Origin of the sequence: Flexivirga endophytica (assembly GCF_014640635.1) — a bacterium.
In the GTDB taxonomy this organism is placed as follows: domain Bacteria; phylum Actinomycetota; class Actinomycetes; order Actinomycetales; family Dermatophilaceae; genus Flexivirga; species Flexivirga endophytica.
The window spans coordinates 454,082-684,767 of record NZ_BMHI01000001.1 but is presented as its reverse complement, the minus strand read 5'-3'; the positions used below and the strand labels follow the sequence as shown (position 1 = coordinate 684,767).

The window sequence follows — 230,686 nt, the reverse complement described above, 5'->3', positions numbered from 1 at the left end:
CGCGCGTCCGCTATGACGACCTGCGAGCGCCCGATGTTGAAGTGCCAGTCGAGGTCCTGCTGACCGGTGATGCCGCCACCCCAGTCCAGGTGCGCCAGCGGCAGGATGACATGCACCTCGGTGTGCGCGGGCCAGTAGTTCTTGGTGCGGAAGTGCACGGTGGAGTTCGGTGCGTTGTCCGGCAGCCAGGCCCAGGACCCGGTGGCTTCCTTCCACCCGCCCCGGGATCCTGCCGGCCGGATCAGGACGCGCAGGTGCTTCTCGACCATGGCCTTGTCGGTGACCAGCGCCTCGAAGTTGACCACGATGGGGGCCGCGACACCGACCGTCTTGTCGACGCCGATGTTCGCGGTCGCGCGAACGGTGCGTATGGCGGCAGTCGACGTGACCTTCCCGTCGCTGACGGCGCCGGCCGGGGTGACCGCCTTCCACGACCACGACGCATCCGCGGCGATCGGCCCGTAGCTGACCCACGAGACACCATCCTTCGAGAGCGTCCCGCTGACGTCCGCGCCGTCGCCGTCCTGCACCAACAACGACTTCAGCTGCGCGGACGAGGTCAGCCGCACCGGGGCTCCGAACGGCACGGAACCCTTGTCCAGGCCCGCCACCGTGATGGTCGCCGGTTTCGCGGGCGGCGTGGATTTCGCCGACTTCGTCTCGGACGGTGCAGCGGCGCGGGACCTCCCGGGGCTCTTCTTGTCCTGGCCGTCGCCGCAGGCCGCGACGCCTGTCGTCAGCGCCGTCGCCAGCGCGCCACCCATCACGACACGTCGAGTCAGCTCTCCGGACACGTCATACCCCTCCCGAGGCCCCCCTCATGAGCAATTTACGTCCGCCAGGGTACGTACTCCAGGTCCCGGATCAGCGACCCGGGCACGCGGCACACAGGGAATCGAAACCGAATCGTCACTCGGCGCGCGCGCCGAACTTCCACCACAGCAGCGCCGCGATGCCCCCGCCGATCGCGGTGACGGCCAGCGGCACGACATGCCCACCCTCGTGGTCGCTGTATGCCGCGCGCACCGATCCGCCCGAGCGCCAGGACAGGATCGACCGGTCCGACTGCGCCGACAGCAGCGCCGTGTTGCTCTGGTAGGAGCCGGTCGACAGCATCGCCATCGCCGAACCGAGGGACCCCAGCGACGCGAAGGAGCCGACCGACCCCACCGAGAATGCCGACCCGACCGACCCGATCGAGCAGAACGACTCGGCAGAGCCGATGCAGAGCACCGAGTTGCGGGACGCGATGGACCATCGTGACGTCATACCGCGATCGTCGCACGCAACACTCGCCGACGCGCGAACTTTTCTCAGCTGTCGCCCGATGCTTTTCCGGCTCCCACGCGATGCATGTGCTTGAGCGCGGCGGTGTATGACGCGACGGCCGAGCACTCGAGGTAGGGGATCTCTCGCTCTGCGCAGAACTCGCGAACCAGCGGCTGCGCGTGGCGCAGATTGGCGCGGGGCATGCTCGGGAAGAGGTGATGCTCGATCTGGTAGTTGAGCCCGCCGAGGGCCGCGTCGGTGACGGGACCGCCGCGCACATTGCGCGAGGTGAGCACCTGCCGCAGCAGCGGGTCGTCGGCCTCCGCGCCCTGCAGGATCGGCATGCCCTTGTGGTTCGGCGCGAACGAGCAACCAAGGTAGATACCTTGAAGTCCCTTGTGGATCATGACGAACAGGACCGCCTGCGGCCAGGTCATCGTGAGGGCGAGCAGCAGGATGTAAGCGGCGAAGTGCGTCACGAGCAGGGTTGCCTCCACCGCCCTCAGCCGTAGTCCCGGCGCGAACAGCGCACGGACGCTGGCGAGGTGCAGGTTCATGGCTTCGAACACCAGCAACGGGAAGAAGAGCAGTGCTTGCTGGCGCGTCCACCAGGCGGCCACACCACGGCGCGACGTGCCCTGACTCGTGTCCCAGATCAGGACACCGCCGCGGACGTCCGGGTCGGTCTCCAGATCGTTGGGGTGTGCGTGATGTGCGTTGTGCTTTCGCACCCACCAGCCGTAGCTCAGGCCACTGAAGAGATTGGCGATCACCAGGCCGAGGAGTCTGCTGCGGCCGGCATTCCGGGTGACCTGCAGGTGGCCGACATCGTGTCCGAGGAAGCCGGTCTGGGTGGCGATCACGGCCATGGCCGGCGTCAGCGCGAGGAGCCACCACGAGTCCCGGTGGGTCGCCATCACTGCGACGGTCGCTCCCAGCGCCACCAGGATGATCGCGGCGTAGCCGGCGTAGCTCCACGGTCGTGGACGTAACAGGTCGTGGGCGCGGATCTGCCGCGCCAGGTCGCCGTAGCCGCCGGTCCGGACGACCGTCGGCGGCGGTCGCACGGGTAGTTGTGTCGGTCTCAGGTCAGTCATTTCGTTGCCCTCCAGGCCTATTCGAAGAGGTGCCCGTAGTGGGCGGTCGTGTGCGCGGCCGGTTGGCCGCCCTCGTTGTCCCACCGGTCGAGCCCGTTCCGAACGCTCCGATCGCGTCCGACAGGGGCGGCGCCGTAGTCACCGAGAACGATCTCGGCGAACTCGGCGTCGGTGCTCGAGGGGATGACCGTGAGCACCAAGTGGGTGAATCCGGTGAGTGACAGGTCGATGTTCTCCGGGTAACGGGCCCGGGAGAACCACCCCACCTTGGTCGTGCCCAGCGGTGTGTGGATTCGGCGTGGCCCGGTCGGCCACATGCCTTCGGTGTATGTCGCGCGGGCGATCCGCTGGTGCAGGGCTGCGTGCACGGCCACGTCGAGATCGGCCAGCTCCGTTGCCAGATTGGTGCTCTGCGGCCACCACGCACCGTCGGACGGGCCGATCGCCCGAGTGCCGGACAGGCTCCACCGCGTCGGGACCCGACCTACAGGAATGGTTGCGGCATCGGCGGTTTCAGTCGTCGTGATGGGTGAGTCGAGCATGACTGCCCCCTTCGGGAGCGAGAACAACTCCGAAATCGAGTTGCGGTGATCGGACGGTCAGGAGGTCCCTGATCGCCATTGCTTCGGGTACGAGCCCGTTCGGCGGCGGCAGGCGCCGGCTGCGAAAGGTGTCGGGCTACGGAGATCCGCGCGAAGCGCAGCTACGGGTAGATCGTGCGGGGCTGGCGCATCTCGGCCACATCCCATCTGGGCTCGAACCTGCGAGCCTCGTCTACAACGCAGGGAAGGCGGAACACCGTAAATCGGATCCGCGAAACGCTCCCTACTCCTTCAACAGTCCGCGAGTAACCCATCGCGGGCCAGACCGTCCACGAACACGACGGCCCTAGTGGTCGACCGGGAACTCCGCGGCAAGGAAGTCCACCGTATGACGCCACGCGGCGGCCGACGCCTCCTCGTGGTGGAACATCGGGTGCGGGTTGTCGAAGGCATGCCCGGCTTCGTCATACGTCTCGAACCGCACACCGTCACGGGTGACCGCGGCACGGATCCGCTCCACGACGTCGGCGGGGATGAAGTCGTCGGCCAGCCCGAAGTGGTGCAGGCTCGGCGCCGTGACGTCATCAGCGAGATCGAGCAGGCCGGGCAGCGCCGAACCGTAGTAGCTGACCAGCACACCCACGTCGGACGAGGCCGCGACGTTGAACGCCAGGCCGCCACCGAAGCAGAAGCCGACGACGCCAACACCGCCATCGATGTGCTCATCGTCGCGGGCAGCGACGACCGCGGCCACCCCGTCACCCACGGTGGTCGGCCAGTCGAGTTGGCTCATCAGCCCCATCGCCTGCTCCAGCGCGTCCTCGCGGCTGTAGTCGATCTCGGAATCCTCGAGACGCCAATAGATCTCGGGCACGAGAACGACATACCCGAGCGCGGCGAGGTCAGCGGCTCGCGCCTGGATGTAGTCGGTGACGCCGAAGATCTCCTGGAAGAGCACGATGCCCGGTCCGGACCCGGGCTCGGGAAGGAAACGCAGCGCAGGCATCGCGCCATCAGCGGTGGGTATGTCGATCCGTTCACTCATCACCGCAGTGTTCCACCACAGCGGCGTACGCTGCGGGAAATGAAGCAGGAGCCGGTCCAGCTCGCGGAGATCCTGGCGTCCTTGTCGCTGGCGACCGACCTCGGCCTCGGCCTGCCGGCGGAGCACGTCCTGCGGCAGACGGTGATCGCGGCACGACTGGCCGAATTGGCCGGTCTCGACGACGAAGTCCGTGCCGACACCTTCTACGTCTCACTGCTCGCCTGGGTGGGATGCGTCGCCGACTCCCACGAATTGGCAACGTGGTTCGGCGACGACCGGCAGATGCGTGCCGACAGCTACGGGGTGGATCGACGGCCGCTGAAGATGATGCCGTTCATGCTCTCGCACGTGGGTGCGGGTCGTCCGCCGGGACAGCGTATGGCGGTTGCCGCCCGCTTCGTCGGCGGCGGTTTCCGGGACGCGCTCGGCACCTTCGTCACCCACTGTCAGACGACAGGTGACATTGCCGACTGCCTCGGCATGCGCGAGTCGGTGCGCAGGTCGTTGTCCCAGGCATTCGAACGCTGGGACGGCAAAGGGGTCCCCGGCGAGGTCGGTGGCGAGGGACTGGAGCAAGCCATCCGGATCGTCCAGATCGCCGACGACACAGAAGTTTTCGCGCACTCCGGAGATGTGGACGCTGCGGTGGAGATGCTGGGGACCGGCCGCGGGCGCGAGTTCGACCCGGCTCTGGTCGACCTTTGCGTGGAGCACGCGGCCGCAATACTGCACGGGCTGGACGATCTCGATGCGTGGCCCGTCGTCATCTCCGGATGCGCAGCCCTGGATCGGACCCTTGGCGATGAGGAGCTCACACCGGCGTTGGAGGCGTTCGCGGACTATGCCGACCTGAAATCGCCCTGGTACCTGGGTCATTCGCGCGCCGTCGGAGCGCTGGCCCAACGCGCAGCGACGATCAGCGGCGCCGTCGATCCCGACTTGGCGCTTCGTGCCGGCCTGGTGCACCGGCTCGGTGCGATCGGAGTGTCGTCGTCCGTGTGGAACAAGGCCGAGCCGTGGTCCGCGGTCGAACGTGAGCGGGTCCGCACAGTCCCGTACCTGACCGAGCGGGTGCTGTCGCGCCAGCCGACACTCGCCCGGATCGGGCGGCTCGCTGCGATGACCCACGAGCGGTTGGACGGCAGCGGTTATCCGCGCGGGCTCACCGCGACGTCGCTCGATGGTCCGGCGCGGCTGCTCGCCGCCTCCGACTTCTACCAGGACCTGGTCGAGGCGCGACCTGGCCGGCCGGCGGTGGGCGAAGCGGAACGCGCGGAGGCGATGCACACCGAGGTCCGCGCCGGCCGACTCGATGCCGCGAGTGTCGAGGCCGTTCTGCACGCCGCCGGACACCGGGTGTCGCGACGGGTGCCGCAGGTGGCATCGCTCACCGCGCGCGAAGTCGAGGTGCTCGTCCTGCTCGTCCGCGGCATGAGCACGAAGGACATCGCCCGGCGCCTGACGGTCAGCCCGCGAACCGTCACCGCGCATCTGGAGCACATCTACGCCAAGACCGGTACGTCCTCGCGTGGCGCAGCGTCGATGTTCGCGCTGCGCCACGGTCTGGTCAGCGCCGAACAGCACTGGCAGCGCACGCCGTCGGAAGATCGGTAGTTCTTCCGATGTGGCGAGTTCCGGCTGCGCCATACAACTGAAGGCATGAACACGAACACGATCCCAAAGACCACATCCACCACCCGACCGCCGGTCAACGGCGAGCTGGTCCACGCTCTCAGTTGCCGCGACTTCCGGGCGTTCGAGCGCTGTCTGGCCGACGACGCCCACCTGCGCGCACTCGTGCCCTCCGGGCCTTTCGAACTCGACGGAGGAGCAGATATCGCCGCGCGGTTCGAGACGTGGTTCGGCGGGGCTGACGACTTCGTCCTGCTCGAAGCATCCGCCGGAAGCGTCGGCGCCAAGCGCTACCTGCGGTGGCGGATCCGGCTCAGCCCTCCCGGTCATCGCGGGGACGGCCGGGTCACCGAGCAACACCTGTTCACCACCGGACACGACAAGATCGAGACGATCGACCTGCTCTGCAGCGGCTTCCAGCACGAGCAGGTCGAGTAGGGCGAGGAACGAGCCCGTATCGAGACCCCGAGACCTCTCCCCCGCCCCGGTCCCTCCGCGTCCTCGGCCACCGAACTCGCTCAGATGCCCGCGGAGTTGTCGACGCCACCACGCACCGGTAGGTCGTCGAACACGGCCGGCGGATCTCGCCACAGCTCGGGCAGGGTGCCGGCCAGTGCGTCCTGCACCGCCCGCCATACGCGCTGTGGGGTGCACGGCAGATCGATGTGCCGCACGCCCAGATGACTGACCGCGTCGACGACGGCGTTCTGCACGGCAGGGGTCGAACCGATAGTGGCCGACTCACCGATCCCCTTGGCGCCCAGCGCATTCAGCGGCGTCGGCGTCATCGTCGACGCGGTCTCGAAGTCGACCAGGTCCATCGCACTCGGCATCGCGTAGTCAGCCAGTGTCCCGGTCATCGGCTGCCCGTCTGCGTCGAAGACGACCTCCTCGTAGAGGGCCTGGGCGATGCCCTGCGCGAGACCGCCGTGCTGTTGTCCCTCGACCAGCAACGGGTTGAGCACCCGCCCGCAGTCGTCGACCGCGATGTGTCGCAGCGGCCGAACGTGCCCGGTCTCGGTGTCGACCTCGACCACGGACACGTGCGCACCGAAGGGAAATGTCGAACCCTCCTGCTCGACGTCCAGACCGGCGGCGAGGGTCTCCCCCGCGTCGCGCGCTGCGCCCGCCACGTCGATCCAGGTGACCGATGCGCCGTTCGGGACCCCAGCCACGCCGAACGTTCCTTCTTCGGTGAGCACGATGTCGTCGACCGCCGCCTCCAGCAATGTGGCCGCGTGCCGCCGTGCCCGGTCGCGGACGTCGGCGGCGGCGGAAGCCACTGCGCTGCCGCCCAATTGGAGCGACCGGGACCCTCCGGTGCCGCCGCCACGAGGCACGACGGCCGTGTCGGACTGCACATAGGTGATCTTCTCCATCGGTATGCCGAGGGCGTCGGACACCAGCATCGAGAACGCCGTCGCGTGCCCCTGCCCGTGCGCGGAGGTGCCGGACGACACGGTTGCCGTCCCGTCGTCGTGGACGGTGACCGAGCCGTACTCGGAACCGCCGCCCGGAGCGGTGACTTCGACGTAGACGCTGACCCCGATGCCGAGTTGCACAGGGTCGCCGGATTCACGACGGATCGCTTGCTCTTCGCGCAGCTTGTCGCAGTCGGCGAGCCGTAGCACCTCGCGCAGCGGCAGGTCGTAGTCGCCCGAGTCGTATGTCGCCCCCATCGGGGTCGTGACGGGAAAGGCATTGGGGTCGATGAAGTTTCGCCTACGCAGCTCGACCGGGTCGATGTGCAGCTCATCTGCAGCGATGTCCATCATCCGCTCCAGGTGCGCCGCTGCCTCCGGCCGTCCGGCACCACGGAAGGCGCCCATCGGGGCGGTGTTGGTGACCGCGGACGCGGCGCCGTACGAGACGACGGGGACGTCATACACACCGGGCACCATGAGGGCGGTCATGTGGATCGGCAGGGCACCGCCGAAGCCGGCCCACGCGCCGGCGTCGCCGACCACCCGGGCGCGCAGTCCGATGATCCTCCCCGCGTCGGTGAGGCCGAGCTCGTAGTAGCCGACCTGTCCGCGGCCGTGCATGCCCTGCAGGTTCTCCGAGCGGGTCTCGACCCAGGCGACCGGCCGACCGAGTGCGCGGGCGGCGCCGATGACTGCGGTGTGCTCGGCGATCAGCCCCGCCTTGCCGCCGAAGCCGCCGCCGACGTGCGGAGAGATGACCCGGACGCGCTCCTGCGGCAGCTCGAACTCCTTCGCCACCATCTCCTGGAACCCGTGCGGCATCTGTGTCGAGACGTGTATGACGAGATCGTGCTCATCGTGCTCGTTATGGCCGGCCGGTTCGACCGCGATCGCGTTGCCCTCCATCGGCACGACCGCGACGCGCTGGTTGACCATTCGGGCACGTACGACGACGTCAGCGCCGGCCAATGGATCCTGTGCAGTGGCAGTGCGATTACCGATCACGAGGTTCGTGCCCAGCTCCGGGAACTGCAGCTCCGCATCCGGTGCAAGCGCTTCCTCTGCGTCCACGACCGCCGTGATGGGTTCGTAGTCGACGTCGACCAGCTCAACCGCGTCGACTGCAGCGGCCGGCGATTCGGCCACGACGACGGCGACCAACTCACCGACGAACCGCACCCGGTCGACGGCCAACGGCGGCCGGGGTACCTTCGGGTGGACCACCATCAGTCCGTGGTGCGGCGGCAGCGACAGGTCCGCGGCCGTGTAGACCGCGACGACACCGGGCGAGGCTGCCGCCTCGGAGGTGTCGATGCTGCGAATGTGTCCGTGTGCCAGCGGTGATCGCACGAACGCCGCATGCAGCAGACCGTTCAGTTGAAGATTGCCCACGAAGGTCGATGCGCCGGTCACCAGATCAGCGTCTTCGACCCGTCGGACCCTGGTCCCGAGGATTGAACCTGCCATGGAACGACACTACGTCCGCCGGCGACCACCGAGGGTGGATCGTGGGATCCGCGCTCACCGCAGATTCGGTCGGAGCCTGACGATCTCGAGGGCAGCCGTGACGTTCGTGACGTTGTCCACGAGTGGGCGCGGCATCAACCGATCGGCGCGCTCGAGTCGCCGCAACACGGTGTTGCGGTGGGTGTAGAGCCGCTGCGCGGTGCGGGAGGCGTTGAACTGCTCACGGACGTACGCCGAAACCGCGTCACGCAACTCCGGGTCCGCCGTGGCCAGGGCTCCGAGATTGTCCGCGACGAACTCGTCCGCCTTGGTGAGGTCCCCGGTCAGCAGTGCCACCAGTTGCACCTCGGCGTACCGGGTGATCCGCTGGTCGGAGTCGATGCGTGCGACGAGCCGCTGTGTTTCCGTGGCATCCAGGTGGCTGCGCCGGAATCCCTCCAGCCCCAGACCTTTCCGGCCGATCGCCACCTGCACCGTCGGTGCTGCAGCGAGCGCCGCGGTGACGGCCTCGCCGGTGTGGACGTCGGTCACTGGTAGCCACACCCACAGGGATTGCGCTCCCGCCACCAGCGTCAGTCGCCGGGTCGCGCCGCTGGCCTGCCTGAACGCGTCGGCCACCGCCTCAAGACTTCCGGCAACGTCCTCGGGTGCGCCATCAGCGGTCGCGGTGTCGGCAGTCGAGTCCGTCCAGACCACGAGTGCGATGTGCTCGCCGGTCAGCTGGTAGCGCAACCGCAACTCGGCCTGCGCCCGGGTGATCGGCGCACCTTCGAGGATGAGGGTCAGGGTCGCCATACGTTCGGCGTTGGTGCCTCGGGTGAGTTCCTCGATGTCGGCCTGCATGACTTCGGTCAGTGCCTCGACGGTGTCGTCCAGGAAGGTCGATATCGACAGGGCGGAGACATCGAGCAGTTCCTGCAGTTGCGCGGCATCGGTGGTGAGCGCGAAGCAGATGCGCATCCACAGGCGCCAGGCCGCGCTCTGCGCCGTGCGGTAGGAGTCGAGCGCGCGGCTGTCCAGACCCCGCCGAACCAGGTCGCGGGACAACCTGATCGCCTCGGTGCTCAACTGCGGGGTGACCCGTTCTCCCGGGTCGCTGATGTTCGATGCCGCCCACCGTCGCAGGTTCTGCACGTTGACGACCCGGGCCGCCTCGGTGAGCGTCGGATCGATCGCCAACCGGTCGGAGTGGTAGCCGGCCAGTGTCGCCTCGTGGAGCAGCGCGAGCTCGTCCTCCGACGGGTTCAGTGCCTCACGTGCGCCCTTGCGGAAGAGCTCCCGGACAGCCGGGCTGAGGGTCGGCAGTGGCGCGGATGTGGTGTGCACAGTGCCCCACCGTACGCCAGATGTGCAGCACTCTGTCCCTGTCTTCGAGTGCGTGCGCGGGCCAAGCTGGGCGTCACGTTCACCGTCCGTCCGTCAGGAGTTCCTGCATGCCCAGCGCCACCACGGTCGATCCGCTCGACGTCCTCATCATCGGAGCCGGCATCTCTGGCATCGGTGCCGGGCACTACCTGCGGGCCAACTGTCCGGGCAAGTCGTTCGCGATCCTGGAAGGCCGGGCCGCCTCCGGCGGCACCTGGGACCTGTTCCGCTACCCCGGCATACGTTCCGATTCCGACCTGCACACCTTCGGTTACGACTTCAAGCCGTGGCGTGACAAGGACGCGATCGCGGACGGCGCCAAGATCCTGGACTACCTGCGCGAGGCGGCCACCGCGGACGGCCTCGATGAGCTGATCCACTTCAACCACAACGTGATCGGCGCGTCCTGGGACTCCGCCGAAGCGCTGTGGACGGTTGACGCGGAGACACCGGACGGTCCCCGCACGTTCCGAGCCCGTTGGATCTTCGCCGGCACCGGCTACTACAACTACGACGAGGGATACACCCCGGACTTCCCGGGCCGCGAGGACTTCACCGGCACGATCGTGCACCCGCAGCACTGGCCCGAAGACCTGGACCATGCCGGCAAGAAGGTGGTCGTCGTCGGCAGCGGCGCGACCGCGGTGACGCTCGTCCCGGCGATGACCACCGGCCCGCAGGCAGCCGCGCACGTGACGATGCTGCAGCGCACGCCGACCTTCGTCACCGCGCTCCCCCGCGAGGACAAGATCGCGCAGGCGCTACGCCGGACGTTCGGCGAGGAGCGCGGCTACCAGCTCACTCGGCGCAAGAACATCGCCGTGCAGCACTGGACCTGGCGTCTGGCCCGGCGCTTCCCGGGCCAGACCCGAGCGCTGCTGCGCAAGGCACAGGTGAGGGCCCTGCCGGAGGGGTATGACGTCGACAAGCACTTCAACCCGCCGTACGACCCGTGGGACCAGCGCCTGTGCGTCGTCCCGGACGGAGACCTCTTCAGGGCGATCCGGTCCGGCCGGGCGGACGTGGTGACCGACCACATCGAGACGTTCACCCCGCGCGGCATCCGGCTCACCTCCGGCGAGGAGCTGGAAGCCGACATCATCATCACCGCGACCGGGCTGAACCTCCGCCTGATCGGCGGCATCCCACTGACGGTCGACGGCGCCGCGGTGCACTTCCCGGAGACCGTCGCCTATCGCGGGCTGATGCTCAGTGGTGTGCCCAATCTTGCTCTGTCCGTTGGCTATACGAACGCGTCGTGGACCCTCAAGGTCGGGCTCCTGTGCGAATATTTCACCCGGCTGCTGCGCCACATGGACACCTACGGGTATGACGCCGTCACCCCGGAGGCTGATCCGACCATGCCGACCCGCCCGCTGCTCGACTTCGCTGCCGGTTACATCCAGCGATCGATCGACGACCTGCCGCGACAGGGCGACCACGACCCGTGGGCGACCACGACCGGCTTCCCGGACGACGTCCGGTTGCTGCGCAACGGACCCGTGAATGACGCCTGCCTGCGCTTCAGCTCCGTCCACGACACTGCGCCGGCAACGATCACCGAGCCCGCAACGCTCACCGAGCCTGTCGAGGTGGCGTCATGACCGCGCCGGACCAGTTCGCGCAGCTGCCGCACGGGATCCGGTTGTGCTACCGGGTCACCGGAGAGGCCGACGCCATACCGGTGCTGCTCGTCTCGGGTATGTCGCAGGATCTGACGACGTGGCCGCAGGACTTCGTCGATGGCCTTGCCGCACAAGGGTTTCGGGTGATCCAGCACGACAACCGTGACATCGGCCGGTCCACTCCGATGACGACACGGCCACCGACGTTGCTGCACCAGCTCACCGGCCGCGCCCGGCCGGACGCCTACACCCTGGAGGACATGGCGCAGGACAGCGTCGCGCTGCTGGACCATCTCGGCGTGCGCCGCGCGCACCTCATCGGGCAGTCGATGGGCGGGATGATCGCGCAGACGGTCGCAGCGCATCACGCGGACCGCGTGCTCACCCTGACGTCGATGTATTCCACCACCGGGGCACCCGGCGTCGGCGGCGTCGCGTGGTCGACGAAGGCGAAGATCGCCAAGCGGCCACCACACGGCCGCGCCGAGTACATCGCGCGCCACTTGGAGATCACCGCGCATCTCGCCGGCCGCCGGTATCTGATCGACCCGGTGGTGGAGACGGCCAACGCTTCGGCGGCCTGGGAACGACGTGGAGCTGCCGGTGCAGCGGGAATCTCTCGACAGATACAGGCGATTCAGGCGTCCGGAGATCGCACGAAGGCGGTCTCGACCATCACTGCACCGACGCTGGTGATCCACGGTGACCGCGACCTGATCGTTCATCCGAGCGGCGGGCAGGCGACGGCGGACGCGATCGCCGGGGCACAGTTGGTCAGCGTTCCGGGGATGGGCCATCACTTCGCTCCAGCGCTCGTCGAGCCATTACTGGCGAGGATCACCGATCACCTCAACGGCTCGCTCGGCCCGGCGGGTCGAGTGCCGGAGGAGCGAATACTGGAGAGGATCACCGATCACCTCAACGGCTCGCCCGGCCCGGCGGGTCGAGTGCCGGAGGAGCGAAGCGGTGGAGGTGTATCGAGACCGGCCGCACACCGCCTTCGCCGGAACGCCCGCCGTACCGACAACACTCGTGCCGTGGTGACGGGCGCCGGCAGCGGCATCGGTCGCGCATTCGCGCAGGAGCTCGCGCGGCGTGGCGGTCAAGTCGTCTGTGCCGACATCAACCCGGAGACGGCGCAGGAGACGGTCTCCTTGATCGAAGCTGCGGGCGGGTCTGCCATCGCCGTGAAAACCGATGTCACTCAGGAGCATTCGGTCACCGCACTGGCAGACGCGGCACAGGAGTGGTTCGGGCTGCCGACGCTGGTGGTCAACAACGCCGGCATCGGCGGCGGCACGCCGGTCGGTGAAGGCGACCTGGAGGCGTGGTCGAAGCTGCTGCGGGTGAACCTGTGGGGCGCGATCGTCGGCTGCCACGTCTTCCTGCCGCTGCTGCGCCGGTCCGGGCACGGAGGTCTGATCAATGTGGCGTCCGCGGCCGGCTACGCGGCGGCTCCGGGCATGGGTTCCTACAACGTCAGCAAGTCCGGCGTCCTGACACTGACCGAGACGATCGCCGCCGAGATCGCCGACACCGACCTGACGGTGACCGCGTTGTGCCCGACGTTCGTGCCGACCAACATCTTCGCCGGTGAGCTGATGACACCCGAGGGTGCCGTCGCCGCGCGTCGATTGGCCGACCGCAGCGGTTCCACTCCGGAATCCGTAGCGCTCGCCGCGCTGGACGGTTTCGATCGCGGCAAGCTCTACGTGATGCCACAGCTGGATGCCAAGCTCGTATGGCGCCTCAAGCGCTTCGCACCGGCCATCTATCCGACTCTCGCGCACAAGGCTGTCGCGCGGACGATGCCTCCGGCCGGGTGAGACGCCCGCCCTCAGCTCACGAACAATTGCTCAAAACCCTTGCCATTGCTTCTTTTTCAGCCTTGGTCACCCAGAGGTGGTAGTCGGCCTTGACCGCGACCTGCTTGGCGACATACGTGCACCGATAGCTCTTGTTCTTCGGCAACCAGGTCGCGGCGTCGCCGTCGCGCTTCTGGGCGTTCGCGCTGCCACTGACCGCGAGCAGGTTGCGCGGGTCGTTCGCGAGGTCCTGCCGCCGCTCGGGCGTGAGTTGCTGCGCGCCCTTCTGCCACGCATCGGACAACGCGACCACGTGGTCGATCTGGATGGCGTTGCTCGTCCCGACACCACGCTGGAAGGTGATCCGGGTGCGGGTGTAGGGGTCGACGAGCACGCCGGTCAGCACGACGCACCCGTGGGTGTTCGGCTTCAGAGTGCGGTCGGTGAGGTCGCGCCGCAGGATGTCGTTGCGGGTGTCGCAACCGTTGTGGCCGAGCTGGACCGTGACGTCGTCGCTCCAGCGCACACCGAACTCCTTGCGGTCGTAGCCGGTCTTCGGCGCGCGGCCCTTCACCGGGAGCTTCGCCAGCAGTTCCTGCGCGTGTGCGACCGTCGCCTTGGGCAGGGTCGACACGCTCGCCGGCGCGCTGGTCCGGGCTGTCGGTGCCGGTGCCGTCGAGGTGACAACTTTGGTGACTGTCACTGTCCGGGTCACTGTCGGTGCCGACGCTCCGGAGTCACCGCCGGACATCGACGTACATCCGGTCACGCCGATGGCGATGACTGCGGCCACAGCCGCCGGCCTGGCCGCACCACGAACGAGCCCACGCTTGCCACTCACCGCCGCTGCGCACCCACCTCTCAACTCCGTTGTCATGCAATCAGGGAACGCGGCAGCGCCATCAGTTGTCCCGTGTCGACCCCCGCCGTGACGAGGATAGGTGGGCTCTCAGCCGCCGGCACCCCGAAGCGCCGTCAGCAGCGCGGGGCGCATCAGTGGGTGGCCGGGTGACGGCAAGGAGTCGAGTCCGAACCAGCCGATGTCCACGTGCTCCTCCGGGGCGTTGTTCAGCGGAGTGCCCTGCCAATCGCTGACCAGCCAGGCGCTCACCAGCGCGGGCTCCTCAGCCGGCCCTGCAGTCAGCTGATAGAGCTGAGAAACCGTATCCGTGGTGATGTCCACGCCCAACTCTTCGCGCAGCTCCCGCCACAGCGCGCCGAGCTCGGACTCGCCCTCCTCGACGCAGCCGCCGGGCAGATCCCACACGTCCGGATGGGCTCGTTTGTCGGGACTCCGGTGCACGAGGAGAACCCGACCCTCGTCGACCAACGCGCCCAACACGACATCGGCGACAGACTCATCCATGGGTGTATTGCAGCAGCACACACCGACAGACCATCCAGCGTCACCAACGAGCAATCAGCTGGAGGGGGGTGGACAACTGTCACCACCTGTCGAGGATCAACTTCGCCAACTCGTCGGGGTGGGTGAGCATCGCATCGTGCCCGCTCGTCATCCAGGTGATGGGAAGTCCGTGCCCGGTCGCGAAGTCGGCGAACGGGACGCCATTGCCGGGCGCCATGACGATCGCCGACGCGGACGGCCCGTCTGTATGGCGATCAGGCACGCCCTTCAACGGGTCAGTGAACGTGGCCCACGGTTGCGGGACGAGGCGCGGCGTCAGCCACGCGGACTGCTCCGGATCGGTGACGCCGAGTTGCTCCGGCGTCGGCGCCGGGAGCCAGCCATCAGCGTGCTGGTCCCGCCAAAAACTCGCCAGCGCGGGCGGTGCCAGACCGAGGATGCTGTCGCCATCCCAGCCGAGCCAGGCGTCGACATACACGATGTGCTCGAGCTCCGCCTCGACACCGAGTGCCAGCGCCTGCTGCACCACGAGCCCGGCATAGCTGTGTGCCACGACCACCGCGCCGGCACGCGCGTCCGCCAGCGCCGCGCCGACAACACGCGCATGCTCGTCGAGAGTCGCCGGCGCACCACCAGGCCCGCGCAACGGCAATTCCGTTGCTATCGGTTGGTGTCCGGCGGATTCCAACAGCGGCACAACGGCATCCCACGCCCAACCGCCGTGCCACGCTCCGTGGACCAGGATGAGGTCACGTCCTTCAGGCATTCGCGCACTCCAATCTAACCAAACGATCGTTCGCCAATTTAGCAAACGGTCGCAAGCTAAAGTGGCAGCATGCGAAAGTCGGCCGAAGAAGCGCAGCGCACCCGGGAGCGGATCGTCGACGCGGGGGTCCACCGCACCTCCATCAACGGCATCTCCGGCGTGAGCATCGGCGATCTGGCATCTGTGCTCGGCATGAGCAAGGCGGGTGTGGTCGGCCCGTTCGGCTCCCAGGAGCAGCTGCAGCTCGCGGTGATCCAGCGTGCGCGGGAGACGTTCGTCGACGCGGTCGTGCGACCCGGGATGCGGCAGGAGGGCGGGCTCCCCCGGCTGCGAGCCACCGTGCGGGCATGGTGCCGCTATCTCGGCGACGGGACCTTCCCCGGAGGCTGCTTCGTCACCGCCGCGTCGACGGAACTCGACGGTCGTCCGGGAGTGCTGCGGGACGCCGTCCGCGACGTCGTCGTGCAGTGGCGGGGGTTCTTGCGCGAGCAGATCAGCACCGCTCAGACCAACGGTCAACTGGTCCGCCGACGCAACCCCGACGACCTGGTCTCAACGCTGAATGGCATTGCGATGGCGGCCAACCAGGAGATCCAGCTGCTGCGGGACACCACGGCTGCACGGCGCGCAGCACGTCTGATGCTCGCGCAGATCGACGCCTGGACGCGGGAGGGCCGATAGACGTTACGGTGACGCATGGACACCGTGGACCGAGACGAGACGCCGGCCGAACGCGCCGATCGCAACTGGGTGGAGTTGCTACAGGAGCTGCGCGTGACCCAGACCGGCATACAGGTGCTGGCCGGCTTCCTGCTGACACTGCCCTTCCAGCAGCGCTTCACGAACCTCAGTGACTGGCAGACCGGGCAATACCTCGCCGCGGTGTCGTGTGCGGTGTTGGCGGTCATCCTGCTGGTCGCTCCGGTGAGCGCGCACCGTTGGCTCTTCGGCCGGCACCAGAAGGAGGTCGTGGTCACGTTCGGCGACCGGCTCGCCAAGGCAGGTCTGGCGATGCTCGCAATCACCATCGTGCTGACCGTGATGTTCGTCTTCGGTGTCGTCGCCGGGCAGGCGGCCGGCTACACCGTTGCCGTCGTCACCGCCGTGGCGTTCATCGCGCTGTGGGCGATCCTGCCGTGGCGGAAGCTCAATTAGAGCGGTCCGAACACATCGGCGACGTCGGCCTGCAGCTCGAGCGTGGTCAGTATGTCGAGCAGCTGCCGCTCCTCATAGCGGAAGTGACTCTCCATGATCGCGCCGATGCCGTCGAGATGACTTCCCAGCTCGTCTCCGGTCGCCGCATCGTCGAGTGCAATCTCCAATGATTCCAACAACTTCGCGATCAGCGCGTGGTCCTCGACCAGCCTGCGGAGCACCGGAGCGAGCTCGGGGTGCGCTGCCTCGAGCGCCGGAAAGAGTGTCACCTCCTCACCGCGGTGGTGCCGGTCCAGCGCGGTGCAGAAACCACGGCAGTGGAGCAGCAGATCCCGGTGCTGGTCACCGGTCTCCCGAGCGACCTGCAGTGCCTTGCGCAACGCCGCGTGCGTGCGGCGCATCTCGTGTGCCCAGGCGATCAGCCTGGTCGTCTCGCGGTCAGTCACGCGAGGACGAAGGGTGTGACGTCATACGACGTGCTCCTTCGGTTCGGCGCCTCCATGCCTGACACGGTCTGCCACCGACACGCGACGCTGGGTCGACTGTAGCGTGGAGAAGATGGAATGCCGGATCGACGATGTCGTGATCCATTACGTGGAGCACGGCGAGGGGCCGCCGTTGGTCGCGCTGCACGGCGTCGGGGTGGATCACCGCGAGCTCGAAGCCGCCCTCGAGCCGATCCTGCCGGAGGACGGCTGCCGCCGCATCTACCCGGACCTGCCGGCGATGGGCGCGTCCACGGCCACCGGACTGACGAGCAACAACGATGTGGTCGCCGTGCTCGCGAAATTCCTTGAGCGCACCGTGTCCGGTCCCGCGCTCGTGCTGGGTCATTCGTATGGCGCCTACCTCGCGCGCGGGCTGGCCGCGCAGCACCCGCGGCTGGTCGCCGGGCTGGCGCTGATCTGCCCGCTGCCCGAGAGCGTCGGGCAGGTGCCGGCTCCCGAAGTGGTGATCCAGGAGGACGCGGCATACGACGAACTCGACGCCGAGCTGCAGGCGACATACGACGAGTATTTCGTCGTACGCACGCCGGCGACGGCGCGCGTGTTCCGCGACTACGCGGCACCCGGAATGTCCCTGGTCGACTACACCGCGCTCACCGAGATCTTCACCGGGTGGACGATCGACATGGGGCACGCGACGTTCTCCCGGCCTACCCTGGTTGCGGCTGGATTGCACGACACCACAGTCGGATTCGATGACGCCATGCGATTGCTCGACGTCTACCCGCGCGCCACCATGACCGTCATCGACGGGGCCGGGCATGCTCTGCTGCACGAGCGCCCGAGGGCGCTCGTCGGTCTCCTCGACGACTGGATCGAGCGGGCCCGAGCAGCAGCGGAATGACCCAGACCCGTCAGTGCGCTCCCCAACCCTGCAGGATCGTCACGACGTCCTGGGTGGTGCGGTAGTTCGACCCCGCCCACGACCCGGCGGACCGCCAACGGGCCATCTTGTTCGTGCTCGGCTCGATGGTGACCTCGCCCAGCTGCGGCAGCTCGGCACGGAAGGACGTCGCCATACCCGAGGGACGTTGCACCCGCATCTGGTTCGCGGGGATCGTCCACGCCGGCGCCTGGCTGCCGTCCGGGACGAAGGAGACCTGTCCGCCATACACGCGCAGTTGGCCCCAGTTGCTGGCCATGCTGTGCAATGTGGTGATGCGCGAACCGGGTGCCCGCACCTGCGCGAACCAAACTCCTGTCCCGGTGGCGACGTCGTATCCGGCACTGCCCGTCGCGGGAGCGTTGCGGTTGCTGCGCAGCACCAACCGGACGAACCCGAGGGCCAGGATCACCGGGGCGATCATCAGGATCCACGAGACGACGCGCATGCGCCCAGGGTCGCACAGCCGTGCCGTGGCATGCCGGGAGCGGACGGCTCACTCGGCAGCCGACACCATTTCCCGCTGCTTCTCGGCCACCCGCATCCGCTGCAGCTTGCGCCGCACCAACGGCCAGAAGAGCACCAGCACCCCGGTCGCGACCAGGCTCGTCCAGACCTGCGTCCGGCCGGTGTCGGTGGTCAACATGATCACCACGACGACCAGCACGCCCGCGATCAGGAAGATGTTGAGCCACGGGGAGAAGCGGACCTTGACGCCCAGGCCGGCGACCTCGTCCGGGGTCATCTTCTGCCGCAACCGCATCTGGGTGAGGGCGATGAAGACATAGACGAAGAGCGCGACCAGTCCGGCGGAGTTCATGATGAAGTCGAAGATGCCGGAGTCGGGTGCGACGAAGTTGGCGATTGCGGCGATGACACCGCCGATAGTGGACGCGAAGACCGCCACGACCGGCACGCCGTTGCGCGCCCGGTGGCTGACCGCCCTCGGCGCGAGACCCTTGTCCGCGAGCGCGGCGAACATGCGCGAGGCGGAGTAGAGGCCGGAGTTGAGCACCGACAGCACCGCCGAGAAGATGACCAGCTCCATGATGTTCGAGGCGGCCGGGATGTTGAACTTCTCGAACAGCACGGTGAACGGCGCGTTCGCGACGCCGGTTGCTTCCGGCAGCTGGTCCCACGGGATCGCCATGGTGATGATCAGGATCGACCCGACGAAGAAGAGCAGCACCCGCCAGATGACCGTGACGGTGGCGAGTTTGACGCCCTTGGCCGGGTCCTCGGACTCGGCCGACGCCATGACTGCGATCTCGGTGCCGAAGTAGGAGAAGATCACCAGCGCAACACCGGTGAGTATGGCGCCGATCCCCTTCGGCGCGAATCCGCCCTGTTGCCAGAGGTTTTGCACGACGAAGTCGCCGTCCGGCCACAGCCCGAGCACGAAGAGCGTGCCGACGACGAGGAACACCACGATCGCGATGACCTTGATGCTGGCCAGCCAGAACTCCGCCTCGCCGAACGACCGCACCGAGATCAGGTTGCTCACCACGAAGACCGCGAGCAGCAGCAACGACCACAGCCAGGACGGCAGCCAGTCGAGCCAGCCGTTGAGCGTGTGGCCGCCGATGACCGCCTCGTAGGCGAGCACGCCGACCCAGAAGTACCAGTAGAGCCAGCCGACGAGGTATGCCGCCCAGTCCCCCATACCCACGCGGGCGTACTCCATGAACGACCCGATCTCGGGCCTGGCCGCAGCCATCTCACCGAGCATCAGCATCGCGAGGTAGACCAGCAGCCCGCCGGCCAGGTAGGACAGCACCGCCGCCGGACCGACCGAGTGGACGATGCTGGACGAGCCGACGAACAGGCTCGAGCCGATGATCCCGCCCAGCGTGATCATCGTGATGTGCCGTGGCCGCAACTTCTTCGGGCTGTGTACTGCTCGTTCTTCCATCAATCGGCTCCTCGGTGCTCTGGCTCCTGCGCCGGCAGCCCGGAGGGTTGTCGACAGCCGAATTTCGCACAAAACGCGGCCCGCCGGTGGCGAATGAGACCTTCGACTTCGAAATTGGTCACCTCGCGAGACGGCCGGACCACTCACCGCGCACACCGACCGTTCACCGTGGAGCCACCCATGCGGATCGAGTAGCGACCGAGGAACGAGGGAGCATATCGAGATCCGAGCCGTCTCGAGGTCCCGCAGCGCAGCCTCGCTGGTCGGGTAGCGCTGGAGGAGCGAAGCCGGGGGAAGCGCGTATCGAGACCCGAGGCCCCAACAGCGGTGGCCGAGGAGGCGAGCCCCCTAGGGCGAGTCGTCTCGAGGTCCCGCCCCGTCATACCCACGCGCAATTATCCGCTGCATCTCACCAGTGCAGGTGTATACCGAGTCGTCGATCGGAAACCCCGGTTGCGTCGAGGAAGGAATCCATCATGAAGAGAAACGCGCGGTTCGGGGCAGCGATGTCTCTGGCCGCAGCGGGGGCACTGATGCTCCCCGCGGGCACGGCCGCGGCAGCTCCCTCCGGGGCTGCGGCACTGACCTGCACCGGAGGCGAGATCGCTTCCGGTACGTACTCCTCGGTCACCATCGCCGGCGATTGCTCCGTGCCGGCAAACGCAACAGTCACGATCACCGGCAACCTCAACGTGCTCAGCGGTGCACGACTCGATGCGGACAGTGCACCGTCCACCATCACGGTCGGCCGCAACGTGGTCGGCTATCCCGGCTCGACGACCGGTCTCGGTTGCACCGCAGCGCACGGCGGCTGCACGACCGGCGGACCGGACGGCAACGGCCCGTATGCCGGCCAGCAGTCCAGCATCACCATCATGGGCAACGCCTCCTTCGATCACGTCTTCAACGCGGCACTCGACGGACTCACCGTCAACGGAAACGTCACTTCCGTCGGCGGCGGCGCGGGCTTCGATTTCCCTGGCTTCATTCCGTTTTCAGTCAAGGACGACACCATCCACGGCAACCTCACCGTGAGTGGGTTGTCCACGACGTGGTTCGGAGTCATCCGCAGCACGATCGACGGCAATGTCTCGTTGTCCGACATCATGCTCGGCGATCCGGATGGCAACGAGATCGTCCACGACACGATCGGGAAGAACCTGATCTGCACCAACATGGTCCCGGCGCCGCAGATCGGCGACGCGGATGACGGCATACCCGACCCGAGCTATCCCTTCAGCACCGTCGGTCGCAACGTCATCGGCCAGTGCGGCTTCGTCCTCGCGCCCTGACCGATCTCACGACACCCCCCTCCCACGGCCCTGGTCGCGCACAGCCACGACCAGGGCCGACGCACGCGAGGTGGCGGAGGAGCGAGCGCCTCGAGGTCCCGCGCCACATGCGATTGCGCGGTCTCACGTGCCGGAAACCGTCGCCTGCCAGGCCCCCGGACGCATCCCAGTCGCCTGCTTGAAGAACACCGAGAAGTTGGAGGCATCAGGGAACCCGAGCCGGGCGGCGCAGCTGGCGGCGGTGAGCCGGTCGTGCGCGAGGAGCCGTTTGGCTTCCAGGACGATCCGCTCGACGATGAACGCCTTCGCGGTCCGGCCAGTGGCGTGCTTCACCGCCCTGGAGAGGGTGCGCGGCGCGTAACCGAGAGTCCTTGCGTAGTAGCCGGCGTCGTGGTGCTCGCGAAAGTTTGTTTCGACACTCGATCGGAAGCGACGGAACGTCGGATTGACCGCCACCTCTTGGCCCTGCGGTGGGCGCAGTCGGGCGATGAGCGCGGAGAGCAGGATCTCGCGTAGCTCGAGCGATGGGTCCCCCGGAGCAGCGGAGACCTCGAGTAGTAGATGGTTACGCGCGGCGTCGACGAACGGCCAGTCGGCGTCGGGAATGCTCCACCGCGCGGCCCGGTCCGGTGACGCCACGAACTCCCGGGTGGCCCGGGTGACTGGCGCGGTCGCAACGAACAGCACGACGTGCCCTGCGACGCCGGCGAGGTCATCCCACCGGTGCACCGCGCCAGGGGGAACCCACACCACAGTCCGCTTCCGAAGCGGGTGCTCGGCGAAGTCCACCGTGACCGACCCCTGCCCAGAGTCGACCATCGCGAGGACGTGGAAGTCGGCGCGCTGCGTGCCGCCGTCGTTCAGCTCCCGCAGGTGGCCGAAGGTGAGCGTCTCGACGGTGCCGGCACCGCGCCCGACGGGTTGGTAGGTCATCTGCCGGACCGCTGTCATGTGTCCAGTTTCCACCATCGCGTGCCCAGTTGTGCTGATGCGCCATAGACATCGCGCAAGTTCAATGGGTGGGTCAGATTCACCTCAGATCCGCTTGATCCAGGAGTTCCCATGCGCACGACACAACAGCAGCTGTTGCCCGTTTACGACTACCGTCCGGGAGACGGACCAACCCTGGTGTTCCTGCACTACTGGGGCGGCTCGGCTCGCACCTGGGATCTCGTGGTCGGCCGCTTTGAGGATCGCGCCGTCCTGACTCTCGATCTTCGCGGATGGAGTCGTTCAAGGACGCTGCCCGGCCCCTACACGCTGCACCAGCTCGCAGCCGACACGTTTGCCGCGATTGCCGACGCGGGCATCGCCGACTACGTCCTGATCGGACACTCCATGGGCGGCAAGGTCGCGCAACTGGTCGCGTCGATCCGGCCCACAGGTTTGCGGGGCCTGATCCTGGTCGCGCCCGGGCCGGCGAAGCCTGCCGCAGAGGTCACTGCCGAGTACCGAGAAGCGCTCTCTCATGCCTACGACTCCGACGCGTCCGTCGCGAGCGCACGCGACAACGTCCTCACCGCGATCGGGTTGCCCGAGTCCGCCAGCGCCCAGGTCGTTGCCGACTCGCGCGCCAGCGCCGACGCCGCCCGGACCGAGTGGCCACTACACGGCATCGCCGAAGACATCACCGAGCACACGCGCCTGATCGATGTCCCAGCACTCGTCGTTGCCGGGGAGAACGATCAGGTCGAGCCGGCCCATGTGCTCCGCGACAACCTGGTGCCCTACCTGTCCGACGTCGACTTCCTGGTGGTCCCGAGGAGTGGTCACCTGATCCCCCTCGAAGCGCCGGCCGACCTCGCCGATGCGATCACCGGCTTCTCGACAGGACTCTCTGGCGGGTGCCGGAGCGAAGCGAGGTGACCTGCGTATCGAGATCCGAGACCCGCGAAAGTCACACATTCAGTTTCCTCACAGATCACCTACGGCCACATACGGTCAATCGATGGGAATGCTGCGAACGCTCGTCCGCACCAAAGACGTCGACACCGTCATACATCAGAATGACGAGGCCGAGAGCTCCGGCGAAGGACTCGCCAAGAGTCTGTCGTCCAGGGACCTGATGGGTTTCGGCATCGGGATCGTGATCGGCACCGGCATCTTCACGCTCACCGGTGTCGAGGCCAAGAACCAAGCAGGGCCGGCGATCGTGGTGTCGTTCGCGATCGCCGGGATCATCGCCATGATGGCGGCGCTGTGTTACGCCGAGGTGGCGGCGGCTGTGCCGACCGCGGGCAGTTCCTACACCTACGCCTACACGACGATCGGTGAGATCTTCGCCTGGATCATCGCGTGGGACCTGGTGCTCGAGTTCAGCCTCGGCGCGGCGGTGGTCGCGCGTGGTTGGTCGGGCTATCTGCAGAGTTCGCTCGGCCTGCATGGAGGCATCTGGGATCACATCCTCGGCGAAGGCTCGACGGTCAATCTCGGCGCCGTCTTCATCGTGCTGGTGCTGGGCATCGTCGCGGCCGTCGGCATCAAGGAGGCCAAGTGGGTCACCAACGCCCTGGTCGTCATCAAGGTCTCCGTGTGTCTCTTCGTGATCGTTGCCGGGCTGTTCTTCCTCAAGGCGTCGAACCTGACGCCGTTCTTCCCGAAGGCAGTCCCGACGCACGGCAGCGGCGATGAGTTGAAACAGCCGCTGTGGCAGTGGGCCTCCGGCATCGAGCCTTCGTCGTTCGGCATCGCCGGCGTCCTGGTTGCCGCGGCCGTGGTGTTCTTCGCCTACAGCGGTTTCGAGGCGGTGGCGAACCTGGGTGAGGAGACCAAGAACCCGGGCAAGGACATGCCGCGCGGCCTGATCGGAACGCTGGTCATCTGCACGTTCCTCTATCTCGCAGTGTGTTTCGTGATCACCGGGATGGTGAAATACACCAACCTGGACGAGGGCGCGCCGATCTCCGAGGCGTTCAAACCACACATCGGCATCGCCGGCTTCCTCATCGGACTAGCCGCGGTCTGTGGCCTGAGCTCCGTGATCCTGGTCGACATCGTCGCGATGGGCCGGATCGGTTTCGCGCTGTCGCGTGACGGACTGCTGCCCGAGGGCGTCGGCAAGGCGCACCCCAAGTTCAAGACGCCGTTCTACCTGACGCTTGGTGTGACCGTGGTCGTGGCGGTGATCGCGGCCACGGTCAAGCTGGCGACGTTGGCCGAGATGGTCAGCATCGGAACGCTTTTCGCGTTCGTCGTCGTGGCGATAGCGGTGGCCGTGCTGCGCCGGACGAAGCCCAAGATGGAGCGCCCGTTCCGCACCCCGCAGGTGCCGCTGCTGCCGATCATCACCGCACTCTGCTGCTTCGCACTGATGGCCAGCCTGGCCGTCGAGACCTGGGCTCGTTTCCTGGTGTGGCTGGTGATCGGCCTGGTCGTCTACTTCGCGTACGGCCGCAAGCACTCCACGCTGGCGCGCGGTAGTCGTGGCCGGAAGCCGGGTCTGGAGCTGAGCGCGTCAGCGGCCGGCGATGACCGCTGATCTACCGGGCGCCCCCCGCAGGCGAGTACCTCACCCAAGTGCTCGGCGCCCAGCATCGCGGCTCGAACACGGTCCAGCACGTCGACAGCTATGATCTGGACGCCAACCCAGACGGTGCTGCAGAAGCGACTCCTGCTGTTCACCCACCTGCAGCCCGGTCGCTTCGCACAACCCGCATGGCAGCGCTACAGCGCACGCCAGCGCTCAGTGATGTTCGTACAGCCCGGTTGCACCAGCGGGACGTCACCGACCACTCTCGTTGCATCGCAACACAACTGCACATTCTGGGACACGGTCACGAAGTCCGACCTACGGGCAACAGCGGCGATCGGATCGGGAATTCAGCGCAGATTCGGGAACGCTGATTTCAAGATCTGCACCAGTTCCTCCGCCATTACCTCATCGATTTGTATCGACTGGCTGCTCTTCGGAGCTGCCAGTCGAGTATCGGAGCCAAAAGTGCTCAGGTGAACGAACCTTCCGCGATCCGACTCCACGACTTGGTGGTAACAGTCCACCTCCGACGGATGAACCCGAACCTCCTGCGTACCCTTTTGAAAGGATCTCACTCTCGCCACGGGCATAGCCTCCTGAATCGTCTGAACACGAACCACACCCGACTATGCATCGGGCGGCGACAAGCTCACCTCCAAACAATACTCTCATCCTCATACATCAATGCGCACTTGATTCGGACGAAGCCCTGACAGCTTCGACTATCTCCTGTGCCGCGACGATCGGATCATCGTGCTCCCAGTATCGGAGCACCACCCACCCCCTGCTCTCCAAGTGAGCGGTGGTCGACTTGACGCGGGTTCGATTTCCGGCCAACTTGTCAGCCCACCAGTCGGCGTTCTTCCGAGGAGCAACGGCATGCTTCGGGCAACCGTGCCAAAAACAGCCATCGACGAATACTGCAACTCGCTGCGCAACATACGCGACGTCGATCGTGCGCCTCGGCATCCCAGGGACCTTGTAGTGGATGCGATAACCGCGACGGATTCCGAACAGCACTCGCCGTAGGCCCAATTCGGCGGCCGTATCAGCACGTCGCTGCCGAGCCATACGCGCCGACACCGCCGGCTCAGGTTCCTCAGGATCTGTGTTGCGGCGCATTTGTGAAAGTGGGACAGAACTTACTCAGCGGGCACTCACCGCACAGAGGGTCCTTCAGACAAATGGTCGATCCGATCAGACGAACAGCAGTCATCCTCCGCATCGCTCCTTCGCCGGCTCCGACCAACCGCGCGAGACGAGCCTTGCCATCGGTGTGCGTGTTTGCAGCCGTCGACGGATCCATACCGTGGAGGCGTGTCGCCACACGGAGTGCGGCCGCTCCCGCCAACAAGCCGTCCTCCCCCCGCAGCACCCCGTACAACTTTGCCTGAGAACTCGTTAGATTCGCACCATCAGACACAGCCTGGATGTCATTCAGGTTGCCCCGGTCAACGAGTTGCTCGAGCTGACTCTGCAGGCGGTCCCTTGCGCGGCCCTTCGCGGCGCCGACTAGGGCCGCGTACCGCTTTTTGTCCAAAGGCCCGTCTGCCAACTGGTAAAGGTTGGTCGCCGCGCGTCCGTGGCCCTGCGCTCCGAGTAGTACGACGACGAGGTGCCGCAACGGCCGCACGCCCACGCCTGCCAGATGCGACCGCCGACCATCTGATCTCGGTATTGCCGTCGCCCACCCGTCGATTGCCTCACGGATGTCTGCCCAACGACGCGATTCGAGGCTACTCGCTTCAGAATCCTCGACCGGGCGAACGGTGATTGCTGCGGCCTGGGCAAGTCGAGGCGGAACCGCGTTTCCAATTTGACGAAACGCATCACTTCGAGTGCCGGCGAACCGGAAGGAATCTGGGAAGGTCTGCACCCTAGCGGCTTCGCGAACCGTCAGCGTGCGGGGTTGAGTCGGATGGATGTACCAATATCCATCTTTCGCAATGTGGGCGGTTATTGTGCGGCTCAGACCCTCCGGATCCAAGCGCTTGTACTTGTCGGTGAAGGTGTCCGCTGTATAGCGGCGTTGGTCGGCCGGAATATCGCTGTATAAGGTCTCCGGCGTCATCGACAGAAAAACCTGGTAATCGTCGAGCCGGACGCGTCGAGTCCAGTGATCATGCAGCTCGCTGCCGACCGACGTTCGCATAATTTTCTGGAATTTGCCGACGGGCCTCTTGTCGTATGACATAACCCGGGCACCTATCGCCTCGCGCGGCTCAACGACCAGTTCGGGCAAGTCGCCGATCGCTTCCATGAGGCTCACTCGGCCTGTCTGCTTGGGCCACGCGAAACCACCGCCGTCACGCCGAGCCAAGAGGATGAGGCGTCGGCGATGCTGCGGGACGCCGTAGCGCCATGCCTCGACGATCTGATACTCGACGGCGTAGCCGAGGCCTTCCAGCTTCGCCTCTATGGTGCGTAATACCCGAAAATCGTCCGAGAGACCCATGTCAGGGACATTCTCCATGATGACGGCTCGCGGATGCAGCGCCTCGACAACGTCCATGTACCCCATCCAGAGTTCCTTTCGTCGGTCCTCTGGATCCCTCCCTGAGTGCTCGACCAGCGACCTGATCTTGCTACGGCCAGCACGACTAAACGGTTGGCAGGGCGGCCCTCCAGCAACGACATCGATTGAGGCACCTTCTAACGCGGAGACCAGCTCATCGCGGGCAACGGCATCGCCCAAGTCGAGTTTGATGGAAGCGCCGGGGAAATTAGCACGATGCGTATACAGGGCTCGATCGTCCGTGTCCACAGCGACGGCGTTCGTCCAGCCGGCAGCAGCAAGCCCGTGGCTGAGGCCACCGGCGCCCGAGAACAGATCGACTGCGAGACGATCGTCGCGATGCTGAACCAGCCAGCTTTTGAGGTCCGTAAACTCACAGCTATCCTGATGCGCCTTCAGCTTGGTCGGCGCCGTCCGCTCCAACGGCACGCCATACTGACCCACGCTCACCCCTTCTGCTCAATCACTACCGACACGCTCTACCAACAGGTCGACGCGAGCTAACCATGCTCTGCACTGGAGACTCACCCGGACCCTCAGAATAGGGGCAAGCTCGGACAAGGTGTGGGAGTCATGGCCGCGACACGCGAAGGGTCAAGTTCCAGCGACCGTCTGCTCCCGTGGTGGGCCGCCAGCTCGACACGACACACTCACACTCGGCCCCTGCCGACCTGACCTGAACCTCTCCGGCTGCCGGTTACCGGGATGACCGATCGGTGGTCGACCATCCCTCCGGCTCCTCCCCTTGGGATGCAATCGTCGCAGGTCGGCAGCAGAGCGACGGAGTAGCCTGCGCATCACCGAGCTCCCTGTTCGTCTCCCGTCTGACGCACAGTAATCGCCGCCGACTCTAAGATCCGATCACCGTCAGACCGCCGCAGCATCGCGCGTGCGAGCCGCTAGTCCGGATCGTAGCCGTGATCAATGCACTTCTGGAGCAGCCCGAGCAACACCCTGCACTGGGCATCCGTCGGGAAGCCGGACTTACGTCCAGTGACATACGCCAACAGGTCCATGTCCTTCGGTGACACCAGGCGATGAGTTGTGCCGAACTCTTGGACGGCGACCCACTCAGAAGGTTGCATGGTCACGACCTTTGTCTGAGCAGCAATGCCGTCGTCGATTTTCTGCACTTTCTCGGCGGCCCGCCGTCGGTCGCTGACGACCTCTCTGCTGCCGACCTGCCCGAGGAATTCACCCGACAGTGCATGCTTCATCTCTCGGACGAGTTCCCAACACGCCTCCCGTTTGGCCCACTCAGTAACGTTCTGGACCGGGCGACGCTCGGACGTGAGGATGGCCTGTACCTTGTGGCCGATGGCCAAGCACTCTCGAAGAACGATCTCGTTCACCGACTGGGAGTTCCAGATGGTGTCGAGGTCGAACGCCCCCGACTTCGTCTGACGGCCGACCTCATAGGCGAGCTTGGCGATCGTGTAGGTCACGTAGTTGGCCAAGTAGCCCTTCTCGTACCAATCCGCCTTGGCAATGGCGAGGCGGACCTGTTCAAAGAGAATGCCTTTGGCCACCAGATGCTTCCAGTACAGCTCGTTGAACGCTGCGGGCGCCGCTTCCCACTTCCGAGCGACCAAATCCGCGAAGGCCATGAAGTTCTTCTGCGCCCCCGCACTCACCTTATGCGGCTGCATGCCCCAAGTGACTTCGTACTTGGCTGCTGAGGTCTTATCGATGACTTGTTTACGCGGGTACTCGGCCTCGAACTTTCTCTGTTCCGCGATCGAGCGCTTGCTCTTCTCGTTTTGATAGGAACCCCGGGTCCGCTCGTAGAACCACTTCGTCTGGTAGTTGACACCCGACTGCGCCGGAACAAGTACGCGGTGGGACAGCTCAGCGAGACGCACGTGGAACGGCGAGTTCGAGAAGAAGTCCGCTTCGCTAACTCTGTTCTGGCTGTTCGCGTAACGCGAGATCTTCGGAATCATCTCCTCCGCTGTGTCTGGCTCAACGACAACCAACTTCATCTGGACGAATACGTCGGGCATCGGAGCGGTCTTGTTCTCCCGTTTGACGTAGAAAAGTGATGCCGTCGTTTGGCCGCCGTTCACGATCTGCAGGTCTGTGATCGAGATCAGTCTTCCCTCCACGGCCTCCACATCGACCGCGGTCGCGGTAACGCCGTTGTTGTAAGCGAGGAAGCTTGCCGGGTCGGAGAGAACCGTGGTGCGGATCCCCTTGTTCACGCCACCCCGGTTGCTGAGGTAGGAGCGGACGTTGCCCTCGAGAAGACGGGAGCCGTGGCGGCCGTAAAGGTCAGCAAGCATGTCCGCGGGCACGGCAGCGAGGTAGGAACGAATCTCGCTTGATCGGTCGGCGACTTCCAACGCGGGAAGGCCACTCGGGAGCCACTCCCGTATGTCGATGACAAGCTCATCCCGCCCACTGAGAGACTCGGCAACTTGATGGAATCGGCGCAGATCCCAGATGTGGTAGTCGACAGGGACACCGTTGAGCTCGGTCGACTCCATGGCCTTCGCCGAACTGCTGAGGAGCGCGTCGCTCACCAAGTACAGCCGGTAGCGACTGACGTTCCGGCCGCGCTTCCGCAGATCCTCAGCGAGTTGGTACTCCTGGTAACTCGGCTCACGTCCGACTCGGAAATCGCCTGAGAGCGCCTCTTCGAGAAAGCCCTGCAACGCTCGCAGACGCTTGGAGGCCTCAGTCCCGGTGAAGGTCGGCAGACCTGGCCCGCCGTCGAAGTGGAGCACAACAAGGGCGATGGAGTTGTCGCTGTCGTCCAAGTCGTACCCGTGAACTGCGAGTTTGCGGCCGCTCTTACCTTCTCCTTCGAAGTTCAACGTTGACGCATCCTCGATCTCCTCCGCTTCGGCGAGCCGCACCTTCAACTCTTCGAGGAACGCGTTCGCGGTCCAGATCTGATCAATCTCCGACCGAGTAACGACAGCGTTGAGAAGGTCTGCGCGGAAGGCTTCGCGGTCCATTCAGTTCAGTCCTATCCGAGAGTCTCTGAGGAAGTGAGGTGGGGGGTGAGCGCGGTACGTTCGATCGCATACGTCACGCCACCTACCCCTGGTGGAAGCGAGCTTGCCCTGATTGCGGGAAACGCGGCGTTGACTGCATAGGTCTCGATCGAGGCCACGCGGAAGTTCATGTCGCGGTAGTAGTCCTCGGAGATGTCAACCCCCAAGCGATTCAGCCTGACGTCAACCTCGTCGTGCGGGCACGAAATGGCGCCCAATGCGTCCACCAGCGAGCCGACCAGTCCGCGAAGATTGACGGCTCCCGTCTCGCTCGGTGCAGCTTGCGGAACCTGGAGCACAATGAGCGCCATCGCTTCGAGATCCAATTGTTCGGCAGAACTTACGCGGACGGCTCGAGCCGACGGCCCGATCGCCTTCGCCTCAAGTGCTCCGAGACCGGAGTACCAGAAGTCTTGAGGTGCTCCCATCGGCCCCAGCCACCCGAGCAGGGCGGTGTCGGCTGGCATCTTCGTCATAAGGCGATGCCGCAGGAACCATGTCTCGCCAATCAATCCTCGAAGCGCCTCGAGCGAGAGCAGACCGGTCGGTCGGGGCTTCAGGAGTCGCCGCCACTCGTCGAATACTGCATCCACGGCCGCCCAGGCCCGAGCCTCGTCCCCCCCTGACCGACTTCGACTCACCATGTGAGCCGACAGCCGTAGGAAGACCTCAGAGAAATGCGCGTCGACGAGCGTCAATGTGAGGATCCACCGGTCGTTCTTGTGAACCCGATCCACGACCACGATGTCGCTGAGCTCGGGCACATGAGGCCTGAGCCGAGACCGCACTTGTATTCGCGGCGCGCCTAGGTCACTGGCTCCAACGTAGATTTCCAACGGGTGGTCGACGTCGACGAGCTGGACACCGAGCAGGCCGGTTGAAAGGTCAGCTCGCCACCGGGCGAGAAGCTCCGACTCACTCATCCTCTACTCCGTCTACGTCAGCGAGGTCGTCCTCATGCGTCTCCTCCACGGCAACACCCTGCCAGCCCTTGAGAGCAACCGAGTTGAGCATGAACTTCACATCAGCGCCCTTCTCGCCTTGCTTTCCGGGAATCGCGAGCTTCACGCCGACGAGATGCTCCACGCCGTCGGTCTGCAGTGCGCGCCATGCCGCCCCCGCCTTCTCGTCGTCCTCCGCAGGCTTGGGGTTCACCAAGTACAGGAGCAAGACCGGGTAGGTCATCTCGTCGTAGACCCCGGGCTCAGTCAGTTTGTTGCCGCCCGGCAATCCGCTGGCACGGCCGACGTCGGTCGAACCCGCGAGGCGCGAACTGGCCCCCGAGACCCGGAACGGGATCGAGGGGATGGAGGTCCCTGCGAGCGTTACTTCGGCGCCTGACCGCACCGCCCGGTTGGGCGTGCCCGGCAACCGGAGGCCTTTACCGAGGGAGACGGCGCCCCCCTCGCCGGTTACGAATGCCACGACCCACTTCTGCAACCGAGGGTTCTTGGTCTTGCGGATGAAGTCCGAGACCGCCGCCTCTGAGAACAGCGCATCCGTTACCCAGCCGACATATTGCCCCAAGAACTCGGCCACGACCGTCTTGTCGACGTCCGCGGTGGCGGGGAAGGGGATTCCATCGACCTTCCACTCTGTGGCCGGCTGGCCCTCCTCGACCGCAGCCACCAAGGAATCGACAGCTGCCTCGTTGGCCTTACCCTTGCTTGCGCTGCTGTCGACGCGCGCTGTCTCGACGTTCTTCTTGCCCGCAATATCGATGGTGTAGGACTTGGCTTCGGCCGACTTCATCTTGTTTCGAGCCGTGATCAGGAGCGCTTCAGGATGCATCCGAACGGCGAGACCGAAGTCTTTCGGCGTCAGACCCTGCTTCTTCATAGTCTTGAGCTGGGACCTGAGCTCATCGACGATTCCAGCCACGTAGCGGAACTGATCTGCGACCTCGTCGGGGATCCACACTCGACAGATATCACCGTAGCCTGGCCGATAACCGAACCACCTGGCCATCTGGAGCAGTGTGTCCGACGCGCCGACGGTTCGGTGGAAGTAGCTCACGGTGAGACCCTCGAGAGTCAAACCGCGACTAAGGACATCCCCGCCCACAGCAATCATGCGATCCGATTCGACCTCAGCAAGGTCCCTCGCGGCCTTCACCCGATCCGAGTTGATTAGCTTGACGGCGGTATTGTGGACCGCCTTCCGCAGATAAGGGCGCAGATCGCTCCATGCGAACTCGACGTCCGGGAAGTATTTGCCGTAGCAGCGCTCCAGCTCCTCGAGCTCAGCGTGGGTCGCGGTCGTCAGCATTGAAGAGCCGTGAACCTCGACAGAGTTCTTGATCCGTTCGAACTCAGCCTGAACCAATTCGTGGACTTGCGCTTGCACCTTTTTGAACCGAGAAACGTTCACCAACATCGAACGAGGCCCGCTATCATCTCTCGCCTCGCGGATCGCACTGGCGACCACGAAGACGCGAATCGCATCGATAAGACTGTCTGGCAGTGCGTTGACAACGTGATGAGACTTGTGTTTGAACGGAAAATGGTACTCGGCATCCTCAAGCATCTGAAGCTTGCTGTCATCGGACTTGTCTTCGGTACCGAAATAGGCGACGCTGCCGACGTAATTTGTTGGGGCGTCCAAGGTGCGAATGTAGTCCGAAGGAAAGAGATCGTCGCCCAGCACTTGTCCGTCGGTCTCGTGGTCGATGAAGACGTTGGCGAACGGCGTCGCGGTGAAGGCAAGATAGGACGACTTCGCCGCAGTCGCCAGTATCTCGCGGATCAACTGGTTGATGACCGTCGGCGAGTTCTCGTCCTTGGTGTTCACGGAAGCATAATCGGACTCGTCGTCGACAACGAGCATTGGGATGTCGATCGCAGCCCCGTCGACCTGCTGCTTCCTCAACCAATCCCGCAGGTTCTCCAACGCAGTCTTGTTCTTCTTGAGCACGAAAACATAAGGAGTTGGTGAGTCTGGGTCAAGGACGATGCTCACGGCGTCCTTCGATGTCTTCCGGAAGTCGGAGGCCTGCGTAGTGAGAGCTTGGGCGCTGACGAAATCCTTGTGATACTTCCCGACCCCGAGAAGCGGATTCAGGACGGCTCCGACCTTGGGTTGCCCCTGCGCCGTGTCTCGCCCGATGAATCCCTCGTCGACTCGGAATTGGGTCTGCTTTCGCAACGCTTCGGTGCCTCCGGCAAGCAAGATGATGACTCGAAACCCTGCGTCGGCCGCCTTGTTCACGGCACCGAGATAGGTCGCCGTCTTGCCTGACTGCACGTCACCGATGACGAGGCCGCGCCTCGTCCACTGCCCAGAGACCGCTGGGTCGCCGAGGCAATTGAGTATCTCATTGGTCGACGTGTCGAGGGCCGCCATCACTGCTGGCGTGTAGCCTTTTGCGCTGAGCATAGCCTTGTACGCCAGCCAACGGCGCCAGTCGATCTGGTCATGTTTCTCGGCGAGCCAGTCGCGGAATGAGGCCCCGGGAAGTGTGACACCAAGGCCGAGTGAAACCTTTATTCGTGACTTCACCTCCTTGGCAATAAGATCCCAGTCTGAATCGCTAAGATTGGGAAACACCGGTTTGAAATTCTCGACCTCCGAATCGATCGCTTCAACGGGAGCAGGCGCAGACGGGAAGTCGTGATCGAGTTTCATCAACAACATGCCGACGGCGTGATGATCCTTGAACTTACTCATATCAATGCACCCTCACGTTGATGGAGATCCTGATCATTACTTCATTGCCTTTCGGAGAGCCACTTCAAAGCCGTCTGCGCTGCCGTACGGGTCAATACCCAGCACCATGGAGACGAATTCATCGTCAGCGGGATGGGACTCTGCAAATATCGGCCTCAGCCGCAGTGCCTCCTCAACCAGAACATCGAGCCCGCCATGGTCCGTACCGAAGTTGGCATCTTGGCTGAGTCGGTTGTGGGCATCGAGTAGGGGAAGCGTGCGCTCAATGATTCCGAAGAGGTCAGCGAGCCGTTCCAGCTGATCCGGCGTGAGATCTGACTCGAATTGACTGACCACCGGATGATCCCGGTTGATCTCGTAATAGAACTGCTCACGCCCCTCGACGATCTGCCAAGCACGCACCAAGCTGTCTTGACTCTTTGGTCTCAGACCGCGGAAGAGATTCGTCGACCGGCTTGGCCTGATGAATTCGTTTGCCAACGTCCGCAGCTTGTCGCGTAACTCTCGAGGCGGAGTCGCTGCAGACTTCTTGATATCTAGAGCCCAGAGGTGATCGAGAGAGGTCGGGACGTCTACTTGAACTCGCGCAAGCTTTCCGAGTTCGGTCTTAGGATTGAGCCGGAACCAGGTTCCCCAGATGACCAAGCGTCCGCCACGGTAGATGTAGAAACCCTGGCTATCGCGAAAGGCCCCCGGTGCAAGGGCCCGAGCTCTGTCAGTCGGCGACAACTTCGAAGCGAACGGCATGGTGTACGACGTCACGTCAAGCTTCACTCCGGCCACGGAGACCGCTTGGGACTGGCGCCGTGTCGCGCGATTGGTTCGTAGGAACGGGTCCAAAGCCGTCAAGTGGTTGCCGTTCACTGTGATCTCGACCCGCGGCATATCGCTACCGCTGATAAACCGGTGAAAGACGAGTTCGCAGTGCGCCTGAACGCGCCGCACTGCCGAGTCGAAGTCGGACTGCAGTTGTCCCTCCGCCAACACCAGCAGGTCCAGCTCGTCCCAACAGACGAGCGTGCCGTGTTCGAGCGTGTCGAGAAGGTCCCAGCCGAAGAGGTTGCTGCACATGTCGGCGTCCAACTCTTGGAGGAGCCACCGCTTGCTGCCGAGGACGTGATCCAAGTCCCACCGGAAAGCACTCGTCACCCCATCACGCTTCGTAACGACTGAGAGGCGCCGACATTGCGCTAGCGAGGCGGTCTTCAAACCTAGCCCGAAGCGACCCAAGTCTGATTGGGAACGCTCTTCCGATGGGCTGCGAGCAGCCAGAGTCATCGCCTCTATAGCGCCATTCCGGCTCATGCCGGCGCCGTCGTCCAACACCGCGAAACGGAACGGACCGTCAGGCGATGCCAAGAGATGGATGCAGCTCGCGTTGGCCGCGATCGAATTGTCGATAATATCTGCCACCGACGTCTCGAACGAGTAGCCGACCGCCCTCATCGACTCCAGCAAGTGTGGGTCTGGCGCGAGCTCGATATCACTCATCGAGCCGGTCGATTCGCAGATGCAGCACCTGCCGCTGTGCTGTCATCCAACAGCAGTCCGTGGTCGGTCGCCATGATCAAATCGCTTCCGTCTCCGAGGTTCTAGAACGCTGGGGGTGCCGGCGACCACTCTCGATCACTTTGTCGCTGTCCCACGTTCGTGGTCTCACAAGCCAGCAGCCCCACAAATAGCACAACGACCATCTCAGGTCGCCGCCGATAGCTTTGGTAAGAGTCGCTATCGTCAACGAGTCCCCCTGCCGCCCTGAACCTACCCGCGGACTCTACCGGCTGTTGGCATATGCCGCAGCCGCGGCCATTGGGTTGGGTACGTCCGCCTCCAATCGGCAGCTTGCCTCCTTTGAACGCGACGACAACGTTGGCTACTTCACGCCAACATCTGAGGATCAAGATCTGGTACACCAACCCGACCAGAATATTGGCCGTAGCGCACCTGCAACGCATCAGCGTACGGTGCATCCAAAGTGGCGACCACTCGGAACGTGCCTACATTATTAGCGACACGCTCGTACTGCTCTGATCGCACATGTTGAAAGTCAACAACAAGCTCGGGGATTTCGCGATATGGAGCCAAATAGAAGAATCGTGCCTGACTGCCATTAACAACCTCCTTCCGATTCTTCTTTATCTTGTCCAGTGGTTTGGCACGCAAGAGACGAACAAACTCTGCCTTCGGCTTTCCACCGTTGCGCCTCACCAAATCACACGCTGGAGTCGCGACGACCCACCATGCATCTCCTTCAAGCAAGACTGCGCCGCATTCAAGCTCATTGGACATTGCTGGCATCAAGTACATTCGCGACGGCGCCACGCCCGTCGAATCGGCCGGGGCGGCGCGGTCCAAACGCGCCGATACCCTCCGAAACAATTGAGAGCGGAGCTCGTAGGATCCAGTACTTACTGGTTCTTTTGGCTGCTGCCACATAAAGTCTCGTAGCTCCACACGGACGGAGTCACGGATTTCTCTCGCAACGGTCACCGCCCCGGATTTCACTAGGTCAGCGATTGCCGCGTCCAATTCCATCGGTTGCTCCTTGCCAACCACGCGGACAAATCGAAGATCACGAATCTCATTTCCGAGGTCACCAGCGTATGCCGTATGGAATACAGTCGGCATAAATTCCAGCTCCTTGAGCGTTTCAAAGAGAGAGATACCTCTCTGATTATCCGGAGAACCCCCATCATCGCTACGAACATCGATAATCGCCAATTCGGCCGGGTTGGTAGATAGCGATGATGCTGCGTCCGTGAAGCTTTCATAGCAATTATCTTCGAATTCTACGCGTAACTCTGTTGACAGTATTCCCAGGCGATCTCGGACGGTTGCTAGGGCGTCCCTATTGTCATCCACGATCAATACATGAATCGTTATCTTACCAGTCATACGTGCCTCCCCAATATCAAGTCGAAAGTTGCACCGCCGAGTTCCGAATCAGGTGATAGCGTTAGACTGCCGCCATACGCCTCCGCAATACTTCCCACAATAGCCAAACCCAGTCCGACTCCATTAGGTTTCCGACTAAAGTAGGGGTCAAATATATGCGACTCATACCCGGGGCCAACGCCTGGGCCATTATCCGACACGCGAATCCGGACTTGACGATCACTCAGTCTGTTAAACGAAACTCGTACAATTTTGTCCGCAGGGCCATCGCGATTCAACCAATACAGCGAGTTATTGATGAGGTTTACGACCGCCAACATGGCATCCGATTCCGCCCACCGCACTAGGCTATCATCACCGACTATGACAATGTTGGCAGACGGGCAAAGTTGAATATCACTTGCGCGGGCCGCCTCTGTCAGCGCATGCATCGCATTGACGTTCGCGGGCCGGCCGCGCCTCCGACCGCTCAGCGGGTCCAAACCATCGAATAATGCTGCGAGGAGACTTGTTTGTCTCTCCACCGTGTCGGACAGCTGATCGCGCCGTTTCGTCATCAGTTCGACGTCATCAGCAGAAATAGCGCGTTTCAACATGTCCAACTTATTTCGTAGTGGACCGATCGCATTGCGTCCCTCGTGAACCACACGATCGACCAGCTGCCCGAGCGTCGCATGCAACTGAAACTGCGATAAGGTCGACTTGACTACCTCAACAGCATTGCTGACGCGCTCGGCCTTCTCTTCCACGGCTTCGAGGACTTGTGGACCTGCCCCACTGGATCGCAGGTCATCTGCAAGGTCTTTTAGGTCCAGCTCCGAAAACAGCCCTCCCGTTGGCTTCGCGGTCGGTTCGTGTCTTCGTATTGATCTGCGTGCAGCTTCTAGCTCGGACAGGATTGTCACTACCATCGTGCGCAGGTCTAAAAACGCGTCATTCTCAATCAACCCTTCCCGATTGGACTGGTCGTGCAACTTTGGATTCTTCTCATCGGAGAGATACACAAAGCCAACCAGCTGATTATTGGACAGGCGCAGAGAAGGCTGATTGACTCGCCGCGAATCTAACCCAAGCCAGTCATCGCCGCGCTCACCATACGGAAAAACACGGAAACCGTCGCGATAAACACTCACGCCGGCCATCACATCAAGTTGCCGCCGGAAGTCGCGAACCCCAAGTGTCGGAGCCGCGAGAGTTACGCCTTCCTTGTCGCGGTCCCACACCCGAACCTCGAGAGCGAAGGGCCCGCATGCTGGTGCCCTATCCTGTCGTTCCCAGATTTTTTCACGCAGGATCCTTCGCTTCATCCGTGGATGATCACCATCGAGGGTTACCGTCGCCAACCCATCCTTGTCAATCTCCGCGCTCGCACGGTACAATGGATCATTTGAAAACTCAGGTGGGCCAACTTCCCCAGAAAGATCTTCGAATTCTGTTGGCATAGATAGATATATCTTAAATTCCCCTCGGGTGCCGTCGGCGACCGGCGCAATCAGGCGCTGCAACGCTCGGCGAATCTCTGCGACGTCCTCTCGAGCCCAAAGAGACGTGCCCCCGATATCTAGCAAGGTCCCGTGCTCGAGCACGGCCGTAACATCAGCCAAGCGCAGCACTTGCGAAGCCGCCCCAGTCGATGAGATATCGCTCGACTCCCCCACCGTAACTGCGACATCGATCTCATCGAGGAACTTGTCAGGGTCGTTGAATTGTTCCCAGTCGATGAGAAGCTGGCATTCTGGTGACTCCACCCGTTTGCTGGTCACAAGAAGGTCGGGCCCCAGTCGCGAAGCCGCCAATCGACCCACGCCCTTCTCTCCGAGCAGTCGTCGCTGCTTGGATTCACTGACTCTGTTGCGCACCTTCTTTGTCCCCGCGAGTTCTAACCACCCGTTGGTCAACTCCTCGCCGGTCATCCCATGACCATCGTCTAACACCAGGAGTCGGCCACGACCGTCGACCGTTCTGTCGTAGGCGATGACGCAGATCGTGGCGTCCGCGTCGTACGCGTTCTTCACCAGCTCCACCAGCGCAACCCGGTCGCTACTAATCAGCTCAGCCCCGAGCGTGTTCACGATCCTTGCACGCGGTCTGAATGGTGAAACGGTCGTCATCGGACTCCCAATCGGTCTCTAATGGAACAGTTCGACCCTAGACCGTGCCACATGCTTGGCGGCTGATGATGAGCTTCGACATGCCTAGGCTTCGAATCAGTGATGTTGCTCCGTGACCCCTATCGCGCTGGGTCAGTGCCCGAGGCAGCCCGGCTCGGCCAGGCCACAGCCACTAGGGTCAGCTAGGTAATCGCGGCCCGACGGGCTTCCGCCGCAGGACATGCCCCCAGACCGCACGAGTACTTCGTGCTGCCTGGGGACACCTGCCTTGACGCTCTACCGAACCTCTGTCGATGGATTCTCCGCAATCGAGAACCGCTTCGTACAACTGCTCGCGGACAATATGAGGTTTTCGACCGGTCGCCGGCCGAGCCCATCGGAGTCGAACTCGTGGGCTCGGAGCATCCCGGCGCTGCGTGCAGACCTCCTGTCGGCCGGTCTCGGCAGTGTCGAGATGCTGATCGAGCACCAACTGCCCCTCACCAGCAAGCGCGCGGATGTCGTTCTCGTTGGTGAAGATCCGCGGACCGGCGGACCGTCATACGTCGTTGTTGAACTCAAGCAGTGGAGCGAGGCACGACCTACGAGGGCGACCAGCACCTCGTGACCGTGCCGGCTTATGGGCGACCAGTGACGCATCCAGTGCTCCAGGTCCGTGACTACTGCGACTACCTCGTCGACTTCACTGTGGTGCTCGAATATCGCAGCCATGCAGTCGCTGGTGCGGCATACCTACACAACGCGACGACCACCGGCGTCAGTGATCTGCAACGCCTCCCCGGAGATCAACGCGGTCGGATGTTCACCGGCGACCGGCGAGGTGAATTCGTCGACTATCTGAAGAGTAGGCTCGCCCAAGGTCGAGCCGGCGCGGCACACGCCGATGAATTGCTGCACAGCCGCATCGCGCCTTCTCGGCAACTGCTCACGGTGGCTGCCGAGGAAGTGCAGAAGCGCGAGATGTTCGTCCTGCTCGATGAGCAGCGCGATGCCTACAACTTCGTCCTGCACTCAGTCGAACGAGCCCGTCGTGCAGACAGCAAGTCGGCGGTCGTGATCACCGGCGGACCTGGCAGCGGCAAGAGCGTGATCGCGCTGTCGTTGATGGGTGAGCTGATGCGGCAGGGGCGGGCTGCGATGCACGCGACTGGTTCCCGCTCGTTCACTCAAACGCTGCGAAAGGTTGCGGGCAAGCGATCGCCCCGAGTGCAGAAGATGTTCAAGTACTTCAACTCATTCATGGATGCCGAGCCGAACGATCTCGACGTGCTCATCCTCGACGAAGCGCACCGAGTGCGGGAGACGTCCGTGAACCGCTGGACGAAGTCCACACTGCGCACCAGTCGGCCTCAGTTGGACGAACTCTTCGCTGCCGCAAGGGTTCCCGTCTTCCTGCTCGACGAGAACCAGGTTGTGCGACCCGGTGAGCAAGGCACCGTCGAGGACATCGAGAAGTACGCCGCCGAACACGGCATCGAGGTACAGCGGATCAATCTGGATGACCAGTTCCGATGCGGCGGCTCGGAAGCCTATGTCGAGTGGGTGCAGCGGCTGCTCGGGCTGCACCGAGGCGGGCCAATTTCCTGGGCGGGCGACCCACGCTTCGATGTGCAGGTGGTCGACTCACCGTTCCAGCTCGAGGACATCATGGAGCAGCAGCGGGCCGAGGGACTCGGCGCACGCATCACCGCCGGCTATTGCTGGAAGTGGAGCGATCCGAACAAGGACGGCACACTGGTCAACGACGTCGAGCTCGGTGACTGGTCGAAGCCGTGGAATCTGAAGGGCGAGAGGACTATTGGCGGCGCACCAGCCGCCGCGTTCTGGGCCAGCGACCCGGCCGGCTTCGGACAGGTGGGTTGTGTCTGCACGGCGCAGGGCTTCGAACACGACTACGCCGGCGTGATCATCGGCCGCGATCTGGTTTGGCGAAGCGACCGCTGGGTCGCCGACCGCACCGAGAACAAGGATCCCGACTTCCGCAACACCAAGGCCGTCGGCAATGAGCGCTTCGACGAGTTGGTTCGCAACGTCTACAAGGTTCTCCTCACCCGTGGCATGCAGGGCGTTGTCATCTACTCCCCCGACCGAGAGACGCGGCAGTTCCTCAAGACATTGATTACGGAGGCCGATCCGCGAGCATGAATAGCGCGCGAGGCGTAGTTCAGATGTTCGCTGAGACGTCTGAGTCACGATTCACGCGGACTGCGTTCGAAGATCACGAGTCGTAGTTGGTTTGGCCTTCCCATCGGGTACTTTCGGTCCATGGCGAAGTACCCAAGAGTCCGCGAACAACACGTTGCAGTCTTCGGCGAGGCCGGGTCGGGCAAGACCGTGTTGCTCTCCTCCTTCTTCGGGCCGACCCAATCGGGTACTTACCAGAACGATCTTTGGGACCTCGTCGCGGACGACGCGGGTCAAGGCACGCGCCTCTACAAGAACTATCTCGGCATGAGGGACCGTGCGCTGACCCCGATGACGACTCGCTTCAACAACACGACGTTCTACTTCTCAGTCAAACTGAAGAGTGGCGATGCCGGCGCCGCCAAGAAGCGGCCGTTCGACGCGCTCCGTCTCGCGTGGCACGACTACCCAGGGGAATGGTTCGAGAACGAGCCGAGCAGTGCCGCAGAGCGCGATCGACGAACTGACACCTTCCGCTCGCTCCTGCGCTCCGACGTTGCGGTCCTCCTGGTTGACGGCCAGAAACTGCTCGATAACAGCGGTGAGGAAGAGCGATACCTCAAGTCTTTGATCGGCAACTTCCGCCAAAGTTTGCTGCGGCTCAAGGACGATCTGCTCGCCGAAGAAGGACGGATCGTGGAGTTCCCACGCATCTGGGTCCTGGCCCTCTCGAAGGCAGATCTCCTTCCTGACTGGGACATCAACACGTTCCGCGACCTCGTGATCCTGAACGCAGCCGATGACATCGACCGCCTGCGGTCGACCATCGGCGACCTCATCGAGACTCCTGACGCGCTCTCGATCGGCGAAGACTTCATGTTGCTCTCGTCCGCGAAATTCGAGCTGAAGTCTGATGGCCTGGAACCGGTCACGATCGACCTCAGTCGACGGGTCGGCGTCGATCTTGTCCTTCCACTCGCGTCGCTACTGCCCTTAGAGCGGCGCGTCCAGTGGCACGACAAGATGGCGATCCCCACGAGAGTCCTCGACTCTCTGGCAGATGGCGCCGAACTCCTCGCCGCAGGTTTGGCCGGCGGAAAGTTCGCACCGATAGAGAAGTTGCTGGGCAGAATGGCAAAAGGCAATGTGGGTGCGGCAATTGCAGGAAAGGGCCTGCCGATCCTTGTTGAGGCTGTCAAGCTGGCGGGGCCGAAGCTCAAAGAGTTGAACGAGCAAGCCCGGGCTCAACACGACTACCTGCGAGCGACGCTGACGCAGTTCAAGCTAGACCTTGAGCAAGCCGAAGCAGACAAGGTGCTCAGGACATCGAAGTGAGCGTTACCCTGCTCCCTGCGAACCTGATCTGGGCAACCCGGGGACGATCTTGGGGCTTCCGGTTCCTACTTGACGGCGGGTTCAGCGATCCTCTGCCGCCCTATGAGGCTGCCTTCCAGGGTCTGGCGGATGAGCCCACCGCCTGCCACCGCGAAGGCGAGCGCGTCGCAGTTCGCATCATGGATCCCCTCGGCCGACGGGACAGTGCCGGCCGTGTCATACCGCACGAGTTCTTGGTCCTTGGGGAGCTAGGCGACGCGATCGACTCGGCCGAAGACGGTGAGCGCGAGTTGTGGCCGTTGGTCGCTGATGTCTACGCGCGGGTCTGGGATGCATCCTCGCCACCTACCGCGGGAGATCTCGGACTGACGTCTCGTTAAGAGTTCGGCACCGACCAGAGCGCGACCGTGTCAAGGAAAATTTCGAGTTCTCTTACTTGCCAACCCATTTTCCACCGCGCGTCAGCATCGGCGATGTCTTCGTCGTCCTTCGCCCAGTCGACCGGCCGGTCCGGGCATTGCGATGGTCCCTCGATCTCGACCCAGTTGAGGATGCCGTTCCACAGCACCTTTCTGACGGCGCTCTTCCCCAAGCTGAGTGTCGTGCCGAGAACCGTGTCGCCTTCTACCGGCGCAGACGTCACCTCATGTGTCAATCGGAGCACGTTGTCGTCGGTGAACGACAAGCCGACGAACAGAACGTGGCTCGTCATCAGCATTGCCTGGAAGACAGCACCCGTGGCTGAGCGGCTGCCGTCATACTCCACGAAAGAGCTCCGGCTCAAGACCAGGTCATTGTGTTTGACGTCGCCGTGCAGTTTCAGGATCCACGGGTTGCCAGGATCAGGCCGCTCGTACGGCAACGAGTGGATCCGCTGCGCATCACCTTGCGAGGTCACAGCCGCCTCGTAGAGCAAGTCGTAGTTCGTGGTTGCGACCTGGCGACATCGGAGTCCGGCAAGTAGGAAGTGACCGAGAGCGGGCCGGATCAGCTTGCCACCTGCTTTGCGCGTCACGGCGGCGATGACGCCGTCTGCGATCCCCCGCTCACGGATGCGCTGCAGTAGTTCGGCTTGGTCAAGCGGCGGGAGCCCGCTGAATTCCTTGGACGCGACAATCTCCGCGTCCGATACCAGCGAATCCTTCAGTTGGTCGAGCAACTCCGTCCAACCCGGCAAACCAGCGCCCATGCTCACCCCCGCGCCGATCATGAGCGAGAGCGCTCCTTGCCGAACGAGTTGTCCCAGACGCTCCGCCTCGGCGTTGATTGACCTCGGCGTAACGCTGTTGGCCCGCTGCCGTTGCAGCGCTTCGAACACGGCACGGTTGGGCACGACGATCGCCAGGTCCACCTCGAAGCGTTCGGCCAACTCGGTTAACGCACGGATCTGTTGGACAGCCTCGTCGTGTCCGAGCCCGCCACCACCGGAACCGAGCAACGGCATCGTGACGAGGTGCCTAACTCGCCCACGCACCGGCACCTTGGGCAACTTGTCGACGACGCTGCCTATGACATCTCCCAGACGCGGCAACAAGGCGGCGACACCTAAGGTTTCACCGTCATTGGTCACGTCGACGTACCAGAAGCGTCCATTCGTCCCGTCCTGTGCACACCCCGAATCTTTCCAATTTGCAGGACGTCTCGGAGCTGCGTCGAGTCCGATCACGCCCTGCCACCACTGAGCCCGCACGCTGAAACGTGTATCAGTGGGAATCAGCGCGGCGTCGCAAGTGACGTCTTGAACCTTGCCGTGTATGACGAAGACGTGGCCCGGAACTTTGCTGGCGGTGGACACGAGATGCTCCTCCTGGATAGACCTCGACTTGAGGATCGCCTGAGTAGCTCCGGGAGGCAAGGGCCTACGCTCATTTGCACGCTAAGCGCCCACGCCAGCTTCGGCACCGAACGGCGTTCCGCCAGATTGGCATGAACCTCCCGCTTGGTCGGGCCAGACGCAGTAGCTTCTGCCCATGCAGCATCGCGAACCACGCGACGACAGTGAGGCGGATGTTGCCGGGCAGTCCGCGCGACGAGAGTTCGAGCGACGACGGCAGATGCGCCGCGAGCGTGTTGCGGCCCGTGGCCGGATCGCCCGGGTTGCGGCTGCGCTTACTGCTGAGCCGCAGAGCACGATGGCGTGGGATCAGGGCGCAAAGGGGGAAGAGCGGGTCGGCGCCCGACTGGATCGGCTTCGCGAGCACGGGGTCGGCATCCTGCACGATCGCAAGATCCCCGGGCGCGGCAACATCGACCATCTGGCAGTGACCACCGGCGGGGTGTGGGTCATCGACACGAAGCGCTACAAGGGACGCCCGGCATTGAAGGTCGAGGGTGGCTTGCTTCGACCGCGGACCGAACACCTCACAGTCGGCGGGCGAGACCGGGACAAGCTCGTCGCCGGTGTCCAGTCCCAGGTGGATCACGTGCGGCGGGCGCTCGGCGATGTTCCGGTGACCGGCGCGTTGTGCTTCGTCACTGCCGAGTGGCCCCTCATCGGTGGGGCATTCGTCGCTCGCGGCATACAGGTGCTCCCTCCTCGACAGCTGGTCAAGACGATCACGCGGTCCCCAGCTGGACCCGTGGATGTGGCGGCGACCATGCATCTGCTCGACCGCCACTTCAGGCCTGCCTAGCGTGTGATCGGCGGGTTCAGCGACGTGGCTGAACCGGCCCGAAAGAGTTTGGCCGGGCGGCCACGGCCGCGCCGCTCCTCACCGGTCGCCTCGACGAATCCGTCCGTGCTCGTCACCTTGCGATGGAAGTTCGCGGCATCGAGTCTCACGCCCCAGACCGCTTCGTATACCGAGCGCAGCTCGCTTATCGTGAATGTTTCGTCGAGGAAGCTCGTTGCCAGCGTTGAGTATTCGAGCTTGGAGCGGGCACGTTCGATGCCGTCCTCGAGGATCCGCGTGTGGTCGAAGGCAAGAGCCTTGCCGACCGCCTGGTCCACCGGCACCCAGGACGCATCCGCGGCGTCAGTCCCGGCGACTGGCTCCGGGAGGTTGGCGGCCAGCGCGAGATACGCGATGGAGATGACCCGCTTCTCGTGCTCGACGTCCCGGCGCGGATCGCTGTAGGTGCCGAGCTGCTCGAGACGCACATCGCGCTCCCCCAGGCCGCCTTCCTCCGCGAGCTCCCGGTATGCTGCCTGCTCCGCCGACTCCCCCGGCAGCAGAAAACCACCCGGCAACGCCCACCGACCGCGGGCCGCCCTCGGCTTCCGCTTGACCAGCGCCACGCTCAGCACGCCGTCGCGAAGGGTCAGCGCGACGATGTCCGCAGCCACCCAGGCCACCAAACGGTCTGCTCTCGACATGCCCCGACTTTAAGTCGAATTGACAATAATTACAATATCTGATGTATTGGTCATATCGACAATATCTCAGGAGGTCACCGATGAACCTTCCCCCGCACAGAAGGACCGCGCCGCCGGCGTGCTGCTCGGTCAGGCAATCGGAGACGCCCTCGGCGTCCCCTACGAGTTCAAGTCGCCAATCACCGCGGGTGAGGCTCGGATGATCGGGGGCGGCCTTGGCCCCTACTCCCCCGGCGAGTGGTCGGACGACACCCAGATGGCGATCTGCATCGCCCAGGTTGCGGCGACCGGAGCCGACCTCAGCGCATACGACGGCCTGAACGAAATCGCGAAACGCTTCTGTGAGTGGCGCTTTCGCGGTGCGTCGGACATCGGCCATCAGACTGCCGCCGTGATCAGCAGGGCTGACCTGATGATCGGTGGCGCCGCCATGGATGCGTCCATGAGCAGGTACGACCTGGACAACTGGGCACCCGCTTTCCAACAGGCGGCCACCGAGTATGCCGAGCAGCACCCGAGGTCCGCCGGCAACGAGGCGCTGATGCGCAACGGCATCGTCGGACTCACGCGCCTCGAGGATCGCCAGGCAACAGCCGCTTCGGCCCGCGCGGTCGCCGCCCTGACCCACGCCGACCCGCTGGTCGCGGCGTCGTGCGTGCTGCACGCCGAGGCCGTGCGCATTGCCGTGACAAAGGCGCGGCTCGACATACGGGCGGGAATTGATCTGCTGGCCGATGACGAACGCGAGCAGTGGTCGGCGTGGATCGACGAGGCAGAACGCAACGACCCGAAGTCGTTCAAGGACAACGGCTTCACCGTCACAGCCCTCCAGGCCGCATGGTCGGCGATCTTCCACACGATGCCCGAGGACCCGAGACCTGACCTCGTGAACGACGCACTGCAACTCGCCATCTCGATCGGACACGACACCGACACTGTCGCCGCGATCGCCGGCGCCCTGCTCGGTGCGCGGTACGGCGTCAGCGGTCTCCGGCACGACTGGCGGCGGCAGGTGCACGGTTGGCCGCACATGCGCGGACGTGACCTGATCGAACTCGCTCTACGGACCGTCGGCGCGTCGGGTGACGATGAATGGCCCGCGCGTGACTACGAGGACCGATCAGGCACTGCCGTCGAGGTGCGCGTGCCGTGGGCGCCCGAGCTCACGATCGGGACGCAGGCGGCGCTCGCCACGACGCCAGCCACGGCGGTGGTGTCGCTGTCGCGGGTAGGCCGCGCGGAGGTGCGTGACCCGGAGCGTCACGTGCAGGCATGGCTGGTCGACAGCGACGAGCCGGCGACGCACAACAACCTGGCGTTCGCGCTGCACGACGCCGTCGACGCCGTCCAGGATCTGCTCGACGCCGGGGAGTCGGTGTTCCTGCACTGCGTCCATGCGCACCACCGGACGCCGTCCGTGGCACTGCTGCACGCGGTGAAGTACGGCGGGCTGTCTGCCCAGGATGCGGCGGCCGCCATACGAATGGCATTGGGAGACAACAAAATCAGCGGCCTACTGTGGGCGACCGCGCTGGAGGAGGCGGACATACATGCACGGTGACCTGACGGAGTCTGCGCGGCGGCAGGAACGCTTCCGCGGGTTGATGATCAGACTGGCGCTGGGAGATGCGTGTGCCGACGTGGTCAGCGGCAGTGAGGTGCTGCGCGCCGGTGCTACGACCGACCTGGCGATGCGGCAATTGCACGCGTTTATCCGGTCATGGCGTTCGCCCGACGAACGCGCGGAGTCGACGCTGATCGCTGCGACGATGCGTGGGCTGGAGTCGTACGTCCACAACACCGCGAACTCGCCGCAGCGCTCTATCTGGCCAGTTGCGACGTAGATCTGGACGACGCCCTCGAGCTTGCCGCCCAGGCGAAGGATCCGGATCGGATTTGCGCGCTCAACGGCGCGCTGATCGGTGCCTCGACCGGGGTGACGCCGTGGATGGAAGAACAGTTCGCACAGCACGAATTCGCCTGGCAGATAGAGGTGCTGGTGCGGGATCTCTTCGTGGTCGGGTTGACCTCCGACGAGCCGGTGGAAGAAATCCGGGCCTGGTACCCGAAGTGGTGAAAGGCGACCGTCTGTCGGTGGTCGCTGCAAGACTGAGGACACAAGGAAGGGGTGGTCAGGATGAGGAAACAGGTGAAGGAGACTGCGGCACCGGGGTCGTCAATGGGTCCCTGGGAGTTGTTCGAGCGTCGGCTGGCGGCATTCGTGTCCACCATGCTCGACCCGTGGGACAAGCTGCAGATCTACGTGCCCATGTCAGGCGACGCGGAGCCGTGGGTGATCGACATCGCGCCGGTCCGTGACGTGATCCAGATCGACTACCGGTGGGACGAGGTCTACACCACCGCGGACGACCCGGCCGACGCTGTGCACCAGCTGCGGACCGTCCTGGAAGGTGGACGCTTCCGGACTCCCCACCCCCAATTGCTGACGGTCGCTGCCAAGGGCACCGCGGCAGCCGGCGTCGGCATCCTCGGTCTCGGTGTCCGCGACAGCGTGCCTGCGGTCGACGGTGACGACGCCTCAGCCCTCTTCACCCGCACCCGTGAGCAGGTCCTCGGCGCGCTGGTCGCCCACGTCCGCAGCGCGTATGACGAGGAGGTCGAGCTCGACGAGGATGACGACCTTCCGTTGATGGTCAACGGGGTTCGGCTGTGGGCGGGCGTCTCCCACGGCAAGCCGGCGATCATGCTCTTCACCCGTGTAGTCGACAACGTGCACTCGCGACGACAGGCCAGCGTCGACGTCAACGTGCTCAACCGCAAGGAACTCTGGTCGCGCTGGGTCGTCCGGGACCACTCGGTGTGGCAGCACCTGACGATCCCGTCGCAGATCTTCCAGCCGGAGCTGTTCGACGAGATGCTCGCGCTCTTCGTGGCCGACTACCGGTCCACGCAGCTCGACCTGGCCGATCGGCTCGGCGGTCAGCCGGCGTCCGGGTGAGGTCGAACGACTTACTCAGAAGCCGGCTAATCATCGGATGTATCGCGTCCGCCAGACTTTGAAACGCGTACATACGCGTCCCCTCGCAAGGATCCGAACGACGCGACTCCGGCGGATCCGAGTGATTGATATTGACGTTAACTGGCGATAATTGATCAGTCTCAATCGCCCACGGACGAGTTCTACTGTGTGAAGGTGCTTGCATCATGACCGAGCCGCCTGCACCAGGAGCACCGATGTCTGAGCCTTCCGAGACCACCCGTCCACGAGCGTCGCAGCTGCCGCGGCGACAGGCACTTCAGCTGGGCGGCGCACTCGCCACCTCGATGGCGCTGGTGTCGCTCCCGGTGTTTCGGCCGGAGTCGGCAGACGCCGCCGAGCCGGCCACCGCCGACCTCGTCCCGACAACGGACACCACATGTCTGCGCTACACCTCCCCCGGAGACCCGGCACAGATCCTCGAGGAAGGGCTGCCGGTCGGGAACGGGCGACTCGGGGCGCTCACCACGGGTGACCCGGCTGCCGACTCGTTCATCGTCACCGACGCCACCCTCTGGACCGGCGGCGCCAATGCGTCCCTGGGCTCGGACGGGCAATTCCCTTATGGCACAGATGACTTCGGAACGCTGTCGATGCTCGCGAAGTGCTCGATCAGCATCCCCGCACACACTCCGTCCGTGGTCACCGACTACGAGCGCCGCCTGGACATGAGCAATGGCTTGGCCACCACCACATACAAGATCGACGGCGTCACCCATCGGCGCACCGTCTACGCCAGTCACCCCGACGACGTCCTGATCGTTGCCCTCTCGCAGGACGGTGGCGGGGGCTTGACCGGGTCGCTGCACTTGGACGGCACCCACGACGAAACCGTCAGCACGACCGGCGCTGCCGCGCACTTGGCCGGCACCCTCGCCAACGGACTGCGCTACGGCTGCGTGCTCACCGCCGCATCGCCCGGCGGCTCGGTCACCGGCGGCCTGGACTTCGAAGACTGCCGAGAGCTCCTCGTCGTCATCTCCGGCGGCACCAACTACGCGCCCGACCCGTCGATCTCCTACCAGGACAAGACGATTGACCCCCTGCAGGTAGCCCTCGACCGCGCGCAGCGCGCGATCAAGCGCGGTGCGCGCCGGCTACTCGGCGCACACGTCGCCGACTACCGCGCGCTCTTCGACACCCTGGACGTCGACCTCGGCAAGTCCACACGCGCCCAACGTGCCATGCCGATCCCCGAGCGTCTCGCGGAACGTGCGTCGTCCGCCACTCCCGACCCCGAGCTGGAGGCGAGCTACCTGCAGTTCGGCCGCTACCTGACGATCACCGCGTCACGCTCGATGCTGCCGATCAACCTGCAGGGCCTGTGGATCGACCGCAACAACCCTGACTGGATGGCGGACTACCACACCGACATCAACCTGCAGATGAACTACTGGCTGGCCGACCGCGCCGGCCTCGGCGACTGCTTCACCGCACTCGCCGACTACGCCGTGGCGCAACTGCCCGGCTGGACGTCTGCCACCCACAAGCTCTTCAACGATCCGCGCAACGGCTTCCGCAACACCAGCGGAAAGATCGCCGGCTGGACGCTCGGCATCTCCACGAACCCCTACGGCGGCAGCGGCTGGTGGTGGCACCCGGCCGGCAACGCCTGGCTGTGCAACTCCCTCTTCGAGCACTACGAATTCACCCAGGACGCGGCATACCTCGCCAAAATCTACCCCTTACTCAAGGGAGCGTGCGACTTCTGGCAGGCGCGGCTGGTGACGACCACCGTCACCGACCCGGCCACCGGCAAGGAGACGAAAGTGCTTGTGGACGACCACGATTGGTCACCCGAGCAGGGGCCCGAGGACGCACGCGGCATCACCTACGCCCAGGAGCTGGTCTGGCAGCTCTTCGGCAACCTGGGCACCGCCACCAAGGTGCTGCACCGCGACCGCTCGTATGCCGCGGAGATCGACCGCCTGCGCCGGCAGCTCTACCTGCCGCAGGTCAGCCCCACCAGCGGCAAGCTCGAAGAATGGATGAGCCCCGACGAGCTCGGCGACCCCGCACACCGGCACCTGTCCCCGCTGGTCGGCCTCTTCCCCGGCGACCGACTGGCACCCGACACCGCACCGTCATACCTCGTCGACGGCGCGACCAAGCTGCTCACCGCACGCGGCATGTCCAGCTACGGCTGGGGCATGGCCTGGCGCGGGCTCTGCTGGGCACGGCTGAAGAACGCGGCCATGGCCTACCAAGCCGTCACCACGGTGCTCAAACCGAGCGTCGACAACAGGAACGGCACGGCGGTCAACTTCTTCGACATGTACGACCTGGGCAGCCGCTCCACCTTCCAGATCGACGCCAACCTCGGCACCCCGTCGGCGATGCTGGAGATGCTCGTCTACTCGCGTCCCGGACTCATCGAGCTGCTCCCGGCCACACCGACCGCCTGGTCCGACGGCGCCGTCCGCGGCATCGGAGCACGGGGCGGCTTCACCGTCGACGTCACGTGGACCGGCCGGCAGGTCCGCTCCGCGACCATCCGGAGCGTCGGTGGTCGCCATACGACCATCGCATATGGAGAGTGGACACAGCTCATCTCACTCAAACCAGGCCGGTCGGTCACCGTGCGGCCACCTGCGAAGGCATGGCCCACCGACGCCGAAACCCGATGAATGCCAAGGTGAGTAGCACCTGAGGTCACAATAGGTCGATGCGCACCCTTCTCAACATCATCTGGCTGATCCTCTGCGGGTTCTGGATGGCGGTCGGATACGTCATCGCGGGCGTGATCTGCTGCATCCTGATCATCACGATCCCGTTCGGGATCGCGTCGTTCCGGATCGCGAACTATGCACTGTGGCCCTTCGGACGGACTGTGGTGAAGGATCCGCGCGCAGGTGCGGCGTCGGCGATCGGCAACGTCATCTGGTTCATCTTCGCCGGGATCTGGCTCGCCATCGGGCACATCGTGACCGGCGTCGCGCTCTGCGTGACGATCATCGGCATACCGCTCGGCATTGCGAGCTTCAAGATGGTGCCGATCTCGTTGCTGCCGTTGGGCGCTCAGATCGTGCCGTCCGATGGTGTTGTGCTTGTGGGTGGGGCGCCGCGCCGATAGCTCTCCACGCTCCAACGTCGCCTGCTAGCGGAGCCTGTGCAGGACCGTCAGCAGACCGAACCGTTCCGAGCCAACGCTCGATAGAGCTACGCCCTCGCCGCGAATCCGGTCGGGGCCACGGACCGGATGGCCAACTCGGCGACGCCCAACAAAACCGCATCGGCGCCGAGTTGCGAAGGGATGAGTTGCGGCACCCGAATCACCCGACCTACCAGTCGATTTCGTATCCGCGCCATGATTTCCTCGTCCGGTGTGCTGAGGTCACTCCCCACGATGATCGCCTCGGGATCGATCACGACCGTGATAGCGGCAACCGCCATCGCCACCAGGTCCAAGATCTCCTCGAGCAGCTCTTCCGCGCGGGCGTCACCCGTCGCCGCGAGCGAGATGATGTCTCGCGCAGTCAACACACGGCCCCCGCTCACCTTGATGCCCCGGCGACGCGCTTCGCGGGTGATCGCCACGGATCCGACCCGGTCCTCCAGGTCTCCCAGATCCTCGTACGACCGGGCAAGCGCCGCGCGATCCATCAGCAGGTAGCCGATCTCACCGGCCTCGCCGTGCTGGCCTCGGTGGATGGCGCCGTTGCTGATGATGCCCGCACCCATGCCGTTGTCGAGCAGCACTGCGACCAGACTTGTCATACCTACTCCGGCACCGGAGAGGTATTCCGCGAAAGCCAGTGCATTTGCATCGTTCTCGACGACGATCGGCAGATCAGAGCGGTCGCGCAACAACTCAGCGATGGGCGCTCGAGGCCAGCCCAACTCCGGGATGACACCCACCTTGTTCGTGCTCTTCTCGATCACGCCGGGCACCGAGATGCCCACGGCCTGACAGGGGGTGGACGCACGCTGCGCGACGTCCATCAGGTCGTCGAGAAGGTCACCCACCGCCTCGACACGCTTCTCGCTGTCCGCCTTCGCACCGCGAGCGTGGGACGGCACGGAGACCGACCGATGCTCGATGATGTTGCCGTCGAAGTCGACCAGCGCGGCCCGCATCTCGTCACGTCGTAGCTGCAGCGCGGCAACGACTCGAGACCCGCCGGTATATCGCAGGATCAGGGAGGGGCGGCCTCCTGTCGACGCCTCGTGTCCGTCCACGACCAAGAGCTTCTCGGCGAGCATGCTCTTGGTGAGCCTGTTCACGGTCGCCGGGCTGAGGCCGGTGATCTCACCGATCTGCTGGCGCGACAACGGGCCGTGGTCCCGCAGCACCGCCACTATCGCGCTCTGATTGATGGACGAGACAGTCCGGGTCGTGGCTACTTGGTTCGATGGTGAGCTACGTTGCGCTGCTGCTCGCTGCGACCGGCTCACGGCACCTCGGATTTCGCCACTTTCGTGTCGGGCTGGTTGTAGAGGAATTCGTCAATGTCGAGGCCAAGATTAGCAGTGAGCTCACCGACCAATTGCTGCAGCAACACGGTTTCCGCCACTGTCCGATTGAGCCCTCGTGCGTTCTCGGGCAAGGAGAGGACGACTCCCCTACTGTCCGCTTCGCGCGGGAGGCCCGCCGGGTCCGCGCAGGTGAGCAGCACAGTCGGCACCTCGCGCTCGAGCGTCATGTCCACCACACCCAACTCGCGGCCATCGCCGAGTATGACGAGACCCGACTGCCGGTTGAGTGACTCCATCGGTCCGTGAATGTATTGGTACGTGTCATACGCCGTGGCATGCAACCGGGCGCCCTCGCGCACCATCAACGCGCCCTCGGCGGCCGCTGACAGAGAAAGTCCCGACCCCACGACATCCAGGGCGCCAGCCGATCCCAGGATCGCCGCCGCGCGTTTCACCTCGGGCACGCGGCGCTCGGTCAGCTCACGCACCAGTTGCACTCCAGTGGCTGGGTCCGGAGCCACGTCCGACCCGAACTGATGGCGGAGCAGAAGCGCGAATGTGAGCAGTGTGGCCGTGAATCCCGTTGTGTAGACACGCGAATCGTCCCATCCGCCCAACGGCAGGACCGCGTCGACGGCACCTGCCAGCGGCGCGCCCGGATCGTTCGTGATCGCAATCCGCCGACCGCTCGGTAGCCGCTCGGCGGCCGCCAGCGGCTCCGGGCTTCGTCCCGACTCGGACACGAGCACGAACTGAGCGCCCGACAGATAGCCCGCGGGAGCATGCGCGATGTCCGCCGCGTTCGCGTTGACCGCAGTGATGCCTCGGGCCCGCAGCGCGGCGACGAGTGCATCACCGGCGTTCGTCGAAGCGCCCATGGCGACCACCACGATGCGGTCGCTCTCCTCCCATTGCGGCAGTTCGGGTTGAGCGAGTGCGGCCCGCACGGATGCAAGCGTGAGTTCGAGATTGTCCGCCTGATTGGCGAGAGACTTGTGAAAACCAATGTGCTGCATAAAGATCTGTCACTCCTTCACGGCGCCGGCGACCATGCCGCTGACGACGTAGCGTTGAAAAACGATGGCAATGATGACCGGCGGCAACGCCGCCAGAACGCCGCCTGCGGCAACTAGACCGAAGTCCGTGGTATAGCGACCGGCGAATTCCGAGATGGCGACGGGAACCGTCTTTGAGTTCGTCGAGGAGGTGAAGACCAAGGCGTACATGAATTCGTCCCACGCGAGCAGGAACGAGAACATGATTGCGGCGAAGATCCCTGGCTTCGCGGTCGGCAGAATCACCCGGAACAGTGCACCGACCCGCGTGCATCCGTCGACCCGAGCTGCGTCCTCCAAGTCGCGCGGCACCGTCAGGAAATAGTTGCTCAGGATCCACAGCGTGAAGGGGATGACGAGCGAACAGTCGACCAGGATCAGGCCGATCTTGCTGTCCAACAACCCAAAGCCGCTCAGGATGATGTACATCGGCACGAGCAGCGCCACCTGCGGCAGCATGTATGTCGCCAGGAACATCATCAGCGTCATACGCCGGCCACGAAACTCCAGCCGTGCGAAGGCATACGCGCCGAAGATCGAGATCACCATCGAGATCGCGACGGTGCAGCAGGCAACGATCACAGAGTTGGCCATCGCGGACTTGAATGTCGACCCGGCGGCGCTCGAACCCGAGAACATGTCCGAATACCGGTGCCAGTCGAGGTGGTCGGGGATCCACTTCGGCGGCTTGCTGATGAGGTTCGACTGCGGGGAGATGCTGGCAACAACCATGTAGAGGAACGGGACCAGGATGACCACTGCGGTGAACACAGCGGCGAGGTGAAGTAGCACGGAATCGCGCTTACGAAGCGTCATAGCAGACTCATCTCCGACCTGCGCAGGGCGCGTAGATACACCGCGGACAGCAGCAGGATCACGATGACGATGAGGTACGAAATGGCCGAACCCATCCCGTAGCTCTGGTCCGAGAAGGCCGACGTGTACGCGTAGTACGCAATCGTCTGCGTCCCGTTCGCCGGACCACCCCGGGTCATCCCGTAAATGATGTCGAACACCTTGAACGCCTCCACAGTGCGCAGCACGAGCACGATCGACACCGACGGCACCAACAGCGGCAGGGTCACCGAGAAGAAGGTCCGCACTCTCGAGGCTCGGTCCAGCTTCGCCGCTTCGTAGATGTCGTTCGGAATGCTCGCCAAACCGGCCAGGAGGAAGAATGCGACCAACGGGGTTGTCTTCCACACATCGGCGACGATCACGGCATTCATGGCAGCGGTCGGTGATCCGAGCCAGGCGCGGTAGTCGCTCTGAAATCCCAGCTGGGAGAGGATCCCGTTCAACGCCCCGTACTGCGCGTTGAAGATTCCCTTCCACAATGCGGCGTTGACGATCGTAGGGACCGCCCACGGAATCACGACGATGGTCCGCAGGACCCATCGTCCACGAATACGTGCATTGAGAAGTCCTGCAAGAGCAAGTCCGAGTACAAGCTCGAGCACCGTCGAAGTCACGGTGAAGTAGAACGTGCGGCCGATCGCGGCCCAGAAACCCGCGTCAGACAGGACCTTCTCGTAGTTTCCCAACCCGACGAAGGGCGTGTCCGTGGCCATCACCGAGTTCACTTCGAACAGTGAGATGACCAGCGTCCGCACAACCGGGTAGATCACGATGCCGAAGACCGCGACGAGCGCCGGGAGCAACAGCCAGAACGCCATCTTTCCCTGGCCGTTCGACTTCTTCGGTCGGACCGCCAACCCCTGCGGGAACTCCTGTGTGCGACCGGGGCGCATCATGTATTGCTCGCCGCCTGCGCGTCGCGCAGTGCCTTCGACGGCGTCTTCTTGCCGAGCAGCGCCTTCTGGATCTCGACCTGCAGACCTTGGGAGATCTTGTTGTAGCCCGGCACCGCCGGCCGAAGAATGGTCTCCCTCAACGCAACCTTGTAGGCGTCGAAAACCGGCTTGTTCGTGGCAATCACCTTCGGCTTGTCGTAGCTGGCCTTCCAGTTGGACGCACTGCTCTTGATGTACCGCTCCTGGATGGCCTCACCGGTGACGTACTCGATGAACTTCCACGCCGCGTCCTGGTTCTTCGAGGACTTCGCGATCGACAGCGCCATAGCACCGTTGACGCCGGGCTGCTTGCCCGACGGCCCTTTCGGCGTCGCCATGACGCCGTTCTTGCCGACGACCTTTGAGATCGACCGATCATTCAGATCGCGGTAGGTGCTGTCCCAGTTGAGCGAGAAGGCGGTCTGGCCCTGGGCCATGGACTTCGAGACATCATCCTCGAGGAAGGTCGTTGAACCAGGGTTGGTGAGGCCGTCCTTCAAGGTCTGGCACATCCACGTGAGCGTCTTGACTCCGGCATCACTGTCCAAGTGCAGCTTGCCGGCGGAGTCGAGGAATGAACCCCCGAACGCACCGAGCAGCTGCGCGTAGTCGCAGATCAGTGCTTCGGCCTGAGCCCAACTCCACGCGATCGGATACTTGCAGACGCCGTGTGACTTGAGTTTTCGAGATACCGCCAACACGTGGTCCCAGGTGTCGAGGTCCGCTTTGCTAGCGCCGATCTTCTGCAGCATCGCGGTGTTGTAGTAGAAGAGCTTTGTCGACGGCCCCCACGGGACGCCGTAGTACTTGTCCTGGTATTCGGCGGTGTTCAGCGCTCCGCCCAGCATTCTGGTGTGCCAGTCCTCCGGCATCTTGCTCGTGATGTCAGTGACGAGTCCGCCTGATGCGAACTCGGCCGGCCAGATGACATCGATCAGTTCTACGTCGTAGGTTCCGGCCGGCGCCGCGGTCACGACCTTGTCGTGCAATGCCTCATACGCGACGAACGTCGGCTTGACCTTGATGTCGGGGTGCTTGGACTCGAAGGACGCGATCATGCCGTGGATGTCGGCCTCGGAGTAGCCCGCTTGCTTCATGAACAAGGCACTGATCGTGCCTTTGCCAGACCCGGAACCACCCTTGCTCTTACCGCCGCCGGTGACACTGCACGCGGAAGCGGTCAGCGACAGTCCGGCAATACCGCCGAGAAGGACTGTTCTCCGTGCGAGTTCGTTCGTCATGATTGCTCCTTTTGCTGTGCTGGCTCATGCCCGCCGACCGAGATTCGCCGGGCAAGTTCGAGTGCGCCCGTCACGGGAGGGACGCGCAAAATATGGGAATCGATGTGCAGACCGGCCTGGTGAAGCTCCCGCTCGATCACCGCGACAAGCCCTTTCCGGTTGACGAGCACTCCCCCTGCGAAGATGACCACGTCGCCGACAGCGCCTCGCGTCCGCGCGAGTTCGATCTGCCAGGCAAGTTGCGCGCCCGCTCGAGCAATGACGTCCTTTGCACGCTGCGATCCGGCGTCTGCGGCTTCGAATACGAGCGGGCCTGCCTGGGCCCATCGTCGGATCGATGCCTGAGCAGTGAATTCGCCGACGAGATCGGTCTCGTTCGAGACGTCGAACTCCGTGAAGAAACGCTCGGCAAGGCCGTCGCGCTCCAGTCCGCGGTCCGTTGCGCGGACGAGCTCCACGACGGCCTCACGTGCCAGTCCCGGGCTGCTGCCGAAGTCGTCGAGCAACCACCCGTGACCACCCACGCGGATGATCTCGCCGTCGCCGGTACGCCCAACCACGATCGATCCAGTCCCACCGACCACACAGATCGCGTGCTCGAATCCGGCTGCAGGAGCGAGCAACTCGGCGTCGTTTACCACGTCAAGCCGGCCCGGCCACTCGCGCTTCAGCCGTGACCGGACGCGCTCGACCTGCTCGGTTGAATCGCAACCGTGAGCACCGAGCACCAGCACGGCCTGGCGGCGATCCTCGCCCGTCAAGGGCACCAAGGAGACCAGGCGCTTGAGGTCCTCGCCGTGGTCCAGAGCAGTGCGCTGCCAGTCAGGTGTCGGAAGAACCTGGTGTCGCGTCTCGCCCGCACTCTGCACCGCGATGTGAGTCTTGGTGCCGCCGACGTCAATTCCAACCAGCATGGCTTCTTTCTGATCAGACTAATAATTACTCTGATCTTTGCCTGCTCGTGCGCGGTCGTCAAGGGATTCGGTCAGATCCGCCGAGCGCTGTCGCTGTCGCCTTCGACTACCGCTCGACCGGGTCTCGACGCGCACTATCTGCATTGCGCTCCCCCGGCGTACTCGACCGACGTGCGTACTCGACCAGCGACCGCGCGCGGTTTACGCGATTCACGGTTACGTAAAGATCGGGCAAGGCAATCGCCAAGTTGGACGACCTCTCCGCTTGCCCCGGGCTACGTTCGAAAGGTCGTCAGTCGCATCCCGTGAATGTCACGGCGACGCCCTGTGCCAGAAACGAGAGCCAGTTGCTGCCAGCGAACGCCATCAATGACCCGTTCTCCAGGTTCACCGCGCAGCTCGAGGTGCTGCACGAACTCGCCGAGGAGATCCAGCAGGGTCAACGCGCGCCGGCTTCGCAGAGTGGCGTGCACATCCTGGATGCCACCGAGGGTCCACGCGCGCATCAGACACTGATTCGCACTGCTACCAAAGGCATTCGCGGCACGACACGTCTGCCGATCGTCGGTGGACCGTTGTGGCGACAGACGTCGAACGTCATCGAAGTGCTCAAATCCGGCCGCACCTGGCGTGGCATTTACGACAACGCCGCCATACAGCGCGAGGAGATCCTGGTACACCTGCGCGACGCGGGCGCGGCCGGCGAGCAGTCACGCACGGTCCCCCGGGTGCCGATGAAGATGGTCATCGCCGACGAGTCGCGTGCTTTGGTCGCGGTCGAGAACGACGGGGCGACCTTCCACCTGTTAGTCGGCCGATGTGGACTGCTCGACGACCTCGTCGGGCTCTTCGAGGGCTTGTGGTCGTTCGGCACCCCGGTGCCCGGGCGCGCGGGCGTCGGAGGTGAGCAGCACACGCCGTTCAGCGACGATCGGGACCTCTTGAGCCTGCTCGCCGCCGGCGCCACCGACGAGTCGATCGCTCGGCAGCTGGGCCTCAGCCTGCGCACCGTGCAACGTCGGGTCCGCAAACTCGAGGACCTGCTCGGCGCGCACACCCGCTTCCAGGCCGGCATCCAGGCGGCTCGGCGCAACCTCATCTGACGCAAACATGCCGTATGGCGGATACCTGACGTGGCCATTGCCGTGGCGACCGGGCTGCTGACAACGTTCAGGCATCCACCACCCCGAAACCCCTTCAGGGAGCGTCATACTCATGACATCTCGTCCGTCGCGCCGCATGTCACGCGGACTGCTCGCCACCGCAGGATTGACGGTATCCGCCGCAACCGCACTGGCACTCGTCAACTCCTCGGCATCCGCGAGTCCACTGCCAACGCTCGACTCCGGATCACACCTGTCCGCCGGGCCCGCAACCACCCACGGGCGCAAGGTCGTCGCGACCAAGCCCGCCTGGACCACCAATGCCAAGCGAGTCGGCACCCCGGCCTCCTCGACCCGTCACCAACTCGTCGTCACCCTCAAGACCGACCAGGCCGCGGCCACGGCATACGCGAAGTCGGTGAGCGACCCGACGAGCCCCAACTATCGCAAGTTCCTCACACCGGCACAGTTCGCCGAGCGCTTCGGAGCATCGAAAGCCACTGTCTCGGCCGCTGAGAAATGGCTCACGACACAGGGATTCACAGTCCGCTCAGTCGATGCCAGCCACACCTCACTGACCGTCACCGGGCCGACCACGGCGGTCAACAAAGCGTTCGGAGCCAAACTCGGCACCTTCAAGCACGACGGCTCGACCGTCACCGCGCCCACCGCAGCCGCGTCCGTGCCGGCATCAACACCGATCGCGTATGTCGTCGGCATGGACACCACTCCGCGCAACCACACCAACCACATCTCGCGCAGTCAGCTGAGCGCCAAGATGATGCAGCGGATCGCCAAGAAGCACGGCGTCACCCTGCCGAACGACGTGACACCCGCGGCAGACACTGTCAGCGGGACCGGCTGTTCGCACTACTGGGGAGAGCAGATCCGGCCCTACCAGACCGCGAACCCCGCCCCGTTCACCAATCCCCTGCCATCGGCAACCTGCGGATTCACACCGAAGGCACTCAACAAGGTGCAGAAGGTCGACAAGGTCAAGCAGACCGGCAAGGGCGTCACGGTGGGCATCACGATGTGGTGCGGAGCCTCGACGCTCGTGTCGGACACCAACCACTGGTCCAAGGACATGGGCCTGCCGACCCTGAAGTCCGGCCAGGTCAAGATCGTCGAACCGACGGCGCCATACAACGAGTACTGCGAATACAACGGCGCGTCCGACTACACCGAGGTCGCCCTCGACGTGCAAGCCATCCACAGTGCCGCACCGGCCGCCAAGATCGTCTACTCCGCAGCCACCGACCCCAACGACGCTCCGCTCCTCGACGCACTGCACCGGCTCATCGACGACAACGGCGTCGACATCGTCAGCGACTCCTGGGGTGGCCAGGAGAGCCTGCTGGACGACACCACCAAGGCCGCCTACGACCAGGTCTTCACCCAGGCGGCGGCACAGGGCATCACGGTCCTGTTCTCCTCCGGAGACAGTGGAGACGGTGGCGCCGGTGACGGCTCCTTCCCGCCGGCGCCGAACTTCCCCGCGTCCGATCCCTGGATCACCTCGGTCGGCGGCACCAACATCGGCACCACCAAGAACGGCTCGATGGCGTTCGAGTCCGGCTGGATGACGTCCGAAGCCAGCGAGGGTGACAACGTCTGGGGCGGCTGGTACTACAGCTACGGCGCAGGCGGCGGCATCAGCAAGCTCTTCGCGCAGCCGTACTACCAGAAAGGCGTTGTGCCCGTGAAGTTCTCGGGGTCGACACCGATGCGGTCCTACCCGGACCTGTCCAATCTTGCCGATCCTGCGACCGGCTTCCTGATCGGTTACACCGACACCAACGGCAACTACATGACCGGCAGCATCGGTGGCACCAGCCTCGCGGCGCCGCGGACAGCCGGGCAGCTGGCACTCGCCATACAGCAGGCCGGCGGACGGCGGCTCGGCTTCATCAACCCGGTGATCTACTCGCAGGGCGCCAAGCACCTCACCGACCTGCAGTCGAACAAGGCCAGCAACGCGTACCTGACGTTCGCTGACTTCGGCTCCATCTTCGGCTTCCCGCCGATCCCCGAGGTCGTCGTCCTCAACAGCCAGTCGCTGATCAATCAGACGCTGACGTTGCAGAAGGGCTACGACAGCCTGTCGGGCGTCGGTGCGATCGACAACCAGTCCCAGCTGATGAAGCTGGTCAACGGCAAGTAGCACCTGGTCGTATGGCGAAGCCCGTCGCAACATTCCGTTGCGACGGGTTTCGTTGTCGGTGAAGGTGTTTCGCGGGGCCTCGGGTCTCGATACACCTCCCCCCGCTTCGCTCCTCCGGCACCCTTCGATACGCCCGCTCGTACCTCACGGGCTACTCAGGGCAACGCTCGACCAGCTAGGGCGGGGAGGGCTACTTGACGAAGCCTTCCTTCTTCAGCCAGTCGTAGGCGACATCAGCCGGCTCCTCGCCGTCGACGTCCACCTTGGCGTTGAGCTTCTGCAGCGTGTCGTTGGTGAGCTTCTTGCTCACCGGCGCAAAGAGTTTCGCGAGTTGCGGATATTTCTTCAGGGTTTTGTCCTGCAAAACCATGGAGACGTTGTACTTCGGGAAGAACGAGCGGTCGTCCTCAAGCACCTTCAGGTGCAGCGCGATGATGCGGCCGTCGGTGGTGAAGACCTCACCGAAGTTGCACTTGCCGTGCGCAGTCGCGTCGTAGATCGCTCCGGTCTGATAGGTCCGCAGGTTCTTGCGCGGGACGCCACTGCCGAGGGGCACGTCATACTTCTTGAGCATGCCCTTCAGACCGTCCGGGCGGTTGATCAACTCGGACTCGACGCAGAAGGTGCGCTCCGCCTTCGGTACCTTCGACAGTTGCGACAGCTTGGTGATGTGGAACTTCTGCTGCACCTTCTTGGTGACCGCGAAGCTGTACGTGTTGTTCATCGGCGCGGGCGGCAACCAGGCGAGGTGGTTCTTCTTCAGGTCCTCGTCGCGGACCGCGACATACTGCCTGTGCTCGTTGGGGATCGGCTTCTCGTGGCCGAGGTAGGTGATCCACCCGGTGCCGGTGTATTCCCACATGCCGTCGATCTGCCCGTCGAGCATCGCCTGCCGCGCGGACGCCGATCCGGGGATGTTGGTCAGGTCGGTGACCTTCGCGCCGGCCGACTTCAGCAGGATGATCGCCATCTTGCCCAGCAGGATGTTCTCGGTGAAGTTCTTGGAGCCGATCGAGATCGCGGCGCCATCCATCGACTTAGTCTTGGCCAGCTGGCCGGCCAGTTGGGCGGACGGCACATAACCGCCAGCGGTGCCGAGACCGAGACAACCCGTTGTCGTCATCGCGACGGCAGCCGCACCGGCGATGGTGCCCAGCACACGCCGCCGAGATGTTGTATGGCGCAAGGTGTTTCGCATCAGATCCCCTTCGGACGGACCAGCAACTCCAGCACCCGGCCGAACCACTCCACGAGCAACGCGAGCAGCGCGATCAGGACGGCGCCCGCGACCATCACCGGGTAGCGGTAGAGCGTGATACCGGCGGTGATGACGCCACCGAGGCCACCGGCGTTGACGAACGTCGCGAGCGCCGCGGTGCCGACCACCAGCACCAGCGCGGTGCGGATGCCGGCCATGATCACCGGCAGCGCCAGCGGCAGCTCGACGCGGAAAAGCACTGCGGTGTTTGACATTCCGACACCACGGCCGGCTTCCATCAGGGTCGGGTCGACGCCCTGCAGTCCGGTGATGGTGTTACGCAGCACCGGCAGCACGCCATACAGAGTGAGCGCAGCGATCGCGACCCAGAAGCCCGACCAGCTGGACAACCACATGAACAGCAGCACGATCAGGCCGATCGACGGTGCCGCCTGGCCGGCGTTCGCGACACCGACCACCACCGGCGCCAGCACCTTCACACCTGGGCGGGTCAGCAGGATGCCCAACGGCACCGCGATCGCCACCACGATGAGCGAGGCGACGATGGTGAGTTTCACGTGCTGCCACAGCTGCAGTCGCACGTCTGCCCAGGCGAGCGAACTGGACTCGATGGAGTCCAGTGTCGCGGTCTGTCGCCACCACACATAGAGCAGGAAGCCGACGACCACCAGGATCGGGATCGCAAAGAGCTCGATCGCCATACCGCGGCTCATCCGGCCGCGCTTGCTGCGGCCGTCCGCCGCCTCGACCTCGCGCGTCTCGATGTCCGGCGTCCCGGTGTCGATGGTCACTGCGCGCTCCCGCTCTGCAGCTCCTCGTCGGTCGGCGCGATCGAAATGCGTTCGGACGGATGCTCATCGGCGCCGTTCGACGCAGCGGCGCCGGTTTCGGCCTCGGCCTCGCGCTGCATCGCCTCGATGAAGTCGGTCACGGTCTTGAAGTTGACCACGCCGAGGTAGGTGTCCCGGTCGCCGGTCACGACCGCACCACCGTGACCGCTGACCAGCATCGTGTCGAGCGCGTCGTTGAGCGTCGCGCGCGAGTCGAGGTTGACCAGGTCCTGGCCCGGATCCACGATCGTGGAGCCTTTGAGCTGCCGCACCCACGGCCAGCCCAACGGTCGGTTGCGGCTGTCGAGCACGATGACCGAGCGGTCGCCGTTCGCTTGCGCCCGCTGCTTGACGTCCTCGGCGTTCTCCCCCACCGTCGCCGTTGTCGGCTGCCGCAGGTCCAACTCCGAAACCCGCGCCAGGCTAAGGCGTTTCAGCGACGAGCCGGCACCGACGAAGTCCTGGGCGAACTCGTTGGCCGGGCTGCTCAGCACCACCTCGGGGGTGTCGTACTGCGCGATGTGCGCACCCTCCTGCAGGATCAGCACGCGATCGCCCATCTTGATCGCCTCGTCGATGTCGTGAGTGACACAGACGATCGTCTTGCGCAACTCCCGCTGGATCGACAGCATCTCGTCCTGCAGGCGCTGCCGGGTGATCGGGTCGACCGCACCGAACGGCTCGTCCATCAGGATCACCGGCGGGTCGGCTGCCAGACCACGCGCGACACCGATGCGCTGTTGCTGACCACCGGACAACTCACGCGGATAGCGGCTGCGGTATTTCGACGGGTCCAGCCCCACCAGGTCGAGCAACTCGTCGACGCGCGCGCTGATCCGCGAGGAGTCCCAGCCGAGCAGCTTGGGCACGATCGAGATGTTCTTGGCGACCGACATGTGCGGGAAGAGGCTGCCGCCCTGTATGACGTAGCCGATCGTCCGCCGCAGCTCGTCGACCTTCTTGGAGCGGATGTCCTCCCCGCCGATGCTGATCGTCCCCGATGAGGGCTCGATCAGCCGGTTGATCATCTTCAGCGTGGTCGTCTTGCCGCAACCGGACGGCCCGACGAACATGGCGATCTCGCCGGCAGGGATGGTCAGGCTGATGTTGTCGACCGCCGGTGCCTTCTGCCCGCGGTAGATCTTGGTGACTCCGTCGAGGCGGATCTCGGCACCACTGACTCCGGTCTTGCCTTCGGTGGTGGACTCCAGAGCTGTCATCAGACACGCACTCCCTTTGAGGTGGTGAGCCGCCCGAGCAGGAGCAGCAGGACATCGAGGATGAGCGCCAGCACGACGATGCCGATCGTCGCGCTGAGCGCGAGGTTCAGAGCGTTCTTGCCACCGACCTGCGCCAGACCCTGGAAGATCCAGGCGCCCAGGCCCGGACCCAGCACGTATGCCGCGATGGCGGCGATACCCATGCACATCTGCAGCGAGACCCGGATACCGCTGAGGATCACCGGCCAAGCGAGCGGTAGTCGGATCCGCAACAACGTCATCGGCTCGCTCATGCCCATGCCGCGGGCCGACTCCACCAGCGTGGGGTCAACGCCCTGCAGGCCCACCACGGCGTTGCGCAGGATCGGCAGCGTGGCGTAGAAGGTCACCGCGACCAGTGCCGTGGTGGCGCCGAGCCCGGTCAGCGGCAGCAGCAGCCCGATGAGTGCGAGCGATGGGATGGTCAGTCCGATGGCGCTGACCGCGTTGGCCACCGGCTCGAGCGCCGGGAGCCGCGTCACCACCACGGCGAGTGCGACGGCGATGATGGTCCCGAAGAAGACGGCGAGGATCACCAGGTAGGCGTGATTCCAGCCATTGATCAGGAATTGCGCCTGACGATTGACGAGGAAGTCCCACACGTGCTGCCTCCCGAAAGGCGTCGACGGCTGCGCTGCAGTGTGCAGCAACGAGCACTTCCGAAGGCTCACAAACTCCTCGGTGTGCTCAGGTCGCTTCTACTCAAGCACAGTGACGCACCAGCGCCAAGAACCAAAGTCGTTCCATGGGAAGTCTTTTCGGCTTCGCTACTTTTGTGGAGCCGTCCTTACCACACTTGTAGACTCGGAAAAGCACTGTCCATCAATGAGTTCCGATAGTTGCATTTCGAAATCTCCTGAAACAGAACGATGTCCGTTGCGCCCCGTCAGCAATGTCACCGTTGCGGGAGGTGGTGTCAATGGCCGATATCCTGATCCGCAACGTCGATGACAATGACTTGAACCTGGTCGGTGCGATGGCCTTAGGGGATGTCGGGGCCGCTCACAGGTCAGCGGTCAGAATCCGCAGCGCGGCGTCGGCCAAGCGGCGCCTCTTATCGCGTCTCATCAGACCACCAACGAGCGTCCACTTCTGGTGCGACAGAACGCTCTCGATCTCGGCGACATTCGGCCAGGGTGCGTGCATCCGCCCGGAGGCGTCGGCACCTGGATCCTCAGTTGCTCAGCAATGGAAGTCTCGCAGCGCGCGGGTGAGCATGTTCAGTCCCGCCCCCTGCTCCCGCGTATCCAGCGAGGACGCGAGGTCGAGCGCCGTCAAGACAGCGCTGTGTTCGAACAGATCCCGGACCACCTCGAGGTCCGTGGCCGTGGCTCGAAGGGTCACCGCGCCGCTGTCGTCGCGGATCAGCCCGTGCCGACGCACGAGTCGCTGGAGCTCGGACGCTGCGACATACCCATCGACGCGGGTCATCGCCGACAGTCCGAGCAGGGCCGAGTGATCGCCCGACACCACCTCTTGGGACAACCGACCGGCCGTGCTCGGGTGCGCCACGTAGTGAGCGACCAGAGCACGACCCCGGGTCCGCTCAATGGTGCGCGTCAATGTGCCGCAGGCGGCCACCCAGTGCGAGAGCTGCGTGCCGCCGAGCCCCCGCACGGGCGCTTGCAGCTCGCGACATGCGATCAACTGCTGCACGCGCCGGGACGACACGCCCAGACGCTCTGCCGCTTCGCTGACACCAACCATGGCCATGACAGTTAGCTTCGCTTGGCGAAGCTGACTGTCAACGCGCCCGACCCGGTCAGGCACGTCGTTCGTCGTTACTCGATCAGTGCGAGGGCGGGCTGATACGCTAGGTAGTTGCGCTGGACAGCGATGTGCTCGGCGAGATATCTGGCATCCCCGGACACTCCGCACAGGAAACTCGACGAGCGACGGGTGAGCCACGGCAGGCCGACGAAGTAGATGCCGGGCTCGGGCGAGATGCCGCGTTGGTGCACGGGTTTGCCGGCGTCGTCAACGGCGGCTACCTTCAGCCAGCTGTAGTCGACCGAGAAGCCGGTCGCCCAGATGACCGACGTGATGCCGCTATCGGCGAGGTCGACCTCACGGATCGGGTCGGTCACGCAGTCCGGGAGCGGACCCAACTCACGTGCTTGCGGCTCCTCGGGCAGGTCCAGGCCGTTGCGGGCGACATAAGCGTCGGCGGTGTCCAGCACCCCCAGGTAGTTGTCGTCACCAGCCGCGATCGTCTCGGCCAGCCCCGGCGCGAACCGCAACATGCCCTCGTCGAACGACTCGGTGCGTCCGACGAGCTTGATCCCCGACGCCGCCAGCCGGCGGAAGTCGATCGTCGATCCGCCGTTGGCGCCACTGATCGCGAGCGTCACGTGCTCGGCACCGGCCCGTGGCACCTGTTGGTCCCACAGGCCGAGAACGCCCAGCCACCAGACGATGTCACGCCCTCGGTAGGTCCGCGGCGGCCGCGTGTGCGCGCTCACCGACAGGTGCACCTGCCGCCCGGCGCGTTGCAACTCGTCGGCGATCTGTGCTCCGGACGACCCTGAGCCGACCACCAGCACATTGCCGTCCGGCAACTGGCCAGGATTCTTGTAGTCGCGCGAATGCAGCTGCAACAGACCGGAATCCGCGGGCACGATGTCCGGGCACGTCGGCGTCTGGAACGGCCCGGTCGCCGCGATGACGAACCGCGCATCGAAGTCTCCGTCGGTGGTCTCGACGCGGAACCCCGGACTGTCCGGTCTGCGACGCACCTCGGTGACCTCGACGCCGCACCGGACGGGTGCCGCGACCTGCTCGGCATACTCCTCGAGATAGTCGGCGATCTGGTCCTTGGACGCGAAGGTCTCACCGGGCACACCGGAGAACCGCCGGCCGGGCAGGCGGTCGTGCCAGGCCGGGCCGTTGGAGACCAGCGAGTCCCACCGCTCCGAACGCCACCGCTCCGCGATCCGGTTGCGCTCCAAGACCACGTGCGGCACGCCGAGCGCGGTCAAGCTCTCACTCATGGCGATCCCGGCCTGGCCGGCGCCGACGACAACTGCCTCAATCTGTCGGATTGGCAATGCGATCCTCTGCTCTCTCACTCGAGGCGGCGCAGCGGGTGCGGCGACGTCTGCCGGGTTCATGAACGATTTCGAACAACGTTATGAAGAACTCGGCGATGTGACCTCCCTCTCGTTCTGCTGAGCGAACCGGACGGCCGGACACCTCCTCCGCGGACTGCGAGGGTGAGCCGTATGCCGTTGACGCTCACGTATGCCCAGGCGCTCTGGCGCCGAGCCGAGCGCGCACCACGGTCCGAGCTGCTCCGGATCGTCGGCGGCGACCCCTGGACCGCGGATGACGTGCGCACCCGCGCCGCTTCGTGGGCGATCTGCCTGGCGCCGGTCGGACCCGACGACGTCGTGGTGACCTGTGTCGACAGCGGACCGAACGCGGTCGCCCTGACCGCCGCGATCTCTGCCCTCGGGGCGGTCGAGCTGCCGCTCGGCGCGGACACGCCGGTCGAATGGGCTTGCGAATTGGTCGAATTGACCCGAGCGCGCCTCGTCGTCAGTTCGGCGTCCCGCACGGAGCCACCGTTGGTGCGACGACTGGTGCACGCCACCACCGATCGGCGGCTCGAGTTGATCGAGGATCCCGGCACATTCGAACCGCACCTTCCAGGAGCCGACCACGTCGTGCCGATCGCCCGCTCGACCACCGATCCCGCGACGGTGGTCGTGACCTCCGGCACCACCGGTCGCCAGAAGGCTGCTTTGCTCCCGGTCGGAGCGCCGATCCGCCAGGCGCGACAGGTGGCCGCTGCGATGCAATACGGCAGCGACGACGTGCTGTTGAGCCTCTTCCCCTGGCACCACATCAACGCGCGCAACGCCGTCGTCCTGCCGGCGATCCTCAGCGGCGCCCGCGTCGTCTTCACGCCGCACTTCTCGGCCTCGCGCTTCTGGGAGCTGGTCCGCCGCGAGCACGTCACCGCCTTCACCTTCATGGGCGCGGTCTGCATGATGCTGTTGCGGCAACCGCCGTCCGGAGATGATCGCCGGCACCCACTCACCAAGGCGTATGGCGGGCCCGCGCCCGCCGACCTCGTGGCCGACTTCGCCGATCGATTCGGCGTGACCCTCCGACAGGCCTATGCCTGCACCGAACTCGGCGACATCTCGACCACGGCGTTGGACGAGCTGTGTCCCGGCGCGGCCGGTCGCCCGGTGGACGACCGCGAGATCCGCATCGTCGACGAGCAGCTGCGTCCCGTCCCTGACGGCGCCACCGGCGAGATCCTGGTCCGCCCGCGGGATCCCGGGACGACGCTCCTGGAGTATGTCGGCGACCCACAGGCAACAGCTGCTGCCTGGGAGTCCGGCTGGTTCCGCACCCGAGACCGTGGCCGGCTCGACGCCGGCTGGCTGCACATCACCGGTCGCGCTTCCGACGTCATCCGCCGACGCGGCACGAACATCGACCCCGCACAGATCGAGGAAGCGCTACTCGCCCATCCGGAGGTGGCCGAGGCAGCCGCGATCGCGGTGCCGTCCGAACTTACCGAGGACGAGGTTCTCGCCATCGTCGTGCCGACCGCCACGAAGTCACCCTCACCCGAAACCCTTTGGAAACACTGCGAGCAGCTACTCCCGCGCTTCGCGGTCCCACGCTATCTCACGGTGCGGCAGAGCGTCCCGCACACCATGACCCACAAACTCGACCGCGCGCTCTTGCGGCGGCGCGGCCTACCGGCCGACGCCTGGGACGCCGAGACCCGGTCGCTGACCCCGGAGCCTCGATGACAGTCACCTCTCCCCTCCTTCGTGTTCTCGATCTGACCGATGCGCTCGGCGCGAACGCCGTCCGGCTCTTCGTCGGCATGGGCGCTGACGTGATCCGGCTGCGCCCCGCCACCCAACCGAGGCCGGACGAGGCCGCAGCGCTGCACTGGTATGCCGGCACGCGTACGCGCACCGTTCCCGATGCGGACGTCGACCTGACCATCACCGAACTCGTGGGTGATGCCGACATCGTGCTCGAATCCGGACCGCGCCCGACACTGCGGACGCTGCGCCTCCGTGAGGAATGCCCGGATCTCTGGACCGGCGTCGCACATGTCGTGCTCACCCCGTTCGGGCTGACCGGCCCTCGGGCCGACTGGCTGGCCGACGACCACGTCATCGCAGCCGCCGGAGGTATGGCGTGGCTGGGCGGCGACCCCGGCCGGCCGCCGGTCACCCCACCGCACGAGCAGGCATCCCAGCTCGCGGGAACGCACCTCGCGGTGGCAGCACTGCTCGCAGCACTCGCTCGCAAGCGCACCGGCCAGGGTCAGCTCGGCGAGGTGTCCGCGCAGGAGGCCGTCGCGGCAACCCTCGAGACCGGTGCCATCTCCTGGATCCACGCCGGCTCCGTGCCTGGTCGCACGAGCGGTGTCTACGGACACGTCGCGCACCGGATCTTCCCCACCGCCGACGGGTATGTCGCCGGCGGCTACTCCGGCCCGGACCGGATGTGGACCGACCTGCTCGCCTGGATGGACGAAACCGGCGAAGCCGAGGATCTCACCGACCCGATCTGGGCCGACCCGGTCCACCGGTGGAAACATCGCGCCCACGTCGACGACGTCGTCACCGAATGGACACGCCGCCGCCGCACCGCCGTGATCGCTCCGGAAGCACGCCGCCGCGCCTTGCCGTGGGCGGAGGTCGCCGCGCCAGGGGACCTCCCGGGTAACCCGCAGCTGCAGTCCCGTGACTTCTTCGTCCAGCTGCACACACCGACCGGTGCAGTGCTGGACGCCGGCTTCCCCTACGAGTCGCCAGGTCGCCCGCGACCGGTGACTCTGTCGGTCAGCGAACCCGTGACCGGCGAACTCCCCTGGCACACAGAGCGATCCGGGGCCTATGCGGCCGCGTGGCAGCAACGCACACACGGATCCGGCGCACTGTCCGGACTGCGCGTGCTGGACCTCACCTGGGTGCTCGCCGGCCCCTACGTCACCAAGACGCTCGCTGAGCACGGCGCCGACATCATCAAGATCGAGTCCGCACACCGACAGGACCCGACCCGGTTCGCGCCGTCCATGCGGCTGCGGCCGGACGCCGGGCCGGACGACAGCGGCTACTTCCTCAACTTCAACCGCAACAAGCGCAGCCTCGCCCTCAATCTGCGCAGCTCCGAAGGACCGGACCTGCTGCGCCGACTCGCCGCCGAGGTCGACTTGGTGATCGAGAACTTCTCGCCCGGCACCCTGGCGAAGTGGGGGCTGGACCCCGCGAGCCTGCAGCGACTGAATCCGGACTGCCTGCTGGTCTCGATGTCGGGAGTCGGTGCCACCGGTCCCTGGCGCTCATCGGTGACCTTCGCCGACACGCTCGCCGCCTGGTCCGGTCTGACCGCCGCGACCGCCGGATCCGACGGCATCCCACAGGGATTCACCTTCGGGTTGGGTGACATGGTCGCGGCCAACGCCGCAGTCGTCGCGATCCTGGAACACCTGCTGCGCGGTGGAGGCGGGTATGTCGACCTCTCCCAGCTCGAAGCGTTGACGGCACATCTCGGCACGGCGGCCCTCGGCGCACCCCCGACATACGACAGCGAGCACGTCGGGCCGCGCACCCTGCGCGCACCCGGTGACGACCGCTGGCTCGCCGTCGGCGCCACCGACCGCGACAGGCTGAGGGCACTCGCCGGGCACCGCGACCCGCAGGAGTGGCTGGCCGAGCATGCCGCCACCACCGACGCGGACCAGGCCGCGATCACCCTGCAACTGCACGGAATTGCGGCGTACCCCGTGCGCGACGGGCGCGATCTCGTCGATCACGACGAGCAACTGGAGTCGCGCGACTTCTACCCGACCCAGCTTCACCCGATCGCCGGGGACATCCGCGTGGAAGGCCCGGTGCACCACCTGAGCACCACTCCGCCGGTGCTTGACCGGCCCGCGCCGTTGCTCGGTGAACACACCGACGAGTTGCTCACCGAGCTGCTCGCCCTCGACCCGGTGGAGCTCCGCCGGCTGCGTGACCAAGGAGTCCTGCAATGACCGAACCCGGCTTCCGGATCGATTATGACGGCCCCGTCGCCACCGTGGTGCTGGACCACGGGCCGGTGAACACCGTCGACCCACCGCTTATCGAGGCACTCATCGAGGTGCTGCCGACGGTCACCGAGGACCCGGCGGTGCGGGCGGTGGTGATACGCGGCAAGGGAAAGGTCTTCGTCGGCGGTGCGGACATCCGCGTGATGCGCCGCCTCGACCCGGACACCTACACCGCGATGCGGCGCTGGACCGTCGTGCAGCAACTGCTCGTGCGCGCACCCAAACCGGTCATTGCCGCCCTCAACGGTCACACGCTCGGCGGCGGGGCCGAGCTCGCCCTCGCGTGTGACCTGCGCATCCTGCACGAACGCGCGACCTTCGGCTTCCCCGAGTCAAACCTGGGGATCTTTCCGGGTGCCGGTGGGAGTCAACGACTCCCACGCCTGATCGGACCACATCGCGCCAAGCGGCTGATGATCGACGGCACGCGACTGTCCGCCGCCGAAGCACTCGACCAGGGGCTGGTCGACATCGTGGCCGGTGCCGACTTCGACGAGGTCGTGCGTTGCGAGGCAATCCGGCTCGCGACGCGACCAACCGCCACCGTCGGGCTGATCAAGCGCGTCGTCGACGACAACCTCGAGCTGCCGCTCGATGCGGCGATAGACCGCGAGGCGACATACGTCCGGGCCAACCTCGACCTCGCGGATCCTGCCGAGGGCCTGCAGGCGTTCCTCGACAAGCGCGAGCCACGCTTCGAAGGCCGCTGAACGGTCTCGATCAGTTGACGAGGTTGGAGGTGGACAACCGGTGGCTTGCCTCCAGCAGCGCAGCCGAGAAGCGGTGCACGTCCGCCCGGTAGGTGGGCGCGGTGATCGAGAGGGCACCGAGCAGCAGCCGGCTGCCGCTGAAGATCGGGACGGCGACCGAGCAGTAGCCGAGCGTCACCTCATCCTCCTCCAGGGCGAAGCCCACCTCGCGCACCCGCTGGATCTGCTTGAGCAGCAGGCCCGGCGCCACGGTCGTGTGCGGTGTAAAGCGGACCAGCTCACGGCTGACGACCTCCGACAGCACCGCCGGTGGTGAGAAGGCGACCAGTGCCTTGCCGGTTGCCGTGGCGTGCAAAGGCATCCGGCCGGCGATCCGGGACGGCTTGGCCGACTTCTCACCGGCGGCGACCTTCTCGAGGTAGATCGCCTCGAGACCGTCCTTGACGGCCAGGTGCACCGCTTCGTTCGTCGTGAAGTGCAGCCGCTCCATCGTCGGCCGGGCAGCGTCCCGCAGCACCCGGAACCGCGGCACGCGCGAGCCAAGCTCGAAAGCCCGCATACCCAAACGGTATTCGAAACCGGACCGCTCGAGCATGCCCCACTCGACCAGCTCCTGGGCAAGTCGGTGGACCGACGCCTTCGAGACCCCGGTCCTGCGGGACAACTCCGAGAGGGACAGCTCGACGTCGTCGTGCTGGAAGGCCTCCAAGATCAGTCGTGCCTTCCCCAGCACGCTGTTGGCACCGTGTCCTTGGCCGTCGCCGTAGGGCAACTCATGAGAGCCGGTTGTCATCACTACTCCTGACGTGATTCCCAAACGCCCCTTACCGCACGCACGAGCACCTCGACGAGGCGCCGCATCTCCCCTACGTCAACGGCATTCATCCCCAGCGTGAAATCGACGGGCCGTCCGCCGGGTCCCTGCTGGATCTTCGGCATCCCGACACGCGCCGTCGGCACACCGCGCATCCGCAGGATGTTCGCGTCGGTCGCACCGCTGTTGGCGAGCACCGGCTCGTGTCGCTCGCCGGCCACGGCCTCCCAGGCCGCGATCGTCGCGCGCACGATCGGCGCGTCCGGGTCCGTGCGACTCGCGGGCACGGAGGCGACCTGCCGGACGTGAAACCGCGTCCCCAGCTCGGTCTCCAACGGTGCCAGCGCATTTCGCACTTCACGGACCACCGACTGCGCGGTCTGCTCCGGTGTCGTCCGGATGTCCATGCGCACCCTGACGGATGCCGAGGTCGATGCGGCCAGTCGCTCGAAGCCGCCGTGCACCGACGACACCACGCCCTGCGGTCGCATGGTGCCCGTCTCGTGCCGCTCGGCATACGCCTCGCACCAGGTCTCCAACACCTCGATGACGCGCGCCGCGTCCCTCGGTGCGTTGCGGTAGGGCATCCGGTGGCGACTGCCGACATAGCTGTGCTGCCCCGAGATCTCGATGTCGACCCAGGTCAGCCCCACCTCCTCGTGGGACACCGTCCAGCCGGGCTTGGCGATGATTGCGTGGTCCGTGGTGAATCCACGCTCGAGCAGGAAGTTCGCTCCGACCCCGTGCCCCGTGTTCGTGCGACCCCGGACCCCGACCCCGTCGACGGCGAAGCTGGGCATGCCGCCCGCGCCGAAAGCGGCGACGACGTCACCGGGCATCTCGATGCCGGAGCGCTTCATCGCCTCGATCGCGACCAGGATGCTGGCCGCGTGTCCCTTGGGGTTACCCGCCGCGAGGCCCACGACCACGTCGTCATACACCGTTGCGTGCGGGAGCATGTCCTCACGCATCCGCGGGCCGGCGTCCGGGATGTCGAGCGCCTCGATGCCGGTCGTGTACGTGTCCAGCGGCGCATAGAGCAGCACCGTCTCGCCGTCCGGGGCGCCGGGCAGGACGCCGACCGCGTTGGCCTGCTCGTCGTCGATGACCTGCAGGGTGGAGTCCACCCCGGCGGCGGCCAGGTGATCGACCAGCCAGGACGCGGCCGGCCGCTCCGCGCCGGTCGGGCTCGGTATGTCGACCAGCCCGCACACGGCGTCCACCAGTAGGTCGCGATCCACGTGTGCCATGACCGCGTCGACCTGCTGCTCGCAGACCGTCACGAGAGCACTCCGGCTTCCCGCGCCGCGACGCTGGAGCGGAAGTGGACCGACACCGGCGGCAGGTCGCCGATCACGGCGTCGAAGGAGTCGTCCTCGTGCACCTCGACCATCGGTCCGAGCGCTCCGGCGAGCACGATCTGGCCCGCGCGCAGCGGCGTTCCGCGGCGATGCGCCTCGCCCGCCAGCCAGGCCAGCCCGCGCAGGGGGTCGCCGTGGAAGTTGTCGGCACCGGAGCCGCGGGACGCCACCTTGCCGTTGCAGCGCAACTTCATCGCGAACTCTCCGAGATCCAGTTTCCCGATCGGACGACCCTCCGGAGCGAGTACGAAAAGTCCCGCGGAGGCATTGTCAGCAATGGTATCGACTCGGGTGATGTCCCACTTGTCGATCCGGCTGTCGACCACCTCGATGCCGGCGAGCACCTCCGAGACCGCAGACCGCGCGCGCTGCGGATCGACCTCCGCCTCATCGAGATCCTCGCCCAGCCGGAAGACGACCTCGGCCTCGACGAGCGGCTGCAACAGTCGGCGCACCGGCACGACGGCACCGTCATGGACCTGCATGCTCTCCATGAGCGTCCCGATCGTCGGCTCGTGCACGCCGAGTTGATCCTGCACCGCGCGGGCAGTCAGGCCGACCTTCCGGCCGACGACGTGGTCGCCGCTGATCTCGCGCAGGGCCACCACGTGCTGCTGGACGGCGTATGCCGCCTCGACGTTGTCGCGGCCGATCAGTTCGCGCACCGGAGCGCAGGTGCGACGCATCGTGTCGGCATATCGCAGCCGCTCCGCCGCCTGCGCGACCGGCGGGGTGACGTCCTGGGTCATGACTCCGACTCTTGTCGACCGGAACGCGGCTGCAGGACTGCTCGACCGTTGATGCCACCTGCCGCCATACGCTCGAAAACTGTTGCTGCCTGGTCGAACCCGAACTCTTCGACCGCGAGCTGCAGGTCACCGGAGACGAGCAGCGGCGCGAGCTCCTCGGCATACTTGCGAGCCTCACGGTTGCGGCGGATCATGTTGGTCGGCAGCAGCGCGACGTCCTGGAGCAGCCAGTTGGGCAGGTCCAGCGTGGCCTCCTCGCCGGTGACGTAGCCGATGAGCACGGCCCGGCCGCCGGGGCGCACCCAGTGCATCCGGTCACCGAGTTCCCGCCCGCCGAGCGTGTCGACGAGGAGTGTCCCGGGACGTTCCTCGTGCAACGTGTGCGCATGCTTCGCGTCACCGGCGAGCACTGGCTCGACACCGTCCGGCAAGCGGTCCGCCTGGCCCTGGTCGAGCACCAGGCCGAGCACCTTGGCGCCGTCCCGCAACGCCAGCTGCGCCACCATCGACCCGACCGCACCGGCGGCGCCTGCAACGAGCACCACCTCGTCCGCCGCCGACTCGACGTCCGGCACACCCCACGTGCCGAGGCGCCCTATCGACCGCAGCGCGCATGCCGCGGTGGTCACAGGAACGAAGTAGGTCGCACCCAGCGCCGGCCCCATGCCGTCCGGGAGCACCACGAGGTTCTTCTCCGGCACCCGGACGAACTCGGCCCACGTGCCGTCGCGGGTCAGGCCCAGGCCCCCGCCGCGGAGCATCACTCTCGTGCCCGCGGCGTGCAGCGCCGAGGACACGACGGTGCCGCAGCCCTCGACCCCGCCGATGTAGGGCAGCCGAGGCTTCACCCCGAAGTCGCCACCCGCGACGGTGCGATCGAGGTGCCCGACGGCAGCGGCCTCGATCCGCACCAGCGCCTCGTCCGCGACTACTTCGGGGGTCGAAACCTCTTCTGCGACAGGTGGTTCGCCCCACCCGTGGACGCGGACCGCAGCCATTGTGGTCATGAGTGGGCCCGGTTCCGGCCGATGAAGTCGAGGCTGATCGGGTTGTACTTCGCAGCCTGCTCGTGCTGCGGCCAGTGGCCGCAGTCCTCGAAGAGGACCAGTTCGGAACCCTTGATGTGCTGATGCATCGCGTCAGCCTCCGGCGTCTCACCGAACGGGTTGTTGCGTCCCCAGACGATCAGGGTGGGGACGTCGATCTTGGCCAGGTCCTCCGGCCGGAGGATGTTGCGCTGGCGGGTCTCCATGTCCTGCAGGCTCAGGAGGTTCTCGACATTGGTGACGAAGTCCGGCTGGTGGTAGATCGCGTACCGCGTCGCGACGAGCTCCTCGGTCGCGTCGGCAGCGTCGGCCATCAGCAACTGCAGACGCTTCCGGGTGAACTCGACGTCTTCCGTCGACACCGCCTTGCGGGTGCTGGTGCGGATCCGATCCATCACCGCGGGGTTGGCCACGGTGCCTCCCGCGCACAACAGCTGCAGGCTCGCGATGCGGTCGGGGTCGTCGATGGCGGCGCGGGCGCCGACCCAGCCGCCGAGTGACTCGCCACCGATGTGCGCCTTGTCGATACCGACGGCGTCGAGGTAGGCCAGCAGGTGGTCGCGGTACTTCGGGATCTCGTAGGGATAGTCGGGCTTGCCGGTGTAGCCGTGGCCGAGCATGTCGATCGCGTGCACGGTGTATTTCTCCGCGTGCGACCGGATGTTGCGGATGAACGCCTCGAGGTGGCCGCTGGTGCCGTGCAGGAAAACCACTGCCTCCTCACCGTTTCCGGCCTGTAGTGAGCGCGTCGGCACTCCCCCGGCATCGACGGTGGTGACCTTGAAGTCGAGCCCGGCCAGCTCGGTCCAGATGGTGTCGGTCAGGTCGTTGGTCATGTCAGATCCCTTACTGGTCGACGGAGATGATGTGTTCATGGCTGGTTGATGCGATGAACCTGCGTATTGATCCGCGAGGTCAGGCGCGGGATCAGTCGCCGGTGCAGCGCGAGTCGCTGGCTCAGACCCAGCAGGCCGGCGGCGCCGGCGACAGAGCCGGCCACGAGATAGCGAGACTTCATTGCGAGAACTTCCTTCGGATGAGGGGCTCGTACGGAGAGCCTGGTGCCGCGATCAGGCCAGGCGCCTATGGGTGATCGACCGAGCGGAGGAATCCGTCGACGATCGCGTGGTACGCACCGGGGCGCTCCTCTTGCAGGTGGTGGGAGACGTGGTCCATGACGTGCAGATTTCCGCGCGGCAGCATCCTGGAGAGCATCAGCGGGTAGTCCGGGGTAAGGAACGCGTCCTCCCGACCCCAGATGAACAATGTCGGTGCGAGCACCTTGCCGAGCTGCTCGGTGAGGTCCTGCCAGTCGCCGCGCGGCGAGTCCGACATCGCGGCGAGCGCGCGCTCCTCCGGGTCCAGGCTCTGCCGGTAACGCAGATCGAGCGTCTCCTCGGGGAGGCGTTGTGCGGCATACCACTCGAGGCGGGTGATCAACTCGCGCATCTTGTCCCGCGTCGGTCCCTCTCCGCCGTAGTAGACGTCGCGAGCCGAGCGCCCGCGGTGCCCTTGCTCGGGCAGCGGTGCCAAAGGTCCGTAGAACACCGGCATGGAGCCGGTGATGACCAGTGAGCGAACACGGTCCGGGTAGTAAGCGGCTGTCGCGAGCGCGATCGTGCCGCCCCACGAGTTGCAGATCAGGTCGGCACGCTCGATGCCGAGTGCGTCCATGAAGGCGACGGTCTTGGCAGCGTGGAAGTCCCACATCGGGCCGGTGATGCGGCACTTGTCCGACTTGCCGTACTGCAGCAGGTCCTGCAGGACGCAACGCCGGTCCGCCGCGAAAAGCGGTGTGACAGCACCGAAGTCGCTCCATGCGGTGCAGCCTGGTCCGCCACCGTGCAGGAAGATCGTGTCCTGCCCCTGCCCGACGTCGTGGTAGTGGACGGTGACGCCGTCGGCATCGACGAAATGGCTTTCCGGGGCCGGCCCCGGCGCCGGCGAGGTGCTTGGGTCGCGATAGGGGCTCGTCCCTCGCCCTACTCGATCCATCGGCTCGGTGGTCATGCGTCGCCTCCTGCGGGTTCGATGAGTGCGGCGCCCATCCCGGTGAGCCACTCGGGCATCGGCGAGTAGCAGAGAGAAGAGCCGGGTGCGAAGCCGAGTGCGGCTGCCATCACCAGCCAGGTGCGCAGCTCCTGCCCGCCGTTGCCGGCGATCTTCTCCAGCTCGGGGGTGGACAGCTCGGTGTACTTCTCGAGGTCACCGGCCTCCAGGTCGGCGAGGAACTGCGCGTCGAAGTCCTCGAAGATGCATGGCTGCGCGGCGACGATGATCTCCCGCCGACGCTTGTCGTAGCGTTCCCACTCGCCGCGCCCGTTCAGCCAGGCGTCGACCATGAACTCCTCGTCGTCGTCCTGCGGATTTGACCAGTCGCTCGGCCAAGGCAACTGGTGTGACAGGCCGCCGGAGGCAATGACGACGACCTTGCGTCCTTCAGCATTCGCCTCGATCGCGTCGGCGAGCCGCCGCCCGAGGGTGGCGCACCGCTCGATGGTTGGCAGCGGCTGCGCGAAGACGTTGACGACCAGCGGGACCACCGGGATGTCGATGCCGTCCAGCAGGTACTGGATGGCGTGCGATTGTCCGTGGTCGATCTGCAGTCGCGCCGAGATCGCGACCTCCGACCCGGCTTCCACCAGGTGCGTGGCCAACTGATTCGCGAAGACGGGGTCGGTCTTCTGGGGCCCCTTCGGCGTGCCGGACTCACCCGAGGCGATGACGTCACCGACACCCATCGTGAAGGACGGGATCAGGTCGAGCCAGAAGCCCCGGAAATGGTTCGACCCGATGATGACCGCGACGTCCGGGTTGAGCTCCCGCAGTCGCCGGTTGACGTGCTGGAGCGAGTCGCGGAAGGCCGCGGCGCGCTCGGTGTGCACCACCTTGTCCCAGTGGGTATTCATCAGGGTGGAGTGAGAAGCGCCCACTCCCAACGTGATTGCGGACATGTGTGTCGCTCCTCAGCTCTCGTCGGCCGGCGCGAGGCCGAGTTCGGTCAGGCGCTCGATGCGCGCCTCGGTGACGTCCTCCGCCAGCGCACGCCACTGCAGTAGGGACGCGTCAGGGCGGTAGAGCTTCTCCGGGGGTGCGTCGGTCATCTCGACCATCCACTTGTCCTGGCTGGAGAACTGTCCGTGGAAGAGCCAGCGCACGGCGCCGAGGTATTTCACGTAGAAGGGGAGGGTGTGAACTCCCTTGCTGAAGTTGGCCATCACGCCGACATACAGGTGATTGTCCTCGTCGACCGGCGTGTAGAACTCGTAGTGGATGAAGGTGGGGTAGACCACCCGGAGGATGCCGGGCATGGCCACCGACACGAACCCGGGGAAACCCTGCTCCGCGATCACCGGGTTCGGCTCACGCTGCGAGCCCACGTTGCCGATGTTGGAGACCTTCCCGGACGGCTTCTTCTTGTACCAAGCCAGGCTGGTCCATTTGCCCACACCTGGGAAGTCGGCCGACCAGTGCTGCTCCTCCTGCACCCGGAAGATCCAACGACCGCGGCGTTCGATGCGGGTGATGTTCCAGACGGGCATGGCCTTGAACATCCGCCACAGTGCGGTGCGGTGCAGGAACTTGGCGTGGCCCTCGTCATACCCGTTCTCGCAGGCGAAGCGCCAATTGCCCTCGCGTGGTTGGATTCTCGAGCCGACGACCGCGGCGTTCTCGACGAGCTCTTCGGGCAGTTGCTCGTCGATCGGGTGCGGCTGCTCACCGTCACCGACGTAGATCCACACCATGCCCAGTCGTTCTTCGACGTCATACGTCGGTTGGGTGACCTTGCCGCACAGGCGCGAGTCGGGGCCGTCCGTGATGACCGCACACAGGTCGCCGGACTTCAGGTCGAAGGTCCAACCGTGGTAGACGCACGACAAGGTGCCGGGGAACTGCTTGTTGCCGTAGGTCAGAGGCACCCCGCGGTGGGGACACCGATTGGCCAATGCGTAGACCGTGCCCTTGTCGCGCACGATCGCGATGTCCTCGCCCAGCAAGCGGATGCGGACCGGCCGCTCACCCACGTGCGAGGAGTACGTGACCGGATACCAGTAACCACGGAAGCCGGCCTTCGCCGCGTTGTAGTGCGGCCAGGTCGACCAGTCCTGACGACCCGGAAGCTTTCCGGCTCGATGCCGACGCGCCGGCTTGCGCGGCGTGGCAGGTGCTTCGGCAGAGTTTGCTGCCTCCGGGTTAGCGGTCTGCGTCATGGGTTCACTCCAGTGGTCGGTGGGTCTGGACCGAGAACATCACCGCTGTGCACCACGTCACAACCGCATCGGTTCGGCCACCGGAACACGCCCCGAACAATGCCGTCACAGGGAGGCGATCCACCGCCCCGACCAGCCAGATTCGCCCGTCTCAGAGCGCCATTCCGGTGAGCGGTCCAGACCACGAGACGGCAGCGCGGATACCTCCATACATTCCTGGTCTCCGTAAGCAGACCAGGAGGTCAGCGTGAGCAAGGCGCAGAAACTGGCGACAGACGTCCTCATCCTCGGGGCCGGCCCGACCGGGCTGTATGGCGCCTACTACGCGGGATTCCGTGGACTGTCGACGATCGTCGTCGACGTCCTTCCCCAGGTTGGCGGCCAGGTGATGGCGCTCTATCCCGAGAAGCAGATCCGCGATGTCGCCGGGCTGCCCAGCATCCGCGGCCGGGATTTCATCGCCGCGCTGAAAGAGCAGGCCGACGCGTTCTCGCCGACCTATCTGCTCGGCCGCCAGGCCGTCACCGTCGAGCACTCATCGGACGCAGCTGTGGTGACCCTGGACGACGGCACCCGGATCGAGGCGGGAGCAGTGGTCATCACTGCGGGCATCGGCACCCCGAAACCCCGTCCCCTGCAGGCGGGTTCGCAATGGCTGGACCGTGGTCTGTCGTACTTCGTGGTCGACCCCGAAGTGCACCGCGACCAGGACGTGGTGATCGTCGGCGGAGGCGACTCCGCCCTCGACTGGGCCGATGCATTGTCGACGCTCGCCACGTCGGTGACACTGGTGCACCGGCGCTCCGGCTTCCGGGGCCACGCCGCCACACTCGCTCGGGTCGAGTCGTCCCCGAACACGACGGTCCTCACCGAGTGCGAGGTCACCGCGTTCGACGGCGACCTGGCGAACGGGCAGTTGCAGAAGGTGACGGTGACTCACACCTCGGGAGAGGAGCGGCTCGTCGCTGCGGATCACGTGATCGCCGCTCTCGGCTTCATCTCCGACATCGGGCCGCTTCGCACCTGGGGGCTGCAGCTGGCAGGTCGGTCGATCCAGGTGGACCGGTCGATGCGCACCAATGTCCCGCGCGTCTACGCCGCCGGCGACGTCGCCGACTTCGACGGCAAGGTCAGGTTGATGTCGGTGGGCTTCGGAGAGGTCGCCACCGCGGTCAACCACGTCGCCGTCGAACTCGACCCGGACCTCAACCTCTTTCCCGGTCACTCGACCGACGAGTCCTGAATTTCTCGCGAATCCCCGTGCCCTGAAAGGAACATGACATGGCCTACGTGATCGGACCCGACTGCACCGACATTCTCGACCGCTCGTGCATCGACGTGTGCCCGGTCGACTGCATCTACGTCGGTGAGCGCAAGAGCTACATCAACGGCAACGAGTGCATCGACTGCGGCGCCTGCGAGGTCGAGTGCCCGGTAGAGGCGATCGTCGTGGACCGGGTCGCGAAGAAGAACCCGAAGTTCAGCCCCTACCTCACCGATCAGGAGTCGTTCTTCCACGACATCCTGCCCGGTCGCGACGCACCGCTCGGCGACCCCAACGGCGCCACCGCGCTCGGTCCGGTCGGCGTGGACACGCCACTCGTCGCAGCGTTGCCCTCGAACCAGTGACAGCTGGAAACGGCCCGGTCCTCGTCACGGGCGGCACCAGTGGCATCGGGCTAGGCGTCGCCTCGGCGATCGTGCGAGCGGGTCGGCCCGTCGCCATACTCGGCCGGGATGCGGAGCGAGCCGACGAAGCGGCGAACCAGCTTCGCAGCGAGGGTGATCCGGAGCTCGTGCTCGCGCGCCGTGGCGACACCACGAACCCGGAAGATCTCACCGCGGTTGTCCGAGCCGTCATCGACCGGTGGGGCCGTTTGGACGGCCTGGTGACCACCGCCGGACGGCTGGCGCGCGGCTCCTTGCTGACGCTGACGCCGGAGGACTTCGAGGCCGCCTGGCAGATCAATGTGCACGGCACATGGCTCGCCATGCGCGCTTGTGTCCCGGCGATGCAGCAGCATGGACACGGTCGGATCGTCACCATCGGGTCGGTGCTCGGCAGCACCGGGACGCCGGAGCGCGGGGGTTACGCGGCCACCAAGGGCGCCGTGGCCGCACTCAGCCGGTCGATCGCACTGGAGCTTGCCCGGACCGGGATCACCGTCAATTGCGTCGCACCCGGACCGGTCCGCACCTCGATGAACGCCGACGACGCCGCCAGCAAGTTCGATGATCTGATCCCCGCAGGACGGTGGGGACGGCCCGAGGACATTGCCCACATCATCGTCGGTCTGTTGGACGACGCCGCCGGTTGGACGACCGGGACCGTCATACACGTGGATGGCGGATACACCGCTCGCTGAGGAGGATTCGTGGCATCGACACTCGCTGTGCCTGGCACCGGGCTGCGCTACACCGCGTCCGCCGGGACCGATGCGCAGCGGTTTCCTGTGCTGCTGCTGCATCCGTGGTTCGGCTGCCGCGCCTTCTGGGACCGTACGGCGGAGCAGTTGGCAGCGCCGACCTGTGCGGTCGACTGGTATGCGCTCGGCGACGGCGACTGGTCAGCGTCATCCGGCCCTGAAGGGCTCGCCGAGGCGGCAGTCGCACTGCTGGACAGCATCGAAGCGCCACAGGTCGACGTCGTCGGCAACAGCGTCGGCGGCATCGTCGCCCAACTGCTGGCTGCCCGGTGGCCTGACCGCGTCCGCAGGCTGGTGCTGGTCGGGACCGGCGCCGCCCTGGGAGGGCCGCCGAGCCGGTTCGGTGAGCTTGTCCACGCATGGGTGGGAGGTCTTGCCGACCGTCGTGCTCTGGCGCCGCGGTTGGTCGACGCACTGACCGCCGAACGACGTCCGCATGCGGAACGCGACGGGTACGTGCGAACGGTCCTGGCCGCCGATCCGGACTTCCTCAGCGCGGTGCTCGTGAGTTCGCGCCGCCTGGACCTGCGCCGCGAACTCAACCGGATCACCGCACCAACGCTGGTGATCCGTGGCGAGCACGACACGGCCCGCAGCCCGCGCCATGTCGCCGAGCTGCTGGCTGGCATCTCCGAGTCGCGCGCGGTCGAGATGGCCGGGTGCGGTCACTCCCCCATGATCGAGCAACCGCAGCGGTTCAACGACCTGGTCGAGGACCACCTGACCCGCTGACCATCGACATTCGTATCGACGAGAAGGAGACCGGTATGTGGGCTCAACAGCTAGTGCGGCCAGGCGTTTTCGAACAGGTGGACGCGAAGGCACCGGATCCTGCCGCGCTGCATCACGGCGAAACCCTGCTACGGGTGGAGGCGGGAGCGATCTGCGGCAGCGACTTGCCCTACTTCCGAGGCGAGACCTGTACCCACTTCGACGACGCAGCGCCGTTGGCCGCGAACGTGCCGGGATTCCCACTGCACGAGGTCGTCGGCGAGGTCGTCGCGAGCGACGACCCGGCGTTGCCGGTGAGCAGCCGGGCCGTCGGCTGGGCGACCAGGTTCTCGGCACTGGCTGAATACACGGTGACCGACAGCGACAGTCTGATGGCGGTTCCGGATGAGCTCGACTCGGCCACCGCGTTGACCCTGCAACCCCTTGCCTGCGTCCTGGAGACGGTGCGGTCGCTCGGTCCGGTCGATGGCCTGCGCGTCGCAGTGCTGGGGCTCGGGCCGTTCGGGCTGCTGTTCTGCCACACCCTGTCGGCCGCCGGCGCCGCCGAGGTCGTCGGTGTCGACCGCCTGGACCGATCGGCGATCGCCGATGCCTTCGGGATCAACACCCTCGTGCACAGTGCGACCGGTCGATGGGCTCGCTCGCTGGCCGATGACGACCGGCCGGACCTGATCATCGAAGCGGTCGGTCACCAGACAGCGACACTGAGCGATGCCGTCGAGGCCGTGGCGCAGGACGGCCGGATCTTCTGCTTCGGTGTGCCCGACGAGCCGGTCTATCCGCTGCCCATGCAGGAGCTGTTCCGCAAGCACGTCACGCTGTTCGGCGGGATCGTGGCCGAGCGCCGTCGCTGCCTGGAGTCGGCACTCGCCCACCAGCGCCGGTTCCCCGAACTGCAGAAGCAACTGGTTTCGCACACCTTCGATTTCACCGATGCACAGTTGGCGTTCGACCTGGCCGCACAGCCCTCGTCCGGGCGTCTGAAGGTCCAGCTCGTTCGATGATTCAGGCGCCGGAGGACGGACCGGCCGCGCCGGCGTGCCGCGCATACCAGCCGCGGCGCATGACCTTGGGCAGGTCGACCTCACCGTCGACCGCATCCACGGACGTGAGGAAGCGCACGAGGTCACGGCTCGCCCGGAAGTCTTCGTCGGTGAACCCACGCACCTCGAAATGTATGTCGGACACGGCTGATTCGGCCGTCTTCTGTGGCACATCGACCTGCTTCGCCGTGGCCCGAACACCGAGGTCGGGGTCTTTCCGGATCCGTGCTGCAGCCTTGCCGAGCACGTCGACAACGATGCCTGCGGTCTTCTGATTACTTTCCAGCCAGGTGGCATCTGCGATGATCCACTGGCTGAACCCGGCGTCGAAGTCCTTGCTCTCGGCGACCACCCGCGCGCCCTGTTTGACCGCTCGCGACACCCAGGGATCGAAGATGACGCACCCGTCGGCGTCACCCCTGGAGAGAATTGCATCGAAGTCCGGCGGAGCCGCCGACACCATCTTGATGTCGCTGGGCTCGCGGCCGACGCTCCGTAGGTACTTGCCGGTCATGTACTCGCCCAGACCCGGGAAATAGACCATGCTGTGGATGTCGGCCGGCTCGACCCCCTTGCGGAGCACCACCTTGAAGTAGGTGTCCGAGTGCTCGAAGCTCGCGATCGCCGCGATCTTGTCGCTCTTGGCGGCCACGGGAATGACCGTGGCATCAGCGTTCACCGACAGGTGGGTGGTGCCGGCCGAGATGTTCTGCACCCCAGCGGCACCACCCTCGACCTGCACGAACTCGACCGCCACGCCTGCTGTGTCGAACATGCCGTCGCGCTGTGCGAGGTAGATCGGGGCGTATGCCGGATCGACGCCGACCGAGAGGCGCACCTTGTCCGCCCCCGCGCCGCTCTTCGTGTTGCCGGAGGAACACGCGGCGAGACTGAACGCTGCGGTGGCGAGGCCGGCCGAACGGAGCACGCCGCGCCTGGTGACTGTGCTGGTCATCGTTCTCCTTGACGTTCTCCTTGAAGGGCTTTCAGACCTTGACGCCATACCTGCGCAATGGCCGGACACACACCCGCAACACGCGGTCGAAGAGGAAACCGAGAGCGCCGAGGACGATGATGCCGACGAACACCCAGTCGATGTGGCCGTAGTTGCGAGAGGTCCAGATCAACGCACCCAGACCTTCCTGCGCGGCCACGATCTCTGCCGACACGATCGTCAGGAAGCTGTTGCCCATGGCCAGGCGCGCGCCGGTGACGATGTGCGGAATCGCCGACGGCAACACGATGGTTCGCAGGATCTGGCTCTTGCTGGCCCCGAGGCTGGCCGCAGCGCGCAGCTTCGTCTCGTCGGTCGACACCGCCCCAGAGATCGTGTTGATGATGACCACGAAGACGGAGGTGTAGAAGATCAGCACGATCTTGGAGGACTCGCCGATCCCGAACCAGATGATCGCCAACGTGACGAAGGCGATCGGTGGGATGAACCGGAAGAACTCGATGTAGGGGTCGAGAATCTCCCGGACGATGGTGATCCGGCCCATCAGCAGACCGAGCGGTGCACCGACCACGACACCGAGCGCCCAGCCGATGAAGATTCGCCGGCTCGAGGCCCAGATCGACTGCCACAATGTGCCGTCCGCCCAGAGGTCGGCCGCGCCCTGCCAGGTCTCGGACGGCGACGCGACCAGCGCCGGGCCGAAGTGCGACGCCACCAGCTGCCACACTACGAGTCCGAGGACGATCGAGACGATGAAGAGGCCGCCACGCCGCAGCGAACCGGTCATGTTCGGCTTCTGCCCGCGCCGACGTGACTTGTCCGAAGCCGGTCGAGCGGGCGCCGGTTTGGTTTCCGCCAGTGTCATGAACCCTCCTGGGTGAGCCCCTGGCCCTGCAATGCCTTACGCACCTCGGCGCCGATGTCCTCCCGCAGCTTCCGGTGCAGTGCGATCGCCTCGTCGCCGGCTTCGTCCCGCGGGCGAGGGATGTCGACGTCGTAACTCGACTTGATCGTGGCCTCCGGCCCCGCCGTCATCACCAGGATGCGGTCGGCGAGAACGATCGCCTCGTCGATGTCGTGTGTCACGAAGATGACGGTGCAGCCACTCGTGCGCCAGATGCGGTCGAGCTCCTGCTGCATCACCTGGCGGGTCTGCGCATCCAATGCCCCGAACGGCTCGTCCATCAACACGACCCGCGGCTCGTTCGCGAGAACCCTCGCGATCTGGGCACGTTGCCGCATGCCGCCGGAGAGCTGCCGCGGCAACTGGTCCGCGCAGTGGGCCAGCCCGACCAGCGACAAGAACTCGTCGGCGAGTGCCTGCCGCTCCTTCTTGGCGACGCCGCGCATCTTGGGGCCGTACTCGATGTTCTGCCGGATCGTCAGCCAGTCGAACAGCGCCTCGCTGCTCTGGAACACCATCCCGACGTCGAGGCTCGCTCCGCGAATCTCTTGTCCTTCGAGGTGGATCCGACCGTTCGCGGGCTTCTCGAACCCGGCGATCGCCGAGATCAGCGTCGACTTTCCGCACCCGCTGGGACCGAGCAGGCAGATGAACTCGCCGGCTCGGACGGAGACGTCGACACTGTCGACGGCGGTGAAGTCGCCGAACTTGATCGTCACGGCGTCCAGGTCCAGGGCCGCACCACGCACCCCGGCGGCTGGCGCCGTCGAGGTGGTGGTGCCCGTGGATTTCGCTGTCGTTAAAGGCATGTGTTCACTCACTCAATTCCTTCGCCCGTTCACGGCTTCGCGACGTGTTCGTCGTACCAGCCGGTGAGGATGTTCGGCTTGATGTCCAGTGCCTTCTTCAAGGTGCCCTTGTCGACGAAGTACTTCATCTGCTCGTCGTAGGACTTGGTGTCCTTGGCGGTGAAGTCGCGCACGTCCCAGTCGACGAGCTCGATCGCCTGCTTCGCGTCCGCCTTCTTGATCTTGGCCTCGGACTCCACGGCCGCGGCCGCACGATCCGGATCCTTCGCCGTGATCTTGGCGGCCTTGGTGAGCACCTCGGCGACCTTCGCGGCCTCCTTCTCGTGACCCTTGAGCCACGTGGAGTCGGCGACCGCCCAGTGCACGTAGGAGTAGCCGTAGGACCCGGTGTCGGTGAGCTCCTTCAGCCCCAACTTGACACCGTTGGAGGGCCACGGCTCCCAGAGCAGGTAGGCGTCGACGGTCCCTTTCTTGGTGAGTGCCGGGAGCGACGACGGGTCGGCTTCGACGAATTTGACCGAGTCGAGCGGAATCTTGTTGGCCTCGAAGTACTTCTGGGCCATGTAGTCACTCAGACCCTGGACGACGCCCATCTTCTTGATCTGACTCGCCTTGGTGATCCCCGGCTTCGCGACGACCTTCAGGTATTTGCCGGACTGCTCGTAGATGAACAGCGCCCGCAACTTCGGGTTCTGCTTCAGCAGGGTGAGGGTGGTGGTGTCCGAGTTGCCGGCCATGTCGACCTGGCTCCCGGCGATCGCCTGGACCGCATCGCCACCGCGGCCGAACTGCACCAGGTTGACCTTGAGGCCGGCGTCCTTGAACATCCCTTCCTTGTCGGCCAGGAAGAACGGTGCGTATGCCGCGTCGATCCCGATGCCGATGCGGATGGGATCGCCGCTCGCCCCTGTGGCGCCGCTCTTTCCGGCCCCCGAGCCTCCGCAGGCGGTCAGTCCCAGCGCCGCCGTGAGGACGATTCCGATGCCGGCCCAACGCCGCGTTCTCGCGTTTCGCATGCCTACCTCTTTCGTGGGGGAGCGCTGCTGCTGCGTCCTTGTGCGTGGTGACGCTAGTCACGTTGTCAGGTCGGGCATACCTTCCAGGTCCGCTGAGCGAACCACCGGAAGATCATCCGTTCAGCACGCCGGGGTCGACACCGGGATCGGCCCGGACATCGATCACCAGGGGCAGATGACCTTCCTCCACGAGTGCCGCGGCCTTGTGCAGGTCGGCCGTGTCGGTCGCCCGGATCGCCTCGCATCCGAGACTGCGGGCGACGTCGCACAGGTCAGGTGAATCCAGCAGCGAATACTGCGGATTCAGCCCTGCTTCAGCGAGTTTGGTGTATTCCGCGCCATAACAGCCGTCGTCGAGAATCACCACGACCAGGGGCAGCTTCTCCCTGGCGGCGGTTGCCAGCTCCATGTAGGACATCGCCACGCCCCCGTCTCCTGCGACAGCGACGGTGAGGCCGGCGCGATTCGCGACCGCGGCACCGAGCGCGGTGGCCAGGCCGAGACCGATCGAGCCGAAGTTGACGGTGTGATGGAACCGTCCTCCCCCACCGACGTGGAGATACTTCCACGGCGCGCCCATGAAGCGACCGGTGTCGGTGACGACGGTGCGATGAGCCGGTAGTGCCTCGTCCAGCTCGATCATGGCAGTGCGCATGTCCAGGAGGTCCTCGGAACCGGCGTCGGAGAACTCACGACGCGGGTCGCGCTCGGACAGCCGGCGTCGCAGCGATTCGGAGTTGTAGCCCCGCGGCGTGATCTCGGCCTCATCGAGCATGCGGCGTATGGCGCGGGCAGTCGCCGCGGCATCACCGACGAGCCCGGCATCGACCGGGAAATGCCTTCCCGGAGCAGCAGGATCGGTGTCGCACTGCACGATCGCCTTGCCGCGCAGGAGGTCACCGTGCGCGGCGGTGTACTGATTCAGACTTGCCCCGAAGACGACCAGGCAGTCGGCGGACGAGATCGCTTCGATCCCGATGTCGTGGGAGACCGTCCCGCAGACACCCACGTGTCCCGGTACACCACTGAAGTAGTCCTTCGCCAGCAGCGTTGTCGCAAGTGGTGCACCCAACTGCTCGGCGAGCGCGACGAGTTCCTCACGTGCCTCGGAACGCACCGCGCCGGCTCCAGCCAGCACGACCGGTCTCTGCGCGGACGCGAGAATCCCGACCGCAGTGTCCAGCGACTCCTCCGTCGGTCTTGTCCACGAACTCGTCGATGCCGAGGTGAATCGTGATGGTTCGTAGTCAATTTCGTCGTTGAGGAGGGCATGTGGGATGTCGAGGAGCATCGGAACCCTGGTCGTCTCGACACTGCTCAGTGCCTTGGTGATGTCGTCAACAACATGCTCCGGTCGCAACACCCGCCGATACGAGGCTCCGGCGAGCGAAGCCGCCGCCCGCAGGTCGAGGTGCTGGACGAAGTCACGACGCTCCGGGGTGTCGCCGCTCAGCAGCAGCACCGGCGACCCGGCGCGGACCGCCTCGGTGAGTGCCGTCAGCGTGTTGGTGACGGCCGGGCCGTGCGTGACGCTGACGGCCGTGACCCGGTCCGTCTCCCGTGCGTGACCGTCGGCCATCGACACGGCATTTCCCTCGTGCACCGCACCGATGAACTGCCCGCCCAGATCCATATAGTTGGCGCAGTACTGCATGTTCCCGTCGCCGAGCAGACCGAAGATGGTCTCCTGGCCCGCAGCGAGCAAGCTGCGAGCGATGGCCTCGTGCACTGTGATGGTCTCCATCACGCGACGGTAGGAGCCTTTGCGAGCGAGTTGCCGACATTCGTTCCGCTCAGCGGTCCGGCTGTGCCCGCTCGCCGATCCTGCCCCGCCTACGGTGGCGGTTCGGCAACTCCTCGGAGGTTTCTGTGCCCGGCTCGGCATACGGTGCGATCAAGGTGGGTGTGCGCGTTCCTCCGTGCCGGCCGCTGGCCGAGATCGCCGCATTCGCAGGCGTGGTCGAGCGCGCCGGGTTTGACGCGCTCTATGTGCCGGACTCACAGACGTTGTGGCGAGACTGTTATCTCGCGCTCCAAGTCGCATCGGCCGCCACCGAGCGGCTGACGCTGGCGACCGCGGTCTCCAACGTCGCGACTCGCCACCCGAGCGTGATCTCCGGCCTGGTGCGGACGCTCGACGAAGCTGCGCCAGGGCGGGTCGTCCTCGGCCTGGGGGTCGGCCACAGTTCAGTCGAGTCGATCGGACTCGCCGCCAGCACGCGAGCGCAGCTGCGTGCCGGTGTCGATCAGATCCGGCGACTCGTCATCGGCGAAGAGGTCGCGTATGGCGAAGCCAGCGCGCGGCTGCGCGACCCCCGTCCGGATGGGGTGCCGGTGCACATCGCGGCTACCGGTCCACGAAACCTGAGTCTTGCCGGTGAGATCGGCGACGGCGCCATCCTGTTGTCGGGCGTTGCCGATGGCCCGTTACGAGCCGCCGTCGAGCAGGTCCGGGCCGGAGCGGTCGCAGCCGGTCGAGCGCCGACCGACCCCGAGATCACGGTGTCCGCGCATGCGCTCGTCACCGACGACGTCGAGCGGGACGCACGGATCATCAAGCCGATCCTGGCATCCATCGCACAGCGCGGCGGCACGAACGCGTTGGCGGATGCAGGAATCGAGGTCGCCGTGCCTGCCGTCGTCCCCGATGTCGTACCCGACCTCGTGCACGCGGAGGACTGGGAGCACGCCGTCGAGGTCTGCTCGCAATGGATCAGCGATGCAGATGCGGCCGCCTTCGCGCAAGCCTTCTGCCTCTTCGGAACCCCGGACGAGATCGCTGGACGGATCAACGCCCTGTCTTCGCTCGGCGTCACTTCCGTGTTTCTGCAACATGTCGGATCCTGGTACCTGCCAACGGAACTCGTACATTCGGTCGGCACCCACGTCATACCTCGGATCAGGGAACCCGCTCGCCGGAAGGACACCGAATGACACTGCGCCGCGCGTATGCCGACACCCCGCTCGGACAACTGCACTATGCCGAGGACGGTGATGGTCGCACCGTGCTGATGCTGCATCAAGCGCCCCGATCGCTGGACGAGTTCGCCGAGGTGCAACGCGAGCTGTCCGGTGACTGCCACACCGTGGCGATGGACCTGCTGGGCTTCGGGATGAGCGCGCCGTTGCCCGCGCCACCGACGATCGAGGCGATGGCCAACAGCGTCACTGCGCTGCTCCAGGCGCTCGGGATCGACTCGGCGGTGCTGCTCGGCCACCACACCGGTGCTGCGGTGGCCCTCGAGGTGGCAGCAGCGGCACCGCAGCGAGTGGACGCGATCATCCTGTCCTCGATGCCCTGGGTCGGACCGGAGCGCCGGGCGCGCGAGGGTGGTATCGGTGTCGACGACGCCACGCGCCAGGACGACGGATCACACCTGACCGAGCTGTGGTCACTGCGGCGGCCCTACTACCCTTCGGAGCGCCCTGACCTACTGGACCGCTTCATCAGGGACGCACTCGTCCCGGGCCTCGATCCCGCCGAAGGACATCGCGCATGCGACCGCTACCTCATGGACGAGCGGATCGGTCTCGTCCGGTGTCCCGTGCTGGTGCTCACCGCGACCGGCGACCCGTTCGCCACTCCGGCACTCCCCCACATCCTCGAGGGACTGACCGGCGCCGAGCACGTCGCGACTGCGACGCTGGAGGGCGCCATGATCCCGGCGATGGAGCAGTGCCCCGACCAGGTCGCTGCGCACGTGCGGCGCCTTCTACAGTCCTTGTAGGTCGAAGGTCACGGTATCGACGATCGGTGGTCCATCCCGCCTCTCAGTGTCTGCATCGCCCGCGAGCTGTGACTCTTCACGACTCAACCCGCAGACTTGGCGCGGGACCTCGAGACGCTCGAACCTCACAGGTCTCGCACACCGATCCCCCGCTTCGCTCCCCCAGCGGCGATCGACCAGCGAGTCCACTTAGCCGGAGTTGCGCAGCGCCGTTGCGAGACCGTTCATGGTGAGCAGGATGCCGCGCTGGACCTGGGGGTCGTCATCGCCCTTGCGGTAGCGCCGCAGCAGCTCGATCTGCAGGTGGTTGAGCGGCTCGAGGTAGGGGAACCGGTTGAACACAGAGCGTTTCAGCGCGGCGTTGTCCCACAGCAGGTCCTCGTGACCGGTCACTCGGGCGAACATCTGCAGCGTCCGCTGGTGCTCGTCGACGATCTTGGAGAACACCCGCTCACGCAGCGCCTCGTCTTCGACCAACCGCGAATACCGCTCTGCGATCCCGAGATCCGACTTTGCCATCACCTGTGCCAGGTTCGACATCACCGTCTGGAAGAACGGCCACCGCTCGTAGTAGCCACGCAACGTTTCGAGCCGCGACTCGTTGTCGCCGACCCACTGCTCCAAGGCACTACCGGTGCCGTACCAGCCCGGCAGCATCACCCGCGACAGCGACCACGACATCACCCACGGGATCGCGCGCAGGTCGCTGATCTCCTTGGTCTGCCGACGCGACGACGGCCGGGAGCCGATGTTCATCGAGCCGATCTCGGCCACCGGGGTCGAAGTCGTGAAGTACTCCACGAAGCCGTCGGTCCGGTGCACCAGGTCGGCATACGATTCCTTTGCCAGCGCTGCGATTTCGTCGAGCGCGGCATACGCGTCGGCCGTGTCGTCACCGAGTCCCTCGACGTCCAGCAGCGACGCCTCGAGGGTCGCCGCCAGCAGCGTCTCCAGGTTGCGCGTCGCCAGAGGCGGCTCGGCATACTTCGCCGCGATGATCTCGCCCTGCTCGGTCAGCCGCAGCGAGCCGCGGACCGCACCCGGGGGCTGCGCAAGGATCGCCTCGTAGCTCGGGCCGCCACCGCGACCGACGGTGCCGCCGCGACCGTGGAAGAGCCGCAGCCGGATGCCGGTCTCCCGCGCAGCCTCGACCAGGTCGAGCTCGGCCCGGTAGAGCGCCCAGTTGGCTGCCATGTAGCCGCCGTCCTTGTTGGAGTCGCTGTAGCCGAGCATCACCTCCTGCAGCCCGTCCTTCGAGTCCACCAGCTCCCGGTATACCGGCACAGCAAGCGCGGCGCGCAACGTGGTCGCCGAAACCTGAAGATCCTCAATGGTTTCGAAGAGTGGGACGATGTTCACCGAGCAGGTGGCGCCCTCGCCGGTGACGCCCGGGTCGAGCAGGCCTGCCTCCTTCAACAGCACCGCGGTCTCCAGCATGTCCGACACCGAGGTGCACATGCTGATCACGTGGTTCGGCACCGCCTCGGGCCCGAAGGTCCGCACCGCACGCGCCGCCGCGGCGGTGATCGCCAGCTCCTTCGTCGTCTGCTCACCGAACTCCGCGCCCTCGCCGATCAGCGGCCGCCGATTGCCCAGCTCCGCGGTCAGCAGCTCGACGCGGGCGTCCTCGTCCAGCGCCAGGTAGTCCTGGTGCACCCCTGCCCACGAGAAGACCTCGGCGATCGTCTCCTCGTTGATCCCGGAGTCCTGCCGCAGATCGAGCCCGTAGAGGTGGAAGCCGAAAGTCCGCACCGCTTCACGCAGTCCGAGCAGCCGGTCGTCGGCGATCAACGCGCCGGACCCGTCACGCAGCGCCGCGTCGATGACGTCCAGGTCGGCCGACAGCTCCGCTGCCTGCTTGTATGGCGCGGCTCCTGCGACCTCCACAGCCGCCTCGAACCAGTCGCCGAAGAACTCGCTGTGCGTAGCCGACAGCCGACCACGGATCCAGGCGATGACCTGCCGGAAGGGTTCGTCGGTCCGCTCGTCGGAGGTGTTCAGCGCGGCCAGCTCGAGCAGTTCGGGGGTGGTGCGTGCCATCCGGATGGAGAAGGAGAACTCGTCCTCCAACGTCTCCAACTCGCGCAGGTAGTGCTGGATCGCCGTCTGGGACGCACGACCGGTTGCAGTCGACACGACATCGGCGGTGACGTTGGGGTTGCCGTCCCGGTCGCCACCGATCCACGAACCAGCCCGCAGCACAGGCTCTTTCGCGACGTTAGCCGTCGGGTAACGGGATCCCAGCTCGTCGCGCACGCGCGCGTTGAGTTGCGGCATGACCTCGAAGAGAGAAGCGTCGAACCAGCGCAGACCGACCTCGATCTCGTCGGTGATGTCCACCCGCTGCAGGCGCACCAGGGCGGTCTGCCACAGGGTGAGGATCTGCAGCCGGATCACCCGCTCCCCCGCTGCCAGCTCGGCCGGCGTCAGGTTGCCCTGCTCACGACGGCGCATGACCTCCTTGATGCGCGACTGCGTCTGGAAGACGGTGCGCCGCCGGGTCTCGGTCGGGTGCGCCGTGATCACCGGCACGATCGTCGCGCCACCCAGTGCGTCGCGCACGGTGCCGTCGGCCAGCTGTGCCTCGTCGAGCTTCGCGAAGGTCGCTGCCAGTGACCCGTCCTGCGGTGGCTCGCCGGCGTTCACGTGCATCGCCCGGCGTCGCTCCCGGTGCAGGTCCTCCGCCAGGTTGGCGAGCAGCGCGAAGAGACTGAACGCCCGCACCACCTTCATCGCCTGCTTCGTCGGCAGTCCGTCGAAGATGGCCGCGAACTCCTCGCGGTGCTCCTCCCGACGCCGCACCGCGAAGGCCCGCGTTCGTGCTTCCTCGACCAGATCGAGGACCTCCTCGCCCTCGTGGTCGCGGATCACCTCCCCAAGGATCCCGCCGAGCAGGCGGATGTCCTCGCGCAGCGGCTCGGAAGCCGCGCGTCCCTGCTCGGTGACGTCGAAGGCCAGCATGTGATCGAACATGGCCCCAAGCATGGTGCCTGGACGCCCATCAGGTGGGCGTTCGTCTCGGGACGTGAGCAATCTCGCACACGCCGCGGTCATACCGGCTCACGGAGCCGACCGTCCGGCAGCGAGAAGCTCGCCACCGACGCCAGCGCGGCCAGGATGGTGAAAACCCAGAAGACCCAATGGAACTGACCGACTGTGCCCCGATCAGCCAAGGCCTGCAAGAGCATCGCCGCGGCGGCCACTCCGAATGCGCCACCCATCTGCTGCAGCGCACGGGTCTGCATCGATGCGTGCGGCACGTTGACCGGCTCGAGTCCGACATACGCGCTGGAGACGATCGGCACCATGACGGCACCGAGGCCGAGACCGCGGACGAGGAGCACCACGCCCAGCCACCAGACGCTCGTGTGCCCGTCAGCGAGGGCGAATGGTGCCGTCGCAACGGCCGCGACCAGGAACGACGCGAAACAGACCATCGGAGCACCGAAGCGCTCGACCAGGCGGGCGATGAAGACTCGGCTCAACAACGACCCGACACCTTGCGGCACCAGCACCATGGCAGCCCCGAGCGCGCTCTCCCCACGGGCCAACTGCCAATAGAGCGGTAGCAGAAACATGCTGCCGTAGAGCGTCACGCCGACGAGGAACATCATCAACGACGCCGACCCCACCGATCGCCGCGCGAAGAGGCTCACCCGGATCAGGGCCGACTCGCGCCGACGCGCCGCCCAGCCGACGAAACCGGCGATGAGCAACAAACCCGATGCGACGAGCGCCGCAGTGAGCCCGTAGCCACCGGCGGCGTCTCCATCGCCGCATCGAGAGAGCCCGTAGACCGTCACTGCGAGACCCGGTGTGAGCAGGCCGAGGCCGACGACATCCAGGACAGGACGCGCTCGGCTCCGTGGCGCATCCTCCGGCAGCACCCGCAGTGCGCCGATGATGCCGGCCGCGCAGAGCGGCAGGTTGATCAGGAAGATCCAGCGCCAGTCGGCCCAGTCGAGCAGCACCCCGCCCAGGATCGGTCCGACCACCGGGCCCACTGCCATCGGCAGACTGATCGCCGCCGTCACCCGCGCCGTCGCTCGCCCCTGCACCGCACGCATGGCGAGCGTCATCATCAGCGTCATCACGATGCCCGCGCCGACACCCTGCAGCACGCGGAACATGATGAGGCTCAACGGGTTCCATGCGACAGCACACAGCAGCGAGCCCGTCAGGAACGTGGCGAGAGCGGTCAGCCACAGGCGCTTGCCGCCGACCCGCGCCTCGGCCCAACCCACTGCGGGTATGACGGCGGTCAGTGCGAGTAGGTATGCCGTCGTCACCCACTGCACGGTCGCGACCGACGTGTGCAGGTCGATCACCAGGTCGTGCAGCGCAATGGTCACGACCGTCGTGTCGAGCACTGCCGCGATGCCACCCAGCACCAGCACCGCAAGGGTCAGCCGGGTCTGCCGGTCAAGGCGGTCGGACACCGGCGGCGACGGAGCGATGTCCGGAACTGCTTGCACGGACGTCGAACAGGAGTCATTGGATACGTTCACGTATCTAATATGCATCTGTGCGTTAAGATGCGCAAGTGAGTCTTAGCGAGAAGGAGTCCCCCACCCGACGCCGAGGCGCCGCGTTGGAGGAGGCGATCCTGGATGCCGCCTGGGAACAACTCATGGAAGGCGGCACCCCGAAGTTCACCTACGAATCCGTGGCGGCCCGCGCCGAGACCAGTCGCCCGGTGCTCTACCGCCGGTGGCCACAGCGCGACCAGTTGCTGAAGGCAGCGATCCGGCACGGCGGGACCAAGGTGCGCCGGATCGTGCCCGACAGCGGGTCACTGCGCGAGGACCTGATCATCATGCTGCTGGACATGAACCGCACGGTCGGCCAGTTCCTGACCCTGCTGACCGGCCACCTGGAGATCATGCACTCCTCGGAACGGATGACGCCGGAGGAGATTCGCAACCTCTACCTCGCCGATCGACCACAGCGGCTGCGCATCGTCATCGACCGGGCGATCGAGCGCGGCGAGATCGACCCGGACCGCATCACCGATCTGATACTCGGCGTTCCGGCGGACCTGGTGCGAGAGCGCATCATGCTGACTCAACGGAAGGTCTCCCGCGCCGAGGTCGAGGCGATCATCGACCAGGTGTTCCTGCCACTCGTCAGCCCGCGCTGAGCGCAGCGGCCCGCCGCTCGATCCGGACAGCTTCAGACGGTGCCGACGAGCGCGCGGCGCTCGGCGGACGTCACCTCCGCGGGGTGATCGGCGGCCTCGATCAGACCGTGCAGTACGTCGTTCAGCGCCCCCAGATCCCGATCCTCCAGACCGAGCCGGCGGATCATGATCAACGGCACATTCACGGCCCGGTCACGCAGCTCCCGACCACGAGGGGTCAGGCGTACGGCGAGTGTGCGCTCGTCCGAGGCATCGCGTGCCTTGGTCACGTAGTCGGCCCTCGCCAGCCGCTTGAGCAACGGTGACAGCGTCCCGGGATCCAGCCGAAGTGCCTGTGCCAGCTCACGATTGGATCTGGGCTCGTCCTGCCACAGTGCCAACATCACCAGGTATTGCGGGTGCGTCAGGCCCAGCGGCGCCAGCACCTCGCGATAGGCGCCGATCACGCCACGCGCGGCGAGAGCGAGCGAATAGCAGACCTGGTTCTCCAGCGCCAACGGGTCGAAAGTCTCGTCATCCATGATGCAGCAGCGTACCAATTGTTGGTGCACCAACTATTTGCGTACACTTCAAGTGTGATCCCCCGAGACCGACCGCGCCCAACGCCGATCCCCAAGGACAAGTCCGGCCTCTCCATCGGCTACCGCTTCTTCTGGCGGTTGCACTACACGCTGCTCGCGTGGGGTGGTCCGGGGCAGCGGCCGCTGGAGCGCGACCCGCGGGAGCTGATGCGCCGGGAGCGTTTCGCCCGCGTCCAGTCCTCACAGCGCGCCGTCTCCTAGCGGTCGCGCCGGTGGCGCGGGTCGGTCACACCGTCCGCAACCGCTCCCGCACCCGCGCTATCGCAGCCGGGTCGACCTCGACACCCACGACCCGCAGCCCGCTGTCGAGATCGTCCGCTGTGCGCAGCTCGCGCTTGGTCACCTCCGAGCCTCGTCGAGTGCGAGTCACGTTGTTGGCTACGGTGATTCGTTCATGCCCCGGCGCGAGCGCCGCGGCGAAACCGCGCACGAACGGTGAGACCGGTGACGTGGCGATGTACCAGTTCAGCGCGACGATGTCCTGGGGCACCACCGGTCCGAGGTCCAGCCCGCAGAGGTTGATCCAGCGCTTCCCGTCCTCCCCGTCGACCTCGGCCTGCACCATCACGTCCAGGTCGGGCGCGGCCGCCAGGTCGACACCGGCCGCCGCCATCGGCAGCACCCGGTAGTTGCCGTGGGGCGTCGCCTGCGCCTGACCGGTCGGATCCAGGTCGAGCGACGCGGTGGGCGTCATACCGCCGAAACCCGGATCGGCCAGCAGCTCACGGTCCCCCAGCCGCACGACCGTGACGTTGTGGGTCTTCGCGGTCGGCGCGTGATTGGGGTCGACATACACCCGACCGCAGGCGGTCCGCGCCTCGAATCCGTATGACGGCAACACCATTCGCAACAGCGCAGCATGCTCGAAGCAGTAGCCGCCCCGCCGTGGTCCGCCGTCGACGGCACCGAGCATCTTGTCCGCCAAGGTGGCCGGCTCGAGCGACACACCGAGGCGACCGTCGGCCGGGGCGAAGCTGTCGACGTTCTCGAACGGGATCGACGCGACGTGCAGTCGCAGCAGCTCGTCGAGGAGGTCGCGTCCGGGACGGACGCTGCCACTGTGGCCGACGCGCCCCAGGTATTTCTCGGCGTATGGCGAGCCAGCTGCGCTCATGACGCTCCCTTCACCACGGCCTGCGGACGACACCACCGATTTTAGGGCCGCCTCGACCGACGCGACCGGTCGTCCGCCAGCTAGCCTCGGAGGTGATGACCTCCACCGATGCCGATTCCGATGCCGCCATCACCGTGACCGTCGCCCCGCACTGGGTGAACGGCTGGCTCCTGCGCGCCGGCGCCACCGCCGTGGTGCAGGTCGATGGCGAGGACCACGTGGCGCGTTGGGGCAAGCCGCTGCGCCTGACGGTGCTGCCCGGGCACCACGAGATCCGCGCTTTCTTCCGCTACCGCGGGACCAAGGCCGCGCTCGGTGCCGTCCAGCGCGACGTGAACATCGCAGCCGGCGACGCCTGGCGGTTCGTCGCCAAGCACGGCCCCACCAACGGCTCCGGATTGCGGTTCACCCGGGTCGCCCGGGCGTGACCGTCCTCATCGATCCGCCTGCCTGGCCGGCACATGGCCGGCTCTGGTCGCACGTGGTGAGCGATGCGTCATACGACGAATTGCACGCGTTCGCAGGCGCGCTCGGCATACCGCTGCGACTCTTCGACCACGACCACTACGACCTGCCCGAGGAACGCTATGCGGACGCGGTCGCCGCGGGCGCGGTCGAAGTAAGCGGTTCGACGCTGATCCGCCGACTGATCGCCAGCGGCCTGCGCGTGCCAGAGCGCGACCGGCGCCGGCCCTGACAACTGCCGACTTGGTAGGTTCGACGGACCAGCCCCGAAACACGCTCGCAACAGCAAGGATTCGCATGCCAGCAAACCTCGAGGTCTCCATCGAGATCAGCGCGACCCCGGCGCAGGTGTGGAACGTCGTCTCCGACCTGAAACGGATGCCGCAGTGGAGCCCCCAGACCCGCAAGGTCATCGTGCGCGGCGGCCCGCTGCGACTGGGCAGCAGCATGATCAATCTCAACCGACGTGACGTGCGCGTCTGGGCCACCCGCAGCAAGATCGTCGCGTTCGACCCCAGCAAGCGGATCGCCTGGGAGATTGCCGAGAACCACTCGGTGTGGAGCTTCGACCTCGAGCCGTTGGACGACAACACGCGCACCCGACTGGTCCAGCGCCGCGATGTCTCCGGCGGCGTCAGCAAGATCTCGTCGACGTTGATCGACAAATTCCTCGGCGGTGAGGCGAGCTACGAGAAGGAGCTCACCACCGGCATGCGGCAGACGCTGCAGGAGATCCGCAAAGAAGTCGAAACTGTTGTCTAGCAAGGGGTTTGCGCACCCATGAGCGCTTGCGTCTTTTGTGCGATCGTCGACGGCGACTCGGCCCACGAGGTCGCACGCACGGACCACACGGTCGCGTTCCTCGACAACCGCCCAGTGTTCAAGGGACACGTGCTCGTCATACCCACCGAGCACGTCGTCACCCTGCCGGACCTGGCCGACACGCTCCTGGCGCCGTTCTTCGGCGAGGTGCGCCGCATCGCCGGCGCCATACCAGCTGCGTTGGGAGCTCAGGGCACGTTCGTCGCCATGAACAACAAGGTGTCGCAGTCGGTCGCGCACCTGCACTGTCACGTCGTGCCCCGCACCAAGGGCGACGGCCTGCGCGGCTTCTTCTGGCCCCGAGTGAAGTATGCCGACGGCGAGCAGGCCGACTACGCCGCACGACTGCGATCCGCGCTGTCCGTCGACTGACCCCAACCGGCACGGACCACCCCGGCGACATCGGGGCATCGATCAGATCGTTATCAGCGTCTGCACAGTGTTGGTGCTTAACTTGAAGGAGGCGGGGGCGCGCCCCGCGACGACGGCCAACCGTCACTGGTGACCGCCGCCCAAGGTCGACTCGGAGGTCAACCATGGAAGGCTCAGTGCAACCCGGAAGCATCGTCGTGGGGATCGACACCTCGACGTGCTCGATGACTGCCCTCGACTGGGCGGCCGACTACGCCCATGCGACGCACGCGCCGGTCCATCTCGTCCACGGCTTCAGTCATGACCGGCCGGATCTCGTCTTCAACATGGGCGCCGAACCCGACAAGCTGTATGCCGCCGGCGAGCGGGTCCTGACCCGCGGTCGCAACCGGGTGCTTCTCAAAGATGCGCGCCTCGCGATCACCACCGCGCACCCCGACGGCTACCCGGCCGCCGCTCTGGTGCGTGCCAGCGCCCACGCGAGACTGGTGGTCATCGGCTCGCACGGCGACAGCATGCTGCACATCTCCTCACTCGGTGAGACCGCGCACCAGGTGGCCGCTCACGCCAGGTGTCCGGTCGCGGTGATCCGCAAGGAGTCCGACTCGGCATACGGCCGCATCACCGCCGGCGTGGACCGGTCCGCGCACAGCCGCAAGGCACTCGCGTGGGCCTTCGCCGAGGCCGAGCGCACCCAGGCGGACCTGCAGGTGGTGCACGTCTGGCAGCCGGACGACGCCAAGGATCCCGGCCTCGGCAGTGTCGACTGGAAGTCCTACATGGCGACCGCCCGATCACAGATCGAGGCGTCCATCGCCGATCAGCAGCGACAGCACCCCGGTGTGAAGGTGCTGACCGACCTCGTCGACGGCAACCCGACCCGGGTGCTGGTCGACAAGTCGCACGAGAGCGACCTGGTCGTCGTCGGTGCCCGCGGGATCGGCGGCTTCGAGGGCCTGACCCTCGGGCGGGTCGCCGTCGACCTGCTGTCGCACGCCACGTCGCCCGTGCTGATCATGCACTGACGCCACAGCTGGTCGAGTAGGACGAGCCGCTGGGCGAGGCCGTAGCGAAACCCCGCAAGGCCTCGATCCACCTGGTTTCGATACGCCTCCGCCGCTGCGCCCCTCCGCTACTCAACCCGCTTGGTCGCGCCGATCCGGTCCAGCAGGAAGGCGTACTCGAACGCCGACTGACGCCAGCCGTCATACCGTCCGCTGCGACCGCCGTGCCCGGCGACCATCTCGGTCTTGAGCACGATCGGTCGGGCCGGATCGGCCTCGACGGTCTCGCGCAGTTGCTGCACCCACTTGGCCGGCTCGACGTAGAAGACACGCGTGTCGTTGAGGCTGGTCGTGGCCAGGATCGCCGGGTAACGGGTCGCCCGGATGTTCTCGTATGGCGTGTAGGACTTCATGTAGGCGTAGACCTCGGGGTCCTCGATCGGGTTGCCCCACTCCTCCCATTCGCCGGCGGTCAGCGGCAGCGACGGGTCGAGGATCGTCGTCAGCGCGTCGACGAACGGCACGCCTGCATGGACTGCGGCATACAGCTCGGGTGCGAGGTTGACGATCGCGCCCATCAGCAGCCCGCCGGCCGAAGCGCCTTCTGCCGCAAGGCGATCCGGGTGAACCCAGCCGAGGTCGATCAACGCGCGGGATGCGGAGACGAAGTCGGTGAAGGTGTTGCGCTTGGCCAGCAGCTTGCCGTCGTCGTACCACCTGCGGCCGAGTTCGCCGCCGCCACGCACATGGGCGACGGCGTAGACGACACCACGGTCCAGCAGCGACAGGCGAGCCACGGAGAAGTACGGATCGAACGACATCTCGTAGGAGCCGTAGCCGTAGATGTATCCGGGGTTGCTGCCGTCCGCCTCGATGTCGCGGCGTCGCACCAGCGAGACGGGGATCCGCGCGCCGTCCTCGGCGGTCACCCAGAGGCGCTCCTCGGCATACAGCTGCTGATCGAAGCCGGGCACCTCACGCTGTTTGAGCAGCTGCAGCTCGCCGGTGTCGGGTGTGTAGTCGAGGACGCTGCTCGGCGTGAGCCAGGACGTGAGCACCAGCTGCACTGTGCCCATTGCATACTCAGGGTTGTTGCCGAGCGCGAGCGTGTGCAACTCCGGCTCCACGGGTATGGCGCGAGCCTCCCCCAAGGCCGCGTCCTCGCCCTTGGGCAGCAGCCGCAGCGTGCGCAGCCCGTCGTGCCGCATCGACACGATGACGAAGTCGGCGAAGGCGTCGACGCCGAGGATCCGGTCGCCGTCCTCGCCGGTCATCACGGGCTGCCAGTGCTCTCGTCCCGGCGTCTCGATCGGAGCCTGCGCCAGGTCGAAGTCGACGCGAGCAGCGTTGTGCACGACCAGAATCCGGCCGCCGTCGACCTCGACGTCGTAGTCGAGCCCGGCGACGCGCGGTTGCACGACACGCAGCTCACCGGTCGGGTCGGTCAGGTCGAGCAGGTGCCCCTCGGTCGTGGTGCTCGAGCCGATCATCACGATCAGCCAGCGCTCGTCGCGGGACTCCCCGATCATCAGCGAGAACTGCTCGTCGTCCTCGCGGATGACGAGCGCGTCCTGCCCCACGGGCGTGCCGATCTCGTGGCGCCACACCTCGTTGGCCCGCCAGGCGTCGTCGCGGCGGGTGTAGAACAGGTGCCGGCCGTCGACCGACCAGACGACTCCGTTGCCGATGCGGCGGACCGCGTCGTCGAGCACTGCACCGGTAGCGGCGTCACGCACCGACAGGTCGTAGATCTCGTCGCCGGCGATGTCGAGCCCGATCGCGACCTTCGTCCCGTCGTGGCTGACGGCCAGGTCGGACAGCTCGAAGAAGTCGTGGCCCTTCGCCTCGGCATTGCCGTCCAACAGGACCTGCTCGTCGGGCAACGGTGTCCCGGGCTGCGGGTCTGGCCGCTCGGCGCCGGCGACATACGGCACCCGCACGTGGACGGCATACTGCTCGCCCTCGACGGTGCGGGTGAAGTACCACCAGTCCCCCATCCGGACCGGCACCGACAGATCCGTCTCTTTCGTGTGCGCCTTGATCTCGCCGAAAACCTTGTCCGCCAACGGTTTCAGGTGATCGGTCACTGCTTCGGTGTAGGCGTTCTCGGCCTCCAGATGCGCGATGACCTCAGGCGATTCCTTGTCGCGCAGCCACTCGTAGTGGTCGGTGAAGACATCATCGTGAAACGTGCGCGTGCTGGGTTCGCGCCGCGCACGTGGCGGCTGTAGAGGAGTCACCCGCCAACTCTACGAGCCCCACACATTCATGCCGAGAGGACACCCGTTCATCGAGAGGACAGGCGATGCAGGCTGAATTCGGCCCGAATCGCCTGTCCTCTCGATGTTTGCCTGTCCGCTCGGGGAGAGTGGCTATTCGTTTATGCCGGTCTGCTGCCACCCCGGCATCCATGCAACAACTACTCGTTTACTCGTTGATCCCCGTTTGTTCTACTCCGGCGACGATCCAGCGCTGCAGGAAGAGGAACATCAGCAGCAGCGGCACCATCGACACCAGCGCCGCGGTGAACATGCCGGACAGGTCCACCGACTGCGCCGTGATGTAGGTCGACAGCGACACCTGCACGGTCCACGCCGACTGGTCCTGGCCGATCACCAGCGGCCAGAGGAACGAGTTCCAACTACCGATGAACGTGATGGTGGCGATCGCGGCGGTGAATCCCCACGAGTTGGGCACGACGATCGACAGGAAGGTGCGCATCGGGCCGGCGCCGTCGATCCGGGCCGCCTCCTCCAGTTCCTTCGGGAAGCCGAGGAAGTACTGCCGAAAGAGGAACGTCGCGAGCGACTGGAAGAGCCCCGGGATGATCAGCCCGCGCAGCGTCGACACCCACCCTAGCGACGACACCATCACGAACGACGGCACGAACGTCACCGCCGCCGGGATGAGCAACGTCGCCACGATCAGATAGAAGACCGCGTTGGCGTAGCGGACCGTGGAGCGCGCAAGGCCGTAGCCCGCCATACCCGAGATGACCAGCACCAGCACCGTCTGTGTCACCGCGATCGCCAGCGAGTTGAACATGCTGCGCGCGAGCGGAACCGTCGAATTGTTGAACGTGTCAGCGAAATTCGACCACTGCGGGTTCGTCGGGAACCAGGTCCAGTGATCGATGCCGACCAGTTGCTGCTCGCTCGACAGCGCACCGCGCAGCAGCAGATAGAACGGCACCAGGAAGATCAACGCAGCGACGCCGAGCACCAGGTAGCGAGCGGCGCGTGCGCTCAGATTGCTCGTCACGATTCTCGCCTCCCGATGCCGGTGAACCGACCCTGCAGGAGGGCGAAGATCGCGATGATCAGCGTGAGTATGACGGCACCGGCGCTGCCGTCACCGAAGTCTTGGCCGTTGCCGAGCGCGACGTTGAAGAGGTAGACCAACGGCGGCCGGGCGTACGGCGGGTAGCCGCCCGTCGTCGACAAGACGTTGTAGAACTCGTCGAACGCCTGAAACGCGTTGACGAGCAACAACATCAGCACGGCTGTCGAGGTCGCTCGCAGCTGCGGGAAGGTGATGTACCGGAACGCTTTCCAGCCGGTCGCGCCGTCGAGCGCGGCGGCTTCGTAGAGCTGCTGCGGGACCCGTTGCAACGCGGCGAGGAAGAGCACCATGAAGAAGCCGACCTGCAGCCAGAGCCGCACGCTGACCAGCACCAGCCAGTACCACGGCGGGTGCACGATCGACAGCCACGCGATCGGCGCACCACCGAGCCAGCCCATGACGGTGTTGACCATCCCGGCTGCGGTGCCACCGAAGAGCGAATGCCGCCAGATCATCGCCGCCACGACATAGCTGCACGCAGTTGGCAGGAAGAACACCGACCGGAAGAACGCTTTGCCACGCCGTACGCCGTTGACCAGCACCGCGAGCCCGAGCGACAGCACGAACGTCGTCGGCACGATGAACGCCGCGAACACGACGAACGTGATCAGGCTGGACCGGAAGCTGGCGTCCCCCAGCATCCGGCGGTAGTTGTCGAATCCGACGAAATGCGTTGGGGTGACGGTGTTTCGGGCGTCGTAGAAGCTCAGCCACACACTCCACAGGATGGGTATGACGACGAAGACCAGCAGTCCCGCGATGAAGGGGCCGACGAAGATCCAGAACCACAGGTGCGGGCTGTCGGTCCACTTGCGGCGCGGACTCGCCGGTCGCGCCGGCGCGGAACCGGCACGCTCGACGGTCTGCTCAGCCACCGATCCGCTTCAGCTCCGCCGTCACCGTCTTCGCCACACCGGCCAGGCTCTTGCTCGAGTCGGCGCCCGAGCGGACGATCTTGTCGATCGCATCGGTCATCGCGGTCGCCGACTTCGGCGACCACAGCAGTGGCGTCTGCGGGTGGCCGTAGGTCTTGAGGTAGCCGGCCGCCGTTTTCGCTTCTCCGGACTGCAGTTTGGTGGCCTTGCCGATGAGGCTCTGCCGGGACGGCACGTGGAAACCGTAGCTCTGCGCGAAGTCCAGCTGATCGTCGGTCTGGTCGACCCACAGCCACTTCACGAACGCCTTGGCTGCCGCGACGTCTTTTGCCTTGGCACTGACGCACGAGGCGTAGGCACCGACCGGGACGGACGGCTTGCCGGACGTGCCGATCGCCGGGAACGGCAGCACGCCGAAATCGTCGCCGAGCTTGTCCTTGAGCATCGGGAAATTCCACAACCCGGTCCACTGCATCGCGGTCAGGCCACTCGTGATGGCGCCCGGGTCGGACCAGTCGGTCGGTGCGCCGAGTAACAGGTGACCGGAAGTGAAGAGCTCGTGGAACTTGGCGAGCGCGCCCGCCACGTCTGCGTTGGCGAAGTCGGGCTCGCCGTCCTTGAGGTAGTCGTGCCCGCTGCTCCACAGCACCGGTCCGGCCAGGATGCCGGCGCCGCCGTCGTTGCCCAGGAAGAGACCCTTGACCTTCCCGGTCGTGAGTTTCTTCGCCGCCGCCACCAGGTCGTCCAGTGTCTTCGGCGGCTGGACGCCGGCCTTCTGCAGCATCGACTTGCGATAGACGAACAGCTGCATGTCGACGACCTGTGGAACGCCGTAGATCTTGCCCTTCCACGTCATACGGTCCAGCAGTGACGCGGTGAAGTCGTCCTTGGCATCTCCGAACACGTCGGTCAGGTCGACGACCTGCTTGCCGGTGATCATGTCGATCGTCGGGCCGTTGCCGTATTCGAAGACGTCCGGCCCGGACTTCGTGAGCAGCGCAGCTGCCGACTTCTGGTCGTAGTTGCCCGGGATCCACTGGACGTTGACCTTGGCCTTCTTGTATGCCGCGGCATACTTCTTGACGGCCTGCTCGGTGCCCTGCTCGCCGTACTGGTGGTACCACTGCGAGATCGCCCCACCGCCGCCCGCGCCTCCACCGCCCGCGCTACTGCCGTCCCCGCTGCCGCCCGAGGACCGGCCGGTGTTGCCACCGCACGCCGCGAGCGCGCCCGAGAGGAGGATCCCGCCACCGGCGGCCAGCAGCTGACGCCGTGATGGCGTACGAGGAGTCCCAGTGCGCGTTGGCGGTTGCGGTCGCAAGCTCCCCGCAACACCAACGCTTCTCGGGACTCCTTCGTCTGTTCTGAATTGACGACCCCGAATCGAATAACGCGTCATGATCGAAAACATATCGTTATGAAGACACATCTGGCTTGATCGGGAGGTCCGGCAAGGGCGATTTCGATACGCATCCTCCGCTCCGGCACCCCACGAAGTGTCTCCCCCGCTTCGCTCCTCCGAATACTTCGCAGGGACCCCGCCCCTCCCCCCTGCTACTCAATCCGCCAGAGGCGCTATCCCACCAGGCAGGCCGGGCCGAGCAGCGCCTTGAGGTCACCGAAGAGCGCGGGTGACGCGGTGACCCGCAGCCCGTCCTCGAGCCGCACGGTCACCGACCGCCCCGGCTGGGTCAACTTCAGGTGCACCTCGGTCGCGCCGGGGTGCTCGCCGAGGACGCCCTTGAGCCGGTGCGCCAGGCCGTTGTTGGCGCGCACCAGCGGCAGGGTCAGCACGACCGGCCCGCGGATGTCGCCCTTGATCTCGGGGATGGTGAACTCCTGCGCGGACAGCGAGATCGTGTCGTCGCGCTCCATCACCCGGCCCTTGATCACGCAGACCGTGTCCGGACTGAGCATCGTGGAGACGGTCATGTAGGTCTTGGCGAAGAACAACACCTCGACACTGCCCTCGAGGTCCTCGACCGTCGCGATCGCCCACAGCTCGCCGCGCTTGTTGCGTTTGAGCTGCAGCCCGGTGATCAGGCCCGCGATGGTGATCATCGAGCCTTCCTTCGGTGCGTCGTCACCGTGCAGCTTGGCGATCGAGACGTCGGCGTGCTGCGCGAGCACGTGCTCGATGCCGAAGAGCGGGTGGTCGGAGACGTAGAGCCCGAGCATGTCGCGCTCGAAGGCGAGCTTGGTCTGCTTGTCCCACTCCATGTCCGGGATCGGCGGTAGCGCCGCCAGGCTCACGCCCTCGTCGTCACCGAACCCGGCGAAGAGGCTCTCCTGCCCCTGCTCGCTCTTCTTGGCCTCGTCGGCGAGGGAGTCGACATAGGTCTCGTGTATGGCGACAAGGCCCTGCCTGGTGTGTCCCAGATCGTCGAAAGCACCTGCCTTGACAAGGGATTCGACGGTGCGCTTGTTGCATACCGCGGTGCCGCCCTTGCGCAGGAAGTCGTCGAACGAGGAGAACTTGCCCTTCGACTCACGCGCCCGAACCGTCGCGTCGACGACGTTCTCGCCGACGTTGCGGACCGCACCCAGCCCGAAGCGGATGTCCTCACCGACAGCGGTGAAATCGTGCGACGACTCGTTGACCGACGGCGGCAGCACCTGGATGCCCTGCTTGCGGGTGTCGGCCAGATAGATGGCCATCTTGTCCTTGGAGTCTGCGACCGAGGTGAGCAGCGCGGCAGCGTATTCGGCCGGGTAGTTGGCCTTGAGGAAGGCGGTCCACACCGAGACCAGGCCGTAGCCGGCGGTGTGCGACTTGTTGAACGCGTAACCGGAGAACGGCAGCATGACGTCCCACAACGCCTGGGTGGCCTCGGGTGAGAAGCCGTTGCCCGTCATACCGGCTGAGAAGTGGTCCCACTCCTTGGCCAGGATCTCCGGCTTCTTCTTACCCATCGCCCGGCGCAGCAGGTCGGCGCCGCCCATGGTGTAGCCCGCGAGCTCGCGGGCGATCGCCATGATCTGCTCCTGGTAGACCAGCAGGTGGTAGGTGGTGCCGAGGATCGGCTCCAGCGCCTCCTCCAACTCCGGGTGGATCGGCGTGATCGGTTGGCGACCGTTCTTGCGCTCTGCGTAGTTGATGTGCGCGTTGGCGGCCATCGGGCCCGGCCGGTAGAGCGCGAGCACGGCAGCGATGTCCTCGAACCGGGTCGGCACCATCAGCCGCAACAGGCTGCGCATCGCGCCGCCGTCGAGCTGGAAGACACCGAGCGTCTCGCCGCTGGCGAGCAACTTGTAGGTCTTCTCGTCGTCCAGCGGGATGGTCTCGGTCGTGATCGTCTCGCCACGGTTGGCCTTGATGTTGGCGAGCGCCTGATCGATGATGCCGAGGTTGCGCAACCCCAGGAAGTCCATCTTGACCAGGCCCATGTCCTCGCACTGAGGGTAGGAGAACCCGGTGATGATGGTGCCGTCCTTGTCCCGGCGGTGCATCGGGACGAGGTCGAGCAGCGGCGCCGACGACAGGATGACCGCGGCGGCATGCACGCCGGTGCCGCGGATCTTGCCCTCCAACCCACGAGCGGTGTCGAAGACCTTCTTGACCTCCGGCTGCGCCTGGATCATCGCGCGGAAGTCGACGCCCTCGGTGTAGCGCGGATGCTTCTCGTCATAGGTCGCAGCCAGCGGCACGCCCTTGCCCTGCACGTCCGGGGGCATCGCCTTGGAGATCTGGTCGCCGAGGCTGAACGGGAAGCCGAGAATGCGGTTGGCGTCCTTGATCGCCGCCTTGGCCTTGATGGTGGAGAAGGTGTTGACCTGTGCGGTGTATTCGGCGCCGTACTTGTTGGTGACGTATTGCACCATCTTGTCGCGCTGGCGATCGTCGAAGTCGAGGTCGACGTCCGGCGGGTTGATGCGCTCGGGGTTGAGGAACCGCTCGAAGAGCAACTGGTGCTCCAGCGGATCGAGCTCGGTGATGCGGGTCAGGTAGGCAACCATCGAGCCGGTCGCCGAACCACGGCCCGGGCCGACCGGGACGCCGTTGTCGCGCGCGTATTTACAGATGTCTGCGACCACGAGGAAGTATGACGAGAAGCCCATCGGCTCGATGACCTTCATCTCGGTCTCGATCCGATCGAGCACTTCCTGGCTCGGGTTGCCGTCGTAGCGCTCCTGCAGGCCGACCTGGATCTGCTCGCGCAGGAACGACGCCTGGGTCTGACCCTCCGGGACGTCCGGGAACTGCGGCATCCGGTCGACATACGTGAAGACCTCGCTGTAGTCGCCGATCATCTCGGCGACCCGCAGGGTGTTGTCGCAGGCCTCCGGCAGCTCGCGGAACAACTCGCGCATCTCGTCGGCGGACTTCAGGTAGTAGCCGGTGCCGTTGAACTTGAAGCGGCCCGGGTCGTCCTTGTTCTTGCCGACGCCGATGCACAGCAGGTCGTCGTGGCTGTCGGCCTCGCCCTCAGTGACGTAGTGGCTGTCGTTGGTCGCGAGCAGCGGTATGTCGAGCCGCTTGGCGATGTCCAACAGTCCCGACCGCACCGATCGCTCGATGTCCAGGCCGTGGTCCATCAGCTCCAGGAAGTAGTTTTCCTTGCCGAAGATGTCCTGGTATGCCGCCGCGGCCGCGACCGCCTCATCGAACTGGCCGAGCCGCAACCGGGTCTGCACCTCACCGGACGGGCAGCCGGTGGTGGCGACGATGCCCTTGCCGTGCTCGGCCAGCAGCTCGCGGTCCATGCGCGGCTTCATGTAGTAGCCCTCGAAGCTGGCCAGTGAGCTGAGCTTGAAGAGGTTGCGCAGGCCGGCGGCGTCCTTGGCCCACATCGTCATGTGGGTGTAGCGACCGCCACCGGAGACATCCTTGCCGCCCTCACCGTCGACGTTGGCGTCGCGCTTACCGCCCGGCGCCCAGAACTCCTGCTTGCGCGAATGGCGCGTGCTTGGTGCGACGTAGGCCTCGATGCCGATGATCGGCTTGACCGGGGATCCCTTTGCGGCGCCGAAGAATTCGTAGGCCCCGAACATGTTGCCGTGATCGCTCATCGCGATCGCCGGCATGCCGAGACGTTCCACCTCCTCGAACATCCGCCCGACGTTCGCGGCACCGTCGAGCATGGAGTATTCGGTGTGCACATGCAGGTGCACGAAGTCTGTGGAGGCGGCAGGATCGGACATCGCGATGAGTCTAGATCGGGGTTCGGACAGGAGCGTCATGGCACGCTCGGATGTGACGAATGTGGCTGGTGGTATGGGGCGGCGGGACCCGTCGGGTGCCGACCTCGCGACCGTTGACACTTCGGGACACGCACCAGCGACAAAGTGACGACAGTAGCGAGTCACTCGCCATACTGGCCCCGATCGGGCGACAAACCGACGACAGTAGCGACCTGGTTGTATGGCGCGACGTCACGCGTCGCGGGCGATCTCCAGCGCGTGCTCGAGGTCGGCCGGGTAGGGACTGTTGAAGGTGACCCACTCCCCCGACCCGGGGTGCGCGAAACCGAGTTCGGTCGCATGCAGCCACTGCCGCTCGAGACCGAGGCGCTTGGCGACGGTCGGGTCCGAGCCGTAGAGCGGATCGCCGACCAGCGGCCGGTGCAGCGCGGCGAAGTGCACGCGGATCTGATGGGTGCGCCCGGTCTCCAGATGGATCGTGAGCAGGCTCATCGACCGGAACGCCTCGAGCAGCTCGTAGTGGGTGGTGCTGGCTCTGCCGGACTGCATCACCGCGAACTTGTAGTCGTGCCCGGGATGCCGGCCGATCGGCGCCTCGATGGTGCCGACCACCGGATCGGGCAGGCCCTGGACGAGTGCGTGATAGGTCTTGTCGACCGTGCGGTCTCGGAAGGCCTGCTTGAGCACGGTGTAGGCGCGCTCGCTCTTGGCCACGACCATCAGGCCGCTGGTGCCGACGTCGAGTCGTTGGACGATGCCCTGGCGTTCGGCGGCCCCGGAGGTCGAGATGCGATAACCGGCAGCCGCCAGCCCACTGACGACATCCGGGCCGTTCCAGCCGACGCTGGGGTGTGCGGCGACACCGGCCGGCTTGTCGATGACGACGATCTCGGAGTCGTCGTGGACGATCCGCAGCCCCTCGACGATCTGCGGCTTGACCTCGGCGACGCGCGGGCCGACGCGGTCCGGCATACGGACCTCGAGCCACTGTCCGGCGCTCACGCGGTCGGACTTGCCGACGACCTTGCCGTCGACCGTCACCTCTCCGTCTGCGGCCAGCTGGGCGGCCTGGGTGCGGGAGAAGCCGAGCACCCGGGCGAGCGCGGTGTCGACCCGCTCGCCCTCGAGCCCGTCCGGTATGCCGAGAGCCTTGACCTCAGTCATCCGCTGCGTCGTCCTTCGATTTGGTCGCTGAGACACGCCGGCCGTCGATGCCGATGCCGAGGAACGCCAACAGCGCGATGAGGCACGCGGCGCTCACCACACAACAGTCGGCGATGTTGAAGATCGGCCAGTGCGGCAACTCCAGGAAGTCGACGACGTGACCCTTGCCGCCACCCGGGGAGCGCACGAACCGGTCGGTCAGGTTGCCCAGTGCCCCGCCGATCAGCAGCCCGAGGGCACACGCCCAGGGCTTGCTGCGCAACCGGCGCGCGATGAAGATCGTGACCACGATGACGACGATCGCCACGATCGTCAGCACCCAGGTGGCGTTGGTGGCGATCGAGAACGCAGCGCCGGGGTTGCTCGTCAGGTGCAGCTTCAGCAGGTCGCCGACGACGTGCTTGGGCCGCATCGGGTCCAGCGAGGCCGAGGCCCACGCCTTGGTGCCCTGATCGAGGCCGTAGCCGACGACAGCGACACCGACCAGCAGCGCGATCAGCTGCGTCGACGGTCGGTTTCGCGTCTTCGGGGCGGGCTGCTGCTCGTGCTGCTCGTCGGCCGATGGGTCGGAACTCAGCGCCGCTCCTGCTGCGCCTTGCACGTCAGGCACAGCGTCGCTCGCGGGAATGCCTGCAACCGCATCTTGCCGATCGCGTTGCCACAATTTTCACAAACTCCGTAGGTGCCGTCGTCGATGCGCTCGAGCGCATGCACCGATTGTTCCAGCAGGTCCCGGGAGTTCTGCGCGAGGGAGTACTCGTGCTCCCGCTCGAACGTCTTGGCACCGGTGTCGGCCTGGTCGTCGCCGGCGCCGTCGCCACTGTCCTTGATCAGACCGGCGATGTCGCTCTCGAAACCGCTGAGCTCAGAGGTCAGTCGCTCGACGTCGCCTTCGAGCTCGGCCCGCACGGCGGCGAGTTCTTTTGCGGTCCATGGGGATTCGTCGTCGCGAACCTTGAGCTTGCGGGGAGTCTTGGAGGCCGTCTGAGCGGCCTTCTGGGTCGTCGTGTTCGTGGCGGCCTTCTTCGTCGGAGCCGCACTCTTGGCGGCGGGCTTCGGATGGGTGGAGGTGGTGCTCTTGGTCGCCGAACTCTTCGTGGCGGCCGTGCTGTTGGTGGCTGCGGGCTTCGTCGCGGCCGTCTTGGTGCTGGTCCTGCCTGCCGGCGCCTTCTTCGCAGACGCCTTCTTCGCAGGTGCCTTCTTGGCCGGCGTCTTCTTGGCCGTCTTCTGGGTAGTCGTTTTCTGCGCGGTCGTTTTCTTCGCGGTCGCCGTCTTCGTCGCCGATGCGGCCTTGCTGGCCGTGGTCTTCTTCGCGGGCGTCGTCTTGGCCGCCGCCTTCTTCGGGCCGGCCGACTTCGCGCCTGCGGACTTCGAGGTCGCCTTCTTGGCGGCCTTGGTGCCGCCGGCCTTCCCAGCCGCCTTCTTGGCGGCCGCCTTCTTCGCAGCCGTCGTGGTGGCCGGTCGTGATGAGGACTCCGCGCGGCCCGCCGCCTTGGCGACGGCGCCCGTGGCCTTGCGAAGGGCCGCGGTCACACGTGACCGGCCCGTGGAGCTGGACGTTGCGGCCGTCTTCTTGGCGGGCATCGCATCCTCTTCCTCTCGCAGCGGACCGAGACACCTGCGTTGGGTGCCGCCGGGCAACTGCCCCCGATCTGGCTGCGGGCAGGATAAGCGACCCACTGCCGACATACAACGAAATTGCTGCGTGGCGTCGTGATCGGCCCGCGCTGCCGCAGACCACCGGTCGCAATCCCGTCTGCCTCGAGCGTGCCGAGACACAGAACGAAGGCAGGTGTCCGACGACGAAGTCGCCGGACACGAGCGCCTCACCATAACGGATCGGCGCGCCTGTCCGGCGACTTGTCAGAGGGCGTGTCAGCCCGGTGTCAGTCCTTGGACTTCGCCTTGTCGACCGCAGTCTCGTCCAACCGGGTCAGGTGGTCCTCGATGTAGCCGCGCAGCTTGGTCCGGTAGTCGCCCTCGAAGGAACGCAGCTGCTCGATGCTGCTGCTGACCTTCTCGCGCTCGGAATTGAGCTCGCCCAGGATGCGGTTCTTGCGGTCCTCGGCTTCGCGAACCATCTTCTCGGACTTCTCGGTGCCGGTGCGGACCAAATCGTCGTGCTTCTGCTGGCCGGTCGACAGCAGCTCGTCGTGACGGCTCTGCGCCGTGGAGAGCAGCTCGTCGTGGCGGGCCTGTGCGGCGCTGATCAGCTCGTCGTGCTTGTTGTGTGCGGAGCCGATGAGCTCGTCGCGCTTGGCGTTGGCCTCGCCGACCACCTTGTCGTGGTGTGCCTGCGCGTCACTGATCAGACGGTCACGCTTGGTCTCGCCCTCACGCACGTGCTCGTCGTGGACTCGCTGTGCCAGCGCGATGACGCCGGCTGCGCCGTCGGTCGACGCGAGCGCCGCAACGTCGCTGCTGCCACCGCTGTTGCTCGCAGCACGCAGCTCGCCCGGCTTGGTGCCGTTGGCCTGCTGGCCCTCGGCAGCCTTCGCGGCGGCGGCCTGCTGGTCGCGGAACTGAGCCTGCTGCTCCTTGAGCTGCGCCTGCTGCTCCTTGAGCTGCGCCTGCTCCTTCTTGGCCGCGGCCAGGGCGCTCTGCGCCTGGTCGAGCTCGGCCTTGGTGCGGGTCAGCTCCTCCCGGGCGGACTTCAGGTTGGCCTGCGCCGTCTGCAGCTCGCCCCGGGTCTTGTCCAGCTCGACCCGCGCGGCCTTGGCCGCCTCGGCGTCCTTGGCGGTGGGGACGACCTGCGTCCTGTCCGCGTCGTCGTTGCGTCCACCGACCGGCGTCAGAGCCGGGACGGCGGCGGCCGGGGACGCGCCCTGGCTCGAGTCGGCTTCGCTGCGGCCGGGAACGCCCTTGGAACGACGGCAGTCCTCGAGCTTGCCGGTGACTTCCTCGTTCTCAGCGTTCAGCCGACGCAGCTCGACCACGATCTCGTCGAGGAAGTCGTCCACCTGAATCTCGTCGTAACCGCTACGACCGAAGCCCTTGGGCTTGGTGAACTCCTTCTTGACCACGTCTTCTGGCGTCAACGCCATGTGTGCACCTCAGTTGAAACTTCAGGACGGAGAGCAGACGTGTCCAGGTGGACACGCGGCACTCGCCGCAACAATCGGATAAATATCGTGCTCACTTTAGGATACCGAGCAGCAAAGAGACAGCCAGGATCAGGATCAGGAACGTCAAATCGAGGCGAACCTGGCCCAAACGCAGTGGCGGAACGACCTTTCGGAGCGCCTTCAGCGGCGGATCCGTTGTGCTGTAGATGGTTTCGGCGACCACCAGCACGGGACCCCGCGGGCGCCAGCTGCGAGCGAACACCTGGACCCAGTCCAGCACCAACCGCCCCAGCAACAGGATGAAGAACACATAGAGCAGCAGCGACACGACGCTCAGGACGGCTGACATGACTTCATTCTGCGGCATCGACGAGTAGTTCGCGAAAGCGGACGCGGTCGTACGCTCCCCGCGATGTCGTCATAGCGCACGCGTGTTGTGCCCGTCCTGAGCCCCACGCGCGGGCAGCTGGGACCAACCAAGCCGCTGCCCGGATGCCGTGGTGGTGCGCGTCAGCTCTGGTTGAACAGGCCGCGGCCGGTCGGACGCGCGGCCTCCGGGCCGCTGGTGGCGACCTCGATGCCGTGCGGCGACAGCAGGAAGACCTTGCTGGTGACCCGCTCGATGGTGCCGTGCAGACCGAAGACGAGACCGGCCGCGAAGTCGACCAGGCGCTTGGCGTCGGTGTCGTCCATGTCGGAGAGGTTCATGATGACCGGGACCCCGCTGCGGAAGCTCTCGCCGATCTCCTTGGCCTCGTTGTAGGTGCGCGGGTGGATCGTGTTGATGCGGCTCATGTCGCCGGCCTCCTGCTGATGCGATGCCGGTGCGGCCGGCGACGTGTGCAACTGAGTCACCGGGGCGGGCTCACGATGCGTCTCCTCGACCGGGTAACCGCTGTCGTGCGCTTCGTCGTAGGCCTCCTCGGCCCACTCGCCGGCGTAATCGTCGTCGCGGTAGTGCGGATCGGCCTCGGCCAAGCCGAGATATTCCATCGTCGCGCGCAGCTTCCCAGCCATGAATGTGCTCCTTCTCACCGCGAGGCCGGACCAGCCTCTGTGGCGTGTGGTCGGTCGCGGACGACGCTACCGGGCAGCAGGGCGAGATCCGAGGATTGCGCTGCCGACACGCAGGTGTGTCGCGCCTGCGGCGACCGCTTGTTCGAGGTCGCCGCTCATCCCCGCGGAGAGCCACGTGGCCTCCGGATGATCCCCTCGTATGACGTCCGCCACATCCGCCAGCCGCGCGAACGCCTCGGCCGGATCCGCGTCCAGCGGCGCGACGGCCATCACGCCCCGCAGCCGCAGCGCAGCACAGCCGGCGACGCGGTCGGCCAGGGCACGCGCGTCCTGCGGCGCGACTCCGCCGCGACCGGTCGCACCCGAGAGGTCGACCTGCACCAGGGCGTCCAGGGTGCGGTCCTGCGCAGCTGCCGCCTTGTCGAGCGCGCCGGCGATCTTGGCCCTGTCGATCGACTGCACGACGTCGGCATACCGCGCGACGTGCGCCGCCTTGTTGGACTGCAACTGGCCGATGAAGTGCACCGTCAGGGCGCCGCGCACGTCCTCGGGCAACTCGGCGACCTTCGCCGCCGCTTCCTGGTCGCGGTTCTCCCCCATGTCGGTGACACCGAGCGCGGCGAGATGCTCCACATCGGCGGCCGGGAAGAATTTGGTGACTGCGATCAGCGTGACGTCGTGGCGATCGCGTCCCGCCGCGGTGCAGGCGCGGTCGATGCGGTCGTGCACAGCGGCGAGGTTGGCCGCAAGTTGATCGCGGCGCTCGTTGTCGTACGACGTGCTCACGGGCGCACCCTTCTGCTCAGGCGTTGTCGCGCTGGACGATGACGCCGGCGAACCGGCCGGTGTGGTGGTCGCGCCGGTAGGAGAAGAGCCGGTCGCTCTCCCGCGTGCACCCCGGCACCCAGGTGGTGGCCACGCCTCGGGCGTGCAACTGGGCGACCACGCCGCCCGCGACGTCGATCGCCGGCGTGCCCGTCCAGCTCACGGCGCGACTCTCGGGCGCGACCGCGGCGGCTTCCTCGCGCATCTCGAGGGGGACTTCGTAGCAGCGCGCACAGACCGAAGGGCCAATGATCGCAACGGGATTGGTCGCACCCCGGTCGTGCATCCGGGCGAGCGCACGGTCGACGATGCGGGCCATCATGCCGGGGCGACCCGCATGCACGGCACCGATCACGCCGGCGGCAGGATCGGCCAACAGCACGGGCGTGCAGTCGGCCACGAGCACGGCGAGTGCGACCCCGGGTGCGGTCGTGACGATGCCGTCACTGTTCGGATCGCGGGTGCCATCCGGGTCGATGGTCACGACGTGGTCACTGTGCGTCTGGTGCATGAACACCAGGTCGTCCGGTGCGACGTCGACCGCCGCCGCCAGCGCGCCCCGGTTGTGCGCCACGTGCGCCGGGTCGTCACCGACCCTTCCCCCGAGATTGAACGACGCCACGGGTCCGGTGCTGACACCGTCCATCGTGTCGGTGAAACCGACGTCGATCGTGCGGCCGGCCGGGCCGGTCAACTGGTCACGCCACCACCACATCGGTCAGCGCCGGTCTATGAGCGACCGAGTCGGGGTCGGGTGCCCCGACGGTTGAATCGGGGTGCGGCTCACTTCAAGAAGTCAGGGACGTCGAGATCCTGGCCGTCGTCGAAGCTGACCTCATGCGGCGGGCGGTTGCTGGGGGTCTGCTTGACGGTGCCCGGGTTCGCGGCCGGCTGGGCCGGCTCGCCCTGCTGCTGACCCTGGCCCTGCTGCGGCTGGCCGGCACCCTGCTGCTGGCCACTCTGCTGCTGCGCGGGCGCCTGCTGGGGCTGCCCCTGCTGCGGGACTCCCTGCTGGGGTGCGCCCTGCTGCCCGGGTGCCTGCTGGCCGGCGGCCTGCTGCTTGTCCTGCTGCGGAGCGCCACCGGTTGCCGGAGCTGCGGCCTGCTGCTGGCGCGGTGCCGGGGAGCCCTGGATCTGGCCGGGGGCTCGCTCGTCGGTGCGCTTGTTGGGAGCGCCGCCCTCGAAACCGGCGGCGATGACAGTCACGCGGACCTCGTCGCCGAGCGCGTCGTCGATGACCGCGCCGAAGATGATGTTGGCCTCCGGGTGCGCGGCCTCCTGCACGAGTCGCGCGGCCTCGTTGATCTCGAACAGACCGAGGTCGCTGCCACCCTGGACCGACAACAGCACGCCCTGCGCACCGTCGATGCTGGCTTCGAGCAGCGGGGAGGAGATCGCGAACTCCGCGGCCTGGACCGCACGGTCCTCGCCACGCGCGGAGCCGATGCCCATCAGTGCCGATCCGGCACCCTGCATGACCGACTTGACGTCGGCGAAGTCGAGGTTGATCAGGCCCGGTGTGGTGATCAGGTCGGTGATGCCCTGGACACCGGACAGCAGGACCTGGTCGGCGCTGTGGAAGGCGTCGAGCATCGAGACGTTGCGGTCGCTGATCGACAGCAGTCGGTCGTTGGGGATGACGATGAGGGTGTCGACCTCTTCGCGCAAGGCGTTGATGCCCAGGTCGGCCTGGCTGGCGCGGCGGCGGCCCTCGAAGGTGAACGGGCGGGTGACGACACCGATGGTCAGCGCACCGAGGCTCTTGGCGATCTTGGCGACCACCGGCGCACCGCCGGTGCCCGTGCCGCCGCCCTCGCCGGCGGTGACGAACACCATGTCAGCGCCCTTGAGCACCTCTTCGATGTCCTCGGCGTGGTCCTCGGCAGCCTTCTTGCCGACCTCCGGGTCGGCGCCCGCGCCGAGACCACGCGTCAGGTCGCGACCGACCTCAAGTTTGACGTCAGCGTCACACATCAACAGCGCTTGCGCGTCGGTGTTGATGGCGATGAACTCCACGCCCTTGAGACCGACCTCGATCATCCGATTGATGGCGTTGACGCCACCGCCGCCGATGCCGACGACCTTGATGACGGCCAAGTAGTTCTGCGGAGTTGCCACGAGGAACGGCCTTTCCAGCGGTAGACGATGTGAAGCAAAGCAAGTATGCCGACTGCGACCGCAACGGAACGCAGTCACCAGACAGTCACCATGATGATGACGTTGATGCCCGCGCTGCCCTAATCGACACACCGTGGCGCGTCGACCGGTGCCTCACGAAAGCAGCATTGCGGCATGGTACGCGGGATCCGACGCGAGCGGCGAGTATGGACCTGAGGTTGACGGTGAGGGGTGTCCATCCGCGTCATTTCGCGGCCCCTCGGGAGACCGACCGCGAAAGCCCGCGCCGGTCATTAGGATTCGAGGTGTGAATTCCTGGGGTAATCACCGATGACCGACTGGATCGGTGCCTTGTGCACCTGGCTCATCGGAGCCGTGCTGGTGAGCAGTGGCGTGCTCAAACTCGGGACCGAAAAGACGTTCCAGGTGACGCTCTCACAATTCGGACTCCCCCAGTGGACCTGGCGGGACGAACGATTCGCCCGAGTGTTCCCATGGTGTGAGATCGCTCTGGGTCTCGCGGTGGTGCTGTTGCCAGCTCCGGTGCACCTGCTGCCGGCGGTCGCGATCCTCGCGCTCTTCGTCGCGTTCCTCGTGCTGGTCGTCCAGGTGCGACGCCGCCCGACCCCCGTGTCGTGCAACTGTTTCGGTGGGCTGGGCGACGACACGGTCGGCGCGCGCACCGTCATACGCAATGCAGTGCTGGTGGTGCTGGCCCTCGCCGCGGTGTTGCTGCACCGGTCGCCCGCGAGCGTGGCCGCCGACCGACTCGCCGGCTGGTGCTATCCGATCCCCGCGGTGCTGGCCGCTGCCGTAGCCGGCAGCTTGGTCGTATGGCGCTCAGTCGCCGCCCGCCGCAAGCGGGATCGGCTGATCCGCACTCTCACCGTGCAGGACGTCGACGGCAACGAGCTGCCGATCACCGAGTTCCAGGACCCGCCGACGTTCCTCGTCTTCTTCGCACCGCGCTGCGGTGCGTGTCACGCACTGGTCGACGACTTCCGGTGGTGGCCGCACCTGCTGAAGGACGGTTACGACCTGCAGCCGGTCTTCCTCGGCACACCCGAAGACTTCGCCGGCCTGCAGAAGTTCGCGCCCCTCGCACCGCATGCCTGGTATGCCGACGGCGAGTTGGCCACAGTCGTCGGCATCACCGGCACCCCTGGCGCGGCGATGATCGACGCCGAGCATCCACTGGGCGGCCAGGGAACGGCTGGGTACGGCGCTATCCGCAACTTGGTGCTGCGTCCGGACTGGCAGGAGGTGGCGGCCGCCATGTCCGTCGACACCGAGATTGCGGAGCCGACGGCCGACGTAAAACGGCTCTAGCAGCTTCGAATCGGCTGCAGATCACTCCAAGCACGGGAATGGGATGCGGACCGAGAGGCCCACATCCCATTCCGGGACGCGGTCAGCAGGTGACCGCTTTCTCCATCAGTTCGCGCTGCAGCCGACGATCGGAAGGCCAACGTTGACGGACCCGGTGAGCTTGCCGCCCGTGGCGCTGTAACCGGTCGGAAGCGTCAGCGAGCCGTTCAGGTCAAAGCTGACCGAGATCGACAAGAGCGTGGTCATGGACAACGTCTGGCCTGCCGGCAGGTCCTGGCTCAGCACGATCGTGGCGCTATTTGTACCGATCGTCACGTTAGCGATCTGATTGCTGAGGTTGATGGCAGTGACACTGGCCAGACCACTGCCAGTGATCGTCACGACGCTGCCTGCAGGAACTGGAGCAGTCGCGCTTGCCGCAAGGGTGAACCCCTGGTTGACGGTGCCCAGCAGGCCACACACGCCGTTCAATGCAACCGCTCCGATATCAGTTCCGGTGCTGGCAGAAGCAGCGGGGGCCGCGGCAGCCACCGCGACAACGGGCACGGACCATGCGGCGCCCTTGGCGATGGTGCGACGAGAGACCTTCTGCTGACTTGTCATGTGACGGGTGCCTTTCACGCAATGGATGAGGTCGGGATCCCGTCGCCCCGAGTCAGCGCGACCGTCCCTACGAACAGAGACATTAGAGGCGCGAACAGCCTCACTCATGCGGACTAATCAGAAAGGACTAGATATCAGTTACAAACACGAGGAAGGCGGCGAGGTGCAATGCACCTCGCCGCCTCTGCGCGAGTCAGATGCCCGCCGTCAGAGCAGCCCTGCCAGCAGATAAGCGGCCGAGCCGTTTCCACCTGGGCCAACCGCATATCCACCGACCGATAGGTCGAAGTTGAACGTGATCGTCTGCGGGCACTCCAGGCGCTTGCCGAGAATCTCCAGCAGGATGACCACGTCGAAGGACACCGAACTGGGCTGCACTGGCGGATTCAGGAAGCTGCCGCGCGGGAAGTCCACCCCAGTGAAGGTGAGAGCCGCCTCCGCGAGCACGGTCGCGACGGTCGCACTGACGCCGACCGACAGACCGTTGGTGGTCGTGTATGACTTCGTCGACCCATTGGAGTACTTCATCGTGAGGGTCGCCGAATTGGCTGTGAGCACCGACGCATTGATCAGCCCCGTGCACCCTGCGAGGTTGGCGACGAAGGCGCCGACCGGGATGACCAAGTCACCGACGTTCTTCTTCACGCCCGCAGTCGCGGTCACGACATTCAGGATCGGCACGCCGCATTGCGGGCAGGTCGGGTTCGTGCTGGCCGACGCAGCCGGCGCGGCAGCAGCGGTCGCGATGACCGGCAGCGTCCAGGCAGCCCCCTTGGCGATCGTCCGTCGATCAACTGTCTTCTTCTCAGTACTCAAACCGAATTCCCTTCCGAGTGACCACCACTTGGGCAGCACGAAATCGTCTGAATTGATACAGCGAATTGCACGGTGTGCCGGGCTGTCAGACAGTCGTATGAACGCATGTCGAAGCACGCGGCCGAACGTGTCAGCCCCTCCCGCAAACTCGACTTTACCTACGCTTTACTACGTAAAGCACAGGTATAGCCAGAAGGTACTAGGACAGTCGTCCAGGTTCGTACAGGCACTGATCACCTCGCCACCCTGCGCGGCATCGCGCGGTGCGTTTCGTCAGGGGCTGGTCAGCCGGCGAGGATGCCGCGGGCGCGCAGGTGCCGGGCGAGTTCGACGCGGTTCGCGGCGGTGCTGTTGACCTTCGCGCGGACGTTCGACAGATGCACCTTGAGGGTGCGCTCGCTGATCCCGAGCTCGGTCGCGACCAGAGCGCGCGGGACGTCGGCGAGGTCGAAGAGGTAGGCCTGGCACACGCGTTGCTCGGCGGGAGTCAGCCGGATCACCGATGCATTCAGCTCCGGGAGCGAAACCTCGCCCGATGCCACGCGAATCGCCGCGACGACGAGGTCGCGCTGGGATCCGATCACCGAGACATAGCCGCGCAGACCGGCATCGACCAACTCGGAGACCGTTCCGGTGTGCAAATAGCCGCCCCAGGCCACCGTCGGTCGCTGCTGCACGATCGCGCGCACTGCCGCCATACCCAAGCCGGGTAGATCGACGACGGTGACGTCATACGCTGCGGTCGCAGTCGCGTCGCAATGACCCTCCACGACGCTGAACGCGCCCGACGCCGTCAGCGTGGCCACGAGTGCGTCACGGTGCAGGGCCTGCGGACTGATGGCGATGACGCGACCGGAATCGGAGCGTCCCACCCGCGCTCCGGGAACCCCGGAAGGTTTGGCACTATTCACCAAGACCTCCTCACGATCGGACACACTGGGCGACATGGCTCCCGGAAGCAGCATCTACATTGTGCACAGCAGCCCGATAATCGCACATGCCATCGAGGGCTTTTTGCGTGATGCTGGACGGTCGGTCAATCACTGTGGCTACTCGTGGATCCAGTTCGTGTCCAAATGGGACTTCTCGGCTGCTGTCGTTGTCGTAGACGCTTACCTGGACGATCACGTTCCGTTGTCGTTGAAAGTGCGGGCGTTGTATGACGTCGGCAGCAGCGCCATCGTCGTCGGCGAGGTCGACGAGCGGTTGCGCCGCCGGGCCGAGCTGGAGGGGTGTCAGCTGTGGCTGACGCCCGACGCCGACGCCGCGGAGATCACCGAGCGGATCTGCGCCGTCGTGGACAACGCACGCACTCCGCGACCCGAGATCGACTCCCCTGCGCCGCGCTTCACCGACCGTGAACTGCAGATCATGGCGGCATACACCAGCCGGCGCGCACCGACCGCCAAGGCGCTCGCGCGAAGTCTCGGGATCAGCATCGACACGACCCGCAGCCACCTGCGCGCCGGACGCCGCAAGTACGAGAACGCCGGGGTCGACGTCGGTTCCCGCCAGCGACTGCAACAGGCGCTGATCGACGACGGCTACATGGTCGACGTCGACAGATGGTCGGCGCTCGCCAGGTGGTAACTCGTCGACAGGCTCAGCAATGCACCGAGCGGCCCAGAAGAATCGCACACCGAGCCCGATATTTCTGAGCCTGCCGACGTTCTGGTGAGCCTTTCGGCGAAGGGGTGGGCGTCAGTCCTGCAGGGCCTGCAGGATCCGCGCGCCGAGGGTGGTGACGTCGCCGGCTCCGAGCGTGAGCACCAGGTCTCCGGGGCGTGCGCGGTCCACCACTGCCTGGAACGCCTCGTCGAGCGTCGGCGCGTAGACGACCTCGGCGTCGGTCACCCGGTCGGCGACCAGCGCACCGGTGACGCCCGGGACCGGCGCCTCGCGGGCCGGATAGACGTCCAGCACCACGGCGACGTCGGCGAGCGACAGCGCGGCCGCCAGGCCGGCGGCAGCGTGCTGCGTGCGCGAGAAGAGGTGCGGCTGGAACACCGCGACCAGCCGGCCGCCGTCGCGCAGCCCGAGTCCGGCGCGGACCGCCGCGTCGAGCTTGTCCGGGTTGTGGGCGTAGTCGTCGATGACCCGCACTCCCCCGGCTTCGCCGCGCGGCTCGAGCCGGCGAGCTGACCCGGTGAACTCTCCGACGCCTTCGGCGGCCCGCTCCAACGACAACCCGAAACCCGCGGTGAGCGCCAGCACGACGCCGGTCGCGTTCTGCAGGTTGTGCGCGCCGGGGACCTTCAGCCGCAACGGGATCCGACCACCGTCCGCCGGCAGCAGCGTCCCGCTCCAATCGAACCCGGTGCCCGACTCGTCGGCCAGTCTCAGGTCGGCGTCGGCGGTGCGGCCGTAAGTCACCACGCGCCGGCCCAGCTCGCGGTGCCGTATGGCGAGTGCGGCCGCCCCCGGGTCGTCGGCGCAGGCGACCAGCAACCCGCCGTCGCGAATGGTGTCAGCGAACTCGGCATACGCCTGTTGCAAGCGCTCCGAGGTGCCGTAGAAGTCCAGGTGGTCGTCCCGCACGCTCGTCACGATCGCGACCTGCGGCCGATAGACGACGAAGGATCCGTCGCTCTCGTCCGCCTCGACGACGAACGAATCCCCTTGACCGACACCGGAATTGGCTCCGATCCCGGCAATGGGCGCACCGATCGCGAACGACGGGTCCGCGCCCGCTGCGCGCAGCGCCACCGTGGCCATCGCGCTGGTGGTGGTCTTGCCGTTGGCGCCGGCGACGGCCAGCGCTGCGCGCCCAGCCATCAGCACCGACAGCGCTTGTGCGCGGTGCAGCACGGTCAGGCCGCGGGACCGGATCGCTGCCAGCTCCGGGTTGTCCTCCGCGATCGCCGACGACACGATGACAACGGCATCGTCCGGGACGCGCTGGGCACCCTCGGCGGTCTGCCCGACCCACACCTCAGCACCCGCCGCGTGCAACTCCTGCAGCACCGGGCTATCGCCCCGGTCCGAGCCCGACACCCGCACACCGGCCGCGAGCAGCAACCGAGCGACCCCCGACATACCGGAGCCGCCGATGGCGATCAGGTGGGCGGCACGCAGGTCGCTGAGCGACGGCAGCGGCGCCGCGAAGTCGAAGCGGTGGTTCGTGCCGTCGGGTACGTGGTCGGTCATTGTGCTTCCTCAGGTCGAAATGCTTGGTGTGCGTGCGCGGCCGTTGGCGGTCGAACCTGCCGTTGACGCCGCAACTGCACCGTCAATCGCCGTTTCAGCCGTCAATGGCGGACAACACCGTCAGCCGGCGCGCGCGGCTCGCTCGATCATGTCGACCAGCTTCTCGTCCGCGTCGCCGTGGCCCTGGGCGCGGGCGATTTCCGCCATACGGTCCAGGCGCTCGCGGTCCTTGACCAGCGGAATCACCTGCTGCGCAAGGTAATCGGTGGTGAAGTCGTCGTTGTCGACCAGCAGTGCTCCGCCTGCGTCGACGACATCGGAGGCGTTGAGGCGCTGCTCCCCGTTGCCGACCGGGAGCGGCACGAACACCGCCGGCAGTCCGATCGTCGAGGTCTCGCACACCATGTTGCCGCCTGCGCGGGTGACCACGAGATCGGCGGCGGCATACGCGAGGTCCATACGGTCGGCATAGGGCAGCACGACGTATGCCGGATCGGCACCCCACGAAGTTTCTCCTCCGCTCCGCTCCCCCGAATACTTCGCGGGGGCCCCGCCCTCGTTCGGGCCGCCGGTCGGCACGTGCACCTCTTTGCCCTTGCCAGTGACGTGCAACACCTGCACCCCGGCCCGCCGGAACGCGTCGGCGGCCGCAGCGACCGGCTCGTTGACCCGGACGGCACCACTGGATCCGCCGGTCACCAGCACGGTCGGCAGGTGACCGCGCAGGCCGAAGGTCTCCAGCGCTTCGGGTCGAAGCGCAGCCCGGTCGAGCGTGGTGATCTCGCGACGCAGCGGCATACCGACGACCTGGGCGTGCGGCAGTTTGGTGACCGAGAACGCCGTGGCGACATACGGACTGAACCGTGAGCCCAGCTTGGTGGCCAACCCGGCCAGCGCGTTGCCGTCGTGCACGACGATCGGCACGCCCAGCTTGCGGGCCGCGAGGAAAGCGGGCGGGCTGACGTAGCCACCGAAACCGACGACGACCTCGGCGCCGACCTCCTGCACGATCGCGGCGGCATCGCGACGCGCGCGCACGAACTTCAGCGGGAACCGCGCCGCATCGGCGTCGGGCCGCCGCGGGAAGGCCACCTTGTCGATCAGCCGCAGGTCGTAGCCACGCTCCGGGACGAGTGTCTCCTCCAGCCCGCCGTGCGAACCGAGCACGGTGATGCGCACGTCCGGGTAACGCCGCCGCAGGGCGTCTGCGGTCGCCAGCAACGGCGAGATGTGGCCGGCGGTGCCGCCGCCGGCGAGCAGGACGGACTTCAAACGGGGAGAAAGCTGACTCATGATCCTCGTGACCTGAATAGATGACGACAGTTGCGAGTTACTCGCAGTTTTACGGCTCTTCGGGCGAGTAACTCGCGACAGTAGCGAGTTGTGCGCACGGTGGTAACACCCGGACCGGTGTGCGAGAGCATCGCATTCAACGACGGGGCAACGGCAGCACCGCGAGCGTGCGCTTGACCGCGTTGGGCCGAGCGGCCAGCGCCGACTTGCAGGCCGGCTCGTTGCGGGCGAACGAGATCAGGATCCCGAGCGCGAGCAGCGTTGTCACCAGGGCGGATCCGCCGGACGAGACCAGCGGCAGCGGCACACCGATGATCGGCAGCAGGCCGGTCACCGAGCCGATGTTGATCATCGCCTGGACGAGGATCCAGGCCATGATGCCCGCGGTCGCCAGCCGGACGAAGAAGTCCTTGCTGGTGACGATCAGCCGGTAGCAGGCGTAACCGAGGGCGACGTAGAGGGCGATGACGGCGAGGGTGCCCGGCAGACCGAGCTCCTCGCCGATGATCGCGAAGATGAAGTCGTTGTGCGCCTCCGGCAGCCAGGACCACTTCTCCCGGCTCGCGCCGAGGCCCACGCCCCACCAGCCGCCATCGGCCATCGCGTAGAGGCCGTGGACCTTCTGATAGCAGCCCTGGGTCTGCGCGTTGATGCAGGTGCCGAGCCAGGCGTCGAGCCGCCCGGTGCGGTTGCTGTTGGTCGCCACGAAGGCGAGTGTGACCGCGACCGCGGCGCCGCCGACGATCGCGAAGACCCGCATCCGGACGCCCGCGACGAAGAGGACGGAACCGACGATGGCGGCCAGCACCATCGTGGTGCCCAGGTCGTGGCCGAGCAGCACGAGACCGAGGAGCAACAGCGCCATCGGTACGAGCGGGATCATCACGTGCCGCCACTCCCCGAGGACCTTGCGCTTGCGCGTCAGGATCATCGCAGCGACCAGGATGATGGCGATCTTGCCGGCTTCCGACGGTTGCAGGCTGAAGCTGCCGAAGCCGATCCAGTTGCGGTTGCCCTGCACGGTGCGGCCGATCGGCGAGAAGACCGCCAACTGCAACAGCACCGCGCCGGTGAAGGCAGGCAGCGCCGCCCACTTCCACATCCGCACCGACACCCGGCTGGCGATCACCGCGACGACGACACCGATCGCGGCATACATCGCCTGGTTCTTGAAGACGGTGTATGACGAACCGCTCGACTGGTAGGACGTGACGCTCGAGGCGGACAGCACCATCACCAGGCCGAAGAGCAGCAGCATGCCGGTGGAGCCGAGCAGCAGGTAATAGGGGGCGACCGGCGACTCCAGCCGCTTCATCAGGCTCTTGGGCTGGAAGCGGGACAGGTCGAAGGCGGACTCGGTCGAGCTGGTGGAACTCATTGCAAACCCTGGACCGCAGCGGCGAAGGCATCGCCGCGGGCGCCGTAGTTGTCGAACATGTCCATCGAGGCCGCGGCCGGGGCCAGCAGCACCACGTCGCCAGGTCGAGCCAGTGATTGCGCAGCGCGGACCACCTCAGCCATGGCCCCAGTGTCGGTGCTGGCGATGTCGACGACCGGGACATCCGGCGCGTGTCGGTGCAATGCCTCCGCCAGCTGTGCCCGGTCGCGGCCGAGCAACACCGCTGCCCGCAGCCGTGGCGCCGCCGCCTGCACCAGGTCCTCGACGTCGGCGCCCTTGAGCAGGCCGCCGGCGATCCAGACGATGTGGTCGTAGGCGGTGACCGAAGCCATCGCGGCGTCGGTGTTGGTGGCCTTGGAGTCGTCGATGTAGGCGACCTCGCCGACCCGGCCGACGCTCTGGACCCGGTGCGGTTGCGGCCGGTAGGCACGCAGGCCGTCCCGCACCGCCGCCGGCGTGACGCCGTAGGAACGGGCCAGCGCCGCCGCGGCCAGCGCATCGGCCACGTAGTGCGGCGCCGGCGGCACTCCGTCGATGGTCAGGTCCTGGATGGTCGCCAGCTCGGCGGCGCTCGTGCGCCGGTCGTCGACGAAAGCCCGGTCGGCGAGCACGTCGTCGACCACACCGACCATCGAGATCGCCGGCGTGCCGGTGGTGAAGCCGATCGCGCGGCAGCCCTCGACGACGTCGGCGTCCATCAACAGTTGTTCGGTGGTCGGGTCCTGCGCGTTGTAGATCGCGGCGACCTGGGTCTGCTCGAAGACGCGACCTTTGACGCGCCGGTATTCGTCATACGAACCGTGCCAGTCGATGTGGTCGGGCGCGACGTTGAGCAGGCACGAGGCGTATGGCGACAGGCTCTGCGACCAGTGCAACTGGAAGCTGGACAGCTCGACCGCGAGCACGTCGAACGGCTCGGGGTGCAGCACGGCCTCCAGGATCGGCGTGCCGACGTTGCCGGCGGCGACCGCGCGCAGTCCGGCGGCCTGCAGGATCGACTCGAGCATCGTGACGGCGGTGGTCTTGCCGTTGGTGCCGGTGATCGTCAGCCAGGGCGCGGCGCCCTCGGCGGGACGCATCCGCCACGCGAGCTCCACCTCGCCCCAGACCGGGATGCCGGCCTCCGCGGCGGCGAGCAGGAAGGTGTTCGACGGCGGCACGCCAGGCGAGGTCACGACCAGCTCGGTGCCCTCCGGCGGCGTGGCGGGCGCGTCGTCTCCGAACAGCACGGTGACACCCAGCGTCTGCAGGATCTGGGCGCGCTTGTCGATGGCGCCGCCGGAGTCGCGGCTGATCACGGTGACGACCGCGTCCCGCTGCATCAGCGCATCCGCGGCCGCGAAGCCGGACAGTCCCAGCCCGACGACCACGACAGGTGTTGCCGACCAGGTGGTGGGTTCAGACACCGCCGACGATCCATTCGGCATAGAACACGCCGAGTCCGGCCGCGACACAGAGTCCGCAGATGATCCAGAAGCGGATGGTCACGGTGACCTGCTCCCAGCCGAGCATCTCGAAGTGGTGGTGGATAGGCGTCATCCGGAACAGCCGCTTGCCGACACCGCCGTTGCTGCGCTTGGTCAGCTTGAAATAGCCGACCTGCAGGATCACCGACATCGTCTCCAGCACGAAGAGGCCGCCGAGGATGACCACGAGCAGCTCGGTGCGAGTGGTGATCGCCAAGCCGGCGAGCGCTCCGCCGAGACCGAGCGAGCCGGTGTCTCCCATGAAGATCTTGGCCGGAGAGGCGTTCCACCACAGGAAGCCGAAGCAGGCGCCCATCACGCACGCCGCGACCACTGCGAGATCGAGGGGGTCGCGCACGTCGTAACACTTGGAGTTGGTGACCCACTGGCAGTTCTGGTTGAACTGCCACACGCTGATCAGCACGTAGGCGCCGAACACCATCACGCTGGCGCCGGCCGCCTGGCCGTCCAGCCCGTCGGTGAGGTTCACACCGTTGCTGGTCCCGGCGATCATCAGGTTGGCCCACAGCACGAAGAGGATCACGCCGAGCACCGTGCCGCCGAACGCCAGGTTGAGCCACGTGTCGCGCACGAACGAGATGCGGTAGCTGGCCGGGCTGATGCCCTCCCGGGAAAACTTGGTGGCCAGGATCGCGAAGATGACCGCGACCGCCGTCTGCCCGACGAGCTTCTGCACCGAGGTCAGGCCGAGCGACCGCTCGCGGGTGATCTTGAACCAGTCGTCCAGGAAGCCCACCAGTCCGAGGCCGGCCATCAGGAACAGCACCAACATGCCGGAGGCCGTCGGCGCGTCCCAGGTGAAGAGGTGCGCGAGCGCATAGCCGACGACGGTGCCGGCGATGATCACGATGCCGCCCATCTGTGGCGTGCCGCGCTTGGTGTGGTGGCTGGTCGGACCGTCGTCGCGGACGAACTGTCCCCAGCCCTTGGCCTTGGCCAGCTCGATGAAGTAGCGGGTGCCGACCAGCCCGATGATGAGCGCGACCAGCGCCCCGATGAGTACGAGCTTCACCGCGGAGTCCTCGGTGCGACACCTCGCGGCGGGAGAACTGCGGTCGTCCGAGCCGCCAGGGGCCTACGCATGCGCCGGTCCATCTTCTTGAAGAAACCCACCTTGTTCGACAGTGATCCGGTCCCCGAGGTATCGCAGCCCTGAGTCACGACTTGACTTGAAGAGTATGACGTCTGGCGGCGCCAGGAGTTGCATCACGATGCGGTGTGCCTCCTCCACGTCCGCGGCGCGCTCGACCGGAACACCGGCCGACTCCGCTGCGGCGGCGATCGGCTCTGCACCCGCGCCGACGGCGACGACGACCTGAGTGCCCAGGGCGGCGGCCGTCATACCGACGTCGCGGTGCGCCGACGCGCTGAGACCGCCCAGCTCACGCATCTCACCGAGCACGGCGATGGTGCGCCGTCCGCGACCCATCCGCTGCAGCGCGTGCAGCGCGGCGCCCATCGAGTCGGGGTTGGCGTTGTAGGCGTCGTTGATCAGCGTCACGCCGCTGGGCAGCTGGTGGACCTCCATCCGCCAGCGGCTGACCGGGCGGGCACCGGCCAGGCCGGTTGCGATCTGCTCCGGCGCGACGCCGAGCTCGCGGGCCGCGACGGCCACGGCCAGTGCGTTGCCGATCTGGTGCTCACCGTGCAGACCGAGCCGCACCGGCAACGCCGGCACACCGTCCAGGCCGGTGATGGTGAAGGACGGCCGGTCCTGCTCGTCCAGCTCGACGTCGATGGCACGCACCTGCGCGTCGGCGCCACGGCCGACGGTGACGACGCGGGCCACGCTGCGGCGCACCATCGCGGCGACCCGCGGGTCATCGGAGTTGAGCACGGCCAGTCCGGTGGTCGGCAGCGCCTCCACCAGCTCGCCCTTGGTCTGCGCAATCGCCTCGACCGAGCCGAATTCGCCCACGTGCGCGGTGCCTACGTTGAGCACGATGCCGATCGACGGCGGTGCGATCCGGGCGAGGTAGCTGATGTTGCCGATGTTGGTGGCGCCCATCTCGGCGACGAGGAAGCGCGTGTCGCCGGTGACGCGGCACACCGTCAGCGGGACGCCGACCTCGGAGTTGTAGGACCCGACCGGCGCGACGGTCTCCCCCACCGGTGCGAGCACCTGGGCGAGCAGGTCCTTGGTGGAGGTCTTGCCGGAGCTGCCGGTGATGCCGACGATCCGCAACCGCGGCGCCCGGTCGACGACCGCCCTGGCCAAATCGGCGAACGCCTGCTGCACGTCTGACACCACCACGGTCGGTATGCCGGGCAGCGGGCGCGACCCGAGCACGCCGACGGCGCCCGCCTCGATCGCGGACCCGGCGAAGTCGTGCCCGTCGGCATGCTCGCCGATGCGAGCGACATACAGGCTGCCGGGCTCCGCCTCACGCGAGTCGGTGACCACGGCGCCGTCGACGCGGTGATCGTCACCGTGCAAAGTGCCGCCGGTGACTGCGGCGATTTCGTTGAGTGTGAACGCGATCATGGTCTGTCAGGGTTTGCGACTGCTCGAGGCGTCGTAGGTGAGCGGGTAGGGGGACGCCTGCTTGCCGGTGGGCGGCACGCCGGCCTTGTTCAGCGCGTAGCTCATCACCTTGGAGAAGACCGGACCGGCGACGTCGCCGCCGAACATGCTGCCCTTGGTCGGGCGCTGCAGCGTCACCGCGACGATGTAGCGCGGGTTCTTGGCCGGCGCGAAACCGATGAACGACGCCGTCACACCGTTGTAGCGACCCAGCGTGGAGTCGTAACGGTCGGCGGTGCCGGTCTTGCCGGCGATGGAGTAGCCGTGCACTGCGGCGTCCTTGGCGGTGCCCGTCTTGGAGATGACGCCCTCCATCATCTTGGTCAGCGTGTCCGCGGTCGACTTCTTGATCACTCGCTTGGGCGTCCGGCTGTCCGCGGGAGCGGTGTAATTGTCGCCCTCGCCGATGCCCTTGACCAGTTTGACCGGCTCCTTGACGCCGTCGTTGGCGATGGTCGCGAAGACCGACGCCTCCTGGATCGCGGTGCTGGCCAGGCCCTGGCCGAACATCACCGTGAAGCGCTGGGTCGCGCTCCAGTTCTTGTATGGCGCCAGCACGCCGTCGGACTCACCCGGGTAGCCCAGACCGGAGGTCTGGCCGAGACCGAAGTCGCGCAGATAGTGGTAGAGCGTGCCCCGGGCCAGCTTGCTGCCCTCGAGCATGGTGCCGATGTTGGAGGACTGCGACAACACACCGGACAGGGTCAGGTGTTCGGTGCCGTGCTCCTCCGCGTCGTGGAAGGTGGTGCCGGCGCGGGTCAGGGTCGGCGGCACGGTGACGTGCGTGGTCGGAGTGGCCTTCTTCTTCTCCAGCAGCGCCGCCATGGTGATGACCTTGCTGGTGGAGCCGGGCTCGTAGGCGCTGGTGAACGGCTTGGACTGCAACTCGGTCCTGGTCGCGCTGCCGACGTTGTTGTTGTCGAAGCTCGGGTAGCTCGCGACCGCCTTGAGGTTCTGCTGGGTGTCCATGATGACGACCTCACCGGACAGCGAGCCGGACTTCTTGACCTGGTCGGCAATGGCGTTCTGGGCATACCACTGCAGATCGTTGTCCAGCGTCAGCTTGACGTTCTTGCCGTCGACCGCCGGGGTGTCCTTGTTGTCACCGGTCGCGATCATCGTGCCGTCGGGCGCCTGCTCGTAGACGTGCTTGCCCGGGGTGCCGTTGAGGACCTTCTGCTTCATCTGCTCGACGCCACCGCCGCCCTGACCGTTGCCGCCGACCCAGCCGAGCAGCGGTGCGAGCGAAGTGCCCTGCGGGTACTGCCGGTCGGTGCTGGACTCGCTGTAGACGCCCGGTATGCCGAGGTCGGCGATCCTGCGCCACTGGCGCGGCGTGATGTTCTTGGTGAGGTAGGTGAACCGCGACTTCTTCTTGTATGCCGCCTGCATCGCGTCCAGGATCGGCTTCGGCTCCACGCCGATGGCGTCGGCGATGTCGATCGCCGCACCGGGCAGGCCCACCTCGACGACCTCTCCGTCGATCCGCTTCTTGTAGGTCGCCGTTGCCGTCGGATCGTCCGTGACGTTGTAGCGGTCGACGCTCGAGGCGAGCACGACGCCGTTGGAGTCGACGATCTGACCACGCAACGCCGGCAGCACCGTGGAGTGCAACCGGGAGTCGAGTGCCTTGGCAGACACGCCCTGCGCGTCGAGGCCCTGGATGCGCAGCAGTTGGGCGGTGAAGAGGCTGAAGACGATCAGCGTCGCGATCATCAGGAAACGGGCCCGCCGTCGCGGATGCCCGACCCCGAGGGCGACCGGGCGACGTGGGCGCGCGGGCGGCGGCGTCGAAGCCTGCGGGCGACGCGGTGCGTGCTGCTGCGCGCGGGCCTTGTGCTGCTCGGCGCGGCCGGCGCGGGCGGCCCCCGACCGCGGGCGTGCGGTGCTGCGTTGGGTGCCGCTGCCGGTGGGGCGCTTGGCACCGGCTGCCCGAGACGAACCACTGGGACGCGTGGGGCGCGCTCCGGGGCGTCGGGACGTGGTCACTGTCTACCTCGCGGGGATCGGCTACTTGGTGGACTTGGTCGGCTTGGTGGACTTGGCTGCGGTGTCGCCGGTGGACTTCGTTGCTGTGGCGGAGGGCTTCGGGTCGGCCTTGGCGGGCTTCTTCGTGTCCTTCGCCGGTGGTGCGGACTTGTCGGTCTTGGGAGCCTCGGCCACCTTCGCCTTGGTCACCTTGAGAGTCTCGGGCTTGGTCACCAGCAGACCCGATGAGGCGGCGCTGACGGCCGTGCCCGCGGCCCGCGAAGCGGGTGTCGACGGCAGCGTGCCCACCGTAAACGTGGAGTCATCACCGGACCGTTTCGCCACGCCGATCACGGTGCCATCCGCCTTGCGCACGTAGCGGATCTTGGCCGCCGGGGCCAGCCCCATCTTCTGTGCGCGCAGCGCCAACTGCTGCGGCGCTGACTGCGCGTCGATCTCGCTGGACAGCTGCTGCTGCTCGTCGGTCAACGCCGCCGACTTGGCCTGCAGCTTCTTGATCGCGAAGGACTCCTGTGCCCGGTTGGTGTTGAGCAGCAACAGCGACAGCAGGCCACCGACCAGCAGCAGGACGCAGAGCACGACGAAGCCGACTCCGGTGTGCTCGGCGGCGTCCTTGGTCTGGACGACGCGCAGTCGCGGCGCGGTCTGAGGAGCACTGCGAGCGGGGCGTGCCGATCGGGCGGCCCGTGAAGTAGGCCGTGGGAGCGCGGTCAGCTGACTCATCGACGGAGTCCCTTCGTCCTCGATTGCTGGACCCCACGGTTCGTGGGGAGGATACGTTCGGCGGCGCGGAATCGTGCGGACGCCGCGCGTGGGTTGTCTGCTATTTCTTCGTCGGTCGGCTGCTCACCGCCCCGGGTGAGCAACTTCAGGTATGGCGCGTGCTCCGGCAGCTCGACCGGCAACCCGGGAGGTGCCGTGCTGGTCGCGCCGGCGGTCAGCGCCCGCTTGGTGATCCGGTCCTCCAGCGAGTGGTAGGACAGCACCGCGATCCGGCCGCCCACCGCGAGCGCTTCGATCGCAGCCGGCAGCGCGGCCTCCCACGCGGCGAGTTCGCCGTTGACCTCGATGCGCAGCGCCTGGAACGTGCGCTTGCCCGGGTGGCCACCGGAGCGCTGGGAGGCGCCCGGTATGACGCGCCGCAGCAGCTCCACCAGCCGCGCCGAGTCGGTGAAGGGTTCCTTCTCGCGCTCGCGCACCACGGCGCCGGCGATCTTGCGCGCGAAACGCTCCTCGCCATACACGCGCAGGATCCGGGTGAGGTCGGCCGCCGAATAGGTGTTGAGCACGTCGGCCGCGGTCGGGCCGGTGGTCTGGTCCATGCGCATGTCGAGCGGTGCGTCCACGCTGTATGCGAAGCCGCGCCCGGTCTCGTCCAGTTGGAGTGACGAGACGCCCAGGTCGAAGAGGACACCGTCGACCGAGGTGACGCCGCGCTCGGCGAGCGCGTCGATCGCCTCGTCATACACGGCGTGCACGGGTTGGAAGCGGTCACCGAACGGTGCGAGCCGCTCCCCCGCCAGCCGCAATGCGTCGGTGTCGCGGTCGACGCCGTATGCCGTCACGTGCGGGCACGCGGTCAGGATCGCCTCGGTGTGGCCGCCCATGCCGAGTGTGCCGTCCAGGAAGACGGCGCCCGGGTGATCGAGGGACGGCGTGAGGAGTTCGGTGATCCGCGCGGCGAGCACCGGCGTGTGCCTACCGGCGGCGTCACCTGTGGTCACACCCGTCTCCTTCTGCGCGATCATCATCTGCTGCCGTCATCGGTGATGCCCGGCGGTCGTTTCTGAGTCTTGGTCCCCAGCCGCTCGAACGTCCCGGTCGGTGAGTCCGGCACCGGGGAAGGTGTGCCGGAATCGCCTGCGGGGTAAGCGGATGGAGGCCGAGCGTCAGAACAGACCGCCAGGAATCACCTCCTCGCCCTGGTCGGCGAAGTCATCCTCGGTTGCAGCGAGGAAGTCGTTCCAGGCCGTGGTGTCCCACACCTCGACCCGGTTGCCGGTGCCGATGACCGTGCACTCCTTGGAGAGCCCGGCGTAGTCACGCAGCACCGCGGGGATCGTCACGCGCCCCTGCTTGTCCGGGATCTCGTCCGAGGCCGCGGACAGCAGCACGCGCTGGAAGTTGCGGACCGCTCGGTTGGTCACGGGCGTGTTGCTCATCTCGGCGGTCAGCCGCTCGAAGTCGGCCATCCCGAAGACGTAGAGACAGCGCTCCTGCCCCCGGGTGACGACCAGTCCGCCGGCGAGCTTCTCGCGGAACTTCGCCGGCAGTGCCAGCCGCCCCTTGTCGTCCAGGCGAGGTGTGTACGTGCCGAGAAACATGCACAGCACCTCCTCCCATTGCGCCGCTGCTCACCAACTGCCCCCACCCTACTCCACTTCCCCCCACCTGTCCTCCCCCCGATGCCCTGTCGGCGGGCAGAACTGCACGTTTATGCAGGTCAGCGCGGTGGGTGCCGGTGGGGAGAAAAGTCACGCAATGCCTCGGACCTGGACCCCGTCACGTGAAGGACGGCGCCGGAAACACCTGATTTCAGTGATTTGGGGCGCGGGACCCGCACGCACGGTGCACGGTGGGGAGAAGTGGGAGCGGCACGCACGTGAGGCCGCCGCCCGGATGGGTCACGATTGGAGAGCATCGTTGGCCGAATCAGATGACCGGCGGGCGACCATCAGGCAGGATCGAGCCATGTCCTCCACAACCGACACCGACCCCGTCACCCCGGAGGCCGGAGCCGCCACTGCCCATGACCCGACGGAACAGCCCGCCACGATCGAAGACGTCCAGCGGGTGGCTTCCGACATACACCGGGCGGTCTCCTCGGTGATCGAGGGCAAGGCCGAGGTCATCCAGACGGCCGTGGTGGTGCTGCTCGCCGGCGGACACCTGCTGCTGGAGGACGTGCCCGGTGTCGGCAAGACGATGCTCGCCAAAGCCCTCGCCCGGTCGATCGACTCACCGATGCGACGCATCCAGTTCACCCCCGACCTGCTGCCCAGCGACGTGACCGGCGTCAGTGTCTTCAATCAGGACTCGCGCACCTTCGAGTTCCGACGCGGCGCGATATTCGCCAACATCGTGGTCGGCGACGAGATCAACCGGGCCTCTCCCAAGACGCAGTCGGCGCTGCTGGAGTGCATGGAGGAGGGCCAGGTCACCGTCGACGGCGACACCTACCGGCTCGCCGAACCGTTCATGGTGATGGCGACCCAGAACCCCATCGAGATGGAAGGCACCTACCCGCTGCCGGAGGCCCAGCGTGACCGCTTCATGGCACGCATCTCGATGGGTTACCCGACCTCGGCGGCCGAGCTGGAGATGCTCGACGTGCACGGTGGGGTGCCACCGCTGGACCGGCTGACGCCGGTCGCCGACGGTGCGACCGTCCAGCGGATGGCACGGCGGGTGACCGAGGTCCACGCCAGCCCGGCGCTGCGGCAGTACATCGTCGACATCGCCGGTGCGACCCGCGCCAGCAGTTCGCTGCGGCTGGGTGCCTCGCCGCGTGCGTCATTGCAGCTGCTGCGCGCAGCGCGAGCGACCGCGGCCCTCGCCGGCCGCGACCACGTCATACCCGAGGACGTGCAGCTGCTCATCGAGCCGGTGCTCGCGCATCGGGTGATCCTGTCCAGTGACAACCAGCACCTGCACCGCGGTGTCGGCGGCGTCCTCGCCGAGATCGTGCGGCGAGTGGCGGTCCCCTCCGGCCCACGCTGATGGCCGAGCCTCGACGTCATACCTTCACCGGCCTCGGCCGGGGGTTCGTGTCGGCCGGCATCGTGCTCACCGGCGCGGGGTTGTTCCTCGGCTTCGAGGACATCGTCCGGGTCGGTGTGCTGCTGGTGGTCCTCGCCCTGCTCGCGCTGGTCTTCGCGCGACGGGCCGCGCCACGCATCGACGTCCACCGGACCGTGACACCACCGACCGCCATACCCGACGAACGCACCGAGGTGCGGGTGACGTTCACCAACATCGATCATCGCTCCAGCCGGCTCTACCTCGCCGAGGAGCGCATCGACTACGTCCTCGGCGACCGGCCGCGCTTCGTGGTCGCCAAGCTCGAGCCGGGCGCTTCCCGCGAGGTGTCGTATGTCGTGCGAAGCCACCTACGGGGGCGCTACACGTTGGGGCCGGTCCTGCTGACCCAGCGCGAACCCTTCGGGTTGACCCACGTCACCGGCTCCCTGCAACGGACCGACGAGCTGCTCGTCCTACCCCGCGTCGTGCCGTTGGGGGCCACCCAGCCGCCCGGTTCCGGCATCGGCAACGACGGCGAGACCCCGCAGATGGTGGCACTGCACGGTGAGGACGACGTCAGCATCCGCAACTACCACGACGGCGACGACCTGCGGAAGGTCCACTGGCCCGCCACCGCGCACCGCGGCGAGCTGATGGTCCGCCAGGAGGACCGCCCGGCGCGGCGATCCGCGCTGGTCCTGCTGGATCCCCGGGAGACCGCACACGACGGCACCGGCGCCGCGAGCTCGTTCGAGTGGGCGGTGAGTGCCGTCGCCTCGATCGTGGTCCGGCTGGACGAGTTGGGCTATCGCACCCAACTGGTGACCCGCGAAGCGTTGCACGCCGCGCACGCCGACCTCATCGAGGTGCCCACGCAGCAGATGGTCGTGGATCTCGCGTCGGCGGCGCTGGGCAGCGACCAGGACTTCACCCGGGTGCTGTCGGTCGGACACGACCGGGTCGGCACCGGCGGTCTCGTCACGGCAGTCGTGGCCGCCGGCGACGACGACACCGGCGCGGAGTTGGCCGGGCTGCGCCAGCCGGGCGCGGCCGCCCTCGGCTTCGTCCTCGACAGTGCCAGTTTCGGCAGCAGCCACACCGACGGCCCGAGCGAGGCCGCCGTCCGGGTGCGCGACCGGTTGGCCGGAGCCGGCTGGCGGGTAGTCATCGTCGACGCGCACACACCGATCGCGCAGGCGTGGGCGACCGTCACCAACAAGGCGCTGGTCCAGGTGGGTTCGCTGTGATCGCCCGCGCGCGCCTGAGCGAGACCGGGCTGGCCGTCCTCGGCGCGGTCGTCGCGTTGTGGCCGCTGACCACGCTGCTGGAGGGCGGCGGCTGGCTGTGGGGGCTGATCCTGATGTGCGCGTTCGTCGCGCTGGTCGGTGCGGCGATGCGCACCGTCCGCGCGCCGGCGAGCGCGATCCTGCTCGTCCAGGTCGTCGCGCTGCTCGTGGTGGTGGCGCTGCTCAACCTGCACGATCACCTGGACACGACGTTCGCCTCCGCCATACACGATCTGGTGCAGGAGGCCAACGACACCGTCCGCAAATCGGCCGTCCCGGCACCGGTCACGCCCGGCCTGCTGATGATGCTGGAGCTCATCGTTCCCGGTCTGATGATCGGCATCGACTTCCTGTCGGTGACCAGCCGCCAGCCGGCACTCGCCGGCGTGCCGATGATGGTCATTTACATGCTGTCGACGTCCAACACCGGCAGCGCGCTCAACCCGTTCTTCTTCATCGCGCTCGCCGTCGTGTGGCTGACGATGCTGGCGCACGGCAGCGGGGTCCTGGTGCGGACCTGGTCCTCGGTGCGGGCGCGCGCGCTGACGCCGACGCTCCACGAGGATCAGCTCGGGCTGACCGGGCTGTCGTCCGCCGCGCGCACGCTCGGCCTGGTGACCATCGTGCTCGCCCTGGTGGTGCCGGTGTTGCTGCCGCACCCGGATCCGCACTACTTCGCCAAGGGCCTCGGCCGCGGCGGGTCCGGTGGCGGTGAGGGTGTCGTCGCGTTCAGCACCACCGTCAACCTCGCCAAGGACCTGCGCAAGACCGACGGCTCACCGGTGCTCACCTTCAGGACGACGGACCTGTCTCCCCCGCCGCTGCGTGTCACCGCAGGCGGCCGCTACTCCGACGGCGAATGGAAGGACTTCCCCAGCTCGACCGGCCTGGTGATCAGCAGCGACGGCAAGCCATTGCCACTGCCCGAGGGTGAGGCGAAGAGCGACAGCGCGTATGTCGAGACCATCAAGGTCACCGACAACACGATGTCGGCGCCGAACGTGCCGGCACCCTTCCCGATCGCCTCCGGTGACTTCGGGCAGACCCGCTGGGGGTATTCACCCACGACGCAGCAGCCCTACGTCACCCAGAAGGTCACGTCCTACGAGCTGGACTACCGGATCCCGCAGAAGGATGCCTACAAGACCGGACCGCTGCAGGACCAGCAGAAGTTCGCCGGCCAGCTACGGCTCGACCCGGCCTCGGCGTCCCGGGTGCGGGACCTGGCCGGCCGGATCGGCGGCAGTGACGCGTTCGACCGGGCGGTGCGGATCCAGAGTTATCTGCGCAGCGACGACTTCACCTACTCGCTGAAGCTGGCACCGACCCAGACCCGCGACGGCAAGAAGCTGGACCCGCTGTCCAATTTCCTGGTCACCAAACAGGGTTACTGCACCCAGTTCGCGACCGCGATGATCATGCTCGCCCGGGCGGACGGCATACCCGCTCGGATGGCGTTGGGCTTCCTGCCGGGAGCGCCGGCAGCAAACGACACCTACACGGTCCTGCAGTCCAGTGCGCACGCGTGGCCGGAGCTCTATCTGCGCGGGTTGGGGTGGACCCGCTTCGAGCCGACGCCGGGCACCCGGACCGGGGCGGCTCCGACATACACGAACGAATCGACGGCCGGCAACGGCGGCGGGCGGGTGCCCAACGCCGAGTCCAGCACCTCGTCGTCCTCGTCGGCCGCACCGGCGGCGCCGTCGACCCAGCCGACCAAGGCGGTCACGCCGTCGGGTCAGGGGCAGCGACGCACCGACTGGCTCGGCGATCTGCTGGTCGTCCTCGCAGTCCTGGCCGTCGGCCTGCTCGGTGCTCTGGTGTTGCCCTTGCTGGCACGCCGGCAGCGACAGTCGATCAGCGCACGGCTGCGGGAGCACCGACCGGTCGAGGCGCAGTGGCAGGTGCTGCAGACCCGCCTCGGTGATCTGGGGATCCCACCGCCCGAGGAGGAAGGTTCGCCCCGCGCGACCGAGCGCTACTACCGATCGCGTGCGGCGCTGCCGCCGACCGGGCTGGAGGCGCTGCACAGCGCCGTGCGCACGCTGGAGCAGGAGAGGTATGCCGCGCCCGGCACCGCCTCGGCCAGCATCGAGCAACAGTCCCGGAAGATCCTCGACGGGGTGCGACACCAGCAGTCGTGGCCGCAGCGGATCGGCTCGACGATCCTGCCGGCGTCCGGGCGCGCGGTGTTCCGCCGGGGCGTCGATCGGGTCATCGGCTGGCCGGCACGGCTGCTCGGCATGCGGCGTCGCTGACGAGGTCGTTCTGCGTCGGACCGGTGCCTAACCGGCGACGGTCGCCGCAACGGCACGGATCCCCGACCCCACCGCGTATACAACCGGCGACGGTCGCCACTTCGGTACCAGTTCACGAGGCAACAGCCCAGATCGACCAAGCGAACGACAAGCCAACGGCCGCGGAGACGACGACCGATATAGAGGGAAGCCCCTGACGAACTTGTTCGTCAGGGGCTTCCCTCTATATGGCGAGGAGTCGCAGCAAAGGGATCAGTCCAGGTAGTCGCGCAACACCTGCGAGCGCGACGGGTGCCGCAGCTTGCTCATCGTCTTGGACTCGATCTGGCGGATGCGCTCACGCGTGACGCCGTAGACCTTGCCGATCTCGTCGAGTGTCTTGGGCTGGCCGTCGGTCAGACCGAAGCGCATCGAGACGACCCCGGCCTCACGCTCGGACAGGGTGTCGAGCACCGAGTGCAGCTGCTCCTGCAGCAGCGTGAAGCTGACCGCGTCGGCGGGCACCACGGCCTCGGAGTCCTCGATGAGGTCACCGAACTCGCTGTCGCCGTCCTCGCCGAGCGGGGTGTGCAGCGAGATCGGCTCACGACCGTACTTCTGGACCTCGACGACCTTCTCCGGGGTCATGTCGAGCTCCTTGGCGAGCTCTTCCGGAGTGGGCTCGCGGCCCAGGTCCTGCAGCATCTGCCGCTGGACACGGGCGAGCTTGTTGATGACCTCGACCATGTGCACCGGGATGCGGATGGTGCGGGCCTGGTCCGCCATCGCACGGGTGATCGCCTGCCGAATCCACCAGGTGGCGTAGGTCGAGAACTTGTAGCCCTTGGTGTAGTCGAACTTCTCGACCGCGCGGATCAGACCGAGGTTGCCCTCCTGGATCAGGTCGAGGAAGAGCATGCCGCGACCGGTATAACGCTTGGCGAGCGAGACGACCAGACGCAGGTTGGCCTCGAGCAGGTGGTTCTTGGCCTTCTTGCCGTCCTGGGCGATCCACCACAGCTCGCGCTTGAGCTTCATGTCGATCTTGCCGCCGGCGTTGAGCTGCTCCTCGGCGAACAGGCCGGCCTCGATGCGCTTGGCCAGCTCGACCTCCTGCTCGGCGTTGAGGAGGGCGACCTTGCCGATCTGCTTCAGGTAGTCCTTGACCGGGTCTGCGGTGGCACCTGCGGTGACGACCTGCTGCGCCGGGGCGTCGTCCTCGTCGTCCTGCCGGATGACGAACGCGCCGGAAGCGCTGGTCTTCTCTTCTTCCTTGGTGTCCTTGCTGTCCTTCGGGTCGTCCTCGGCCGTCGGCTCGAGGACGGTGTCAGCCTTCTTGCGTGCTGCGGTCTTCTTCGCGGCGGCCTTCTTGGCCGGCTTCGCCTCGTCCTCGTCCACCGCCGGCTTCGACGCTGCGGCCTTCTTGGCCGTGGTCTTCTTCGCGGCGGTCTTCTTGGCCACCTTCGCGTCGTCGTCCTCGACGTCGGCCTTCTTGGCTGCGGGCTTCGCGGCGCCCTTGGCAGCCTTCTGGCTGGTGCCACGACGGGTCGTCGTGGTGGCGACCGCACGGGCCGCGGTCTCGGAGTCGAGCGTGACGGCGATGCCGTGCTCGTCCAGGGCGCGCAGCACGGTCTTCATCCGCTGCGGTGCGATCTCACTGGTCTCCAGAGCATCCTTCAGCTGTGAGCTGTCGATCGAGCCGTTCGCCTGACCGGCTGCGATCAACTGCTGCAGCGCCGGATGCGCGAACTCCGCCGGCAATGCCGGTGCGGGGGTTTTCGACACTGGGTCCACCAACTACCTTCCGAAACTGTCGGCCCGTGGTGCACGGACACCACTACGTTGCCGTCCGGGGGATGACGGCTGACCGAGGTTGGGGTTGAGAAGCGACCGTCACACTCGGCTGGTCCGGCCCGGCCACGAGCGCTTCCACACCATTATAAAACGATTCGGGGTGCGAAACATTCCATCGGGCCGGATCCGAGGCCCGATGAGCGCGTCACCGGAGCGCGAAACTCGTTAGTCCGTAACGTTTCCGGCCGGTATCGGTCACTCCGAAGGTTTGACTGCGAGGACCGGGCAGGAAGCGTCGAGCAGGATGCGTTGCGCATTGGCACCCAGGATCAACTTCCCGACGGGTGAGCGACGGCGCAGACCGATCACCAGCAGGTCCGCGGACTCCTCGTCGGCGATGCGCAACAGCTCGTCCGTGGCGTCGTCGGTCGGTCCGAGCGTGCGCACTTCGTAGCTGACGTCCTGGTCGGCCAGCTCGGCGAGTTGGGCACGTGCGTCAGGCGCCTGGTCCTCTCCCTCGGCGTGCGCCGAATCGAGCACCACCAACGGCGTCTGCCGGACGGCTGCCTCCGCAGCTGCTCTGCGCAGCGCGGCAGCGCCCTCCTTGGTCGGCACGTATCCCACCACAACAGCCACTGCGCGATCACCTCTTCCCGCCGCGTCCTCGGCGGCTCCGGACGTAGGGCCGACGCTACCGGACCGGCGCAGTTCGCGGGCCTCGTGTGGTGTGGCTCACGTCACGTCAGCCGGCGACCTGCACCGGAAGCCGGTGTCGCCGCGCGTCGGAGACGGTCTCGGACACGATCGCGGCGATCTGACCCGTCTCGATCAGGAATCCGTCGTGTCCGTGCCGCGAGCGCATCAGCCGCACCCGGCCTCGTCCGTGCGCGGCGACGATCTCCTCGGACAGCGCCAGCGGGAAGAGCCGGTCGCTGTCGACCGCGGCGACCCGCAGCAGTCCGGGGTAGCTGCCGAGCACCTCTGCCAAACTCCCGCGGCCACGTGTCACGTCGTGGGTGGCCATCGCGGCCGTCAGGTGGACGTAGGCACCGGCGTCGAAGCGTGCGACCAGCTTGCCCGCCTGGTGGTCGAGGTAGCTCTCCACGGCGAACCTCCCACCGTCCAAGGGGTTCTCGTCGTCCTGAGGCTGCGCACCGAACCTAGTGTTGAACTCATCCGCGCTGCGGTAGGTCGCGTGCGCGATCCGGCGGGCGATGCCCAGGCCGGCGCTCGGTATGCCGCCGGTGCCGTAGTAGTCGCCTCCGGCATACGCGGGGTCCGAGGTGATCGCGAGCGTCTGCGCCTGTCCCCACGCGATCTGGTCACCGGTCGCCTGTGCAGCACTGGCGATGACCAGCGCGGCACGAGTGCGCTGCGGATGCCCGGCCGCCCACTCGATGGTGCGCATGCCGCCCATCGAGCCACCGAGCACGAGGAACCACGAGTCGATGCCGAGTGCGTCGGCGACGGCTGTTTCGACCGCAACCTGGTCGCGCACGGTGGTCCGCGGGAAACGCGATCCCCATGGCTTCCCGTCCGGGGCGATCGAGCCGGGCCCGGTGGTGCCGCGGCAACCGCCCAGGACGTTGATCGCCACGACATACAGGTCTTCGGTGTCCAGGGGCCGCCCCGGTCCGCTCAGGTCCGGCCACCAACCCGCGGTCGGCTGGCCCGGCCCGGCCTCCCCCTCGACGTGCGAGTCACCCGTCAGAGCGTGCTCGACGAGGACGGCATTGTCGGCGTTCGCGGACAGTCGCCCCCAGGTCTGGAAGGTGACGATCACCTCGGGTAGGCGCTCACCGCTCTCCAGTGGAACATCGGTCAGTCGGATCGCGCGTGCATCCGGGTTGGCGTCGACCGGCGGCGCGCACCACTGCGTGACCGATCTGGCGGTGTGTATGGCGGTCATCCGGCCCACTCCTTGCGTGCCCCTGGGGCTCGCCGGCCCCGCGCTTGCCGACCGTCGTGCGCGGTCGACCTTGTCTTCACCCGGGGCACCCCACCGCGGTGGAGGGTTGCCGCCCAGCCAGCCGGGGCTGTGTTCGCGTCGAAAGATCAACGAACGCTGGGACTCATGACAGGTAGAACGGTAGCAAAATCGCGCGATCAGGGCGAAGTCCGCGGGCCGGGCGTCTCATGGTCCGGTCGCTCTGCGGGGACTTGCGAAATGCTCGACGAGGAAGGAGCGGGGTCCCCGCGAAGTATCCGGAGGAGCGCAGCGGGGGAGGAACTTCGTGGGGAGCTCAGGCCGGGCGTCGATGTGGAGCAGGATGCAGCCCGGCACGCAACGCGGCTGCCAGGAGGACTGCGAGCTTGCATTCGGGTTCGATGTCCAGCGCCCGGTCGACGGCCATCGTGGCGAGCACGCCACTGCCGGTGGTCCATTGGATCCCCGCCACGAGCAGCAGCACTGGGACCGAGCGAGGCGGCGGGATGCAGCCGATCCACTCCTCGAGCCGGCGGGAGACGCGAGCCACCGGGTCGTCGAAGTCGTCGAGGTCGCGCAACCACAGCGGTGGGAGGCCGAGGTGGTGCGGATCGACGGGTGCATCGACCTCGACGACCTCGGGCGGCAGGAAGTCGGGCATCAGCCAGGAGAGCACCTGGTCACGCACCTCGACCGGCTCGACGGCCACTGTGGCACCGGCAAGCACGTCGATCGGCAACGCGTGCACCGGTGTCTCCTCCTCCAACAGCACCCGAGGCAGCACCTGCGCGGTGTGCACGTGCATCGGTGGTCCGTCGCGGAGCCGGGACTCGACGGCGGCGGCCACCAACGGGTGCCGAAGGTGGAAGCGGTGCTCGAGGTCCGCGCGGTTCTCGGCCGGCACAACACCCTGCAGCACGCGTTCGGCGACCGGGCCGACGCTGGTCGCAGGCGGCACCTCCGCCCAGTCGCGGGGACACCCGTCGCAGGAGCACTGCTCGGCCCGCCATTCGGCACCGTCACGCACCACCCCGACGTGGGACAGGGGCACGGCCGACCGGACCAGCAGCGAGCGCAACTCCATGACGAAGAGGCGGTCGGCGGCACCGAAGGGGCCATAACAGAGCACCACCACGTCGTCCGGCTCCCGATCGGGACCAGCGCGCTCGAAGCGGGTGGCCACGTGCTGGGCGAGCGGGACCGCGCCGCTGCTGTCCGGTCGGTTCAATCGCGCGGTGATCTTCAACTGCCCGTCGCGCAGCCCGATCACGGCCAGGGATTCCTTGGGGATGTAACCGAGCTCGTAGGGCAGGTAGGCGACGACGTCGCCGATGCCGTGAAGACTGGATGCCATGCCCGCAGCCTGCGGCCGGACACGGGCGGCGCCATATCCCTGAACCGTCCGCTTGTGGACGACCCTCCCGGCCGGGTCAGGATGTGGATCAGGACAAGCGTTCGCCCTGGATCGTGTCGCCACGACGGCGCTCCCACTCCAGGAACTGGTCGGTGTCCTGGGTCAGCGTCCGGGCCAGCCACGCCAGCACGACGGCGTCGTCGGCGAGACCTATGACTCCGACGAGAGCCTCGGGCAGCAGGTCGACCGGCGACACGACATACGCGGCCGCGGCGGCGATCAGCGCGAGGTGTCCGGCGCTCACACCGTTGTATTCGCCGCGGGCGACAGCCTTGGTCATCCGCGGCAGGCAGCCGACACGCACCGCAATCGACGGCCCACCGGGTTCACTGACGTCCTGCAGAGCGTCCGAGATGCGTCGCATCGCGGCCCAGCGGACGTTGGGCAGCCGGGGCACGGTCAGCGCCGCCCGGACCGCAGCGCCCGCCCGGTCGGCGGGAACTCGCGCTTGGCGCCCTTGGCGATGCGGTTGAGCAGGAACACGTCGAGGCCGGCGCCGATGACACCGCCGGCGACCGGGATGCCCTTGCCGAGCTTGGTGAGCAACTTGTCGCCGAGCTGGCTGACCAGCCGGAAGCCGACCGCCTTGTTGACGACCATCACCGCCGGGGGCGGCAGCTGGTTCGCCGCCAGGCTGGCGAGCCGGCCGGTGCTCACGACGCCGGCCTTCTTCAGCAGATCGTCGGCGTCGCCACCCACCAGCGTCAGGAGTACGGCGGTGCGCGTGCCTTGATCGCTGAGGTCATAGCCCCGCAGGTGCGCGATCGCCGCGACCATGCGGGTGTTGAGCAGGTAGAAGCCGACCAGGTTGACCGGGAGTGCGACGGCCATGGTGACGAATCCACCCAGGCTGGTGACGAATCCGGCGCTGGCCGCGAGCTTGCGGTGCTGGGACACGACGTGGTCGATCGCGCGCTCCGTGTCGGCCGGGTAGTCGCGCCGCGCCGCCTCCGCGACGTCCCGGGCGCTGTCGAAGCCGGCCTTGCCGTCGATGCCGATCGTCATGAGCTTCTGCGACAGGCTCAGCGCCGTGCCACCCAACGGCCCTTTGTCGAGCGGTGCGGGCTGCGTGCTCTTCTTCTTCTTGCTGCTGCCGAACATGTGCACATCCTGCCAGCCGGGACGACCCGGGCGGTTCGTCGGCATGCGGGCCGCCTCGGACAGCCTCCGGTGGTCGTGGCGCGGGTCCTGTGCGTGTCGTGGTGTGACGTCATACACGTTGCGGCGCGTCCGGTGGGGGCGCGTAACGTGGCGTTATGCCTTACCCCACAGACCCGAGCTCAGAGCTCGCTGAATACGCACATCCCGAGCGCCTCGTCACGACCGGTTGGCTCGCCGACCAACTGGCGGGCGACCACCCGAACCTCGTCGTTCTGGAATCGGACGAGGACGTGCTTCTCTACGACACCGGCCACATCCCCGGCAGCTTCAAGCTCGACTGGCACACCGACCTCAACGACCCGGTCAGCCGCGACTTCGTCGACGGCGAGGGATTCGCCAAGGTCATGTCCGAGCGTGGCATCGGCCGCGAGACCACCGTGGTCATCTACGGCGACAAGTCCAACTGGTGGGCGGCATACGCCCTGTGGGTGATGACGTTGTTCGGCCACGAGGACGTCCGGCTGCTCAACGGCGGCCGCGCGGCGTGGATCGCCGAGGACCGCCCGCTGACCCGCGACGTGCCGACCGCACAGCCGACCGATTACCCGGTGGTGGAGCGGGACGACGCACCCGTGCGCGCATACAAGGACGACGTGCTGGAGCACCTCGGCAAGCCGATGGTCGACGTCCGCTCCCCCGGCGAGTTCACCGGTGAGTTGCTGCACATGCCCGATTACCCGCAGGAGGGCGCGATGCGCGGTGGCCACATCCCGGGCGCCCGGTCGGTGCCGTGGGGCAAGGCCGCCCAGGAGGACGGCCGCTTCAAGGCCCGCAAGGACCTGGAGGACCTCTACCTCGCCCAGCAGCAGCTCGACGCCGGCGACGACGTCGTCGTCTACTGCCGCATCGGCGAGCGCTCGTCGCACACCTGGTTCGTGCTGACCCACCTGCTGGGCTTCGGCACCGTCCGCAACTACGACGGTTCGTGGACCGAGTGGGGCAACTCGGTGCGGGTCCCCGTCGAGCAGGGCGAGCCGAAGGAGCCGCAAAAAGTATGAGTGAGGAGACCGACGTGAGTGAGCTGCCCGCTCCGCTGGCCGAACTGATCGACGAATTCGAGGCGGTCGGCCCCAAGGACCGCCTGCAGTTGTTGCTGGAGTTGAGTGAGGAGTTGCCGGCGCTGCCCGCGCGGTATGCCGACCAGCCCGACCTCCTGGAGCAGGTCCACGAGTGCCAGTCGCCACTGTTCCTGGCGGTGGAGTTGACCGACGGCGACATACATCTCTTCTTCGACGCACCGAAGGAATCGCCGACCACGCGCGGTTTCGCGGGCATCCTGCACACCGGCCTGGACGGCCAGCCGGCCCAGGCGGTGTTGGACGTCCCGGACGATGTCCCGTTCAAATTCGGACTCGCCGAAGCGGTTTCCCCGTTGCGAATGCGCGGAATGGTCGCAATGCTCTCTAGGATCAAACGGCAGACTCGGGTGCTGCTGTCGGGATAGTCCGTCGGCGCAAGCGCTCAGGACACGAAATCGACATGCGTTAGGTTGCGCCATATGAATGCCCTGGGGAATAAGAAACTACTGGCGGTGCCCGCGGTCGTCGCGGTCGTCGGCCTCGTGTTGTTGATCATCGGGTTGCTGAGCGGATCCACCGTGAAGCTCACGCAGTTCAACAGCGGCAGCAACCTGTCGATGAGCGGCGGCTTCTCGGTCTACAGCCCGGAGTCGGCGGATCGCACGGCTGCAATCTGCAGCCTCGACGGCAAGACCCTGCCGCGGCCGACCAAGGACTTCTCGGTCAGCGCCGACGGCACCAAGTACTACGAGATCGCGCGCAGCGACAGCGACAAGGGCACCGTGAGTTGCGATCACAACGCTGGCAAGTTGTATGCCGGTGATCGCGCCGACAAGATCGGCGGTGGCTTCCACACCATCGGGATCGTCCTCGGCGGCATCCTGCTCGTCCTGGGCATCATCGGGGTGATCGCGCTCTTCCTGCTCGGCAAGAAGAAGGGCGCCACCGGCTCCGACAGCACCGGCCCGCAGGGCGGCGGCTACGGCCAGCCCGGCGGTTACCAGGGTGCTTACGGTCAGCCGCAGGGTCAGCAGGGCTACGGCCAGCAGCAGGCCTTCGGCCAGCCGGGTCAGCAGAGTGGCTACGGTCAGCCGCAGCAGGGCATTCACCCCAACACGCCGTCCCACGGTCAGCCGGCCACGCCCCAGCAGGGGTACCAGCAGCAGGGCTACGGCCAGGCGGGCTACGGTCAGCAGTCGCAGCAGGGTTACCAGCAGGGCGGCCAGCCCGCCGCGCCATACGGCCAGCAGCCCCAGCAGGGGCAGCAGTCGCCGTACGGCCAGGGCCAGCAGGCCGGGCAGGGCGCATCGCCCTACGGCCAGCAGGGTCAGGGCCAGTCGCCCTACGGTCAGCCCAGCCAGAGCCAGCCCGGACAGGGCCAGCAGCCGTCGGCCTACGGTCAGCAGGGCGGCCAGCCCGCCGCACCATACGGCCAGCAGCCCCAGCAGGGACAGCAGTCGCCCTACGGTCAGCCGCAGCAGGGTGGCGGCGACCAGAGCATCTACGGCCAGCAGGGCCGGCACGCTTCGCCCTACGGCCAGCCGCAGCCGGGCCAACAGGACTTCAACGACGCGCCGACCCAGGCCGTCTCGAGCGACGAGGTCAACCAGGGCAGCGGCCAGGACACGTCCGGCCCGCAGCAGTCGGCGGACGCGACCGGCTCGGGTCACGGCAGCACCGGTCAAGGCAGCACTGGTCGCGACGACTCGAGCCAGGACAGCTCGGAGGCGGCGACCCAGACCGTCTCGAGCGACGACGTCAACCGGCTGTCCTACGGCCAGGCCTCGACCCCGGCCTACGAGCAGCCCGGCTACCAGAGCTCTCCCGACGGCCGGCACAGCAGCCCGCAGTCGCCCGGCGACCAGCCGAGCTACGGCTCGGCGGACCGCTCGGACGAGCCGACGCAGGCGATCTCGGGTCTTCCGCTGTCCGGCGGCACTCCGCAGGCGGGCGGCGGCCAGCCGAACGCCGGGCAGGGCGCCGACATCCACGAGCAGGCCACCACGGCTGTCCCGGCCGTGGACAACGGCCAACAGAGCGACCAGCCCGATGACCAGCAGGGTCAGCACAACCCGTGGACGCTGCACAAGCCCCGCGGTGAGCAGGATTCCGACGGACAGAACGGCGACCAGCAGTAGTCCGTCCGCCACCCCACCCGACAGACCCCGCACCGACCCTCGGTGCGGGGTCTTCGTATGTCGTCGGCCGGAAAACCACCACCGGCCGCGGTGATGCCCTACAGTCGCCACAACGCGTGTTTCTGATTGCATCAGGGAGAAACAATCATGATCAAGCACCCCTTTCGGCGGTGGATCGCCGTCGTCACCACCGCAGTCCTGGCACTCGCCGGCCTGGCGGCCCTCACCCCCAGCGCGTCCGCCGCGGCCGCCGGCCACCTCGGCGCCATCACCTCCGTGCAACAGCACGGTGACCGATACGTCTTCACGGCCGGGCCTGCCCGGCTACGGGTGACGGTCGAGGACGCCGACCTGTTGCGCCTCGAGGTCGCACCCGACGGAACGTTCACCGACCCCGCCAACGACGATCCCGCGGACCCGAAGGCGCCCGACGCCGACATCGTGGTCAAGACCGACTACGCCGGCGCGCACGCGCAGCTGACGACGACCGCGTCGGCATACAAGATCTCGACCTCGGACGCGACCCTGACGATCACCAAGTCGCCGGCGACCCTGACGATGACGCGCAGCAACGGCACGGTGCTCTGGCGGGAGACCGCTCCCCTGTCGTGGAACGACGACGGCACCACCCAGCACCTGGCGCAGGGCGCGACCGAGCAGTACTTCGGCGGCGGCATGCAGAACGGCCGCTTCAGCCACCGGGGCCAGAAGCTGTCCATCTCCAAGGACGGCTGGGACGAAGGCGGGCAACCCAATTCGGTGCCGTTCTACATCTCCAGCACCGGGTATGGCGTCCTGCGCGACACCTTCGCGAAGGGCACCTACGACTTCGGATCCGATGTCGCCACAACGCATTCCGAGCAACGCTTCGACGCCTACTACTTCGTCGGTGACGCCAAGCAGGTCATCAACGGCTACACCGAGCTGACCGGCCGCCCGATCGCGCTGCCGATGTATGCGATGGAGCTCGGCGACGCCGACTGCTACTTGCACAACGCCAACCGCGGCGAGCGCCATACGTTGGCCGACTCGACAGCCGTCGCCGACGGCTACAAGGAGCACCACCTGCCGCTGGGCTGGATGCTCGTCAACGACGGCTACGGCTGCGAATACGAAGACCTCCCCCAGACCGGCGACATGCTGCACCAGCACGGCGCCGAGCTCGGGCTGTGGACGCAGCGCGACCTGACCGAGCAGAAGTCCGAGGTCGCCGCCGGCGTTCGGGTGCGAAAGACCGACGTCGCCTGGGTCGGCCCCGGCTACCGCTTCGGACTGGACGCCTGCGAGAAGGCCCGGGACGGCATCGAGGACAACTCGACCGACCGTGCGACTGTGCTCACCATCGAGGGTTGGGCGGGCACGCAGCGCTGCGGCGCGATGTGGTCCGGCGACCAGTCCGGCTCCTGGGACTACATCAAGTGGCAGATCCCGACCTACGCCGGCTCGACGATGTCCGGCCAGCCGGTGACCACCGGTGACGTCGACGGCATCTTCGGCGGCAGCGCCGAGACCTATGTGCGCGACCTGCAGTGGAAGATGATGCTGCCGATGACTTACGCCATGAGCGGCTGGGCCAACAAGGACAAGCAGCCGTGGACGTATGGCGAGCCCTACACCTCGATCAACCGCAAATATCTGATGCTGCACGAACGGCTGCTGCCGTACTTCTACACCTACACGATGGGAGCCACGAAGAACGGCGTCGGACCGACCCGGCCGCTCTACCTGGACTACCCGGACGACCCGAACACCTGGGGCGACAAGGCGAAGTACGAGTTCCTCGCCGGCGACGACTTCCTGGTGGCGCCGGTCTACTCGGACACGTCCGTGCGCGATGGCATCTACCTGCCCAAGGGCGAGTGGGTCGACTACTGGACCGGCCGCGTCTACCAGGGTGGACAGACCCTCAATGGCTACAAGGCGCCGCTGGACACGCTGCCGCTCTTCGTCAAGGCCGGCGCGGTGGTCCCCCAATTCCCTGAGGGCACAGTGGACTGGGCCGCTGGCAAGAAGGCGGGACAACTCGATCTGGACGTCTACCCGAGCGGGACGACGTCGTTCACCAACTACGAGGACGACGGCCGCAGCCAGGCTGCCGCCAAGGGCGAGTCGGCGACGCAACGCTTCGACGTCACCGCGCCGACGACCGGTCGCGGTCCGGTGGAGGTCGGCATCGGCGCACTGTCGGGGTCGTATGACGGCAAACCCACCACCAGGCACTACCGGCTGACCGTGCACACCGACACCGCGCCGGACGCCGTCACGGCCGGGAAAACCACTCTCGCCGAACGGGATTCGGTGAAGTCGCTGGATGCGGCGGACTCCGGCTGGTTCTACGAGGAGTCCACGGGCGTCATACACGTCAAGACCGCGTCGTTGCCGACCTCTGCGGCGACCATGGTGCGGATCACCGGCGCCGGCGCGGTCGGCGGGTCGCACCCGGCCGAGCGCAACGTCAGCCTCGACCTCACACCGACGGCGATCTCCGTAGCCGGCGAAAGCCGCCCGGTCACAGTGAAGTTCACCAACAACACCGGAAAACCGGTGGACGTCACCAAGACCGACGTCACCGCGCCGGCCGGCTGGCAGCTCACGGCGGACGGCCCCAGCACGGCCGACAGTCTCGCGGACGGCGCGAGCTTCACCACGAAATTCACGCTGACCCCACCGGCCGACGCCAAGCCGGGCACCGTCGATCTCACGGCGCAGGCGACCTACCAGCCGCGTGACGTGTCGCGCACCGTGACCGACCGCTCGACAACGACGGTCGCCTATGCCGACCCAGCGGCGGCATACGACAACGTGGGTATCACCAGCTCCGGCGACCCGTCACCGGGCGACATCGACGGCGGAGGTTCGAGCTTCCTCGCCGAGAAGCTTGCCGACCAGGGTGCGACCCGGGGCGCGAAGGTCTCCGCCAACGGGTTCGACTTCACCTGGCCCGATGTGGCACCCGGCACCAAGGACAACGTGACCGGTCAGGGACAGACGATCTCGGTCAGTGGCAAGGGCAACGCGCTGGCGTTCCTCGGGACCGGCACGAGTGGCTCCGCGGGCGGCACAGCCACCGTCCATTACGCCGACGGCACCAGCGACTCCGGCACGGTCGGTATGCCGAACTGGTGTTGCCTCGCGCAGGACAGTTACGGCGCCAAGGTGGCGATCCGGACGCTCGGCAAGAACACGCCGACCGGCCCGGCATACCCGACCACCGAATATCGGGTCTACACCTCGACGCTGGCGATCGATCCGGCCAAGGAGGTCGTGGCGGTGACCCTGCCCTCGAACTCCGCATTCCACGTCTTCGACATCACCGTCGGTAATCAGGAGGTCGTCGCACCGCCACTGGCTGACGGGCAGTACTCCTTCACGACCGGCGGGAAGGCGCTGACCGCCGGCACGGGTGACCTGGGTCTGCTGCAGCTGCAGGGACCGAGCACGGACGCCACCCAGAAGTGGGGCGTGACGCGCAACGCCGAGGACGGCAGCTACCTGATCAAGAATACCGGCACCGGTGAGTGCGTCGACGTGCCCTACAGCTCAACGACGGATGGACAGGCTGTCGGGCAATACACCTGCACCGGCACCGACAACCAGCGGTGGATCGTCAGCAAGGACGGCGCAAACCTGGTGCTGAAGAACAAGAACAGCGCTCTGGTGCTGACCGCGGGTTCCGATGGCGGCGTCACCCAGTCGGCGGACAAGGGGGTGTCGGGCCAGCGCTGGACGGCCACGGCGAACTGATACGGCACAATGAGCCGGTGCGGGGTTCGCTGTATGCCGTGGCGGTGCAGGGTGATCGGGCGGTGTGCGTCACCCCCGACGCCGTGCACGTCGACGGCACGGTCGCCGACCTCGTCCGGTTCGCCGGCGAACGTGAGGCGGCGAGCGTTGCCGACCCGCCGCGGTGGGTCTGGTGGTCGGCTGCCGAGGCCGTCACTCCCCTGGTCCGAGCCGGGCTGGCGCTGCGCCGCTGCTGGGACCTGACCGAGGCACACCGGCTTCTGGTGGGCGGGTTCGAAACGGATGCCGAGGAGATCTGGGCGGTCGCTGCCGGGCTCGACCCGGCCGGACGTCCGGCTCCGGTGATGGGCGACCTCTTCGACGTCGTGGGTGGCGACGATGCCGCGGTACGACCCGATGGCTATCTCAATCCGTCCTGTTCCCAAATGGATTGGCGCGCCGACCATCTCGGCGAGCTCGCGCAGGCGGCGCTGACGGCTGCCGTTCGGCAACAAGGGTTACTGGGCCAACGGGCGCATGCGGCCAGCACCGCGGCGAGCGAGTCGGGTGCGGCGCTGCTCTGTGTGGAGCTGGGTGAGCAGGGTTTGCCGGTGGACCGGGCGGTCCTGGAGGAGCTGATCGAGGCGATCGCCGGCCCCCGGCCTCGGGACGAGGCGCACGCCGCGCAGATCCGGGCTGCACGCGACGAGCTGGTGCTGCGGCACGTGCCGGGGCGCGGCACGACCGATCTGCGGAATCCGCTGCACGTGCGGGAGTTGTTGCAATCATTGGGTGTTCGCGTGGACGACACGCGAGCTTGGCACTTGGAGCCATACCGGGACATGCACCCGGTCGTCGACGCCCTGCTGGACTGGCGCAAGGCCGAGCGCATCGCCACCACCTATGGCTGGTCCTGGCTGGACCGCTTCGTCGGCGTCGACGCCCGATTGCGCGGCACCTGGACGGCATGCGACGGCGGTGCCGGGCGGATGACAGCCGGCGCCGGACTGCACAGCCTGCCCACTCCCCTGCGCCCGGGCATCGCCGCCGCGCCGGAGCACGTGCTGGTGCGCGCCGACCTCGGGCAGGTCGAACCCCGTGTACTCGCAGTTGTTTCCGCGGATCCTGACTTCGCGGCGGCGACGGCCGAGGACGACCTCTACGCGACAGTGGCGGCGCAGCTGAACCTCGACCGACCGGCGGCCAAGATCGCGGTGCTCGCGGCGATGTACGGCCAGACGTCCGGCCCTGCGGCAGACGCCCTACGTCGCATGGAGCGCACCTATCCGCGCGCTCTGGAGTATCTGCGGGAGGCCGCCGACAGCGGGGAGCGCGGTGACCCGGTGTTGACCTATGGGGGCCGCTTCGTGCGCGGCCGGGAGGCCGGCGATCAGACCGGACGCCGGGCGGTCGGCAGGTTCACCCGCAACGCGGTCGTGCAGGGTGCGGCCGCGGAGTTCTTCAAGGCGTGGGCGCTGACGGTGCGTGACGCGCTGCGGCCACTCGGCGGCCGGATCGTGTTGTGCCTGCACGACGAGTTGCTGGTGCACGCGCCTGCGGCCCACGCGGACGAGACGGCTCAGGCCGTCGACGACGCGTTGCAGGCTGCGGCGCGGCGCTGGTCGGGCGGTGCGCCGGTGCGGTTCGTCGCCGACACTCGCGTCATACACCGCTGGTCGGAAGCGAAGGACTGACCTGTCGACCGGTGTGCGGAGGTGGTCGGCGCGTACCCAACCTTCCCCTGGGGAGACTTTGGTACAGGCATCCTGGCCCGCGCGTACCCAACCTTCCCCTGGGGAGACTTTGGTACGGGCTACCTCAAGAAGTCCGGGCCGTCCGACCCTTTGCCGTGCTCGTCGGCCTCGTCCGGCTCCTCCTCGCGCAGGAACTTCTCCAGCTCGGCGCCGATCTCGTCGGCGCTGGGCAGCTCGGCCATCTCGGTGGCCAGCAGGTTCTGGCGCTTGAGGCCCTCGGTGAAGGCGTCGTACTGCTCCTCCAGCCCGTGCACGACCTCGCCGACCTCGTCGTTCTCGTCGACCTGCTTGGAGATCTCCGCGCGGTGCAGTCCGGCCAGTGCCGACAACTCGTGCACCGGGATGTCCAGGCCGGTCAGCCCGGTGATCGCGCGCAGCGCCTCCACCGCGGCGTCACCGAAGTCCATCTGCGCCAGGTAGTGCGGCACATGTATGGCGAAACCGACCGTGTCCACACCGGACTCGCCCAGGCGCAGGTGCATCAGGCTGTCCAGCGAGCCGGGCACCTGGACGGACCCGAAGAGCGCGTCGTTGTCCGGAATGAGCGAGGGCTTGCTCGCGAAGCGCGTCATACCGATCGGGCGGGTGTGCGGCACTCCCATGGGGATGCCCTGCGCGCTGACCACGAGCTGCACACCGAGGCGGCGGATCAGCTGCCGGATCGCCTCGATCATCCGCTCCCACTGGTAGTCCGGCTCGGGGCCGGCGAGCAGGTAGAACGGCGTGCCCTCGGCGTCGGTCATCCGGTAGAGCAGCAGCGACGGGTCGGCGTATTCGGTGAACCGGTCGCGATCGAAGGTCATCACCGGGCGACGACCGCGGTAGTCGAGCAGCTGGTCGACGTCGAAGGACGCCACCACCGAGTGCTCGAGGGTGCCCAGCAGGTGGGCGGTCAACAGTTGTTGGGTGTTCCCGGCGTCGATCAGGCCGCCGAGCGACACCACCATGGTGTGCGCGCCTAGCGCGCTGGCGTGTGTGTCGGTCTCGAGCTGGTAGAGCTCACGCGGGTCTTGCACGACATACTCCTGGAGTTGGTGGCTTCCTGAAGGGGAACGCCACGCGGCGCTGCAGGATTCCCCGCGGGGCTGGGTCACCGCCCGGCGGCGTCCTCCACGGCGTCCATCGCCTGGTAGATCCGCTTGGGCGACACGGGTCTGGCGGTGCCCAGCCGTTGCGCGAACAGGCTCACCCGCAGCTCCTCGAGCTGCCAGCGCAGATCGATCACGTCCGGGTCCGTATGGCGCGCCTTCGGCAGGTTCGCCAGCAGCTTGCGGCGCTCCTCCTCGACCACAGCGACGTCGTCCGCGCGCTGCCGGTCGCGGGCCAGGTCCGATGGCGCCTTCGCGATCCGTTCGAGCATGGCCCGCAGGTAGCGGTCCAGGTCTCGCAACCGGGCGACACCGGTCTCGGCGACGAACCCGGGGTGGACCAGGTCGCTCAGCTGGTGCTCGAGCGCGGCACGCAACTGCGCCACCGACGGCTGGGTCATGGCGTCCAGCGCGAGCCGCACCTCGCGGGCGTGGTCCAGCACCGGCGCGAGCGCTTCGACGGCTGTGACCACGCGCGGCGCGATCTGCTGGCGCACGACGCGCAACGCGTCCTCGAACTGTGCCTTGTCGCGCACCGTGCCCTCGGGCAGGTCGCGGGCGATGATGTCGTCGACCGCCGCGGCCAGCACGTCGTCCATCAGGGCACGGGTGCTGCCGTGCGGGTTGTTGCCGAGGGCGAGCCGTTGGCGGATGGTGAAGAGTCCCTCGATCCGTTTCCACGGCACGTCGACGCCGAGCAGCACCAGCCGGCGGATGCCGAGCCGGGTCGCGTACGCCTGCTCCGAGGCGGTGGGCAGCACCTCGAGTGCGACGGCGTCTCCGTGGTCGACGAGCGACGGGAACCCCTGGATGGTGCGCCGGCCGTGGCGCTGCTCGTAGGTCGCCGGCAGCTCGTCGAGGTCCCAGGTGGTCAGCCCGGTGCGCTCGATGTCGGCGGCGGCCTTCGAGACGGCACCGCGCACCTTGCCCGCCAGCTTCTCCTGCAGGGTCGCCAGGTCCTTGCCCTCGTCGAGGCGGCGGCCGCGGGAGTCCTCCACGCGGAAGGTCATCCGCAGGTGATCGGGGACGCGGGACCAGTCCCACTCCGCCGACGGCACGGCGACACCGGTCTGCGCGCGCAGCGCCGCGCCGAGCTCTTCGGTGATCGGTCCCGCATCGGGGTCGAGCTGCGGGAGCACCTTGCGGGCATGGTCCGGGGCGGGCACGAAGTTGCGGCGGGTCGCCTTGGGCAGCGCGCGGATCAGCGCGGTGACCAACTCCTCGCGCACGCCCGGCACCAGCCAGTCGAACCCGTCGTCAGTGACCTGGTTGAGCTGATCGAGCGGTAGATGTGCCGTCACACCGTCGGCGTCCGAACCCGGCTCGAACTGGTAGGTCAGCCGGAGTTTGAGGTCGCCCTGCCGCCAGCTCTTCGGATAGTCCGTGGCGTCGACGGCGTCCGCGTCGTCACGCAGCAGGATGTCCTCGGTGAGAGTCAGCAGCTTCGGGTTCTTGCGGCTCTCGGTCTTCCACCAGCTGTCGAAATGCACTGCGGAGACGACGGATTCGGGGATGCGCGCGTCGTAGAAGTCGAAGAGCTCGTCGTCGCCCACCAGCAGGTCACGGCGGCGGGCGCGCGCTTCCAGGTCGGCGATACGCGCCACGAGCTGCCGGTTGTCGCGGAAGAACGCGTGTCGGGTCTCCCAGTCGCCCTCGACGAGCGCATTGCGGATGAACAGCTCGCGGCACAGCTCCGGGTCGATCGAGCCGTAGGACACCTGGCGGCCGGCAACGAGGGGCACGCCATACAGGGTGATGCGCTCGGCGGCCATCACGCTCCCGCGTTTGCGGGACCAATGTGGTTCTGCGTATTGCCTTTTCACCAGGTGCTCACCGAGTCGCTCGGCCCACGCCGGGTCGATCCGTGCATTGGTGCGCGCCCACAGGCGGGTGGTCTCGACGAGTTCGGCAGACATCACGTAGTCGGGCTGCCGGCGGAACAGCGTCGACCCGGGTTGGACCGAGAAGCGCGCGCCGCGCGACCCCTGGTAATCCCGCTTGTCGGGATCACGCAGGCCGATCTGGGAGAGCAATCCCGCCAGCAATGCCTGGTGTATGGCGTCCTCTCCTGCCGGGTTGTCGCTCGGTGTCAGGTCGTGCTGCTTGGCGACGCGTTTGAGCTGGGCGTGCAGGTCCTGCCACTCGCGGATGCGCAGGTAGTGCAGGTATTCGCGCTTGCACATGCGGCGGAAAGCGCTGCTGGACAGCGTGTTCCGCTGCTCCTTGAGGTAGCGCCACAGGTTGAGCAGGCTGAGGAAATCACTGGTCTCGTGCTTGAACCGCGCGTGCGACTGGTCGGCCTGCGCCTGTGCGTCGGCGGGCCGCTCGCGCGGGTCCTGGATCGACAGGGCCGCCACGATGACGAGCACCTCACGCAGTGAGCCGTTCTCGGCAGCGGCGACGAGCATGCGGGCCAGCCGTGGATCGATCGGCAATGCCGCGATCGTGCGCCCGTATGGCGTCAGGGCACGCCGCTGTTGCGTCCCTCTCTCCTGGATCGCGCCGAGTTCCTGCAGCAGGCGCACACCGTCGGTGATCTGGCGCGCGTCGGGCGGCTCGAGGAACGGGAAGCGAGCGACGTCGCCCAGTCCGAGAGAGGTCATCTGCAGGATGACGGACGCCAGGTTGGTGCGCAGGATCTCCGGGTCGGTGAAGTCGGGGCGGGCATCGAAGTCCTCTTCGGCATACAGCCGGATGCAGACGCCGTCGGCGATGCGCCCGCAACGGCCGGAGCGTTGCCGCGCGGAGGCCTTGGAGATGGGCTCGATCGGCAGTCGCTGCACCTTGGTGCGCTGGCTGTAGCGGGAAATGCGGGCGGTGCCGGTGTCGACGACATACCGGATGCCGGGAACGGTCAGCGAGGTCTCGGCGACGTTGGTGGCCAGGATGATCCGTCGCTTGCCGGACCTCTTGAAGACCCGGTGCTGCTCGGCCGTGGACAGTCGGGCGAAGAGCGGCAGGACCTCCGTGCTCGGCAACTGCAGTGCGGTCAATGCGTCTGCGGCGTCACGGATCTCACGCTCTCCCGAGCAGAAGACCAGCACATCCTGCGGACCCCCATCAGCACGAGCTTCCGCCCACAACTCGGTGACCGCGTCGGTGATGCCGGTCACCTGATCGACGTCGACCTCCTGCTCACCCTCCATTCGCACCAACGGCCGGTAACGCACCTCGACCGGGTAGGTGCGGCCGGACACCTCGATGACCGGCACCGGCGGGTGTCCCTCGAGGCTGAAGTGATCGGCGAACCGTTGCGGATCGATGGTGGCCGAGGTGATGATCACCTTCAGGTCAGGACGGCGCGGCAACAGCTGCCGTAAATAACCCAGGATGAAGTCGATGTTGAGCGACCGCTCGTGCGCCTCGTCGATGATCAACGTGTCGTAGCGCCGCAGATCGCGGTCCCGCTGCATCTCCGACAACAGCACGCCGTCGGTCATCACCTTGATCAGCGAGTCCTTGCTCGTGTGATCGGCGAATCGCATCTGATAGCCGACGGTTTCACCGAGCGTGACGTCCAACTCCTCGGCCACGCGCTCGGAGACCGACCGGGCGGCGATGCGCCGCGGCTGGGTGTGCCCGATCATCCCGTCGAGGCCGCGTCCCAGCTCCAGGCAGATCTTCGGCAGCTGGGTGGTCTTGCCCGAGCCGGTCTCACCGGCGATGACAACGACCTGATGGTCGCGGATCGCGGCGGCTATCTCGTCCTTGGCCGCGCTGACCGGAAGTTGCTCGGGATAGGTGATGGCCGGGACGAGAGTGCGTCGGTGTGCACGGCGCGCTTCGCGCTGCTCCGACGTCTCCCGGGGCGGCCGGCGTCCGTCCTGCCGTCCGCCGTTACGGCCACGGCGGCCACGGGAGCGGCGGCTTGCGGGCGCGGAGGAGTCAGGTGAGGTCATGGTGATCGGCTCCATTGTCGCAGGCCTCCCGGCACCCGTCGCATGCATTTCGCCGGGCGGACGCGATCCCCCGATCGTCGACACCGCCCGGCCGGCCTGGCCCACTCAGACCGCTCGCGCAACCACGTCGCCGAACAACTCCTCACCGTCGACGTCCAAGCCTCGTGCGCGGAACCAGGTGGCCACGTTGGTGCAGTCACGCTGCAGCATCTCCATGCCGTGCGGATTCGCGAAGAGGTCGACGGTCTGGGGCAGGTCGATCAGCACCAGCCGCTCCCCCGACACGAGCAGGTTGTATGCCGACAGGTCGCCGTGCACGCAACCGAGCGCTGCCAGTCCAGTGATGGCGCCGGTCAGCTGTGACCACAATGATTCCAACAGTTTCCGGTCCGGTCGGGTGGCCGCCAGCCGCGGTGCGGGCGCACCGTCGTCGCCGAGCACGAGCTCCATCAGGATCTCGGTGCCGTCCACCTGGACCGGGTAGGGCACCGGCAGTCCGGCGGAGTGGAACCGCACCAGCGACTCCCACTCGGCCCACGCCCACATGCCTGCGGCGACCGACTTGCCGAAGGACGTGCTCTTGGCCATCGCGCGCGCCTCGCGGCCGCCCTTCTTCGGCAGCTTGCGGCCGTCGGTGTAGTCGGTGGTTCGGTGGAACGTCCGATGCGACGAGTCGCGGTAGCGCTTCGCGGCGAGCACCACGCTGCGGTCGTCGAGTGGGGCGGAGCGTTCGAGCAGGAAGACGTCGGCTTCCTTGCCGGTCTTGAGGATCCCGAGCTCGGTGTCGACGGCGGCGTCGTCGGTGATGATCCAGTCCGGCCACGGCTGGGGGCCACGGCTCAGCGGCTGGCAACTCCCCCAGGTGGACCAGCGCTGGTCATCGTCCAGCTCGCCGATCTGCTGGTAGGAGAAGGTGAAACGGTCATCAAGCGAGGAGGCGGCAGCCTCCGGGTGTTGCGTCATACGTGAAACTCCGATCGAGGAAGAGCCTGAAAGCGGGCAGCGTGCCCTGTCCTTCTGCCATCACTGACTCCTCTCCTCGAGGCGGAACGTATGCCGCCGGTGTGTGCGCGCCCAGCCTTCCCGTCGTATGCCGGCGCGGTCAACCGATTTTCCGATCGACCGGCGCACGGACGGACTGAGCGGCATACGGAATCCGGCCGATTCCGTATGCCGCTCAATGCGTGGGTACGCCGCTCGATCCGTGCCGGGTTCAGCCCTTCGCGGCGCGGAAGCCCTGCTCGAGGTCGGCGATGATGTCGTCGACGTGCTCGATGCCGACGGACAGGCGCACCAGACCGGGGGTCACCCCCGCGGCGAGGCGGTCCTCGTCCGGGCCCTGCGAGTGCGTCGTGGAGGCCGGGTGGATCGCCAGCGACCGGACGTCACCGATGTTGGCGACGTGCGAGTGCAGCGTCAGCGCCTCGACGAACTTCTTGCCGGCTTCGATGCCACCGGCGATCTCGAAGGCAAGCACCGCGCCGGCTCCGAGCGGCGTGTACTTCTGCGCCAGTTCGTAGTATTCGTTGCCCGGCAAGGACGCCCAGCGCACCGACTCGACCTGCTCCTGGTCCTGCAGCCACTCGGCGACCTTGCGCGTGTTGGCGACGTGCCGCTCGACACGCAGGCTCAGCGTCTCGATGCCCTGCTCGATGAGGAAGGAATTGAACGGCGACACGGCCGAGCCGAGGTCGCGCAGCAACTGCACGCGAGCCTTGAGGATGAACGCGAGGTTCGCGCCGAGCGGGCTGCCGACACCGAGGTCCCGCGCGTAGACCAGGCCGTGGTAGGCCTCGTCCGGAGTGTTGAAACCGAGGAACTTCTCCGGGTCCTTGGCGAAGTCGAAGTTGCCGCTGTCGACGATGGCACCCGCGATCGAGTTGCCGTGGCCGCCAAGGTATTTCGTCGCCGAGTGGATCACGATGTCCGCGCCGTGCTCGATCGGACGCAGCAGGAACGGCGTGGCGATCGTGTTGTCGACGACGAGTGGCACGCCGTGGTCGTGCGCGACCTTGGCAACCGCCTCGATGTCGAGGACCTCGGACTTCGGGTTGGAGATGGTCTCGGCGAAGACCAGTTTGGTGTTCGGCCGGATCGCCGCCGCCCAGTTCGCCGCGTCGGTCCGGTCCTCCACGAACGTGGTCTCGATGCCGAGCTTGGGCAGCGTGTGCTTGAGGAGGTTGAACGTGCCGCCATACAGGCTCGGGCTGGCGACGATGTGGTCACCGGCCTGCACGATGTTGAGGAAGGTCAGCGTCTCGGCGGCCTGGCCGGAGGCGACCAGCAGCGCGCCGACACCACCCTCGAGGTCCGCGATGCGCTTCTCCGCGACGTCGGTCGTCGGGTTCATCAAACGGGTGTAGATGTTCCCGAATTCCTTCAACCCGAAGAGGTTCGCCGCGTGGTCGGTGTCGTTGAACTGGTAGGAGGTGGTCTGGTAGATCGGCAGCGCGAGCGCGCCGGTCGCCGGGTCGGCGGTCTGGCCGGCGTGGATCTGCCGCGTCTCGAAGGACCAGTTGGGGGTGTCGTCGCTCATGATGACCTTCCGTGCTCGACTATCGCCGAAGACGGCACGCACCGCCTCCGGCGGCGGACCCACATTCGTGATGTCCGCGCTTGCCACGCGGCGATCTGCACCGGTGGCCTGGTCCTCACCCGGGGCACCCCACCGCGGAGGAGGGTTGCCGGTCAGCGAGCCGGGGCTTGACGCTGACACTCATGACCTGGGCGTGATACTAGCGCCGCCCACGCCCTGATACATAACCGTCTCTAACTGTGGACGCGGCATGACGTTATGTATGGCGAAGTGCGCCCCGCCCCGTCCCCGCAGCCAGGCACAATGGCACCGTGTCCGACAGCACTCCGAGGATCGAACGACTCACCGTGGTCGATGCGTTCGACGTGACCACGCTGACGAACCTGCTCGCCACGCTGATCCGCGCGGACGCGGCGGTGGGCTGGGCCGATCCGCCGGCCGAGACGGAGGTGGGCGAGCTGCTGACCACACTCGTCGACGCGGGACCCTCCGAAGCCCAGGTCGTCGTCGCTCGCGTCGACGAGACCGTCGTGGGCTTCGGCTACTGGCGCCGCTACACGCGCACGACCCTCCGACCGCAGGCCGACCTCGAACGTCTCGCCGTCGCAACTGATTTCAGCGGTCGTGGCATTGGCCGGACAATCCTGCGCGACTTGATCCGAACTGCCCGCGACGCCGGCTGCGAACAACTCACAATCGACTTCCGCGGCGACAATCAAGGTGCCGAGCGGCTCTACCTGTCCGAGGGATTCGCCGAATACGGCCGGTTGCGGAATTTCGTCGCCCCGGACGCCACCCGGCGCTTCGACAAGGTCTTCCAGGTGCTGGACCTGCGGGCCTAACGGCTGCGCCTTCAGGGACTGCGGCCCCGGCGACGCCGGCTCGCAGCGACGCCCGTTCGCCACACAACTCTTGACGCGACCGCCCGACAATCTCTAGATTGCTAGCATGCAAGCAAACGACAAAGTGAGCAGCAAGGCGCAGTTCAACGTCTATCTGCCCGACGACCTGATCCGTGACGTCAAGCACCGCGCGATCGACGACGGCCTGAGCCTGTCAGCGCTCGTCGAGCAGGCGCTGCGCGACTACCTGTCCGAAGGAGCGACCCGATGAGCCTCACCGTGCAACGACTGCGTTTCACCGACAACATCGACGACATGACGCGGCTGCTGACCGCGCTCGGCCTGTCGGTCAGCATCACCAGCGACAAGGGCGGCTGGGTCGTCCTCGCCGGTCGCGCCGGCACCGTCGCGCTGCACAGCGCGGCTGACTCCGATCGGGGCGCCCAGCAGGGCAAGACGTGCCTCTCCTTCGAGGAGACCGAACTCGACGCGCTGGCGCGGCAACTCGTCGCCAGCGGCTTCGGCAACGCCGATCATCCCGACGAGTCGATGGTGTATGACGAGGCCTACGGCCGGGCGATCACGATCACCGTCGACGGAGAGGAGCTGACCATCAACGGCCGGTCCGACGATCTCTACGGCTACTCGAGCACCGGCGTCGAGTCGGGACCGGAGGCCGGTGACCTACGAGTCACGCCGATCCGCTTCGTCGCGGACCAGACGGATGACCGGCGACTGCTGGAGTCACTCGGCTTCTCACTGGTCGGGGAGGCAGACCCACACTTCACGCAGCTCGCGCTCCCCGACGCCGGCGGATCCGTCGGCCTGCACTACCCCTACACCGACGAACTTCCCATCGTGCCAGGGCCTTTCGCCATACAGCTGACGTTCGAGACGACCGCTCCCCTACCGGAGATCGTCCAGCGCGCCGAGTCCGCGGGTGCGGCGGCGAAGCTCAACGAATCGGAGTTCGGCGACTTCGTCACGATCACCGACCCCGACGGCCAGCAGATCCAGGTGCACAGCGTTTGACGGCATTGGTGGCGTCAGTCAGCCGCATCATCCGGGCGGATCGGGTCAGCTGCGGCAGCGATACTCCTGCTGAGCGTGATGTCCTCGCGCTGGTAGCCGAGGGCGTCATACACACGCAGTGCGGGGGTGTTGGCGGCGCCGGTCGACAGTCTGATGCGCCGGAGACCACGCGTCGCGGCCCAGTGCTCGGCAGTGCGGACGAGCTGGGTTGCGATGCCTCGCCTTTCGCTGCCGGGATGCACTACGAGCTCACCGATGTAGGCATCACGCTCGCCGGTCCAGTGCTCGTCCTCCGCGACCGCGACGAAGCCCACGACCTGATCGCCGACCGCCGCAACGAAGACCATCATCCTGTCCTTCCCGTCCCGCATGCCGTCGACGTCGGCCGCCACCCAACTGCGCACCGCACACAGCACGAGATCCGGCGAACGCCACTGCGCAACGCCCGTTGTCAACCGGTCGGCGAGCGCGACGACCGCGCCGCGATCGCGCTCGGCCATGGGTCGTATGTCGGTCACCTGCCGAGCCTGCCAGACCCGGCCCGCGGGATTAAAGGGTCGCGAGTCTTGTCGAGACCGAAACGTCGAGGGTTGTCGGTGCTCGATGATTGACTGTACGCATGATCGAAGAACGCGCGACGATTCTCACGGAGTCGGCCTCCGGCGTCGGTCGCTGGGCGCCGTCCGGCAGCGACGCCGCGATGTCCGTCGCGCGCGATGAGCTGGCCGTGATCAGCGCCCAGCTCAACGACGGTCACACCCGACTGGTGCGACTGACACGACGGGTGCTGGCCGAGGAGCTGTGGTGCGGCGCCGGGCTGAAGTCACCCGAGCACTGGCTGACGGCATACGCGGGGTTGACCTGGTCCTGCGCGCACGACATCGTCCGCATCGCACGTCGGGCGTCCGATCTGCCCACCATGCGACGCCTCCTCGACGAGGGCCGACTGACGCTCGGTCAGGCAGCGGTCATCGCCAAATACACGCCGAGCGCGTATGACGCCGACGTGGCCGAGTTCGCGTCATACACGACGGTGACGCAGCTGCGTCGCGCCCTGTCGCGCTATCAGTTCCCCGACGACGACGGCACTGCTGCCGAGACCGACGCAGATGACGGCGAGGGCACCACCGAGCAGAGCGCTGTCCTCGAGGGCGATGCTGCCGATGACGCCGAGCAGGTCGAGGCCGCGACGGACGATGCCCAGGACCGGGCACCCGACGCATTCGATCCGGCGACCGCACCGCCACGCCTCGAAATGCGTTACGCCGCAGGGCGGTTCCTGTTGTCGTATGACGCACCTGCCGACATCGGCGCGCTCGTCGAGCAAGCACTGCTCGAAGCGAAGGACACGCTCTTCCACCTTCACACCCGCACGATGAGCAACCCGCGACCCGCCGGCGGCCCACGTCCTGGCGCAGCCGATTGCGGTGACAACTTCGGCGACGCGACCCGATCCCACAAGGGCGCGTCGTTCGGCGAGGCGATCAGCCTGGTCGCCCAGCGCTCACTGGACAACGGCGCGCCGCTCGGCCATGCACGTGCGAGCCGCTACCGCGTCTACCTGCACCTGGACACCAGGGGCGAGGGCTGGCTGCACAAGCAGTGCGCGCTGCCGCCGGCGCTGCGCGCCCGAGTCCTGTGCGACGGTGTCATCCAGCCCGTCTGGGAGACCGAGGGCAAACCGGTCAACGTCGGCCGCGCCCAGCGCATCGTGCCTGCGAGGACCCGGCGACTGCTCGAGGACCGTGATCGCGGCTGCCGATTCCCCGGTTGCCTCGCGATGCACCACCTGGAGTGCCATCACCTCGACCACTGGATCGACGGTGGGCGCACCGACGCGGATCGGATGATCATGCTCTGCACGTTCCACCACGACGAGCACCATCGCGGTGCCTTCGTCATGGTGGGTGATCCGAGCAGACCGGACGGTGTCGCGTTCACCGCTCGGGACGGGACGCGGTTGCGACCGCAGTTCCTCCCCTATTCCCCGGCGGTCGGCGATGACGAAGCCGCGCCGGGCTGGGCGCCATACGCCGGACCGACCAACGAGACGCTGCATCTTGCGCTCGTGCGGTTCGATCCGCGACCGCCGCCGGAAGGCCCCGACAGCTGAACTCACCCACCCCGCAACGTCGACTAACACCCGCGGGCGTATGACGAACGCCGCCGGTGGCGCCGTCAGCGATTCACAGCGACGGAGCAGCTGTGCTCGCTCTGACGACCAACGACGGTCGCGTCGACTCGGGGTCGGCGCTGCCACCGAGTGGCGGAGGCGTGTTCTTGTCCAGCTTCGACACCAGCAGCCGGACCGCCGCATCGGTCAGGGTCGCGAACGGCTGACGCACGGTCGTCAGCGGCGGACACAGATACGCCGCGATCGGTATGTCGTCCACGCCGACCACCGAGACATCGTCCGGCACTCTGCGGCCGACTTCCCAAAGCGCGTGACTCACGCCGATCGCCAACTCGTCGCTGGTGGCGAAGATCCCGGTCACGGACGGGTCGGTCGCGATGAGCGCGCCCATCCGATATCCCTCAGCAGGGGTCCAGTCCCCGTGCAGCACGTCGGGCACCGGCGCGCCCGCGTCGACGAGCGCCGCCCGCCAGCCCTCCACCCGAGCCTTCGCCTCCGGCCACTGCGCCGGACCGCAGACACACCACACGGTGCGATGTCCGAGCTCGAGCAGGTGCTCGGTCGCCATCCGGCCGATCGCGCGCTGGTCCGTCACGAACTCCGGTGATCCCGCGGTCGCATCATCGAGGCTCACCACGGGAAAACCCTTGGGGGTCCATCGATCTCGCGCCGTCACCGGTGCCGCCACGATGATCCCCTCGGCACCGTCGGAGCGCAGCTGGTCGGCCGCGCGCCGCAGACTCCGGATGCCGGTCGTGCTGACAACGGCCGCCGTGAGCCGATATCCCAGTCTCCGGGTCGCTGCCTCGGCGCCGGCCTCGACCATGACGCGGGACGTGCTGGACCCGGTCACGATGATGCCGAGCCGGCGGGTGCGGCCGGTCGCGAGCGTGCGCGCGGCGAGGTTCGGCTGATAGCCGAGCCGACGGACGGCGTCGTCGACTGCTGCTCGAGTGCCCTCACGGACCGTCCCCTGGCCGCTCAACACCCGGGACACCGTCTGCGCCGAGACACCGGCGGCCTGCGCAACGTCTGCCATCGACACCCTCGCGCGATCGCTCGCGGCGCCATCCCGTTTGGGTCGTGGCATGTCGACCTCCCTCCACTGCTCGAGCCTTGATCTCGAGCCTTGATCTCGAGCCTTGATCTCGAGCCTCGGTCTCGGTCCTTGCCCCGATCGACGGGTCTCGATCGACGGGTCGCGATCGACGCGGCCAGATCAACGCGGCGAGATCAACCGGGTCGCGATGAGTGTAGGTCGGCTCCCGGACGCAATCCGGCGGCCGGTCGAAGTCAGCCCTTGCGGTGTTGAAAAGCGTAGCGCTAACATCACATCTTCGCAGGTCAAGCCCCACAGCGTCGAGATATTCCCGACGCCATACAGCAAGGGACTCCCGATGAGGAACGTCATCCGCTCGCTGGCCATCGCCTTGTTCGCGCTCGTGCTGGGCTTCGCCTGGGTATTACCGGCGCGCGCCACGGGAGAACCATCCGCCGGCGCACGTTCGGCGGCTGCACCGGCCGCCGAACCCGCAGCCGCCGGGGCCCCCGCGCCGCCCATCGCCACCTCCACCAACGGCTCCCCACGAGCCATCCCGGGCCTGCGCGACTGGAAGCTGAGCGACGCGACGCCATACAGGTTCAGCCGCGCCACCGCGTTCGTCGCGACCGGCGCCGCTTCCGGCATCGCGAAGCAGGCCGCGGGCGATCTGCAGCACGTGCTCGGCTTCACGATCGTCGCGCGCACCGGCCAGGCGACCGCGAATGACGTTGCGCTGCAACTGGATCCGACCGCTGCTGACCTCGGCACCGACGGCTACACGATTACCGTCGGCGACGGCATCTCGATCACGGCGCGCACCACGACCGGGCTCTACTGGGGCACACGAACCGTCATGCAGTGGGCGACACAGGCCAGGACCGCGCGATCGATCCCGGCCGGATCGGCGACCGACATCCCGAAGTACCGCGAGCGCGGCGTCGGCATCTGCGCCTGCCAGATCCAGGTGTCGGTCGAGTATGTCGAGCGCACCATCGAAGAGATGAGCTACTACAAGCTGAACCAGTTGTGGATGGAAACGAAGGTGAAGTCCAGCGCCTACCCGAAGGCCAACTTCTGGGGCTACTTCACGCGTGCGCAGGCCCAGCGGATCAGCGCTTTCGCCAAGCGCCACCACGTCGAGATCGTCGCCGAGGTCAACTCCCCCGGACACATGTCGCCGTGGCTCTACAAGTACCCGGAGCTGCAGCTGACGAACGAGGCCGGTGAGGCCCAACCGGACCGGCTCGACATCACCCGGCCCGCCGCGCTGAAGATGGTGACCACGCTCTTCGACGAATACATGACCGTCTTCGACACGCCCTACTGGCACATGGGTGCCGACGAATACATGCTCGGCTCGGGTTACGCGCAGTACCCGCAGATCGCGGCATACGCCAAGAAGAAGTTCGGCGCGTCGGCCACGCCGCAGGACGCGTTCATCGACTTCATCAACCAGGTCGACGCCTACGTTCGCAGCAAGGGCAAGACGCTCCGCATCTGGAACGACGGGATCCCGGCCACCCCCGGCGTGGTCAAGCTCAACCCGGACATCGTCGTCGAGCACTGGACCGGCAGCGGCCGGAAACCGGCAGATCTGCTGGCGGACGGTCATGACGTGATGAATGCCAGTCAGAGCCTGTACTTCGTGCGCGGCTCCTACTCCCCCAACGTTCCCCAGCTGTGGGCGAGCAACTGGTCCCCGCGGAACTTCGCCGGCCAGACCGTCTCCGCATCCGCAGGACCGGGCAAGGTGCTGGGCGCGAAGCTGTCCGTCTGGCCGGACAACGGCGCCGGCGACACCGAGAACGCCATGGAGGCGAAGGTCCACGACTCGTTGCGCTTCGTCGCACAGACAACATGGGGCAGCCCCCGCCCGGTGGCGGACTACACCGAGTTCCGCGCGCTCGGCAACGACCTCGGCAACGGGCCGGCCTGGCAGAGCGTCGATTACCGCCCGCTGGCCGCCGGCACCTACACCATCACGGCCGCTGGCGCGTCGCTCAGTGCGCCCGCCCGGGCCGCTGATCCGGTGACGGCAAGTACCGACGCGCAGCAGAACTGGACGCTGACCCCCACTGACGACGGCTACTACACGGTGTCGACCGGCGCCGGCCGATGCCTGGACGTCGTGGGTGCCGGAACGAAACTCTGGCTCGGCGTGCCGACCGCCGCCGGTATCGCCCCACAGGCGACGCGCTGCGACTCGAGCCGGAACCTGCAGAAGTGGTGGCTGCGCAAGACGAACGGCGGCTACACCCTCACCAACGCGATCGTCCTGCTGCCGCTGCACGTCGACGGCAAGGCCGTCACCCAGGAGTTGCCGGACGAGAAGCCTGCGACGGTATGGCAGATCAAGGGGTCCGGGGTGGCCGTCAGCATCGACGCCCTGCCGATCCTGGTCACCGGGAAGAAGACCACGGTCGAGGGCACCGTCACCAATGTGTCCGCGGCCAAGGTCACCGACGTGGCCGTGACCATCGACGGCCCGGACGGCTGGACGGTCACCAGCACTCCGGACTCGATCGCAGCGCTGGCACGCGGGGACTCGGCGACGGTCAGCCTGTCGATCGTCCCGGGCGACGGCCACGTCGGCGACGTTCCACTGCGGGTGATCGTGTCCTGGCACCAACGGGGTTCGTCATACACCCGGCTGAGCCCGGTGACCGCCGCGACGTCGTGCACCGCCGACCCGCAGAGTCCGAAGTCGCTGCTGTGGGTGGACAGCGAGGAGACCACCGGTGACGATTCGCCGGGTCGCTACGCCATCGACGGCGACCCGTCGACGTTCTGGGGCACGAGTTGGTCGTCGGGCGACGCCCCGTTGCCGCACGAGATCGCGGTGGACCTGGGAGCCTCGCGTTCGGTGTGCGCCATCCGCGTGCTCCCCCGGCAGGGCATCAACCCCGGGGCCATCAACGGTCAGATCGCGCAGTATGCCGTCTATGCGACCGACGACCCGGCGGTCGCCGCATCGCGCGACGTGACCGCCTGGGGACAGCCCGTCGCCACCGGCACGCTGCCGTCCGGGTTCCAGTCGAAGTTCGTGGCGTTCACGAGGTCCGTCACCGCCCGCTACCTGATGGTGCAGGCGCTCAGCGAGCAGCAGGGCAAGCCCTGGACCACCATCGCCGAGCTCACGGTCGACGCCACCTGACCGAAGCACCCGCACTGAAACCGGGTGCGTCGGCCCGGACACGGCTGCGCCGCCCACCAGCAGGTGGGCGGCGCAGCTGTGTCGGTCGAGCCGTCGGGTCGGTGCTGGTCAGCCGCGGTAACGGGCGACGACGCGGTAGAGGATCGGGTCCTCATCGCCATACGGTGACAGCCCGTCCGACTCCTGGTCGGTGATCACGTCGAAGCCGAAGCGACCCTCCAGTGCGCTGCGGAACTCCGCGGCGTTCTGGAAACGCCGGTAGTGGTTGCCGAACGTCTTCTTCAGCTTCTCGTCCTCGTCGGTGCGGAACTCCGCAGCGAACAGGTCGCCGTCCCGGGCGACCGCCCTGATGTGCGAGAGCAGGTCCTCCTGCACCTCCGCCTTGATGGAGTGCAGGAAGAACCGCAGGTAGAACAGGACCGATCCCTCGTGCTGGTCGCGGAACTGCTGCAGGGCCTTCCCCAGTGCCTCCGAGTCGGACACGTCGCAGACCTCGAAGGTGGCACGCTCGCCGACACCGAGTTGCTTCGCACGGGCCGTGGCCCCCTCGACCGCGACGCCGGACTGGTCGATGCCGAGCACGCTGCGGCCGATCTGACCGAAGGCGCAGGAGTCCCGGCCGTCCCCGCAGCCGATGTCGATGACTGCGTCGGGGAGGTCGTCGAGCTTGCTGACCTCACCGAAGAAGGTCGAGCCCTCGGTGTTGGAGTGGCGGGCGTAGAAGTTGGACCAGTAGACCTTGTCGCGCTGGGCCGTGGTCAGCACGCCGTCGTCGGCGACGTCACGTCGTGCGTGCGACCAGTGGAAGCCGGGCTTGGGCAGCTTCCAGTCGTCCCCGTAGATGTGCGCGACGAGCGGCTCGGGGTTCTTCGGTCGCAACACCTTGCCGCCGGGAAAGTCCACCAACTCGGTGCCGGTGTAGTCGGCGGTGGTGTAGGCGCGGGTTCCGGCGATGCCCCACGGGAACCGCAACCGGCCCTCCGGGTCGAAGTAGAGATGGAAGAGATCGATGCGGTACTTGCGGTCCTCGGGGTCGTGCACGTGCAGCACCCGCTGCCGCAGGTCGACCTCGAGACCTGCGTCGAGCAGGGCCAAAGCGATCGCGACGATCTCCTCGGCCGCCTCCGGGCCGGTGCGGTGATCGGAGATGAAGGCTGAATCGAAGTCCGCATCGTGCCCGATGTAGCCACCCTCACGCACCGACCCCAGCAAGGTGCCGTAGATGACGAACACGTCGTGCCCGAAGCGCTCGCCGACGACTTCACGCACCTTCGCGTAGATGCCGGCGATCCGTCGCTGCCACTCCTCGTCGAGCCGCTTGGACAGTGCGATCCCCCCGGTCTGGGTGAGGGTGAAGCCCTTGTCGAGGCGCTGCTGCAGCGTCTTGAGATCGGACCTGCCCTTCTTGGGCGCACGGAAGAACATCCCGTGTCCGACGATCGGCAACGGCTGGTCACCGAACCTGATCGTGACCGTGTCCCCCTTGCTCAGGTAGTCCCAGATCGCCCGGACCTGAAACGAGAACGCGCGCTGCTCGTAACCCGCGGGGATGTTGCGACGACCGTCCGGCCGGCCGGCAGTCGTCCCCCCTCCGACGACGCGGCGGTGCTTCGCCGCTTCCTGCGCGGTGGGCGGACCCTGGTCCTCCTTGGTCACGATCATCGCCGACAGTGCGCCGTCCGGTGTCGGGTATGTCGAGGAGAGCTGGATCGACCCCAGGTGCAGCGTGACCGGTGTCGCCGGGGTGTGCGATGGCACCATCACCCAGCCGGCGACCTGCGTCTCGGCGAAGCGCTCCACCATCCCGGTCACGGGGACGGTCCCGTTCCTGACTCGGCCGGTCACCTCCGCCTTGCGCTCGAGAATCTCGCGCCGCGCCCGAAGCAGTTTGCCGCGGGGTCCTTCCGGGATCGTGTTGAGCACGCGCCGTCGCACGGATGCCATCCGTCAGCCACCTCTCCTGGCAAGAGCCGGTCGAACCGGTGGAGGAGCGCGGCGACGTCCTTTGCGGGTTGCCGTGTTCGCCCTGCGGATTCGACGCGGGGTCTTGCGATGTCCATTAGCAGGTCACCGGGCAGATTGCCCGACAAGTAGGTGAATGTTACCTGGCAGTCCAGTGACGATGTGGCGACCGTCACGTCCAGGCGTCACCTTTTTCGGCCTCCCGACGTCGCGTGCGTCGCGGCGTGCGGAGTGTGGTTGCGCCAGCGCGCGTCAGAGCAGTTGGGCCAAGGAGTAGATGAGCAGCCCGACGAGGCCACCGACGACGGTGCCGTTGATGCGGATGAACTGCAGATCCCGGCCGACGTGCAGCTCGATCCGCTGCGATGCCTCGTCACCGTCCCAGCGTTCGATGGTCTGCGAGATGACCGTCGAGATCTCGTGCCCGTATGTCGTCACGACGTGACCGGAGATCTCACCCAGCCGACGGTCGAGGGACGCGCGCAGGCTGTCGTCGGAGACGATGCGGCCGCCCAGGTCGGTGAGGGCACGCACCAGCCGGTCACGCAGGTCGCTCTCCGGATCCTCCAACGACTCGACGACCACGCGCTTGACCGACTGCCACATACCGACCAGGGAGTCGCCGACCGACGGATGGGACAGCACCCGCACCTTGAGCTGCTCGGCACGCTCCATCGTGGCCGGGTCGTTCTGCAGGTTGTCCGCCAGCTTCGCGAGCAGGTCGTCGACCGCGCGACGCACCTGATGGTCGGGCGTGTCCCGTATGTCGGCCAGCCACCGGACCAGCTCGACGTGCAGGCGTGCGGCGACGGTGTCGTCCAGCCAGCGCGGCGACCACCACGGTGCCCGGCTGCCGATCAGCGAGACCACCGTCGACTCGTTGTCGCGCACCCAGTCGTGCAGTTCGCGCACCACCAGATCGACGACCTGACGGTGCGAGTCGTCCTTCACGACGCCCTCGAGCAGGCTGCCCAGGAGCGGCGACACCGGCTCGCGGGCCAGTCGCGGCAGCAAAACACGACCGAGGAAGTCGCCGACCTCCGCGTCGCTGATCGAGTCGATCCCCTTGGCCAGCGCGGGCGCCGACTCCGTCACCACCCGGCGCGCGTTCGCGGGCTCGGCCAGCCAGCGGCCGACGCGCATCGGCACCTGCGCGGTCGACAAGCGCTCCTGGACGTTCTCCGCAGTGAGGAAGTTGTCGGTGACGAAGTCCTCGAGGCTGTGCCCGATGCTGTCCTTCCGCTCGGGGATGATCGCCGTGTGCGGCACCTTCAGGCCGAGCGGGTGGCGGAACAACGCGGTGACCGCGAACCAGTCGGCGACCGCGCCAACCATCGCGGCCTCCGCCGCGGCGTTGACATAACCCCACACACCGCCGTGGCCGTGCGTCACGACGAAGACGATCGCGGCGACGACCAGCAGCGAGGTGGCGACCACCCGCATCCTGCGCAGGCGGCTGCGGCGTTCGAGGTCGGCCGGGCTGAGTACGGGACGAGTCGTCAGTTGGTCCACGCGACGGGTGCGTCCGAGCTCTTGTCGTCGGAAGTACCGGCCCGGTAGAGCAGCGTGTACTTCTTGTAGTCCTGGTTGGCCGGCACGTGGTAGATGAGCGTGCCGCTGTAGGTCGGGGTCGTCTTGCTCACGTCCCCGTCGTCGAACTGCTGCTGCTTCGGGACCGCGTCGCTCAGCGATGCGAAGTCGCAGACGTTGTTCTTGGTGTCGCGCAACGCGAAGTAGATGCCCGCGATGCTGGTCTCGTCGCCGGACTTGTACTTGACGGTCACCTTGATCAGCAGGCTGACCTGGCCGTCGTCGGGTCCGAAGATGTCGTTGTCGCCCGACGGCTTCTTCACCTTGGGGGCCTCGGGGGTGATGGTGACGGTGCCGCCATACTTCTGGCTGAACTCCAGCGGCTTGCCCCACTTGGCCTTCTTGGTGCTCGGTGCGACGGCGCCGGGAGTCAGGAAGGTGTCATTGTCGTTGCAGACCTTGGCCGGATCGGCCGAGACCGACGAGGGCGGCGCCGCGGAGACCGTGGGCACACCGGTGTCGGTGGGCACCGGGTCATCAGTGCTCTGGTCGGTTCCGTCGCCCGTGGACGGAGCGGTCGGCACTCCGGTGTCGCTCGACGTCGCGACGTTCGCCGACGACGCCGGCGCCTGCACCGAAGGCGCACTGTCGTTGCAACCTGCCAGAGCGCCGGCCAGCAGCACGGCCGGGGCCGCTCCGAAGGCAATCCTGCGGAATGCGGTGGTCGTCATGATCCCCTTGTACCTCTCGTGATGATGCACCGGCCTCGCGCGGCGCGCACAGGGGCCTCAGGCTACTTGACCTGGTCGCCCCGGTGATTCGTCGGCTCGTGCGATCGGAGCGTCCACACGGCGCGTCGCGCCTTCCTCCCGCGGGTGGGCGTGCGCCGCGGCGACGGTCACGTCATACGAACCGTCCACACCTCCGGCCGGCCCGATGTCCCCTCGTCCTTGACGAACTCTCGGGATCCCTCGCCGACGGGTATGCCCTGGTGCGTCGCCGCCTGGCTGATCGCGGTGGCGATCCGGTCCCACACCGCGGCCCCCTGCGGGAAACCCATCTCCCAGGTCATCGCGTCGATCCCGACGACGGTGCGGTCGGCCATCAGTTGCGCGCGGGCCAGTGGATAGGAGCCGTCGATCTGTATGACGATCGCGCCCTCCTCGGACGTCACGTCGGTGACCCGGTCGTCGGACGTCGCGATGTGCACGATCAGCTCCCCCGCCCGGGTCGGATCCGTGCCGAGCGTCAGCGTGCGACCCATCATCGACAGGTGTTTGGTGGCCGGACCAGCGGCGATCGCTCGGCCGAAGTTGCCTTCGACGGCCCGATCACGCACCTGCGCGTGGGCGTTGGACACCTTGCCCTTGACGAAGAACCAGATGAACGAGCCGACAATGATGATCAACAGCACCAGGACGAGTTTGGCTAGCACTGCCCCAGTATGCCGGGTCGGATCCGCGGGGCGCCGGTCAGCGGGCGTATGCCGCCTGCCGCGGGTAGGACACCACGCGGACGAGTTCCGCGAGGGTGTCCAGCGAGCCCGCCAGCCGGGCCGCCGGCACGTTGAGACGCAACGGGACGCACAGCAACCGGGTGCCGATGCTGCGCACGACGACCTCGGACGCGGGCGCCTCGTCGGCGTGCGCATAGATCAGCAGACCCGCTTCCAGGTCGAGGGCGGACGCGTAGGCCAGCAGCGGATAGAAGTCCGAGCCGTCGCGCCGGTCCGCGGCCAGATGGTATGCGACGTTGCCCACGAGCACCGGTTGCAGATCGCGCCGAAGCAGCAGGTCGGGTGTGAAGTGCCACTGGTCCTGGACGTCGAGTGCGTACTGCGGACGCTCCTCCAAACTGATGTCCGGCCACAACCGGTTGGTCAACTCGACCGTGATCCAGCGGCGGAAGAGGTCGTCCATGTCGACCATGAACGCATGCGCGGTCTGCGAGCCGTCCAGGTGTCGGATCGTGATGCCGTCCAACGCTTTTCGGGCCAGCTCGAGCGCCGGTGCGTAGTGCTCGTTCAGCCGGGTCACCGGGATCTCGCCGTGATGATCGTCGGGGCCGGTGACCTCGACACCCTCGAAACGCTGCACCAGGCGCAGGCCGTCACGACGTACCAGGGGCGGCAGATCCGGCCAGGTCAGCACCTGACGTACGGCGCACAGCAGCAGGCGGTTCTCGGCGATGTCCGGGGTGAATTCGTCATACCGGCAGGGCGGCGTCGCAGCCGCCCACGGCCGGGTCGCCAGCTGGTCCACGAGCAACCGGCCGCGGATGACGCTGGTGTCCTCCTCGAGGGTCACGTAGCCGTGCAGCAGTCCGCGGCGGGTCGCGGTGTCGATGGCCCGCAGCAGGAACGCGGCCACCCCGTCGACCAACTCGCTGTCGGCCGACCAGCCGACCGCGTCACTCCCCCACGCGTCGCCCGGCAGTCCCGCGGAGAACATCGTGAAGAGGTTCTCCATCGGCGCGCGCGGCTCCACCCGGATCGTGCAGCCGGGCACCGCCAGCGCACCGACCCAGGAGCCGGTGCGCAGGATCACCCGCTCGGGGTCGGCGGTCGCGACCACGGTGATCTTGTCGGCGGCGGCTTCCAGAAGGGCCGTGCGCGCGGCCGAACCCAGTCGGATCGGAACGCTCTCGCCGTGCTCGCGCAGCTGGATGTCACTCATGCCGAGGCGGTGTTGGCCGTCGCGGGCGGCGGCTCCTCACCGACGGCTGCGCGCGCCTTCGGGCCGTGCCGCTCCAGCACGCTCTGCCAGGTGAAGGTCCGCAGCACGTCCTCGCGTCCGTAGAACTGGTCCTCGATGAACGGATAGATGCTGTAGGTCCAAATGCGTTGCAGCGCAGCGTCGTTCAGCCCTTCGACCATGAAGTGGCTGTGGCCGATCTGCAGGTGCGGGCCGCGCAGCGCACGCCGCAGCTCGTCGTTGACCAGGTCGACGACTCCCGCGACCCAGACGGGGCCGCCGTGCGCCTCCAACCAGCGGCGGAGCAGGCCCTCCATCGGGCCCTCGTGCGGCATGAACGGCACGAAGTGGAAGCGCCGGCGCAGCGCCGCGTCGACCAGTGCGATCGACCGGTCCGCGGTATTCATGGTCCCGATGAAGTAGAGGTTGGGCGGCAGCTCGAAGCCCTCGTCCGGGCGGTATGACGTCATGACCGACTGGGAGCGGTATTCGAGCAGGTAGAGCAGCTCACCGAAGACCCGCGGCAGGTTGGCGCGGTTGATCTCGTCGATCAGCATGATGTGCGGCGTCGTCGGGTCCGCCTCGGCCGCTTCGGCCAGCATGGCCAGCGGTCCCTTGCGCAGCTCGTAGACCATCTGTCCGTCGGCGTCCAGGCGCGGGCGGAAGCCTTCGAAGAAGTCCTCGTACGACGTCGAGGGGTGGAACTGCACGACTTGGCGCTTGGTCGAATCGGGCTGCAGTGCCGCGGCCAGCCGCTGGGCGAGGTAGGTCTTGCCGGTGCCGGGCGGGCCGTAGAAGATCACCTGCTTCTTGTCCTCCAGCAGCCCGTGCACCTCCCGCAGGAAGTCCTCGTCCACCAGCAGCTCGGCTGCGGCTTCGGCGATGAGGTCACGCTCGGGGTCGGCGACCGACTCGCCCTTGTGCAGCAGCCAGAGCGCGAATTGCACCTGCCCCCAAGGGTCACCGGGCAGCAGTGGCTCCAGGCGAGCCCGCAACCGGTCGTTGATCACGACGTGCAGCCGGGCCCGGTTGGGGCTGTCGATCTTCGGCAACTCGACGCCGACCGCGCGGGCCACGGCGATCTTGCCGTCCGCACCGCCGAGTGAGTGGATCGGCAGGTAGCGGCCGGGGTGCGCGACCGCCATCAGCTTCATGACCACGGCCTCACCGAGGCCGGGAGCCGGCATGCCTTCGCCGAGGATGTCCTCGATGCGGGCGACGTCGTCGCCATCTCCCCACAGCAGCACCTTGAGCGCGCGGGCGAAGGCGTCCAGACCGGCGGCGTCCATCGTGGACAGGCTCGCCTGCAGCACCGAGTGCGTGCCCGGGTGACCGTAGGCTCGGCCGCTCAGCAGGCGCCGGAACGCCGCCATGTCGAAGGCGTCGAGCCCGGCCGGCTCCAGTGCCTGCGCCAGCGACCTGCGCTGCTCCTGGTGCCAGCTGTCGCGGTCGCTCGGGTAGGGACGTTCAGCGACGAAGCGCTCCAGCTGGGCGAGCAGGTCGAGGTCGACGGGCCCGGTCGGCGTCGGTTCCTTGCCCGACATGACCTCCACGAGCGGCGACAGCCGGCGCACCGTGTCGACGATGTCGTCGGCGAAGTCGGCCCGACCGAGAGACTCCGGGTGTGGCCACCAGCGCCCGACATAGACCTCACCGCCGGGGTATTCGCGGCCCACCGGCTCCACCCGGTCGGGGCTGCTGGTCGTGCGCAGGTGGAAGAAGCGCATGCCCTCGGGCAGGTGCTGTTGTACGACGCCGCCGATCTCCTCGTGGCGCGCACCCGAGCCCGGGCCGTCCCATCCGGAGTGCAGGCCGACCGCGACGCCGGATCGGGTGATCCACAACCGGAATCCGGGAGCGCCGGTGCCGCCGGGCAGCGCCCAGGTCGCGTGCGCGTCGACGCGGTACGGCGCGTCCTTGGACTGCCCGGTGCGGGTCTGCAGATTGGTCTCCTGCAAGCGCAGCCCGGTGGCGTCCCGCAACGGCTTGTGCAGGGACCGGACCGAAAGCGTTGCGGCGCCGCGCAATTGAAGCGCCAGACCGGCGGCGCGCGCTTCGGAGTCCGCGTCCGGGTAACCGAGGCCCGGCTTGTAGTCCGCGATCAGCGCGGCGGCCTCCTCGCAGATGTCCGGCAGCGTGGTGCCCAGGCCGAAGAAGTGCTGCTTGCTGCCGAGGTAGCCGATCAGGCGCTCCGCGAAACCCGGATCGTCCGGCTCGAAGCTGCGGCACAACTCGGCGAACGCGAGGTAGCGCTCGGAGTGGCTGAGGTGCCGGCCCATCCAACCGAGCGTCTGGAACGGCTCGGAGCCACCGGGCCAGAGGATCGGCCAGTCACCGGCTTCGTCCGTCGACCAGAAGACCGACAGCGCCGTCGGCACACGCGAGCCGTCGAGCTTGCCCTCGGTGTATTCCTCCAGCGTCCGGATGCGCTGGGCGGCCTCGTCGTCATCGCGGGGCGTCTGGGTCGTCTCGACCAGCAGATCGGCCAGATCCCGCTCGTATCCCTCCGCGGTGCTGCGCAGCTGACCCAGCCAGGTGGGCAGGCTCGACGCGTGCTGGGCGAAGGGCCCCGGCCGCCTCGACCAGACGGCGAACCCTTCGACGAACGCGTGCAGGTCACGCCCGACCGCGAGCGTCCCGATCAGTTCCCGGGCCTCGGCGATGCGCTCCTCGCGCAACGAATCGACCTGGTGCCACAGCGCTTGCGCCGCTGCGTCGTTGTTCGCGGCGACCTTGATCAGCTCGTAGGTCGCCTTCCAACGGCGCAGGTCACGCTGCCGGCCGGGGCTGGGCGTGTTGGCGCGCTGGGCGTGCTTGACCTCGAAGCCCAGTCCGATCAGGTGCTCACTCACCGCGTCGGCGGCGGGCATCGAGACGGGCGTCAGCGGTCCGAACTCGGCGCGCGCGAAACCGTGCGCCGCGGCGGCCACGGCGGGGGCGTCATACACCACACCGTCGAAGTGCAGGACGTGCTCGAGATCGGGTTCGAAACCGTATGCCGCGAGGAAGGAATCCCGACCTTGGGACTGCCATTCCTGCAATGCGGCGAGTACGTCGTCCCGGGTGATGTCGGCGAGGGCCACAGCGTTGACAACTCCGAAGTCGCAGAAGGGAAAGGACCATCGTCCAGATTACGGGATGGGCGGTCTCGTTCGGTGGGCAACGTGGAACCCCACGTGAGAGCACGCAGAGTTTGGCACCATGATGCCGTGTCCGCACAGCAGCTCCCCTCCGACGTCAACTTCACCGGCGAGTTCCCGCCCGATCCGAACACCGCTCTCGGCCGGCTGGCGCTGCGCATCTGCATCGGCACCGACAGCCGCGAGGAGCTGGAGGACCGGCTGCGCTGGGAACTCGCCGGCGACGCCGCGCTCCGTGAGGCCGACATCACCGAGGAGGCCGTGCCCGGTGTCGTCGACTGGCTGATCCGGGACCACAACATCCAGGTGCCCTTCCCCAGCCAAATGGCGCTCGGACTGATCACCGCACTGGAGGAACTCACCGCGAGCGGGATCGTCTTCGGTTTCGGCGAGGGTCGTGACGTCCAGCAATCGCTGTCCGCGATCTCCGAAGCGGCGAACGTCCTCGCGGGAGAAGGCCATTCGATCGACGGTTACTGCTTCAGCACCGTCACCGACGTGGAGCGGATGATCTTCGAGCAACAACTCTTCGTCGCCTTCGGGGTCTTCAGCGAGACCGGCGAGGGCGCGGTGGAGGTCGGCGAACGTGTCGCCCGGAGGTTCGCCGCGCACGGCCTGCAGGTCGACTGGGACGGGACGGAGAGCCAGCGCATCCTGGTCCTCGGGAGTTATGCGGTGCCCTACGTCGACCTGGCCGACGAGGGCTAGTGTCGATGACCGTGGGCATCGGACACGGCGACGACGTAGACAGCATCAACGACATCAAGCACGGCGGCATCGACGCCGCCATGGACCGGCTCGGCGTCGAACAGTTGCGAGCACGCAGATCGGTCAAGTGGTCGGTAACCTCCGGGGATCAACTGGGCGCGTTCATCGCCGAATCGGATCTTCCGCTGGCGCCCACGGTGCGGGACGCCATCACCGCGGCGGTTGCCCAGGGCCTGACCGGTTATCTACCGGCCGTCGTCAGCGACGAGACCGCCGCCGCGTGTGCCGACTTCCAGCAGCGCCGCTTCGGCTGGACGGTGGATCCCGGTCACGTGCAACTGCTTCCGGATGTGCTCGGCGCGTTCGCGTTCACCATCGGTCATCTGGTCGGGCCCGGGACGCCGGTGGTGTTGCCGACGCCGGCATACATGCCGTTCCTGGAGTTGCCCGGCGCCCTGGGCACAGAGTTGCGCACGCTCCCGATGGATCAGGTCGACGGCCGCTTCGTCCTCGACCCGCAGCGACTGGCCGCCGCCCTCGACGGCGGTGGGCTGCTGGTGCTGATCAATCCGCACAACCCGGCCGGTCAGGTCGCGACCGGCGACGAGCTGCTGGCCGTCGCCGACGTCGTCGAGGCGACCGGCGCAACGGTCTTCGCGGACGAGATCCACTCTCCCCTGGTCTATCCCGGGCATCAGCACATTCCGTATGCCGCCCTGGACGAGCGCACCGCGGCACATACCGTCACTGCCGTCTCGGCGTCGAAGGGCTGGAACCTGCCGGGCCTGGCATGTGCGCAGCTCATCATGACCTCCGCGGAGCACCGGCGTCGCTGGTCGGCGTCGCCCTTCGTGGTGCGGCACGGCACGTCGCCGCTCGGAGCGGTCGCCGCGTCGGCGGCATACAGCGTGGAGGGTGTGGCGCACCTGGACGCGGTCGTGGACTACCTGCGGCGCGGTCGCGACCTGTTCGCCGACCGGATCGCGAAGGCCCCGTCGATCGGCTACGCGGCCCCCGAGGCGACATACATCCACTGGCTGGACCTGCGGAAGGCCGACATCGACCCGGGTGAGGTCGCAAAGCGCACCGACGTGCTCGGCACGAACGGAACCGCCTGTGGCACAGCGGGATTCCTGCGTCTGACGCTGGCCACGTCGCATGCGGTGATCGGTGAGATCGCCGACCGACTGGTCGGTCTTGTTGACTGAATCGGACATGGAGCCGGGGCCCCCGCGAAGTATTCGGAGGAGCGCAGCGGGGGAGAAACTTCGTGGGGTTAGATGACCCGCAGCTGAGTGGTCTCCGGCATGGCCTTGAGGTCGGCGACCGCGGCATCGGGCAACTGCGCGACATCGGTGACGACGTAGCCGTTCTCGCCGCGCGTGTTGAGCAACTGGCCTTCGATGTTGACGCCGTGCTCGGCGAGGATGCTGTTGACCTTGGCCAACACGCCCGGGGTGTTGCGGTGCAGGTGGGTGATGCGCCGGCCACCCGGGCGTTCCTCCATCGACAGGGACGGCAGGTTGACGCTGAGCGTGGTGGTGCCGCGGCTGATGTAGTCGCGCAGCTTGCTGGCGACGAAGCGGCCGATGTCCTCCTGCGCCTCCTCGGTCGACCCGCCGATGTGCGGGGTCAGGATGACGTTGGGGATGCCCTGCAACGGCGACTCGAACGCCTCGCCGCGCTTCTTCGGCTCGGTCGGGAAGACGTCGACGGCAGCACCGGCGATGTGCCCGGACAGGAGGTTCTCGCGCAGTGCGTCGTAGTCGACGACGAACCCGCGGGAGAGGTTCAGGAAGAGCGAGCGCTCCCGCATCTTGGCGAACTGCTCGGCGCCGAAGAACCCGGCGTTGCCCGACCGGCCGTCGACGTGCAGCGTGATGACCTCGGCGGTCTCGAGCAACTCCTCGAGGCTGTCGCAGCGGTGCGCGTTGCCCATCGCGAGCTTGTCGTCGGTGTCGTAGAAGAAGACCTGCAGACCCAGCATCTCGGCGACGACGGACAGTTGCGAGCCGATGTTGCCGTAGCCGACGATGCCGAGCTTGCGGCCGCGGATCTCGTGGGATCCCTTGGAGTTCTTGTCCCAGACGCCGTCGTGCAGCGAGCTGTCCTTCTCGGTGAGCCGGCGGGCCATCGCGATGATCTCCGCGACTGCCAGCTCCACGACGCTGCGCGTGTTGGAGAACGGCGCGTTGAAGGTGGCGATGCCACGAGAAGCCGCGTCCTCCAACGCGATCTGGTTGGTGCCGATGCAGAACGCACCGATCGCGGTCAGCCCGCTCGCCTTCTCGAGCACGCCGGACGTGATCTCGGTCTTGGACCGGATACCGACGAGGTCGACGCCTTGCAGGGCGTCGATCAACTCGGACTCGTCGAGAGCCCCGGTCCGGGTCTCGACCTCGAAACCTGCTTCGCGCAGGATCGACTCGGCGAACGGGTGGATGCTTTCCAGGAGCAGCGCCTTCACAGGCGGCAGTCTCCCACTGGGCGCCTCGCGGCCTCACAGCGCGTCCGGAATGCGGGCGACGCATCCGGCATACGGGCGGCTACACGGTGGCGTTGCCGATGAGGTGCACCCGTATGCCGAGCTCGTCGAATATCGCGGCCTTGGCGGCGAGCGCGCGGTCCGCGGTCTCCCCGTCCGGCGCGTAGGTGACGCAGAGGTGATTGGCCTTGTGACGCGCCATGAACTGATCACGGGTGACGCCGTGCAGCACCGCGTGCATGATCGGCCACTCCGGGTTCGTCGCGTTCAGCCGCCGCTGCGTCTCCTCCTCGGGCAGCTCGACCGCCGTCAGCCGGCCGATGTCCGCGTGCAGGACGCCATCCATGATGAAGACGCGCGACCAGACGACCTCGCCCGGCTTCGAGACACCGGCGAGCGTCCCACCGCCCAGCGGGAAGAACATCGGGTTCTGCCGCTTGGAGTACGACTTGTCGTAACCGCCGTGGTGGGAAGCCGGCACCGAGCCGGAGATCTCCATCACCCAGACGAACCGCCCGTCATACTCCTCCCCCCAGCGGATGTCGTGCAAGGTCGTCGCCGGGTCGAGACCCATCGCGGTCCAGATCCGGTTGGTGGCAAGGGAATCCACCGCCACTCCCCAGTCGACCTCGTTGAAGTGCGGCAGCGCCTTCCCGGCATACAGCTCGCGTGAACCGTCCCGGCTGAAGGCCGGCGGGCGCTGCACGTTGTTCAGCAGGCCCTCGGCGAGGTCGCTCGCGGGGACGGTGTCCTTCAGCCCCTGCTGGTACTGGATGCCGACCGCGTCGAGCCCGAAGTCGTCGGAGATGCGCAGCGCGGCGATGTACATCTTGTACTGGCTGATCAGTTGCGCCTTGGTCAGCTCGGTCGCCTCGTCGGTGCCCAGGTGGAAGGTCATCCCCCGGTCGATCAGCCACTGGTGCACACCCTCGGCCTCGTCGTCGGTCACCTTCTGCATCTCAGCGACCAGCGCGCTCTGCGACAGCCGCTCCTTGTAGATGCCGAGCGGGTTGATCAGCTCGTCGTCGAAGATCGCGTTGTACATGCCCATACAGCCCTCGTCGAAGACGCCGGCGATGGCCTTGTCCGCCTTCAGCTGCCGGGCGAGTGCGACGCCGAGCTCGCGTTCGGGGCTTTCGGGTTGTTCGCCGAGGTCGTGGACATGGCTCTGGTCGTGCACGATGGTGCCGGTCTCGAACCAGGTCCGCAGTCCGTTGCGCGCCCAGTCGTCGGTGAAGTCCTTGCTCCACAACGCCGAGTGGTCGACACCGGCTTTGGTCAGGCTGGCCGTCAGTCCGAGCAGGCCGACCAGGCCGGGGAAGTCGCCGACCCAGTTGGCGACCACGAGAATCGGTCCGCGGTGGCTGCGCAGTCCGGCGAGCACGTGGTGGCTGTACTGCCAGACCGCCTCGACGACGATCAGCGGCGCGTCCGGCGGGATCTGCTTGAAGATCTCCAGGCCGGCGCGCTGGCTGTCGATGAAGCCGTGCTTCTTGGCCTCGTCATACGGGTGGCCGCGGTGCACGGACCAGCCCAGCCCCTCCACGGCCGCGCCGAGGTCCCGCTCGAGCTTCTCCTGCACCGGCCAACAGGTTTCGTTCGCCGCGGGGCGCAGGTCGCCACTGGCCACCGTCCACACCTCACGCGGTGCTGCGGTCGGCTCCGGTCGCACGGCGGGCACGTCATACGTGGTCATTCGAGTCTCCTTCTGAAGCGGCGGGTGCGTGGTCGTCGGTGTCCGCGGACGCGAGCGCGTGCGCGATGTCGCGGGTCCTGTCGTAGAGCTGCCGATAGAGCCGGTAGCGCTCGTCGTAGCGCCGTCGGTTGTCCGGGTCGGGCCGGCAGATGGTGCGCGGCGGGTTCCAGTCGCGGATCGCGACGTCACTCACCTGCGTAGCTGCCAGGTATGCCGCGCCGTATGACGCACCGATCGTGCGCTCCGGGATGACTTGTTCCACCCCGGTCACATCGGTGACGATCTGCGGCCACAGGTCGGTGGCGAGGCCGCCACCGACCGCTACGACCCGACCGACCGAGGCGCCGGCATCGAGCATCGTCTCGATGTTGTGCCGCACGCCGAAAGCGGTGGCCTCCAACGCAGCCCGGTAGATGTGCGCTCGTCCGTGGGACAACGTGAGACCGGCGATGACACCACGCGCGGACGGATCCATGATCGGCGTCCGCTCACCCGCGAAGTAGGGCAGCATCAACAACCCCTCCGCACCGGCCGGCACCTCGGCTGCCTCCTGCGCCAGTTGCGCGTAGCCGACGCCACCGTAGAGATCACGCAGCCAGGCGGTGATCGCGCCCGAGGTCGCCATCCCGCCGGCCAGGCTGAAGGTATCCTGCAGCGCGCCGACCGGGCCCCAGAGCGCAGGGACCCGGACCGGTTCGGCGACCGTGTTGATCAGGAACATGGTGGTGCCGTACATCAGCATCAGGTCACCGGTGTTGTGTGCGTCGACACTGATCGCTTCGGACCAGGCGTCGATGGTGCCGGTGATGACCGGAATCCCCTCCGCCAGCGAGGTTCTCGCAGCCGCCTCGGCTGTGACACGGCCGGCGACCTCATCGGCCCAGCGCAGCGGGGGCAGCTCGATCCCGGGTGCGACCTCGCCGGCCCAGGGATCGATCCAGGAGTGGTCGTGGACGTCATACATCGGGGTGCTCTGGCTGGCCGAATGGTGGTCGAGGACGTATTCGCCGGTCAGCTTGCGCACCAGCCACGATGAGGGCATGAAAAGCCGGCGGGCGCGGGCGTAGACCTCCGGTTCGTGCTCCGCGACCCACGCGACCTTGGCACCCGCCGCCTGGCTGGACATCGCCGACCCGCACCGGCGCAGGATCTCCTCGGGCCCGTATCTGCTGTTGCAGGCCTCCTGCTGCGCTCCGGAGCGGGTGTCGACGCCATACAGGATCGCCGGACGCACCGGGTCGTCCTGCTCGTCGGTCAACAACACGCAAGGACCCATCCCGCTGACTCCGACGGCCGCTACCTGATGGACCGACCCACCGACGAGTTCGGTTGCCAATGAGCAGAATTCGTCCCACCACACGCGGCCGTCCATCTCGACCTTGCCGGGAGCCGGGCGTCGGACGTCGTGCTCCCGCGTCGCCGACGCCAACACCTCACCGTTGCTGCCGACGAGGACGCCTTTGCTGCTCGACGTGCCGATGTCGACCCCGAGGAAGACCTTGGTCATCCCGCCTCCTCCTGATCGCGGACGATCACCGACAGCACTCCGCCGCGCACCGGCAGGTAGGTCGCTTCGTCCTTCGTGATGTGCAAGGTGCCGAGGAGTTCTCCGGCCACCACCGGCCAGTCACCCGGCACCCGGTCGGTGACGATCAGCCCGCGTGCGATGTCGATCGTCGCGCGCGGCCAGGCCGAGACCATGCCGAACGCCGCCATCGAGCGGACGTAGTGGTTGCCGCACTCGACCTCGTTGAACGGGTTGCGTGCGGTGCCGTCATACCGGCTGCGCACGTCGGCCGCGATCTGCGCTGCGATCGCATGCTCGCCGACCTGCGCAAGACCCGTGGCGGCCGTGTACTCGATGCCGGTCCACACCTCGTTGCTGTATGGCGAAGGGCGTTCCGGACGCCCGCCGCGCGGGTAGCTGCAGTTCACCAGACCACGCTCCGCGCCCGACGCGAACGTCCGCAGGTGATTGAAGTGGCCGAGGAAGCTGTCGCGATGGTTGTGCTCCCAGATGCCGACCAGCGCGCGTCGCACGTTGCCGGGGTTCAGGCCGTGCTCGACATCTCCGGCGGTCGCCATCGTCACACCGGCGAGCTGGTCCCCGGCCAGGCCGAGGCCGAGCTGGAGGTCGGGATCGACGAGGTCGTCCGATCCCATGTCCGGGTTGTCGCCGGTGTGCCGGATCCGTAGTCCCTCCGCGATGTGGGAGTCGTCGCCCGGGGGCAGCACGTGTTGCTCGTAGAAGTCCCCGTTGAAGAGCTCCCCGTCGGTGGCGGACGCGCCGAGGTCACGCACTTTCGCGCAACGAGAGGCGAATTCGTCGTCCCCGACGACCTGCGACAACTGCGCCATCGCTCCGAGCGCAGCGAGGTACCAGGACTGGCCGACACCGTTGGGTCCGTAGTACTCGACGTCCATCGTGTTGTGCTGGCAGCCCTCCATCACACCGTCCTGGTCCGCGTCCCACCCGTCGGCGATCCACGCGAACTCCAGTGCCCGCCGAGCCGCCGGCCACAGCCGACGCAGGTGGTCGGTGTCGCCGGTCAGCTGCCAGGTGCGGTGCAGTCGGACCAGCGCGCCCATCTGGCCATCGGCAGCGGCCACCCGCCAGCCGGTCCCGTTGGTCTGCAGCGGCAGCTCGGCGCGGAAGCTCATCATGCCGCGCTCGTCCATGCTGTTCAGCAACTCGACCTCGCGCATGCTCCATGCGAGATCCGGGAAGAGCGCCTCGAGAGCGTACTGGTAGTTCCACACGTGGGTGCAGCTCCCGTGACAGCTGCCGTGGTCGTCGTTGCTGCCCTCCCAAGCCAGGAACGTGCCGTCCGCGATCCGGAAACAGGTGGTCGACTTCAGCACCGAGAGCGTCGACAGCACCGCGTCGGACACCGGCCCGGGCAGGTCGGACCCGGCGATCAGCTGGACGAATTCGCTTGTCCTGCGCTCCAAGTCGTCCATCCGGGGCAGCTCGACACGCAGCACCTCGGCAGCGTCGGCATACCGCTGCGTGTAGTGGTTGCCCACGATCTCGTCGCCGTAACCGAAGCGGGGCGCGGGCGCGAAGGCGTGCGTCCAAGCGCGGCGGTTCGGGAAGTGCCACGCGACGGCGAATGTCAGCTCGACGGTGTCACCCGGCTCGACCACGTCGCCCTGCACCAGCGACGCGGTCGGGACCCGCGCCGGCTCCAGCGGCTCGTCGAGCTGCCCGTCCGCCGACAGGTCATCCCAGAAGTCCAGCAGTGAGTCACCCCATGACCGGTGCGCCCAGGTGGTGCGCAGGCTCGACGCCGGTCGACCCCTGGTCGCCACCGCGAGGGTTCCCCACGACTCCGCGTCGGCCGACACCCGGGTGCCACGGCCGACGAGCATCGTTGCGCCGTCGAGCTCTTCGGCGGTGAAGACATTGCCGTCGGGCAACTGCTCGCCCGGCGTGTGACCGACGACGTTCGGCATGCTCAGGCACAGCGATGCCCGGACAGGTCGCAAGCCGGGGTTGTGCAACGAGACGCGCAGCAGCATCAGCGGTATGCCGCTGTCGTCCGCGGCACCGGGGACGAGCGGGTTCATCGCACCGACCGTGACGTGCAGCGGCACGTCCGGGTCGTGCAGGCGCACCTTCCCGAAGGGGTATGCCGCCTCGAACCTGCCGCCTGCGAAGCGGGGCAGTCCGCTGTGGGGCACTCCGCTCCCCCAGGAACCTGCCAACTCTCCTGGTAGCAAGGTGGATTCGACGACCCGTTGGACGACCCGTTCACCGTCGTCGGTGCGCAGCGCCAGGAAGGCACCCGGGTCGTTGCCCTTCGCCGGGCGGTTGAAAAGCTCCCAGTCCAGCAGCTGCCCGCGGCCACCGAAACTGACGGTGCCGGTGCCGATTCCGCCGACGGGCATCGCGATGCGTTCACACTGCGCACCGTCGTAGGACCGGGTCACCGGCCATTGCGAGAGTTTCATCGCCGCGTGTCACCCACGATCTGCACGGTGCGCAGCGAGAAGTCGTAGTCGGACATGCCCGCGGGCGCGCAGGGGCACACGTTGGACTGCAGCCAGGCGGACTTGCCGTTCTTGGAGATGAACTTCGACGGCAAGGACAGTCCGTAACCACCGAACTTGTCCGTCGTCCACGGATAGGCACCGAAATCAACTGAATTGGTGTGCGTCCACGAACCCCATGGTTGCTTCGCAACATAGAACTCGAAGGTGTTCTCGGTCCACGACGTGTAGAGGTAGCGATGTTGTGACGGCAGGTAGACGACGCCCCCCTGACTGATCACCGAGTGGCCCAGGAGGCTGCGCCGGGTGTCGGTCAGCACCGGCTGCTTCTCCGCAATGCGCGTGGTCCACGTCGGCTTGTCGTGCGAAGTTCCCTGGTAGAACTCCCATTTCGACCGATCCTGCACGTCGTCGCGCGGCACCCGGGCGAGGAAGAGCTCGGTCGGATCCGGCACCACATCGCTGTAGGAGTCGCGCCAGTTGCCGTCCAACCCATAGGCGTACACATAGCCGTCGTGAGCGTGCCGGTAGCCCTTGCCGTAGTCCAGGAACATCACCGTGGTGAAGACACCGTCGGAAAACATCGGCTTCTTGGTGTCCCATTCCCAGTGCACGCCGTCGTTCGACGACGCGATGGTCGATGCCGGCGCCTGGTTGAAGTCGCCGGAGAGGTCCTCGACAGCGAGGTACTTCTTGTCACCGACGCACGCCATACCCGTCGGCTTGCGGGTGAAGCCGGAGCCGGACCACACCTGCCCGAGGGCGTCGCCCTGCGCGAGGTTGGTGCCGTCCAGCCCGCTCTCCGGCGTGCCGGAGATGCGGGTGACCCCGATGTCCGATCCGGAGCCGCCGAAACCCTTTCCGTCACCGTATGCGGCATACACCTGCCCGTCGCGGCCCCAGCAGTTCGGCCACAGGTCACCGTCGGCGCCGCCCTTGACCGTAGGAGCATCGGCGACCTCCAGCCGCACCGAAGGCTGGTCGCCGCGGTCCGACTGCGCCTTGGCCGCCGAGGAGGCGCCGACACACGCCGTGCACGACACCAGTGCCGCGAGCAAACCGCCGGCCGCACGTATCCGCCGCGGCGTCATAGCAGCGCCTCCATCGGCTCTCCGGTGATCTCGAGCTGCTCCGCGGTCGGGACGGCGGGTCTGTTGGTCACCGGCCGGTCGAGGTAGAAGAAGGCCGTGGACGCGATGTCGTCGGTCAGCGGCCGGTAGAGGTGATGCGGCCGCCAGCCGAGCGCCTGGATGTCGACCGTCAGGTCCTTCGCGAAGTGGATCGGATCCGGCACGTGCCAGCGATACATGCCGAAGCGTTGCTGGGAGTGATAGAGCCCGTCGGGAGGGATCACCTGCGGCATTCCCAGGTATGGCGTGGTGTATGCCGTGTAGCCGCTGCCGGGAACGTCGAAGTTCCACGCTCCGCCGAAGTAGTCCTCGGTGCCGGTGCCGCAGATCGTCGGATGGCCCTCCGACGCGTCACCGTCGAGATAGAACTTGATCTCTCCCTCGCCCCACCAGCCGGGGCTGTTCACTCCCCAGGCCAGGTAGGTCCCCACGAAGTGCCCGCGACCCTGCACGTCGGTCACGATCGGGTGGGTCTCCTTGTACGGCAGCGGGTTCGAGCGGTGGAACTGTGCGTGCAGGTAACCGTTGTCGCGCTGGTCCCGGCCCGTCTCATAGGTGATCTGGTAGTAGACGGTCGCTGTGTCGGGCGAGAGGTTCTCGATCGTCATACGACCGGACTTCGTGAAGGGCATCGGCCAGTAACTGTTGAAACCACCGTTCGGGTTCGCGGCGATCATGCTCGACGAGACCTGCGCGAAGCTGCCCCAGCCACTGGCGAAGAAGTCACCGAGCGGCACCTCGATCGCCGGCTCGTCCGAGGCGTCCCAGTAGGCGCGCAGCACCAGGCTGCGCCAGTTGTCGCGGTGGGTGGTGAGCCAGATGTGTGTGATCGTGGCCGGCTGGTCGATGGCGGCGAGTTCGAACGTCTCGCGACCACCGACGTCCACGCTCGGAGAGACCTTCCAGCCGACCCCGAGTTCCGCGGCACATGCCGCGCCAGTGCCCTCGGTCGCTCGGGCGCCACCGCCCTTGCGGCCGTCGAAGTTCTCGGGCGAGATCGACCACGTCTGCACGTCGCGCAGCCGGGCGAGGTCATTGAACGTCATACGGATTCCCTCTCCAAGACATCATTTTCGGTGAATTCGATCGACAGTCGGCCGGTCTCGACCGCGCTCGTCCAGAACGCCGCGGCGCCCACCAGCGCCGCCGGCGCGGGTGCGAGCAGCAGCAACGAGGCGCTCAATTGCGTTGCCAGCCAGGCACCGAAGGCAAGCAGCACCGGGGCGGCCAGGAATCGCACCGGCCAGCGCACCGACAGCTCGACCGCGGTCCGCCACTGGGCGGTGCGGCTCAGGTGCGGCAGGCCGGTCACGAGGTGCAACATCGCAGCGGTCAATGGCAGCAGGCCGACCATGACCGCACCCGACACTCCGACGGAGGCGAGGACGACCGGCTGGCCGGTGCGCTGCCAGACCTGGACGGCGACCAGGAAGAGCGCGCCGGCGACGGCCAGTGGAAGGACAGCTGGTATGCCGTGGCGAACCCCCACCACGCACGCCCGCCACCATTGGCGGAAGGTCGCATCGTCCACTCCCACAACGGCGTTCGCGACGGCACCGATCGCGGCCGCGGCCGGTGCGACCAACATCGCCATGACCACTACGGAGAACGGCGTCGCTCCCGGAGCGACCAGCGCGGCGACACACGCGCTGCCGCACACCGCCGCACTGGCCAGGGTCAGCAACGGCAGGTGCGACCAGAGCCCTCGCATCGACCTGCGCAAGAGGACCCGCTGCTGGGCGGGCACACTCCCCACAGCACTCATCCGCGGATCCCCGCCGATGCAATGCTCGCGACGAAGGCACGCTGGAAGATCAGGAAGACGACCAGCACCGGCACCACCACCGCGGTGATCGCCGCGAAGACGACGACCGACGAACCGCCTTGTCCCGCTTGCAAAGTGACCAAGCCGATCGGCAACGTCATCTTGTCGTGACTGGACAGGAAGATCAGTGGACCGAAGTAGTTGTTCCACGACGCCTCGAACGTCAGGATCGCCATCGCCGCCAGCGCCGGACCACTGAGGGGCACGATCAACCGGAACAGGATCCACAGGTGGCTCGCACCGTCGATCCGTGCTGCCTCGTCCAACTCCTTCGGGATGGTGTTGAAGTACTGCCGGAAGAAGAAGATCGAGAAGACGTTGATCAGCGCAGGCAGCCAGAGCGCCTGCAGTGTGTCGATCATGTGCAGGTTCCGCATCAGGATGAAGACCGGGATGATCGTCATCTGCACCGGCACCATCAGTGCCGCGAGCATCAGTGCGAAGATCCGGTCCCGTCCACGAAACGGCAGACGCGAGAAGCCGTATGCCGCAAGGACACTCACCAGCAGCGACCCACCGGTCGAGATGACGGCGACGATGAGGCTGTTCAACGCCATCCGCCAGAACGGGATCAGCCCGTCGATGTCCTGGAAGTTCTGTGTCGTGAAGGGCTTCGGCAGCCAACCGGGCGGTATGCCGAACGCATCGCCCTCCTCGGTGAAGCTCTGCACCAGCAACCACACCAACGGCGCGAGCATCACGACGCCCAGCACGGCCAGGACCACACCCAGCAGCACCTGCCCCGGCGTGAAACGGCGACGCCGGCGGCGCGGCCTCGGCGCTGGGTCGTCGGCGGTCTCGACGCCGGTGGGCTTGGTCAGATCCACACTCATACGGAGTGCACCCACTTCTTGCTCGCCCAGAACTGCAGCGCGGTGACCGCGGCCATGATGGCGAAGACCAGCAGCGACACGGCGGACGCGTAACCGACCTGGAAGGACTGGAATCCCTTCTGGTAGAGGTACATCACGATCGTGAGGGTCGCATTGTCCGGACCGCCGTTGGGCGTGATGATCTGCACCGGGTCGAAGATCTGGAACGCCCCGATGAAGGTGATCACGCCGGCGAAGAAGATCGTCGGCGACATCAGCGGGATCGTGACGTTCCACAGCACCTGCCAACCGTTGCAGCCATCGGACCGGGCGGCCTCGATCAGCTCGCCGGGGACGGTCTGCAGTCCGGCCAACATGATGATGAACGTGAAGCCGATGGTGTGCCACCAGTCGATCGCGATGATCGCCGGGAGCGCCCAGTGCGGGTCGGTGAACCAGTCCGGTGACGTTATGCCGATCTCGCCGAGGTAGTAGGTGACGATCCCGAAGGTGGGATCGAGCACGTACTTCCACAGCAACGCGACGGCCGCCCAGGAGATCACGAACGGGAAGAACAACGACGTCCGCACGAAATACGAAAGCGCACGACTGGCGAGTCTGTTCACGCCGAGCGCCAGGAGGAACCCGCCGATCAGATGGGTGATCACCGAGGCGATCGAGAAGATGAACGTGTTGGCGAGCGCCTTGTAGAGCGTCGCGTCGCTGAACATCTGGGTGAAGTTGCCGATGCCGTTGAACTTCGACGGCGTCAGCATGTCCCAGCTGTAGAAGGACAGGATGATCGCGGCGACGAACGGGCCCAGGATGAAGACCACGAACAGCAGCGCTGCCGGACTGACGAAGGCGACACCCACCCAGCCGCGATGGCCCGCGCCCGTCGTGGTGACCTGCTCACCAGGGGCTGTGGTCACAGGAGCCCTTGGATATGGGTGTTCGCCTTCTTCAGCGCTGCCTCGACCGACGAGGTCCCGGTCAGCGCGGCCTGCCAGGCCTTGGTGACAGCGGTCTGCACCTCGGCTCCCTTGGCAGGGCTCGGGATCGGGGCGCCGTACGACACCGCCTTGGACAGCAGCTCCGAGCCCTTCGGCGCATCCTTGGTGAAGACCTTGCTCTGTGCGACCGAGGTGAGCGCCGGCACGTTGGTGCCACCGATGCTCGCGTAGAACTCACCGGCCTCCTTGCTCATCAACCATTTCAGGAACGTCCAGGCCATGTCCTTCTTCTTGGACGCCTTGAGGATGGGCCAGCCGTCCCAGCCGACCGGGGAGCCGTTCTCCTTGTTCTTCGGCCAGTTCACGATGTGCGTCTTGTCGACCATCTTCAGCCGGCGGATGTCCAGCGTCGGCCAGCGACCACCGCCCAGGGTTGCCAGCTTGCCCTTGGCGTATGCCGAGGGCGCGTCGAACGACCCGCCCGGTTTCGGCGAGTACCCCGCGTCGAGCAGCTTCTTGACGAAGGTCGCCGCCTCGATCGCCTCGGGTGTGTCGAAGGTGGCCTTCTTCCAGTCGGCGTCCATCGTCGACGCACCGTTGGTGAGCAGCCACGGCATGATGTCGACGAACGGGAAGCCGTAACCGATGCCGAGCATGTAGGCGCCGGTCTTCTCCTTGATCTGCTTGGCCGCCTTCTCGAACTCGTCCCAGGACCAGTCCGGCGCGGGCAGATCGACGCCGGCCTTGCTGAAAACCTCGGTGTTGCAATACATCACGACGGTGTTGTAGCCACCGGGGATGAAGTAGGTCCTGCCGTCCGGCGAGCCGTACTTCGTCGTCCATTCCTTCAGGTGCGGGTCGATTCCGGCGTAGAACGCGTCGGTGACTGATCTGTCCTTCTTGATGTAGGAGTCCAGCGGCTCGAGCAGCCCCTTGGAGGAGAAGAGTTGCTGTCCTTCGGTGGCCACGTCGACGATGTCCGGGATCTTGCCACCGGCGATCTGCGTCGAGACGGTGTTGGCGAAGGAACCCCAGTCCTTGGCCGCGATGCCGTTCGCCTTGATCTTGATGTCGGGATGCGCCTTGTTGAACGCGTCGAAGAGTTGGTTGAAGGCCTTCTGCTGCGTGGCGTCACCGAGGTAGACCAGCGACAGCTCGCCCTTGCCGGCTGCTTCCGGCCCGCCGCTGGAGCCGCCGCCGCAAGCAGCAAGGGATGACATGGCGGGCACTGCCGCCCCTGCACCCAGGAACTGCAGCACAGAGCGCCGGCTGGGGCGACTCGGCGACTCGGACTTCTTGTCGGTCATGGCATCTCCGTATGTGACTCGAACGGCATTGTGCAGTCGGCGGTGTGTGAGAAAACGTTTTCTCACTTACGACAGCGTGCACCAGCACCATCGGCGCGTCAACCGCTTCCAGTGAGTTGCATCACAATGACCCCTTGACCCGAGCAGGCGTGGTCCGTATGGTCAGTAATCGTTTTCTCGGAGCTGCTGCTCCGCCCCGGCAAGCCTCGTTACCGATTGAGGGCTCCTGACACATGACGAGACCGGTCCAGCCGCCTCCACCCACCGCCGGCCGGCCCAGCCGGCGCGCGCTCCTCGGCTCCGTCGCCGGAGCAGGTGCCGCCGCACTGCTGAGCGGGTGCGGCGACGACAACAACACCGATGAGCTGTCCTTCTGGAACTTCTACGGTCCCAGCCCCACACCCTCCCCGACGAGCGACTGGTTCACCTCCGTCATCGGCGAGTGGAACCGCAACAACGACGTCAAGGTCCGCCCCCGGTTCATCGCCAATGCGGCGTACATCAACGGCAATACGCTGCAAACGGCATTCTCGGCGGGCTCCGGCCCAGACATCTTCCTGCTCAGTCCTGGAGACTTCCTGCGTTACCAGAACGGCGGCGCCCTGCTGGACCTGACGCCGTTCCTCCCGAAGGGTGTGCGTGCCGACTATGTCCCGGGTGCGCTCGACACCCGCACCGTGGACGGGCGCGTCTACGCGCTGCCCATGGAGATCGAACCGCTGGTCATCTACTACGACAGACGAGCCTTCGAGAAGGCCCATGTCGCTGAGGGCGACCTGCCGAAGACCTGGGACCAATTCCTTTCGTTGGCAACGAAGCTCACCACGAAGAGCCGTTTCGGTGCGATGTTCGAGACCTTGCCGGGCTACTACCAGAACTTCGTCTGGTACCCGTTCCTCTGGCAGGGCGGCGGTGGCGCCGTCAAGGACGGCAAGAGCACCTTCGACTCCACCGCCGCACGTAACGCGCTCGGCTTCTGGCAGGAGACGCAGCGCCGGCACATCGCTCCGAAGTCCGCGCTCGGCGGTGGCTCCGGCGACACCCCGTCGAACCTCGCGGCCGGGTACTGCGCGATGCAGCAATCCGGCATCTGGGCGGTCGCGGACCTGAAACTGCAGGCACCGAAGTTCGACTACGGGATCTTCCCATTGCCCATTCCGGACGGTGGCAAGCACGTCACCGACGGCGGCGGGTGGGCGTTCGCCGTCAACGCGAAGGGCAAGAATCCCGAAGCGGCCGCGGAGTTCGTCGCATGGGCGCTGGCCAGCACCGACCGGGCCGGCATCGACCGTGCTCGCAAGTGGAACACGGTCGCCAAGACGAACCTGCCGCCACGCGCGAGCGTACGCAAGGCGGCGGAGGCCCACGATGCGTTCACGTCCGGCGTACTCGAGACGTTCGCGACGCAGATCGCGCCGACGCTGCGTTCGGAGCCCCGCTATCCGCCCGAGGTCTACAAGGCGATCTCGGACGCCATACAGGGCACCCAGCTCAGTGGCAAGGATCCGCAGCAGGCGGCACGTGAAGCCTCCGACGTGATCGACAACTTTCTCCTGACCTATCGAGGTGGCTCGATCCTGTGACAACGTCAGCCAAGGCTCTGTCCGAACGCGCCTCATCGACATCGACGGCATCAGGCACAGGGACCACCCGACGGCGCCGGGAGACCCGTGCGGCGTGGTTGTTCCTCGCACCGGACGCCGTCGGCCTGCTGCTCTTCGTCGCGCTACCAATGGTTTTCGCGCTCGCCCTGTCGCTCTTCGACGTAGACGGGTTCGGCAACTACCGGTGGATCGGCCTGGACAACTTCCATCGCATGCTGTCGGATCCGATGCTCTCGCGGGCGATCTGGGTGACGGTCAAGTATGTCGTCCTCTTCGTGCCGCTCTCCTTCGTCGCCGGCCTGGGCCTGGCGCTGCTGGTCTGGAACAAGTTCCCGGGCGTGGCCGCGGTCCGCACACTGTTCTTCCTGCCCAACGCGCTGAGTCTGGTCGTCATCGGCCTGCTCTGGCAGTTCCTGCTGGTCGACAAGCAGGGTGTGCTCACGCATGCAGCGCGACCGTTCGGCCTGGGTGACGTGTCGTTCCTCGGCGACCCGAAGTGGGCGCTTGCGACATACGTCTTCATCAGTGTCTGGTACTCGATGGGATACCAGATGCTGCTGTTCATGGCCGGCCTCAACGACATCGAGGGCGAGCACCTGGACGCGGCCCGCGTCGACGGCGCGGGAGCGTGGCAGCGATTCCGCCACGTGATCTGGCCACTGCTCGGACCCACCAGCTTCTTCGTGCTGATCACGTCACTGGTCGCCTCGGTCACCGGGCTCCAGGCGTTCGATCTGGTCTACGTGCTGACCAAGGGCGGCCCGGACAACCAGACGTCCACGGTCGTCTTCTACATCTATCAACAGGCCTTCAGTTTCGGGCATTTCGGCTACGCGGCCGCCATCACGGTGATGCTCGTGGCGTTCCTGGTGGCCGTCACCGCTGTGCTGTTCAAAGCGACCGGAGGAGGACGCTTCCATGCTCGCTGACAGTTCGAGCCCCACGACCGTGCGTCGCACCAGGCGGTGGCGCAACGGCACGACGCTGCGCGCGGTGGTCGCGTGGGCGCTGGCCCTGCTGACCTTCTTCCCGATCTTCTGGCTGTTGCTGACGGCCTTCAAGCCGTCCGGCGAGTCCTTCTCCTCCGGGATGCCGTCGCACTGGACGTGGGACAACCTGAAGTACGTGCTGACCGAGGTGTCGTTCCCGCGCTACCTGATGAACAGCGCGATCGTCTCTGTCGTCGTCACCGCCGCGGCGCTGCTCTTCCACTCGATGGCGGCATATGCGTTGGCGCGGTTGCGTTTTCGCGGTAACAGCCTGGTCCTCGGAGCGATGGTGTCGACCATGCTGGTCTCGCTGCCGGTCATCCTGGTGCCGCTCTTCCTGATCGCCAAGACGCTCGGCATGCTGGACAACTTCGCCGGGCTCATCGTGCCGATGATCTTCAACGCCTTCGGCATCTTCCTGCTGCGGCAGTACTACCTGAACTTCCCCAGCGAACTCGAGGACGCCGCGGCGCTCGACGGGTGCGGCTACCCGCGGTTGTTCTGGCACGTCGTGCTGCCGTTGTCCCGCCCGGCCCTGGCCTCGTTGTCGGTGCTGTTCTTCCTGGCGAACTGGAACGCGTTCCTGTGGCCGTTGGTCATCACCTCGAACCCCGACCTGTATGTCGTGCAGACCGGTATGGCGAGCCTGCAGGGGCAATACGCGTCGGCATACAACTACGTGCTGGCCGGTTCGCTGGTCGCGGTGCTGCCGACGATCATCGTCTTCCTGCTCGGGCAGCGGTGGCTGGTGGACTCGATGAAGAGCAGCGGCCTGAAGTAGATCACGCCCACGCTGGATCTCAGGGGCGCAGTGAGCTGCCGCGCACGATGAGCTCGGTCGGCAGCCGCCGCACGCGGGGCGCGGGCTGCTGATCAAGGGGCACGCCGACCCGCTCGATGAGCAATTCGCCTGCCAGCACACCCATTTCGTATGCCGGCTGGGCAACGACCGACAACGGCCGATCGGTGAACGCGGTCCACGGCGCATTGTCGAACGCGACCAGACCGACGTCCTCCCCCACCCGCAGTCCACGTCGGCGCAGCTCCTGCAGGACACCGAGTGCCATCTCGGAGTTGGCGACGAAGAAGGAGTCGGGCGGGTTGCGCCCGTCCATGAGTTCTGCGGTCGCGGTGGCGGCTCGGTCCGCGCGGTAGTCGGCGTGCCGCACCAGGCTCGCCGCCGGCCGCTTCTTGCGAGCGACGAGCGCACGCCGATAGCCGGTCAGTCGCTGTATGGCGGTCTGCGCGGTCTCCGGGCCGGTGATGCAGGCCGGCCGGCGCCAGCCTGCGTCGATGAGGTGCTCGGTCGCTTCCTGCGCGCCGGCCGCGGACCGCACCAGGACGGAGTCGACCCGCTCGCGCAACGGACGGTCGACGGCGACCACCGGAACGCCGAGCCGGGTGAGCTGAGAGATGTCGCTGCCGATCTCGTTGGGAGACAGGATGACTCCGCTGACCTGTTCCTGCTCGGCGACCTCGAGATATTGGGCTTCCTTCGCGGGGTCCTCGTCGGTGTTGCAGAGCACGACCGAGAAGCCTTCACGTTGCGCGACATCCTCCACGCCACGCGCGATCGCGGTGAAGAACGGGTTCGCGATGTCGGAGATGATCAGCGCCCACACATCCGCGCGCTGCAGGCGCAGGCTCCGGGCCAGTCCATTGCGTCGATAACCGAGCTCGGCGGCGGCAGCGCGGACCCGGTCCGCAAGGTCGGCGTCGACGGTCTCCTGATTGTTGAGCGTGCGGGACACCGTCGCCACCGACACACCAGCACGTGCCGCAACGTCCTTGATGGTGACGATGGCGATCCTCCTCGTTGTCGCGCGGGCCGATTCCCGCGGCGCTCTGCTCCCCGGGACTGGAGACTACTCTGGGAAATCGTTTACTCGAAACGCTCCGAGCGGTATGGCGCGAAACGTGCCCTGATGGGAGAGCCGGCAGACGCTTCGCGGGTGCCTGCTGGCGACGCAAAGACCGCCCCACGGCGCAGTGCCGTGGGGCGGTCCTATCGTTCGACGTCATCGCCGTCATCGACGGCTCAGGCGAGCCTCACCGTCGCAGGACGAATCGTCCTCTTTCCGTCTCAGCTGCAACCGCTGGTCGAGCCACAACCTTCGCAGACGTAGCACGAGCCGGCCGGGCGCATCTTCGTCCCGCAGGTCATGCACATCGGCGCGTCGGCGGCCTTGCCTTGGAAGCGTTCGAGCAACTCAGCCGACGAGTGGATCTCACCGGAGACCGCTCGTGCGTCGGCGGCACCCGAACCGGATCGGACGTCCGCCTCCGGCGCTTCGGTCTGCTTGGCGGTGCCACTCGCCTCGCTGCTCTCGTCGTCGCGACGCGTGGTGGCGCCGATCGACTGGGAGTAGGAGTCCAGTTCGTCGGAGACCTCTTCGTCCGAGGCCTCGACCTCCGGGGAGTAGGAGCCGGTCTCCAGCTGGCGGGCCCGCTCCTCGGCCGTGTGGATACCCATGAAGGACCGGGTCTCGAAGTCGAGGTGGTCCAGTGCCAACCGGCGGAAAACGTAGTCCATGATCGACTGCGCCATCCGGACGTCCGGGTCGTCGGTCATGCCGGCCGGGTCGAAGCGGAGATTGGTGAACTTCTCGACATACGTCTCCAGCGGCACGCCGTACTGGAGGCCGACCGAGATGGCGATCGAGAAAGCGTCCATCATGCCGGCGAGCGTGGAGCCCTGCTTGCCGAGCTTGAGGAAGAGCTCGCCCAGCTTGCCGTCCTCGTAGGTGCCGGCGGTGAGGTAGCCCTCGGCACCCGCGACCGCGAACGAGGTGGTCTCGCTCTTGCGGCGCTTGGGCAGCCGGCGACGGATCGGACGGTATTCGACTACCTTCTCCGGCTCGGCGTCCTGGGTCTTCTTCGACTTCTTGCCGTCGGAGAGCGGCTGGCCGACCTTGCAGTTGTCGCGGTAGACGGCCAGTGCCTTCAGGCCGAGCTTCCAGCCCTCGAGGTGCACCTCTGCGATGTCCTCGACGGTCGCCGTCTCCGGCAGGTTGACGGTCTTGGAGATCGCACCGGAGAGGAACGGCTGGGCAGCCGCCATCATCCGCACGTGGCCCATCGGAGCGATCGCCCGCTCCCCCATCGCGCAGTCGAAGACCTCGTAGTGCTCGGGCTTCAGACCTGGCGCGTCGATGACGTGGCCGTGCTCGGCGATGTGCTCGACGATGGCCTCGATCTGCTCGTTCTGGTAGCCGAGCTTCTTCAAGGCCCGCGGGATCGTCTGGTTGACGATCTGCATCGAGCCGCCGCCGACCAGCTTCTTGAACTTGACCAGCGAGAAGTCCGGCTCGATGCCGGTCGTGTCGCAGTCCATCATGAAGCCGATGGTGCCGGTCGGCGCGAGCACCGAGGCTTGTGCGTTGCGGAAGCCGTTCTCGGCACCGATCTCGATGACGTCGGCCCATGCCTTCGTCGCGAAACGGTGCACCTCGGAGTCCATGGCGTCCAGGGTCCGCACGGCGTCATTGGCGGCCTGGTGCTTGCGCATGACGCGCTGGTGCGCCTCGGCGTTGCGGGCGAAACCGTTGTAGGGGCCGACGATCCCGGCCAGCTCGGCCGAGCGCTTGTAGGACGCGCCGGTGAGCAGCGAAGTGATCGAGGCGGCGAGCGAGCGACCGCCCTCGGAGTCGTAGCCGTGGCCGGTGGCCATCAGCAGCGCACCGAGGTTGGCGTAGCCGATGCCGAGTTGACGGTAGTCACGCGTGGTGTCACCGATGGACTCGGTCGGGAAGTCGGCGAAGCAGATCGAGATGTCCATCGCGGTGATGACCAGCTCGGCGACCTTCTGGAAGGTCGCGGCGTCGAAGGTGTCGTCCTCGCGCAGGAACTTCAGCAGGTTGAGGCTCGCCAGGTTGCAGGAGCTGTTGTCCAGCGACATGTATTCGGAGCACGGGTTGGACGCGGTGATCCGACCGGTCTCCGGGTTGGTGTGCCAGTCGTTGATCGTGTCGTCGTACTGCAGACCCGGGTCGGCGCACTCCCATGCCGCCTTGTTGATCTTGTCGAACAGCGTGCGCGCGTCGACCTCTTCGATCACTTCACCGGAGTGCCGGGCACGCAGCCCGAACGAGCTGCCGTCCTCCACCGCGCGCATGAACTCGTCGGTGACCCGCACCGAGTTGTTGGCGTTCTGGTACTGGACGGAGGTGATGTCCTTACCACCGAGGTCCATGTCGAAGCCGGCATCGCGCAGCGCGCGGATCTTGTCCTCTTCCTTGGCCTTGGTCTCGACGAACTCGACGATGTCGGGGTGATCGACGTCGAGCACGACCATCTTGGCCGCGCGACGGGTCGCACCGCCGGACTTGATCGTGCCGGCCGACGCGTCGGCGCCGCGCATGAACGACACCGGCCCGGACGCCGTGCCGCCCGAGGACAGCAGCTCCTTGGACGAACGGATGCGGGAGAGGTTGAGGCCGGCACCCGAGCCGCCCTTGAAGATGAAGCCCTCTTCTTTGTACCAGTTGAGGATCGAGTCCATCGAGTCGTCGACCGAGAGGATGAAGCAGGCCGAAACCTGTTGCGGCGACTTGGTGCCGACGTTGAACCAGACCGGCGAGTTGAAGCTGAACACCTGGTGCAGCAGTGACCAGGTCAACTCGTGCTCGAAGATCTCGGCATCGTCGTCGGTCGCGAAGTAGCCGTTCTCCTTGCCGGCGCGGGCGTAGGTCAGCACGACCCGGTCGATGAGCTGCTTGAGGCTGCTCTCCCGCTCGGGGGTGCCGACGGCACCACGGAAGTATTTGGTGGTGACGATGGTGGAGGCGTTCAGCGACCAGGTGTCGGGGAACTCGACGCCTCGCTGCTCGAAGATCGTCTCGCCGGTCTTCCAGTTCTGCTGGACGACGTCGCGGCGCTCCCAGGTCACCTCGTCATAGGGGTGCACACCGGGAGTGGTGAAAATGCGCTCGACGGTCAGCCCCTTGCGTGCGGCGCGCTGTGCCTTCGGGCTGGCATCTGCCGTGTCGGTCATGTCCAACTTCCTTTCCACCTCAGGTGGTCGACTGCTGCTGTGCGGTGTGTGCGATGTGGTTGTACTGCTACGTCGGTGCTGGAACGAGTGGTGGTGACGGTTCACTCGTCGACGTGTTGGGGGTCGGGCTCCACGCCCGTGGCCGGTCGCTCCGCCCGGAGCAGCGCGATCGCCGACTCGAAGTCCTCGAGATCGTCGAATGCCTGATAGACGGAGGCGAAGCGGAGGTAGGCGACCTCGTCGAGGCTGCGCAGTGGACCGAGGATGGCCAGACCGACGTCATGCGCGTCGATCTCGGCGGCGCCCTGCGCCCGGATGGCTTCCTCGACCTCTTGGGCGAGCAACGCCAGGTGGTCCTCGCTGACCGGACGGCCCTGGCAGGCCTTGCGGACGCCGAGCAGCACCTTCTGACGGCTGAACGGCTCGCTCGCACCGGACCTCTTGACGACCGTGAGGCTCGCGGTCTCGGTGGTCGAGAACCGCTTGCCGCAACTCGGGCACTGCCTGCGTCGCTTGATGCAGGTGCCGTCCTCACTGGTGCGGCTGTCGACGACGCGACTGTCGTCGTGTCGGCAGAACGGACAATGCACGAACGACTCCTCTCCGCGTGATCCGGTGCCCCGAATCCGTCACCGCCGGACCTCGCCCTGTGGATGAGGTTGTGGGTAATCGGTGGACGAACTGGGGACGACCGCGCTCTGCTTGTGGACTAGATGTGGACGAATCTCATCCGTGTAACTACTAGATATAGGGATATTAGGCCGATCCCACCCCAAGTGCAAGACTCGACTCCGAGGGCCGGAAAACCGCTGGTCAGGCGGTCGGAGCACCGCGTGTCGCCACCGTGCAGCAGAGCTTCGGTGTCGACTCAGCGCGGCAGTCGCAGCTGCTGTCCGGCGCTCACCTGCAGTCCGTTGAGGTCGTTGGCGAGAGCCACCTTCGTGACCGCATCGGACACCTGCATCGACGGGTAGGCCCGGTGTGCGACACCCGACAGCGTCTCGCCCTGGTGCACGGTCACGGTGGGCACCGTCGGAGCCGGCGTCGTGGCCCACGCCCGTGCGGCCGCGCCACCGCCGATCAGCAGAGCCACGACGACCAGGACGCCGACGAGGCGGCGGCCGCGGGCGGTCAACCGCAACCCGGTCGGCTCGACACGCACCCCGACCACGGGGCCGCCGCCACGGGCCGCCGGGCCGGTCGGAACCGCTCGCAGGTGCCGACGACCCTGACGCAGGTCGGCCGGCGCTTCGGTCCACGCAACTGCACTCATCTGTTCCTCCTGAAGCTCCGGGGCGAACTCGTGCACACCGCTCGGATGACGGACCCGATCCGAACAGGCGTGCGATCGCACGTCTGTCCGATGTATAGCACGAACGTTCGACGTCGTCGAGACACGCGTCGTACAGATGTTTGGAAACTGTGTCCGAAACCCATACGCTGTTTTCACGAAGCCAAGGCAAGCACCGACCACCGACAACGGCCCCGACAACGGCCCGCGAAGGCCGCTCGCCGATCGCTTCGAGCGAACTGTTCGCCGAGGAGGAGATGACAGCGATGGCTGAGGTGCACGAACTTCCGGACCGCACCGGTGAGAGTCTGACCACGAGGCAGCGCAAGGTGCTGCAGGTGATCCGCAATTCCGTTGACCGGCGCGGCTATCCACCGAGCCTGCGCGAGATCGGCGACGCGGTCGGCCTGACCAGCCCGAGCTCCGTCGCACACCAGCTGACGATGCTCGAGCGCAAGGGTTATCTGCGTCGTGATCCCAACCGGCCGCGGGCCATGGAGGTCATCGACCCGGACGCCACAGACACCCGCGGTTATCGCGGCGGATCGAGTGTCCGAGGAGCCCAGGAGTCCGGTATCGACGAGACCGGTCTGGGCGACCTGCGACCCGAGGCGTCATACATTCCGGTCGTCGGGCGGATCGCCGCCGGAGGCCCGATCCTCGCCGAGCAGGTCGTCGAGGACATCTTCCCGTTGCCCAAGCAGATCGTCGGCGAAGGCGACCTCTTCCTCCTCAAGGTCGTCGGCGACTCCATGGTCGACGCAGCCATCTGCGACGGCGACTGGGTGGTCGTCCGGCAGCAGCCGACCGCCACCAACGGTGACATCGTGGCCGCGATGCTCGACAACGAGGCGACGGTCAAGACGTTCAAGCGGACCCGCGGCAAGGTGTGGCTGCTCCCCCACAACGACGCCTACGACCCCATCGATGGTGACGACGCGACGATCCTGGGCAAGGTCACCGCGGTCCTGCGCCGCGTCTGACCCACCACACGCCGGCCCTTCGCGGCCGGGCGCCGGCAGTGCTCCTCAGGACGCGCGACGCCCGGCCAGCGAGTCGGCCAGTTCGGTGAGCGTGGTTGCCAGCGGAGCGTCGATGCGCACCGACACCTCCTCGTCGGTGGCGCGCGTCCATCCGTGGGTCACGACGGCCACCGGGATGCCCCGCCGAACGGCACGCCGGATGAAGCGGTACCCGGACATCACGGCGAGCGACGACCCGAGCACCAGAATCACGCGGGCGGCCTCGACCTGCGCGAAGCACTGCTCGACCAAATCCTTGGGCACCGACTCGCCGAACATCACCACGTCCGGCTTCAACAGGTCGGAGCCACACACGACGCAGTGCGCCAGCCGGAAGTCACCGATGAGCGACTCGGCGATCGCGACATCGCCGTCGGGCCGCAGCGCGCCGGTGGCGGACCGATCGAAGTCCGGGTTGGCCAGCTGCAACCACTCGTCGACCATCGACCGGTCATATCGCTCACCGCAGTGCATACACACGACGTGGGTGAGGCTGCCGTGCAGCTCGGCGACGCCACGGGAGCCGGCGGCCTGATGCAGGCCGTCGACGTTCTGGGTGATGATCGGTCCCACCAGTCCGGCACCTTGCAGGCTCGCCACCGCCGTGTGCCCGGCATTCGGCTCCGCTGCCGCGAAGCGTGGCCAGCCGACATACGAACGTGCCCAATAACGCTGCCTGGCAGCAGGCGTCGCGAGTAGTTCCTGCGCGGTCATCGGTTGGAAGCGCCGTTTGCCGTCGGCGCCGCGATAGTCGGGTATGCCGGAGTCGGTCGACAGGCCGGCTCCGGTGAGCGCGAGCACGCCGCCACCGCTCACCAGCTCGGCCAGGGCTGCCGGATCCGTGGTCACCACGCTGCCAAGATCTCACATCGCATCGCGCGGGAGCGCTGCCGGCCGCGCGGCAGGCCGAGCCGCCGATGACCGCCACCTGGCGGGCGGCCACGCGGCGTCGCGAGAAGCATGGATTAGCAATGTGGGAAAATTCGTCGATCAGGATAACGAAATGTTATTCTCTGGTGCATGATCGACGCCGCTGGACTCCGAGTCATCAAGGCCATCAGCGACCACGGCAGTTTCACGGCTGCAGCGGCCTCACTGGGCTATTCGCAGCCGGCCATCTCGCAGATGGTCCGACGACTGGAGGACCGCACCGGCACGGTGCTGGTCGAGCGCCTCGGCCGCAGCGTCCGGCTCACCGAGGCCGGCCAGGTGCTCGCGCGGCACGCCAATCCGGTGCTGGCCGCGCTCGACGCGGCCGAGTCAGAGGTGGCCGCCATCGCCGGTCTGCGCGCCGGCCGGGTGCGACTGATGGCCTTCCCGTCTTCGTCGTCGACACTGGTGCCGCGGGCACTGTCACTCGTCAAGAAACGCTTCCCGGACGTGGAGGTCAGCTTCACCGAGGCCGAGCCGCCGGAATCGCTGGCCGCGCTGCGGTCGGGCGAGTGCGACGTGGCGGTCGCCTTCGCCTACGAAGGCACCGATCTGGCCCGTGGTGAGGAAGACCTGGACGCGTTCGTCACGCGCAAACTGCTCGACGACGAGGTTCGACTGGCCCTGCCGCTGAACCACCCGAAGGCGAAGTCGAAGAAGGTCAAGCTCGCCGACTTGGCCGGTGAGCCGTGGATCGCCGGCTGCCCACGATGTCGCGGCCACCTGTTGTCACTCGCCGAGCGCGCCGGGTTCAACCCGGATGTCGCCTTCGAGACCGAGGACTACGTCGCGGTGCTCGGCCTGGTCTCCGAGGGCCTGGGCGTGGCACTGATCCCCGACCTGATCCGCCGGTCGGCCGGCAACACCGGCGTGGTCACCCTGCCGATGGATCCCGCGTCGCGGCGCTCGGTGTATGCCGTCACCACGCCGGACCTGCAACGTGTGCCGGCTGTGTCTGCCACCCTGGACGCGCTGTGCGAAGCCGCACGCACCAAGAGCCTCTGCTCCTGAGCGCCTGCCGCTGACCGACCCGGTCACTGCCGGGCCACCAGCGGCGCGCCGTTGCGGGCGATGATCGCGATGTCGCCGCCGCGATCCGTGCGCTCCACCGTCGAGCCGCTGTCCCGCAGCAGATCGAGAGTGCGCGGCGCCGGATGCCCGTAGTCGTTGTGCGCGCCGACACTGATCACCGCGAGCGGCGCGCGCACATAGTGTTCGAGCTCCGAATCCTGGTTGGCCGAACCGTGGTGCGGCACCTTCAACACATCGACGCCTGGCGCGTCGGGTAGTCGCTTCAACTGGGCGAGTACCATTGCAGCTGCTTCCTTCTCGATGTCGCCGGTCATCAGCAACCGCAGACCGTGGGTCCGCACGTCGAGCACCACGCTGGCGTTGTTCTGGACCGAACCAGCGTGGATCAGACGACTCGGACCGAGCACGAGTGCGTGGACGGAACCGATGTCCAGGATGTCGCCGGTCGCCAAGGTCTGTACGGCCAGGCCGTGTCGCGCGGCGATCGAGCGGACCAACGGCTCCTCACTCGCCTCGTCGTCGGCGTTCGTCGGGTCGATCGACGACACCGGGGTGGCGTAGAGCGCCCGCACCTGTCGACCGTCGAAGACCGCCTGCAAACCGCCGACGTGGTCGGCATGGAAATGCGTGAGGACGACCGCGTCCACCACCTCGATCCGCAATCGGTCGAGGCAACGATCCATGGCCGCGGGTTCGGGGCCCGTGTCGACCACCAGTGCGTGCCCGGGGCCGGTCGCGAGCACTCCCCCGTCGCCCTGGCCGACGTCGCAGGCGACATAGACCCAACCGGGTGGCGGCCAGCCACTCACCGGGGTCGGCGCCCAAGCGGCGGCCGCGAGCACCGCACCCGCGCCCGCCAGGTAGGGACGCACCCACAGGGTGCGCAGCAACCACGCGCCCGTGCACAACAGCACCAGGGTGAGCACGGCGAGCAACACCGCGCCGAACGCTCCGTCCGGCCACGGCAGCATGCCCAGCGGCACTCGTGCGCAGGTGTGTGCCACCCACGCGATGCCAGCCGTGGGCAGCGCCGCCAACCACGCGGTCAGCCGGGCGAGGTCGACGCTCACCGGTGCCAGCAACACGGTGACGACGCCACACATCGTGGCCGGTGCGACCAACGGAGCGGCCAGCACGTTCGCCGGTATGCCGATCAGACTGACTGAGCCCTGCAACAGCACGATCACCGGCGCGCACATCGCCTGTGCCGCCATCGGTATGGCGACCGCCTCCGCCAAGGGCGCCAGGGGTCGTGGCAGGAAGCGCGCCATCAGATCGGCCCACGGCCGCGCGAAGAAGAGCAGCCCCGCGGTGGCAAGTGTCGACAGCGCAAAGCCGTAGGAGGCCGCGAGCCACGGATCGATCACCAGCAGCACCAGGACGGCCGCGGCCAGCACCGGCGGACCCGCGGTGCGTCGGGCCAGCGACATACCGACGAGCCCGACGACACCCATCACGGCAGCCCGCACGACCGATGGCTCGGGGCGGCACAGGAGCACGAACAGTCCCAGGGCCACGACAGCGACGACCAGCCGCCATCTGCCCCGGATGCGTAGCCAACCCGCGACCCACATCGTGGCCAGCAGCACCATGGTGACGTTGGAGCCGGAGACCGCGTTGAGATGCGTCATACCGGTGGCCCGCATGTCGTCGTTGAGGTCCTGCGGCAGGCGTGAGGTGTCACCCATCACAAGCGCGGGCACGAGCCCGCGCGGATCGGACGGCAGTCCCTCGGTGGCGGTGCGCATGTCACTGCGCACCGATTCGACGGCGTCGAAGAGCGGCCCGGCGCCGCCCACGACCCGGGGTGGGCCGCGCGCGGTCAGCACTGCCTCGATGTCTTCGCCAGGGTCCGCCAGTCGGAGGCGGCCCGCGACCGCGACTCGCTCGTGCCAGTGCACCGACAGCCATCGTTCGTCGCCCAGCACCAGAACGGGTGTGTGCGGCGCACTGCGCATGCCGCGGCCGATGATCTGCCGGACAGAGAACTTCGCGATGACCAGGCTTCGGTGACCGCTCAGGCCGGCGGCCACCGGCCGAGGGTCGGAGGTGACGACGCCTTCGACGCGGACGATCGCGCGTTGTGCGGCGAGTCGGTCGACAGTGCCCGCCTGACGGGTGATCAGGTGCCCCGCGGTCGCGGTGCAGGTGACCGCGACCGCGGCAGCTGCCAATGCGACCGTCTCGAGCACCCGACCCCGGCGATCGGGGCCGGCCGGCCCGTCCACGCCGCCGTGTCGGCCGAGACCGACGCGGTCCCCCGCCCGCACAGCGCCGCGGCGCCCCCGCACCACGAGCCCACCCGCGAGCAGCGCACCGGCTGCGGCGATCGCTGCACTCGCGACAGCAGGCAACCGGAGCGCGACGAGAGTGACCGGCCAGGCCACTGCTGCCGCTGTGAACAACCTCAGGTCGAGGGACTGACGTTGCGCCGAGCCGCCCTCAGTCCGGCGACGGACCCGTTCGACGACTGCGTCGAGGACGCGCACAGCCCGTCAACCGACGGTCACCAGCGGACGCAACTGCTCCAGCGTCTTGTCGCCGATGCCGCTGACCTCGCCCAACTCGTCGACCGTGCTGAACCGGCCGTTGTCGGCGCGCCACTGCAGAATGCGTTGCGCCATCACCGGACCCACTCCCGGCAGGCCCTCCAGAGCGGTCTCGTCGGCGGTGTTGAGATCGACGACGCTCGGGGTATCTCCTGCGGCGTTCGGGCCACCGGCACCGGATGGCGCCGACCCGGCCGGCTGCTGTGGCGGTGACGGGTGCTCACCGGGTTTGGGCACCTGGATCTGCTCACCGTCGGCCACCACCCGAGCCAGATTGATGGCCGACAGGTCTGCACCCGACAGTGCGCCGCCGGCTGCGGACACAACGTCCTGCACCCTCGAACCGGCCTTGACGTGAACCACGCCGGGCTTGCGCACCTGGCCGACCACCTGCACCACCAGCGTCGACGGCGCGGCACTGGCCGACTTCGAGGCCACACCGAACCCTGCCCGGGCCGACGGACGTCCTGCATCGGTCGACCGAGCGGTGCCGGCCGATGCCGACGAGGATCCGGTCGCCGCGACCGGGTGTGGCTGCGCCGAAGCACGTGCCCACAGGACCCGCCCGCCGAAAACCAGGGCGGCGACCGACAGCAGGATCAGCGCCCCGATGACCGCAAGTCGACTCGGTGCCACCTGCGCGCCGATGAGCGGCTCCGGCGGCCGCAGCAACGGTTCACGCGGCCGCAACTCGTCGCCGCCGACCCCGGCGGCATGCCGGCCCCCTCGCCGGGTCGGCTCGGTGCGTTCCGCGCGCCGCGTCGCCGCGACCCGTCGCGGCAGGTCAGCGACCCTGGACCGCGGCTCGTCGACGACCGACTCCTCTGACGGCACCCACCCCGGTGCCCGGCGGACCGCCTCGATCTCCTCGAGCACCGCCGCCAACCGGTCCGGTGTGCCTTCCTCCCCACGTGAGCGTGCCATCGGGCCTACTCCCACGCCTGCGGTGCATGCTGAAGATGAACTTCCATGCGTGGAACACTAGGCAGCAGAACGAAGTCCGCGCCGCGGCCGACGGCCCGCCTGTGGAAAACCAGGCCCGCGGAAGGGGATGTGGACAACGCACCACACACGGGCGCGAGGTCTTCGGTCAGTCGGACGAACCGACGATGCGGGTGCGCCCGATGAATCGGGGCGTCACCACGACGGCGAGCGTGCCCGGACCCACGTGCGCGCCCACCGCCGCACCGAGCTCGACGAGCAACATCCGTCGCGCCTTCGGCAGTCGTTCGGCCAGCTGCTCGATCAAGGTCTCGGCGCGGTCACGCGAGTCGAGGTGGTGGACCGCCACGTCCACGCCGTCGAGGTCGTCCTGCTCCTGAAGCTCCTCGACGGTGTCGACCGCGTGCTGCACCAGCCGGGCCAGTGCCTTGTTGGTCGTGCGCACCCGCTCCAACGGCTCGATGTGCCCGTCCCGCACGGTCAGCAACGGTTTGATCGCGAGCGCCGATCCCATCAGTGCCGACGCACGGCCGATCCGCCCGCCACGCCGCAGGTGCTCCAGGGTGTCGACATAGAAGACGGTCGTGGACCCCCCTGTATGGCGCCGTGCCGCCGCCGCGACATCTGCGGCTGCCGCACCCGACGCCGCTGTCTCCGCGGCCGCAATGACACCGAAACCCATTGCCATACCGATGGTTTCGCTATCGATGACCGTCACGGGGATGCGCGAGTCGCGCGCCGCAAGCTGTGCCGATGACAAGGTCGCCGACATCTGCGACGACACGTGCACCGACACGATCGCGTCGTGCCCGGCCTCGGCCAGTGCGTCATAGACCTGGCTGAAGACCGCCGGCGACGGCCGGGAGGTCGAGACCGGGACGAAGTCCCGCAACGCCTGCGCGACCTCCTCGGCCGTGACGCCACGGCCTTCGTCATACGAGACCCCGCCGATGGCCAGGCGCATCGGCACGACCGAGATGCCGTGCACGGCGGCGACGCCCGACGGCAGATATGCCGTCGAGTCGGTCACCACTGCTACGGACATGTATTCAGCCGACGACGAGGTTGACGAGCTTGGGAGCGCGCACAATCACCTTGCGGATCTGCTTGTCCCCCACCGCTGCTGCGATCTTCTCGCTGGCACGTGCCAGTGCTTCCAGGTCGGCGTCGGAGATGTCCGGCGAGACCTCGAGGCGATCGCGCACCTTGCCCTGGACCTGGACGACGCACGTGACGGTCTCGTCGACCAGCATCGACTCGTCTGCCACCGGGAAGTCCTCGTGCGACAACGACGACTCGTGGCCAAGCCGGGACCAGAGTTCTTCGGCGATGTGCGGTGCGACGGGTGCCGTCATCAGCACCAGCGGCTCGACGACCGAGCGCGGCGCGGGCGCCTCCGCGGACGCCTTGGTCAGGGCGTTGTTCAACTCGATCAGCTTGGCGATCGCCGTGTTGAACTGCAGCGACTCGTAGTCCTTGCCGACGCCATCGATCGCCTTCGCCAGTGCGCGACCCAGCTCCTGCGACGGAGCCTCGTCGGACACGCGCAGCTCGCCGGTCTCCTCGTCGATCACGTTGCGCCACAGTCGTTGCAGGAAACGCTGCGACCCGACGACAGCGCGTGTCTCCCACGGGCGGGAAATGTCCAGCGGGCCCATCGACATCTCGAACACCCGGAAGGTGTCTGCGCCGTACTCGGCGGACATCTCGTCGGGAGTCACGACGTTCTTGAGCGACTTGCCCATCTTCCCGTATTCGCGACTGACCGGTGCGCCGTTCCAGGTGAAGGTCAGGTCCTTGCCCTCGCCGTGCTCGACGACCTCGGCCGCCGGCACCGGCTGCCCGCGACCGTCCCGGAACGCATAGGCCTGCACGTAACCGTGGATGAACAGGCGACGGAACGGCTCCTCCGAGCTGACCTCGCCCAGGTCGAACAACACCTTGTGCCAGAAGCGCGCGTAGAGCAGGTGCAGCACTGCGTGCTCGGGTCCACCGACGTAGAGATCGACACCGCCGGGGTCTCCCGCGACACCTTCGCCCGCACCGCGGCCGGGACCCATCCAGTACTGCTCGACCTCCGGGTCGACGAAGCGGTCGGAGTTCGCCGGGTCGGTGTATCGCAGCTCGTACCAACAGGATCCGGCCCAGTTGGGCATGGTGTCGGTCTCTCGGCGGTACTTCTTCGGGCCATCGCCCAGGTCGAGCTCGACGTCGACCCACTCGGTCGCACGGCTCAACGGCGACTCCGGGTTGGAGGCGGCGTCATCGGGCTCGTAGGTCTTGGGTGAGTAGTCGGCGACGTCCGGCAGCTCCACCGGCAGCATGGACTCGGGCAGCGCGTGGGCGACGCCGTCCTCGTCGTAGACGATCGGGAACGGCTCGCCCCAGTAGCGCTGCCGGCTGAACAGCCAGTCGCGCAGCTTGTAGGTGACGGTGCCGCGACCAACACCCTCGCTCTCCAGGAAATCGATGACCGTCTGCTTGGCGTCCTCGGTGTCCTTGCCGTCCAACGACACCCGATCGTTGGACGAATTGATCATCGGGCCGTGGCCGGTATAGGCCGTGTCTTCGTCGTGGCCCTCTGCGGGCTGCACGGTGCGCACGTGCGGCAGGTCGTACTTCTTGGCGAAGTCCCAGTCGCGTGGGTCCTCGGCGGGGACCGCCATGACGGCACCGGTGCCATAACCCATCAGCACGTAGTCGGCGATGAAGACCGGGACACGTTCTCCTGACACCGGATTGGTCGCGAACGCACCGGTGAAGACACCGGACTTGGCCTTGGCGTCCTCGGTCTGCCGCTCCAGCTCGGACTTGCGAGAGGTCGCCAGCCGGTATGCCGAGACGGCTTCGCGCGGAGTGTCCGCGCCGCCGGTCCAGGACGGCTGGGTGCCGTCGGGCCACGCCGCCGGTGCCAGTGAGTCGACCAGCGGATGCTCGGGGGCGAGCACCATGAACGTCGCACCGAAGATGGTGTCGGGACGAGTCGTGAAGACCTCGATCCGGTCGTGGGCGTCATCGACCGCGAACTCGATCGATGCGCCGTGCGAGCGGCCGATCCAGTTGCGCTGCATGACCTTGATCGACTCGGTCCAGTCGACGCGGTCCAGGTCGTCGGCCAGTCGATCGGCATACGCGGTGATCCGCATCATCCACTGGGACAGACTGCGCTGGAAGACCGGCATGTCACCGCGCTCGGTCAGGCCTTCGTTGGTGACTTCCTCGTTGGCGACCACGGTGCCCAGCCCCGGCGCCCAGTTGACCGGCACTTCCTTCTTGTAGGCCAACCGCCGGCTGTCGATGGCCTCACATCGCTCGTCGTCGGTCTGCTCCGACCACGGCCGGCCGTTCGGGGTCGGGACGTCGCCTGACTCGTATGCCGCGGTCAGCTCCTCGATCGGCCGGGCCTTGCCGGCGCGGTCGTCGTACCAGGCGTTGTAGATCTTGGTGAAGATCCACTGAGTCCACTTGTAGAAGCCCGGATCGATCGTCTGGATCTTGCGCCGCGGATCGTGCGACAGACCCAGCATGCGCACCTGCCGGGTGAAGTTGACGATGTTGTCCTCGGTCGTCTTGCGCGGATGCTGCCCGGTCTTGACGGCATACTGCTCGGCCGGCAGGCCGAACGCATCGAAACCCTGGGTGTAGAGGACGTTCTTGCCGGTCATCCGCTGATAGCGGGCGTAGACGTCGGTCGCGATGAACGGCAGTGGGTGCCCGACATGCAGACCGTCGCCGCTCGGGTAAGGGAACATGTCCTGCACCATGAACTTCGGCCGGTCCCCGACCGCCTGCGGATCGGCCCACGGCCCGGCGGGATTCGGCGCCTCGAAGGTGCGGTGCTCCTCCCAGTGGTCCTGCCAGGAGCGCTCGATCTCGTTCGCCAGCGCAGGCGTGTAGCGGTGTGCGGGCTGCTCGTCGGTCATGGTCGATCTGTCCTTTACAAGTGAGCAAGTGGCGTGCGCGTCGGACTCGCGCTGCGTTGTCATGAACCCAAGGAAAAGACCCCTCGTCGCAGGGAGGGGTCAGCCGCGCCGAAGTCCGCCTAGCGTCGACGCGGCGAGCTAAGAAGAAGCAACTGCCGCACGAACGACAGATTACCGCACGGCTACCCGGCAAAGACAAAGGTCCGGCGCCGCCTGCGTTGCAGGACGGCGCCGGACCTCGCGTCGTGAGAGCCGATCAGGCGTCGAGGCCGTTGACGGCCTTCGCCAGCGCCGACTTCTTGTTGGCGGCCTGGTTCTTGTGGATGACGCCCTTGCTCACGGCCTTGTCCAGCTTCTTGGACGCAGCGGCGAGCATCTCGGTGGCCTTCGCCTTGTCGCCGGCCTCGACGGCCTGGCGGGTGTGCCGGATCCAGGTGCGCAGCTCCGACTTGTAGGCGCGGTTGCGCTCAGTGCGGATCGCGTTGGTCTTGATCCGCTTCATCTGCGACTTGATGTTTGCCACGTGTAGTACTTCCTTGGTCGATCGAGAAAATCAGAATGTCAATGAGGGTTGACGGACGCGACGACGGATGGGGCGTGGGGACACCCGGGCGATGTTGTCGCGACGGTACTGCTTGCATACGCGCACGACCAGAGCGCGCACGCAAGAGTCAAAGTTACCAGTGGCGCATGATTCGGCCCAAATCGGGATCTCGGTACGCCGCTCGTCCGTCACGGCACTCGCTCGGCATGAGCGGTCAGGCGTTGCGTGCCTGCGTGATGGTCATGACGGCGCGCTCGAGCGCGTAGACAGGGTCACGACCGCCTCCCTTGACGTCGAAATCAGCCGCAGCCACCGCCTGTATGGCGCGGCCCAACCGCTCTCCGTCCCAACCCTTCGCATCCCGGCGCGCGCGGTCGACCTGCCAGGGCGCCATGCCGAGCTGTTTGGCCAGGGCACCCGACGGCCCACGCCCGGCGGTCGCGACGCGGGCGATCTGCCGCAACTGGCTGGCCAGCACAGCGACGATCGGCACCGGGTCCAGGCCGGACGCGAGCGCGTGCCGGGTGAGGCGCAGCGCTTCGGGCAGGTTACCGCTGATCGCCGCGTCAGCGACCCGGAAGCCGGTCGCTTCGACCTTGCCGCCGTGGTAGCGCTGCACCAGCTCCACCGTGACCATGCCCTCGGTGTCGTCGCACAGCTGCTTGCACGCCGAGGCCAGCTCGCGCAGGTCCTTGCCGACGGCCTCGAGCAGGGCACGCACCGCGTCCGGCGCCACCTTGCGCCCGACCGAACGGAACTCGTTGGTGACGAACGCCGACTTGTCGCGATCGCTCTTGATGGCCGGTGCGTCGATGATCCGGGCGCCGTTCTTCTTCAGCGCGTCGAGTGCCTTCTTACCGCGCACGCCGCCCTTGTGCTGCACGATCAGAGTCGCGTCGGCGGGGCCGAGCTTGACGACGTCGAGGACGTCGGCGATCAGCTCGTCGCGACCCTCGTCGAGGTCGCGCACCAGCACGATCTTGCTGCCACCGAAAAGACTGGGGCTGGTGTGCAGCTGCAACTCGCCGCCCTCGTAACTGGCTGCCTCGATGCGCACCAGCTCGGCCTCCGGGTCGCTCTCGCGCAGCAGTGCGATGGTGCTGCTCGCCGCGCGCTCGGCGAGGATCTGCTCCGGTCCGGTGATCAGCACCAGCGGCGGGACGTCCGTCATACCCCCAACTCTGCCACCTGCAGCGGACACACACGCGGGCACAGCCATCGCGGCTCTAAAGTTCGCCCATGAGCCAGCGCCAATCCTACGTCTTCACCGCGTCGTGCCCCGACGGCCCCGGCATCATCGCCGCGATCAGCACCGCGCTGGTCGGCCACGACGCCAACATCGACGAATGCCAACAGTTCGGCGACGCGTTGACGGGACAGTTCTTCATCCGCGCGCAGGTCCACGGACCGGTGGCCGAGCAGACACTGCGGGAGTCACTGCTGCCCGTAGCCCAACGGTTCGGTATGACGTGGGGCCTCTTCCCGGCGGAGCAGCCCACCAGGGCACTGGTGCTGGTCTCCAAGCTCGGGCACTGCCTCAACGACCTGCTCTACCGCCAACAGGTCGGGTCGCTCCCGATAGACATCGTCGCCGTCGGCTCCAACCACCTGGACTTCCAGAAACTGGTGTCCTCGCACGACATACCGTTCCATCACATCCCGGTGACTCGGGACTCGAAGGACGCCGCCGAGTCGCGACTGACCGCGCTCATCGACGAGTCCGGCGCCGATCTGGTGATCCTCGCCCGCTACATGCAGGTGCTCTCACCGCAGCTGTGCGAGCGGCTGGCGGGTCGCGCGATCAACATCCACCACTCGTTCCTGCCCAGCTTCCGCGGCGCCCGGCCCTATCACCAGGCGCACGAGCGCGGCGTGAAACTCATCGGCGCCACAGCGCATTACGTCACGCCGGACCTCGACGAGGGCCCGATCATCGAGCAGGACGTCGCCCGCATCGACCACGGCTACTCCCCCGCCGACATGGTCGTCGCCGGCCGCGACGTCGAAGCCCAGGTGCTGGCCAGGGCGGTCACCTGGCACGCCGAGCACCGGGTCTTCCCCAACGGCTCGAGCACGGTCGTGCTGCGGTAGCTCAGCCCGCCTGACTCTTCCTGCCTCGTGGCACAACGGTCGGTATGCCGGTCCGCGGGTCCGCGACGATGTCCGAGTCGAGCCCGAACACCTGCTGCAGCAGGTCCGCGTCGATGACTTCCACCGGGTCGCCCTGTGCAACAACGCATCCGTGGTGCATGACGACGAGGTGATCGCTGAAGCGAACCGCCAGGTTGAGGTCGTGCAGCACCATCGCCACGGTGGCACCGCGCTCCCGGTTGAGTCGGCAGACGAGGTCCAGCACGTCGACCTGGTGGGCGAGATCGAGATAGGTGGTCGGCTCGTCGAGCAGCACCAGATCGGTGTGCTGGGCGAGGGTCATCGCGATCCAGACCCGCTGCCGCTGACCACCGGAGAGCGCGTCCACCGGACGGTCGGCCAGGTCGAGGATGCCGGTCCAGCGCATGGCGTCGGTCACGATGTCCTCGTCGCCGTGCGACCACTGCTGGAACCACCGCTGATGCGGATGGCGGCCGCGGCCGACCAGGTCACGCACCAACAGGCCCTCCGGCGCCAGCGGGCACTGCGGCAGCAGCGCCAGGGTACGAGCGAGTTCCTTGGCCGAGCGTGCGCCGATCGGCGCGCCGTCGAGGGTCACCTGCCCGGAACTCGGCGACAGCAACCGCGAAAGCGTCCGCAGCAGAGTCGATTTGCCGCAACCGTTGGGCCCGATGATGGTCGTCACCTTGCCGTCCGGGACGTGCAGCGACACGTCGTGGACGACAGGTTCCTCGCCATACCCGACGGTGATGTTGGCCGCGCTCAGCCGGGCGCCGGGCACCGCCGGTGCGTGCTCGAGGACGGCCGTGGATGTCTGTGTCATGCGGGGTCCCCGCGAAGTACTCGGAGGAGCGAGTCGGGGTCCCCATGAAGTATCGGAGGAGCGAAGCGGAGGAGAACTTCTTGGGGTGACGGAGTGGGGGAGAAACCTCGTGGGGTGCTCATGGTGCCTGCCTTTGGTTGCGGATCAACAGGTAGATGAAATAGGGCGCGCCGATCAGGGAGGTCACGACGCCGACGGCCAGGCCGGTCAGCCACAGCCGGGTGATCACGTCGGCGGCCTGCACCAGGACCGCACCCGCGAGCGCGGACGTCAGCAGCGGTGGGCGGGACGTGCCCGCGAGCCGCCGCGCGATCTGTGGACAGACGAATGCGACGAAGCCGATCGGGCCGACCGCCGAGACCGCGACCGCTGCGAGCAACACCGCGCACAGCAGGGCCAGCGCCTGCGCCGACGTCGTTCGTATGCCGAGAGCGCGTGCCGTGTCGTCGCCGAGCTCGACGATGTTGAGGGTGCTGCCCAGCCACAGCGCGACGGGAGCCACCAGCACGATCACCACGAGCAGCCAGGTGACGTTGCTGCCGTTCGCGCCGGTGAGCGATCCGGACAGCCACACCTGCGCCGACGCGGCGGTCTGCAGCCGGGCCGTCACCAGCAGCCAGGAGGTGCACGCCGTGAGTGCTGCGGCGATGCCGATGCCGACCAGCACCAACCGGCGGCCGTCGAGCCCCCCACGCCAGCCGGCGGCATACAGCAACGCAGTGGCGATCAGTGCGCCGCAGAAGGCGGCGAGCGGCAGGGCGAGGTCTGCCGACACCCCAGCCGGCACACCGGAATCGGCTGCGGAGAAGAGCACGATGTAGCCGACCGCACCGGCCGCCGCGCCGGCGTTGACCCCGATGACGTCCGGGCTGGCCAGCGGGTTGCGCGCGATCGTCTGGATGAGCGCGCCGGACAGCCCGAGCGCGAGCCCGGCGAGTAGCGCGACGGCCGCCTCGGGCAACCGCACCTCACGCACGATGAAGGAGTTGACGCCCGATGAGTCGCCGAGCAACGCACGGACGACGTCACTGAAGGGGATCTTGAGGTCGCCGTAGGACAGGTTGACCACGAGCAGCAGCAGGACCAGGACGCCGGCGACGGTGGCGCACAGGGCGGCTCGCGGGTGCACCCGCCAGGACGTCGGGCCGATGCGCAGCACCGGCCTCAGCCCGCCCGCCTTCGCCGGTGCGTGCACCGTCGGATCGGCTTGCGGACTGCGGGATGTGGTCATGGTGCTCATAGCTGCACCAACCGGGCGCGGCGGACGAGGAGCACGAAGGCGGGGCCACCGACGAGCGCCATCACGATGCCGACCTGCACTTCCGCGCCGCCGGCGATCACCCGGCCGAGAATGTCGGCGAGGGTGAGCACGATCGCGCCGATGAGTCCCGCGTAGGGCACCACCCAGCGGTAATCGGGGCCACAACAGAACCGCGCGACGTGCGGCGCCACCAGCCCGAGGAAACCGATCGGACCACAGGCGGCGACGGCGCCACCGGTCAGCAGCATGACGGCGCAGATGCCGAGGAACTTGTGCAGGCCCGGCCGGACACCGAGCGCCCGGGCCGCGTCGTCACCCAACTGGAGCAGGTTGATGGCCGGCGTGCAGATCACCGTCAGCACCAGTCCGGCCACCAGGAACGGCGCCACCTGCCAGAACACCTCGATCCCGCGGCCGCTGGCCGAACCCACGACCCAGAAGCGGTACTGGTCCAGCGTCGAGACGTTCGAGGTGATGATCGAGGTGATGATCGCCGAGGCCAGCGCGCTGACAGCGGCGCCGGCGAGCACGAGGGTCAACGGCGAGGGGCCGCCGCGGACGGCGCTGATCGCGAAGACCAGCCAGGCGGTCACGCCGGCCCCGAGCAGCGCGAACCACGCATATGCCGCGGGCGACTCGATGTGCAGCCAGAAGATCGCGAGTACGACGGCGAGCGACGCACCCTCGGAGACCCCGAGCAGGCCCGGGTCGGCGAGCGGGTTGCGCGACTGCCCCTGCATGAGCGCGCCGGAGACACCGAGCGCGAGGCCGACAGCCAGCAGCAACACGGTCCGCGGCAGCCGCAGCTGGTGGATGATCGCGGACGCCTGTGTGCTGTCAGCATCGAAGAGGACGTGCAGCATGCGCGCCGGACTGATGCCGACATTCCCGATCATCAAGCTGAGCAGACCGCAGCAGAGGACCGCCGCCACAAGCACCCCGACAACCAGCCAGGAACCACTGCGAGCCTTGGACGAGGTTGATGAATCAACCTGTGGGAGTGGCGAATTCGCCGTGCTGCCCTTCTCCAGGATCGTCACTACTACTCCGTCGGCTGCGGGTTCGCGACCGGTCCGGCCGCAGCTGTCTCTTCGGGAAGGTTAGCCTTACCAAAGACGTATGGCGAACGCGCCCCCACTGTGTGGACCGGAGGTCGCTCCGACAGCAAAGGTAGGTTAGCCTTACCAACCTTCCCACACCATCGCTGTCAGGAGAACCATGCAACCGTCCCGTCGTCACGTCCTCACCGGCACCGGAGCCCTGACCCTCTCAGCAGGCCTCGGTGCGTTGCTCACGGCCTGCGGGAGCGGGTCCGGCGGGTCGACCGCGAGCGGACCTGCGACGTCCGGCACGAAGGCGGTCGACCGACCTGCCGATGGGAAGTCGTTCCCCGTCACCGTGCAGCACAAGTACGGCGCGACGACCATCAAGTCGGCTCCCAAGCGCGTCGTCTGCGTCGGCCTGCTGGAGCAGGACTCCCTGCTCGCGCTCGGCGTCGTACCGGTCGGTGTCACCACCTGGCTCGGCGCCGCCAAGGGCGAGATCTACCCCTGGGCCAAGGGCAAGCTCGGCGACTCGCCGCTGCCGAAGGTCTTGGACAGTAAGAAGATCAACATCGAGGAGATCGCCGCCCTCAAGCCCGACCTCATCGTCGCGATCTACTCCGACCTGAAGCAGGCCGACTACACCAAACTGTCCCAGCTCGCGCCGACCATCGCCGCACCCAAGGGACATGTCGACTGGGGCACTCCGTGGGACGAGACCGCGCAGCTGATCGCCGACGCGCTCGGTAAGCACGACGAGGGCGTGAAGCTGGTCAAGAGCGTCAAGGGCGACCTCGCCGCCGCGAAGAAGGCCCACCCGCAGTTCGTGGGCAAGACCGCAGTCGTGGCGACGCCATACGAAGGCGCCTACATCTACGGTCCCTCGGACATCCGCTCGCAGATCCAGCACGCGCTCGGCTTCACCTTCCCGGCGAAGTTCAAGGACATCGGAGGCAAGACGTTCGGCGGCTCGATCAGCGCCGAGCGCACCAAGGAGATCGACTTCGACGTGGTCGTCTGGCTGGACAGCCCGGCGAGCGTGAAGTCCAAGCTCGGCGGGCTCTACGAGCAGACCAAGGCATACAAGGAGGGGCGCACGATTTACGTGCCGAGCTCGGTGAGCGACAGCAAGAAGGCCAGCACCTACGCGTCGGCCTTCAGCATGGTCACCCCGCTGTCCATCCCGTGGGTGCTCAAGCGGTATGTGCCGCAGCTGGCCGCGGCGGTCGACGGCAAGCCGTCGACGAAGGTGAAGATCATCGACGAGTGATCGCAGCCGTATGACGGAGAGGTCAGCCGATCCGCAGTTGTACCAACCGGTTTCGGACTTCCTCCAGCGGCCGGTCGAGGTGCTCGGCAAGCTCCTCCGGTGCGAGCCCGAGGTCGGCACCGTCGCGCAGCTCTTCGTCGTCCTCGGGGCTCCAGCCGCCCGCCGGGGGCGCCACGCCCTCCGTGTCAACGGCTGACGCGGGGGCCGGGGGCGACGAAGCAGCTGCGATCGCCGCCGGCTCGGGCTCGGGTTCGGGTTCGGGTTCGGCCGCGACGGTTTCGACCTGGCGGTCGGGCTGCGGCGCCAGCTCTGCGGGAGCGTCATGGACGACGTCGGCCGCGGTCTCCGCCGCCTCGACGGAGGCCTGCTCGACCTGCTCGGCGTCGATGGGTGCGGAGCGGTCGGCCGCGGTCTCGTCGAGGCGCCTGAGCGCCTTGAGCACCAGGGCGCGATCGGTCGTCGGCCAGAAGGGCGGCAGGGACTTCTGCAGGAATCCCGCATAGCGCGCCGTGATCATCCGCGTGTCGAGGAAGGCGACGACACCGCGATCGTCGTGGTTACGCACCAACCGGCCGGCGCCCTGCGCCAGCCGGAGCGCGGCGTGGGTGGCCGACACCGACATGAAACCGTTGCCACCACGGCGGGCGATCTCCTGGGACCGCGCCGATGCCAGCGGGTCGTCCGGGCGCGGGAACGGGATCCGGTCGATGATCACGAGCTGGCAGGACGGACCGGGGACGTCCACGCCCTGCCACAGGGTCAGTGTGCCGAAGAGGCAGGTGCGCGGGTCCGCTGCGAACTGCCCCACCAGAGTGCGGATCTGGTCATCGCCCTGGCAGAGCACGGGGATCTCGTCGCCGAACCGGGTGCGCATCTCCTCCGCCGCTGCCCGCGCGGCGCGGGTCGACGAGAAGAGTCCGAGGGTCCGCCCACCGGCAGCCCGCACGAGTGTCTCGATCTCGTCCATCGCCTGCGTCGACATACCGTCGCGGCCGGGTGGTGGCAGCTGCGAGGCGACATACGCGATGGCCTGCCGGGGGTAGTCGAACGGTGACCCGACGTCGAGGCCGGTCCACTTCGGTCCGCCGTCGCCGCGCAGCCCGAGTGTCCCCGCGACCGAGTCGAAGCTGCCGCCCAGCTCGAGCGTCGCGGACGTCATGATGACTGTCCGATCACCGAAAACCTTCTCGCGCAACAGCATTGCGACACTCATCGGCGCCACCCGCAGGATCGCGCCGCGTCGCTGATCCTGCGACACCCAGACGACGTCGAGCTCGCGGCCCTCCAGGATGCGGTCGCAGTTGTCGAAGATCTCGTCGATCGCGGCGCGCGCGACCTGGCGGGAGGCGTCGTTGTCCGCCGGCGACGCGGGCTTCAACTCGCTCTGCACCGAGCGGGCGGCGTCGCGCACGCGGGTCAGCGCCAGCGCGAGGTTGTCCGGTATGCCGAGCAGGCGCCCCTCCTGCACACCACCCAGCAACTCCTGCAGCATCTCGCCGGCTTCGCGCATGGTCGACGCGTCCGCCATCCGGCCGCAGCGGCGCGCCGCAGTGGCGATCATGCCGCCGGTGACCTCGTCGGTGATGGTGGAGGTGACCCGGTCGACCAGCTCGTGCGCCTCGTCGACGACCAGCAGGTCGTGCTCGGGCAGCATCTGCCGGCCCTCGAAGGAGTCGATCGCCATGAAACTGTGGTTGGTGACGACGACGTCGACGTCCTTGGCGGCGGCACGGGAGCGCTCGACGAAGCACTCCTGCACCATCGGGCATTTCGAACCCAGGCACTCCTCGGCCGACACCGACACCTGCCGCCAGGCCCGCTCACTGACACCAGGGACGAGTTCGTCGCGCTCGCCCGAGTCGGTCTCCTGCGCCCACTCGCGCAGGCGCACGACCTCCTCGCCGATCCGGCCGGCCGCGCGATCGACCTCTCCGACGTCGAGCAGTGAGTCCTCGTCGTCGGGGTAGCCGCCCTCGATCTTGTGCAGGCACAGATAGTTTCGGCGTCCCTTGACCAGACCGTAGGTCGGCCGACGGCCGAGCTCGGGGGCAAGTGCATCGGCGATGCGAGGTAGGTCGCGGTCGACGATCTGCGCCTGGAGCGCGAGCGTGGCGGTCGCCACGATGGCCGGCTGGCCCGTCTCCACGGCGTGCCGGATGGCGGGCACCAGATAGGCCAGCGACTTGCCGGTGCCGGTGCCTGCCTGCACCAGCAGGTGGGATCCGTCCCGCGCGGCCTGGTCGACGGCGCGTGCCATCTGCTGCTGGCCGGGCCGGTCACTGCCACCGACTCCTCCGACGGCAGCGTGCATCAGGGCGTCGAGATCGGCAGGCATCCCCACAGGGTATGCCGTGCCGATACCCGGTGCGCACCGTCCACAGCCCTGCCGATCGAGCGGCATACCGACGGCACGAGTGGCATACGGATTGCGGGCAGCTCGGTCTGCCGGTCGATGCAGAGGTATGCCGGTCAATCGGACGGCGCGGTGCCGCGGCAGATCAGGTAGGCGACCAGCGCGGTCCATCCCGTCTGGTGCGTGGCGCCCAAGCCGGAGCCGTCGTCACCGTGGAAGTACTCGCTGAAGGTCGGGTGGCCGTCCCACAGCGGCCCGCTCGGGTACCACTTCGGGGTGCCGGGACGTCGACCGTTCGCGTCGGCCCGGAACAACCGGACGAGCCGGTCCATCACGTCGGTGGTCACTTCGGCGAGCGTGTGCTGCACGCCGGAGCCCGTCGGGTGCTCCACCCGCTCGTCGGGATAGGCATCGGCATACGTGGCGAGCGCGTCCACCAGCAGGAAGTTGATCGGGAACCACACGGGCCCGCGCCAGTTGGAGTTGCCTCCGAAGAGCGCGCTGTCCGACTCGGCAGGTGTGTAGCCGACCGTGAAGTCAGCGCCGTCGACGTCGACCGTCAACGGCGTGCGGTATGCCGCCGAGAGCGACCGGATGCCGTACGGCGACAGGAACTCGCCTTCGTCGAGCATCCGTGCCAGCAACCGTCCACGACGCTCCGGCGGCACCAGCGAGAGGGTGATCCGGTTGTCGTCGTGGTGCTCGTGATGCGCCAGCACATCGGCCAGCCCGGTGTCGCGTCGCTCCAGCCAGTGCACCTCACTCAACAGATCGGGCAACTGCCGGGCGATGACCGGGTGCACGGATTCGACTGCGGCCAAAGGCAACAGGCCCACCAGGGAGCGCACCGGCAGCCGCTCGCTGGACCCGTCGGGGCGCACGATCGCGTCATAGTAGAAGCCGTCGTCCTCGTCCCAGAGGGAGATCCCGTTGCTGCCGAAGTCCGTCATCGCACGCGCCAGCCGCAGGAAGTATTCGAAGAAGGTCCGCACAGACGCGCTCCAGCTGCGCTCATGGTGTGCCAGCTCAACGCCGATCCGCAGCATCGACAACGAGTAGAAGGCCATCCAACTGGTGGCGTCCGACTGCTCCAGGCGCATGCCGTCCGGCAGTGGTTGTGACCGGTCGAAGGGTCCGATGTTGTCCATGCCGAGGAAGCCGCCCTCGAAGAGGTAGGAATCGTCGGCGTCCTTGCGGTTGACCCACCAGGAGAAATTCATCAGCAGCTTGCTGTAGACACGAGCGAGGAACTCGCGATCCTCATCTCCCGCAAGGGAATACACCTGCCAGGCCGCCCACGCGTGCACCGGCGGGTTGACGTCGTCGAAGTTCCACTCGTATGCCGGCAGCTGGCCGTTCGGATGCTGGGCCCACTCGCGCACCATCAGGTCGATCTGGTCCTTGGCGAACGCCGGGTCGATCAGGGCCAGCGGCACGGTGTGGAAGGCGAGGTCCCAGGAGGCGAACCACGGATACTCCCACTCGTCCGGCATCGAGATGATGTCGGCGAGGTCGAGGTGCGACCAGGCGATGTTGCGCCCGCCGCGCTGCCGGCGCTGCGGTGGTGGCGGTGGACCGGTCGGGTCTCCCTCCAGCCATTCGCCCACGCCGTAGCGGTAGAGCTGCTTGCCCCACATCAGGCCGGCGAACGCGCGGCGGGCGATCAGCGCCTCCTCCTCGGTCGCCGTCGCCGGTATGACGCCCCGGTAGAAGTCGTCAGCCTCGGCGCGGCGCTGCCGGAGCACGTCGTCGAAATCCGCGAAGCCGCCGAACGCGGGCGTGTCGAAGGGTGCCGACGTGCGCCCGGCGCCGGGTGCGATGGCCCCGAGACGCAACCCGACCGTGCGCGTCTCCCCCGGCGCGATGTCGTCCAGTTGCCACCAGAACGCAACCTTGGTGCCGTGGTCGGCCCGGGTGGCCGACTCGTCCCCGTGCACGATCGCGCGGTCGATGCCGTTCGTCGGGCAGTCGGTGCGTGCTTCCGACCCGAAGAGTCCGACGTTGTCGGTTTCGTTGTCACAGAACAGGATCCGCGCACGTGCCGGTGAAGTAACCGGAGCGCCGGCGGAGGTGTGCCGAGACCGACATCCCTCCATGGCTTCCAAGCGGTAGGTCCCCAACCAGTCGTGCGTGATCCGGACCTGACCATCGACGAGCTGCATCGACGGGGTCCGATCGTCTCGGCCGTAGGCCCAGGTGTTACGGAACCACGCCTGCGGCACGAGGTGCACGGTGCTGGGATCGGGGCCGTGGTTGGTGACGTCCACCTGCATCAACAGGTCGGTCGGGCTCTCCTTCGCGTAGGTCACCGCGACGTCGAAGAACCGGTCCTCGGTGAACGCCTCGGTGTCGGTCAACTCGAACTCCGGATCGGCCTTGCCGCGCGCGGCATTGGCGGCGACCAGTTCGCCATACGGGAAGGGTGCCTGGGGGTAGCGGTAGAGCCACGACGCGTAGGAGTGCGTCGGCGTCGCGTCCGTGGGCCACCAGACCTCCTTGACGTCCTCGCCGTGGTTGCCCTGGGCGTTGGTCAGCCCGAAGAGACGCTCCTTGAGGCGGTCGTCCTTGCCGTTCCAGAGGGCGACGCCGAGGTTGAGGAAACCGAAGCGGTCGCAGACCGCCGCCATACCGTCCTCACCCCAGCGATAGGCACGGCGGTGCGCCTGATCGAACGGCAAGTAGTCCCAGGCATTTCCGTCTGCGGAGTAGTCCTCGCGGACGGTGCCCCACTGACGCGCCGAGACGTACGGACCCCATAGTCGCCAGGGGTCGTCGGCGCCGGGTGAGGCGGCGATGCGGTCGTGTTCGGCGGTGTCTGCTGGTGACGTCACAGCAACGATGGTGCCAGGCCGGAACGGATCCGGTCGGGCACCATCGAGGGTCGCGGTATCAGACCGCGAAGTCGGCCAGCTCCGCCTGCATCGTCGGAGTCACCTTGGCGTGGACGTGCGTGCCGTCGCCGGTGTGCTCGCTGGACAGCACCTCACCATCGTCGTGGATCCGGGACAGCAGGTCACCGCGGTCGTAGGGCAACAGCAACTCCATCCGGATCTCCGGACGGGGCAGCTCCTGCGCGACCAACTCGGCGAGCTCGGCGAATCCGGCGCCGGAACGAGCGCTCACCGCGATGGCGTGCTTCTCCGCCCGCAGGATGCGATCGACGACCTCAGGATCGGCGATGTCCGCCTTGTTGACGACCACGACCTCCTTGACGTCGTGCGCCCCCACATCGGCGAGCACCGAACGAACGGCGGTGATCTGCGACTCCGGGTCGGGGTGTGAGCCGTCGACGACGTGCAGCACCAGGTCGGCGTCACCGACCTCCTCCAAGGTCGACCGGAACGCCTCCACCAACTGGTGTGGCAGCTCGCGCACGAAGCCCACGGTGTCGACCAGCGTGTAACCACGGCCGTCGATCGTCTCGGCCCGGCGCACCGTCGGGTCCAGAGTCGCGAAGAGCTGGTTCTGGACCAGCACCCCGGCGCCGGTGAGGCGGTTGAGGATCGAGGACTTGCCGGCGTTGGTGTAACCGGCGATCGCGACCGACGGCACATGCCCGGCGCGGCGCGAGCCACGCTTGGTGTCACGCATCGTCTTCATGCCCTTGAGCTCGCGACGCAGCTTGGCGATGCGGGTGTTGATGCGGCGGCGGTCCAACTCGATCTTGGTCTCACCGGGACCACGCGAGCCCATGCCCTGGCCACCGGCTGCCTGGCCACCGGCCTGCCGGGACATCGACTCACCCCAACCACGCAGTCGCGGGAGCAGGTATTGCAGCTGAGCCAGCTCCACCTGCGCCTTGCCCTCCTTGGACTTGGCATGCTGGGCGAAGATGTCCAGGATCAGCGCGGTCCGGTCGATCACCTTGACCTTGACGACGTCCTCCAGGCCACGACGCTGGCTCGGTGTCAGCTCGGTGTCGGCGATGACGGTGTCGGCGCCCTCCTCGATGACGATGTCGCGCAGCTGTGCGGCCTTGCCCGAACCCATCCAGGTGCCCGGGTCCGGCTTCATCCGGCGCTGCAGCACGCCGGCGAGCACCGTCGAGCCGGCCGTCTCGGCGAGCGCGGACAGCTCGCGCATGGAGTTCTCGGCGTCCTGCGCGGTGCCCTCACCCCAGACACCGGCCAGCACGACACGCTCCAGGCGCAGCTGCCGGTATTCGACCTCGGTGACGTCCTCGAGCTCGGTGGACAGTCCGGCGACACGGCGCAGCGCGGCGCGGTCCTCACGGTCGAACTGGTCGCCGTCATACGACTCCTCGATGAGGAAGCCGTCGGCGTCATACCGCGGGTCGTGCCTGGCATCGCGGTCTGTCGCTTCGGCCAGGGCTTCGGCGCGACCATCGAGCACGTGCGAGCGGGCGGTCATTGCGCCTCCATCAGTGTTGCGTTCCGTCATGTTCTCCATATCGTCGCAGGGTTCAACGCACCGGGCGAACGCTTTATGCCGCACGCGCATGCCTACGACTACCCTCTGGGCGTGAGCGACACACCCGACCATTACTTCTCGGCGAGTCCGGCGAGCGCCGACGAGCGGCGCACGATCAATGTGCCGCTCGCCGGCGTGACGCGTCCGGTGCAAGTGGCGCCCGGTGTCTTCTCTGCGGAGCGGATTGACCAGGGCACGTCCGTCCTGTTGCAGCACGCGCCCGAACCGCCGCTGACCGGCACGTTCCTCGATCTCGGTTGCGGCTGGGGGCCGATCGCGCTCTCGCTGGGCCTGCGATCCCCCGACGCCCAGGTGTGGGGCGTCGACGTCAATGAGCGCGCGCTTGACCTGGCACGCGGCAACGCGTCCTCACTCGAACTCTCCAACGTGCAGGTCGGGACGGCTGACGCGGTGCCCGCCGACGTGCGCTTCGACCTGATCTGGTCCAACCCGCCGATCCGGGTGGGCAAATCGGTCCTGCACGATCTGCTGCTGGCCTGGCTGCCGCGACTGGCTCCCAGCGGCGTGGCCTACCTGGTCGTGCAGCGCAATCTCGGCTCCGACTCGCTGCAGCGCTGGCTGGTCGAGCAAGGTTTCCCGACCGAGCGCTTCACCAGCGTCAGGGGCTTCCGGATCCTGCAGGTGTCCGCACGCGCCTGACAGACACTCTCAGCGCTTGCGGCGGCCCTGACGTTCGTTGCCATGCCGGTAGTTCCCGGTCAGCCGCGCCATCAGCTCCTGCGGGTCGCCCATCTCGACGTCCTCGAGGAAGTCGAGGGCGCGCCGCCCACGCAGCGTGGTCGCGCGGCGTCCGTGATGCGTGATGAGCACCTCGTTGCCCTGGCGGACGTAGTTGAATCCGTCAGGCCGCCCCATGAAGACTCACTCCGCGAGCTTCCTGTTCGGCCAGAACAAACGTCATGCCAGCACCGTATGGCGCGGTCAGGCGTTGCGCGAGGGAGTTATCGGAAGCTGCACCGTCCCGGTCGCCACGATCTCCGCCGGACCGGACAAGAAGGCGCGATCACTCTCGATGCGCAGACCGAGCTGCCCGCCGGGCACATCGACCCGCCAGCGCAGCTGATCCGCAGGTTGCCCGGCCCACCACCAGGTGGCGACTGCCGCCGCAGCCGCTCCCGTGCCACAACTCTGGGTCTCGCCGACGCCGCGCTCGTGCACGCGCATCGCGATGTGGCCGGGACCTATCGCGCGGACGAACTCGACGTTGGTGCCGTGCTCGGGAAGCGGGTCGACCCGCGGCTGGTGCGCGAGGTCCAGTGTGCTCAGGTCGAATTCGGGAGGGAGTGCCACAACGGTGTGCGGGTTGCCCATGTCAATGCTCAACGCCGGCAGCGGGTCGGGTGCACCCACGACCTGCACGACGCTGTCCGAGCCGCGCTCGTCCGCCTCCGGGGCGCGCGCGAGGCGCCATACACCGAGGTCGACCTCGAAGCCTCCGTCGACGACCGTCATCCGCTTGACGCCGTCGCGGGTCGCGATGTCGAAGTCCCGCCCGCTCTCCAGGCCGTTGTCGAGCAGGTACTTCGCGAAGACGCGGGTGCCGTTGCCGCACATTTCGCCGAGCGAGCCGTCCTGGTTGCGGTAGTCCATGAACCAGCGCGCGTCCCCGG

General features: G+C 67.0%; 191 protein-coding genes and 2 riboswitches (2 of these 193 cut by a window edge). Of the genes, 63 read left to right on the top strand and 128 right to left on the bottom strand.

Features of this window, described 5'->3' with window-relative positions:
• From IEX71_RS03080 to IEX71_RS03060, 5 genes are all read right to left on the bottom strand, one after another.
• Positions 1-794, bottom strand: the 5' portion of a protein-coding gene (locus IEX71_RS03080) for a L,D-transpeptidase (RefSeq protein WP_188835467.1). Its footprint begins 433 nt before the window's first position; 794 of the gene's 1,227 nt are visible here — the first part of the coding sequence; its start codon is at positions 792-794; its stop codon lies beyond the left edge, outside the window.
• A 115-nt stretch (positions 795-909) separates the two neighbouring features.
• Entirely contained in the window at positions 910-1,269 is a 360-nt protein-coding gene (locus tag IEX71_RS03075; protein WP_188835466.1) for a hypothetical protein, read from the bottom strand.
• A 44-nt stretch (positions 1,270-1,313) separates the two neighbouring features.
• A complete protein-coding gene (locus IEX71_RS03070; RefSeq protein WP_188835465.1) occupies positions 1,314-2,366 on the bottom strand; it encodes a fatty acid desaturase family protein in 1,053 nt (350 codons plus the stop codon).
• A 17-nt stretch (positions 2,367-2,383) separates the two neighbouring features.
• Complete coding sequence (locus IEX71_RS03065; protein ID WP_188835464.1) at positions 2,384-2,908, bottom strand: DUF5994 family protein; 525 nt, start codon at positions 2,906-2,908, stop codon at positions 2,384-2,386.
• A gap of 346 nt (positions 2,909-3,254) precedes the next feature.
• Positions 3,255-3,953 carry a dienelactone hydrolase family protein gene (locus IEX71_RS03060; protein WP_188835463.1) on the bottom strand — a complete coding sequence of 233 codons (699 nt, stop codon included), beginning with the start codon at positions 3,951-3,953 and terminating at the stop codon, positions 3,255-3,257.
• A 39-nt stretch (positions 3,954-3,992) separates the two neighbouring features.
• Here IEX71_RS03060 and IEX71_RS03055 point away from each other — a divergent pair, with 39 nt between their 5' ends.
• Both IEX71_RS03055 and IEX71_RS03050 read left to right on the top strand, forming a co-directional pair.
• Positions 3,993-5,567: an HD domain-containing phosphohydrolase gene (locus IEX71_RS03055; protein ID WP_188835462.1), complete on the top strand. Its 1,575-nt coding sequence runs from the start codon at positions 3,993-3,995 to the stop codon at positions 5,565-5,567.
• 45 nt (positions 5,568-5,612) lie between these two features.
• Complete coding sequence (locus IEX71_RS03050; RefSeq protein WP_188835461.1) at positions 5,613-6,023, top strand: nuclear transport factor 2 family protein; 411 nt, start codon at positions 5,613-5,615, stop codon at positions 6,021-6,023.
• Between the two features lie 80 nt (positions 6,024-6,103).
• Here the strand turns inward: IEX71_RS03050 and IEX71_RS03045 are convergent, their stop codons facing one another.
• Together IEX71_RS03045 and IEX71_RS03040 are read right to left on the bottom strand one after the other, a co-directional pair.
• Positions 6,104-8,476 (bottom strand): xanthine dehydrogenase family protein molybdopterin-binding subunit, encoded by a 2,373-nt coding sequence (locus IEX71_RS03045; RefSeq protein WP_188835460.1) that lies wholly within the window; start codon positions 8,474-8,476, stop codon positions 6,104-6,106.
• A gap of 54 nt (positions 8,477-8,530) precedes the next feature.
• Positions 8,531-9,802, bottom strand: coding sequence for a PucR family transcriptional regulator (locus IEX71_RS03040; protein WP_188835459.1), 1,272 nt, complete (start codon positions 9,800-9,802; stop codon positions 8,531-8,533).
• A gap of 107 nt (positions 9,803-9,909) precedes the next feature.
• Between IEX71_RS03040 and IEX71_RS03035 the strand changes: the two genes are divergently transcribed.
• Together IEX71_RS03035 and IEX71_RS22380 are read left to right on the top strand one after the other, a co-directional pair.
• Complete coding sequence (locus tag IEX71_RS03035; RefSeq protein ID WP_188835458.1) at positions 9,910-11,445, top strand: flavin-containing monooxygenase; 1,536 nt, start codon at positions 9,910-9,912, stop codon at positions 11,443-11,445.
• Positions 11,442-13,292 (top strand): SDR family NAD(P)-dependent oxidoreductase, encoded by a 1,851-nt coding sequence (locus IEX71_RS22380; RefSeq protein ID WP_229749412.1) that lies wholly within the window; start codon positions 11,442-11,444, stop codon positions 13,290-13,292. The genes IEX71_RS03035 and IEX71_RS22380 overlap by 4 nt, the downstream gene beginning before the upstream one ends.
• Positions 13,293-13,308: 16 nt before the next feature.
• Here the strand turns inward: IEX71_RS22380 and IEX71_RS03025 are convergent, their stop codons facing one another.
• The 3 genes from IEX71_RS03025 to IEX71_RS03015 all read right to left on the bottom strand — a co-directional run bounded on the left by IEX71_RS03025 (position 13,309) and on the right by IEX71_RS03015 (position 15,403).
• Positions 13,309-14,112: an HNH endonuclease family protein gene (locus tag IEX71_RS03025; protein ID WP_229749411.1), complete on the bottom strand. Its 804-nt coding sequence runs from the start codon at positions 14,110-14,112 to the stop codon at positions 13,309-13,311.
• A gap of 108 nt (positions 14,113-14,220) precedes the next feature.
• Complete coding sequence (locus tag IEX71_RS03020) at positions 14,221-14,637, bottom strand: NUDIX hydrolase (protein ID WP_188835457.1); 417 nt, start codon at positions 14,635-14,637, stop codon at positions 14,221-14,223.
• Positions 14,638-14,716: 79 nt separating this feature from the next.
• Positions 14,717-15,403 (bottom strand): alpha/beta fold hydrolase, encoded by a 687-nt coding sequence (locus IEX71_RS03015; protein WP_188835456.1) that lies wholly within the window; start codon positions 15,401-15,403, stop codon positions 14,717-14,719.
• Positions 15,404-15,472: 69 nt separating this feature from the next.
• Between IEX71_RS03015 and IEX71_RS03010 the strand changes: the two genes are divergently transcribed.
• Together IEX71_RS03010 and IEX71_RS03005 are read left to right on the top strand one after the other, a co-directional pair.
• Complete coding sequence (locus IEX71_RS03010; protein WP_188835455.1) at positions 15,473-16,084, top strand: TetR/AcrR family transcriptional regulator; 612 nt, start codon at positions 15,473-15,475, stop codon at positions 16,082-16,084.
• A gap of 15 nt (positions 16,085-16,099) precedes the next feature.
• The gene (locus tag IEX71_RS03005) at positions 16,100-16,558 is read left to right on the top strand and encodes a DUF6328 family protein (RefSeq protein WP_188835454.1); all 459 of its coding nucleotides are present in this window, start codon (positions 16,100-16,102) and stop codon (positions 16,556-16,558) included.
• Here IEX71_RS03005 and IEX71_RS03000 read toward each other — a convergent pair.
• Positions 16,555-17,004 (bottom strand): hemerythrin domain-containing protein, encoded by a 450-nt coding sequence (locus IEX71_RS03000; protein WP_188835453.1) that lies wholly within the window; start codon positions 17,002-17,004, stop codon positions 16,555-16,557. The genes IEX71_RS03005 and IEX71_RS03000 overlap by 4 nt on opposite strands.
• Positions 17,005-17,116: 112 nt before the next feature.
• On the opposite strand from IEX71_RS03000, the gene IEX71_RS02995 reads away from it, so the two are divergent.
• A complete protein-coding gene (locus IEX71_RS02995) occupies positions 17,117-17,908 on the top strand; it encodes an alpha/beta fold hydrolase (RefSeq protein ID WP_188835452.1) in 792 nt (263 codons plus the stop codon).
• A 10-nt stretch (positions 17,909-17,918) separates the two neighbouring features.
• Here the strand turns inward: IEX71_RS02995 and IEX71_RS02990 are convergent, their stop codons facing one another.
• Positions 17,919-18,395, bottom strand: a complete 477-nt coding sequence (locus tag IEX71_RS02990) for a hypothetical protein (protein WP_188835451.1) — start codon at positions 18,393-18,395, stop codon at positions 17,919-17,921.
• Positions 18,396-18,443: 48 nt separating this feature from the next.
• Positions 18,444-19,859 (bottom strand): amino acid permease, encoded by a 1,416-nt coding sequence (locus IEX71_RS02985; protein WP_188835450.1) that lies wholly within the window; start codon positions 19,857-19,859, stop codon positions 18,444-18,446.
• 476 nt (positions 19,860-20,335) lie between these two features.
• Between IEX71_RS02985 and IEX71_RS02980 the strand changes: the two genes are divergently transcribed.
• Positions 20,336-21,151: a hypothetical protein gene (locus IEX71_RS02980; RefSeq protein ID WP_188835449.1), complete on the top strand. Its 816-nt coding sequence runs from the start codon at positions 20,336-20,338 to the stop codon at positions 21,149-21,151.
• Between the two features lie 123 nt (positions 21,152-21,274).
• Here the strand turns inward: IEX71_RS02980 and IEX71_RS02975 are convergent, their stop codons facing one another.
• Positions 21,275-22,102, bottom strand: coding sequence for a helix-turn-helix domain-containing protein (locus IEX71_RS02975; RefSeq protein WP_188835448.1), 828 nt, complete (start codon positions 22,100-22,102; stop codon positions 21,275-21,277).
• Positions 22,103-22,213: 111 nt separating this feature from the next.
• On the opposite strand from IEX71_RS02975, the gene IEX71_RS02970 reads away from it, so the two are divergent.
• A complete protein-coding gene (locus IEX71_RS02970) occupies positions 22,214-23,017 on the top strand; it encodes an alpha/beta fold hydrolase (protein ID WP_188835447.1) in 804 nt (267 codons plus the stop codon).
• 82 nt (positions 23,018-23,099) lie between these two features.
• Entirely contained in the window at positions 23,100-24,629 is a 1,530-nt protein-coding gene (locus IEX71_RS02965; RefSeq protein WP_188835446.1) for an APC family permease, read from the top strand.
• A 675-nt stretch (positions 24,630-25,304) separates the two neighbouring features.
• On the opposite strand, the gene IEX71_RS02960 is transcribed toward IEX71_RS02965, so the two are convergent.
• From IEX71_RS02960 to IEX71_RS02925, 8 genes are all read right to left on the bottom strand, one after another.
• Entirely contained in the window at positions 25,305-25,694 is a 390-nt protein-coding gene (locus IEX71_RS02960) for a PDDEXK family nuclease (protein ID WP_229749410.1), read from the bottom strand.
• Between the two features lie 28 nt (positions 25,695-25,722).
• Complete coding sequence (gene dcm, locus IEX71_RS02955) at positions 25,723-27,582, bottom strand: DNA (cytosine-5-)-methyltransferase (protein ID WP_229749409.1); 1,860 nt, start codon at positions 27,580-27,582, stop codon at positions 25,723-25,725.
• 455 nt (positions 27,583-28,037) lie between these two features.
• Complete coding sequence (locus IEX71_RS02950; protein ID WP_188835444.1) at positions 28,038-30,098, bottom strand: AIPR family protein; 2,061 nt, start codon at positions 30,096-30,098, stop codon at positions 28,038-28,040.
• Between the two features lie 11 nt (positions 30,099-30,109).
• Positions 30,110-31,060, bottom strand: a complete 951-nt coding sequence (locus IEX71_RS02945; protein ID WP_188835443.1) for a PD-(D/E)XK motif protein — start codon at positions 31,058-31,060, stop codon at positions 30,110-30,112.
• On the bottom strand, positions 31,053-33,803 hold the full coding sequence (locus IEX71_RS02940; protein ID WP_188835442.1) for a Z1 domain-containing protein: 2,751 nt from the start codon (positions 33,801-33,803) through the stop codon (positions 31,053-31,055). Before IEX71_RS02940 ends, IEX71_RS02945 begins: the two co-directional genes overlap by 8 nt.
• Positions 33,804-33,839: 36 nt before the next feature.
• Positions 33,840-35,294, bottom strand: a complete 1,455-nt coding sequence (locus IEX71_RS02935) for an ATP-binding protein (protein WP_188835441.1) — start codon at positions 35,292-35,294, stop codon at positions 33,840-33,842.
• A 387-nt stretch (positions 35,295-35,681) separates the two neighbouring features.
• Positions 35,682-36,698: a DNA-binding transcriptional response regulator gene (locus IEX71_RS02930; protein ID WP_188835440.1), complete on the bottom strand. Its 1,017-nt coding sequence runs from the start codon at positions 36,696-36,698 to the stop codon at positions 35,682-35,684.
• Positions 36,695-38,809, bottom strand: coding sequence for a sensor histidine kinase (locus tag IEX71_RS02925; RefSeq protein ID WP_188835439.1), 2,115 nt, complete (start codon positions 38,807-38,809; stop codon positions 36,695-36,697). Before IEX71_RS02925 ends, IEX71_RS02930 begins: the two co-directional genes overlap by 4 nt.
• 630 nt (positions 38,810-39,439) lie before the next feature.
• Here IEX71_RS02925 and IEX71_RS02920 point away from each other — a divergent pair.
• A complete protein-coding gene (locus tag IEX71_RS02920) occupies positions 39,440-40,954 on the top strand; it encodes a DUF2075 domain-containing protein (protein WP_229749408.1) in 1,515 nt (504 codons plus the stop codon).
• A gap of 120 nt (positions 40,955-41,074) precedes the next feature.
• Entirely contained in the window at positions 41,075-42,268 is a 1,194-nt protein-coding gene (locus IEX71_RS02915) for a TRAFAC clade GTPase domain-containing protein (protein WP_188835438.1), read from the top strand.
• Positions 42,269-42,644: 376 nt separating this feature from the next.
• On the opposite strand, the gene IEX71_RS02910 is transcribed toward IEX71_RS02915, so the two are convergent.
• Positions 42,645-44,063 carry an SIR2 family protein gene (locus IEX71_RS02910; protein WP_188835437.1) on the bottom strand — a complete coding sequence of 473 codons (1,419 nt, stop codon included), beginning with the start codon at positions 44,061-44,063 and terminating at the stop codon, positions 42,645-42,647.
• Between the two features lie 175 nt (positions 44,064-44,238).
• Between IEX71_RS02910 and IEX71_RS02905 the strand changes: the two genes are divergently transcribed.
• Positions 44,239-44,901 carry a nuclease-related domain-containing protein gene (locus IEX71_RS02905; RefSeq protein ID WP_188835436.1) on the top strand — a complete coding sequence of 221 codons (663 nt, stop codon included), beginning with the start codon at positions 44,239-44,241 and terminating at the stop codon, positions 44,899-44,901.
• Here IEX71_RS02905 and IEX71_RS02900 read toward each other — a convergent pair.
• Complete coding sequence (locus tag IEX71_RS02900; RefSeq protein WP_188835435.1) at positions 44,898-45,584, bottom strand: NUDIX hydrolase; 687 nt, start codon at positions 45,582-45,584, stop codon at positions 44,898-44,900. The genes IEX71_RS02905 and IEX71_RS02900 overlap by 4 nt on opposite strands.
• Positions 45,585-45,630: 46 nt before the next feature.
• Between IEX71_RS02900 and IEX71_RS02895 the strand changes: the two genes are divergently transcribed.
• The 5 genes from IEX71_RS02895 (at position 45,631) to IEX71_RS02875 (ending at position 51,655) form a co-directional block, all read left to right on the top strand.
• Positions 45,631-47,145, top strand: coding sequence for an ADP-ribosylglycohydrolase family protein (locus tag IEX71_RS02895; protein WP_505673210.1), 1,515 nt, complete (start codon positions 45,631-45,633; stop codon positions 47,143-47,145).
• Between the two features lie 159 nt (positions 47,146-47,304).
• On the top strand, positions 47,305-47,661 hold the full coding sequence (locus tag IEX71_RS02890) for a hypothetical protein (RefSeq protein ID WP_188835434.1): 357 nt from the start codon (positions 47,305-47,307) through the stop codon (positions 47,659-47,661).
• A gap of 60 nt (positions 47,662-47,721) precedes the next feature.
• On the top strand, positions 47,722-48,543 hold the full coding sequence (locus IEX71_RS02885; RefSeq protein WP_188835433.1) for a T3SS (YopN, CesT) and YbjN peptide-binding chaperone 1: 822 nt from the start codon (positions 47,722-47,724) through the stop codon (positions 48,541-48,543).
• Between the two features lie 236 nt (positions 48,544-48,779).
• Positions 48,780-51,209, top strand: a complete 2,430-nt coding sequence (locus IEX71_RS02880; protein WP_188835432.1) for a glycosyl hydrolase family 95 catalytic domain-containing protein — start codon at positions 48,780-48,782, stop codon at positions 51,207-51,209.
• A gap of 38 nt (positions 51,210-51,247) precedes the next feature.
• A complete protein-coding gene (locus IEX71_RS02875; protein WP_188835431.1) occupies positions 51,248-51,655 on the top strand; it encodes a YccF domain-containing protein in 408 nt (135 codons plus the stop codon).
• A gap of 86 nt (positions 51,656-51,741) precedes the next feature.
• Here IEX71_RS02875 and IEX71_RS02870 read toward each other — a convergent pair whose 3' ends face one another.
• The 6 genes from IEX71_RS02870 to IEX71_RS02845 all read right to left on the bottom strand — a co-directional run bounded on the left by IEX71_RS02870 (position 51,742) and on the right by IEX71_RS02845 (position 58,001).
• Positions 51,742-52,881 carry an ROK family transcriptional regulator gene (locus tag IEX71_RS02870; protein WP_229749406.1) on the bottom strand — a complete coding sequence of 380 codons (1,140 nt, stop codon included), beginning with the start codon at positions 52,879-52,881 and terminating at the stop codon, positions 51,742-51,744.
• A gap of 92 nt (positions 52,882-52,973) precedes the next feature.
• Positions 52,974-53,945, bottom strand: coding sequence for an SIS domain-containing protein (locus IEX71_RS02865; protein WP_188835429.1), 972 nt, complete (start codon positions 53,943-53,945; stop codon positions 52,974-52,976).
• 78 nt (positions 53,946-54,023) lie between these two features.
• Positions 54,024-54,869 (bottom strand): carbohydrate ABC transporter permease, encoded by an 846-nt coding sequence (locus IEX71_RS02860; RefSeq protein WP_188835428.1) that lies wholly within the window; start codon positions 54,867-54,869, stop codon positions 54,024-54,026.
• The gene (locus IEX71_RS02855) at positions 54,866-55,807 is read right to left on the bottom strand and encodes a carbohydrate ABC transporter permease (RefSeq protein ID WP_188835427.1); all 942 of its coding nucleotides are present in this window, start codon (positions 55,805-55,807) and stop codon (positions 54,866-54,868) included. The genes IEX71_RS02860 and IEX71_RS02855 overlap by 4 nt, the downstream gene beginning before the upstream one ends.
• Positions 55,804-57,087: an extracellular solute-binding protein gene (locus IEX71_RS02850; RefSeq protein ID WP_188835426.1), complete on the bottom strand. Its 1,284-nt coding sequence runs from the start codon at positions 57,085-57,087 to the stop codon at positions 55,804-55,806. Before IEX71_RS02850 ends, IEX71_RS02855 begins: the two co-directional genes overlap by 4 nt.
• Positions 57,084-58,001: an N-acetylglucosamine kinase gene (locus IEX71_RS02845; RefSeq protein WP_188835425.1), complete on the bottom strand. Its 918-nt coding sequence runs from the start codon at positions 57,999-58,001 to the stop codon at positions 57,084-57,086. Before IEX71_RS02845 ends, IEX71_RS02850 begins: the two co-directional genes overlap by 4 nt.
• A gap of 347 nt (positions 58,002-58,348) precedes the next feature.
• On the opposite strand from IEX71_RS02845, the gene IEX71_RS02840 reads away from it, so the two are divergent.
• Complete coding sequence (locus tag IEX71_RS02840; protein ID WP_188835424.1) at positions 58,349-59,104, top strand: helix-turn-helix domain-containing protein; 756 nt, start codon at positions 58,349-58,351, stop codon at positions 59,102-59,104.
• 112 nt (positions 59,105-59,216) lie between these two features.
• Entirely contained in the window at positions 59,217-61,268 is a 2,052-nt protein-coding gene (locus IEX71_RS02835) for a S53 family peptidase (protein WP_188835423.1), read from the top strand.
• A 190-nt stretch (positions 61,269-61,458) separates the two neighbouring features.
• Here IEX71_RS02835 and IEX71_RS02830 read toward each other — a convergent pair whose 3' ends face one another.
• The 6 genes from IEX71_RS02830 to IEX71_RS02805 form a co-directional block, all read right to left on the bottom strand.
• Positions 61,459-62,466, bottom strand: a complete 1,008-nt coding sequence (locus IEX71_RS02830; RefSeq protein ID WP_188835422.1) for a glycine betaine ABC transporter substrate-binding protein — start codon at positions 62,464-62,466, stop codon at positions 61,459-61,461.
• Positions 62,466-63,278 carry an ABC transporter permease gene (locus IEX71_RS02825; protein WP_229749405.1) on the bottom strand — a complete coding sequence of 271 codons (813 nt, stop codon included), beginning with the start codon at positions 63,276-63,278 and terminating at the stop codon, positions 62,466-62,468. Before IEX71_RS02825 ends, IEX71_RS02830 begins: the two co-directional genes overlap by 1 nt.
• Positions 63,275-64,537: an ABC transporter ATP-binding protein gene (locus IEX71_RS02820; RefSeq protein ID WP_188835421.1), complete on the bottom strand. Its 1,263-nt coding sequence runs from the start codon at positions 64,535-64,537 to the stop codon at positions 63,275-63,277. The genes IEX71_RS02825 and IEX71_RS02820 overlap by 4 nt, the downstream gene beginning before the upstream one ends.
• On the bottom strand, positions 64,537-65,178 hold the full coding sequence (locus IEX71_RS02815; RefSeq protein WP_188835420.1) for an ABC transporter permease: 642 nt from the start codon (positions 65,176-65,178) through the stop codon (positions 64,537-64,539). The genes IEX71_RS02820 and IEX71_RS02815 overlap by 1 nt, the downstream gene beginning before the upstream one ends.
• A 580-nt stretch (positions 65,179-65,758) precedes the next feature.
• Positions 65,759-66,346, bottom strand: a complete 588-nt coding sequence (locus tag IEX71_RS02810) for a hypothetical protein (RefSeq protein WP_188835419.1) — start codon at positions 66,344-66,346, stop codon at positions 65,759-65,761.
• An 11-nt stretch (positions 66,347-66,357) separates the two neighbouring features.
• A complete protein-coding gene (locus tag IEX71_RS02805; RefSeq protein ID WP_229749404.1) occupies positions 66,358-67,566 on the bottom strand; it encodes a flavin-containing monooxygenase in 1,209 nt (402 codons plus the stop codon).
• Here IEX71_RS02805 and IEX71_RS02800 point away from each other — a divergent pair.
• Genes IEX71_RS02800 through IEX71_RS02785 form a run of 4 tightly spaced genes read left to right on the top strand, consistent with a single transcriptional unit; the run spans position 67,565 to position 72,361 of the window.
• Positions 67,565-67,747 (top strand): hypothetical protein, encoded by a 183-nt coding sequence (locus tag IEX71_RS02800; RefSeq protein WP_188835910.1) that lies wholly within the window; start codon positions 67,565-67,567, stop codon positions 67,745-67,747. The two genes, IEX71_RS02805 and IEX71_RS02800, sit on opposite strands and share 2 nt — an antisense overlap.
• 50 nt (positions 67,748-67,797) lie before the next feature.
• A complete protein-coding gene (locus IEX71_RS02795) occupies positions 67,798-69,348 on the top strand; it encodes an AMP-binding protein (RefSeq protein ID WP_188835417.1) in 1,551 nt (516 codons plus the stop codon).
• A complete protein-coding gene (locus IEX71_RS02790; protein WP_188835416.1) occupies positions 69,345-71,594 on the top strand; it encodes a CaiB/BaiF CoA-transferase family protein in 2,250 nt (749 codons plus the stop codon). The genes IEX71_RS02795 and IEX71_RS02790 overlap by 4 nt, the downstream gene beginning before the upstream one ends.
• On the top strand, positions 71,591-72,361 hold the full coding sequence (locus IEX71_RS02785) for an enoyl-CoA hydratase/isomerase family protein (RefSeq protein WP_188835415.1): 771 nt from the start codon (positions 71,591-71,593) through the stop codon (positions 72,359-72,361). The genes IEX71_RS02790 and IEX71_RS02785 overlap by 4 nt, the downstream gene beginning before the upstream one ends.
• 10 nt (positions 72,362-72,371) lie before the next feature.
• Here the strand turns inward: IEX71_RS02785 and IEX71_RS02780 are convergent, their stop codons facing one another.
• The 9 genes from IEX71_RS02780 to IEX71_RS02740 form a co-directional block, all read right to left on the bottom strand.
• Entirely contained in the window at positions 72,372-73,154 is a 783-nt protein-coding gene (locus IEX71_RS02780) for an IclR family transcriptional regulator (RefSeq protein WP_188835414.1), read from the bottom strand.
• Between the two features lie 2 nt (positions 73,155-73,156).
• Positions 73,157-74,458, bottom strand: coding sequence for a M20 family metallopeptidase (locus tag IEX71_RS02775; RefSeq protein ID WP_229749403.1), 1,302 nt, complete (start codon positions 74,456-74,458; stop codon positions 73,157-73,159).
• Positions 74,455-75,285, bottom strand: a complete 831-nt coding sequence (locus tag IEX71_RS02770) for a 2-keto-4-pentenoate hydratase (RefSeq protein WP_188835413.1) — start codon at positions 75,283-75,285, stop codon at positions 74,455-74,457. Before IEX71_RS02770 ends, IEX71_RS02775 begins: the two co-directional genes overlap by 4 nt.
• Positions 75,282-76,292, bottom strand: a complete 1,011-nt coding sequence (locus tag IEX71_RS02765; protein ID WP_188835412.1) for a quinone oxidoreductase family protein — start codon at positions 76,290-76,292, stop codon at positions 75,282-75,284. Before IEX71_RS02765 ends, IEX71_RS02770 begins: the two co-directional genes overlap by 4 nt.
• Positions 76,289-77,167 (bottom strand): alpha/beta fold hydrolase, encoded by an 879-nt coding sequence (locus IEX71_RS02760; RefSeq protein ID WP_188835411.1) that lies wholly within the window; start codon positions 77,165-77,167, stop codon positions 76,289-76,291. Before IEX71_RS02760 ends, IEX71_RS02765 begins: the two co-directional genes overlap by 4 nt.
• Positions 77,168-77,202: 35 nt before the next feature.
• On the bottom strand, positions 77,203-77,349 hold the full coding sequence (locus tag IEX71_RS02755; RefSeq protein ID WP_188835410.1) for a hypothetical protein: 147 nt from the start codon (positions 77,347-77,349) through the stop codon (positions 77,203-77,205).
• 65 nt (positions 77,350-77,414) lie between these two features.
• Positions 77,415-78,341 (bottom strand): alpha/beta fold hydrolase, encoded by a 927-nt coding sequence (locus IEX71_RS02750; RefSeq protein ID WP_229749402.1) that lies wholly within the window; start codon positions 78,339-78,341, stop codon positions 77,415-77,417.
• Complete coding sequence (locus tag IEX71_RS02745) at positions 78,338-79,285, bottom strand: DODA-type extradiol aromatic ring-opening family dioxygenase (protein WP_188835409.1); 948 nt, start codon at positions 79,283-79,285, stop codon at positions 78,338-78,340. The genes IEX71_RS02750 and IEX71_RS02745 overlap by 4 nt, the downstream gene beginning before the upstream one ends.
• Before the next feature lie 12 nt (positions 79,286-79,297).
• The gene (locus IEX71_RS02740) at positions 79,298-80,542 is read right to left on the bottom strand and encodes a Rieske 2Fe-2S domain-containing protein (RefSeq protein ID WP_188835408.1); all 1,245 of its coding nucleotides are present in this window, start codon (positions 80,540-80,542) and stop codon (positions 79,298-79,300) included.
• A gap of 247 nt (positions 80,543-80,789) precedes the next feature.
• Here IEX71_RS02740 and IEX71_RS02735 point away from each other — a divergent pair, with 247 nt between their 5' ends.
• The 5 genes from IEX71_RS02735 to IEX71_RS02715 are packed head-to-tail and all read left to right on the top strand — an operon-like array spanning position 80,790 to position 84,704.
• The gene (locus IEX71_RS02735; protein ID WP_188835407.1) at positions 80,790-81,785 is read left to right on the top strand and encodes an NAD(P)/FAD-dependent oxidoreductase; all 996 of its coding nucleotides are present in this window, start codon (positions 80,790-80,792) and stop codon (positions 81,783-81,785) included.
• Between the two features lie 38 nt (positions 81,786-81,823).
• Positions 81,824-82,171, top strand: a complete 348-nt coding sequence (locus tag IEX71_RS02730) for a ferredoxin family protein (RefSeq protein ID WP_188835406.1) — start codon at positions 81,824-81,826, stop codon at positions 82,169-82,171.
• On the top strand, positions 82,168-82,908 hold the full coding sequence (locus tag IEX71_RS02725) for an SDR family NAD(P)-dependent oxidoreductase (protein ID WP_188835405.1): 741 nt from the start codon (positions 82,168-82,170) through the stop codon (positions 82,906-82,908). The genes IEX71_RS02730 and IEX71_RS02725 overlap by 4 nt, the downstream gene beginning before the upstream one ends.
• A gap of 9 nt (positions 82,909-82,917) precedes the next feature.
• A complete protein-coding gene (locus IEX71_RS02720; RefSeq protein WP_188835404.1) occupies positions 82,918-83,700 on the top strand; it encodes an alpha/beta fold hydrolase in 783 nt (260 codons plus the stop codon).
• A 35-nt stretch (positions 83,701-83,735) separates the two neighbouring features.
• Complete coding sequence (locus IEX71_RS02715; protein WP_188835403.1) at positions 83,736-84,704, top strand: zinc-binding dehydrogenase; 969 nt, start codon at positions 83,736-83,738, stop codon at positions 84,702-84,704.
• A gap of 1 nt (position 84,705) precedes the next feature.
• On the opposite strand, the gene IEX71_RS02710 is transcribed toward IEX71_RS02715, so the two are convergent.
• From IEX71_RS02710 to IEX71_RS02690, 5 genes are all read right to left on the bottom strand, one after another.
• Positions 84,706-85,698 (bottom strand): ABC transporter substrate-binding protein, encoded by a 993-nt coding sequence (locus IEX71_RS02710; RefSeq protein ID WP_188835402.1) that lies wholly within the window; start codon positions 85,696-85,698, stop codon positions 84,706-84,708.
• Between the two features lie 31 nt (positions 85,699-85,729).
• Positions 85,730-86,563: an ABC transporter permease gene (locus tag IEX71_RS02705; RefSeq protein ID WP_188835401.1), complete on the bottom strand. Its 834-nt coding sequence runs from the start codon at positions 86,561-86,563 to the stop codon at positions 85,730-85,732.
• On the bottom strand, positions 86,560-87,411 hold the full coding sequence (locus tag IEX71_RS02700) for an ABC transporter ATP-binding protein (RefSeq protein WP_188835400.1): 852 nt from the start codon (positions 87,409-87,411) through the stop codon (positions 86,560-86,562). The genes IEX71_RS02705 and IEX71_RS02700 overlap by 4 nt, the downstream gene beginning before the upstream one ends.
• A 29-nt stretch (positions 87,412-87,440) precedes the next feature.
• Positions 87,441-88,427, bottom strand: coding sequence for an ABC transporter substrate-binding protein (locus IEX71_RS02695; RefSeq protein ID WP_188835399.1), 987 nt, complete (start codon positions 88,425-88,427; stop codon positions 87,441-87,443).
• Positions 88,428-88,539: 112 nt separating this feature from the next.
• A complete protein-coding gene (locus tag IEX71_RS02690; RefSeq protein WP_188835398.1) occupies positions 88,540-90,171 on the bottom strand; it encodes a thiamine pyrophosphate-binding protein in 1,632 nt (543 codons plus the stop codon).
• A 161-nt stretch (positions 90,172-90,332) separates the two neighbouring features.
• On the opposite strand from IEX71_RS02690, the gene IEX71_RS02685 reads away from it, so the two are divergent.
• Both IEX71_RS02685 and IEX71_RS02680 read left to right on the top strand, forming a co-directional pair.
• Positions 90,333-91,361, top strand: coding sequence for an LLM class flavin-dependent oxidoreductase (locus IEX71_RS02685; protein ID WP_229749401.1), 1,029 nt, complete (start codon positions 90,333-90,335; stop codon positions 91,359-91,361).
• A complete protein-coding gene (locus IEX71_RS02680; protein ID WP_188835397.1) occupies positions 91,358-92,155 on the top strand; it encodes an alpha/beta fold hydrolase in 798 nt (265 codons plus the stop codon). The genes IEX71_RS02685 and IEX71_RS02680 overlap by 4 nt, the downstream gene beginning before the upstream one ends.
• 189 nt (positions 92,156-92,344) lie before the next feature.
• Here the strand turns inward: IEX71_RS02680 and ppc are convergent, their stop codons facing one another.
• Both ppc and IEX71_RS02670 read right to left on the bottom strand, forming a co-directional pair.
• Positions 92,345-95,128, bottom strand: a complete 2,784-nt coding sequence (gene ppc / locus IEX71_RS02675; RefSeq protein WP_229749400.1) for a phosphoenolpyruvate carboxylase — start codon at positions 95,126-95,128, stop codon at positions 92,345-92,347.
• A gap of 77 nt (positions 95,129-95,205) precedes the next feature.
• Complete coding sequence (locus IEX71_RS02670) at positions 95,206-96,663, bottom strand: MDR family MFS transporter (RefSeq protein WP_188835395.1); 1,458 nt, start codon at positions 96,661-96,663, stop codon at positions 95,206-95,208.
• A gap of 35 nt (positions 96,664-96,698) precedes the next feature.
• On the opposite strand from IEX71_RS02670, the gene IEX71_RS02665 reads away from it, so the two are divergent.
• Positions 96,699-97,295, top strand: coding sequence for a TetR/AcrR family transcriptional regulator (locus IEX71_RS02665; protein ID WP_188835394.1), 597 nt, complete (start codon positions 96,699-96,701; stop codon positions 97,293-97,295).
• A 32-nt stretch (positions 97,296-97,327) separates the two neighbouring features.
• Here the strand turns inward: IEX71_RS02665 and IEX71_RS02660 are convergent, their stop codons facing one another.
• Complete coding sequence (locus IEX71_RS02660; protein WP_188835393.1) at positions 97,328-97,816, bottom strand: MarR family winged helix-turn-helix transcriptional regulator; 489 nt, start codon at positions 97,814-97,816, stop codon at positions 97,328-97,330.
• 54 nt (positions 97,817-97,870) lie between these two features.
• On the opposite strand from IEX71_RS02660, the gene IEX71_RS02655 reads away from it, so the two are divergent.
• On the top strand, positions 97,871-98,077 hold the full coding sequence (locus IEX71_RS02655; protein ID WP_188835392.1) for a hypothetical protein: 207 nt from the start codon (positions 97,871-97,873) through the stop codon (positions 98,075-98,077).
• Between the two features lie 25 nt (positions 98,078-98,102).
• Here the strand turns inward: IEX71_RS02655 and IEX71_RS02650 are convergent, their stop codons facing one another.
• Positions 98,103-98,990 (bottom strand): arylamine N-acetyltransferase family protein, encoded by an 888-nt coding sequence (locus tag IEX71_RS02650; RefSeq protein ID WP_188835391.1) that lies wholly within the window; start codon positions 98,988-98,990, stop codon positions 98,103-98,105.
• 95 nt (positions 98,991-99,085) lie between these two features.
• Between IEX71_RS02650 and IEX71_RS02645 the strand changes: the two genes are divergently transcribed.
• The 5 genes from IEX71_RS02645 to IEX71_RS02625 all read left to right on the top strand — a co-directional run bounded on the left by IEX71_RS02645 (position 99,086) and on the right by IEX71_RS02625 (position 101,674).
• Positions 99,086-99,418: a hypothetical protein gene (locus IEX71_RS02645; RefSeq protein ID WP_188835390.1), complete on the top strand. Its 333-nt coding sequence runs from the start codon at positions 99,086-99,088 to the stop codon at positions 99,416-99,418.
• Positions 99,415-99,687, top strand: coding sequence for a DUF4031 domain-containing protein (locus IEX71_RS02640; protein WP_188835389.1), 273 nt, complete (start codon positions 99,415-99,417; stop codon positions 99,685-99,687). Before IEX71_RS02645 ends, IEX71_RS02640 begins: the two co-directional genes overlap by 4 nt.
• A 65-nt stretch (positions 99,688-99,752) precedes the next feature.
• Entirely contained in the window at positions 99,753-100,217 is a 465-nt protein-coding gene (locus IEX71_RS02635) for an SRPBCC family protein (RefSeq protein WP_188835388.1), read from the top strand.
• An 18-nt stretch (positions 100,218-100,235) separates the two neighbouring features.
• Complete coding sequence (locus IEX71_RS02630; RefSeq protein WP_188835387.1) at positions 100,236-100,649, top strand: HIT family protein; 414 nt, start codon at positions 100,236-100,238, stop codon at positions 100,647-100,649.
• A gap of 164 nt (positions 100,650-100,813) precedes the next feature.
• Positions 100,814-101,674 carry a universal stress protein gene (locus IEX71_RS02625; protein ID WP_188835386.1) on the top strand — a complete coding sequence of 287 codons (861 nt, stop codon included), beginning with the start codon at positions 100,814-100,816 and terminating at the stop codon, positions 101,672-101,674.
• Positions 101,675-101,781: 107 nt separating this feature from the next.
• Here IEX71_RS02625 and IEX71_RS02620 read toward each other — a convergent pair whose 3' ends face one another.
• The 14 genes from IEX71_RS02620 to ftsZ form a co-directional block, all read right to left on the bottom strand.
• Entirely contained in the window at positions 101,782-103,893 is a 2,112-nt protein-coding gene (locus tag IEX71_RS02620) for a S9 family peptidase (RefSeq protein ID WP_188835385.1), read from the bottom strand.
• Between the two features lie 187 nt (positions 103,894-104,080).
• Entirely contained in the window at positions 104,081-104,914 is an 834-nt protein-coding gene (locus tag IEX71_RS02615) for a carbohydrate ABC transporter permease (protein ID WP_229749399.1), read from the bottom strand.
• Positions 104,911-105,870: a carbohydrate ABC transporter permease gene (locus tag IEX71_RS02610; protein WP_188835384.1), complete on the bottom strand. Its 960-nt coding sequence runs from the start codon at positions 105,868-105,870 to the stop codon at positions 104,911-104,913. Before IEX71_RS02610 ends, IEX71_RS02615 begins: the two co-directional genes overlap by 4 nt.
• A complete protein-coding gene (locus tag IEX71_RS02605) occupies positions 105,863-107,191 on the bottom strand; it encodes an ABC transporter substrate-binding protein (RefSeq protein ID WP_229749398.1) in 1,329 nt (442 codons plus the stop codon). The genes IEX71_RS02610 and IEX71_RS02605 overlap by 8 nt, the downstream gene beginning before the upstream one ends.
• 254 nt (positions 107,192-107,445) lie before the next feature.
• Complete coding sequence (gene dnaE / locus IEX71_RS02600; protein WP_188835382.1) at positions 107,446-111,012, bottom strand: DNA polymerase III subunit alpha; 3,567 nt, start codon at positions 111,010-111,012, stop codon at positions 107,446-107,448.
• Positions 111,013-111,243: 231 nt separating this feature from the next.
• The gene (locus IEX71_RS02595) at positions 111,244-112,176 is read right to left on the bottom strand and encodes an RluA family pseudouridine synthase (protein ID WP_188835381.1); all 933 of its coding nucleotides are present in this window, start codon (positions 112,174-112,176) and stop codon (positions 111,244-111,246) included.
• Positions 112,169-112,786, bottom strand: coding sequence for a signal peptidase II (lspA, locus tag IEX71_RS02590; protein ID WP_229749397.1), 618 nt, complete (start codon positions 112,784-112,786; stop codon positions 112,169-112,171). The genes IEX71_RS02595 and lspA overlap by 8 nt, the downstream gene beginning before the upstream one ends.
• Positions 112,750-113,760 carry a TraR/DksA family transcriptional regulator gene (locus IEX71_RS02585; RefSeq protein ID WP_188835380.1) on the bottom strand — a complete coding sequence of 337 codons (1,011 nt, stop codon included), beginning with the start codon at positions 113,758-113,760 and terminating at the stop codon, positions 112,750-112,752. The genes lspA and IEX71_RS02585 overlap by 37 nt, the downstream gene beginning before the upstream one ends.
• Before the next feature lie 302 nt (positions 113,761-114,062).
• Entirely contained in the window at positions 114,063-115,220 is a 1,158-nt protein-coding gene (locus tag IEX71_RS02580) for a DivIVA domain-containing protein (protein WP_188835379.1), read from the bottom strand.
• 91 nt (positions 115,221-115,311) lie between these two features.
• Positions 115,312-115,590: a YggT family protein gene (locus IEX71_RS02575; RefSeq protein WP_188835378.1), complete on the bottom strand. Its 279-nt coding sequence runs from the start codon at positions 115,588-115,590 to the stop codon at positions 115,312-115,314.
• Between the two features lie 161 nt (positions 115,591-115,751).
• Positions 115,752-116,258 carry a cell division protein SepF gene (locus tag IEX71_RS02570; protein ID WP_188835377.1) on the bottom strand — a complete coding sequence of 169 codons (507 nt, stop codon included), beginning with the start codon at positions 116,256-116,258 and terminating at the stop codon, positions 115,752-115,754.
• 66 nt (positions 116,259-116,324) lie between these two features.
• Positions 116,325-117,044, bottom strand: a complete 720-nt coding sequence (locus tag IEX71_RS02565; RefSeq protein WP_188835376.1) for a YggS family pyridoxal phosphate-dependent enzyme — start codon at positions 117,042-117,044, stop codon at positions 116,325-116,327.
• Between the two features lie 16 nt (positions 117,045-117,060).
• Positions 117,061-117,798: a peptidoglycan editing factor PgeF gene (gene pgeF / locus IEX71_RS02560; protein ID WP_188835375.1), complete on the bottom strand. Its 738-nt coding sequence runs from the start codon at positions 117,796-117,798 to the stop codon at positions 117,061-117,063.
• 68 nt (positions 117,799-117,866) lie between these two features.
• Positions 117,867-119,201: a cell division protein FtsZ gene (ftsZ, locus tag IEX71_RS02555; protein WP_188835374.1), complete on the bottom strand. Its 1,335-nt coding sequence runs from the start codon at positions 119,199-119,201 to the stop codon at positions 117,867-117,869.
• A 330-nt stretch (positions 119,202-119,531) separates the two neighbouring features.
• On the opposite strand from ftsZ, the gene IEX71_RS02550 reads away from it, so the two are divergent.
• A complete protein-coding gene (locus tag IEX71_RS02550; RefSeq protein ID WP_188835373.1) occupies positions 119,532-120,530 on the top strand; it encodes a TlpA family protein disulfide reductase in 999 nt (332 codons plus the stop codon).
• A 105-nt stretch (positions 120,531-120,635) separates the two neighbouring features.
• On the opposite strand, the gene IEX71_RS02545 is transcribed toward IEX71_RS02550, so the two are convergent.
• From IEX71_RS02545 to IEX71_RS02535, 3 genes are all read right to left on the bottom strand, one after another.
• A complete protein-coding gene (locus tag IEX71_RS02545) occupies positions 120,636-121,133 on the bottom strand; it encodes a hypothetical protein (RefSeq protein ID WP_188835372.1) in 498 nt (165 codons plus the stop codon).
• Positions 121,134-121,340: 207 nt separating this feature from the next.
• Positions 121,341-121,949, bottom strand: a complete 609-nt coding sequence (locus tag IEX71_RS02540; RefSeq protein ID WP_188835909.1) for a hypothetical protein — start codon at positions 121,947-121,949, stop codon at positions 121,341-121,343.
• Between the two features lie 284 nt (positions 121,950-122,233).
• The gene (locus IEX71_RS02535) at positions 122,234-122,821 is read right to left on the bottom strand and encodes a LuxR C-terminal-related transcriptional regulator (protein ID WP_188835371.1); all 588 of its coding nucleotides are present in this window, start codon (positions 122,819-122,821) and stop codon (positions 122,234-122,236) included.
• Positions 122,822-123,017: 196 nt separating this feature from the next.
• Between IEX71_RS02535 and IEX71_RS02530 the strand changes: the two genes are divergently transcribed.
• Positions 123,018-123,539: a hypothetical protein gene (locus IEX71_RS02530; RefSeq protein WP_188835370.1), complete on the top strand. Its 522-nt coding sequence runs from the start codon at positions 123,018-123,020 to the stop codon at positions 123,537-123,539.
• A 111-nt stretch (positions 123,540-123,650) separates the two neighbouring features.
• Here IEX71_RS02530 and murC read toward each other — a convergent pair whose 3' ends face one another.
• The 10 genes from murC to mraZ all read right to left on the bottom strand — a co-directional run bounded on the left by murC (position 123,651) and on the right by mraZ (position 136,112).
• Positions 123,651-125,096 carry a UDP-N-acetylmuramate--L-alanine ligase gene (murC, locus tag IEX71_RS02525; protein ID WP_188835369.1) on the bottom strand — a complete coding sequence of 482 codons (1,446 nt, stop codon included), beginning with the start codon at positions 125,094-125,096 and terminating at the stop codon, positions 123,651-123,653.
• 120 nt (positions 125,097-125,216) lie between these two features.
• Entirely contained in the window at positions 125,217-126,389 is a 1,173-nt protein-coding gene (locus IEX71_RS02520) for a UDP-N-acetylglucosamine--N-acetylmuramyl-(pentapeptide) pyrophosphoryl-undecaprenol N-acetylglucosamine transferase (protein WP_188835368.1), read from the bottom strand.
• Positions 126,390-126,525: 136 nt separating this feature from the next.
• Entirely contained in the window at positions 126,526-127,767 is a 1,242-nt protein-coding gene (gene ftsW, locus IEX71_RS02515; protein WP_188835367.1) for a putative lipid II flippase FtsW, read from the bottom strand.
• Positions 127,764-129,215 carry a UDP-N-acetylmuramoyl-L-alanine--D-glutamate ligase gene (gene murD, locus IEX71_RS02510; protein ID WP_188835366.1) on the bottom strand — a complete coding sequence of 484 codons (1,452 nt, stop codon included), beginning with the start codon at positions 129,213-129,215 and terminating at the stop codon, positions 127,764-127,766. The genes ftsW and murD overlap by 4 nt, the downstream gene beginning before the upstream one ends.
• A complete protein-coding gene (gene mraY / locus IEX71_RS02505; RefSeq protein ID WP_188835365.1) occupies positions 129,187-130,287 on the bottom strand; it encodes a phospho-N-acetylmuramoyl-pentapeptide-transferase in 1,101 nt (366 codons plus the stop codon). The genes murD and mraY overlap by 29 nt, the downstream gene beginning before the upstream one ends.
• Before the next feature lie 63 nt (positions 130,288-130,350).
• Positions 130,351-131,760 carry a UDP-N-acetylmuramoyl-tripeptide--D-alanyl-D-alanine ligase gene (locus tag IEX71_RS02500; protein WP_188835364.1) on the bottom strand — a complete coding sequence of 470 codons (1,410 nt, stop codon included), beginning with the start codon at positions 131,758-131,760 and terminating at the stop codon, positions 130,351-130,353.
• Between the two features lie 6 nt (positions 131,761-131,766).
• Positions 131,767-133,788, bottom strand: a complete 2,022-nt coding sequence (locus IEX71_RS02495; protein ID WP_229749395.1) for a peptidoglycan D,D-transpeptidase FtsI family protein — start codon at positions 133,786-133,788, stop codon at positions 131,767-131,769.
• 21 nt (positions 133,789-133,809) lie between these two features.
• Positions 133,810-134,511, bottom strand: coding sequence for a cell division protein FtsL (ftsL, locus tag IEX71_RS02490; protein WP_188835363.1), 702 nt, complete (start codon positions 134,509-134,511; stop codon positions 133,810-133,812).
• The gene (gene rsmH / locus IEX71_RS02485; RefSeq protein WP_188835362.1) at positions 134,508-135,536 is read right to left on the bottom strand and encodes a 16S rRNA (cytosine(1402)-N(4))-methyltransferase RsmH; all 1,029 of its coding nucleotides are present in this window, start codon (positions 135,534-135,536) and stop codon (positions 134,508-134,510) included. Before rsmH ends, ftsL begins: the two co-directional genes overlap by 4 nt.
• Positions 135,537-135,677: 141 nt before the next feature.
• On the bottom strand, positions 135,678-136,112 hold the full coding sequence (gene mraZ / locus IEX71_RS02480) for a division/cell wall cluster transcriptional repressor MraZ (RefSeq protein WP_188835361.1): 435 nt from the start codon (positions 136,110-136,112) through the stop codon (positions 135,678-135,680).
• 367 nt (positions 136,113-136,479) lie between these two features.
• On the opposite strand from mraZ, the gene IEX71_RS02475 reads away from it, so the two are divergent.
• Genes IEX71_RS02475 through IEX71_RS02465 form a run of 3 tightly spaced genes read left to right on the top strand, consistent with a single transcriptional unit; the run spans position 136,480 to position 141,073 of the window.
• The gene (locus IEX71_RS02475; protein ID WP_188835360.1) at positions 136,480-137,508 is read left to right on the top strand and encodes an AAA family ATPase; all 1,029 of its coding nucleotides are present in this window, start codon (positions 136,480-136,482) and stop codon (positions 137,506-137,508) included.
• Positions 137,508-138,776: a DUF58 domain-containing protein gene (locus IEX71_RS02470; protein ID WP_188835359.1), complete on the top strand. Its 1,269-nt coding sequence runs from the start codon at positions 137,508-137,510 to the stop codon at positions 138,774-138,776. The genes IEX71_RS02475 and IEX71_RS02470 overlap by 1 nt, the downstream gene beginning before the upstream one ends.
• On the top strand, positions 138,773-141,073 hold the full coding sequence (locus IEX71_RS02465; RefSeq protein WP_188835358.1) for a transglutaminase TgpA family protein: 2,301 nt from the start codon (positions 138,773-138,775) through the stop codon (positions 141,071-141,073). The genes IEX71_RS02470 and IEX71_RS02465 overlap by 4 nt, the downstream gene beginning before the upstream one ends.
• A gap of 252 nt (positions 141,074-141,325) precedes the next feature.
• On the opposite strand, the gene IEX71_RS02460 is transcribed toward IEX71_RS02465, so the two are convergent.
• The 6 genes from IEX71_RS02460 to IEX71_RS02435 all read right to left on the bottom strand — a co-directional run bounded on the left by IEX71_RS02460 (position 141,326) and on the right by IEX71_RS02435 (position 147,333).
• Positions 141,326-142,837 (bottom strand): RNA polymerase sigma factor, encoded by a 1,512-nt coding sequence (locus IEX71_RS02460; protein ID WP_188835357.1) that lies wholly within the window; start codon positions 142,835-142,837, stop codon positions 141,326-141,328.
• A gap of 264 nt (positions 142,838-143,101) precedes the next feature.
• A complete protein-coding gene (locus tag IEX71_RS02455; RefSeq protein ID WP_188835356.1) occupies positions 143,102-143,482 on the bottom strand; it encodes a universal stress protein in 381 nt (126 codons plus the stop codon).
• Positions 143,483-143,588: 106 nt separating this feature from the next.
• Entirely contained in the window at positions 143,589-144,755 is a 1,167-nt protein-coding gene (gene metX, locus IEX71_RS02450; RefSeq protein ID WP_188835355.1) for a homoserine O-acetyltransferase MetX, read from the bottom strand.
• A gap of 35 nt (positions 144,756-144,790) precedes the next feature.
• A riboswitch (SAM riboswitch) is annotated at positions 144,791-144,926 on the bottom strand.
• A 163-nt stretch (positions 144,927-145,089) separates the two neighbouring features.
• Complete coding sequence (locus tag IEX71_RS02445) at positions 145,090-146,127, bottom strand: DUF4192 family protein (RefSeq protein WP_188835354.1); 1,038 nt, start codon at positions 146,125-146,127, stop codon at positions 145,090-145,092.
• 88 nt (positions 146,128-146,215) lie between these two features.
• Positions 146,216-146,551 (bottom strand): YkvA family protein, encoded by a 336-nt coding sequence (locus tag IEX71_RS02440; RefSeq protein ID WP_188835353.1) that lies wholly within the window; start codon positions 146,549-146,551, stop codon positions 146,216-146,218.
• A gap of 35 nt (positions 146,552-146,586) precedes the next feature.
• Positions 146,587-147,333 carry an EcsC family protein gene (locus tag IEX71_RS02435; protein WP_229749393.1) on the bottom strand — a complete coding sequence of 249 codons (747 nt, stop codon included), beginning with the start codon at positions 147,331-147,333 and terminating at the stop codon, positions 146,587-146,589.
• A gap of 110 nt (positions 147,334-147,443) precedes the next feature.
• On the opposite strand from IEX71_RS02435, the gene IEX71_RS02430 reads away from it, so the two are divergent.
• The 5 genes from IEX71_RS02430 (at position 147,444) to IEX71_RS02410 (ending at position 155,922) form a co-directional block, all read left to right on the top strand.
• On the top strand, positions 147,444-148,346 hold the full coding sequence (locus tag IEX71_RS02430; RefSeq protein ID WP_188835352.1) for a sulfurtransferase: 903 nt from the start codon (positions 147,444-147,446) through the stop codon (positions 148,344-148,346).
• A complete protein-coding gene (locus tag IEX71_RS02425; RefSeq protein ID WP_188835351.1) occupies positions 148,343-148,792 on the top strand; it encodes a SufE family protein in 450 nt (149 codons plus the stop codon). The genes IEX71_RS02430 and IEX71_RS02425 overlap by 4 nt, the downstream gene beginning before the upstream one ends.
• A 54-nt stretch (positions 148,793-148,846) precedes the next feature.
• A complete protein-coding gene (locus IEX71_RS02420; RefSeq protein ID WP_188835350.1) occupies positions 148,847-150,505 on the top strand; it encodes a hypothetical protein in 1,659 nt (552 codons plus the stop codon).
• Positions 150,506-150,652: 147 nt separating this feature from the next.
• A complete protein-coding gene (locus IEX71_RS02415) occupies positions 150,653-154,249 on the top strand; it encodes a TIM-barrel domain-containing protein (RefSeq protein WP_229749392.1) in 3,597 nt (1,198 codons plus the stop codon).
• 17 nt (positions 154,250-154,266) lie between these two features.
• Positions 154,267-155,922 carry a DNA polymerase gene (locus IEX71_RS02410; protein WP_229749391.1) on the top strand — a complete coding sequence of 552 codons (1,656 nt, stop codon included), beginning with the start codon at positions 154,267-154,269 and terminating at the stop codon, positions 155,920-155,922.
• 119 nt (positions 155,923-156,041) lie between these two features.
• Here the strand turns inward: IEX71_RS02410 and IEX71_RS02405 are convergent, their stop codons facing one another.
• The 4 genes from IEX71_RS02405 to IEX71_RS02390 all read right to left on the bottom strand — a co-directional run bounded on the left by IEX71_RS02405 (position 156,042) and on the right by IEX71_RS02390 (position 163,505).
• Positions 156,042-156,998 (bottom strand): PAC2 family protein, encoded by a 957-nt coding sequence (locus IEX71_RS02405; RefSeq protein ID WP_188835349.1) that lies wholly within the window; start codon positions 156,996-156,998, stop codon positions 156,042-156,044.
• A 74-nt stretch (positions 156,999-157,072) separates the two neighbouring features.
• A complete protein-coding gene (gene hrpA / locus IEX71_RS02400) occupies positions 157,073-160,969 on the bottom strand; it encodes an ATP-dependent RNA helicase HrpA (protein ID WP_229749390.1) in 3,897 nt (1,298 codons plus the stop codon).
• 105 nt (positions 160,970-161,074) lie between these two features.
• Positions 161,075-161,932 carry a serine protein kinase RIO gene (locus IEX71_RS02395; RefSeq protein WP_188835347.1) on the bottom strand — a complete coding sequence of 286 codons (858 nt, stop codon included), beginning with the start codon at positions 161,930-161,932 and terminating at the stop codon, positions 161,075-161,077.
• Between the two features lie 250 nt (positions 161,933-162,182).
• Entirely contained in the window at positions 162,183-163,505 is a 1,323-nt protein-coding gene (locus tag IEX71_RS02390) for a bifunctional o-acetylhomoserine/o-acetylserine sulfhydrylase (protein WP_188835346.1), read from the bottom strand.
• A gap of 71 nt (positions 163,506-163,576) precedes the next feature.
• Positions 163,577-163,693: riboswitch (SAM riboswitch) on the bottom strand.
• A 123-nt stretch (positions 163,694-163,816) separates the two neighbouring features.
• Here IEX71_RS02390 and IEX71_RS02385 point away from each other — a divergent pair.
• From IEX71_RS02385 to IEX71_RS02375, 3 genes are all read left to right on the top strand, one after another.
• On the top strand, positions 163,817-164,347 hold the full coding sequence (locus IEX71_RS02385; RefSeq protein WP_229749389.1) for a GNAT family N-acetyltransferase: 531 nt from the start codon (positions 163,817-163,819) through the stop codon (positions 164,345-164,347).
• A gap of 106 nt (positions 164,348-164,453) precedes the next feature.
• Entirely contained in the window at positions 164,454-164,618 is a 165-nt protein-coding gene (locus IEX71_RS02380; protein ID WP_188835345.1) for a ribbon-helix-helix domain-containing protein, read from the top strand.
• Complete coding sequence (locus IEX71_RS02375; RefSeq protein WP_188835344.1) at positions 164,615-165,379, top strand: VOC family protein; 765 nt, start codon at positions 164,615-164,617, stop codon at positions 165,377-165,379. Before IEX71_RS02380 ends, IEX71_RS02375 begins: the two co-directional genes overlap by 4 nt.
• Before the next feature lie 14 nt (positions 165,380-165,393).
• Here the strand turns inward: IEX71_RS02375 and IEX71_RS02370 are convergent, their stop codons facing one another.
• The gene (locus tag IEX71_RS02370) at positions 165,394-165,897 is read right to left on the bottom strand and encodes a GNAT family N-acetyltransferase (protein ID WP_188835343.1); all 504 of its coding nucleotides are present in this window, start codon (positions 165,895-165,897) and stop codon (positions 165,394-165,396) included.
• Between the two features lie 101 nt (positions 165,898-165,998).
• Between IEX71_RS02370 and IEX71_RS02365 the strand changes: the two genes are divergently transcribed.
• The gene (locus tag IEX71_RS02365; protein ID WP_188835342.1) at positions 165,999-167,492 is read left to right on the top strand and encodes an HNH endonuclease signature motif containing protein; all 1,494 of its coding nucleotides are present in this window, start codon (positions 165,999-166,001) and stop codon (positions 167,490-167,492) included.
• A 73-nt stretch (positions 167,493-167,565) separates the two neighbouring features.
• Here IEX71_RS02365 and IEX71_RS02360 read toward each other — a convergent pair whose 3' ends face one another.
• Complete coding sequence (locus tag IEX71_RS02360; RefSeq protein WP_188835341.1) at positions 167,566-168,603, bottom strand: LacI family DNA-binding transcriptional regulator; 1,038 nt, start codon at positions 168,601-168,603, stop codon at positions 167,566-167,568.
• 307 nt (positions 168,604-168,910) lie between these two features.
• On the opposite strand from IEX71_RS02360, the gene IEX71_RS02355 reads away from it, so the two are divergent.
• A complete protein-coding gene (locus tag IEX71_RS02355; protein ID WP_188835340.1) occupies positions 168,911-171,709 on the top strand; it encodes a family 20 glycosylhydrolase in 2,799 nt (932 codons plus the stop codon).
• Between the two features lie 108 nt (positions 171,710-171,817).
• Here IEX71_RS02355 and IEX71_RS02350 read toward each other — a convergent pair whose 3' ends face one another.
• The 6 genes from IEX71_RS02350 to IEX71_RS02325 all read right to left on the bottom strand — a co-directional run bounded on the left by IEX71_RS02350 (position 171,818) and on the right by IEX71_RS02325 (position 180,977).
• The gene (locus IEX71_RS02350; RefSeq protein WP_188835339.1) at positions 171,818-173,653 is read right to left on the bottom strand and encodes a class I SAM-dependent methyltransferase; all 1,836 of its coding nucleotides are present in this window, start codon (positions 173,651-173,653) and stop codon (positions 171,818-171,820) included.
• Between the two features lie 270 nt (positions 173,654-173,923).
• The gene (locus IEX71_RS02345; protein ID WP_308420948.1) at positions 173,924-175,183 is read right to left on the bottom strand and encodes a DUF445 domain-containing protein; all 1,260 of its coding nucleotides are present in this window, start codon (positions 175,181-175,183) and stop codon (positions 173,924-173,926) included.
• Positions 175,171-175,932 carry a DUF4352 domain-containing protein gene (locus tag IEX71_RS02340; protein ID WP_188835338.1) on the bottom strand — a complete coding sequence of 254 codons (762 nt, stop codon included), beginning with the start codon at positions 175,930-175,932 and terminating at the stop codon, positions 175,171-175,173. Before IEX71_RS02340 ends, IEX71_RS02345 begins: the two co-directional genes overlap by 13 nt.
• Positions 175,933-176,099: 167 nt before the next feature.
• On the bottom strand, positions 176,100-176,636 hold the full coding sequence (locus tag IEX71_RS02335) for a hypothetical protein (RefSeq protein WP_188835337.1): 537 nt from the start codon (positions 176,634-176,636) through the stop codon (positions 176,100-176,102).
• Positions 176,637-176,673: 37 nt separating this feature from the next.
• Positions 176,674-177,876, bottom strand: a complete 1,203-nt coding sequence (locus IEX71_RS02330) for an McrC family protein (RefSeq protein WP_188835336.1) — start codon at positions 177,874-177,876, stop codon at positions 176,674-176,676.
• The gene (locus IEX71_RS02325) at positions 177,873-180,977 is read right to left on the bottom strand and encodes an McrB family protein (RefSeq protein ID WP_188835335.1); all 3,105 of its coding nucleotides are present in this window, start codon (positions 180,975-180,977) and stop codon (positions 177,873-177,875) included. Before IEX71_RS02325 ends, IEX71_RS02330 begins: the two co-directional genes overlap by 4 nt.
• A 126-nt stretch (positions 180,978-181,103) precedes the next feature.
• Between IEX71_RS02325 and IEX71_RS02320 the strand changes: the two genes are divergently transcribed.
• Both IEX71_RS02320 and IEX71_RS02315 read left to right on the top strand, forming a co-directional pair.
• A complete protein-coding gene (locus tag IEX71_RS02320; RefSeq protein WP_188835334.1) occupies positions 181,104-181,742 on the top strand; it encodes a DUF6891 domain-containing protein in 639 nt (212 codons plus the stop codon).
• A 5-nt stretch (positions 181,743-181,747) separates the two neighbouring features.
• A complete protein-coding gene (locus tag IEX71_RS02315) occupies positions 181,748-182,950 on the top strand; it encodes a MalY/PatB family protein (RefSeq protein ID WP_189428302.1) in 1,203 nt (400 codons plus the stop codon).
• 68 nt (positions 182,951-183,018) lie between these two features.
• Here IEX71_RS02315 and serA read toward each other — a convergent pair whose 3' ends face one another.
• The 10 genes from serA to IEX71_RS02265 form a co-directional block, all read right to left on the bottom strand.
• The gene (serA, locus tag IEX71_RS02310) at positions 183,019-184,209 is read right to left on the bottom strand and encodes a phosphoglycerate dehydrogenase (RefSeq protein ID WP_188835332.1); all 1,191 of its coding nucleotides are present in this window, start codon (positions 184,207-184,209) and stop codon (positions 183,019-183,021) included.
• 79 nt (positions 184,210-184,288) lie between these two features.
• Positions 184,289-185,923, bottom strand: coding sequence for a fucose isomerase (locus tag IEX71_RS02305; RefSeq protein WP_188835331.1), 1,635 nt, complete (start codon positions 185,921-185,923; stop codon positions 184,289-184,291).
• Positions 185,910-187,430: an FGGY-family carbohydrate kinase gene (locus IEX71_RS02300; protein WP_188835330.1), complete on the bottom strand. Its 1,521-nt coding sequence runs from the start codon at positions 187,428-187,430 to the stop codon at positions 185,910-185,912. Before IEX71_RS02300 ends, IEX71_RS02305 begins: the two co-directional genes overlap by 14 nt.
• Positions 187,427-189,877: a GH116 family glycosyl-hydrolase gene (locus tag IEX71_RS02295; protein WP_188835329.1), complete on the bottom strand. Its 2,451-nt coding sequence runs from the start codon at positions 189,875-189,877 to the stop codon at positions 187,427-187,429. The genes IEX71_RS02300 and IEX71_RS02295 overlap by 4 nt, the downstream gene beginning before the upstream one ends.
• On the bottom strand, positions 189,874-191,007 hold the full coding sequence (locus tag IEX71_RS02290) for a DUF5005 domain-containing protein (RefSeq protein ID WP_188835328.1): 1,134 nt from the start codon (positions 191,005-191,007) through the stop codon (positions 189,874-189,876). The genes IEX71_RS02295 and IEX71_RS02290 overlap by 4 nt, the downstream gene beginning before the upstream one ends.
• Positions 191,004-192,092, bottom strand: a complete 1,089-nt coding sequence (locus tag IEX71_RS02285) for a glycoside hydrolase family 172 protein (protein ID WP_188835327.1) — start codon at positions 192,090-192,092, stop codon at positions 191,004-191,006. Before IEX71_RS02285 ends, IEX71_RS02290 begins: the two co-directional genes overlap by 4 nt.
• Positions 192,089-192,811, bottom strand: coding sequence for a hypothetical protein (locus tag IEX71_RS02280; protein WP_188835326.1), 723 nt, complete (start codon positions 192,809-192,811; stop codon positions 192,089-192,091). The genes IEX71_RS02285 and IEX71_RS02280 overlap by 4 nt, the downstream gene beginning before the upstream one ends.
• Complete coding sequence (locus IEX71_RS02275; protein ID WP_188835325.1) at positions 192,808-193,704, bottom strand: carbohydrate ABC transporter permease; 897 nt, start codon at positions 193,702-193,704, stop codon at positions 192,808-192,810. The genes IEX71_RS02280 and IEX71_RS02275 overlap by 4 nt, the downstream gene beginning before the upstream one ends.
• Positions 193,701-194,615 carry a carbohydrate ABC transporter permease gene (locus IEX71_RS02270; RefSeq protein WP_188835324.1) on the bottom strand — a complete coding sequence of 305 codons (915 nt, stop codon included), beginning with the start codon at positions 194,613-194,615 and terminating at the stop codon, positions 193,701-193,703. The genes IEX71_RS02275 and IEX71_RS02270 overlap by 4 nt, the downstream gene beginning before the upstream one ends.
• A complete protein-coding gene (locus IEX71_RS02265; RefSeq protein ID WP_229749388.1) occupies positions 194,612-195,943 on the bottom strand; it encodes an ABC transporter substrate-binding protein in 1,332 nt (443 codons plus the stop codon). Before IEX71_RS02265 ends, IEX71_RS02270 begins: the two co-directional genes overlap by 4 nt.
• Before the next feature lie 233 nt (positions 195,944-196,176).
• Between IEX71_RS02265 and IEX71_RS02260 the strand changes: the two genes are divergently transcribed.
• The 3 genes from IEX71_RS02260 to IEX71_RS02250 are packed head-to-tail and all read left to right on the top strand — an operon-like array spanning position 196,177 to position 199,317.
• Positions 196,177-197,526: an ABC transporter substrate-binding protein gene (locus IEX71_RS02260; RefSeq protein WP_188835323.1), complete on the top strand. Its 1,350-nt coding sequence runs from the start codon at positions 196,177-196,179 to the stop codon at positions 197,524-197,526.
• Positions 197,523-198,476, top strand: coding sequence for a carbohydrate ABC transporter permease (locus IEX71_RS02255; RefSeq protein WP_229749387.1), 954 nt, complete (start codon positions 197,523-197,525; stop codon positions 198,474-198,476). Before IEX71_RS02260 ends, IEX71_RS02255 begins: the two co-directional genes overlap by 4 nt.
• Entirely contained in the window at positions 198,466-199,317 is an 852-nt protein-coding gene (locus tag IEX71_RS02250; RefSeq protein ID WP_188835322.1) for a carbohydrate ABC transporter permease, read from the top strand. The genes IEX71_RS02255 and IEX71_RS02250 overlap by 11 nt, the downstream gene beginning before the upstream one ends.
• A 19-nt stretch (positions 199,318-199,336) precedes the next feature.
• Here IEX71_RS02250 and IEX71_RS02245 read toward each other — a convergent pair whose 3' ends face one another.
• The 4 genes from IEX71_RS02245 to IEX71_RS02230 all read right to left on the bottom strand — a co-directional run bounded on the left by IEX71_RS02245 (position 199,337) and on the right by IEX71_RS02230 (position 204,802).
• Positions 199,337-200,329 carry a LacI family DNA-binding transcriptional regulator gene (locus IEX71_RS02245; RefSeq protein ID WP_268235919.1) on the bottom strand — a complete coding sequence of 331 codons (993 nt, stop codon included), beginning with the start codon at positions 200,327-200,329 and terminating at the stop codon, positions 199,337-199,339.
• Between the two features lie 290 nt (positions 200,330-200,619).
• The gene (locus tag IEX71_RS02240; RefSeq protein ID WP_188835321.1) at positions 200,620-203,529 is read right to left on the bottom strand and encodes a vitamin B12-dependent ribonucleotide reductase; all 2,910 of its coding nucleotides are present in this window, start codon (positions 203,527-203,529) and stop codon (positions 200,620-200,622) included.
• 101 nt (positions 203,530-203,630) lie between these two features.
• On the bottom strand, positions 203,631-204,119 hold the full coding sequence (gene nrdR / locus IEX71_RS02235; RefSeq protein WP_188835320.1) for a transcriptional regulator NrdR: 489 nt from the start codon (positions 204,117-204,119) through the stop codon (positions 203,631-203,633).
• A gap of 278 nt (positions 204,120-204,397) precedes the next feature.
• The gene (locus IEX71_RS02230; protein WP_188835319.1) at positions 204,398-204,802 is read right to left on the bottom strand and encodes a LysM peptidoglycan-binding domain-containing protein; all 405 of its coding nucleotides are present in this window, start codon (positions 204,800-204,802) and stop codon (positions 204,398-204,400) included.
• Between the two features lie 284 nt (positions 204,803-205,086).
• On the opposite strand from IEX71_RS02230, the gene lexA reads away from it, so the two are divergent.
• Positions 205,087-205,803 carry a transcriptional repressor LexA gene (gene lexA / locus IEX71_RS02225; RefSeq protein ID WP_188835318.1) on the top strand — a complete coding sequence of 239 codons (717 nt, stop codon included), beginning with the start codon at positions 205,087-205,089 and terminating at the stop codon, positions 205,801-205,803.
• Positions 205,804-205,848: 45 nt separating this feature from the next.
• Here the strand turns inward: lexA and IEX71_RS02220 are convergent, their stop codons facing one another.
• Positions 205,849-206,694: an NAD-dependent protein deacetylase gene (locus IEX71_RS02220; protein ID WP_188835317.1), complete on the bottom strand. Its 846-nt coding sequence runs from the start codon at positions 206,692-206,694 to the stop codon at positions 205,849-205,851.
• Between the two features lie 168 nt (positions 206,695-206,862).
• On the opposite strand from IEX71_RS02220, the gene IEX71_RS02215 reads away from it, so the two are divergent.
• Positions 206,863-207,783 (top strand): LysR family transcriptional regulator, encoded by a 921-nt coding sequence (locus IEX71_RS02215; protein ID WP_188835316.1) that lies wholly within the window; start codon positions 206,863-206,865, stop codon positions 207,781-207,783.
• Positions 207,784-207,806: 23 nt separating this feature from the next.
• On the opposite strand, the gene IEX71_RS02210 is transcribed toward IEX71_RS02215, so the two are convergent.
• From IEX71_RS02210 to holA, 6 genes are all read right to left on the bottom strand, one after another.
• Positions 207,807-210,293 carry a ComEC/Rec2 family competence protein gene (locus IEX71_RS02210; protein ID WP_188835315.1) on the bottom strand — a complete coding sequence of 829 codons (2,487 nt, stop codon included), beginning with the start codon at positions 210,291-210,293 and terminating at the stop codon, positions 207,807-207,809.
• Between the two features lie 6 nt (positions 210,294-210,299).
• Positions 210,300-211,277: a helix-hairpin-helix domain-containing protein gene (locus tag IEX71_RS22375; RefSeq protein WP_189428303.1), complete on the bottom strand. Its 978-nt coding sequence runs from the start codon at positions 211,275-211,277 to the stop codon at positions 210,300-210,302.
• Positions 211,278-211,443: 166 nt separating this feature from the next.
• On the bottom strand, positions 211,444-212,340 hold the full coding sequence (locus tag IEX71_RS02200; RefSeq protein ID WP_188835314.1) for a DegV family protein: 897 nt from the start codon (positions 212,338-212,340) through the stop codon (positions 211,444-211,446).
• A gap of 4 nt (positions 212,341-212,344) precedes the next feature.
• Complete coding sequence (gene leuS / locus IEX71_RS02195; RefSeq protein WP_188835313.1) at positions 212,345-215,218, bottom strand: leucine--tRNA ligase; 2,874 nt, start codon at positions 215,216-215,218, stop codon at positions 212,345-212,347.
• 256 nt (positions 215,219-215,474) lie between these two features.
• Positions 215,475-215,741 carry a 30S ribosomal protein S20 gene (rpsT, locus tag IEX71_RS02190; RefSeq protein ID WP_188835312.1) on the bottom strand — a complete coding sequence of 89 codons (267 nt, stop codon included), beginning with the start codon at positions 215,739-215,741 and terminating at the stop codon, positions 215,475-215,477.
• 235 nt (positions 215,742-215,976) lie between these two features.
• Entirely contained in the window at positions 215,977-216,933 is a 957-nt protein-coding gene (gene holA, locus IEX71_RS02185) for a DNA polymerase III subunit delta (RefSeq protein ID WP_188835311.1), read from the bottom strand.
• Between the two features lie 68 nt (positions 216,934-217,001).
• Between holA and purU the strand changes: the two genes are divergently transcribed.
• Positions 217,002-217,853, top strand: coding sequence for a formyltetrahydrofolate deformylase (purU, locus tag IEX71_RS02180; protein ID WP_188835310.1), 852 nt, complete (start codon positions 217,002-217,004; stop codon positions 217,851-217,853).
• Position 217,854: 1 nt separating this feature from the next.
• Here the strand turns inward: purU and IEX71_RS02175 are convergent, their stop codons facing one another.
• The 3 genes from IEX71_RS02175 to IEX71_RS02165 form a co-directional block, all read right to left on the bottom strand.
• Positions 217,855-218,697 (bottom strand): ABC transporter ATP-binding protein, encoded by an 843-nt coding sequence (locus tag IEX71_RS02175; protein WP_188835309.1) that lies wholly within the window; start codon positions 218,695-218,697, stop codon positions 217,855-217,857.
• Between the two features lie 118 nt (positions 218,698-218,815).
• On the bottom strand, positions 218,816-219,937 hold the full coding sequence (locus IEX71_RS02170; protein ID WP_188835308.1) for a FecCD family ABC transporter permease: 1,122 nt from the start codon (positions 219,935-219,937) through the stop codon (positions 218,816-218,818).
• The gene (locus IEX71_RS02165) at positions 219,934-220,998 is read right to left on the bottom strand and encodes a FecCD family ABC transporter permease (RefSeq protein ID WP_188835307.1); all 1,065 of its coding nucleotides are present in this window, start codon (positions 220,996-220,998) and stop codon (positions 219,934-219,936) included. The genes IEX71_RS02170 and IEX71_RS02165 overlap by 4 nt, the downstream gene beginning before the upstream one ends.
• A 178-nt stretch (positions 220,999-221,176) precedes the next feature.
• Here IEX71_RS02165 and IEX71_RS02160 point away from each other — a divergent pair, with 178 nt between their 5' ends.
• Positions 221,177-222,271 (top strand): iron-siderophore ABC transporter substrate-binding protein, encoded by a 1,095-nt coding sequence (locus IEX71_RS02160; protein WP_188835306.1) that lies wholly within the window; start codon positions 221,177-221,179, stop codon positions 222,269-222,271.
• Positions 222,272-222,293: 22 nt separating this feature from the next.
• Here IEX71_RS02160 and IEX71_RS02155 read toward each other — a convergent pair whose 3' ends face one another.
• The 3 genes from IEX71_RS02155 to hflX form a co-directional block, all read right to left on the bottom strand.
• Positions 222,294-224,606 carry an ATP-dependent DNA helicase gene (locus IEX71_RS02155; protein WP_188835305.1) on the bottom strand — a complete coding sequence of 771 codons (2,313 nt, stop codon included), beginning with the start codon at positions 224,604-224,606 and terminating at the stop codon, positions 222,294-222,296.
• Positions 224,607-224,740: 134 nt separating this feature from the next.
• Complete coding sequence (locus IEX71_RS02150; protein WP_188835304.1) at positions 224,741-227,455, bottom strand: MGH1-like glycoside hydrolase domain-containing protein; 2,715 nt, start codon at positions 227,453-227,455, stop codon at positions 224,741-224,743.
• A gap of 58 nt (positions 227,456-227,513) precedes the next feature.
• Positions 227,514-228,995, bottom strand: coding sequence for a GTPase HflX (hflX, locus tag IEX71_RS02145; protein ID WP_188835303.1), 1,482 nt, complete (start codon positions 228,993-228,995; stop codon positions 227,514-227,516).
• 75 nt (positions 228,996-229,070) lie between these two features.
• On the opposite strand from hflX, the gene IEX71_RS02140 reads away from it, so the two are divergent.
• A complete protein-coding gene (locus IEX71_RS02140) occupies positions 229,071-229,715 on the top strand; it encodes a class I SAM-dependent methyltransferase (protein WP_188835842.1) in 645 nt (214 codons plus the stop codon).
• A gap of 9 nt (positions 229,716-229,724) precedes the next feature.
• Here the strand turns inward: IEX71_RS02140 and IEX71_RS02135 are convergent, their stop codons facing one another.
• Both IEX71_RS02135 and dapF read right to left on the bottom strand, forming a co-directional pair.
• Positions 229,725-229,931: a hypothetical protein gene (locus IEX71_RS02135; RefSeq protein WP_188835302.1), complete on the bottom strand. Its 207-nt coding sequence runs from the start codon at positions 229,929-229,931 to the stop codon at positions 229,725-229,727.
• A 66-nt stretch (positions 229,932-229,997) separates the two neighbouring features.
• Positions 229,998-230,686: the 3' portion of a diaminopimelate epimerase gene (gene dapF / locus IEX71_RS02130; RefSeq protein ID WP_229749385.1), read on the bottom strand. It continues 193 nt past the right edge of the window; only the last 689 of its 882 coding nucleotides appear in the window; the start codon falls outside the window, past its right edge; its stop codon occupies positions 229,998-230,000.

Coding starts and splice junctions, on each gene's coding strand:
- IEX71_RS02265 (WP_229749388.1), bottom strand. CDS start 195,943: ATGACCGACAAGAAGTCCGAGTCGCCGAGTCGCCCCAGCCGGCGCTCT.
- IEX71_RS02420 (WP_188835350.1), top strand. CDS start 148,847: ATGAATGCCCTGGGGAATAAGAAACTACTGGCGGTGCCCGCGGTCGTC.
- IEX71_RS02680 (WP_188835397.1), top strand. CDS start 91,358: ATGACACTGCGCCGCGCGTATGCCGACACCCCGCTCGGACAACTGCAC.
- IEX71_RS02765 (WP_188835412.1), bottom strand. CDS start 76,292: ATGACCACAATGGCTGCGGTCCGCGTCCACGGGTGGGGCGAACCACCT.
- IEX71_RS02355 (WP_188835340.1), top strand. CDS start 168,911: ATGAGGAACGTCATCCGCTCGCTGGCCATCGCCTTGTTCGCGCTCGTG.
- murD (WP_188835366.1), bottom strand. CDS start 129,215: ATGCCGAATGGATCGTCGGCGGTGTCTGAACCCACCACCTGGTCGGCA.
- IEX71_RS02275 (WP_188835325.1), bottom strand. CDS start 193,704: ATGAGTGTGGATCTGACCAAGCCCACCGGCGTCGAGACCGCCGACGAC.
- IEX71_RS02700 (WP_188835400.1), bottom strand. CDS start 87,411: ATGCCTTTAACGACAGCGAAATCCACGGGCACCACCACCTCGACGGCG.
- IEX71_RS03005 (WP_188835454.1), top strand. CDS start 16,100: ATGGACACCGTGGACCGAGACGAGACGCCGGCCGAACGCGCCGATCGC.
- IEX71_RS03015 (WP_188835456.1), bottom strand. CDS start 15,403: ATGCCTGAAGGACGTGACCTCATCCTGGTCCACGGAGCGTGGCACGGC.
- IEX71_RS02435 (WP_229749393.1), bottom strand. CDS start 147,333: ATGCCGACGAACCGCCCGGGTCGTCCCGGCTGGCAGGATGTGCACATG.
- IEX71_RS02500 (WP_188835364.1), bottom strand. CDS start 131,760: ATGATCGCGTTCACACTCAACGAAATCGCCGCAGTCACCGGCGGCACT.
- IEX71_RS02330 (WP_188835336.1), bottom strand. CDS start 177,876: ATGAGTGACATCCAGCTGCGCGAGCACGGCGAGAGCGTTCCGATCCGA.
- IEX71_RS02740 (WP_188835408.1), bottom strand. CDS start 80,542: ATGACGCAGACCGCTAACCCGGAGGCAGCAAACTCTGCCGAAGCACCT.
- IEX71_RS02730 (WP_188835406.1), top strand. CDS start 81,824: ATGGCCTACGTGATCGGACCCGACTGCACCGACATTCTCGACCGCTCG.
- IEX71_RS02470 (WP_188835359.1), top strand. CDS start 137,508: ATGGCCGAGCCTCGACGTCATACCTTCACCGGCCTCGGCCGGGGGTTC.
- IEX71_RS02575 (WP_188835378.1), bottom strand. CDS start 115,590: ATGTCAGCCGTCCTGAGCGTCGTGTCGCTGCTGCTCTATGTGTTCTTC.
- IEX71_RS02690 (WP_188835398.1), bottom strand. CDS start 90,171: ATGGAGACCATCACAGTGCACGAGGCCATCGCTCGCAGCTTGCTCGCT.
- IEX71_RS02650 (WP_188835391.1), bottom strand. CDS start 98,990: ATGAGCGCAGCTGGCTCGCCATACGCCGAGAAATACCTGGGGCGCGTC.
- IEX71_RS03020 (WP_188835457.1), bottom strand. CDS start 14,637: ATGGATGAGTCTGTCGCCGATGTCGTGTTGGGCGCGTTGGTCGACGAG.
- IEX71_RS02880 (WP_188835432.1), top strand. CDS start 48,780: ATGTCTGAGCCTTCCGAGACCACCCGTCCACGAGCGTCGCAGCTGCCG.
- IEX71_RS02940 (WP_188835442.1), bottom strand. CDS start 33,803: ATGAGTAAGTTCAAGGATCATCACGCCGTCGGCATGTTGTTGATGAAA.
- IEX71_RS02230 (WP_188835319.1), bottom strand. CDS start 204,802: ATGAGTGCAGTTGCGTGGACCGAAGCGCCGGCCGACCTGCGTCAGGGT.
- mraZ (WP_188835361.1), bottom strand. CDS start 136,112: ATGTTTCTCGGCACGTACACACCTCGCCTGGACGACAAGGGGCGGCTG.
- IEX71_RS02200 (WP_188835314.1), bottom strand. CDS start 212,340: ATGTCCGTAGCAGTGGTGACCGACTCGACGGCATATCTGCCGTCGGGC.
- IEX71_RS02425 (WP_188835351.1), top strand. CDS start 148,343: ATGAGTGAGGAGACCGACGTGAGTGAGCTGCCCGCTCCGCTGGCCGAA.
- rsmH (WP_188835362.1), bottom strand. CDS start 135,536: ATGATCGCGCAGAAGGAGACGGGTGTGACCACAGGTGACGCCGCCGGT.
- IEX71_RS02950 (WP_188835444.1), bottom strand. CDS start 30,098: ATGGACCGCGAAGCCTTCCGCGCAGACCTTCTCAACGCTGTCGTTACT.
- IEX71_RS02845 (WP_188835425.1), bottom strand. CDS start 58,001: ATGCTGGTTGGAATTGACGTCGGCGGCACCAAGACTCACATCGCGGTG.
- IEX71_RS02570 (WP_188835377.1), bottom strand. CDS start 116,258: ATGGCTGGGAAGCTGCGCGCGACGATGGAATATCTCGGCTTGGCCGAG.
- IEX71_RS03075 (WP_188835466.1), bottom strand. CDS start 1,269: ATGACGTCACGATGGTCCATCGCGTCCCGCAACTCGGTGCTCTGCATC.
- IEX71_RS02645 (WP_188835390.1), top strand. CDS start 99,086: ATGACCTCCACCGATGCCGATTCCGATGCCGCCATCACCGTGACCGTC.
- IEX71_RS02520 (WP_188835368.1), bottom strand. CDS start 126,389: ATGAGTCAGCTTTCTCCCCGTTTGAAGTCCGTCCTGCTCGCCGGCGGC.
- IEX71_RS02440 (WP_188835353.1), bottom strand. CDS start 146,551: ATGCGACGCATCTCGGACGCTCTGCAGGACGTCAGTGAACCCGGTGGG.
- lexA (WP_188835318.1), top strand. CDS start 205,087: ATGGCTGAGGTGCACGAACTTCCGGACCGCACCGGTGAGAGTCTGACC.
- IEX71_RS02215 (WP_188835316.1), top strand. CDS start 206,863: ATGATCGACGCCGCTGGACTCCGAGTCATCAAGGCCATCAGCGACCAC.
- IEX71_RS02975 (WP_188835448.1), bottom strand. CDS start 22,102: ATGACAGCGGTCCGGCAGATGACCTACCAACCCGTCGGGCGCGGTGCC.
- ftsW (WP_188835367.1), bottom strand. CDS start 127,767: ATGAGTTCCACCAGCTCGACCGAGTCCGCCTTCGACCTGTCCCGCTTC.
- IEX71_RS02595 (WP_188835381.1), bottom strand. CDS start 112,176: ATGACTGAGGTCAAGGCTCTCGGCATACCGGACGGGCTCGAGGGCGAG.
- IEX71_RS02290 (WP_188835328.1), bottom strand. CDS start 191,007: ATGACGCCGCGGCGGATACGTGCGGCCGGCGGTTTGCTCGCGGCACTG.
- IEX71_RS02995 (WP_188835452.1), top strand. CDS start 17,117: ATGGAATGCCGGATCGACGATGTCGTGATCCATTACGTGGAGCACGGC.
- IEX71_RS02885 (WP_188835433.1), top strand. CDS start 47,722: ATGAGGAAACAGGTGAAGGAGACTGCGGCACCGGGGTCGTCAATGGGT.
- IEX71_RS02695 (WP_188835399.1), bottom strand. CDS start 88,427: ATGCGAAACGCGAGAACGCGGCGTTGGGCCGGCATCGGAATCGTCCTC.
- IEX71_RS02395 (WP_188835347.1), bottom strand. CDS start 161,932: ATGACGCAACACCCGGAGGCTGCCGCCTCCTCGCTTGATGACCGTTTC.
- IEX71_RS03060 (WP_188835463.1), bottom strand. CDS start 3,953: ATGAGTGAACGGATCGACATACCCACCGCTGATGGCGCGATGCCTGCG.
- IEX71_RS03010 (WP_188835455.1), top strand. CDS start 15,473: ATGCGAAAGTCGGCCGAAGAAGCGCAGCGCACCCGGGAGCGGATCGTC.
- IEX71_RS02830 (WP_188835422.1), bottom strand. CDS start 62,466: ATGCGAAACACCTTGCGCCATACAACATCTCGGCGGCGTGTGCTGGGC.
- IEX71_RS02760 (WP_188835411.1), bottom strand. CDS start 77,167: ATGACCAACGACCTGACCGACACCATCTGGACCGAGCTGGCCGGGCTC.
- ftsL (WP_188835363.1), bottom strand. CDS start 134,511: ATGAGTCAGCTGACCGCGCTCCCACGGCCTACTTCACGGGCCGCCCGA.
- hrpA (WP_229749390.1), bottom strand. CDS start 160,969: ATGACCTCACCTGACTCCTCCGCGCCCGCAAGCCGCCGCTCCCGTGGC.
- IEX71_RS02360 (WP_188835341.1), bottom strand. CDS start 168,603: ATGCCACGACCCAAACGGGATGGCGCCGCGAGCGATCGCGCGAGGGTG.
- IEX71_RS03050 (WP_188835461.1), top strand. CDS start 5,613: ATGAACACGAACACGATCCCAAAGACCACATCCACCACCCGACCGCCG.
- IEX71_RS22380 (WP_229749412.1), top strand. CDS start 11,442: ATGACCGCGCCGGACCAGTTCGCGCAGCTGCCGCACGGGATCCGGTTG.
- IEX71_RS02925 (WP_188835439.1), bottom strand. CDS start 38,809: ATGACGACCGTTTCACCATTCAGACCGCGTGCAAGGATCGTGAACACG.
- pgeF (WP_188835375.1), bottom strand. CDS start 117,798: ATGTGGTGGTGGCGTGACCAGTTGACCGGCCCGGCCGGCCGCACGATC.
- IEX71_RS02915 (WP_188835438.1), top strand. CDS start 41,075: ATGGCGAAGTACCCAAGAGTCCGCGAACAACACGTTGCAGTCTTCGGC.
- IEX71_RS02965 (WP_188835446.1), top strand. CDS start 23,100: ATGGGAATGCTGCGAACGCTCGTCCGCACCAAAGACGTCGACACCGTC.
- leuS (WP_188835313.1), bottom strand. CDS start 215,218: ATGACCGACGAGCAGCCCGCACACCGCTACACGCCTGCGCTGGCGAAC.
- dnaE (WP_188835382.1), bottom strand. CDS start 111,012: ATGTCCGATCCTGCCGCCTCCACAGACTTCGTGCACCTGCATGTGCAC.
- IEX71_RS02305 (WP_188835331.1), bottom strand. CDS start 185,923: ATGACCACGTATGACGTGCCCGCCGTGCGACCGGAGCCGACCGCAGCA.
- IEX71_RS02800 (WP_188835910.1), top strand. CDS start 67,565: ATGGCGATCCCGGCCTGGCCGGCGCCGACGACAACTGCCTCAATCTGT.
- IEX71_RS03045 (WP_188835460.1), bottom strand. CDS start 8,476: ATGGCAGGTTCAATCCTCGGGACCAGGGTCCGACGGGTCGAAGACGCT.
- IEX71_RS02445 (WP_188835354.1), bottom strand. CDS start 146,127: ATGGCATCCAGTCTTCACGGCATCGGCGACGTCGTCGCCTACCTGCCC.
- IEX71_RS02660 (WP_188835393.1), bottom strand. CDS start 97,816: ATGGATGACGAGACTTTCGACCCGTTGGCGCTGGAGAACCAGGTCTGC.
- IEX71_RS03055 (WP_188835462.1), top strand. CDS start 3,993: ATGAAGCAGGAGCCGGTCCAGCTCGCGGAGATCCTGGCGTCCTTGTCG.
- IEX71_RS02585 (WP_188835380.1), bottom strand. CDS start 113,760: ATGCCCGCCAAGAAGACGGCCGCAACGTCCAGCTCCACGGGCCGGTCA.
- IEX71_RS02300 (WP_188835330.1), bottom strand. CDS start 187,430: ATGACCAAGGTCTTCCTCGGGGTCGACATCGGCACGTCGAGCAGCAAA.
- IEX71_RS03065 (WP_188835464.1), bottom strand. CDS start 2,908: ATGCTCGACTCACCCATCACGACGACTGAAACCGCCGATGCCGCAACC.
- IEX71_RS02790 (WP_188835416.1), top strand. CDS start 69,345: ATGACAGTCACCTCTCCCCTCCTTCGTGTTCTCGATCTGACCGATGCG.
- IEX71_RS02855 (WP_188835427.1), bottom strand. CDS start 55,807: ATGATGCGCCCCGGTCGCACACAGGAGTTCCCGCAGGGGTTGGCGGTC.
- IEX71_RS02135 (WP_188835302.1), bottom strand. CDS start 229,931: ATGGGGCGGCCTGACGGATTCAACTACGTCCGCCAGGGCAACGAGGTG.
- IEX71_RS02755 (WP_188835410.1), bottom strand. CDS start 77,349: ATGAAGTCTCGCTATCTCGTGGCCGGCTCTGTCGCCGGCGCCGCCGGC.
- IEX71_RS02990 (WP_188835451.1), bottom strand. CDS start 18,395: ATGCGCGTCGTCTCGTGGATCCTGATGATCGCCCCGGTGATCCTGGCC.
- IEX71_RS02905 (WP_188835436.1), top strand. CDS start 44,239: ATGCAGCATCGCGAACCACGCGACGACAGTGAGGCGGATGTTGCCGGG.
- IEX71_RS02365 (WP_188835342.1), top strand. CDS start 165,999: ATGATCGAAGAACGCGCGACGATTCTCACGGAGTCGGCCTCCGGCGTC.
- ppc (WP_229749400.1), bottom strand. CDS start 95,128: ATGTTCGATCACATGCTGGCCTTCGACGTCACCGAGCAGGGACGCGCG.
- IEX71_RS02580 (WP_188835379.1), bottom strand. CDS start 115,220: ATGGCGTTGACGCCAGAAGACGTGGTCAAGAAGGAGTTCACCAAGCCC.
- IEX71_RS02795 (WP_188835417.1), top strand. CDS start 67,798: ATGCCGTTGACGCTCACGTATGCCCAGGCGCTCTGGCGCCGAGCCGAG.
- IEX71_RS02295 (WP_188835329.1), bottom strand. CDS start 189,877: ATGAAACTCTCGCAATGGCCGGTGACCCGGTCCTACGACGGTGCGCAG.
- IEX71_RS02835 (WP_188835423.1), top strand. CDS start 59,217: ATGACATCTCGTCCGTCGCGCCGCATGTCACGCGGACTGCTCGCCACC.
- IEX71_RS02545 (WP_188835372.1), bottom strand. CDS start 121,133: ATGACAAGTCAGCAGAAGGTCTCTCGTCGCACCATCGCCAAGGGCGCC.
- IEX71_RS02980 (WP_188835449.1), top strand. CDS start 20,336: ATGAAGAGAAACGCGCGGTTCGGGGCAGCGATGTCTCTGGCCGCAGCG.
- IEX71_RS02155 (WP_188835305.1), bottom strand. CDS start 224,606: ATGCCTGCCGATCTCGACGCCCTGATGCACGCTGCCGTCGGAGGAGTC.
- IEX71_RS02820 (WP_188835421.1), bottom strand. CDS start 64,537: ATGACAGCTCTGGAGTCCACCACCGAAGGCAAGACCGGAGTCAGTGGT.
- purU (WP_188835310.1), top strand. CDS start 217,002: ATGAGCCAGCGCCAATCCTACGTCTTCACCGCGTCGTGCCCCGACGGC.
- holA (WP_188835311.1), bottom strand. CDS start 216,933: ATGACGGACGTCCCGCCGCTGGTGCTGATCACCGGACCGGAGCAGATC.
- IEX71_RS02875 (WP_188835431.1), top strand. CDS start 51,248: ATGCGCACCCTTCTCAACATCATCTGGCTGATCCTCTGCGGGTTCTGG.
- IEX71_RS02960 (WP_229749410.1), bottom strand. CDS start 25,694: ATGGCTCGGCAGCGACGTGCTGATACGGCCGCCGAATTGGGCCTACGG.
- IEX71_RS02350 (WP_188835339.1), bottom strand. CDS start 173,653: ATGGCATCCGTGCGACGGCGCGTGCTCAACACGATCCCGGAAGGACCC.
- IEX71_RS02715 (WP_188835403.1), top strand. CDS start 83,736: ATGTGGGCTCAACAGCTAGTGCGGCCAGGCGTTTTCGAACAGGTGGAC.
- IEX71_RS02710 (WP_188835402.1), bottom strand. CDS start 85,698: ATGACCAGCACAGTCACCAGGCGCGGCGTGCTCCGTTCGGCCGGCCTC.
- IEX71_RS02630 (WP_188835387.1), top strand. CDS start 100,236: ATGAGCGCTTGCGTCTTTTGTGCGATCGTCGACGGCGACTCGGCCCAC.
- IEX71_RS02375 (WP_188835344.1), top strand. CDS start 164,615: ATGAGCCTCACCGTGCAACGACTGCGTTTCACCGACAACATCGACGAC.
- IEX71_RS02240 (WP_188835321.1), bottom strand. CDS start 203,529: ATGACCGACACGGCAGATGCCAGCCCGAAGGCACAGCGCGCCGCACGC.
- IEX71_RS02340 (WP_188835338.1), bottom strand. CDS start 175,932: ATGACGACCACCGCATTCCGCAGGATTGCCTTCGGAGCGGCCCCGGCC.
- IEX71_RS02315 (WP_189428302.1), top strand. CDS start 181,748: ATGACCGTGGGCATCGGACACGGCGACGACGTAGACAGCATCAACGAC.
- IEX71_RS02945 (WP_188835443.1), bottom strand. CDS start 31,060: ATGAGTGAGTCGGAGCTTCTCGCCCGGTGGCGAGCTGACCTTTCAACC.
- IEX71_RS02170 (WP_188835308.1), bottom strand. CDS start 219,937: ATGAGCACCATGACCACATCCCGCAGTCCGCAAGCCGATCCGACGGTG.
- IEX71_RS02935 (WP_188835441.1), bottom strand. CDS start 35,294: ATGAGTGATATCGAGCTCGCGCCAGACCCACACTTGCTGGAGTCGATG.
- IEX71_RS02785 (WP_188835415.1), top strand. CDS start 71,591: ATGACCGAACCCGGCTTCCGGATCGATTATGACGGCCCCGTCGCCACC.
- IEX71_RS02900 (WP_188835435.1), bottom strand. CDS start 45,584: ATGTCGAGAGCAGACCGTTTGGTGGCCTGGGTGGCTGCGGACATCGTC.
- IEX71_RS02260 (WP_188835323.1), top strand. CDS start 196,177: ATGACGAGACCGGTCCAGCCGCCTCCACCCACCGCCGGCCGGCCCAGC.
- IEX71_RS03035 (WP_188835458.1), top strand. CDS start 9,910: ATGCCCAGCGCCACCACGGTCGATCCGCTCGACGTCCTCATCATCGGA.
- murC (WP_188835369.1), bottom strand. CDS start 125,096: ATGACCGACCACGTACCCGACGGCACGAACCACCGCTTCGACTTCGCG.
- IEX71_RS02745 (WP_188835409.1), bottom strand. CDS start 79,285: ATGTCCGCAATCACGTTGGGAGTGGGCGCTTCTCACTCCACCCTGATG.
- IEX71_RS02970 (WP_188835447.1), top strand. CDS start 22,214: ATGCGCACGACACAACAGCAGCTGTTGCCCGTTTACGACTACCGTCCG.
- IEX71_RS02805 (WP_229749404.1), bottom strand. CDS start 67,566: ATGAGTGAGAGCTTGACCGCGCTCGGCGTGCCGCACGTGGTCTTGGAG.
- IEX71_RS02860 (WP_188835428.1), bottom strand. CDS start 54,869: ATGACGCTTCGTAAGCGCGATTCCGTGCTACTTCACCTCGCCGCTGTG.
- IEX71_RS02175 (WP_188835309.1), bottom strand. CDS start 218,697: ATGACACAGACATCCACGGCCGTCCTCGAGCACGCACCGGCGGTGCCC.
- IEX71_RS02985 (WP_188835450.1), bottom strand. CDS start 19,859: ATGGAAGAACGAGCAGTACACAGCCCGAAGAAGTTGCGGCCACGGCAC.
- IEX71_RS02140 (WP_188835842.1), top strand. CDS start 229,071: ATGCCGCACGCGCATGCCTACGACTACCCTCTGGGCGTGAGCGACACA.
- IEX71_RS02850 (WP_188835426.1), bottom strand. CDS start 57,087: ATGACGAACGAACTCGCACGGAGAACAGTCCTTCTCGGCGGTATTGCC.
- hflX (WP_188835303.1), bottom strand. CDS start 228,995: ATGACCGCCCGCTCGCACGTGCTCGATGGTCGCGCCGAAGCCCTGGCC.
- metX (WP_188835355.1), bottom strand. CDS start 144,755: ATGACCGCCATACACACCGCCAGATCGGTCACGCAGTGGTGCGCGCCG.
- IEX71_RS02705 (WP_188835401.1), bottom strand. CDS start 86,563: ATGACACTGGCGGAAACCAAACCGGCGCCCGCTCGACCGGCTTCGGAC.
- IEX71_RS02280 (WP_188835326.1), bottom strand. CDS start 192,811: ATGAGTGCTGTGGGGAGTGTGCCCGCCCAGCAGCGGGTCCTCTTGCGC.
- IEX71_RS02380 (WP_188835345.1), top strand. CDS start 164,454: ATGCAAGCAAACGACAAAGTGAGCAGCAAGGCGCAGTTCAACGTCTAT.
- IEX71_RS02625 (WP_188835386.1), top strand. CDS start 100,814: ATGGAAGGCTCAGTGCAACCCGGAAGCATCGTCGTGGGGATCGACACC.
- IEX71_RS02635 (WP_188835388.1), top strand. CDS start 99,753: ATGCCAGCAAACCTCGAGGTCTCCATCGAGATCAGCGCGACCCCGGCG.
- IEX71_RS02770 (WP_188835413.1), bottom strand. CDS start 75,285: ATGACCCAGGACGTCACCCCGCCGGTCGCGCAGGCGGCGGAGCGGCTG.
- IEX71_RS02250 (WP_188835322.1), top strand. CDS start 198,466: ATGCTCGCTGACAGTTCGAGCCCCACGACCGTGCGTCGCACCAGGCGG.
- IEX71_RS02285 (WP_188835327.1), bottom strand. CDS start 192,092: ATGACGTTCAATGACCTCGCCCGGCTGCGCGACGTGCAGACGTGGTCG.
- IEX71_RS02390 (WP_188835346.1), bottom strand. CDS start 163,505: ATGAGCGACGACACCCCCAACTGGTCCTTCGAGACGCGGCAGATCCAC.
- IEX71_RS02550 (WP_188835373.1), top strand. CDS start 119,532: ATGACCGACTGGATCGGTGCCTTGTGCACCTGGCTCATCGGAGCCGTG.
- IEX71_RS02475 (WP_188835360.1), top strand. CDS start 136,480: ATGTCCTCCACAACCGACACCGACCCCGTCACCCCGGAGGCCGGAGCC.
- IEX71_RS02415 (WP_229749392.1), top strand. CDS start 150,653: ATGATCAAGCACCCCTTTCGGCGGTGGATCGCCGTCGTCACCACCGCA.
- IEX71_RS02890 (WP_188835434.1), top strand. CDS start 47,305: ATGGCGTTCGCCCGACGAACGCGCGGAGTCGACGCTGATCGCTGCGAC.
- IEX71_RS03070 (WP_188835465.1), bottom strand. CDS start 2,366: ATGACTGACCTGAGACCGACACAACTACCCGTGCGACCGCCGCCGACG.
- IEX71_RS02430 (WP_188835352.1), top strand. CDS start 147,444: ATGCCTTACCCCACAGACCCGAGCTCAGAGCTCGCTGAATACGCACAT.
- IEX71_RS02930 (WP_188835440.1), bottom strand. CDS start 36,698: ATGACTGGTAAGATAACGATTCATGTATTGATCGTGGATGACAATAGG.
- IEX71_RS22375 (WP_189428303.1), bottom strand. CDS start 211,277: ATGGCACGCTCACGTGGGGAGGAAGGCACACCGGACCGGTTGGCGGCG.
- IEX71_RS02780 (WP_188835414.1), bottom strand. CDS start 73,154: ATGACAACCGGCTCTCATGAGTTGCCCTACGGCGACGGCCAAGGACAC.
- IEX71_RS02750 (WP_229749402.1), bottom strand. CDS start 78,341: ATGACCACCGAGCCGATGGATCGAGTAGGGCGAGGGACGAGCCCCTAT.
- IEX71_RS02160 (WP_188835306.1), top strand. CDS start 221,177: ATGCAACCGTCCCGTCGTCACGTCCTCACCGGCACCGGAGCCCTGACC.